This window comes from Pedobacter gandavensis (genome assembly GCF_014172405.1).
GTDB classification, from domain to species: Bacteria; Bacteroidota; Bacteroidia; order Sphingobacteriales; family Sphingobacteriaceae; genus Pedobacter; species Pedobacter gandavensis.
This window is the reverse complement of the sequence record NZ_WNXC01000002.1, coordinates 173,015-403,700: the sequence shown is the minus strand read 5'-3', so window position 1 is coordinate 403,700 and position 230,686 is coordinate 173,015. Positions and strand designations below refer to the sequence as shown.

Sequence of the window (230,686 nt, the reverse complement as noted above, 5' to 3'; positions counted from 1 at the left end):
TTACTTCTTTCTATACTGGCCAGAACGGTATGAAGGAATTCATCTTCCAGTTTATCAGGGCCCCCAAACTTCGGATCACCTCGCAGATCATCATAGATGTCAAACCAGGAGAAGGAATGATCATCCACTGGAGTGCTTTGAGAGGTTTGTTTTGGTGGCGGAAAGAACTCCTGATATAATCCGATTATTTTGTGCTTTGAACTGGCAAAAAACAAATATATACCATGAAGCAAAGCTGGATCAAGTGTTGACATAAGCTTCTTTCGAATAGGCAGCAACTGATCATTAAATTTTTCCCTGATATCACCCCTGTAGGTTGGAGAGGTTATTAGGTAATCTGACCCAACACCTACTGGCCGGTAAATACAAGCGGCTAACATTTCGAGATCATTTATGTTAGCGGATCTGGAGTAATTAATAAAATGTGTATCTGCCACACACCATTCTGCAAATCTTAGGTTTTCCATTTCGGCCTCCGGACCATGAAATTCTAAACCTGCAACCCTAATTATACCCAACGGGTTTTTACTGAGATCCAATTTATTAAACACCCAATCAACAAGAGGTAATAGATCGTAAAGCTCTTCTCCAGTTAAAGATTTAATGGTTTCATAATGAGGAAGCGTTAGTAAAATAAAAGCCCTCACCGTTTTATCAAAAATACTCATTTGCTCTGCAGTCTTTAAATAAAGACTGCATAACTGTGGGTAGACTTCAGAAGGCACTTCATCCCAACATTCAGGCAACTGCAGTTCAGTAACATTTAATTTTTTATTTATCTCTATTTCAATCCGGATATTCTTCATGGTTTAGTATTGAATTCTTTAATAATAAAACGTATGGCAATAATCACACATATAGTAACCAATAGCCAAGTTACCCATGAAAAACTACTTTTTGACTCAGTATCCTTATGATCAGATTTATTTAAACTATCAGTCTCAAGATAAACACTTTGTTTTGATTGATTTTCCAAATCTGTCTGCTCATCACTCTGTTTAGAGCTTTTTTTATTGTTGGCCGTAAAAGTTGTACGACGGTGAATTGGTTTATTAACTTTTGCTTCTCCAGTATCAGTAGACGTATCATTACTATCTTCAGAATACCATTCATCCCATATCCAAATACCTGATTTCTCTTCAGTTAATGACTTTATTGTCAATTTCTCTTGCATTTTGGATTGACTGGTAGCAGCAGTACTGAACTGTGCATTTACATGAGTCAAATCACTTGTTTTGTTGACATTTCTAGTCTTACATGCAGATAAAGCGACTATTAGAAATGCTAAAGTATAGATGCTTTTTTTCATCGTATGAATCTTGAAACTTTATAAATCTGACCGGTAATACGTCTTTTTCTGTATACTCCATCACCTTCCCGGCTTCCAGCCTGGTTGGTGTTTCCTTCTACAGTGATCACTTCTGATTTTCCCCATTTATGTATAAACCCAACGTGGGCAATTCTTTTTTTGTCAGGGAAATAGATACCGAAAACATCTCCCTGCTCTGGAGTAATATTTTCTTTGTCGGTTTTGCTATAAATCACATTAGCTGAAGGAAACATATCTGGTGACCAGGCTGATTTTGGATTTTTAATAGAAGCCTGATTTAAAGTCCAGCAGGTAAAGGCAGCACACCAGGCATAACCCTTACCTAAACCAACATACTTCAAATAGGCTTCAACACTTTTTCCGTCATTTTTTCCTGTCAGTTCTCGGACACCAATTTGTGATTCATAAATTTCAGTAACCTTTAACCTGCTGTCATGAATACTCTGCTGAGCAATACAAGGAACAGAAAAACTAAAAAGTAAACCGATAAGGAGATAGAAACTTTTTGCCATTTTGATAAATCTTTAAAATCGTGATTGAATGATGTTTTGAAGTATTGACCTATTGCTGGCCAAATGTTTTTTACTACTGTCCAGGTGATGGCCATATACACACAGAATTGAATGACGGCAAGGTTAATGACCTGGAAAACTCCAGCATCATAAGTGGCTGCTACCGGATCCAGGTAGTGAAGGATAAATGGTGATACAAAAAAAAGGAGGACTGCTACGATCAGAGCAGTGTACTCTTTAAGTGTTTTAAAGGCTTTATTCATGATTTTAAAGGGTTCTTAATTTTGAAATTTGTGATTCTAATTCTGCAATTTGTTTCCTGTATTTTATGTCCTGCTCTTTTAAGCATTTAAAATAGATTAGAGCGTCTATTACGTATCCATAAGCACTCATTACGAGGAATAAATAGAAAGCTGGTGCTTGCATCACAGCGTACATTATGTACATGATAAAAATGAAAGCCATGGTAATGAGCATAACACTCATATGATCTCTTAAGATTTTTTTGGTTTTATTCATGATTTTAAAATTTGTAATTCCAATTCTGATATTTGGGTCCTGTATTTTATGTCCCATGTCTTTAAACTTATAGAATAGATTAAAGCAGTCATTATCTGTGTAGACATCCAACTGAAGAAATAAATAGAGTCACCTGAAGCAAAGTATAAAGAGTACGACAGGTATAAAAAAACAACAATTAGGCAGGTAATTATGATATTGTAGATGTTGATTCTTTTAAATGCTTTGTTCATGATCTTGTCTGATTTTTAATTGTGAAACTTCTGATTCTAATTCGGCTATTCGCTTTTGGGACTTTGTTTCCATTTTTTCAAAACTTTTCAGTTTTTCCCTAAGCTCATTTTCTGTTTTTCTTTGCTCTGCAATAATGTCGAGGTATTTAAGGCCCTGCTGCTCCTGTAGTGTTAACCTTTCCTCCAGGCGTGATATTTCTTTTCTTAGACTATCAATTACATCTTGATATGTTTCTGAAATAATTTTTCCAGTCTCTGCTTCTGATTTTTTACGGTTAAGGAATGCCGTTAGCCATGCAGTTCCTCCCGCGGTACTTAATAATGCTATTACAAGTTCGATTGTAGTCATAGGTTTTATACGCTGTAGATTCCGTTATCCTTTTTGTTTTTAATGGTAAAAAGTAAGCTTTCAACTTTCGGAGGTTCATAATCAGGATAGTCGGATTTATTTTCCTCTAGGAAAACTCCAAGTTGACTCAAGTAGAGGTTCCCATCAGCCAGCAGCTGATCAGCCATTTTTTGTTGATTCTTTAATTCCGCTGCTTGTCGTAGCTCATTATTTCCAGAACTTCCTCGCATAGAGATCGTCACCCCATATTCAGAAATATCCAATGCTCTTTCCCATACCCCTTTTGCAATGGTGATCAGTGCGACACCAGGACAAATGAAATCATCCAGAAGAATCCTATTCTGAGGAGTAATGGTTCCAGATTTTACTTGGGACTTGATTGTGTCGAAAAGCTTCTTACTAATTATATCTTTAACCTGGAAATCCTCAATCCTCTTCATGATGTACCTAACTGCCAGAAATGATAAGCGGGATTGCTGAATGTTATAGAGACTTGAGAACTCTGCAGCAGACTGGATAAAGTATTTTTTGAAATCCAAGTAAGCGCTACTGGCAACCCAGTCCGGATACAACTCTTTATGCTCCTCCAGGTAAATAAAAATATCTTCTAAGGCATCATAACCAGATCTTAAATAAGATTCTTTAGCATTTACCTCCTGATATTGGTATGCTGTTTTTTGATTGTCATTTTCTAATCTGCTGATACCGGATTCAGAAATAGAGATGCTTACCCTGGGGATTAGTAGGCTCATTCCGATATTGGCAGCTGCAGCTTGGCATAGCTCTGCTAATTCCTTCAGTTCATCCGACATATCAGACACTTTCAGTCCAGCATCCTGGTAAGCTTTAATTAACCTGAGAAATAGTTCCGGACCTAAGCAATCTTTTAAATGCCGGCGGCCAGCTGATTTTAAAGAAGGTCCAACAGTCTCAATTTTGAGGCTTTTAGAGACCTCCACATACTTTTTTAGCTCGTCAATGGTGGTGATAATTGTCATTAGCTTAATGTTTTTGCGGTGCCTTTACCCTGATCAAGAGTCGTCAATACCTGGTCAACAGTACGTAATTCTACATCGGAGGGATATCCGTTATATTCTCTGACAAATGGCCACCAGGAATAGATGGTATCTCTTTCTCCCTGGGCGCTTGCAATCATGGTCAGCCATGATTCTCTAATGTCAGACCCACCACTTTTCAATTCTCCTCCTGGATTTCCAAGCCCAAAGATTGCGGGATTAATCCCGATGGCAAACATAATTTCCGCACTGGCAGCAGTTGAAACTGAGTTCCATGCATCATATTTCATTTTGTCTTCTAGTGCATCAATTTGCCAACCAGCTACTTCTTTTCCAGTTTGCGGATCAGTAGCATAATGAGATATAAAGCTTTTCATTGGATTATCAACCCCAGTCAAGAAATCATTGATCTCCTGAAGTTTAGCATTTATAACCTGAGTCCGGTCCTCGGGTTTCATTCTTTCCCAATTATCAAATTGCCCTTTCCAATAAGAAAGAGGGATTCTGATGTGATACTTAATAGTCATCGAATTTTTGATGATTGATTGGATGATCTTAGGGATGCTATTTGAGTTTGCCAGCCAGCCATTCTCTCTGACCGTATTCCAGATGGCAATAGAATAGTAATCGTTTACGATATCATAAGTTCTTACTGGAAATACGTACCGCATCTCATCCTCATAACGGACACGATCAATCTCAAGGTAATAATGAAAGCTGTCCAGGCACTTAAAAACATCCAGCTGATCCTCTGATGGAGTTGGCCAATTCGCTGATCTAAAAACTTCATCAATACGTCTTTTAGATTTATCAAAAGGCGCGTATCTGAATTTACCACCCTTATCATGATCAACCATTGCAATTTTGCTACGGTCTGCATTCAGGTGCAGGATAGGAAAACACTGCCCTAAAAAAACGAAATCGTGAATTAGTCTATTCCGCAACTGGTCAACATTACTTCTTTTTAAGAATTCGTTTATATTAGGATCATCTACAAATTCAACAATTTCTTTGCCTCCATTAGGATCAAACCCTTTCACCCGACACGGGATGAGGCGTTTTCCATAAAGCATATCAACCTTAAGTTTCAGTGCTCTTGAAGCGATTCCATTTTGCTTAATGTCCTTGTATACTTGAATCGGGAAATCATTTCCAGTTCCCCAGTTCACCCACCTGGATGCTCCCTGCTCTTCCTCCTTATTAGGACTAACAGAATCTGCTTTAACTACATTTCCTTTATTTTCTATAGCAGCTGCAGAAAAAACTGTGGCACCTCCTTCGATGTAACCAAGTGCAGGAAATCCATTTGAATCAAATTGTACTTTTAAACTCATATCTGTTTTACCAATAAACTATCAATCCATTAAATTCAAATACCAGGCGCAAATGAAAGCCGGTTTTCCTTCCTGATTCCAGGTTAACTACACCTCTCATTTCATTATCTGCGCAGTGATAAGGAAGGCCACACTTTTGAGCTCTTTCAACTGTGACCAACTGTCCACCGGTACCCCTTGTGATATCACACTTCATGTACACCATACTGAAGGTGTTCTTTGATTCCAGGTATTTGCAGGAATCAAGCTCTTTAATCATTTCGGAGAAGTGAATTGTGCCCATCGTTGATACGAAGATGCGATGGAATAGGTAGGTAAAAAACGACAATCAATGCTGCCAAAATGTTCGCTTTTAGGTATCTTTAAGCTATAAAAAAACATTATGAGCATATTAAAAAAAATGGCCAAAAAGAAGCCACAGATGGATTTAAAGAAGATGGCGGAAGTGATTTCTAATATCAAAAAGTTAATAGACATGAAGCTTTTATCAGTAGATCTTTCAACCCGAAAGTTTTCCATCCAACCTGTCCTTTTTGAAAACAGAGATTCGACTTTTAAAAATAATTGGCTGAAAGCAGTTGCTCTTTATTGGAATGCTGAGACAGGCAACTCAGGCGGGGAAGGGGAGTTTAGTATATGTGATATTAATACTGGATTATCATTTGGGGTTTTTAGCCTGGCTAATGGATTTACAGCTTCTACTTAGAAGATGCGTTGAAGCTACATTCGTTGAAAATTACATGACTTCATCTGCAAATGAGACAGTTAACTCATAAGTGTCAAAAAAAAACAAAAATATTGATTCAATCAGTTGTTTATTAGTCTTTTAGCTGATTTTTGTTTTGAAAAAAGTTTCAAAACGTGTTTCGACAGCCAGCCGTGCCCTGTCGGAAAATGGCAATTGCCATCTCAAAAAAACCGAAATATGAAAGTGTACTAGAAATAGTACACTTTTTTTTGTTGAGTGAAACTTTGGAGAAATTCTTGAATGATGTTTAGATCATCATGGTTGGCATCCAGATGCCTGTCTCTTTGAGTAGGTGAGCATACTTAAAGTAAGCAAGCATATCACATGCATCAGAGAAGTGAGTAGTGAAGCGTTGATCGAGCTTATCATTACGTTCATCAGTCTTAATCTTTTCGATACCGTTGGTGCCTTCCTTAGCTCCGGCATTGCTGATTGATTCCAATAGGTACTTGCAGTTGTGTTTGTTCCAGGAGAAGTGAGGAAGTATAGGATGATCATTACGCATGGCTATTGCCCAGAAGTTGTACTTGTCTACATGATCAGGGGCTTTACCATAATACCTGGGCACAACCTCCCACCCATTTGCAATCAGGGTATCAGTAACAATCTCTGAATAACATTTAGGTGACCGGCCATCTTTACCTTGGGCAGTCTGATCATACCAGTAGTACACGACCTTCTCTGTATGGAACCGGTAGTAGGTGCACCATTCTTCAACCAGATCCTTGGTAAGCTTTGGTGATTCTACACTCATGGCTGATAGGAAGCGACACATGTTCATTGTTTCCTGTCCTGTCACCACACAATTGAACTTACCATAATCAAGAGAAATATCAAGCGGTGCATCCGGATACCAGTCAGCATCCTGTCTGCAGTCCATGTTACTGAACTTATCCTTATCATAACCATCTCCATTATCTAAAAGCCCTGATAGGTAATCATTGTTGTATGCGGTGTAGGTATGCTTGCCTTCAGAGTACAGTGGATAGAAGCCACCTTTAAGCGCACGAGGTCTGATATTCTCAATCTCGATGTTATAGTCATACTTACTTAGTATCCGCTTCTGATTCTCGAACCATTGATCAGGAAGGTTTGCTTTGTTGATATGTGAGCTGGCCCTTAAGAACAGAACTTTCTCCGGGTTCTTCCTGGAATCTTCTTCATAGGTATAAATGAACTTACCTTTCTGAGTCCTTGGAATAGAAGTGCAGTAAGTCTGGCTAAGGTACCGTCGACACTTGCCGAATACGCTAGGCTTTAAACGTAAGGTTGCTACCGCTTCACTCTGGAACTTAGTCGGATCCAGGAGCGCAAACTCATCAGCAACACCTGAAGCTGTATTTGGACCACGACTGGCAACATCCTGGCTAAATAGCAGATACACGGTGCCATTGTAAAAGTAAATGGCTTTATCATAATTAAGAGGTGGCTGATAGGCTTCTGCCCACTTCCATTTGGCCGGAGGCCTTCTGCCAATAAAATAATGAAGACCTAGTATATAGCCCAAAGTGGCCATAGAATCCACAAAGGATCCAAGCGTTAAGGTTAACATTTGCTGAAAGGTAACTCCCTGCATGAAATTAGTTGACCTGGGCATATCATGAACCACATCAGAAACCTCATCTGCCATAACAGTAGTTTTTCCTGCACCACGGCCAGCTTCAATTACTTTAATTTTTTGGGGGGCAACTCGTACCATGATTTGCATCAGGTTCCGTGAGATCTGCCTTGTGGGTCTTTCAATCTTTGGGATCAACATATACAGCATCTTCAGCTAAAGAGTTCATTGCATTTCCCATCAGCGTATCCAGATCGAGTGATCCTTTTCCAGCCAGGGCTTTTATTAGTTTCATGGCTTCTGGATCCAGAAGTATCTCAATGACGTGAGGTTCCAGCAAATCGAAGTTTGGTCCATCTATTTCATCTGCTCCATTGAGTGCTGCCACTTCTTTAGCACCCATGATCATGGTTTTAGGATCATGCTGTTCTTTTGCCATCGCTATTGCATCGCGCATCACTTCAGTCGCATAATGAAGAATTCCTTCCCGTTTGATTTTAGAGGAATAGCCAAATACATCCATGGCATCATATACATACCTACGGGCGGTAGATCTGCTGATTCTTTCCCCGCGCTTTTCAGATAGCTTGATTAGGATATTGATTGCATCAGGAACAGAGTTATAGTTCCTCATCACCGTATAAGCATCAGTATAATAGTCTAAGAGCTGCTTTTGCTTGTAGGAAAGTAGTTCTATATCAGCATCAGGATCCCGGAGATAGGTAATGATGGCCTCCTGATTATTGTCTTTTTGAAGAAGCTTACTCATATCATCCCCTCCAAACGTTTTTTAATCAGATCAAGCTTTACTTCATGTTCTTGTATCCTGAGCATTACCTTGTTTTTTTTAGGACCAGCCGGCATATCGATTACCCTCTTTTTGTCCTTACTCAGGTATGAAGGGATATTCTTCATTTGCCTGGTCAGTTCAGCGATACTCAGATCCTGTACGGAAGCTTTTTCCTGTTCGATGATCTTTTCCTGAATTTTACCCTTTTCATGAAAGTCTTTTATAGCCTTCCAGTTTCCATTAAGATCCTTTCGCTCGAGTAACATCGGGAGTGCATAGGATAATCTTTCCTCATCCGATTTAGCGATCCTAGCCTGATCAAATAGCAATTGTGAATGTCTGTGAAGCTTAGAGCTCTGTCCATATAAATCCTTTATAGGCTCAGGGAATTTATCCCAGGCCTGCTGAGGGACCCCATAGCTTTTTGATGGGGAAGGCATCTGATGGAGTGTAGGAATTTTAAAAGAGGATTGATTTGTTAATTCTTCCAGCATTGGATTTAACTCCTCCAATGCAGCATGCAACCGATCCTGGTGATAACTAGAATCTCCATTATTGAACAATACTTTTAGTAGTTCGCTTTTACCAAATTGATTATACAGTAAGACCCCATATTGGTAATCTCTTCGTACATCATTCAGCCATATTGATATTTTTGCAATTGCCATAAAACGAAAATGAGGTATTGCAATTGCACAAAAAACGACATCTAACGTTCCTGCAAGTACCAGAATATTTTATCTGCAGCTCCATTAATTGTTTCAATTTTCAAATAGAGCAATACTTCAGTCACCTGTTCTGGGGAGTAGGAGTCTGAAGGATAAATACTCTGCAGCTTTGCAAATACTTCCATGGTCGTATAGAATAATTTACCAGCAGCGTAATCCTGTGGAGTTACGAAAAAGTGATTCAAGATGTTTACCAGCTTAATTTGTTCTGATGTGAGGGTTATATCCATTCTAAATATTTAAAAAGCCACCCACCAATAGGCAGATGGCTTTCAATTAAACCAAACTATGAAACCTTATAATTGCGTATCATCAGATCTTTTCTTCTTCTCTACCAGGTAAGGGAACCCACTGGCAAATAGTCGATCTGCTTTCTCCAAAGACATTGAATGAAGGCTGATCTCTCCATACGAAGGGAAGTGATAAGTGCCAGCTTTAATGCCTTTTAAGCTATACTTATCTGCAACCTCCTTTATTAATGTCAAAGATTTAATGCCCATTTCTTTAAGGAGCAACCGCTTCTAATGGAACAGGTGCCAGATAAATAGGAGCAGGGGTTCCGGCTGCTGCCTTAATCGTGATCACTGTTGCTCTTCCATCAGCAACAGCTTTACCTGATGTACCTTCAGAGGTATCTATTTGAGCAGGAAAGTTAGGATGTCCAACTACTCTTAGTTTTCCATTCTGTTCAGGAACAATAATAGCCATCCTTCTATTCGCTGCTGCTGCAATGAACCCAATCATTTCAGCCTCATTACCTGGGAATGAAATTTCAACAGTATTTTCAAAGCTTTTCGAATCACGAACCCCAACCATACTGAACTTAACTTCACCCATTTCAAGGGTACAGTAAATCTTATGGAAGAATTTTCCGGTTTGCATTACGAAAGGATCAGCAATTGGAACTGAACCCAAAGCATCAAATGTTATAGCTGTTTCGGTATCAGCAGTAAGAGCCGCAGGATAGCTGGCAATATCTTCTTCAAAAGCATAATAGATAAAGCCACCAATACCTCCTGGGTTTAAGCGTCCCTGAGGGTATAAAATATTTTTCGCGTTTAGTGCCATGTTATTTTTTATTATAAATGTTAAACCTCTTGTTACGATGTCGGAATAATGAATCCAACACCCTTGTTAACCAGGTCCTTTAATAGAGCCTTGTCCTTTAAAATCTCAAACACAGTCATCACGCCCTTACCAGGAACATTGAAAGATTTACCAACGACCTGATATTTCTGTCCATCCACTGTTGTGGTCAATTTTGACTCTGCAGCATCTGATTTTGCAGAATCAAGTTCTTTACTCAATCGTGCAATTTCATTGCTTGAATCTAAAAGAAGACCACTGTGTTTTTCCTGCAATAATTCAAGAGAATTCTCTGCAGCAGCTTTTCCTTCAATAGCGGTTTGTTTTTCAGCCTCCAGTCCAGAAACAAGGATTTGATGAGTTTCTTCCGTTGTTTTAAGTGCACTTTCAGCAGTAGTTTTTCCCAAAATCGCAGTTTGTTTCTCTGCCTCCAGGCGGGTTATTTTTTCTTCTAAAGTTTCTTCCTTAGCCATTGTGTTGTGTATTAAAAGTCCCGGACAAAGCCGGGACAATAAAAAATGAGTTAATTAAACCAGGTCCTGGTCATTGGTCCAAACTAGTTCTGGAATTACAAAACCAACCCCGCTATGCCAATCTGTGTACATCTTAACCAGACGATCTACATTTTCAATCTGAACGTTCTTCTGGTTTTGAGTTTTCTTTTTAAGGTGAAGTGCATTCGATTGAGGAGTACACCAGATCTTCCCAGATCCATTCATTGACGGAAGGCCAACGATTGTGATATTCGTTTCAGGAACAAGTGTAGAAGTGCCGGCAAAATCAGTATTCTGACCATACTTAGCTCTTAATGCTCTTCTGAACGCTCTTTCTCCAGCCTCCTGTACAGCCAGCTGCATTGGAATGTTCCAATAACGTTTATCAATACTATCCACGAATTTTTCGATGTAATCTACAAGAGCATCATCCTGTGTACTTGGCATTGCTCCCATGACAATTGGAGAGATACGGCCAGCGGTTACCTGATCATTAATCGCTTTTCTGATTCCGTTCATTGAAGTACCAGCAGCTCCTGCTGTACCAGGTGTTGGAGCAGCAAATACACCTTTGTAAATCTCGTTCATTTCGTAATCCTCTAATGCCTGAGGCAATAGATACACTTCGATAAACCACCTAACAAATGGCCATTCAGCACGGTTAATCTGATCACCAGCTAAAAACCCTAACCAGGTTCCTTCAAGATCATCCGGGTACTCCTGAGTATCCACCTTCATTTTGAACATCTCGATCGCTACTGGTACAAATTTGATTGTTCCAATAGGAGTCCATGCTTTTTGGAATGGCTGCAATACACGTCCCATTCGTCCTTCAGAGGCACGGTAAATTGTGTCGTCAGTGAAAAATGGCGTTAAAACAGTATCCGTTTTACTTTGCCTGTTTAATTGCTTAACCAGGCGAGCCATATTACTATCGTTCTTGATGTAATAGGCTCCAAATTCGGCAATGATATCTGCTATAATCATTCTATAGAGGTTATTTAGTTAAAAATTGGGTTATTGGCGATCGCTTGGTTGTGAGGTAGAGATGCGATCTCTTCTGCAGTAATTTGATCAGCAGTCTTTTCCGTTACAGGATCCTTTGATTCAATTACCGGTGCTACTGATGCAGGTCCCTGGGCAAGCTTTGCTTTAAGTGTTGTATTCTCCGCCTGAGCTGAAGTAAGTGAAGTATTCACCGTAGCCAGATCACTTGTTAAAGTGATTTTTTCAGCGGCTAGGGTATCACGTTCTTTAGTGACATTGGCTGCCTCAGTGATCAATGTTTCAGCAACTAGCGTAACACCGGTTACTCCGGCCTGGGTCAATTCAGCATTAGCCTGGTCCAGCTCTTCTTGAGTTGGCTCAGTTTTTCCGGCCAAAGCCGTGATTTTTTCAAACTTCATATTCGTGGTATTTTTATTTTGTGAGGTGTTTTGCGCTAACTCAATTACTTTTTGGATTGCAGCATCAAAGGATCCTATCTCATCAATAAGTCCAAGATGCAGTGCTTCAGTTGCCATGAATGTTTCACCGGCATAGATGCCAGCTTCTTTAGTAGAAATTTTGCCTCCGCGTAGTTCCTTGATATCGGAAACAAAGTCCAAGTTCATTGGATCTAGCATACGTTCACGCATACGTTCGTAATTGCCTTCCAAGGCATCATTGAAGGTTTTGTTTTTGAGCGTAGATAAAGTGGCATAGATTTCATGAAACTCCATTCCCCATTTCTCCAGCATTGGTTGCATATTGGAGAATGTTGACATCGTTCCAATGCTTCCGATAATGGCCTGAGGGTGGTAAACCATGATGTATGCCCCATGGGCAGCAATACGGAAAGCAGCACTACACAAGTATTCCTTTGAATAAATGAGTAATGGCTTACTTAAATTCTCAATAATATCAGTGATTGGTTTAATGGCATATACAGCGCCACCACCACTATTCAGAACAAGGATATTTCCTATGGTATTTGGATTATTATCCATTTCCAGCAACTCAGCTGCAGCATCTTCAGTTCCTTTTATTCCATACCAGTAATCTGAATTCTTTACGATGGGCCCGTCAATAGTAACGACACCGATAGATCCTGGTTGTATTTCCTTTTCTGATCTAGACCTGTCAGATTGAGTTAATGCATACGCAGTTTCCATTTTTGCAGCAGCAGCTGGTCTTATCCCGGAACGGTAAACGCCCATTGCAGACATAGCGAGTCCTTGTGCATATTGCTTCTCGATGCTCCATGGCTGGTTAAATATCTCTGATATCAGTGCTTGATTAATCATAAGCACGAAGATGCATTAGCCCAGGTGCCTAAAAAACGACACTTATCCCAACCTATAAACTGGAGATCGTTTAGCACTTAGCCCGGAGAAGGAATATTTATACCCTCGGGCTTCTCCGGGTTTGCTTCCTGATTGAAAAGTTGCCCTAAAAGAGAGTGGTGCATTATATCCAACCAAGCGTTTCTGGTTCAAATTATCCTTGACAATTACAAGATGTCTAACCATCTCCATATTTTCCATGAGATCTATTAGATCAGGGCTGTCACCAGGCATAAATCCAGAAATATCAATTTGATAAAATGGACCATCGTCTTCGTCCTTCTGAGTTTCTTTGAAATCAAGCTCTTCCAGGGTAGAGTACCCGTTGAGCATATTCTGTCCAGGGGACAATACTACTGGACTGGTGATAAGCTTACCCTGAATTGGTGGTAAAGAAACTACCAGGTAAACAGGAATGAAGGTAAAGGAGGAATTTCCACCTACGTTCATCTTAGGGTTTTTTGGAAAGTGATTGATCATGGTCCAAAAGAATGGGAATTCGGTCAAAAAATAAACGACAATCAGTGCTTTGAGCACTGAGAATAAAATCAGACAAATAATCCAACGATTTTTTTTAGCTGATTATCAGGCGCTTAGTGATGTTCTGTAGCGTTGGTAGTTTTTTTCCATGGTTTTGATAGGCAAATCGTCTTCAGTGAAGTCAAATTTTTCTCGGAACCTTAAAAAGGAGGGGTAAATTTTCTGATTTAACTCCTGAGTTTGGATATCCATGTAGTAATGAAATTCATTATCCAGCATTTTGGTGATGAGATTATTAAAATCGGTTTGTTTTTGAGGATGTAGATACCAACCACGTCTCTGCCACATATCTTCGGAGATAACCACTTTCAGGATTTCTGGATATTTTTCGGTATCGACTCCTACAAGACACGCCCTGACCTTGCCGCTGATTCGAACAAGGCAATTGTATAGAAAAATTCCGTATGTATTGGTTTTGGAGAGAATCATTGGATCCGTCTTGACTTTTGCGGATAGGTATTTTTTTACGATTGGTTTTACAGCGATTTTTATCTCAATATTCATGCAGCGCACATTAATTTAGTTAGTTGCGCAGTTTATTTCAAGAAGGTCTTTGGGCTGTTGTAAAAATAGCAAAATAATACACTATATTATAGATTAATTGTAATTTAAGTGTTTGTATTTTTTATTATTAACAATAAAACCCTTCATTTCTGAAAGGCTTTATTGAATTAATTTGTAACTAATGAACAGATGGCATAGAATTTCTTTTATCGGCTTCAAGTGTGTACAATCGTTTGCTTATACTGTTACGATGATCCAAAAGTTTATCTATGTCCTGCGGTCTTAAAAGACACTCTACCTCAATTTCTTCTAAAACTTCGGTCAATAATTCTATTGTTTCATTGTAGCCATGGTGTTTCATTGGATCTATATTCATTGTTGAATAATAGCCATCGTTTAGCATTATTTGGATTAGTGATTTTGTGATCATGATCTTGTTATTTGGTTGAACATGGTTTTTTCATTAGGTAAATTTGAATCCCTTGGGATTTAGTTTAATGATTGTTGTTGTGAAAGGGAAATCTTCAGTATTTACTTGTTTAATCTGATCCATTAAGATTATTGATCCAGTCCATAATACTCGATCAATATTGTCTAGTGTAATCTGTAGATCTAATCTGATCCCACTACCTTTATCTGTAAATTTTGACGGACCTATTTTAAATGCTTGGATCACTATTTCCTTATTTAGGACATCATAGATATCAATTTTATCTCCTTTAAATTTGTCAGGCTGCTCTATCCCGAGGCTTGAGAATTTTTTCATATTGAGGCGCTAGTTTTCTTATTAAGTGACGGCTATTACAATGCTTGGCCCAGCCTAAATAGGATGCAAGCGATAATTTATTAATTCCTTTTGCCACTTTCCTGGCAAAATTCTTTTTGATTGATTTTCTCATGAGCAAATGAGTGTGGTAATGGACGTACCCAACGAAATCTATTCCTCTTGACTTTACAGGGAAGATTTGCCAATTACCTTTTACCTTCAGCTTTAGGCGTTGATCCAGGTATTTAGTTATTCCAGCTAAAGCTCTTTGCAAATAAGCCTTATCAGAATGTAGTATTACGATATCATCAGCATACCGGAAGTAATATTTTACTGCTTTTTGCTCTTTAATCCAGTGATCAAAGTATGTCAGGTAAAAATTGGCAAAATATTGACTCAAATAATTCCCGATCGGAAGTCCAGGAGCACTATCAATGATCCCGTCCAACAGGTGCAGCATTTCTTTATCCTTGATCTTCTTTCTCAGAAGAACCTTCAAAATGTCGTGATCCACTGAAGGATAAAATTTAGTGATGTCCATCTTCAGGCAGTATGTTGTGCCTTCAACATCCTTCAACGCTTTCTGCAGTGACCAGCTGGCATCATGAATACCTTTGCCTTTTATACAGCTATAGGTATCAGTAGTGAATGTGGAAACGAATATTGGTTCAAGGACAATCATTGCATTATGCTGTATAACTCTATCTCGGTAAGGAAGGATTGATATTTTACGTTCCTTACCTTCATTTATGATCCTGGTTCTGTATGGGGAAGTCTTATATGTGTTTGTTACAAGTTCTCTGTACAGATCCGCAATATTCTGATCGTAATTCTTATCGAAGTTTATTACTCCTGATTGTCTTGATTTACCCCTGCGAGCAATTGAATCAGCCAACAATATGTTGTCTATGCTGCACATTTGATCGTATAGGTTGCCTTTTCTTTTCATGTTAAGCCTTTGCTTTGTAGGTCGTGTTCGCCTGATGGCTACCAACGCCCTTTAAGTTATTTGTTGTTTTTTGCCAAGAGGCATGGTTCGTGCTGATCAATATTTTTGAAGCAATGTGGGCACTGACATTCGAGTTGTCGTTGTCGTAGTTGTAGTCGTTGTACGAAAACCTAGAACCTGAACCAGCTAGCAGCATGCAACCTTATCCATTATTTTTTAGGTATTTTCATCATGTTTATGAAATCCTGCTCCATTATTTTTACAAGGTGACGACCAATTTCATAGCTTGGCCAAACGAGGCGGGCACCGACAAACGAGCAGCCGTGGTCGTAGAAGTAGTCGAAGGACGAAAACCCAGAACCCGAACCAGCTTCATCACTTAAGTCACACCAAACCTCATATTTTCGTTGGCTGAAATTGTTCCAATCAATGACTTCACCATTCCAAGCGGCCTTATTTGCTTTCCATAGTCTAAATATGGAAACAGCAGCATCTTTATCCTCATCATCATATGCAGATACGTCTGGTTCAAGGTTTGGATCAAGGTTGAGGATTTTACAGATATCTTCGTAACTTTTTACTTCTTCGATGAAATTCATTTTATTTGGTTTTTGAGGTTAAATATTCGGTTTCTTTAATGACCATTACATCTTTATATAGGTCTTGATGTTTTTTACCTGCATAGATTGCTGAATCTGAATCAGGAAATTCGAGGCGGGCACCGACAGCCGAGCTGACGCGGCCGTAGAAGCAGCCGTCGTACGAAAACCCAGAACCCGAACCAGCTCTATCTAGCCAGAACCAAGGATAATAGCCTCTTGATAATTTTTTCCCTTCTCTGGATGCCTCAGCTATAACCCATAATTTATACTGAGATACTACTGGGGTACGTAGGTGTTCAGGGATGTTCTCAACAATAGGAAGTTGGGAGTAATCTATCCCGGTTGCTTTTTTAAGTAATTTACAGGCAGATTCGAATGATGCAATATTCATGGTTTAATTTTTAGGTGAAAAACGTCTTGTTAGAATTGAAATGAACTGTTTGCCAGCATATATGGCTTTCTCAGATGTGTCAAGTGAGTGGCGGGCACCGACACCCGAGCAGACGTAGGCGCAGCCGTAGCCGCCGTACGAAAACCCAGAACCCGAACCAGCCTCTGGCTTTAGTGCATATGGATAGTACCATTTAGCTCCCATTTCAAGTTCTTTTCCCTCCCTTAATGCCAAACAAATTGCCTCCCATTCTTTATCTGCCTTCTGCTGATCAGTGTCCCGTTCAGTTCTCCAATTGAACTGCTCCATGGTTTCTCCATTGTAATCCAACGCATCCAGAAGAGTCTGGATCCTATCCATAATTGGCATATTGAACTTTTTAACCTGGTCAACTTGAGTGGCAGTCAATAATATTTCTGTTGGCTGGCCATTTACATAAACTTCTAGTTTCATATTTATTTTTTTGTTAGTTATACACGTGTATTTGATTGGTCTTTAAACCTCTTCGCTGAAATAAACTTTATAAAAGTTCATACCTTTATCATCATCAAAGCCTTTTTCAATTAGGTCTTTATTTCCACTGATATTTATCTGGAAGTTTTTGTCCAGCTTAATAGTGCTTTTATAAGACTTTGCTTGCTTCTTTACCGCCTGATCAGAAATTTCGAACGTATCCGGGATTGAAAGGTCAAAATCAGACTCCGTTGTCTTTTTGTATGATTTAAACAACTCAATTGCATCTGAACTGCAAATCACCTCGTTGGTAAATTCTTCCAGATCAAAGCTTTCTTTTTCTTTGAAGTACTTCAATGACCGGTTAAGCAGGTCTATCTTGTCAGCTTTTGAAATATCAAAATCCTCATCCAGTTTATTTATTACAAAGTTTTTGCATATCTGTAAAATAGATTCGGTTTGATGATACCTATTATTGACAACCTTCAATTGTAAATAATCATCTTTCCAGAAGCGGGAATCTTTTGCTGAAGATTGATCAATGCAAACTACTTTGAAGCCTTTTTCGGTATCAGAGTTGAAAATTAGGCAGCCTTTGTCCAGGCGATCCATGTTAATTGCATTGGGCTCAAATGAAAGATCAAAACCTTCTCGGTTTGGATTTACTGTCAAATAGGTTTCTTTAGTCTCAGATTTAAAAATTCCGATAGCACTAAACAATTCCCCTTCCATCTGTACATTTTCAAACTGAGCAATATATAGTTCTCCAGATTTGATCTTTGGATGACTGGAAATCTCATAAAGGAGAACAGCTAAGTTTTTGCTGATACTATGTAACTCTCCCATATTGCCAATACTCTTAAAAATGTCTTTGGCATAATTATATACCTCGTTCATTTCCAATAAATCACTTGGATGGTAAAAATTGAATGTCTCATTCACTTTCTGGAATGGGGAAAGGAAGTAACTCATAAGGTGCCCTGATTGTTCCGGGGTAACCGGGATAGGTGCTTCCGATAGAAAATAGAATTCATCCATGCATTTATTTCCTACTCTGTGGACTGATAAACTGGATAATGAAGCTTCAAAAAATGAGATCATAATGATTGATTTAAAATGTTAATTGTTTGATTTAATAGGTGTTAAATATTGTGGAACGGTGTTTTTTAATATTTTACGATTCAACTGCTTGTTTTTCAATCTGTTAAGACGTTAAAACGCGTTCCGAAAGCGTTCCAGTTGTACTGTAACTTGTTGATAATCAGAAAGGACACCGTTCCACTTTTTGGAACGCTATCGTTCCAAAAAGTGGAACGAAAAAACCGCCTTTAAACATGCTGTGCGCATTATTTGGAACGATTTGGAACGGCTGATTTATCTGTAAGTGTTTCATTTTTAAAAAGTTATGTTTGTGTTTTTTGTTTTTTAGCGTTCCAGTTTTTTATTGGTGATTAACGGCTCCAAATACTTTTGGGTAATCGTGTATCGCTTTTTTTAATGTTCTCTGCATTGTGCTCTTTTTTTTCTCGTCACCGAGAATTATTCCGGCCATCTGGGAGATTGATTTACCCATCTTAAATAAAGTAGCCAGGTAAAGAATATTCATGGGCGCTGTTACTGAGCTGTCTACAGCTTCATAAACAGCTACCGCGGATGTGTAGAAGTAATTTGCTGCCTTTAAAGCCCTGGTCATTACATCTGCAGTAATGGGTACCTCATCTTTAAAGTATGTCTGATCATGATCCATGTTGTATGCATAATCGGTTATAGCCAATATTCCTGCAAAACGGTAGGTGTATTCTTTCATCTTACCTAAGATTCCTGAGTGTATATTCATTTCATTTACATCAGGAATATTGTTGATCATGTTGATCTTCTTACTTTCCCATTCACCAATTAGTTTGAGAGCTTCTTTAGTTACTGTGCAGATCTTTGGTTCTTGATAACCATTTTCAACTGGAAGACATTTATAAAGCTTTTCAAGATGTTTCTTGTGCATCTCTTTATATTCAATAGGGATATCATAACCAGGTACCGGTCTTGCAATCTTGTATTCCTCTGGGCATGCAAATAATACCCTGAAGATGAAGCCACTGTCGCCACGCTCATTTTTAAATAGCTTGTAGAGTAGTTTCGGTTGTATACCACCGATCACATTAGAGAAGACTCGAGGTATGTTGATTTTTACATTTGAAGATCTTACCGCTGAGTATTTCCGACCATTCCAGGCACTTAACCAGAACTGTTCATCTGTACTTTCTTTTTTCCCCATGGCGTTCAGACCATTGATCCACTCCAGAATTTCATCACTTTCTTTTAGAACTCCTTTGGGATTAACTGGCATGATGTACCTAATTAATGTAGGGATGTAGGCATCACGGTATATAATAGTATGTAGCTTCATGGCCATACGTCGTTCATCGGTCATGCTTTCTGTCTTTTCATCCCACTCTTCATCAAACTCATCCTGAATGTCATTTAATGGCTTTAGACACATATCAAGCGCGTAACTTTTTCCAGAGGATGATATTCCATTCATGCAACCCCACAATGAGAGGTACATGCGGTCAGATCCATTCCTTGAGACTGCGAATGCGGTGCCTATGGCGGTGCTATAGGATAGCAGCATCGATAATCCTATGTAAGATCTGGGAATATCATACTGCACGTGGAGCTCATTGATAAATGGCTTTATTTTAGAGTTGAAAATTTCCAGTGGGAATATATTCTGTGGGCCTTCTCGTTTCCGAAGTTCTTTTACGATGTCTTCGGTGGAGGCGGTACTAACCTCAGAGCTTTTGTTATTGATTAAAAAGTCGTTAAATCCCATATCTTAATTTGAAATAAGGTTAGCAGCCTCGGTGTAGTTTGGTCTGGTATTATTTGAGCTTACCATGATGGCAATGGCTTTTGCAAAGGCCTCGCATTCATAGCGAACTTGTGGGGATGCTTCACTGATCTTGAGTATGTACCCCAATGCTACCTGTATTGAATTCATAGTTTTCACAGATTTGATCTTTTGAACTAGCTGCTGATAGAATTTCAAGGAAAGTGTTAGTTCTTCTTGCATATCCAGGTGTTTGAAGTACCTGTTGCTATCCTCAATAAGCTCAAATATGTCTGTGCCAGGGATTATATTCTCAATAATTTCTTTGAGAGCTCCAGCTTCTACATAATCCAAATCTTTTTCTCTTTTTGATCTCCATGTTGCAAGCTGATCTCTAAACTTGTCAGATATATCAATCTGCAGTAGTATAAATGCCCAGTAGGATATGTTTGCTGTTCCACCTACCTTATGACCAACATTATGAAGCGTTTGCATTATGTCCGGATCATTTGGATATTTAATACGTACCTCATGTGCAATAGATATAAAGTCAATTGGCCGATTCGGGTACATGCCAACCACAGTTTCAAAAATTTCCTTGTTCCTGTTAAAACCTTCATTTTTAGAGCTGAAATTATTTGCAGATAGGACGTGGGCTACTTGTGAATAGCCATTGTAGTATATGATTGCTCCTAAAATTGATTGTTCAATTTCTAATCGATTGTGCATAAAAGTATGTTGGTTAAAGGTTATTGGAAAAAAGCTATTGTGATTTGAAAATATAGCTGTAGATAGCATACAGCTGTACAAACAGATAGGTGACAGCGATTACTATACATATCCCAATTATGATTTTATCTTTAATGTTGCGCATATTTTGTGTTATAATTTTTTACTGCCTGGACAAATTTTACTACGATCCAAAAACAGGATCCGATCATTAGAACTATTACCGTTACCTTGGCAAGGAAGCTGAGTAATGTGATGGTCTTTTCTTCCGTAATTTCTTTCATAATCTATGGTCAGTTGATTATCCTGGCACCTCAAAACCCCGCTATTATTATAGCAGGGCAGGTGTTTAATTATTTTCATTTAGGTAATGGGTAAAACCATCTTCCTCTAACTTTGGAGCCTTACTTATGACCACCAGGTCGTATCTGGTAAAATCGAAATGATCTTTAAAGCTCTTTGGAACTATATAAATCCTTTTCCCATTTAACCCCCATTCAATAGCTGTCAGGTTGTTAAATGAGACTTCACCTTCCTTATCTTTGCAGGTGATGTTATAACCAAGCTGATCTTCTGATACCAGGTTAAATGACTTCTTTCCATTGCGGGATTTACCCAGTAAGATTAATTTCATAATTCTGTTTTACTACCTTAAGCGCGAACCGTTTCCAGTGTCGCGCTTATAATCCATTCATTTAAGCAGGATTTAAGAACTTACTTCAATTCATTAGGGAGTAAGCACCCTTTTTTTTGTTTTCCCGGCAACGGTTTCCGGGAATAGCCCAACCTTCTATAAACTGCTACCGTTGAATGTCTTTGTATAGTTGTTCATCTGAAATCCCCAATAGGTAATACCGGATCAGAATCTTTTCATTTTCTTTTTTTTCCTCAATCGCTAGATTAAGGTCTAGCTTTAGTTTATCTGTTTTTTCCAATTTTGGAGCTGTCTTAATTCTTGATTTGAGCCATGTTATACAGCAATCATCTTCCCTGATTGTCCTTAATAGGTCGTTGACCAGTTGATGATTAACCATATTCTTCAGCGCAAAATTTTAGAATTGGAACAATAGTCTTTGTATAATAATTGAAGTATTTACTACTTTCTGCAGGTGCGATGCTTTCGAAGTTTAGTCGCTTCCTCTTTATGAAATCACAGATATATGTGAAGCCTCTTTTTTCAATTTCAGAGATCCAACAAAGGAGCAAACTGATCTCTTTTTCTGAAGATGGCATCGCATAAAGACGTTGCTTTAACCAGCTTTTTAATTTTTCTACTACATACAACCGGTTATGGAAGTACATTCTCCTTTTTACCTCCTCTATGCTTTTAACAGTGAAGTAAGGTTTGTTTCCAAAATCTTCATTTGGATCAGAGAATCGTACGAAAAATAGATTCTCACTTTGTGGTACAATGTCTGCGATTATCATAATCATTTTTTAATTGTCTCATTAAATTAACCACCTGGTACACGGTAACCAGGTGGTATACCAGTTCAGCCTATGAGTCTGTATTCTTAAAGGCTTGTATGAACGACCGTGATTTTAAATGAGGTTGTTTTTTGCTGCCCATGATGCCATAAATGGTTTTCCAAAGCCACCAATTTTTAATTCAATATTGTTTTTATGAGTTCTGAGTGTATTCTGAGTGATAAATAGTTCCCCGCAGATCTGAGCATCCATTTGTCCAATAGCTATCCTGGTAACTACTTCAAATTCTCGTTTAGTTAAGTCATTTGGAAACCTACAAATTAGCCCCTCACCTAAACATTTCCCTCTTTGACTACAATGGATGAATTCTTTGGGGCCTAATTCACCAGATTCTGAAAGATCAGCGGTGCCATCGAATGATGAATAATTACAATCGAAAAACTTAAGAAGCATTTCATCTGGATTTTTAATTCCCAATTTATTGAGCCCTCTCTGCACGCATGGATCAAATGAAATTTCAGTAAATAAGGCTTTTTTTAGTATGGCAGGTAGGTCTTCGATTTCAGAAACCTGACCATTAAATAACTGATGTGTTTTTATTCCGTCACTAAAAAATTCAAAGGAAGGTTTAATTAAGGCATCTGGAATCAATGTATTTGTTATCATCAGTCTTCTTTTAATTTTTGGTATAGTTCTTTTTTAATTTCATCAGATAGGGTACAGAGAGTAATTGATAATTGAACTATAAGTACATTTTTCCTTATTCCAAGCATAACCTTTTCTACTAGTGAAGTACTTCGATTAGATTGAACTGATAGTTCTTCTTTCCAATGCTTTGGAAGATTTTTTCTAATCTTATTTAGATCTCTTTTTTTCATGTTACTCAGTCATATTCACAGTTATATGTGATTTTGTATGTGTTTTTTTGTGTGTTAATTTGTGAGTGAACTCACAGTTCAAATATATGCACTAATAATTCACAATTGCAAAATAAAGACACATGATGTGTCTTAATAATTCACAACTTATTGATTATCAAATGAATATTTTATTCAAAATTTGTGCAATGGAAATGCACATAGGGGAACTCATAAAGGCTAAAGCAAAAGAAAGAAAGAAATCAACTGTTGAGTTAGCTGATGAATTGGGTACAGGAAGACGAAATATGTACAAGATTTTGGATAGTAATGATATACTAGTGTCTCAACTATGGAAGCTATCCAAAATGTTAGAATTCAATTTTTTTGAGCTGTTTAATCCACTACACCCAAATGGTAGTAAAGGGCCAAGTGAAGAAATTTCGAAGGAGAAATCTCTTTTAAATAAAAATAAGAAACATGAATTTACTTTTAAAATTGAGGTAAAATATAGCATGGACGATGCTAATAATCTGGGTGCATTCGTAACCCAAGTAAATGATATTGGCGAGCAATTAGGGTTTAAATTGACATAGAGTAGCCTAAATAATCATTTTTCTGACTAAGTATTTTTCATTTACTAAGTCATTAACTCCGACATTATTTATAATAAACTGAAATACAATTAATTATGAAGTGTATGTTATTTTGCTTCTGGATACTGACCGGAGTTGAATAATTCAATTCCGGTTTTTTTATGTCTTGATCACAGTGAATCTGCTTTCATCAGCTTTAACGTCCGCTTCCATAAAGCCATAGCAAATTCCTTTTTTTGAAGAGTATTGAAAATTAGCAGTTCTTCAAATATGGAAGTCTCATTATCAAGGAATTTCAATATTTTAACAGGATGGTTTTTCTTAAACATGGTCGTAAATATTTCAACTCCAGACAGACGTTTACTATTCAGTAAGTGCAAAAGTACGCCATCATAAATGGGAAATCTGAAGGAGGAGATTGGAGGAACACGTGGATGTCCAGACCTATATAGTTTTTCAACGATAGCGCTGGTATGTTTCTGAATGAAGCGGAAGGTATAACCTGTTGATCCTTTAGTAAAGCCTCCGGCAGTACCAAGATAGATGATACGACCGTCTTCTCTTTTGATCGGATGGTCGGACATAGGAATAACTCCTTGCTCCTTTTCTAAAATGGTGTAATGATCGCAGTTTATTTGCTCCCGAATATACTTCTCCAGTGCAGCAGTATAACTGGCAGTAGGTAAAACTTCTTCGGAAAATAGCGTGTACTCAATTAAAGCCCGCCTTGGACTTAAGGGTAAGACATAAAAAAAGGATGTTCCTGCATGCTGACTGGTATTAAAGTCCATTAAGGTGGCACATGAAGGATCAAAAGTATCGGCTGTTGTTTCAATCACCCAACCATTAAAATGCTGTAATAAATATTGATAACGCTGCGAATCTTTCTCCTGGGCTTGTGGAATGCTACTGAAAACATAATCAGCGCTGTAAAGAACACCATCAATGGTCACTATCGCTTTTTTATCTTCTGAATACAAATTTTGAACCTCGCCTTGCTTAATGCTGACCTGTGGACTGTTAGTCAAAAGATCATTCGTATACTGGTAAAAATCGCCCGAGCGAATCATTTTGTAAAAGTAAGGCTGGATAGACAGTTCTTTATCGTAGGATAAACCTGAAAACGACAGCCGGTTCCATTTTCGCTGGACGACAGGTTCAAATATATCCGTACGATCTTCCCAGAAACACCAGGTTTTATCATTTTCTTTTTTAGTCGATTTGTCCACAACCAACACCCTTTTATTCCTTGCTTTCAGAAAAGGTAATAAGCGTGTAGCCAAACTCCTCCCTGCACATCCTCCTCCAGCAATGATATAATCAAAGTGTTCCATGTTACTTTTTTTGAGATTTCTGCCAATATTTCCGGTTAGCAAACAACATCCCAAAGGATTCTCCATGATGCCTGCCAAGGTGTTTATGGTGCATTTTATGTGCTCTTCGGATAGTTCTGATGTACTTGTTGTTACTTCGTGAAAACCATTTGAAACGCTGGTGGATCACCACGTCATGAATCATAAAATAAGCGATGCCATATAATAAAATACCTAGCCCTATATAAAACATCCAGTTTAATTCCCCTCTCGAACCGAAAAAAAATAACAAGATACTTGGACTGGCAAATATCAAGAAGAAGGCATCATTCTTTTCAAAGAAATCAGGTGTTTTCTGATGGTGATCTTTATGAAGAACCCATAACCAGCCATGCATGACATATTTATGTGTAAACCAAGCCACACCTTCCATAAAAATGAAAGTGCCTAGTGTGATAAATAGGTTGATGATCCAGTTATCCATGCCCATAAATTCTACGGTAGTGTGCCATCACCTGATCAAAACATATTTTTAACCATTCCGTGTATGCTTCATTTTTATCAGTCAAACTCAGCTCCAGTGCCTCCATACTGATGTATTTGTAAGCAGCTACTTCTGCAGGGTTGGGAACAGGTAAAACATCGCTGTTGCCGAAGAAAACATGGTCAAACTCATTTTCTATCAATCCATTTTCAACTTCAGCACGATAGGAAAAAGTGAAAATAGGGTTTAACTGACAATCCATGCCCATTTCTTCCTGTAACCGTCTTTTGGCAGCTGCTGCGGTAAGTTCGCCAGGTCTGGGGTGACTACAACAGGTATTGGTCCATTTTCCTCCAGAATGATACTTGTCCAAAGCACGTTGTTGAAGTAAAAGCTCTCCGCGATTGTTAAAGATGAACACTGAGAATGCCCTGTGAAATTTCCCTGCAATATGCGCCTCTAGTTTTGGCATAGTCCCAATTGGATGATCATGCTCATCTACTAATATTACCATTTCTTCTTTTTCTATCATCCAATTAGTCCTTTCCTTTCTTGTGGTGTACAGTTTTTACAATCCGCTAAATACTTCAGAATGCTCTGTTTTAATTTATTGTCTTTTATCGTTTTCAAATTTACCAGTAAAAAGTGTTTATCCTGATTGATATGTTCATTATAGTTGAGGATAGCAGGTAGATTAGACTGAATTACAAATCTTAAAAATCTGATTTCTACATCTTCAGGCGCTTTAGATACCGCTTCTTCAATTAGTGTTTTGCCTCTTTTAAATCTTTTTAATTTGTGGATGGGATTAAAACCATACTTTGCCTGCATCATCTCTGAAACCCCCTGGTAGCAACGATAGATTGGAGGATCCGAGGTCGTTGTTGTAGCTAGTATTTTTAAAAATTGCTCCGCAGCAGTTTTACTTTTTGCTGATGCCTCAAAGAGGATCCTTACTTCTTGAATTTCTGGTTTTGAACCGTAGATGTTTATGCTGAATAATAAGAAAATTAATAAGACAGATAACTTCATATCATATTGGTTTTGTAGCGGATGATGGAGTCAAACATCAACCCAAATTTATGCGCATTTGAAATTCTGATCCGCTCAGACATGACTTTTTCTGCCGTCGAATTTTTAATTTTATTGAATAACTCCTTGTAATAAACGTAGGCCAGGTAAACACCATTTTTGGAAGAATTTGGCAATTGACGAATGCCGATTAACGCCGATTTAAACTCTAACTCAATGTCATCTTCAATGATTTTCTTTTCAAAATTAGAAAAGGATGATAAGTCTACATTAGGAAAATAACTGCGACTTAAGGTATAATAATCCGCATTAATGTCTCTTAAGAAATTTACTTTTTGAAAGGCTGAGCCTAACTTCATTGCAGATTCTTTTAAGTCCTCATATTTCAGTTGATCACCTTCTGTAAATACATGTAAGCACATTAATCCCACTACCTGGGCAGATCCAAGAATGTATCGATCATATTTTTCAGTGGTATAAAGTTCCGGTTGCAAGTCCATCTCCATACTTTCAAGAAACAAATCTATTAGTTTCAAGTCAATATGATAGTTATTAACCACTTGTTGAAATGAATTGAGCGCAGGATTCAGACTGATTCCATCTTTAATCGCCTCAAAACAGTCTCTTCTGAATTTAGCGAGTAGGAAATTCTTATCATAGTCATGAAAACTATCTACAATTTCATCTGCCAGGCGTACAAAGCCATAGATGGCATAAATAGGTTGACGTAATTTCTCATTTAAGAAATAAATTCCCAAAGAAAAACTAGTGCTGTAACGCTTGGTGATCATCTTACTGCAATCAGCGGATAATTGGTCAAATATATCTTTCATGGTTACCTATTGAAATATTTTATCATTTGTTTGGCAGCCACATTTCCTGAAATAATGGATGGTGGAACCCCTGGACCTGGAACAGTAAGTTGTCCGGCATAAAACAAGTTGTTTAGTTTTTTATTCTTTATAGAAGGTTTTAAATGAGCAGTTTGCATCAGGGTATTCGCAAGTCCATAGGCATTCCCCTTATAAGAATTATAATCTTCAATGAATTCACGTACACAATAACTCCTTTTATAATCCAAATGATTGCGGATTTGCGTTCCGGTAAAGGCTTCTAACCGATCCATGATCAGGTCAAAATATTGTTCACGAATGGCTTCTGGATCCGCTACATCAGGAGCCAATGGCATTAAAATAAACAAGTTCTCGTGACCTTCAGGGGCAACATTGGGATCAGTTACACTTGGGCAACAAACATAGAATAGCGGTTTTGAAGGCCATTTTGGTGTTTTGTATATTTCTTGTGCATGTTGTTTTAAATCCTCATCGAAGAATAAGGTGTGATGGTTTAACTGATTTACTCGGGTATTGACGCCGATATAGAAGATTAAAGAGGAGGGAGCAAGTACCCTGTTTTCCCAATATTTTTCGGAATAATTACGATAATTAGGAGGCAATATTTGAGACTCTATATGGTGGTAATCCGCCGCTGCAATGACGCCATCATAATCCTTGCTTCCTATACTCGAATGAACCCCCTTAACTTGTTCTTCCGCAATTTTTAAAGCGGTTACAGGGGCATTTGTATGAAACTTTACACCTTGTTGTTCCGCAACAACTTTCATGGCCTGAATTACTTTTCCAAAACCACCTTTCGGATACCAGCTGCCCAATTTAAGCCCAGCATAGTTCATCATGCTGTATAAAGCAGGAGTTTCTTCAGGCATCGCTCCAAGGAATAATACGGGAAATTCCATCAGAGCAATCAGTCTCGGGTCTTTAAAGTGTTTTTTAACGTGTGTGCTAAAGGAAGTAAATACCTGAAGCTTAAACATCCCTTTGATGAGCTCGGCATCTGCAAATTCCATTAAGGAAATCCCTGGCTTGTAAACAAGTTTTCCGATGCCAATTTTGTATTTGTATTCGGCTTCCTCAAGGAAGCTTTTCAATTTCTCTGCACTACCAGCTTCGATGCGTTCAAATAATTTTAATAATTCCTCGAAATTTGCTGGAATACTCAGCACCTCATTGTTTTTGAAAACAATACTGAATCCAGGATCCAGTAAATCTAACTCATAAAAGTCACTGGCTTTAAACCCAAAATCATTAAAAAATTGCTCAAAAACTTCAGGCATCCAATACCAGCTGGGTCCCATATCGAAAATATACCCATTGTCGGTAATGAGTTGCCGGGCTCTTCCTCCAATGTCTTCATTTTTTTCATAAACATCTACTTCATAACCTTGCTTTGCTAGATAAGCAGCGGCACTAATCCCAGCAAATCCTGAACCTATAATGGCTATTCGGGGCTGTTTTTCATTAAATTTAGTTGACATTCTGATATTGATTAATGGTTTGTTCGAAGCCCTCAATAGATTGAAACCAGTTTATGTTTTCTGCCAATTGTAGCTGAGTAAGGAGTTTGGAATTGCCAGCAAGGTGTATTTTTGAACCGCTGAAATTTTCACTTAATGTGTTTAAATAGGCTTGAGCATCGGTTACCGGTCTGGAACGTACCATAAATAATAAAATATGTTCGGATTGATTGTGAGCCATGGCGTCTTTCAAGGAGTCCATTGGTACCCTTCCTCCAAGGAAAATAACCCGGTGACCAGCGGATTTTAAAAGGTATTGAGCAAAAAGTAAACCGATGTCATGGTCTTCATCCTCCGGTAAAAAGAGTAACCATGAAGCCGTAGTTTTATTTTTAACTTGGATTTTATCTATGGCAACAAATAATTTTTGTCGTATAATATTCGATAAAAAATGCTCCTGAGCTGGGCAAATAGTATCTCTGCGCCACATTAAACCTAATCTTACCAGCAAAGGGTAAAGGACATTTTTGTAAGTACTGGTCATTTCCAGTTCTTCGATGCAGCTGGTAATCAATTGATCAAATTTCAATTCATTGTAAGCTAGTCCATATTTAAGTAGCTGTGAAATGTAATATTCGATTTTGGAATCGGAAGAAATGGTGTAGTCAATTTCTTTTTTTAAAAGCTGATCAATCTGCTGATCCGAAAGTGCACACACTTGGGAGATTTTCATGCCCGATTGGCTCAACCCTACAATATTTAACAGCCTTCGTAAATGCTGGTCATTGTAAAGACGTGTATTTCCCGCTGATCTCATGGGAGTTAAGGCATTATACCTGCGCTCCCAAATTCTAATCGTATCAACGTGAATGCCGCTTAATTGCTCAAGATCAGAAATGGAGTATTTATATTTGTCCATATTTTATCATGTAAAATCTGGACAAATATAACAGGATTTATAATAGTTCAGCTATGTTGCTAACAATAAAGCAGGTTTTTCAACCGTTTGTAAGCTGCTTTTCTAATCTGTTTTGTAGATTTTAGTTTATTTGCTGTCTTTAATGAAGTCGTAATCCACACTTTTCCCATCTCCTGAAATGACTGCTTTTAAATTTTTCCCGTTTCTTTTATAGGTGATTTTCTTAGGGAAATCATGCTTAGGGTTTTCGCAGGTAAAACCATCAGGGCCTAATTCAGTAAGCTTAAAATAAGTGGGTTGCTTTTCGCCACTGACGCTCACGACAAAATATAACGCCTTTTCTTTGAAAGAAAACGTCATGATTTCTTCGAATAAGGTCTCTTTCCCTTTGAGGGTAACCCCTTTTCCAATAAGATTTGAACGGGCATCTTTTTTCCAGGTCTCATAGCCCGACTGTCCGGTTTTGGAGTTGGTACGTATCCATTTACCAGTCAACCATTCTAGTTGCTTAAGTTTTTCTGGATTACTATCCTGACCGTACACGGTGTTTATGAATAGAAATGCAGACATCATCAAAAGTGTTTTTAGTTTTCTCATCGTGTTTTTTTATTTAAAAATAGGAACATCTTTTTGAGCCGTATTGTACAAAACCGACTTGTTAATCTGTTTTCTTTAAAAAGAAGTTGGCCATGTTTTTTTCTTCAAAATAGTAAGTTGAGGGATCCTCTCCAGTGAAAGCTTTGAAGTTCCGGATAAAGTGAGATTGGTCGTAATATCCAGATCTAAACACAATTTCAGACCAGGTACAATCTTTGGTTTTTAGCAATTGAAATATATAGTTAAAGCGTATGATACGAGAATAGTACTTTGGAGAAAGCCCAACATATCTTTTGAATAAACGTTCCAGCTGTCGTTCGCCAACTTGAGCAACATGGAGCATTTCAGCTACAGAAGCCATGCCGTTGCTGCTAAAGATTAAAGATAAGGTGTCTTTGATGGGGTTTTCAGCGGCAGTTGTGCTGCGGGAAATGAAATAATCATCTAAAATTTGTTTCAAATGTTTTTCATCTTTAAAAGGGAATATTTTTTCCTTCAGATTAGCCAATTCAGCATGTGGGAAGGTGTCCAGGTCGACTATCTTATCCAGGTATTGTTGCATATTCAGGGAAAACAATTGAGTAAGTGCTGCTGGCTTCAATTTAATGGCAACAGATGCAGTTGGCCCCGTGTTTTCCAGGTAAAAATAACTGCTGATTTGACCGGCTAACAGATTTGGGCTTTGCAGACACCAACCGTCCTTATTTTTTGATTTATAAACACTCCCATAGTTGAAAATGAGTTCTGTAAAACCATCAGGGATGATTTTCTCTATACTGGGACTTGCTTCATCAGATTGCATAGTCCAATAGCATTCTATCAGTTGATTTAAGTCGGGATGCGGTTCAATTCTACTGAAGTTCATTATGCAAAATAAGAATTATCCCCGATGAAATGTTTTAATATCTGATCTATGAGGTTGATATACTGATCTTTCTTCCATTATACTAGATAAATAATGATAAATTTGCAGTCCATTATTTTTTTGGAAGCAATTTTTAGAATTTAATATGCTCGTTAATAAATCAGGTGAAACCTCAAATAATCTTCGTAAACTTTTCGTTTTATTTCTTGTTTTCACTTTTCTAATTGCCGCAGGATCTTTATTACTGAGGCATTCTATCTTTAAAAAACTCGATACACTTGCAGAAAAATTGCGAGGGCATGCTCAGAGTCAGGAGATTAGTAATATTCTGCTGGATTTAAGTGGAGCGGAAAGTGATTTTCAGCAAGCCATCTTGTATGGAGAGAATCAGAAGCTGGAAGATTATAAAGCTAAACTAGCCCGCACCTTTAATCAGATTGAAGTCATCTTGAAAAAGCATGATCTGGATAGTACTGGTGGCTTATCGGCAAATAAAGAGCAACTGGGAAAAGCATTCAATGACAAACTCCAGATTTCTAAAGAAATTTTTAGCCTCAAACACAATTTCGACTCCTTGCTGCGGATTACAAATATCCAAAGTATGGTTGGGAATCAGGCTCAAGAATTTACTGAAAAATATAAAATCAATTCAAAATTTAAAAGAAGTTCCGGAAAGTCAGATACTTCAATTCGGGTCATCAAGCCAGAACCTAAGAAAAAAGGACTTTTCAAACGACTTCAGGACGCGATAGAAAACAAACAGGAAAGTGCTCAGTCGCTGAAAGTGATTACCGTAAATCGCGAAAAGCAGATTCGCGACTCTATCAATAGGTCTGTCCTTAGAAGGCAAAACGCTACCCAGGTAGATATTCTAAAGAAATTGAATGAGGAAAATGGACGTTTGGCGAAATCGAACCAACAATTGATCTCCGCAAATTTAAGCCTGGTTATTCAATTACATCAATTAGTTCAGGAATTAAAAGATACTTATTTGAATGATTGGGAAAAGGCTAGGACTGAAATGCTCAATCAATACCAATCGGCTACCAATGATATGAATAATTTCACCAGTGTTGCCGTATTGATGATTCTTGTTTTTATCATTTTACTAATCATCTACATCCGAAAAGCAGGTAAATCAGAAGACAACTACATTCGTGAAAACGAACGGGCTGTCGCATTGGCAGAACAAAAATCGGAGATGCTGGCGATCATGAGTCATGAGATTAGAAATCCCTTAACCACCATTACTGGCTTGATCTACCTTTTGAACAGAAGCCCGCTCAATGAGGATCAAAAAAAGAAACTTAACTCGATCAATCTATCTTCAAGTATGCTGATGGATACGATCAATGATATTCTTGATGTCAGCAAAATTGATCACCAAAAAGAAACTGCTTTGAAAATTGTTTCCTTTCAGCCTTGCCTGGAGATTAAAGAAACAATTGCGGCCATGACTTTCATCGCAGAAAGGAAGCAGATCTCTTTATCAGCGGAATTTACCGGAGATGAAGAGACGATGGTGAAAGGTGACCCTTTTAGGTTAAAACAAATCATGCTCAACCTCCTAAACAATGCGGTGAAGTATACTGATCAAGGTGGGGTTGTGGTAAAGGTCGATCTGAATACGGCTGATGAACAGCGCGCAGTATTGAAGGTCAGTATCATTGATACGGGTATCGGTATTCCTAAGGAACAACAGGGGAAACTATTTACCAGGTATTACCAGGCCAACCGTTCCGCCGGAAAACCAGGTACAGGCCTAGGACTTTACATCTGCAAACAGCTTATTGAACTTCAAAATGGACAGATCAGTGTAGAAAGTGATGCAGGTAAAGGATGTCATTTTAAATTTGAAATCCCTTATCAAAAACCAGAATAACAAACAAAGTGCTAATTTTGCTGTTGCTCCTTATATTCTAGGGGCTATTTAGTAACTTTAGATACATTTAAAATATGAAATATGAGATACATTTCGTTGTTACTTCTATTCACTGCAATTTCTTTTTCCGGTTTTTCTCAAACAAGCGATGCGATTTTGGGACAATGGGTTAATTCTTCTGGTGAAGCACACATTGACATTTTTAAAAAAGGCGATCGGTTTTTTGGTAAAATCGTCTGGTTAAAAGAACCAAAAGATGACAAAGGAAATCCTAAACTGGACATAAAAAATCCTGCAGATAATTTGAAAGCAAGACCGGTTCTAGGCCTTGAAATGCTCAAAGACTTTGTTTACGACAAAGGTAAATGGGTAGATGGTACCATCTATGACCCAAAAGTTGGCAAGAATTACAGTTGTAATATGAGCTTAAAAAGTAATGGAGATTTGAATGTAAGAGGTTACATCGGCTTTTCTCTGATAGGTAGAACGGATGTTTGGAAAAGATTTAAATAGATGAGAGGACTTATTTTTTGTTTGTTATTTTTTCCCCTATTTTCATTTTCACAAACTTACGACCTGATACCACTTACTTCCGGAGAGAACACCAGTCTGCGGGGAATGAGCATAGTTTCTGGTCAGGTGGCCTGGGTAAGCGGCAGTAACGGCCATATTGGTAAAACAACTGATGCCGGTAAAACCTGGGAATGGATTAAACCCCTCGGCCATGAAAAACTAGACTTTAGAGATATTGAAGCCTTTGATGCAGATAGAGCTATTGTCGTAAATGCAGGTTCTCCTGCCTATATCCTGCAAACTATTGATGGTGGGAAAACCTGGACTGAACGCTATAAAAATCTGGATTCTGCCATATTTTTAGATGGTATGGGTTTTTGGAATGACCAACGTGGAATTGTTTTTGGCGACCCGATTAATGGTAAGATGCAACTGCTGAGAACAATTGATGCCGGCCTTTCCTGGAGTGATATTTCTGGAAATCTTCAAGCTAAAATGGGTGTTGGTGAAGCCGCTTTTGCAGCAAGCGGAACAACAATTAAAACCATGGGCAACGGAAAAGTATGGATCGCTACCGGAGGAAAAGTTTCTAATATTTATTATTCAAGTAACTTTGGCTCTACCTGGCAAGTTTTTGAATGCCCGATTCTTCAGGGAGAAAATAGCACTGGCCCGTTTTCTATGGACTTTTATGATGATGATCATGGAATTGTAGTAGGAGGGGACTACCTGAAGGATAAGGAAAATGAAAACAATATTTTATTGACCAGTAATGGTGGTAAAACTTGGATCAAACCTGAAAAACCTGTAGATGGTTACCGCTCAGGAGTGGTTTACATCACCGAAAAAACATTGGTGGCTACCGGCAGCTCAGGAACAGATGTTTCTTCTGATGGGGGTAAAAACTGGTATAATATTTCTGTGGTTAGTATGAATGTGATTCAGAAATCAAAAACAGGCGATTTAATCCTCCTTGCAGGTAATAAAGGACAAATCTATAGGTTAACCATAACTCCAAAGTAATTCCATGTTAAGTAAAGTCCACCATATTGCAATTATTTGCAGCGATTATAATGTTTCTAAGATTTTTTATACAGATGTATTGGGATTAACCATTATTCGGGAAGTGTATCGCGCAGAAAGAGATTCTTATAAACTTGATCTTGCTTTGAATGGAGAATATGTGATAGAGCTTTTCTCTTTTCCTAAGCCACCTCAAAGACCTTCAAGGCCAGAGTCACTGGGCTTAAGACACCTCGCTTTTCAAGTCGATGATTTGGAAAATGTGATCCAGGTGCTGAAAGAAAAAGGTGTAGTTTCAGAAGCCATTAGAATTGATGAGTTTACTGGTAAGCGTTTCACCTTTATTGCTGATCCCGATTTATTGCCCATAGAGTTCTATGAAAAATAATATTTTTTAGGGCGCATACAATAATCAGATGATTTAGTCGTCTTATATATGAGAGCGTTAATTTAGATGACGGGGATGTGGCTGGAAGCTATATCCCCGTTTCTTTTTGCACTGATTTTCTCCATGGAAATTAAAAAGAAAAGCCTGCCCACAGGCAAGCTTTTAATGACGTCATGGGCGGATTCGAACCGCCGTAAAAGGTTTTGCAGACCCACACCTAACCACTCGGCCACATGACTAGGTAATAGCGATGAGGCTACAGCAACAAATATATATAAAGTATACCAAAATAGTAGTCTTTATTTTAGAATACTTGCTAATCCTTGTTTTTAGGGTGTATATGCGGTTTTAGGTGTTGATTTTCATGTTGGTAAAGGAAGAGTTACATCATTCCCAATTCAAATTTTGCAGTTTCTGACATCATATCTCTATTCCAGGGTGGATTCCAGGTGACCACTACTGATACCTCGTTCACACCTTCAATCTGTTTCACTTTTTCTTCTACTTCTAAAGGGATGCTTTGTGCGGCCGGGCAACCGGGAGCTGTAAGGGTCATCACAATTTGAACATTATTGAGCGGAGACATAATCTCTGTTTCATAGATTAAGCCAAGTTCATAAATGCTGACCGGTATTTCCGGATCATATATCGTCTGCAAGCAGTCGATTATCTTCTGTTTCAGTGCTTCTTTGTCCATGGTCTATTTTTTTTCAAGCGCATCAATGGATTGATAAGCCAATGCATAATTTTTCATTTGTTTAATCATCGCCAAAAGCCCATTAGACCTGGTTTGAGCGAGATGGCTAAACATGCCGATCTCTTTGATGAATTCTAATTTGGCCTCCAGGATGGCTTTAGTAGGTTGCCCGGATAAGACTTTTATCAGCATGCTGACCAAACCCTTCACAATCATCGCATCGCTATCCGCTTCAAAAAATACTTTCCCATCCCGATAGGTGGCGAGTAACCATACGCTAGACTGACAACCTTTGATCTTATAATCTGTCGTTTTATAAGCTTCCGATAAGGGTGGTAATTGTTTTCCCAAATCAATCAGGTATTCATATTTGTCCTCCCAGTTGTCAAACATGGAAAAATCGGAAATGATTTCTTTTTCTATCTCAGCGATGCTCTTTTGATTCATCAGGATAACATTTTTATTGATTTATATATTCCTGCAATCAGGCTGTCTATCTCTTCTTTCGTATTGTAAATGGCAAAAGAAGCCCTTATCGTGCCAGGAATGCCAAAGCGTTTCATTAAAGGTTGGGTGCAATGGTGACCTGTTCTCAAGGCAATGCCTTGCTGATCCAGTATAATGCCAACGTCATGCGGATGAATGTTTTCGAAGACAAATGAAACCAGACTTACTTTTTCTTTTGCTTGTCCAATGATCTTTAAACCCGGTATACTTTCCAGTTGACTGGTCGCATAATCAAGTAACTCATTTTCATGTTTTCGGATTTGTTCTTTTCCTATGCTTTTGATAAAGTCTAGGGCCGTTTTTAAGACAATGGTATCGGCAATATTGGGTGTTCCAGCCTCATATTTATAGGGAAGATCGTTGTAGGTAGTCAGTTCAAAACTAACTTCTTTGATCATTTCACCTCCACCTTGAAAAACGGGCATCGCCTCCAGTAACTCTTTTTTACCATAAAGAACGCCAATGCCGGTAGGCGCATATAGTTTATGGCCAGAAAAAGCAAAGAAATCACAGTCTAAATCCTGTACATCGATATCGAGGTGTACCGCGGATTGTGCACCATCTACCAATACTTTTGCGCCAAACTGATGTGCCATCGAAATGATCTCTTTCACCGGGTTAACAGTTCCCAAAGCATTTGATACCTGGACTATAGCCACAAGTTTAGTTCGCTCATGGAGTAAATCCCTATACTGTTCCATGGAAAGGGTACCATCATCCAATACAGGAATCACTTTTAATACCGCATTTTTCTCCTGACAAAGGATTTGCCAGGGCACAATATTAGAATGGTGTTCCATTCCGGAGATGAGGATTTCATCGCCGGCTTTGATGTTTTTCCGACCCCAAGTGTAAGCTACCAGGTTAATTCCTTCTGTTGTTCCACGTGTAAAAATAATTTCCTCTACCATCGCAGCACCAATGAACTCCTGAACAGCATGACGGCTCGCTTCGTAAGCCAAAGTCGCTTCTTCTGCCAGGGTATGTATGCCGCGGTGGATATTGGCGTTATACCGACTGTAATAATCGCTTAGCGCGTCAATTACACTTTGTGGCTTTTGGGAGGTCGCTGCATTATCGAAATAAATCAGGTTCTTGCCATTCACTTGTCTGCTTAAAATCGGAAATTGTGCTCTGATCGCATTGTTCTCTGGTGTTTTCATCTTAGGTGCTGGCTAGGTGCGCTAAAATTAATTGTTCAATATGCTTACGTAAAGGTTTCAGCTTGATCTGATCCAAAATGTCAGCTGCAAATCCCCGTAGTAATAAGGATTCCGCCTCTTTTAAAGGGATTCCCCGCGCTCTTAAATAGAACATGGCTTCCTCATCCAGCTGCCCAACAGTACAGCCATGTGAACATTTCACGTCATCAGCAAGAATTTCCAGTTGCGGCTTGGCGTTAATCGTTGCACGGTCAGATAAAATGATGTTCTTGCTGGATTGATAAGCATTTGTTTTCTGAGCATCCCGCTGTACAATGATTCTTCCACTGAAAACTCCGGTCGCAGTATCGTCTGCAATTCCCTTGTAAAGCTGGTTACTAAAACAGTTTGGCCGTTTATTATCAACCAGGGTATGGTGATCTACATGGCTGTTTCCTTTCAAAAGAGACAAGCCGTATAAATGAGTTTCATTGCCTTCAGCCTCTAAAATCAGGTTCAGATTATTGCGGATCACGCCACCATTTAGCGCTATCGTTAGGGTTTGCACATAGCTTTTCCCCAGTTGATGGATTTGGGTGCTGCTCACCTGCGCGGCATTCGGACCATCATTCTGAAGTTTATAATAAGCTAAGTATGCATTTTCCTGCAATACAATTTCCATAACTTCATTGCTAAAACTTTCCATACTGCCCAAGGTGGTATAGGTCTCTATCAGCTGTAGGTTCGTATTTTCCGCTAAATAAACGAGGCTGCGGGGTTGTGATAATACGTTTTCTGTATCCGCATGATTAATGTGGTGTAAGTACAAGGGGAGCGCCAACTGTTTCCCCTTAGGAAGGTAAATGAAAACACCATCCTGTATAAATGCGGTGTTTAGGGCATGCAAACCATCTTTCAGGTATTTACTGCTGCTACCCAAATGTTCGGCTATAATTTTTTGGTATGGCCCTTTTGCCGCTTCCTGCAGGGGTAAAACAACCAGTTCATTTTCAGTAGCGTTGATTTTTGATAAGCCAGCTGCAAATCGCCCATTGATAAAATAAAGCGCATGGGCTTCCTCTTCCCCGGCTAAGTTTAATGCTTGTAGGTCGGAAGGGCTTAGTTTATCTTGGAAATTGTCTTTTGAAAACTGATAATTTTTGTCAAATAAGCTACTGATATTGGTGTATTTCCATTCTTCGAGCTTATAGGTAGGTAGTCCCAATTGATTAAAAGTATCAAAAGCGGTTTTGGTAATTTCCCTGATGGCGGAATCAGGCTCCGCTATATCTTCAAATTGATCTTTAAAATAAGCGATGTTAGTCATGATCTTTTCTTTTACAAATCCGTTTCCTCAGTAATAAAATCATATCCTTTTTCTTCCAGTTCAAGGGCAAGCGCTTTGCTGCCAGACTTCACGATGCGCCCATTGTAAAGCACATGAACAAAGTCTGGCTGGATATAGTCGAGTAAGCGCTGGTAGTGGGTAATCAATAATATCGCCCGGTTCTGATTTCTCAATTGATTGATGCCATTGGCCACAATGCGCAGCGCATCAATGTCCAATCCCGAATCTGTTTCATCAAGTATGGCGAGTTTAGGTTCTAACATGGCCATTTGAAATATTTCATTACGCTTCTTTTCCCCACCAGAAAAGCCTTCATTGATAGAGCGACTTAGTAAGGACTGATCAATCTCTACCAAAGCCATTTTCTCTTTCATGATTTTCAAAAAGGCAAGGGCGTCTAATGGTTCCTTTCCCTGGTATTTGCGCTTCTCATTTACTGCCGCTTTGATGAAATTCGTGGTGCTTACTCCCGGAATTTCTACCGGGTACTGAAAGGCAAGAAATAAACCTGCCCTTGCACGGTCCTCAATAGATAAATCCAATAGGTTCTGATCTAAAAAGGTAACCGTACCTTCAGTTACCTCATATTCTTCTCTTCCTGCAAGTACAGAAGCTAAAGTGCTTTTACCGGAACCATTTGGCCCCATGATGGCATGAACTTCGCCAGCTTTGATATCCAGATTTATTCCTTTTAAGATCTCTTTGCCGTCAATATTTGCGTGTATATTTTTAATAGATAACATCATATTTAAAATTTTTGAGGATTTGAAATTAACCGACACTGCCTTCCATACTGATGGCAAGTAGTTTTTGGGCTTCAATGGCAAACTCCATGGGAAGCTGGTTCATCACTTCTTTGGCAAAGCCATTGACGATGAGCGCCACAGCAGCTTCCGCATCAATACCTCGCTGTCTGCAATAAAACAGTTGATCCTCTCCGATTTTGGAAGTAGTCGCTTCATGCTCTACAATAGCAGTTTTGTTTTTTACTTCGATATAAGGAAAAGTATGGGCGCCGCATTTATCTCCCAACAGGAGGGAGTCGCATTGTGAATAATTACGGGCATTAATGGCCCCCTTAGCAGCGCGAACCAGTCCACGGTAGCTATTCTGACTTTGTCCAGCGGAGATGCCCTTGGATACAATTCGACTTCTCGTATTTTTTCCAAGATGTATCATTTTGGTGCCGGTATCTGCCTGCTGATGGTGATTGGTAAATGCTACAGAATAAAATTCTCCAATCGTGTGGTCTCCTTTGAGGATCACACTAGGGTATTTCCAGGTGATGGCTGAGCCCGTTTCTACTTGTGTCCAGGAAATCTTCGCATAGTCTTCCAGACAAATACCACGTTTGGTAACGAAGTTATAAATCCCCCCATTTCCTTCCTTATCGCCAGGATACCAGTTTTGAACAGTAGAATACTTGATTTCTGCTTTTTTCATCGCAACGAGTTCTACCACCGCTGCATGAAGCTGGTTTTCATCCCGCATCGGTGCAGTACAGCCTTCCAGGTAACTTACATAACTTTCTTCTTCAGCAATGATCAAAGTCCTTTCAAACTGACCAGAGTTTTCAGCGTTGATCCGGAAATAAGTAGACAGCTCCATCGGACATCGTACACCTTTTGGAATGTAGCAGAAAGAGCCATCAGTAAAGACTGCAGAATTTAAAGCCGCAAAGTAATTGTCTGTCATAGGGACTACCGAACCCAGGTATTTCTTCACCAATTCCGGATGCTTTTGAATAGCTTCGCTGATGGAACAAAAAATGACCCCGATTTCGGACAATTGTTCTTTAAAAGAGGTCGCAATGGATACGCTATCCATCACCACATCAACCGCAACTCCGGTTAGTCTCTTTTGCTCATTCAAGGAGATGCCTAGTTTTTCAAAAGTACGCAGGAGTTCCGGGTCAACCTCTTCCAAGCTGTTGAGCTGCTCTTTTTGCTTAGGCGCAGCATAATAAATAATGTCCTGATAATTAATAGGAGGGTGTTTGATATTGGCCCATGTCGGCTCCACCAGTTTTAGCCAGTAAGCATAAGCCTTTAGTCGCCAGGCAAGCATCCATTCCGGCTCGTTCTTTTTTTTAGAAATGAGCTCAATAACGCCCTCATTTAATCCCTTAGGGATGGTATCTGTATCAATGTTTGTAACAAAGCCGTACTTGTAGTCGTTTAGTGCGGATTGCTCCAACATATCCAAATCTTCATTCATGATATCGGTCTTTAATGTTATATCACAATAACTGTACCTTATAAAGGTACGAGTAAGCTGTGGTTAGTACAAAAAAGTATAAACAGGTAAATGTAAGATTTATAGCGATTTGTGAGCAATTAAGGAGGTTGAAGCTTTGCCCTTTCTATGAAAATGATACAAGAACAAAGCCCCATAATTTGTAGGTTTTATGGGGCTTTGCATGAACTGGTTATTTTCTGAAAATACTTACTCCTGGTCCGCAATCAATACACCGGAAACATTCCATGAGCTAAAACTTGTGCCTTCTGGTTTTCCTAGCGGTATCGCCACCTGTAGCTTGTGTTTGCCTGGTGTTAGGTTTTCTAATGGGATCTCCACAGGAAGTGTCAGCGTCCCTGGACACCAGTTTGAGCGACTTAAATCCGAAGAAGAAAGACCATTTCCGAAATTACCAGAAGAAGGATTACTAAAACGATAGGTCGCACAATCTTCTCTCCATGGAATGAAATGATAAACTCGCTTACCATCTACAAAAATCTCATTCATTTTCGGAACGAATTCATCTCCTTTGCCCCAGCCTCCATGGCCCGTGGTGAGGTACCTTAACCTTGGGTTTTTCAGACCCGCCGGAACATCAATAGTTACGGTCAGGGAATCTTTATCAAACATGGTTCCGTACTCTTGTCCGGCCATCTCCATCAAATTGGTGGTGTTAAATACAGGCAGGATAAAAGATTTCTTTTCTTGCTCTTTTTCACCGTCATATCCTGGATAGTAATTCAGGTTTAAGCTTACCGTGTGACCGCCTTTATCATAGTTTCCAATAAATACACCAATCCAAACTTCCCCCTGTAACCTTGGCGAAAGCACTGTAATGTCTTGTTTATAAATGACTGAATCTGCCCAGTTGTAACCCTTTATCTTGGCCTGCTCATTAAAATGTTTCACGCCAAAGGAAGTGAAAAAGCGCATCAGTTCTAATGGAGGAAGGTAATTGTCCGTAGCGACTACCCCTTGGTATTTCTTCCCATTGCGGGAGTTGTAAACTGGTAGGTGCTGCAATCCGTTCTGTAGAGCAGTAAGGAAAGAAACTGATTTGTCTACTGGAATCATAAATACCGATCCCGTTCTATCATAAGCATCACCATTGGAATTCTGGATCAATTCAGCAAATACAGACTGTCCTGCTTTAACAGCCGGAAGCTTTACCTTTTTAAGGATTACAGTACCGCCAGAAAAATGATAAGTTACATTGCTTTGATCAGCAGCTGGATTCTCTATTTTGTTTCCAAAACTGATCTTTTCTTTATGGAAGATGTTGACTGTTTGATAGCGACTTTCAATGATCTGACGTTGGTAAGCAGCCTCGTCAAGGAGCGTACCCCATTGTGTTGGCCAGGCCAGTTCATCAGCTTTCACTTTGCGGTAATCAATTTTTTTCGCATAAGTTTCTGTATTCCCATTGCGAATGGTTTTGAGTACAAGGCCTAAACCGGGTGTAATGGTCAGGTCCGGTGTACCCTTAATTTTTAAGTCCTTAGTATACCAGATTTCAATGGTATTGGAACGGATGAAAACTTTAGCTTTCTGACATGGAATACCCATTATAGTATCTACACCAGCGATTAACTCTGCTTTTGCATATTCAGAAAAAGGCTTTTTTAACGTATATATACTTCCAGTACTTTGAAGTACCTGATAAGTAGCCGCCTCCGAAAATTGCAGGAATTGTTCTTGCTTGGCCTGGCGATCCTGACCGGCGATCCTTGCCTGAGCACCTTTTATATAGAGCTTCTTCTCTCCGCCAGTTTCTTTACCGTTGCTGCGGGAACCATAAGTGATTACCGCTTCGGTAGCGGAGGTGTTTTTTTGTGCAATTGATGCGCTGCCCATAAAGAGCATTGCGATACAAAATAAATGGGTTTTCATAGGTGTTAAAGCTAAGAATTATTATGATAATGGATAGGAAAGGCAGGAGGGAAATTTCTAATGCGCAGGATCTGAATGCAACATAAACCTAAAGAATAAGCCGTACATTTGAATGGTTAACAATCTGTAATTCTGTACATTCTCCGCTGATGATAGAAATTTTTAATGATATCAGAAAACTTTATCAATTTATGCCTCCTTGTCCGGATCTGGCTGATGATATCGAATTCTATTCGGAGACCTGAGGAATCAAGTTGTAGAAAGAAATAACCTGCCATCAGACAATATATTTACCGTTAAATTTCATCCCGGAGGGTTTGAAGCCATCTTTGGCTTCAGCCAACATAAAATAGGAGATCAAGTCATTCCGCTTGCCGACTTAATTCCGATGGCTATTCTAAACCGGTTAAAGTCAGGCGCTAACTTCGAAGATAGAGTGCAACTGCTCCGGGAGTTTTTTTTAGAAAAGCAAAGACAACAAAAAGAACTCCAACACCTCAAAGTGATCAGGCAAGCCATCCATGCATTTGATGCCTTAAAACCTGGGGAAGGCAATCGCTTCATCGCAAATGATTTATGTCTGACCAATAAAACATTTTATCGACATTTTACAGCAGCAGTGGGCGCTAATCCTAAAACCTATATGATGGTAAATCGTGCCAGGAAGGCCCTGACTTCCTATTTTCTTGACCCTAAGGCCTTTTCTGCCTATCAATATGGGTATTATGACCCAGGTCATTTCTATAAAGATGTCCTAAAATTCACAGGTCAGAAATTGTCTGCTTTCAAATGATAAATTGTCCTTTTTTTACTTTTTTCGGAAGATTGGATTTATTTATTTTATAAAAAACACATACATGAAAAATTCTGGAATGAGAACCTTCCTATCCTTGGCGATTCTATTTCTCTGTTTCGGAAAGGCCATCGGACAGAAATACATACCTACAATTGAGCAAGGGCCTGCTATGATCAAATATGATCCCAAGCTGATTGTTAAATCAGGATACCTCGTGGTTCCGGAAGATAGAAAATCAATAGCAAGCAGGAAGATCAAAATTCCTTTTGTTTTCTTTAGAAAACCTGGCTCAGCAGAAAAAAAAGGGGTAACGCTTTTTTCTACCGGTGGGCCAGGCTATAGCACCATAGCGAATATAGACAGTATAGGTTATGACTCCGGGCTTTTAAAATATGGAGGTTTTATTGTTTTTGATCAGCGTGGAACGAAACGCTCAAGTACTTGTCTGGATTGTCCCGAAATAGATACCGCAATTAAGATCAGTTACAAAAGAAACCTGCCCCAAAAAACACTTGTTTTAGAAGCAGTTAAAAAATGTCGGGAGAAGCTATTGGCTCAGGGAATTAACCTGTCCGCATACAATACGATAGAAAGTGCTAAAGACATCAATGACTTGCGCCTGGCTTTACAGCTAGACTCACTAAACCTGGTCGGTATTTCTTACAGCGGAGGTCTGATGCTTACCGTAGCCAGAAACCATCCGGAAGGAGTCCGCGCATTGATCCTGAATTCTCCACTTCCTGCTTATGTCAATTATGAAGAACATGCTTTATTCAATATCAATGAAGCGCTTAACCAGGTTTTTGAAAATTGTCTGGCAGATTCTTCGGGCAATGAAGTCTATAAAGACCTCAAATCCCGTTTCCAGCAATATTTTACTTCGATTACGGGAAAAAAATTTAGCATTGCTTACCTGGAGAAAGGCACAAAGGATAGTCTGAAAATCAATTACGGGAAATCAGAATTGCTGGATGTAATCATAAATCATTTGAATACAAGTCAGGTTAAATCTGTACCCTTTATCATGAATGAACTGATCAAGGGAAAACATCATGATTATGTGCGGGAAGTGATGGACGGCTATTTCTCTGGCGACGATAAATTGTCAAGGGGGATGCGGTATTCCGTTTATTGTACCGAACAGATCGCTTATTCAAATGAAAAGTTGATCCAGGAACAAGAATTGATCATGCCCTGGCTTTCTGGTTATGTTTTTAATAATGTAGATCATGAGATTTGCAATTGTTGGAAGGTAACACCGGAGCCTGCAGCAGCTAAATTACCACTATATTCCAGTATCCCCGTATTGATGTCAGCTGGGGATATCGATCCCTGGTGTCGTCCATTCTACAATCAATTGATCAAACGTTATATGCCCAATAGTCAGCTACTGGTTTTTCACAACCGTGGGCATCTATCGGGATTTGGTTTTCAGGGAACAGATTTTTTGCAGCTGTTCATGGAATATCCTTATCGAAAAATTGTTTCGCCAAGCAATCAGGTGAAGGTAGAATAGTTTTATAAGTTTATTTAATTATAGAAATTTTATATTATTACTCTTTTATCTTTATTTTTAAACAAATTGTAAAGATGAAGTCCATACTCAAATCCATATTTTTTATTTTACTTATTACGTTGGTAACTGAAGCCCGGGCACAGTTTCAGGTCAATGTGAGTGTGGATACGGTACATAACCCAGTGAACAAGCAAATAATTGCGGTACTCGAAGATTATTTTAAGGTGGCAAGAAAGGATTCGCTTGCTCAGAAGTTCTGGATAGAGGATGAAGTTCGAATGCTGAAAACCTTCGATTTGCTCAAGGATATTTATAGCTATACCAGATCAAAAGATTGTATCATTTTAGGAATAGCCAAAGAAAAGGAAGATGTCTTCAGAATAAAGTTGATGCATGAAAGTATTGGAACAGATGGGAAAAAGACAGTTTATTTTATTTGTAGCTATATCTTTTACAAGAATGGAGATAGCTACCGCATCGGAAATGCTTTGTTTTGGCAGTTAAAGGCAGATCAATACCAACAACTAGCATCAAAGAATATCATCTATCATTTTCCCAGAAATAGCCAGTTACCAGCACAAAACATCAAATTAGCCAATCGGCTGTTAGACAATCTACAGACTTTTTTAGGCAAGAAACTGGATAAAAAAATAGACTTTTATTCGGCAGAGGATTGTGTTAATCTTTACAGATTAAGGGGATTTGATTATTATCCTGGAACGATGTCATCTGTAACTAAGCATGGCTGCGGCTACACAGATGCTCGAAATTACCTGATGTATGGGAATAATTCCGGCTATCAAAAACATGAGCTTTTGAGATCCGTTCTAATCCTTTGTCCAGATGGTGCTGCGGTGTTAAAAGATGGACTGGTAAACCTATGCGGTGGAAGCATTGGGAAGCCTACAGCCTACCACATCAAGAAACTGTTACCTTATTTAAGAAATAACCCCGGTGTTTTTAAAAATATTGACGATTTCTATTTTTTTGACGAGGAGACAGTACCTTCCTTTGTTTTTAATGCCGTTTTGGTTCACTATATATTGAAAAAAGATGGGCCTGAAAAATTGAAGTCTTTATTGAAGGATCCGACATTGAAATACGCAACACTGCCAGAATTGTTGGAACAACTTTATCAGATCAAAGATCTCTCGGGATTTTTCCTAACGGAAATGGCTAAATATGAAGATGGCAATAAGAAACTGGAATTTGAGACTTTGCTGGATTAAACTCAGCAGGGGGGTAAAAAAAAAGCCTCTTTACGGGCTGTAAAGAGGCAATGTACTCAGAGCGGGAATCGAACCCGCACGACTTTTAAGGTCACAGGATTTTAAGTCCTGCGTGTCTACCAGTTCCACCATCTGAGCAGGTGTTAAACCTTTTAATTAAATATCTTCTATCTGGAAGATATTAGAGCGAAAGACGAGATTCGAACTCGCGACCCCGACCTTGGCAAGGTCGTGCTCTACCAACTGAGCTACTTTCGCGTTGATGACGATACGAAGATAGGTATTGTTTTGACTTTTTTATACTCCTCCCTGAAGATTTCACCGAATGCGCTGGATTTCAAGTAGAAAAAAATTATTTATTTTTTCTGCTTGCCTATTTTTAGGAAGAAATATCGATTTTATACCCTTTAGCTAGCTTTTTGTCAGCCTGACGGTGCTTGTTTTTTAGAAGAAAATAGATTCTGATCATTATATATGATTGGATTTTCAGCTTTTAATGCGGAAAATTTGAAAATAGGTAGAAAAAAAAGGGATTAGACCAAGGGTATGTACAACGAATGATTTTGGGCTAAAAACAGAAAAGCCTTCCGAATGGAAGGCTTTTGAGCGAAAGACGAGATTCGAACTCGCGACCCCGACCTTGGCAAGGTCGTGCTCTACCAACTGAGCTACTTTCGCTGTTAACGTGCCACGAAGATAGGGATAGTTTTCATTTTTCCACAATGTCTTTTTAGAATTTAATCGAAGCAGCTGGAATTCAAGGATTAAAATTTTAATTGATAGCCAATAGGGGATCTGTTTTTATCCTTTCCTTTATTTCGAAGCGGTTCTAAATGCAATGAGGTAGGGATTTATCGGGCTGAAATTGGTATTCATAAACCGTTCGGTTAAGAGTAATTCGTAATCTTTACCCGGTAAAAGTGCTACCCCAATCGTGATAGACCTGCCATCTTCGGAGAATCCGACTACATTTTGTACACTTAATACCTTATCTCTCCCCGCTGAGGGCCCAAAATCAAAGCCTCTGCTTTCTTTATTCATTGGCGTAGAAAATTCAATAGTCAGCTGTGTGATGGAAGGGTCAACATCGTCAGTATGGTTTTTCAGCTGTTTGATGCCAATTACGCGAGGAATGTTGCGTTTATATTCATTCTGCATGTTTTGTACAGATTCAGAAAAGTATCCGGATTGATCTACAAATTTTGCCAATGCATTGCTATCGTTGTAATCCAATTCTATCATTTTTTTTATCGCCAGTCTTTTGTTAATCGCTTTTTCATAATACTTTTCACAGATGGCATAGCCAACATAGTATCCTAAGTCCCGTATTCCAAATTGATTTTTTGCACTGTTATATAACCAGAAGCCGTTAGAAGCATTGAACATTTGTAAGGAGAATGCAGCTTTAATTTTCCCTTCATTGGCTTTCCCATAAGCTATCGCTGGGGATGGAGAAGGTTTTCCTGTTGCCTTTACCGCTAAAAACTCTGCCACACCCTCCATCGTGCATTGTGCAAGCAGGTTGTTTGCAATCGTAGTTTTCTGTTGGGTATGGACATATTCATGAACATTTAAAAATCCAAGGTCTTGGATGGGATTGCTGTCGAAAAATGTCTTAAGATGTCGGTATTCCGAAGGAAACTCCTTTGTCTCCATAGACTGATCTGCCATCGCCAATTCCGCGCCAATCAGTACCTTCCCATTCAATGTGGTTCCATTGGTTCTCAATGCGCCAATCGTAAAATAAACATCGGCAGGCTTTAGTTCAGGATATAATTTCTTCATTCTAGCCACATCTGTGGCAATTACTTTCGCATAGTCTTTCGCCTTCAGCGTATTTTTTCTAACGGAATTCCAAAATAGGGGATACTTGTTGATGGCATCAATATAAGATTTAGCAGTATAGTCCCGAGCCTCCATAATCGCTTTTAAACCTGGAGATCCTTTTTTCAGGTAGAGCTGATTTAAATAATTGTATTGCGCTGCGCTGTCTTTACTACTGCTGATCTTATCGTAAGCAAGCCAAAAGTTATCAATATCAGTCGTGATAAAACCAGGAGCTTTTTGCTGTGCAGTTGCTGCTATGGAGCAACAGAAAATAATGATGAATAATGTGCCTAAGATTTTCATAACCTAAAGGACGCACACTTTTTTGAAATGTTTCGGTTTTTTGTAAAAAAAAACCTCTCTACTTTCGTAAAGAGGTTTTGTACTCAGAGCGGGAATCGAACCCGCACGACTTTTAAGGTCACAGGATTTTAAGTCCTGCGTGTCTACCAGTTCCACCATCTGAGCAGGTTTTAAACCTGTGGTAAATAGCTTCAAAATTCTGAAGTTATTTAGAGCGAAAGACGAGATTCGAACTCGCGACCCCGACCTTGGCAAGGTCGTGCTCTACCAACTGAGCTACTTTCGCATGGATTTTATTTTAACATCATCCGATGTTCCCATTTCTTAAAGTGTATTTCGTAATACCCTTTGTTTCGTTTGGGAATGCAAATATAGGGACTTTTATTTATCTGTCAAGTTTTTTTTATAAATAATTTCAGTGTTTAGTATAAATCATTGTCTTTCAATACTTCCATGATCAAATTATTTTCAAAACCCTTCGTCATCAGGTAGGTGATCAGCTTATTTCTCCTTTTATAAGGATCACTTTCTTTGATTAAACCCGACTTTTTCTCCGCAGAAACCAAGATTGCTTTTAAATAATCATCATAATCAATCGTATTTAGAGCCTTTAAAATCATTTTTTCCGGAACCTTTTTTAATTTCAGTGCCTGCTTGATCTTGATTTTACCCCATTTCTTGATGTTAAACTTACCGGAAACATAAGCCTGGGCAAATCTTTCTTCATTTAAATAGTTGGTCGTAATGAGTTCGGAAATGTTGTCCTCCACCTCGTCTGGCCTTAATCCCCATTCATAAAGCTTATTTCTAACTTCCTGCTGCGCACGTTCCTGATAAGCGCAATAATGCTCCGCTTTGAATAAAGCGGTTTTCTTATCGTATTTGACGGTTTTTTTTTCTGAATTTTCCAATGGTTACAATATTACACAATCGAAGGATATTGCAATTAAATTCGGCTGTTCATCCTGCAATATTGACGTTTTTAGTACAAATAAACTGCCAGTAGTAAAAAATCACAACACCACGATGGTTATCCCTACAAATACTTAATTTTGAAACCATGAGCAGTACCACGTATACAATTGACCATTTTGCGGAGATTCTTCATGCAAAGACTTTTATTCCTCAACCGAATTTGATCATCAGCAGACTGGTTATCGATAGCAGAACGGTTATTGACCCTGAAAGTTCTTTGTTCTTTGCCTTACAAGGGAAACGAGATGGTCATCAGTATATCAAGGAAGCTTATGAAAATGGGATCAGAAGTTTTGTAATCAGTGAGGAGCAATACTTCGGTGCTTTTCCTGAAGCAAATATGCTCTTGGTGGAGAACGTAAGTCAGGCGCTACAAACCATAGCCATTGCCCACAGAAATCAATTCGATTTAAAAGTGCTGGCAATTACCGGAAGTAACGGAAAAACCATCGTCAAGGAATGGCTGTATCAACTTTTGGCAGCCGATTATAACATTGTACGCAGTCCTAAAAGTTTCAATTCTCAGATCGGTGTGCCTTTGTCCGTATGGAATATCCAGAAAGACCATACCCTTGGGATTTTCGAAGCCGGGATCTCCAAAGAAAATGAAATGGATGCGCTCCAATGTATTATCCAACCTACAATTGGGATTTTAACAAATATTGGAGAAGCACATGCAGAAGGATTCTCCTCCCCAAAAGCAAAACTGCTGGAAAAACTTAAACTCTTTAAGGATACCGAACTTTTCATTTATTCACCGGAATATACCCATGGAATTCCAGCGAAAGAGCTCCCCGGACAAACGAAATTTTCCTGGAGTTTATCGCAAACCGCAGATTTACACATCTCTTTTATAGAACCTATCGAAGATAAAACCTATATCAGAGCCATCTATAAAGGAACAGAAATAGAGTGCCTGATCCCTTTTAGCGATAGGGCTTCAGTGGAAAATGGCATCATTTGTTGGGCAACATTACTCGCTATGGGCTACTCAGCAACTGCTGCGGATGCGCGACTGGAGAAACTAAACAAAGTAGGGATGAGGCTGGAGTTGAAAAATGGCATTAACCAATGCTCCATTATTGACGACTCTTACGTGGCGGATATTCCTTCACTTGCCATTGCATTAGACTTCCTGAATCTTCAAAATCAACACCCTAAAAAAACATTAATCCTGTCCGACTTACAAGAAACCGGTAAAAATGAAGCGGTTCTTTATGCGGAAATTGCTGACCTTTTAAAGCAGAAAAATCTGCAAAGACTGATCGGTATCGGCCCGAACATCTCTTCTATGGCTTCTTTATTTGATTTGGAAGCCTCATTCTATGAAAGTACACAAGATTTTATAGACCATTTTCCAGCCATTCATTTTTACGATGAAACCATCCTCGTTAAAGGTGCCAGGAAATTTGAATTTGAACGCATCAGTAAGATGATCGCGCAAAAAGTTCATGATACGGTATTAGAAATAGACTTAAATGCATTGGCGGGAAACCTTCAATTCTACCGCAATAAACTGAAGCCAGGTGTGAAAATCATGGCCATGGTGAAAGCATTCTCCTATGGAAGTGGTAGTTTTGAAATCGCCAATGTCCTGCAATATCATAAAGTAGACTACCTGGCCGTTGCTTATACCGATGAAGGAGTAGCTTTGAGAAAAGGCGGGATTACCTTGCCGATCATGGTGATGAGCCCCGAGCCTTCAGCCTTTGATGCCATCATAAAATATAAACTGGAACCGGAAATCTATAACCTCGATATCCTGAATAGCTTTATTAAGTTTCTTCCTACGGATACTTTCGACTATCCGGTACACCTTAAAATTGATACCGGTATGCACCGATTGGGTTTCGAAGAATCTGAACTCAACGATTTACTAAATACCATTCAAAACAGTAAAAAGATTAAAGTAGCTTCCGCATTTTCTCATTTAGTAGGAAGTGATGAGGTTCAACATGACGAATTTACCGAACATCAAATTCAAAGATTCAAATCATTTGCGCAAAAGATCACAGATGGACTCGGCTATAACTTGATATGGCACATCTCAAATACCTCTGGAATATCTCGCCATCCGGAAGCACAATTAGATATGGTACGTCTAGGTATCGGTTTATATGGGCATGATGGTGGATTAAACCATAATAAAGGGCTACAAACCGTTGCGGTATTAAAAACAACCATCACCCAGGTGAAAGAAATTAAAGCAAATGAAACTGTTGGTTACGGCAGACAAGGGCTTTTACCTGATGGGGGAACCATTGCAACAGTAAAAATCGGTTATGCTGATGGCTATACAAGAAGGTTTGGTAATGGAGTAGGCAAGATGTTAGTGAATGGCCAAATGGTGCCAACAGTTGGCGTCATCTGTATGGATATGTGTATGCTGGATGTGACCGGACTGGATGTGAAAACAGGTGATGAAGTCATCGTCTTCAATGGAAAACTCACTATTGCCATGCTCGCAGCACAAATTGGAACGATTCCCTACGAGATTTTAACGAATATTTCACAAAGGGTGAAACGGATTTATTTTTATGAGTAGTTTTGCAGCATGAACAGAATCGGTAGGGCCTTATTAAGATATATCATTAAAGGACTCTTAATTGTATTGCCTATAGCGCTAAGTATTTTTATTGTAATCGTAGCCGTAACTACTGTAGATAGCTGGTTAAACGTGAACAATATTTTAGGTGTTGATCCCAATACCGGCGCAAGTAGGAATATTCCCGGTCTTGGTTTGGCGCTGGTAGTCGCCATCACCTTAGTCGCAGGAATTTTCGTGACCAATTTCGTCACCGAACCGATGTACAACTGGTTTGCCAGAATCCTGGACAGACTTCCCATCCTGAAGTTCATTTACTCTTCCATTAAAGACCTTACAGAAGCCTTTGTTGGTGATGAAAAGAAATTCAATAACCCGGTACTCGTAGAAGTAGAAGGGGATTTAAAACGAATTGGCTTCTTAACGCAAAGCGACCTGACAAATATTGGCCTCCCTGGAGAATCTATTGTCTATTTTCCCTTTTCCTACTCTTTCGCCGGACAAGTTTATGTGGTGAAAAATGAAAAGATCAAACCCTTAAATATGACTGCCGCAGAAGCCATGAAACTGGTAGTTTCAGGTGGTGTAAGTCACATCTAAAGTGGTGTGAGTCACATCTAAAAATGATGCTGCAATAATGGCTTTAGGAATGCCTTATTTAAACAAGCGATAGAAATAAGCTATTTGTATTTTAAACGAAAATAAGACAGGGTAGTAAATCCGATACTGAATAATGATATCAGGATTAAACTTGCTCCTGCATGCGCTGATGCGGTGCCAAAATAATAGTATAATCCTGCGATAAGAAACAGGGACGTAACTATTGATCTGAGAATTATAGCTGTCATTTGTATTAAGTTGCTGATTGATACAATATACGTAATCCCAGTGTTTTTTTGGCTATTAAAAAATAAAAGAAGATAGTTGTGAGCCCGACATTCAAATCTTTTGCCCTTCAGCGAAAGATTTGAGGAGGGGAGCAACTATCTTCTTTTATTTAATTTAAACCTAGAAATTCGGTTTCAATACATACTTATCATAGAATCTGAAAATATGCTCTGCAGCTTCTTCAGCAGTATCTACCAACCTAAACAAGTTCAAATCTTCCGCATGAATGTTATGCTCTTTGTCCAACATCGTAGAAGTAATCCAATCTACCAGGCCACCCCAGTACTCTTTTCCTACCAATACAATCGGGAATCTCGCGATTTTACCAGTCTGAATCAATGTAATCGCCTCGAAAAGCTCATCCATTGTTCCCATACCACCAGGTAAAACCACAAAACCTTGCGAGTACTTCATGAACATCACCTTTCTGATGAAGAAGTAATCAAATTCCAATAACTTATTATGGTCAATATATTTATTGTGAAACTGCTCAAAAGGAAGGTCAATGTTTAACCCTACAGACTTTCCACCGTTCATGTGTGCACCTTTATTTCCCGCTTCCATAATACCAGGACCACCACCGGTGATCACGCCATAGCCGCGGTCTGTAAGCAACCTGCCACATTCTACTGCAATCTCATAATATTTATTTGTTTCCGCAGTTCTTGCTGATCCAAAGATGGATACACAAGGACCAATTTTCGCTAATTTCTCAAAGCCGTCTACAAATTCGGCCATTATTTTGAAGATCTGCCAAGAATCTGTAACTTTTATTTCCTGCCAATCCTTGTTTTCAAATGCACTTCTAATTTTCTCTTCACTTGTCATTCTATAGCTATTTAGTTCTTAAAATCTGGTTTCTAACGCTGTTTTTTTACTGATCAGCAACAGTCCAATAAAGGTGATCAATCCGTTCACCAGGATCAGTTCTACGCTAAATGTATAACCGCCAAGTAAAGTAGCGGAATTGGCATTGAGCAGGTAGCATATCGCTGGCGACAGGATACATACTAAAGGTACTAATTTATCATGAAGTCCTCTTTTCTTCATGAAAAGACCAAAACTGTATAAACCTAGCAATGGTCCGTAGGTATAGGAGGCTACTTTAAAGATACCCTTAACGACAGATTCATCATTTAAAGTATTGAAAACAATGATCACCACGAACATTAATAATGAAAATGCAACGTGTACCAGATGTCTTTTCCTTACCGCGCCTTCGGCTTTCGCATTTTTCTCTTTATCCATATGCAGAAAATCTACACAGAAGGAAGTGGTGAGTGCCGTCAATGCAGAATCTGTGGTGGCAAAAGTTGCCGCAGTTAAGCCCAACATGAACACAATAGCAGGCACCACACTCAAATGATTCAAGGCAATCTCCGGGAAAAGAAAATCCGTTCTCGGTTTTCCTGTCACATGATCCAATGGGATCTCGATCCCGTTCTTAGCCGCGTAGATATACAATAAAGCGCCTACACTTAGGAAAAAGATGTTCAAAATCACAAATATTCCTGTGAAAGTAAACATGTTTTTCTGTGCTTCGCCAATGGTTTTCATACTCAGGTTTTTTTGCATCAAATCTTGATCCAAACCTGTCATCGCAATGGTCACAAACATCCCTCCAATAAACTGCTTACTGAAATGGAAACCATTCGTCATAAAGTCCTCGTAAAAGAAAATCTTAGCATAACCACTCGTTTTAATGGCCTCAAAAGCCTGAGGGATATCCATATTCAGACTGCTGCAAATAAAATATAAGGTCAGAAAGACCGATAATACCAGGAAAAACGTTTGTAGTGTATCGGTGATGATGATGGTTTTTAAGCCACCTTTAAAAGTATAAGACCAGATTAAACCTAGAGAAATCAATACCGTTACCCAAAAAGGAACGCCATAACTGTCAAATATAAAACGCTGTAACACGATCACCACCAGGTATAAACGGAAAGCTGAGCCGATCGTTCTGCTGATCAAAAAGATGGATGCTGCAGTCTTATAACTGTAAAAACCTAAGCGCTTTTCAATATAGCTATAAATGGAAGTCAGCTGCATCCGATAATAGAGCGGGAGCAATACCGTAGCAATTATGATAAAGCCAACCGCATTTCCCAATACAAATTGAAAATATTGAAATTGATTGCCAGCAGGAGCGCCAACTTCTCCGGGAACGGAAATAAAAGTAACACCAGATAAGGCGGTACCAATCATTCCAAAAGCAACCAGGTACCATTTTGAATTTCTATTCGCAATGAAAAAAGTGGCATTGTCTGATGATTTTTTGGAAGTAGCAAAGGCAATGACGATCAATAGCAGGAAGTAACCAATCAAAAAAGACAAAAGTATAGCTGGGCTCATAGTATGTTTTTAGCAGCTAAATGTAAGAAAATCAAATTTTAAAAATCAAATAACGGAAGATAAATATAAATTTGTAAAATGAACTTTTCATCCAAACTTCTTGAAGACGCTGTCAACGAATTTGCAAAGTTACCTGGAGTCGGACAAAAGACCGCATTGCGATTGGTGTTACACCTGTTGAACAAAGAACAGGAAGAAGTTTCGAACTTCGGAAATGCCATCATCAAGCTCAGACAAGAGATCAAACATTGCGCAGTTTGCCATAATATTTCAGATCATTTGCATTGCGAAATCTGTACGGCCAACAAACGCGATAAAGAAGTGATTTGTGTGGTAGAAGATACCAGAGATGTGATGGCGGTAGAAAATACCTCCCAATATTTTGGGGTTTATCATGTATTGGGCGGATTAATCTCCCCAATGGATGGTGTAGGCCCGGCAGATCTTTTTATCGATTCTTTAGTGCAACGTGTGGCCACAAGCCCGGTTAAGGAAATAATTTTAGCATTGAGCGCAACAATGGAAGGAGATACCACGCTGTTCTACCTTTATAAACGCCTTAAAGATTTTCAAATCCCGGTCACCACCATTGCTCGTGGAATCGCTTTTGGTGGCGAATTGGAATATGCAGACGAAATCACACTCGGTCGCTCTATCATTACCAGAGTACCTTACGAAAACTCATTAATCAGATAATCAGCATGGATTTTAAGAATAAAGTAGTCATCATTACCGGTGCATCTTCTGGTATAGGAAAGGCTTGTGCCGAAGAATTTGCAAAACGTGGCGCAAATCTGGTGCTTGCCGCCAGACAATATGTGACCCTTTGTGAAGTTACCGCAAGCCTGGAAAGTAAATATGGCATCCGCGCGGTTGCGGTACAAGCTGATGTCAGTATAGAAGCAGATTGTGAAGCCTTAACAACGCAAGCATTACTTAGCTTTGGTAAAATAGATATCCTGGTGAATAACGCCGGGCTATCGATGCGTGCTTTATTCAATGACTTAGATCTTTCCGTATTGAAAAACCTGATGGATGTGAACTTTTGGGGCACCGTATATTGTACAAAATATGCTTTACCTGAGATTTTGAAAACCAAAGGCAGTGTAATTGGCGTATCTTCTATTGCAGGTTACCGCGGATTACCGGGAAGAACCGGATATTCAGCCTCCAAATTTGCCATGAACGGATTTATGGAAGCTTTAAGAACGGAATTATTGAAAACAGGGGTACATGTAATGGTGGCTTGCCCTGGTTTTACCGCTTCAAATATCCGCGTGACCGCATTGGCAAAAGATGGCCATGCACATGGAGAAACGAGTATGGAAGAAGGTAAAATGATGACCGCTGATGAGGTTGCCAACCGCATTGTAGATGGCATCGCAGCGAGAAAACGTACCCTGATTATGACCGGACAAGGTAAATTAACCGTTTGGTTGAATAAGTTGTTGCCCGGCCTGACAGATAATTTGGTATTCAACCACTTTACCAAAGAGAAGAACGCATTGATTAAATAAAAGATAAATGAAAACCAGGTTATTACTCATGATACTAGCTTTCGTCGGACAAGTTTTTACTTCCGCTGCCCAGATTAAGACAGCGAAAGATATCGATTACGGTCAGGAGCAAGGCAAGGTAAGCAACCAGTTGAACATCTATTACCCGGCAGATACGAGCGTCAAAAAGGGCGTCGTTGTCTTTATTCATGGCGGATCCTGGAGTAGTGGTAAGAAGGAAACTTATTGGTGGCTGGGTAGGAACCTGGCCCGTAAAGGACTCGTTGCCGTGATGATCAACTATGGTCTGGCGCCAGATCAGCAATATGCTCAAATGGCTCAGGATTGTGCTGCAGCAGTAGCCTGGGTGTCAAAACACATCAGCCCCTATGGCGGAAATCCAGAACGGATATTTCTGATGGGACATTCGGCCGGAGGACACTTGGCAGAGCTGATCAATGCAGACCCGGAATACCTGAAAACTGTAGGATTTAAAGGGGAAATTAAAGGGATGATTTTAAACGATGCTTTCGGTCTGGATATGAATGAGTACCTGAGCAAGGCCGAACACGATGACAACTACTATAATTTTCTGCGCACATTCAGCGAAAGCCCGGAAGTATGGACCAAAGCATCCCCATTAAACTATGTGCAGCAAATCAAGAATCCACATTTAATTTTTTATGGCGGAAAAACTTATCCGGCCATTCAACTGCAATCGGAACGCATCCAGAAGCAGTTAACCCAACAAAAGGTGCCCAGTACAATTCACGTAATTGAAGGCAAAAAACACGTTGGAATGATCAGCCAGATGATTTTTGGAAGCAACCAGCTGTATCAGAAGATTCTTGATTTTGTAACCCGGAATTAATCCCGGTTTCCTTTTAACCCTTTGGTTTTCAGAATATAATTTGTCTTTTGTTTGCGATTTTCAACTAAAAACAGCCATAAAACTTTAATATTTCAAGAAAAATTTTGCAATTATTAAAAACTATTCCATCTTTGCTTCAGATGATACAGACAAACGTACTTAATCTTTGGTGGTGGCACAACGCAATAGCGTAGTGTAACCCCCTATTTGAACGTTTTATTTTACATAAAAATATTTTGAGGGTTGCTTTTTAAAGCAGCCCTTTTTGTTTTATACCCCATGAAGAAAATACTAAACCACTTATTTGAGAATAAGACCTTCAGCCGAGCTGAAGCACAAAGAATATTGACGGCTATTGCTTTAGGTGAGTTTAATACTTCACAGATTGCAGCCTTTATTACCGCCTACGGGATGCGTAATATTACAGTTGAAGAACTACAAGGATTCAGAGATGCCATGCTCGACCTATGTGTCAAGCTGGACTTTTCAGATTATGAACTGATCGATCTTTGTGGTACTGGTGGTGATGGTAAAGATACTTTTAACATCTCTACACTCGCTTCTTTCGTGGTTGCGGGTTCCGGTAATAAAGTAGCAAAACATGGTAATTATGGGGTGTCTTCAGGCTGCGGTTCTTCTAACGTAATCGAATACCTGGGCTATCAATTCAGCAGCAACCAGGATACCCTAAAGAGAAACCTGGATACCGCTGGAATCTGTTTTATTCATGCCCCATTGTTTAATCCGGCGATGAAAACAGTAGCACCAATCCGTAAAGAACTGGGTGTAAAAACATTTTTCAATATGCTTGGCCCAATGTGTAATCCAGCACAGCCGAAAAACCAATTGGTAGGGGTGTTTAGCTTGGAACTTGCCCGTCTATACGCTTATCTATATCAGGATACCGATAAGAACTATACGATTCTGCATGCAGTCAATGGTTTTGATGAGGTCTCTTTGACCTGCGATTATAAGATCTTCAATAAAAAAGGAGAAGCTTTAGTGAAGGTTGCTGATATCGGTTTTGAAGAGATGGATGAATCGCTGATTAAAGGTGGTGATACGGTAGAATCTTCTGCAGAAATTTTCATGAATGTGTTAAATGGAGAAGCAACAGATGCACAACATAACGTGGTCTTGTGTAATGCCGCTTTGGCCTTACAAACCATAGACGACACCAAATCTTTTGCCGATTGTTTCTATGAAGCAGAAGAATCTTTGTTTAGCAAAAATGCATTGAAATGCTTTAAAACACTGATCGGAAATGCCTAGTCCTCAATTGAAAATATGTGGGATGTTACATCCGGAGAACATCAGGGAAGTTGCTGCTTTGCAACCTGATTATCTGGGCTTCATCTTTTTTAAAGGTTCTAAAAGATATGCCGGAACCGTATTGCCGGAAACTTTGGACGCTTTACCTGAAAACATAAAGAAAACAGGGGTTTTTGTGAATGAGACCTTGGAAATGGTGCTTAGCCTGGTTCATAAATACAACTTAAATGCCCTACAGTTGCATGGTGCGGAAAGCCCGGAATTCTGTCAGGAGTTAAAACTAAAATTAAATACAAGCGGGGCGCAGAAGGTACAGTTGATTAAATCATTTGGTGTAGATGAGGATTTCGATTTTAGTCAGCTTAATGCTTACGTAGGACGGGTAGATTATTTTTTGTTTGATACCCAAACTCCAGACCATGGGGGCTCAGGGCGTCAGTTCGACTGGCAACTATTGAGTAAATACACCCTCGAGACGCCGTATTTTTTAAGTGGCGGTATTGGTCTAGAAAGCGCGGAAATGTTAAATGGAATTGTAGATCCCAGGCTGTTTGCGATCGATGTAAATAGCAAGTTTGAAATCGAACCGGGATTAAAAGACCTTTCCAAACTGAAAGAATTTAAAAGCAAATTAACATAGGCTGTCTGGCCTGCAGCGGATCGAAAGATAAGCTGGCTTAGAAAAGACAGTGAGAAAAACAGTCATGATCCAGGATCAGCATCCCAATTAGCCGGAGTCTTCCAGCATAAAGGCGATGAGATCAGGATCAATAAAAGAAATAAGAACAAGATTATGAACTATTTTGTAAACGAAAAGGGATACTTTGGAGATTTTGGCGGAGCATATATCCCGGAGATGTTGTATCCTAATGTAGAGGAACTGAGAACCAAATACCTGGAAATTATTGCAGATGAGGGTTTTCAAAAGGAATTTCATCAACTGTTAAAGGACTATGTAGGCAGGCCTTCGCCATTGTACCTTGCCAAACGCTTATCTCAAAAGTATGGTGCAAATATCTTTCTGAAAAGAGAAGATTTGAACCATACCGGAGCACATAAAATCAACAATACGATTGGTCAGATTTTAGTGGCAGAACGTTTAGGAAAAAAACGCATCATTGCAGAAACCGGTGCAGGACAACATGGGGTAGCTACCGCTACAGTATGTGCATTGCGTGGTCTGGAATGTGTAGTTTACATGGGCGAAATTGACATCCAACGTCAGGCACCCAATGTGGCCAGAATGAAAATGCTGGGCGCAAAGGTAGTATCGGCAACTTCTGGTAGTAAAACTTTGAAAGATGCAACCAATGAGGCTATGCGCGACTGGATCAATAATCCAATCGATACCCATTACATCATCGGTTCTGTAGTAGGTCCACATCCTTACCCGGATATGGTGGCTACTTTTCAATCCATCATTTCTGAAGAAACCAAAAAACAACTGATCGAGCAAACGGTTAATGATCAGCCTGATTACGTATTGGCTTGTGTAGGTGGTGGAAGTAATGCGATGGGGATGTTCTATCATTTTATCAATGATGAAAAGGTGAAACTGATCGCCATTGAAGCCGCTGGAAAAGGGGTAGATAGCGGACATTCTGCTGCAACCACTGCTTTAGGTAAAGAAGGTGTATTACATGGTAGTAGAAGCATCCTGATGCAAACGGAAGATGGACAGGTGATTGAGCCATATTCCATCTCAGCAGGTTTAGATTACCCTGGCGTGGGCCCTCAGCATGCACATTTGTTCAAAACCTTAAGAGCACAGTATGTTTCTGTAACGGATGATGAAGCTTTACAAGCAGGTTTGTTATTGACGCAGCTGGAAGGAATTATTCCTGCCATTGAAAGTGCACACGCCCTGGCGTATTTAGAGAAAATGAAGTTTACAGGTAACGAAAATGTCGTGATTTGTTTGTCCGGAAGGGGAGATAAAGACATGGATACCTACATGAAGTATTTTGGTTTATAAGAAGAGCAATGAATAGAATTAATAAGTTATTTCAAGAGAAAAAAAACATACTATCCATCTATTATACCGCGGGTTACCCGAACTTAGGGGATACAGTGGCCATTGCGGAAGAGCTGGAAAGATCTGGTGCAGACCTATTGGAAATCGGATTCCCTTATTCTGACCCTGTTGCTGATGGACCAGTGATCCAAGCGAGTAGTAAAGCCGCATTGGATGCTGGTATGACGCTTAAGTTGTTATTCGAGCAATTGAAAGACCTGCGTAAAACAGTAAGCATCCCGGTTTTATTGATGGGTTATGTGAACCCATTGTTACAATATGGTGTGGCTAATTTCTGCAAGTCATGCGCCGAAGTAGGTGTGGATGGTTGTATCGTTCCCGATCTTCCAATGGCAGAATACGAGGAGCTTTATGCCAACGATTTTAAACAATATGATTTAACAAATATCTTCCTGGTAACACCTCAAACCGCTCCGGAAAGAATTCAAAAGATCGATAGTTTAAGTAACGGTTTCATCTACCTGCTGTCTTCTTCGGCCACCACCGGACAAAATTTACAGGTGTCTGAAGGTACAGAAGCGTATTTCTCCAGAATCGCAGCCTTGAAGTTAAAGAACCCAACCATGATCGGTTTCGGAATCAGTAGCAAAGAAACCTTTGATAAAGCTTGTCAGTATGCCAACGGAGCCATCATCGGTAGTGCTTTTGTAAAGAACCTCAAATCCGATGATGTATCCGGTAGTGTGAAAGATTTTATGAAAACTTTTAAGCCGTAACAGCTTTCTTTTTGTTGATGGATTTCAGGTAAATAAAACCTGCTAATCCAGCAACTATAGAGGCGCAAAGGATGGCAAATTTAGCCTCCGTAACCTGCATCTCGTCGCTGAATGACAATAGGGAAATAAAAATGGACATGGTAAATCCAATTCCGGCAAGCATACCCAATCCGATGATGTGCTTCCAACCGGATCTGGAAGGTAAAGTTCCCAGTTTAAGCTTTACCGCCAACCATGAAAATAAAGTTACCCCTATTGTTTTTCCGGCAAATAGCCCCAGAATAATCCCCATTCCCAATGGAGAAACGAGGCCGCCCAACATTTCCCTCTGAAAAGTAATGTTCGTATTTGCCAAAGCAAAAATAGGCATGATAAAGTAATTTACCGGTCCGTTTAACAGGTGCTCCAGTTTTTCCAAAGGAGATTCTACACTGGTCTTGTTGCAAGGGATGGTAAAGGCAAGGAGTACCCCCGCAATCGTCGCATGGATGCCCGAATGGTGGATGAAATACCAAAGGAATATCCCCGGAATCAGGTAAAAAAATAAGGCTTTTAAGTTCAGGTAATTGAATAAGGCTAAGACCGCGAGTACGCCTCCAGCCATTAAAAGGTAATCAAAATGGACTTCATTGGTGTAAAACACCGCAATCACGAGGATGGCACCAAGGTCGTCCACAATGGCCAATGCGGCTAAAAATACTTTTAAAGAAGTAGGCACACTTTTACCCAACATAGAAATGATGGCCAATGCAAAAGCAATGTCAGTAGCCATTGGGATGCCCCAACCACTTGCAGCAGGAGATCCGGCATTGAAGGCAAAGTATATCCCGGCAGGAACAATCATTCCACCCAATGCCGCAATAACAGGTAAAGAAGCTTTTTTCATGGAAGACAGCTCCCCTTCCAGTAGCTCTCTTTTAATCTCCAGGCCTACCAGGAGGAAGAATACAGCCATTAAAGCATCATTAATCCAGGCCGATACGGTATAGGATATGCTGGTACTGCCAAAGCTGATGCCCAATTCGGTACTCAGTAAATTGGCAAAGCCAGTACTAAAAGAAGAGTTTGCGATAAACAAAGAGATCGCCACACAAATCAGGAGGATGATGCCCCCAATCTGTCCGGAACGGAAAAAATCCTTGAATGCTTGTAAGTTTAATAGTTTCGCCATGTGCTAAAGATAAGATTCAAGGGGGAGTTAGGCAACAATTTAAAGGTAACTTTCCAAATCGCCTTTTCCTTCACGAATGATTTCAAATCCTCCGGAAGTACAATCTACAACTGTAGAAGGTTCATTGTCACCGTATCCACCATCAATCACCAGGTCTACGGTATCTTCGTATTTCTCATGGATCAATTCCGGGTCAGTAGAGTATTCAATCACCTCGTCGTCGTCTCTAATGGAGGTAGACAAGATCGGATTTCCTAATAATTTCACGATTTCTCTGGCAATGTCATTGTCAGGAACCCTAATGCCGACTGTCTTCTTCTTCGAACTCAACAGTTTTGGTACATTGTTATTCGCGTTAAATATAAACGTGAAAGGACCGGGTAATGCCTTCTTAAGTACTCTGAAGATGGTCGTGTCAATCGGTTTGATGAAATCTGAGATGTGTCTCAAATCTGAGCAAATAAAAGAAAAATTGGCCTTTTCAGGTTTAATGCCTCGTAATCGACATATTTTCTCTACTGCTTTTTGGTTGGTGATGTCACAACCTAATCCATAAATGGTATCGGTAGGATAGATGATGATGCCTCCTTTTTTCAAGACTTCAACAACTTCTTCAATTGCCTTAGGATTTGGATTCTCAGGATATATTTTTACTAGCATGCGTAAATTTACACAATCTTTGTACCGAATTTGTGTTATTGTTGTTGTATTGGTATGTTTTCATTAATTTATCTTTTATGAGAAAAGCTTTTATTGCAATTGCTGCATTTTTGGTGGCTGCGACGTTGATGATCAGCTTCGCCTGGCCACCGTTTTATTGGGCATTTATTTTTATCGGTCCAATCATCCTGCTTGGGATTTATGATCTGTATCAACCCAAACACAGTATTGTAAGAAACTATCCGGTAGTGGGCAGGTTGAGGTACCTGGCGGAAGACCTCCGCCCAAAAGTATACCAGTACTTTGTAGAAAGTGATACCAATGGGAAACCTTTCAGCAGGTTAAACCGCTCCCTGATCTACCAGCGTGCAAAACGAGAAAATGACACGATTCCTTTTGGAACCCAGCTGGATGTCTATGAAAACGGATATGAATGGCTGAGTCATAGTATCGCAGCAATCAGTCATACCGAATTAAATGAAGACCCAAGGGTATTGGTTGGCGGCCCGGAATGCCGACAACCTTATTCTGCGAGCATCTATAATATTTCTGCAATGAGTTTTGGCTCCCTGAGTCAAAATGCCATTTTAGCTTTAAACGGAGGTGCAAAACTCGGCAACTTCGCTCACAATACCGGAGAAGGTGGGATCAGTGATTACCATGCCAATCCTGGTGGGGATTTGATTTGGCAGATTGGTACCGGTTATTTCGGCTGCCGCCATCATGATGGTACTTTTAATTTTGAAGCCTTTGGTGAAAAAGCGCAATCATCACAAGTGAAAATGATTGAGATCAAGCTTTCTCAGGGGGCAAAGCCTGGCCATGGGGGGATTTTACCCGCAAAGAAGGTCACACCGGAAATTGCCAGAATAAGATTGGTAAAAGAAGGCTTTGATGTGATCTCTCCACCTGCCCATTCCGCCTTCAAGACGCCGCTGGAAATGGTGGCTTTTGTCCAGAAATTAAGAGACCTGTCTGGAGGGAAACCCATCGGTTTCAAACTTTGTATTGGCAGAAGAAGTGAGTTCTTTGCCATCTGTAAAGCCATGTCCGAAACCGGTATCTACGTTGATTTTATCACCGTAGATGGGGGAGAAGGTGGTACCGGTGCCGCACCACAGGAATTTTCAAACGCTGTAGGTATGCCGCTGAGAGAAGGTATTGCTTTTGTCTATGATGTGCTGACCGGATTTGATTTAAAACAACACATTAAAATCATCGCTTCTGGAAAAGTAGCTTCGGGCTTTGACCTGGTCAAGAACATCGCATTAGGCGCAGATTTGTGTAACTCCGCAAGGGGAATGATGTTTGCCTTAGGGTGTATTCAAGCTTTGGAATGTAATAGCAATACCTGCCCGACAGGTGTGGCCACTCAGGATCCGAGTTTAATGAAAGGCTTGGTGGTAGAGGATAAAAAAGTGAGGGTTCATAATTTCCATAAGCTGACGATAGGTAGTGCTGTAGAGCTGCTTGGAGCGGCAGGATTGCACCATCCTTATCAATTAACCAGAGCTTATATCAATAGAAGGATTGCGCCAAATGTGATGCAGTCTTATATGGAGACTTTTCCCTATATCCCGGAAGGAAGTTTGCTAAAAACACCTTACCCCTTACGCTTTGAATTGGGGATGGCGCTAAGCACCTCCAGTAGTTTTAACCCAACGGATTATAAGGTGTCTCTGGTAGATTATGCGCATGCAAATTCTTTCAATGACAGCCTTCCTCCAGCTGCACAAAGCTAATTCGCTAAACAACAACTCAATTGAAAATAAATAGAAAAGGCCAGGATCGTTAAAAATCCTGGCCTTCTTCATTTATCGCTTTGAAGCTTAAAACTCTGCGTTTCTAGGGAAACGAGGGAAAGCAATCACGTCTCTGATGTTGGTCATGCCACTCACAAAAAGTACCAGTCTTTCGAAACCTAATCCGAAACCGGAGTGTGGTGCTGATCCAAAACGTCTGGTGTCTAAGAACCACCAAAGTTCTTCCTGAGGGATGTTTAACTCATCCATTCTTTGTGTCAGTTTATCTAAGCGTTCCTCTCTTTGAGAACCACCAATCATTTCACCGATACCAGGGAAAAGGATGTCCATCGCAGCCACCGTTTTTCTACCTTGAGCATCCGGCTCATTCTGACGCATATAGAAAGATTTAATATCTGCCGGGTAATCCGTTAAGATCACCGGTTTTTTGAAATGTTTCTCTACCAGGTAACGCTCATGCTCTGATTGTAAATCTGCTCCCCACTCATCAATAAGATATTTGAATTGTTTCTTTTGATTAGGTTTTGAAGATCTTAAGATCGCAATTGCTTCTGTATAAGTTAAACGCTCGAAATCATTGTCTAAACAGAAGTTCAACTTGTCAATCAGCGACAATTCACTGCGCTCATTCTGAGGTTTAGTTTTCTCTTCTTCCAGTAAACGGTTGTTTAAGAAGTCGATTTCTTCTTTACAGTTGTCTAAAGCATATTTGATCACATACTTCATCATGTCCTCTGCCAATTGCATGTTGTCTTCCAGGTCTGCAAAAGCAACCTCTGGCTCAATCATCCAAAATTCTGCAAGGTGACGGGTGGTGTTTGAGTTTTCAGCTCTGAATGTAGGGCCGAAAGTATAAATTTGTCCAAAAGCCATAGCTGCAAGCTCACCTTCTAACTGTCCGGAAACGGTAAGGTTAGTGGCACGGGCAAAGAAATCCTGAGAGAAATCTACTTTACCATCTTCTGTTTTTGGAGGATTGTCTAAATCTAAAGTGGTTACTTTAAACATTTCACCAGCACCTTCTGCATCAGAAGCCGTAATGATCGGGGTATGCATATAAGTAAACCCTCTTTCATTGTAAAACTGATGAATCGCAAAAGCTAAAGCATGACGCAATTTGAAAACCGCATTGAAAGTATTGGTACGGAAACGTAAATGAGCGATTTCTCTTAAAAACTCTAAACTATGTTTCTTAGGTTGTAATGGGAATTTTTCCGGATCACTATCTCCTAATATTTCAATAGTATTCGCTTTGATGTCAACTCTCTGACCTTTACCAACAGATTCTACGATCGTACCAGTCACCGCAATAGCAGCGCCTGTAGTGATGCGTTTCAATAAATCTTCAGGGGTATTATTAAAGTCAACAACAATCTGGATGTTTCCCATGCAGGAACCATCATTGATAGCAATAAACTGATTGTTGCGGAAAGTACGCACCCAACCCATCACTGTTACTTCTCTGTCGAACTGCTCTGTCTCTAACAGGCTTTTTACTTTTTCTCTTTTGATCATGATTTTATTGTGGAGAGGTTCAAAAATAAGGATTTAATCAATAAATCAGATTTTTTTTATGGTTCTTATTATATTAAGTTTGCGCAGCGACATCTCAATCCTAATTAACGTGCAATCAAATCATAAAAAGTATTTCTGGCAAAATGCCATTGGGGAAATAATGGAGTTCTCTTTAGAAGAACGCATTTTTAATACCATCTGTATTTTTGCGTTTTTTGCCATGCTGATTGAAGCCCCCTATAATTATCTTATGGGTTTCGAAGAATTGGCCTGGCTGTGCTGTGTCTGTATGGTCTTTATTGCCGGACTATACCACCTTTCTAAAGTAAAACGGAAATCTTCCATCGCCATTACTTTATTCTGTATCGCCAGTAACCTGACTTTTATCTACTGTTACTTTTACAATTCAGGGATTTTTGGGCCCAATCTGCTGCTTTTTACCCTTTCATTTTTTATCATCATTACCATCATCCCAAAAACACAATATAAGTTTTGGGTACCGATCAATATGCTGGTGGTATTGTCTGTGTTGATGATCGAGTATTATTGGCCAACGCTGGCACCCATCCTATACCTTAACTCCTTAGTAAAAACCATAGATTTTGCAGTAACCTATATCGTCTCCACCATTTTAATCTTCCTGTCGATACGCTATATGCGCAGAAATTATGACCATGAGCGCCTTTCTGTTGAGCAACGAAACCGGGAGATTGAAGCGCAAAAAGATGAAATTTTACTGCAAAAGGCAGAGCTTGAATATTTGAACAGGGAAAAGGATCGGTTGCTGTCTATTGTAGCACACGATGTGAGGATGCCTTTAAGCTCTATTCAAGGCTATCTGGAAATTCTAAATTCAATTGGTTTGGAGGAAGAGGAGAAACAGTTGATAGAGGGGCAGTTGTTGCAAATTACCAGAGATACTTCGGAGATGCTCATGAACCTGTTGTCCTGGTCTAAGACGCAGCTCAAAGGAAGTAATGTACGACTTAGTGCTCTGGATGTGAATGAAGCCCTTCAGGGCTGGTTAAAAATTGAACATACGATCGCTGTTAAGAAAGGAGTGCGATTGCGGATGCTAACTGCAGGGCAGCTCTATGTAATGGCCGATCATGATATGTTACAACTGGTGATTAGAAACCTGGTGTCTAATGCCATCAAATTTACGCCCAAGGGGGGAGAAGTGATTATTTCTACCCGTTATCGTGCGGGAGATGGTTTGATCCTAATTTCTGATACAGGGATCGGGATTACGCCTGAAAAGCAGGAACGCCTGTTCCAGCTCAATGCCTCCGCTACTTATGGTACAAATAATGAAAAAGGGATCGGGCTTGGTTTACTCTTATGTAAGGAGTTTACCGAAAAACAACAAGGACGTATCTGGTTCGAAACTGAAGTTAATAAGGGTTCTATTTTTTACGTTTCCTTGAAATTGGAGGCTGTTTAGTGCTTATTTTTTAGTGATTATTAGTTTTTAACGCCTTTAAATTGAATTTAACTTTGTTTTTATTGGTGTTTTCTGAATTTGTATGGATTATTTTGAGTTTATTTTGGTATTTGTGTTTAAAAATTGATTTTTAATAAGTTTATTTTTATGTTTTTGTAGATTCTCACCTTTAGTTGTCTGTTTTATTATGATTTTTTGTTTATTTTTTATTGATAATACGATTTATGGGTATTTATTTTAAAATAAATTGTGAATTGTGTCTTTAAATTCTATATTTGTGTCAGCTCGTTTAATTTATATTTGGTTAAAGCGGCCTACAGTTGGATGACTGTAGGCCGCTTTTGTGTTTTTAGGGATTTTTCCATAAAAAAAGAGGCCAATTGAATGAACAATTGACCTCTTTGTGAGTTTTAGAAAAAAGACTGGTGCTTATGCCAATACTTTAGTTACTAAATCTGCAGCATCTTTCAATGCGATTGCAGAATATACTTTTAATCCTGACTCATCAATTAACTGTTTCGCTTCAGCGGCATTAGTACCTTGTAAACGACAGATAATTGGAACAGGAATATCACCAATTTCTTTGTAAGCATCGATTACACCTTGAGCTACACGGTCGCAACGAACGATACCACCAAAGATGTTAATCAAAATAGCTTTCACATTAGGGTCCTTAAGGATAATGTTGAAACCTGCTTTTACAGTTTGTGCGTTTGCAGTTCCACCTACGTCCAGGAAGTTAGCTGGCTCACCACCTGCGATTTTGATGATGTCCATGGTCGCCATTGCTAAACCAGCACCGTTAACCATACAGCCAACGTTACCATCTAATTTCACATAGTTTAAGTTAGACTCACTTGCTTCCACATCTGTTGGATCTTCTTCCAATTTATCACGCATTGCTGCATAATCAGGGTGACGGAACAATGCGTTCTCATCTAAGTCAACTTTAGCATCAACAGCGATGATTTTGTCATCAGAAGTTTTCAATACCGGGTTGATTTCAAACATCGCAGAGTCAGTGCTGTCATATGCTTTGTAAAGCGCAGTGATAAATTTCACCATGTCTTTGAAAGCTGCACCACTTAATCCTAGATTGAAGGCAATTTTACGAGCCTGGAATCCTTGAAGACCAACTTTAGGGTCAATCTCTTCTTTGAATATTAGATGAGGTGTCTTTTCTGCAACTTCTTCAATATCCATTCCACCTTCGGTAGAATACATAATGATGTTAGTTCCAGTTGAACGGTTTAAAAGCACGCTCACATAGAACTCTTTAGTTTCAGACGCTCCAGGATAATAAACATCCTGTGCCACTAAAATTTTGTTAACTTTCTTTCCTTCCGGGCCAGTTTGAGGAGTTACCAATTGCATACCTAAAATGTCGGTCGCTCTTTGTTGAACTTCTTCCAGGTTTTTCGCCAGCTTTACGCCACCGCCTTTACCTCTTCCGCCTGCATGGATTTGTGCTTTAATCACAACCCAATCAGAATTGTAGTCGGTTTTCATTTTTTTAGCCGCTTCTACAGCCTGCTCAACCGTATGGGCAACGATGCCTTCTTGTACGGCTACACCAAAACTTTTAAGTATTTCTTTACCTTGATATTCGTGGATATTCATTTGCTGAAAAAATTTGTCCAAATCTACAATTTCAGATTGGTTTTAAAAACAGTAAGTTTGCATTTATGCTAAAAGCAACAGGTATAAAGAAAGCTTATGGAAATTTACCCATCCTGAAAGGGGTAGATTTTGAGGTGGAAAAGGGTGAAATTGTCAGCATTATCGGCGCTTCTGGTGCAGGTAAAAGTACGTTGCTGCACATTTTAGGTACTTTAGACAAGCCAGATCAAGGAACCGTAGAATTAAACGGAGCCAAAGTAAATCAGCTCTCCGGAGAACTACTTAGTGTATTTCGTAACAAAAATATTGGCTTTGTTTTTCAGTTCCACCACCTGTTACCTGAGTTTAGCGCTTTAGAAAACATTTGTATTCCCGCATTTATCGCTAAAACGAGTAAAAAGGAGGCGGAGCACCGTGCAATGGAGCTTTTGGAACTCTTAGGATTAAAGGACCGTGCTACCCATAAACCCAATGAATTGTCGGGTGGAGAGCAGCAGCGGATTGCAGTAGCAAGAGCACTGGTGAATCATCCTGCCATCATCCTGGCGGATGAGCCTTCCGGAAACCTGGACTCGGCCAATGCCAACGCTTTACATGAATTCTTTATCACCCTGCGCGATAATTTTAAACAAACCTTCGTCATCGTGACCCATAATGAAGATTTAGCAGAAATCTCCGACCGGGTAGTCACCATGAAAGACGGATTAATCATATAATATTATATTTTGAGAACATTAATTACAGGAGGTAAATCTGCCTCAGCATTGAAGCTGCTGAAAGCTTTTGCCAACCAACATATATTGCTTGCGGATTACGGAGATATGCCCGCATTTTCTTCTGCAGCTTATCAAATGCATGCTTTAGGCAAGCGGAATGACGACACTACGGCGCATACTTTACTGAACAATTGCCTGGATGAAAATATAGAAGTACTCTTGCCATTACACGATTTTGAAATCGAGGCAGTCGCTAAATCTATGGTCTTGTTCGAAGAGTTTGGCATTAAAGTCTTACTTCCAGCACCAGCTGAGCTACCTAAATATCTAAATACAATAAAGCAATCCGGGGATTGGGCGCTTTATCAGGATGGCGTATTGCAATTCCCTGAAAATGCGACCGAAGCACAAAAAGAACTGGGCCTTAAAGAAAATTTGAATGGTGTTTTTTATACCGTTGATAGCCCTGAGGGACTAATTCCAGTTTTATTTACCATCAATTCCTAATCATTTTACCTCATGATGCCTGAGCAATTATTAAAAGACAAACAAGCATTCGTTTTTGAATTAGACAATGTCATTTATCCTGAAAAAGATTATTTATTACAAGTTTACTATCTGTTCGCACAGTTTATTGAATACGGCGAACAATTAAATGCCTCGGATATTGTAAAATATATGCAGGAGCAATACCTGGCTGAAGGCCCGGAAAACTTATTTGAAAAAACGGCTGCGGAGTTCAAGATCCCAGAAAAGTATAAGCTTAACTTCGATCTGGTCATGCAAAATGCAAAACTGCCATTGAAATTGCTGATTTATAATAAAGCGCTTACTTTCATGCAGGAAATCGTTGCCGCAGGAAAACAAGTGTTCTTATTTGTAGATGGTGATGCCATCATGCAATTGAATAAAATCAGACAGGTAGAATGGAATGGTTTAGAAAAGAACCTGATCGTTTATTTTTCTGAGGAATCGGAACCTAAGCCGAGTACAAAAGGGATAGAAATGATCCTGGAACGTCATAAATTGACCCCAACACAGGTAGTGATGATCGGTGCTAAAGCTGCAGATCAGGAATGTGCAGTAAATGCAAAAATTGAATACTTACCTATAGAAGCTATATTGGGAGAAAAATAATTAGAAAGGTGTTGAGAATCACGTGATAATGAGAAATTATTAGTATAAATTTGTAATAGATAAATTATACCGATGATAAATATCGCCATATCCAACAAAAAGCTGATTTTAGCTTTGGCACTATGCACAATTGGGTTTAGTGCCTGCCGAAAAAATAAAGTCATTCCGGAAACTCCGGTGGTCACGCCGAGTCCAGGTTCGAATACCAAGCAGACGCCTACTACAGATCGTATGGCGCTGACCAACGATTCTCTGTTTTTATATGCGCAACAGATTTACCTCTGGAATGATAAGCTCCCAACTTATGATGTGTTTGATCCCAGAACGTACAATAAATTACCCTTTCAACTGGATAACTTCAATAGTGAGCTGTTTAATATTACCACTTACTCCGGATTTGAAACTGTTCCGGGCTCATCATCCCCTAAATATGCATTCATCACGGATGAAAACAATTCTAATGGTGCTCAAAGTAGCGTTCCAAACCGTCAGGAGAATGTAGACTTGAAAGATATAGGTTTTGATATGGGCTTTTTAAGTTTTCAGGGCTATGGGGATAGTAAAAATTATAAACTTTATGTCAAGGGTGTCTACCCAAATTCGCCTGCTGACGGATTAAAACTTACTCGTGGGACTCAAATTACCAATATTGGGGGCCGGGCAATCGGGACTAATTTTGACTCAGAGGTAGGAGTCATCAATCAGGTCTTAAATGGCGCGACCACCAGTACCACTTTCTCCGGCATCAGGGCAGATGGAACAGTTTTCACCAATGAACCGCTTAGCGTAAAAAAATATACCAGCAGTCCGGTTTTCACTTCGAAAGTGATCGACCAGGGTGGGAAGAAAATTGGTTATCTGGCTTATGCACGCTTTTCCGGGTTAACCACTCCGGGTACTAATAATCCTTCTGATACCAGAATCGATCCGGTGTTTAGCAGTTTTGCAACAAGTAATGTGAGCGATTTGGTGATCGATTTAAGGTACAATGGAGGAGGTTCCGTAGAAACTGCACAGTATTTAATGAATTTGATTGCTCCCGCCGGTACAACAGGTGTGATGTTCAGTGAATCTTACAACAGCACCATGAAGAGCGGAAAAGCAAGCATTTTGGTAAATCAGCCTTTAACCGACGCGGCAGGGAAAATACAATATAGTAGTAGCGGGAAGATGTATACCCTGAATGATGTAGATTGGACTGATGCAGGTAATGTTTATTCTTTTGCTAAGAAAGGCTCATTAAATGGGGTTAAGAATGTGGTGTTCCTGGTTAGCGATAATACAGCTTCTGCAAGTGAATTGGTGATCAATAGTCTTAAACCAGTGATGCAAAGTGTAAAATTAGTAGGAAAGACCACTTATGGCAAACCGGTAGGATTTTTTCCGGTTATTTTGGATAAACACTATTTCGTATACCTGCCAAGTTTTGAAAGCAAAAATAGAAATGGACAAGGCGGTTATTATACCGGAATCGTACCAGATTACCTGGATACTGGTGGTTCTGATCTTTTTGATGATTCCAGGTATGATTTTGGAGATCCAAGGGAGAGTTATTTGAATAAAGCACTTTCTATACTGGCTCCGGTTGCTGCTACATTGGGCAGTCGTATTTCTTCAAATGGGCTTGCGGGTTCTGCTACGCCAGTAAAAATTATTAAAGAGAATTACTCAAATCGCAATATCGGTGCTGCAGGTATGATTGAGACCCGTTATCACCTAAAAAAATAGGAGATTGCCTACATTTTTTTTGTACGTAAAATCATATTTACATATTTATGTAAATATGACTTTGATGTATGGCTTTTTATTGCGATTTTAAGTGCTTAAACGCATATTTATTAGAACTAAGCCAGAGTATTATGATCGGGGAATTAATCGAAAAAGAATCAATAGACATCAGCCAAATCATTCCAGCTGATCAGAACCATACGGAAGAATTAAGAGATAAGTTGAATTCAGCACAGCGCCTTGGAAATGAGTTCAAATCAAAAGCAGATATTTCCTTTAATACCAAAGAAGGGCCTAAAACGGTTTCTACAACCGTATGGCAGGTGACTGAAAACTTTATACAGTTAAAAAACGGGATTCATATCCCTTTAAGTAGCCTTTTAGCAATAGAATTCTAAATTCTATTGCTTTTTCATCTGCAGTTTTTCTCTGAAAATAGATTGCAGGTCACGTTCTTTATCAATGTTGTTGATGATTTCTAAAATAGCAGCGGCAGCATTGATAAAGAACTTTTTATTGATGTTTTGATACTCATCTGAGGCCTTATGATAATCTTTATGGTCTTCCACTCCAAAATATAAGAAGGGAATATTTTTCGCATTAAAAGATCCCTGATCACTTTGATTGGTCCAATCCTCACTGCCGGTTTTTGGATCATCATGTCCTAAGATGACCTTGATTACTGGCTTACTGGTGATGAAATACTTTTTTAATTCCGGATATTTATAGGTACCACAAGCATAAAGTTCATCTTTATCATTGTGACTGATCATATCCATGTTCACATTTAACCGAATTTTTTCTAAAGGTACAGGAGGCTGGGCAACAAAGGCCTTTGAACCTCTTAATCCCTGTTCTTCTGCGTCAAAAGCCGCCAAGATCAGGCTGTGATAAGGCTTGTTCTTTTTAAAATAGGCTGCATAATCCAATAAGGCTGCTACACCAGAAGCATTGTCGTCCGCACCATTGTAAATTTCATTCCTGATGATGCCCACATGGTCGTAATGTGCGGAAATAACGATGACTTGATCTGTCTTTCCCGGGATGTAAGCCAAAAGGTTTTTACCGGAAATTTGTGCACCAGAGCGGTCAGCAAATGTAAAAGCCTGTTCATAACCAGGAAGAGATGGGACTGGTTTTAAGCCCAACTGCTTGAACCTGTCGCTAATGTATGTTCTCGCCATTTCGGCGCCTTTGGTGCCGGTCTTGCGGCCTTCATAGGCATCAGAAGATAAGGTTTCTACATCCTTAAGAAGTTGCTGTTCTGTTTTAGTTAAGGTAGCCGGGTTTTGTGCCTGACTTTGATTCTTAACGGAATTGCAACTCAATAATGCGATTAGCGGAATAAGCAGATAGGTTTTCATTTTTATGTGGTTCTGTTATATAAAGGTAAAAAAATGATGGATATCTCGTTCAATATTGGCTGCAGAAAACATAATTAAGGGCAGGGTGTTTTTCTAATGTGCTTTAAATGGGTTAAATCAGGTTATTAAAAAAATATAAAAAATGGAATATAGACGTTTAGGGAAGTCAGGCTTACAGCTGAGTGCACTTTCTTTGGGAAGTTGGCTTACGTTCGGGCATCAGATCAGTGATCAGACTGCTGATGAATTGATGGGAATTGCTTATGATGCCGGGGTTAATTTTTTCGACAATGCCGAAGGTTATGCCGCAGGTAAATCTGAACTGGTGATGGGCAAAATTATCAAGTCCAAAAAATGGGAGCGGGAGTCTTTTGTGCTGTCGAGTAAAGTCTTTTTTGGGACGGAAAATAAAGGGCCAAACCGGATGGGCTTATCCCGTAAACACGTAATTGAAGGTTGTAACGGAGCCTTGCAGCGCTTGCAAGTAGATTATCTGGATCTTTATTTTTGCCATAGGCCAGATAAAAATACACCAATCGAAGAAACGGTATGGGCCATGAATACCTTATTACAACAAGGGAAAATCCTGTACTGGGGTACCTCAGAATGGAGTGCTTCAGAAATTATGGAAGCCATTTCTGTGGCAAAGCAATATCATTTAATAGGCCCTACCATGGAACAGCCTCAATACAACCTTTTGGAGCGAAATAAAATGGAAAAGGAATACCTGTTGCTGTTCAAAGAATACGGGCTGGGAACTACGATTTGGTCGCCATTGGCTTCCGGATTATTGTCGGGCAAATACACCAAAGCTGGAACTAAAGATACCCGATTGGAATTGAAAGGGATGGAGTGGTTGAAGGATGCCGTATTGAACGAAGAGAAATTGAAAAAGGCAGAAAAACTTCAAGGGCTTGCTGATCAATTGAATGTTTCATTGGCCAAATTATCCCTGGCTTGGTGTTTAAAAAATCCAAATGTAAGTACGGTAATTTTAGGTGCTTCGAAAACAGCACAACTTAAAGAAAACCTGACTACCTTGGAAGTATTGCCATTGCTTACAGAACAAGTGATGACGGATATTGAGGATATTATGCAAACGAAACCTCATTTGCCAGAGTTTTAAATCGGGAAACTCATCAATTGGCTGAAGGTTTAAAACCATAAAAGCCGGTGTTTGGAAAAACACCGGCTTTTTAAATGGATAACTGTAGCGGCTAGTAATAAGTTAACCGCACTACGCCGGCTAATTTTTTAGCCAAGCGAATCACCTGTCTGGTATAGCCATATTCGTTGTCGTACCAGGCATATAAAACCACAGACTTATTGTCTTTGGCCATAATCGTAGCTGGTCCGTCAATAATCGAAGCATGACTATTGCCGATCAAATCAGTACTCACCAATTCATTTGAAATAGAGTATTCAATTTGCTCTGATAGATCTCCGAACAAGGAAGCTTGTCTTAATATTTCTGACACTTCTTCTTTGGAAGTTACCGTGTTCAATGATAAGTTTAAGATGGCCAATGAAACATTCGGTGTAGGGACACGCACTGCATTTCCAGTCAGCTTGCCACCTAAATGCGGGATTACTTTTGCCACCGCTTTATCTGCACCGGTTTCTGTGATCACCAGGTTTAAAGCAGCTGCTCTGCCTCTTCTATATTTTTTATGGTAATTGTCTAGTAAATTCTGGTCGTTCGTATAAGAGTGAACGGTTTCAATATGTCCTTTTTCAATGCCAAAAGCATCGTCAATCAGTTTCAATACCGGTACAATGGCATTGGTGGTACAAGAAGCATTGGATAGGATCGTCTCCGACTCATAATCAATTGCCGCATCATTGATTCCGGCCACTACATTCAGGATATCTCCTTTTGCAGGGGCGGTTAACAATACTTTGCTGATTCCTTTAGCTTGCAGGTGTCTGCTCAAACCTTCACGATCGCGGAAAATACCAGTGTTGTCAATCAACAGGGCATCATGAATGTCATAAATAGAATAATCTACATCTTCCGGTTCCTTGGCAACAATAAAATAAATCGTCTGCCCATTAATGATCAGCGCTTTGTTTTCAAAATCTTCAGTAATGGTACCATTGAAGGGGCCATGAACGGAATCCGTACGTAAAAGTTCTGCTCTTTTGATCAGTTCTTCATCACTGTAGCTGCGGGTTACAATTGCTCTTAAGCGCAATTGCTCACCTTTACCAGCTTGTAGGATCAACTCACGCGCAGCAATTCTGCCAATACGGCCGAAACCAAATAGCACCACGTCTTTAGGGACTAGGTTCCTTTTGTCTTTACCGATGTGTTTGCTGAGTTTGCTGACCACAAAATCGTGGATCGTTGGATAGTTGCCATTGTCTTCCAGCCATTCTGAAGCTAGTCGGCCAATGTCAATACGGGAAGGGGCAAGGTTGCATTTTGAAATGGTCAACGCAAGCTCCAGGGTTTCATAGATGCTGATGTCTTTTCCACTGATCTGTGTTGCATACTGATGGTGGGAAAGAATTTCGCTACTTCCAACATCAAATAAGGGTTTGCGGAACAATACAAGTTCAATGGATCTGTCGAACCAGAGTTGGCCCACGACATTAATCAGCTCAATGGCTTTTTTTTCTTTTTCAATCCAACTTTGGAATTCGGATTGGTACTTCTTTAGCATGTGGCAATATTTTTGGTTAGAATGCCACAAAAGTAAAAAAGATTGAGCGAGATACCCAACCTTTTTACTTTATAAATTTATCACACAAGGTGTTAAATGGGATAATAGACTAGCCCAAATATGATTTTAAGATTTTACTTCTTGAAGTATGACGCAGACGTTGTAACGCTTTGTCTTTAATCTGACGTACACGCTCACGGGTCAGGTTAAACTTCTCACCAATCTCTTCTAAAGATAGGGGATGGTTGGTGCTCAATCCGAAGAAAAGTACGATGATTTCACGTTCACGCTCTGTTAAAGTTGAAAGAGAACGTTTGATCTCTTCAGAAAGAGATTCATTGATCAGGCTGCTGTCCGTATTTGGCTCATGATTTTCCAATACATCTAACAATGTATTTTCTTCACCTTGTACGAATGGAGCATCCATGGATACGTGACGGCCAGAGTTACTTAGAGTATCAGAGATTTTATCAACCGTAGTTTCTAAGATATCTGCCAATTCTTCCGGAGATGGTTCACGCTCAAATTCCTGCTCAAGCTTAGAAAAAGCCTTGCTGATTTTGCTTAATGAACCTACCTGGTTTAATGGCAAACGAACGATACGACTTTGCTCAGCAATTGCCTGCAATATAGATTGACGAATCCACCAAACAGCATAAGAGATAAATTTGAAACCTTTTGTCTCGTCAAAACGCTTTGCAGCTTTAATTAAACCCAGGTTACCTTCGTTGATTAAATCTCCTAGTGTTAAACCTTGATTTTGGTACTGCTTCGCTACTGAAACCACGAAACGTAAATTGGTCTTGGTTAAACGCTCTAATGCGGCCTGATCCCCCTCGCGTATTTTTCTTGCTAAAATTACTTCTTCTTCGGCGGTGATTAAATCTACTTTACCAATTTCGTGAAGGTACTTGTCTAAAGATTGACTTTCGCGATTGGTAATGGATTGCGTGATTTTGAGTTGTCTCATTTATATGCTTTGGTACTCGTTATGTGTTTGAACTTGCAAAAGTAAGAATTTAAAGGCAATTTGAAAACTTAAATTCCTGAAAATGTTACAGTTTACAACTGCTATTTCTACAGATTTTTAGTAGCAATAATTATTCCAAAATACTTTTGTCAGTATTTTGTGGCGGTATTGTGAATAGGTCTATATTTATTGTTTTTCAATAAATATATTTTGATTTATAATAATAAATCTGTTATGTTTGTTTAGAAATATGCTTTGTCTAGCAGAAGTCAGAATGCAAAATTCTTTATTGCGGAATATTAATTTCGAGAAAGAAAGCGAATCTGTCAGTTGACAAAAAACAAAAAGAACCGATAAAAACCTCAAAAAACTGTTGAAATGAGAAAAGATCTTAAATTTATCCGGATAATCAGGGGAATTTTGCTCCTGATTTCTGTTGTTTTACTGATTTGGGCAGTTTATGACCATCGGTCTGCCATGATCAAAGGCTGGTATGCAGATGAAGAATTAAAACCGCTTCAGCCGCGCTTTCAAAATGCTTTGTTTGGTGCTGTGATTAGCAAACCAGGGGATTCGTTGAATATAAAGGGCAAAGATGGCTATGTTTTTAAGTTAGAAAAGAGCGACCTGGTGACAGGTACTGTCTATAATCTTCATCAGGAGAGTACCCTATATTCCATTTATAAAACGGCAATGCTGGTTATTGGGTTTACCCTGTTCATTATTAGCTTCAAGGTGTTCAGTAAATTATACTATTTTTTGGATGATTCTGCAAAAGGAGAGATCTTCACTTTAAAAAACATTAATCGGATAAAAGATATTGGCTTTTTTTGCATTTCATTGAGCATATTACTCTGGGTAGGGGATGTACTGGCTTTTCTAAGAACGCAGGAATTGGTTAGGTTTACAGATTATCAAATGGAATACAACTTTGATTTTAATTATATCTTATTTGCGGCAGGTATGGTTACCATGGTGATTATGTATGTCTTCAAAAAAGGATACGACTTGCAGCAAGAACATGAATTAACAATATAACAGATGGCGATAGTGGTGAATTTAGATGTGGTATTGGCACAAAGAAAAATGTCATTGACAGAATTAACGGAACTGGTGGGGATTACCATGTCCAATCTTTCCATTCTGAAAACAGGGAAAGCTAAAGCGATTAGGTTTGAGACCCTGGAAGCGATTTGTCTGGCATTGGATTGTCAACCTGGCGATCTTTTAGAATACCGTAAAGAAAAATAAAGGGTAAAAAATAAGCCTGTCAGTTTTTTAAATGAAACTGACAGGCTAAATTCATTTGGTTGATCGCGGTTAGCTGTGGTCCACAACCTCCGCATCTGGGGCATTCTTTTTAACGGATTCTATCCCATTTTCGCGACTAGCTTCCGACTCATACATTTCACTGGTTCCAATCACCTGACCGTTTGTTGCTTTTAAATTGAAGTACGGCTTGCCATTAGTGGAAGTTTTACGGTCAAATTTACCATCATCCTTCGAGTTCTTCTTCACGGATTCAATTCCGTTGTGACAATTGGCTTTGGTCGTATAGCCTTCACTGGTTAGGATCACCTGGCCATTACCTGCTTTCAAATCGAATTGAAATTCGCCGTTTTTTCTTGTTTTGATTTCGAATTTTCCCATAATCGTTTAATTAGTTTTTTGTTTTCAGGTTGAGGTTTTTATTTCAATTTAGGAAAAAAAAATCATTATCAGTCTAATATTTTGATAAGGATAAGTTGCTGTGCTATAGCAGGATGTTTCAAAGGTTAGGCTGAAAGGCTATTGTAGGTATAGTGTGCAGGTACTGCGTTTATACTGACACTATAATTATAGGGGTATTCTTTCGGTACTCCTCCGGGGTTGCTAGGGCCTTATTCGGCCTATAGCCCTAACAGCATCGGAAAAAAGCCCGATTAATTTCGTTTCAAGGCTTTGAAAAATGTAATGTCAATTGCTTGATATACCGAAGTTTATGACTACCTTCCTGAAAGTCATACCAGACGATACCACAATCAATCTTAAACCTTAACCACGCGAACATGGCAATAGCTTCTAACGGTCCACAGGGCCACCTTAATGGAAAAGTAGGTAATCTTGTTTTTTATATGCTCAATGGGCAGCCTGTGGTGCGCTTAATTGGCAGAAAGGGTAAACCTAGTATACTTCAGCTGGCCAATTATCAAGGGATGGCAGTAACCACTAAACTGCTGAGTAGAATGGGCGGTTTTATTAAACTTGGTTATGGTTTACAAGCCAGAGGAACCGTACATAATGCGCATAATCTGGCCACTTCTTATCATAAAAAACAGGCTTTAAAAGGTGAATATCCTAATATCAGCATCGATTACAGTAAAGTGAAGCTCAGTCAGGGTTTGATGTCGGAAACCAAGGACTTGAAAATTAATAAGGTGTCTGGTGGACTGGAAATAAGCTGGGATCCCAGAGATTATGCCGATTTATCATACAACGACAGCGTCATGGTGATGATTTGTTGCCCGGAAACGGGAAAAGATAGGGAATACCTGAATATAGCCAGAAGATCAGAAGGGAAATGTTTCATTCCTTTGTTTGAAGAGGTATTAAATCAACAGATAGAACCCTATATTTCTTTTATTTCTGCGGATGGAGCAATGGTATCCGATAGCGTTTATCTGGGTAATTTGAACGGTGAAGGGCTAAATGAAATAGAAAAACAACAACAAGTGAAATATCAGCAGGTTAAATCCAGGTTTGATCAGCTGGAAGGGAGTTATTCCAGACAGTTAAAAGAGAATTATGGGGAAATCCCCAAAACCAAAGCCTTTAAATGCCTGGAAAAAGAATATAAGGCAGTCCAGAAACAGTTGTTGCACTTACCCGGAAAACCGGGTTAGCGCTGTTAAATGGCGAATACTTTGTTTTTCTTGAATTATAGCTCGGACAAGTTGAAGGTACGATCCAATTTAATGCCTTTTTCCGTCTGCTGAAGCGTACAACACTCGTTCACTGCATCGTGTTCCAGCATCAGTATGTATTGCTTTTCAGCGGCTTCCTGAAGGAAAGATTTTTTCTCGGTTAGGGTTTGTAAAGGAAACATGTCATAGGCCATTACGTAAGGCAGTGGAATGTGTGCTACAGAAGGTAAAAGATCTGCCATATACACGATGGTATGTCCTTTGTATTGAATTTGCGGGAGCATCATGGCATCGGTATGCCCATAAGCAAAGCGGATGTTGATGCCTTCATGGAATTGAACGCCTTCTTCATCTGCAATGAAACGCAACTGGCCGCTTTCCTGGATCGGGAGGATGTTCTCTTTTAAAAAGGAAGCTTTTTCTCTGTCATTGGGATTTACCGCCCAATCCCAATGCTTGGCATTGCTCCAGTAAAAAGCATTTTTAAACGCTGGTTTGAGTTTGTCACCCTCACGTACAATAGAACCTCCGCAATGGTCAAAATGTAAATGCGTTAAAAATACATCGGTAATGTCTGCTCTGGAATAACCTTTGGCCGCAAGCGATTGATCCAGGGTATCCTCACCATGGAGGTAATAATGCCCCATAAATTTCTCGTCCTGCTTGTCTCCAATACCATTGTCTACCAGAATCAGTCGATGTCCATCTTCAATCAGCAGACATCGCATGGCCCAGGTACACATATTATTGGCATCGGCAGGTGTCGTTTTTTGCCAGATAGATTTTGGTACTACACCAAACATGGCTCCGCCGTCTAATTTAAATAAACCAGTATCAATCGTATGTAAGTTCATGGATTTGGAATTAGGTATTGGTAAAAATATAAATGTAAAAAAAAACCTGTTGAAAAGCTCAACAGGTTTTTTTAGCAATCTCCATTCCTGATGGAAAGGCGATTTTATAATTTACAAGTGAATTACTTCACCGTAAGCATCAGCTGTAGCTTCCATAATGGCTTCGCTCATTGTTGGATGCGGGTGAACAGCTTTTAACATTTCATGTCCTGTAGTTTCCAATTTACGGGCAACTACGATTTCAGCGATCAGTTCAGTTACATTCGCACCAATCATGTGTGCACCTAGTAATTCACCGTATTTTGCGTCATAGATCATTTTAATAAAACCATCTTTAGCACCTGCTGCACTAGCTTTACCTGAAGCTGAGAATGGGAATTTACCAATTTTCAATTCATATCCGGCAGCTCTTGCTGCTTTCTCTGTATAACCAACAGAAGCAATCTCCGGACTGCAATAAGTACATCCAGGGATGTTATTGTAGTCTAAAGGCTCTGGTTTCTGACCCGCAATTTTCTCTACACAGATGATTCCTTCAGCAGAAGCTACGTGAGCTAAAGCCTGACCAGGAACAATATCACCAATAGCATAATAACCTTTTACGTTAGTGCTGTAGAACTCATCCACAATCACTTTACCTTTTTCAGTTTTAATGCCGGTTTCTTCTAAACCAATGTTTTCAATGTTTGCAACAACACCAGCAGCAGAAAGCACGATGTCACATTCTAATGTTACCATACCAGCAGCCGTTTTTACCTGAACTTTACAGCCAGCACCGCTGGTGTCTACAGATTCTACACTAGAAGAAGTCATCACTTCAATGCCTGCTTTTTTGAAGCTACGCAACAATTGTTTTGAAACGTCTTCGTCTTCTACAGGAACAATGTTGTCCATGAATTCTACGACCGTTACTTTAGTACCTAAAGTTGCATAGAAGTAAGCAAACTCCACACCGATTGCACCAGAACCAACTACTACCATTGATTTAGGTTGCTCAGGCAATACCATCGCTTGTCTGTAACCGATGATTTTTTTACCGTCTTGTTTCAGGTTTGGCAATTCTCTTGATCTGCCACCTGTAGCCAAGATAATACTGGTTGCAGTATAGTCTTTTTGAGTACCATCAGCCGCTTTAACTTCTACCTTGTTTCCAGGTTTAGCCTTACCAGTACCCATGATCACGTCAATTTTGTTCTTCTTCATTAAGAATTGAACACCCTTGCTCATGCCATCAGCAACACCACGACTACGTTTGATTACCGCTGCGAAATCGGCCTCAGCCTCCGCAGTTTTAATACCGTATTCAGCAGCATGATTGATATATTCAAAAACCTGTGCACTTTTTAACAAGGCTTTGGTTGGGATACATCCCCAGTTCAGGCAGATACCGCCTAAAGATTCGCGTTCTACTACCGCAGTTTTCAAACCTAGCTGAGAAGCTCTGATTGCAGCTACATATCCACCAGGACCGCTGCCTATTACAATTACATCGTAGTTCATATCTTATATAAAGGAATTTTAACTTAAGTAATTGCCAAAATTAAAAAAATTGTTCATTAATACCGCCTGTTAGATTTTTGTTGTTGCTTTTCGATGGCATAATTTAAACATCACTCCCCTGAACCTGGTATTGTGTTTATTTTGAAATTTAACAGTTGGCTGACAAAATGATGATTAGATATGTTAAAGAAGATGTTAAATGTTGAAAATTATTGTGATATTTAATAATAATTTAACATAGCGAACGTACTGTCAGATGATTTAATTTTTACCTTTGTGCCGATATTTTGTATTGCAGTATCATAAAAAAACAAACATTAATCAGAAAAGTATGAAGAAATCATTACTATTTAAATTTGTGGTTATGATCTTAGTCTTTGCGGGAACGTTTTCCGTGGTGGAGGCTCAGGTAACAACAACAACAATGACGGGGACCATTAAAGACGCCCAAGGGCCTTTACCTGGAGCCAGCGTTAAGGCGGTACACACGCCTACAGGAACGTCTTATGGCGCAACAACAAATGTGGATGGAAGATTTACACTTTCAAATTTGAGAATTGGCGGACCTTACACCATCGTTGTTAGTTTTGTTGGTTTTCAAGCACAAACTTTTAAGGACGTTTATGTGAAATTAGGTGAGCCTTACATTTTGAATGCTACTTTATCTGACAACAGTGCTACGCTTGCAGAAGTGAACATTGTTTCCAGTGCTCCAAATTCTATCTTAAACTCAAATAGAAGTGGTGCTACTACAACAGTTACCAGACAGCAGATTCAGAATTTACCAACCATTTCAAGAAGTGTGAATGACATTACCAGGTTAACTCCTCAGTCTAATGGAAACTCATTTGGTGGTGGTAACTATCGTCAAAGTAACTTTACAGTAGATGGTTCGAACTTTAACAACCAGTTTGGTATTGGTTCAAACGTTCCAGCTGGTGGTGCTCCAATTTCATTGGACGCATTAGAGCAGGTTTCTGTGAATGTGACTCCTTATGATGTAAGACAATCAGGCTTTACTGGTGCTTCTATCAATGCAGTAACCCGTTCAGGTACAAATAACGTATCTGGTACCGCTTTCTTTACCATGAGAAATCAAGATTATCAAGGTACTCATGTTGGAGATTACACCATTACTAATGTTCAGCCTTATACACAAAAACAATACGGTTTTAGTATCGGTGGTCCTATTGTTAAAGACAAGTTATTCTTGTTCTTAAATGCGGAATTTAACAAAGAAGTTTCTCCAGGTCAAAACAGAGTAGCAGCAACACCAGGAAATCCTTACGGATCAAATGACAATGTTGCACGTCCTACAGCTGCATTCATGGATGAGGTTACTAGTTTCCTGAAATCAAAATATAACTATGATCCAGGGATATACCAAGGTTACAACAGTCCTAGTAACAACGATAAGTTATTGGCTCGTTTAGACTGGAATATCAATAAAAATCATAGCTTAAACTTGCGTTATAACCAAGTTCAAAGTAAAAGCCAGAATGGACTAAGTACTTCAAGAAGTCCATTAACAGGATTTGCTTTCGGTGCTGGACGTACAGATAAAAATGCTTTACCATTCTCTAACTCAAACTATTATCAAGAAGCAAATCTGTACTCTTTCGCAGGTGAGTTGAACTCTTCATTTGGTAGCAAATTCTCAAACGTATTACGTGGAAGCTGGACGCACCAGAATGACCCAAGAAGTTCTGATAGTAGAATCTTTCCTTTCGTGGATATTTTGGACGGTAGTGGTGTACCACTTACTTCATTTGGTTATGAGCCTTTTTCTGCAGGAAACTTGCGTGATGTAGAAACTTATAGCTTTACGGATAACTTCTCTATGGCGCTTGGAAAACACAACCTAACTTTAGGTGTGCAAGCTGATTTCAGTACTACAAAAAATGGTTTCCAACGTTTTGGTACCAGCTATTATACTTTTAACAGTTGGAATGATTTCGTAACTGGTGCTAATCCAAAAGATTACGCAATTACTTATTCTTTATCTCCAGGTTTTGCACAAGCATATCCTACTTTTAAATTCAACCAATATTCTGCTTATTTCCAAGATGAGTTTAGTGTAACGGACAGATTTAAAGTTACTGCGGGTGTAAGGGTAGAAAAATTCACTTTCCCAGGTGTATCTGAAATAAAATCTAATCCATTGGTTACACCACTTACTTTCACAAATGGTGCGAAAATGAATACAGGTCAATTGCCGAAATCAGACATTATCTGGTCTCCAAGATTTGGATTTAACTGGGATGCATTGGGTGATCGTTCCCTACAAGTTCGTGGTGGTTCAGGAATATTCAGAGGTGTTGTTCCTTTTGTATGGATTGTTTCACAATCTGGTGATTCAGGTATGATCCAATTTACGCAGACTAATTCTGGTGCAAATGTTCCTGGTCCATTCAACCCGGATCCAAATGCTTACTTGCCTGCAACTCCTCCTGCAGCGGGAACTTCAGTTCCTAACGTGTTAAGTGCAATTTCTCCGGAATTTAAATCTCCAAAAACTTGGAAAAGTAACTTGGCATTCGACTTTAAACTTCCTGCAGGTTTCGTAGGTACTTTAGAAGGTATTTATTCAAAAGACTTGAATGCTGCAATTGCAACAAACATCAACTTAGTTAACCCATCTCCATTAAATGCAACTGGATACCCTGATAACAGAGTGGTTTATCCGAATGACGCTTCGTTGAAATTCGAAAATCCTTTATTGAATGGATTACCGGTTAAAAATGGTACCGCTAAAGCTACTGCATTAAATGCAACCGTATTAGGTAATGCTAAAGGTGGATATAACTGGTCGGCAACTGCACAGTTAACGAAACAATTTAACAATGGTTTATCTGCAATGATCGCTTATACCCGTAGTGGTGGCCGTAACTTCGGTAATGGTACAGGAGATCAATTGCAAAACTTGTGGTCTATTCCACAGACTGTTGGAAACTCTAACATTCCTTCATTAAGCTACAGCAGTAACTTACTTCCAGATAGAATCGTTGGATCTCTTTCTTACAGAAAAGAATACATGCAAAATCTAGCAACATCGATCAGCATTTTCTATGTAGGTTCTGCTCAGGATAGATTCACTTATGCTTATAGCACAGATTTTAACCGTGATGGACAAACAAACGATCTGATCTATGTTCCAAAAAATCCATCTGAGATTACATTCGTAGCTAAAACCATTACTTTAAGCAATGGTAAAAGCAAAACATGGACGCCTCAGGAACAAAGTGATGCTTTCTTTGCTTATGTAGCTCAAGATGATTACCTGAAAACACGTCAAGGTAAATATTCAGAACGTAATGGTGGTAAAATGCCATGGTTAAACCGTTTTGATGTTAAATTGGTTCAGGAAGTATTTAGAAACGTAGGTGGAAAGAAAAATTCATTCCAGTTCACTGCGGACATTCTTAATGCAGGTAACCTGATTAATAAAAAATGGGGTACTTACAAAAGGGTAAATACTGCAAGTATCTTACAACCTGCTAACGTGGCTACAATGGGTGGTGCAGTATTACCAACCTTCAGATTGGCAGACTTTAATGATGATTTAGTTAGAAAAACGTATAGTGATAACCAAACGTTTTCTTCTACTTATTATATGCAATTTGGTGTTCGTTATAACTTTAACTAATACAGCCAAATATGTTTAACAAAAAAGGATTGCTGATCATTCAGCAATCCTTTTTTGTTTATAGCTATTTTAATGGATATTTATTTTTCTTTAATCACCAACATCCAACCTTTACCTGGTTCCACAGGAATCTCCTGATCTATGTTGAAACTTGCTGCGGGTTGAAAGTTTTTAATGGCTGCTGCGCTGATCGTTGCTTTCGCAGGATCGATGCCTAAAGCTTTCCAATCCAGGTTTAACTTTACATTGGCAGTTGTTGTTGCCCAGCTGGCCATAGCCACCAATACACTTTTATCTTTCTTATAAATGGTAACCGGCACATTGGCGTTATTGCTCTTCACCGGGTTGTTTTCTACCCAGTACCCGATCATTTTACTGCCTTGCATGCCAAAGTTATCCCATGCTTTCCAAATTGGACGTGGGTCTGCACCATCACTCCATGGCATCCTGTTGGTCATTCCATACAGCATTCCTCTCCAGGCATTACCGCCGTCTTGTAGCATTTCTCCCATCAAACCGAAAGGAATCCCGGATACTTCCGTCAGGAAGAAATCAGGACTGCTTTTGTCATAGAAGAAATATTCTCCAAACCACAACCTGTTCAGGTAGGGGAAGTGTTCCATATACAGGTTAGCGCTGTTGTTAAAACCATCACTTTTATTGTACTGATTGGCAGAGTGCAAATCGATGATTCCCGGATGTCCGTCTTTCGTTAATACCCTTTTTATCCTTTTCATGGTGGTTCTGTCAAAAGCCACATCATCCAAATAAATACCGTCGATTCCTACATTTTGTACCAGCCAGTTCATGCCTTCTACATAGTAGTTGTGCCACCTGCTCATGCCACTGTTGACGATGGCAGCATCCTTGATTTCTGGTACGTACCAGGCCGCGATATAGTCTTTCTCGAGGTGTTCCTGTAACCAGGAATAACCGCCGCCTTTTCCTGGCGAATAGATCTCATGTCCGAGGCTGCGTAAAGGGAAGGTCTCATAAGCGCTGTTAGACAGCTCACGTACGGTATTGTAAATCTTCACTTTTAAACCTTTCAAATGGGCCTCATTGATATAAGATTTCATCTCTTTATGTGCGATGAAAGGGTAATTGATGTAAGGATTGATCGGCGTAGCATGGTGGATATTGATCAGGTTTGCACCAGTAGCTTTGATCGTATCCAGGTTGTCATACTTATGGTAAAACCGATTGCTCCACTGAAAATCAGTATTGATGGGGTGGAAAGGGGTGATGAGTAAATTGAAGTTGTAATATAAGGTATCACCCTTTTTCATGTTTTGAGCGCCGCTGTAATTGTCCGATAAAATGGATTTCCCTTTTTTGAACACATCAATGCCACCTTTACCTTCATTTCCCCAGGAGCTGGGAAGTAACAATGGCTTCTGTAAGTAGAAATTGGTGTTTAGCGGACGTACATAATGGTTGTCCTTCAAGGTGTATTGTAAGCCGGCATTCACATCGCCAATCCAGGCACCATCCTGATTTTTATGGGCTACATCCCATTTCCATTTCACCGTATCCGGTCTGTTGCCACCTTTTAAGCCGAGGCCCATCATATATTTGGCGGCTTGTTCTGAAAAAGGAATGTGTAAGCGGACATCATCCAGGTTCAGGTCTTGCAAGGCGATGAGTTTCACAGTATAGGCAAGGAAACCGTCAAATTCTATGGCTCCCTCCACTTCCATTTTCAGGTTGTCAGTGGTGTTTGTGGTACTCCATTTTACGGTGCCAGGGTTTTGTTCGGTAAAGGTTAAAGGACCGTTTTTCCAAATCAGGTCTTTGCCTTTTTTGACATGAAAGTGAATTGGCTCGGTTAAGATATCCTTTCCGGTACTGGAGAATTCAGTCATTTCAGGCGTAAAAAACGTCTGAATCTGTGCCGGAAATCCATCCTTGTTTAACATGACTTTCCTGCCCAGTAAAGCGATGGTTTGGTCTTTTACTTCCAATGGAAGGTATGGCGCAATGACTTCGTTTTTCTGTGCAAGGCTAGAGTTTAACCAGGTTAAACGGGTTTGTTTCCAGGGTTCGTTGATGCCTCCATCCGATAAGGTTTTGGCGCTAACGGTCAGGTTGAGCTGGATCGGCGTAGCCGGAACGCCATTGGCAGTAACGGTGACGGTACCCGAATAGCTACCTGGAATAGTGTTTTTAGGTAGATTCGCCAATACCCATAGGGCTTGAACCTGTGCTTTAGCAACGTCCACCGTTTTATGTAAGGGTTGCGTATTCCAGTTGATCCCATCTGTATTGAGGCAGGAGAAGATGCTGGCTGGAAGTTTTGCTCCGCTTTTACTTTTGAGGTCGGTAAATTTGATTTGTACATTTTTTAAGTCCTGCTTTACCGGATAAATCCCCAATTGGAAAGCATAGTTTTCTCCTTTAGCAGCGGTACCCGAAAATTGTGGTTTTAGACCTTTTAAGATCCAGCGCTGTGGCAAATCATCCATCATTTTAATCGGATTCAATCGATCCTCCGGAAATACCAGGTAACTGGATTTTGGATGTGCTTTGATCAGGTCTTGGGTTTCTTTTGCCGTAGCAATGATTTCCATCGGGTAATTGCTGTTCATGGCATTGACCGATTCAATTTCCTGCACTTTTACTGTAGCGATTTTGGCAGTTGCAGCTGGCCAGGAAGGGTTGTTGCTGGCCTTCCTGCTGAGGTAAATCGCATTCGGGTAATTCGACCTTCCATCTACCTTGTAAGGTTGATAGTAGAGGTAATAAGTGCCGATTCCGGAACTGGGTTCAAAATAAATAGTCCCTTGTTCTCTGTTGATCTCCCCAATCTTGATTTGTTTTACCTTTTGATTGGTTTTTGCATCTACCACCCAGATTTCTTTTAATTCAGGTTGCAGGTCTCTCCGGCGCCAGGGGATGATGGCTTTGGCTACCGTTCCATCGCTGGTTACGTTGAGGACTACACGGTGGTTGCCCAGGGAGTCCGGGTTCCAGGCATCTTTACCATTCGTATATTTTAGCTCCTGTGCCGATGCAGCCCCCGCTCCGGTTAGGAATACCAAAATAAATGGTATAAAGTATTTTTTCATAAAAATGGTTGTGTTGATTTTTTATTAAAATTAGGCCTTATTTATGATCACTTTAACAAAAAAATCAACGCAATCGTTTGATCTTTAGTGTAGATGGGATAAAGGGCGATTTAAACTGAAAAATTGGATCTATAAAACAATGTTTGAGGGATTGATGTTCTAGGTTTAAGGCCTCCCGGCTAAAATCTGTTAAGGATACACCTAAACCTATTATTCCTCATGAAAAGAACAAGTATAGCACTCGTCGTTTTAGGGATGGTGATGACAATCGCTGGATTATTAATGTTTCGTGATTTAAATGCAGTTGATGCTCATGCGAGGCCTATATATGTGAATGGGATGAGGTCTTTTCCCTGGCTTGCTTTTTTAGGGGGTGTATTTATAGCAGTTGGGGTCGTTTTTTTTATTTCCTCAGGTAAAAATAAAGGATCATGATTGAGGAAGATTTGCTGTTAAAATTTGGCGCTAAGCTGACTTCTTTTGATAAAGGGGAGATCCTTTTCCGGCAGGGAGATATTCCGAGATACTATTATCAGATCCACACAGGCGCTATCAAAATGAATAATTTTAATGATAACGGAAAAGAGTTTGTGCAAAGTTTGTTTAGTGTGAACGACAGCTTTGGAGAGCCACCGTTATTTATTGAAGATGTTTATGTGACTAATGCAGAAGCATTAATCCATTCCTCTCTTTTCTTGCTACCTAAAGATAAGTTTTTGCAGCTGCTGAAGGAGCATCCTACCACACATCTTGCGGTAACGGTTAATCTTGCCAACAGGCTTTATTTTAGGTCTATTATGGCTTCTGAGATTTCCTCTCAGGAACCAGAACATCGGGTATTAAAATTAATTGATTACTTTAAAATTAAGGTGAATTGTATCGCTTCAGATCAAAAATACCTGGTGGAAATTACCCGGCAGCAAATTGCCAATCTCATCGGCGTAAGGGTGGAGACAGTCATCAGGTCCATAAAATCGCTGGAAAAAAAAGGAGAACTTTTTATAGATCGCCATAAGGTGTACAGATGATATTTCGTTCTTATGATCTCGATCATAAAATTGTATTGCCGTTCTCGATAACTTTGTTAGTACTATAAATTTTATACCTATCAAAAATGAAAAGATCTTTGAGTATCACAGCATTGATGGCGATTTTGGCTTTTAGTTTTAATTCATGTGGAGGTGGAAAAGAAGATAAATCGGATGCTACAAAACCAGCCGCAGATGAACAGTGGGCTCCTGCCCCAGTAGAGGAAATTAGCAATACCTTAACCTTGTCAGCTCATGATGAGATGAAATACGATCAAACCGTATTAAAGGCGCTTGCCGGAAAGCCCATTACCTTAACATTTACACACATTGGCACCATGGATAAAAATGTGATGGGACATAACTTTGTATTGCTTGTTCCAGGAACTGATATTGATGATTTTGCGAAAAAAGCTTTGACTGCAAAAGACAATGATTTCATTCCTAAATCTGAAAGCAGTAAAATTATTGCGCATACCAAACTACTTGGTGGTAATGAATCTGACACGATTGAATTTACCGTTCCTGAAAAAGGCACCTATGATTATATCTGTACTTTTCCAGGGCATGTTGCCACAATGCGGGGTAAACTGATTGTAGAATAAATTTAAAATATATTGATCATGAAAACAACAAGCAAAGTATTGATCGTGATGGGTGTAATCATGACCATCATCGGGTTAGTAGTTTTTCGTAATTTAAACTATGTTAATGCGGTTGACGGCCATGATTGGGCAATTAATATTAATGGCGCTAAATCCTTTCCCTGGCTTACCTTTACCGGAGGATTGTTCATTGTAGTAGGTCTCCTTTTTAATATTTCCAGCTGGAAACAAAAAGGGAAAAGATACAATTAAGCGTTTTGTGTCTTATGGAGGTATTGTTTTGCGGAATCACATAAAGCAACAAAAGCACCTGCCATCATTATGATGTCTTTAACAACGAGTCTGCCCCGGGCAGAAAGTAAGGGGAAACCATGGTTTGGATCTCCGAGATCAGGAACCCAGGAATCTTTTGTCGTGATTAAAAACGAAAGGGTAACTACCGACATCAGGATGACTAATGCTGCGCCAGCCATGCCAATAGCAGGGTTGTAGCTGTTGAGCAATAACAGGATGCCAAATAGGACCAACACAGCACCCAATCCATAAGAAAACAGGTAAGTGTGATTGGCCGTATGCCAGGCAATTTTCTCCGGATTGGCTTCGCCTTCTTTTTGCATATAAGGTTTATATTCGGAAGGATGTGCGTAAAGGAAGGACATCACCGGGGAGTTTGCCACAAAAGGAACAATGCCTTCCGCTTCGTAATTGTAGACTTTTAATCCGCCAATCCAGATCAGCACAATGGCAATCGCAATGCGGAGGAAACGGATACTTAGCGATGATAAACCCGAAAGGGTTTCAAGTAAAGAAGAAAAAGACATAATTTTATAGTTAAGCTTCAAAGTTCGGGATAGTCTAAAGACTACGCCATGGACAATACTTGAGATTACATGGACAAATCAAACTAAATATGAATTCAACGCCAATCAGCAATTATATAAATACGCTTTTTCCTCAGTTCGAGCCTGCCTTGAGAACGAAGTTAATTGAAGAGGTTACGATTAAACATTTTAAAGCCGGCGAACACCTGATGCAAACCGGACAGTATTTTAGGTCTACTGTGTTGATCGTGGAAGGACGGGTAAAGCTTTATCGGGAAGGTACCGATGGGAATGAGTTTTTTATGTACTACCTGCAGCCAGGAGAAGCTTGTGCGCTATCCATGATTTGTGCGGCCAAGCAGGAATCCAGTAAGATTATGGGCAAAGCAATTGAAGACAGCACCATTTTAATGGTTCCCATCGCTTTGATGGACGACCTGATGAAGCAATATCCCAGCTGGTATTATTTTGTGATGGAAACTTATCGCGCCAGATTTGAAGAATTATTACAGGTAATAGATGGTATTGCCTTCAACGGACTCGACGAAAGGTTGAGCTTTTACCTTCAAAAACAAGCAGAACAGCTGGAAACCAATCAGCTCAACCTAACCCATCAGGAGATTGCCTCCGATCTGAATTCTTCCAGAGAAGTGATCTCCAGATTACTCAAGAAAATGGAACAAAAGGGCGAAATAAAGTTATTCAGGAACTATATTGAGTTAAAAAAATAAAACTGGGTGACAAAAGTCACCCGAAGTCAGGTGCAGAATTTACATCTTTGTCCTAAAGGAAATAAATATGGAAGTTATTGCATACCTGGCCTCGGCGCTCATTGGTATTTCATTAGGATTAGTAGGGGGTGGTGGCTCCATTTTAACCGTGCCGGTATTGGTGTATCTATTTGGGATTGCGCCATTGATGGCCACCTCTTATTCTTTGTTTATCGTAGGGAGTACCAGTCTGGTTGGCGCTTATCAGAATTATAGAAATGGACAGGTCCAGGTGAAAACCGCATTGCTGTTCGGATTAAGTTCTGTAACTACCGTTTGGCTGACCAGGAAGTTCCTGATTCCTGCAATTCCGCATCATATTGCTTCTTTTAATCATTTCGAGCTGACAGAACGCATGTTGATGATGAGTCTTTTTGCAGTACTCATGCTGATTGCCGCAACGGCCATGATCAGAAGTGGAAAGAATAAACTGGAAGAATCTTCAGTTTCTAAAAATCTAAACCTGCCTAAATTATTATTGTATGGCGTTGGTATTGGTTTAACCACAGGCTTGTTAGGTGCTGGTGGTGGCTTTTTACTGATTCCTACTTTAGTGGTATTGCTGGGCCTGCCCATGAAAGAGGCTATAGGAACCTCCCTATTTATCATCGCTTTGAATTCCTTAATCGGCTTTTCCGGAGATTTTGGCCATTTTGATATCGACTGGATCTTTTTATTGAAGATTACATTCATTGCGATTGTCGGGATTTTTATAGGTGGTAACCTCAGTAAAAAGGTGGACAGTAAGCAACTGAAAATTGGTTTCGGATGGTTCGTATTGGTGATGGGTGTTTACATCCTGACCAAAGAACTGATGTTTTAAGGAATATTTAAATTGTATAAAATGAATACTATGATAGATTTTATAAGGCAGCCCTGGGCATGGTACTTTTCGGGCTTTATGATTATACTGATTATGTTGTTGCTCATTTATTGGGGTAAATCTTTTGGTTTTTCTTCCAATTTAAGGACGATGTGCAGCATGGCCGGTGCCGGTAAGCAGGTTAAGTTTTTTGATTTCGACTGGAAAACACAACGTTGGAACTTGTTGTTTTTGGTTGGTGCCATCATCGGTGGATGGATTTCCTCCGAGTTCCTGTCTAACCCGAATGCCTTGGAGCTATCGGCAGCTACAGTAAAGGATCTTCGAGGGATGGGGATTCACTTTAATGGGCAGCTGAATCCAGATGAGTTGTTTTCGCTGGCCGCATTATCCGCTCCAAAAACCTGGTTGCTATTGCTCTCCGGAGGAATTTTAGTTGGTTTTGGTTCGAGATATGCTGGTGGTTGTACCTCCGGGCATGCAATATCAGGTTTGTCAAACTTGCAAGTACCTTCTTTAATCGCTGTAATTGGCTTTTTTATCGGTGGATTGTTGATGACCTGGTTGATTTTACCCTTCTTAATTACACCTTAAAATTAAATCAATGAAGTCCATAAAATATATACTTGCCGGCATTCTGTTTGGCATCATCATGAGTAAATCAGAAGCGGTTTCCTGGTTCCGAATTCAGGAGATGTTTCGCTTTCAATCTTTCCATATGTATGGAATCATTGGAACAGCAGTTGTATTGGGTGTAATAGCTGTTTTTCTGATCAAAAAGTTTCAATTGAAAGACGCGGAAAATCAACCCATTCTTTTCCCTGATAAAGATCGTAGCTATAAAAAATACATCATTGGAGGAACGATTTTTGGATTGGGATGGGCCTTAACAGGTGCTTGTCCAGGGCCCATGTTTGTGAACCTGGGTTATGGTTACCTGACCATGGGAATTGTCATTTTTGGTGCTTTGCTAGGAACTTATCTTTATGGGTTGTTAAAAGATAAACTGCCGCATTAAGATTAAATGATCAATTGGGGTTTGATATGTGACATTGATCACACAATAAATACCTTTAAATGCTGAAATTTGTATAGAGAAAGGCGAATAGGTAGAGAGATAGTTTATTACGTTAAATGAATAAAAGATGATTATAGAACAGTTTAAAGATGAGTTTTTATCGCATTACAGCTATGCCATAGTGAGTGAGTGTGAGCAAAAGATTGTGTTGATAGATCCTGCGCGTAATCCGGAACCCTATTATGAATTTGCAAAGAAATTTGATGCCCAGATTATTGGGGTCATAGAAACACATCCTCATGCTGATTTTGTGAGTAGCCACCTGGAGATTCATGAAAGTACCGGAGCAACTATATATGCCCATAGTTTAACGGGAGCAGCTTATCCGGTGGAACATTTTGATGAAGGGGCAACACTTAGTTTTGGTAAAATAAAACTAACAAGTATCCATACCCCAGGCCATTCTCCAGATAGCATTTCTGTGTTATTGGAGCATGATGGAAAAGCGAAAGCGGTTTTTACAGGGGATACCTTGTTTATCGGAGATTGCGGCAGACCGGATTTGAGAGAATCAGTAGGGAATCTACAAGCAAAAAGGGAGAAATTAGCCCTTCAAATGTACCATTCCCTAAGAGATAAATTGATGGTATTGGACGATGAGGTACTGGTTTATCCGGCACATGGATCCGGTACTTTATGTGGTAAAGCTTTAAGTACCGCAAATTCAAGTACGATTGGCGCAGAAAAAATCAGCAATTGGTCGCTACAGGAAATGACGGAAAGTGATTTTATGAAAGCGTTGATTGCCGATCAGCCCTTCATTCCTAAATATTTCGGTTATGATGTAGACCTGAACAGAAAAGGTGCTCCTCATTTTAAAGCCCAGGTAAATCAGGTAGAAGTGATTAAACAACCGGAATTTGAAGCGCTCAATACCGCTGTCATTGTGGTTGATGCCCGTCCTGAGAGTGATTTCAAGGAAGGTCATTTCCCCGGAGCAGTGAATATTGTGTATGGCAAAAAGTTTGAAACCTGGTTGGGAAGTATCATCAGACCCGGTGAACACTTTTACCTAACGGCTGCAAATTCCGATCAATTGGAAGAACTGATCCATCGCGCGGCAAGTATCGGCTATGAACCCTTCATTCTGGCCGCCTTTGTGACGCATTCTGGTGATGTATTTATGCCGGTATTGCCTTTAGAATGCTTCATTGCCAATCCTGAAGAATTTACCATTATCGATGTCAGGAATGAGAACGAGGTGAAAAAGAAAAAGATATTCAGCCATTCCAAAAATATTCCTTTGGGAGAACTGAGAGAGCGTATTGAGGAAATTCCAGCAGACAAGCCGATTGTAGTACATTGTGCAGGAGGGAGCAGAAGTGCTGCTGGTAGTAGCATCATTGCTGCGGAATTTGGTGCGATTACACCTGTTTATGATCTTGGTGCAGTAGTAAAGGACTTCGGGAATTCGGAGGATTAATCTAAAAAGCACTATAAAATAAGCCTCAGTTAAAAATATGATTACGATTAGTAATTAGTATTTTAGCTGAGGCTTAACAATTTGTTCACATACGACCTGACTTACTATTTCAGAAAATTTAATTAATATTGGGGAGGATCTTCCAGAAAATTGTGAATGACTCCTAAACAATGATTTCATACACCACTTTAGCCGATACTGATTTAGTTGCCCATTTGAAGGATGGCGATAAGGCAGCTTTTACCGAAATTTACAATCGGTATAAAGGGCTATTGTATATCCATGCTTATCAAAAACTAAGAAATCAGTCGGAAGCCGATGATGTGGTTCATGAGCTTTTTGCCGTGCTTTGGACGAAAAGAAATGACCTGGTTTTAAGAACACATTTGTCAGGTTACCTCTATCAGGCGGTTCGGAATCGGATCATTGACCTGATTTCTCATAAAAAAGTAGCTTCCGAATACATGGTCTCCCTGCAATATTTTATAGACCATAGCGAAGCTGAAACGGATCATTTGGTTCGGGCAAATGAACTCAGGGCTTTAATCGAAAAGGAAATTTCGGCATTGCCCCCAAAGATGAGGGCCGTCTTTGAATTGAGTCGAAATGCTAACCTGAGCCATAAAGAGATTGCGACGGAATTGGAGCTTTCCGAAATGACGGTTAAAAAGCATGTCAACAATGCGCTTAAAATTCTGAGAGGGAAGTTCGGTATCCTTGCTTATCTGGTATATATCAGCCAGCATTAAATTATTTTCATTTTCTTTTACGCCCAAGGTCAATGCTAACCGTCTATAGGTTAATTAGCATTAAAAACAGGTATGCAGGCACAGGAACTATTGGAGAAATATAAAGCAGGAAATTGTACGGATGCGGAAAAGGCAATGGTAGAAACCTGGTATCTGGATTTCCAAAAAGAAGGAGCAGCGCTGACCAATATTGAATTGGAAGGGGCTACGGACCGAATTCAGGAAAGGTTATTCCTACATATCGAGGCAGAGGAGCCTGTGGTTAAAAAAAGAACCTTGTGGCCAAGAATCGCTGCTGCCGCGGCAGTAATACTGGTTTCGGGGATGGCGGTTTATATTTATAGTAACCAGAATCCAACAGTTAATCCAGAAGCACTAGCTGCAGCAAATTATGGCGCTAAAAGTCCCATCCTTCCAGGGGGGAATAAAGCGATATTAACCTTGGCCAATGGCCAGGAAATCAGCCTTGATGAAGCCGGAAATGGGAAACTTGCAGAACAATCGGGCATCACCATCACCAAAACTAAAGATGGGCAACTGGTGTACACGGTTTCTGCCGCTGCAAATACGAATGCTGTAAAAACAGGCATGAATACCATTGCGACGCCTAAAGGTGGACAATACCAGATCAATCTTCCTGACGGGACCAAAGTGTGGCTCAATGCTGCATCTTCTTTGCGTTATCCAACCGCCTTTGCCGGAGAAGCCAGGGAGGTGAGTTTAACTGGTGAGGCTTATTTTGAAGTGGCCCAATCGCAACCTGCAAAATCTTTTAAAGTAGCGACCAGTAGCCAGACGGTAGAAGTACTAGGTACTCATTTCAATATCAATGCTTATTCCGATGAACCAAGTACAAAAACGACACTTTTGGAAGGCGCTGTAAAAGTCTGGAGCAAGGACAAGGCAGATCGTGCACTGATCTTAAAGCCTGGACAACAAGCCGCATTAACGGAATCACAGCTCCATGTTAACTACGGAAAAGAAGAAGAGGCAGTCGCCTGGAAACATGGCGTATTTAAATTTAAAGATGCCGACCTGCAAAGTGTGATGCGTTCCGTTGCGCGCTGGTATGATTTAGAGGTGAGCTATGAAGGTACGCTTCCAGATAGACAGTTTTCCGGAGAGATTGATAGAAATAGTAACCTTTCCCAGGTATTAGATATCCTCAGCTTCTTTAAAGTGCATTTCAGCGTACATGGCAAGCAGATTATCGTCACACCTTAAGCAATGATCCCTAAAAACTTATAAATACCAAACCATAACACCAAACAAACAAAAAAGATGAAAACAAAACTACGAAAGGATTAACCAGCACAAGGGATAACCTAATTAAGGTATAAAAAGAACCGCAGAAGTGTTCGAGCACAACTGCGGTAAATGCTGAGTTAACCCTTCCCGGTATTCCGGGACAAACAATTTTGCGAACTATTCACGGTATTAACCCAAACATTACAAAAGTATGAATTTTAATGCTATTACTACAGCTATGTCTAAGCCATGGCTGCCCCCTAAATTGCTACTCATTATGAAGTTGACCACCATCTTGTTGTTTCTGGCTTTCATGCAGGCCAGTGCAAAAGGATACAGCCAAATCAATCTAAAAGAAAAGAATGCACCACTGGAAAGGATTTTGGAATCTATCAAAAAGCAAACCGGATATAAGTTCTTTTACGATAGTAAGGATGTCCGCCAAACCAGGATGTCTATTGAAGTGAAAAATGCCTCTTTGGAAACCGTATTGAGGGAATGTTCCAATGTACTTCCTTTAACATTTAAGGTGGTAGGTAATAATGTATTGCTGAGAAAAAAAGACCTGACCATTTCTATGACCAATGATGCCTTCAAAATGATGGTGTTAAAAGGAAAAGTATTGGATGAAATCGGAAAACCGCTTCCAGGTGTGAGCATTGTATTGACCAGCGAAGATTTTAAACAAACTACACAAACGAATGGCAATGGCGAATATGCTTTTAATCTTTCAAAATCTGGTAAATATCAAATGACGGCGACTTTCGTTGGTTATGAGAAATTTGTCTCTCATGTGGAGGTTAAAAATGCGGATGTGATGGCCAATATTACTTTGGTTCCTTCTAATCAGGATCTTGCTGAGGTAATGGTGGTTGCCTATGGTACACAAACTAAAGCTTCCTATACTGGATCTGCAAAAATGTTAAAAGCAGCGGTGATTAATGGAAATCCGAATGTCAGTATTCAGGAAACCCTGCAAGGAAATGCGGCTGGTGTTGCAGTTTCGAGTGGATCTGGACAGCCAGGCGCGGTTCCCAACGTAAGAATCCGTGGTATTGGCTCTGTAACTGCTGGTAGCGGTCCGCTGTATGTAGTGGATGGTATTCCTTTGGAATCCGGTCAAATCAATAGCTTGAACAATTTTGATGTGGAATCGGTAACGGTATTGAAAGATGCTGCTGCTGCTTCTATGTACGGTTCCAGAGCAGCAAACGGGGTGATTTTAATCACTACTAAATCAGGTGTTGTCGGTAAAACCGTGATCAGTGCTTCTGCTCAGTTGGGTAGTAACAGGGTGACGAAAGTGAAAGGTCATGACCTGCTGAATACCAATGAATCCCTGGAACTTTTAAGAGAAGGTTGGGCCAATAATCCTAAGCCTAAAGGATTTGATCAACAAATGATAGACGACGGGGTAAATCCTAATGTCAACACAGATTGGTTTGATTTATTAACGCGTAACGGAAATTATTCTCAATTTGATCTTTCTGCCAGCGGTGGTACCGAAAAAACGAAATTTTATGTTTCAGGAAGTCACTATATAGCTAAAGCAGCCCTATTGGGTTCAGCGTTTAGCCGTAGTACAGGAAACTTGAAATTGACCAATCAGGCGACCGACAAGTTGTCGTTTTCTGCTGGATTACAAGTGAATTACCGTAAAAACCAAACTCAGGCAGATGGCGGAACTTTCGGAAATCCAGTACGTATGTACACGCTTTATCAGCCTTGGCTAAAAGCTTACAACGATGATGGTACTTATGATTTCAGTTATTACAACAGGTACAACCCAATGGCTCAGGTAAAAGAGAGCTATGATAAAAGCAATGCTTTCGGGATGCTGGGTAATTTCTTAGTGAAATATCAAATTCTACCTTCTTTATCTATTGAGAACCAAAGTAACATCAATTTCTTGTACAGAGAGATGATCAGCTACAACAAATCTGGTGTAGGTACTTCACGTTCGGATGGTGGTAGAGCAACTAATTCTACAGATAGAAAGAGCAATTTTGTAAACACCTTGATTCTTCGTTACAACGAAACTTTTGGTGATTTTGGCTTGAAAACTTATGCAGGTTATGAAGAACAAAGCGTTGATGAAGTAGGAAACTATGTTTCTAAACGTAACTTCCTGCCTAATACTTATACTTTAGACAATGCTTCGATCTTAACCGGTGGTGGATCTTCTGCAACAGGTAATGGATTAAGTTCTGTTTTTTTCAATGCTTCATTTGATTATTTGTCGAAGTATTATTTAAGTGTTTCTGCCCGTCGTGATGGTTCTTCCAGATTCGGTTCAGAAAAAAGATATGGTAATTTCTTCGCCCTTGGTGCTTCCTGGAACATCAGCAAAGAAGAATTTATGTTGAAACAAGATGTGATCTCTGATTTGCGCTTCCGTACCAGTTATGGTATCAATGGAAATCAGGACATTGGTAACTTCGATTCGAGAGCGTTATACGATGGCTCCAGCTATGACAATGCACCAGGTTTGGTATTCGCCAACTATGGTAACAACTTGCTGACCTGGGAGAAAAACAAACCTTTCAATGTGGCCCTTGATTTTGGCGTGTTAAACAATCGCTTAACCGGTACTTTTGAATACTATACCCGTGTGACTTCAGACTTATTATTGAACAAACCAATTTCAGCAACGAATGGGGTAACCAGCTTTACGGATAACATCGGTGCCATGAAAAACTCAGGATTGGAACTGGAATTAAACAGTGTCAATGTGAAACCTGATCATGATGGCTTTGGCTGGAATACCAGTTTCAACATCTCTACGATGAAGAACAGAATTACCGCATTAAATAGCCCGATTGTGGGCAGTGGTTACAACCGTTTTGTAGGTGGTGATTACTATCAGTTGTATCTGGTTGGTTATGCAGGTGTAGATCCTGCAAATGGAGATGCATTGTGGTATAAAGATGGTTCGAAAACAGAAATTACAAACGACTATACTAAAGCGACTCAGTTTAATCAAGGTAGTGCTTTACCAAAAGTATTTGGTGGTTTAACGAATGCATTTACTTACAAACGTTTCTCCTTAAGCTTCATGTTGTATTTCAACTTGGGTAATAAAATCTTTGATAACTACGGTGCAACAAGCTTTAGCGACGGCTCAGGAGGTTTTGCGCCAACCACCAAGATGACACGTTACTATTACGAGAACAGATGGACGCATGAAGGTCAGATTACAGATCAGCCTAAAGTGGTATTCAACGGAACGCAATCGGGCTCTTCTTCTCAGAGTTCTACACGTTTCCTTTATGATGGTGATTATGTACGTCTGAGAGATGTAACGCTAGGTTACCAAATGCCTGATCAATGGATCAAAAAGCTGAACCTATCCAGCGCAAGAATCTACTTCAGAGCCAATAACCTGTTTACTTACATCAGAGATAAACGCATCAGCTTTGACCCTGAAGTAGGTATTGATGGATTTGCAGATAAAAACATTCCAATTTACAAAACTGCCCTTCTTGGTCTTGATCTTAAATTTTAATTACAGCTACAGATGAAATTGATAAAATATACCTCAAAAATATTACCATTAATGGTGCTGGCCTTGTCCTTTGGCGCTTGTAAAAAGGACCTTCTTAACATTAATCCTCAGCAACAAACCGATGTGGAATTGGTGGTGATCGATTTACCAACTACTAAAGCTGCGGTAATGGGTACTTATGGACTGTTGCAGTCTGCTTCCTATTATGGTCGTACGATGATGATCTTGCCGGATCTAATGGCAGATAATATGTATATCAGTAAGAAAAACTCTAAAAGATATATCAATTACGATTCCTATACCGTAGCTACAAACGATAGCTATGCAAATGCCACCTGGAATGTTTTGTACCGCACTGTAGTGAATGCGAACATCATCATTTCGAAAGGAAAAGTATTGACGGTTCCAGAATCAGAAACTGCAGAGGTAAACCACCTGTTGGGAGAAGCTCATGCGTTAAGAGCTTTGGCTAATTTTGATTTGGTGCGTTTATATGCTGCACCGTACAATGCGACTGCAGATGCAAGCCATATCGGTGTACCGGTGGTGAGCGAGAGTGGTACCAGTAAGGAAGACATCATCAGCCCAAAGCGGAATACAGTAAAAGAAAGCTATGATCAGATCGTGGCAGATTTGAAAAGAGCAGTAGAGATCTTGCCGACTACTCCGGTAGGTTTTACGGCCAGTAACAGAGGTCACATCAGTCATTATGCTGCTGAAGCCTTGTTAGCCAGGGTATACTTGTATATGGGCGACTATGTGAATGCAGAGCTTGCTGCTACAAACGTGATCAATAATGGTAAATATACTTTGTTGAGTAATGCGAATTACTTGAATTTCAGAACTCAGAGCAACTCGGAGTCGATCTTTGAAGTACTTTTCAATACGACCAGCAACAATGGTACAGATGCATTATCTAACTTTCTGACACAAGGTGGTAGTTATGGTGACGGCCTGGCGACTGACAATTTATTCAATGCTTATAAAGCAACAGATGTGAGAAGAGGTTTTATTGTGAAAAGTAAAAGAACAGGTTCAGGTGGTGAAGATCCAGCGTATGTGATCACGAAGTACAATAACATCAGTACTTACGACGAAGGCATCAAAGTGATCCGCTTTGCAGAAGTTTACCTGATTCGCGCAGAAGCCAGAGCAAAACAAACCGGAAAGGATGCCTTAGCAGCAGCTGATCTTGATGTGATTGCTAAACGTGCAGACTTAACAGCAACCACAACTACAGCGACCGGAACCGCTTTAATCAACCTGATCATCACAGAAAACAGGAAAGAATTCGCTTTTGAAGGACACCGTTTGTTCGACTTAACGCGTAATAAATTAGCCTTTACCAAATATGGTATGAGTGATGCAGTGCTTCCAATCCCTAATACTTCTTTGAAAACCGTGCTGCCAATTCCTTTGAATGAGATGAACTCGAATCCTAACATGGAACAAAACGAAGGTTATAAATAGTTATATTTAAGGCAATATGAATTTACGAACGATGACATTGGCACTAATTTCCAGTTTGATTGCATTTTCTTCCTACGCTGCTGCTCCCTCAGGAGACGGTCCTTATGTGTTGTATAAAAACAACCAGATTGAAGTCAGGAGTATTGTGATGGAAAACGGGGTGCAGAAAGTAAAATTAGCAACTTATCCAGTCAGTAAAAAAGCTGTGGTACCAATAAATGTGGAATTTTCTGAGCATCCGGAATGGAATTTCTCTGTGAAATTGCAAGCCGCACTTAAAAATGAACCTGCAGAATTTAAGCAACCAGATAAGCTACTGGCCCTTTCTGATATAGAGGGGGAGTTTGAAGCACTTAGGAAGCTCCTGCTGGCCAATAAGGTGATGGATGAGCAATATAACTGGACCTTTGGTAAAGGGCAACTGGTAATTTGCGGTGATTTATTTGACCGCGGAGAAGAGGTACCGGCCACGATCTGGTTGTTGTATAAGCTGGAACAGGATGCAAAGGCCAAAGGAGGTTATCTGCACACGATTCTGGGCAACCATGACATCATGAACTTAAGTGGCGACCTACGCTATGTCCAGCCAAAATATATGAGCAATGCAAAGCTGATGGAGCTGGATTACATGGAGTTATATGGTCCGGATGCGGAGATAGGGCGCTGGTTAAGAAGTAAAAACCTGATTGAAAAGATTGGCGATAACCTTTGTCTGCACGCAGGTGTAGCTCCGGTTATCAATGATTTGAAGATGAGTTTGAAGGAAATCAATGACCGTTGCAGGCCCTTTTATGATCAGGACAGAAAATCAATCACAATTCCCGATAAGGCAGTTGAGCTATTGTTTGATGGCGGACGGTCTTCTTTATTCTGGTACAGGGGATATTTTGTAGAACCGAAAGCAACAGAAGCAGAGGTCGATCAGACATTGGCACTGTATCAGGTGAAAACCATTATTGTTGGCCATACGATTACCGATACCAATGTAGGTTTTTACTATAAAGGAAAGGTACTGGGAATAGACGTGAACCAACATGCCGGGAAACATGAAGGTGCTTTATATGAAAATAAAACCTGGTTTAAAATCAATACCACGGGTAGTAAAACAACTATCGGCACGTATTAATATTGGGGCTGGGTTAGAAAGAGTTGCTGGTATGGATCATCCATACCGGCAACTCTTTTTTTTTTGCCAATTAATAGTATTAAATCTTAGCAGAGTATAAGTATTCCTTCTGTATGGGAATATATTAATTTGTTAATTAATGTTTTAATCTATGGTTATTGTCAATAATTTGTATTAGTTTTAGTCCAAGTATCTAGAGGGGTAGGATATTTTGATATGCTGGCAATATTTTTTGTCGGTTGTCCATGAAAAATGGGCAATATCAAATCATTCCGGGGGGAGTGAAATATGGAGGTATTTGTCCGCTCTCTTATACTATTTTCAGCAGCTCTTCTATAAAAAGAGTTGCTGATTTTTTTCTAAATACCCCTTTTTGCCATAAGATATAAGCTTCTTTGTACAATTCTTTCCCGGTAATGGGGATTGCAATCAGGTTATCCCAGCCAGTGATTGCCTTTTCATTGATGATGGTGACCCAGTTTCCGGTATCCACTAAAGACAGCAGAGAATGGGTATCATTCATTTCTATTTTAATGTTAGGGATGATATTGTTTTTCTTAAAAATCTCATCGAGCATGTCTCTGGAGCTGAATCCTTTATTTGCCAGAATCATTTCCGTTTGCGCCAATTCTTTCAAAGAGATCCGGTTTAATTTCGCTAAAGGATGTTTTTTTGAGGTCACCATTTTAATCCTGGAAGAGAACAGCAGTTGCATTTCCAGTCCTTCATTGTCAGATTGTTCATGAAAGGCTAAGATAAAATCTAAGTCTGCGGTTTTAAGTCTGGCTTCCAGAGCGCCGGCAATACCGGATTCTATGTGCAGCTTAATGCCCGGGTATTTGTTGGAGAAAGGGGTGAGGGAGGGCAGGAGTAAGGAACTGAAGGCATAGGTTACCCCAATTCTTAATTCCCCATTCACCAGGTTGTTCAATTCAAAGATCGCTTGCTTTGATTTTTTGATTTCCAGCATGATCTGTCTGGCATGGTTTAGGAATAATTTTCCGGCTTCGGTGAGCTGTACATGCTTGCCTACGCGATCAAAAAGCAGCATCCCCAATTCTTCTTCCAGTTGCTTCACCTGTTGTGATAAAGTAGACTGGGTGACAAAACACTGCGCAGCAGCTTCTGTAAAATGTAATAACTCTGCGGCCTTAATAAAATAACTGAGCTGTCTGAATTCCATAATAATCTAGCTGGTATTAATCGTTAAAACTAATTAATATCATTAAAACAATCAATTTTACAGATACATTCTTTATCCCGAAATTTGTTTCGAAGCAAAAAGCTTAGAAAATAACCCCGCATGACATTATTCAGATCACTCAAATCCCGCAACTTTAAACTGTTTTTTTACGGACAATCTATCTCTCTGGTGGGTACCTGGATGCAGAAGACGGCGGTGAGTTGGTTGGTTTATCAATTGACAGGTTCTGCCTTATTGTTGGGGGTTGTTGGTTTTGTGAGTCTGATTCCTTCCTTATTATTATCCCCTTATGCGGGGAGTCTGGTAGACCGTCATAACCGCTACCATATTCTGGTGCTCACACAGATTGCCTCGATGGTTCAGGCAGGCGCCCTGGCTGGGATCATATTTTTTGGCTACTACAACATCCTGCTCATCATTGCACTAAGTTTGATTCAGGGGATCATCAATGCTTTCGACATGACTTGCAGGCAATCCTTAATGGTGGAAATGGTGGACCATAAAGAGGACCTTCCAAATGCAATTGCACTGAACTCTACCATGGTCAACTTTGCACGTATTGCCGGGCCAGCCGTTGCAGGGATCATTTTAAGCACCTTCGGAACAGATTTCTGCTTTGTATTGAATTTCCTGAGTTACATTCCTGTCTTGCTCTGCTTATTTATGATGCGCTTAAATGTAATCGTGATTGAGAAATCGGAGAAAAGTATCTGGAAAGAGCTGGAAGAAGGCTTTAAATATGTTTCCGGCGATAGAGATCTAAGTAGTATGCTGATCATGATTGGGCTAAGTAGTCTGTTTGTGATTCCTTTTAATACGCTGATGCCGATCTTTGCCAAAGATATTTTTAATGGGGATGCCAGAACCTTCAGCTGGTTTGAGAGTGCAGCAGGATTGGGTTCCATCCTAAGTGCCGTTTATCTGGCGAACCTGAAACACAGCAATGGTCTGATGAAAATGGTGGCCATCGCCGGTGGGATTCTGGGAGGAAGTCTGCTGTTTTTGGCCTACGCCCCACAACTGCCCGTAGCGCTGTTTTTCATGACACTGACGGGCGTAGGGATGATGGGACAAACTTCAGCCATCAATACTTACATCCAAACACATTCGGTTCCGGAGATGCGTGGCAGGGCGATCAGCTATTATGTAATGGCTTACCAGGGGATTCTTCCTATTGGCAGTCTGCTGATTGGTTGGTTGGCTAATGTAATGGGCCCAAGACCAGCCATCTTCATGGAAGGACTAATCGGCATTGCTGCGACCATCGGTTTTGTGATTTATAGAAGTAAATCTGCGCAGAGAAAGACGGTAAGCTTGTAATTAGTACCTATTAATGGTCACAATTACTTAACTTTGGCTATCACTAACTAATTTATTATATCATGAAAAAAACAGTTTATCTGCTGTTGTGTGCATTGGTTTTTTCCTTTGCAAACACGGTTAAAGCAGATGAAGGGATGTGGATCCCGATGCTGATAGGAAAGAACTATGAGCAAATGAAAAAGCAAGGGTTTAAGCTAACCGCAAAAGACCTTTACAATGCAAATGGTTCCAGTCTGAAAGATGCAATCGTTCATTTCGGTGGCTTCTGTACTGGTGAGATTGTGTCCGATAAAGGTTTGATCTTTACCAATCACCACTGTGGTTACGATGCGATTGCCTCGAACTCCACTGCTCAAAATAACATCCTTGACAATGGTTTCTACGCTAAAAATTATGGTGAAGAGAAGCCTATCGATGGATTATTTGTGAAATTCCTATTGAAAATGGAAGATGTAACGCCTCAGGTTGAAGCTGCTACAAAAGGTCTTAAAGGTGCTGAAAAATCTTCTAAGATGTTAGAAATATTCAATACGATCTCTAAAGCCGCAGTAACTGGTCCAACGATCGAAGCGAATGTAAAGGACTTTTATAAATCGAACCAATTTATTCTTTTTGTATACGAGCGTTTCGACGATATCCGTTTGGTAGGTGCGCCTCCTCAGAATATCGGTAAATTTGGTGGTGATACTGACAACTGGGAATGGCCTCGTCAAACAGGAGATTTCTCTGTGTTCAGAGTTTATGCTGCTAAAGACAACAAACCTGCAAAATATACGGCAGCAAACGTTCCTTATACGCCTAAAAAATTCCTTCCGGTTTCGATCAAAGGTGTGAAAAATGGTGATTTCTCTATGGTTTATGGCTATCCTGGTCGTACTGATAGATATTTAACTTCTTACGGTGTGGATCTTGCAACAGAAAAAGTAAGTCCTACTATCGTTAAATTACGTGATATCCGCCTTAAATCCTGGAAACAAGAAATGGATAAAAGCGTAGATACCCGCTTAAAATTGTCTTCTCAATATGCAAATATTGCCAACTATTGGAAGTATTTTATTGGTCAGACTGAGCAGTTGAAAAGACTTAAAGTGGCTGATTCAAAAAGAAAAGAAGAGAAAGCTTTCACGGAATGGGCAGCTCAGAAAACTGAATTTGCTGGTCTGATGGATCAATACGCTGCAATCTATAAAGAAATTGACCCGATCTCTGTACAACGTACTTATATCAATGAAGGCTTTATGGCTTCTGCCTGGGTGCCTAACGCGATTTCTATCGTACGTTCTTATGCTGCAGTAGATCAGAAAAAAGGAGATGCTGCTTTCGCTGAAAAAGTGAAAACAAGTCTTCAACATGCTGCAAATACTTATGAGGAAACTTATGTAGAAGCTGCAGACAAAAAGATTTTCGCTAAAATCCTGGCTTCTTTCTATCAGGATGTTCCTGTGAAATCTCAGCCTAAATTCTTTGCTGAAATCTCAGAAAAATACTGGACAGGAAACCCTGAAACTACTTTCGAGAAGTTCGCAGATTACCTATGGGAAAATAGTAACTTGATTAAACCAGCGAAATTGAAAGCCTTCTTAGCAACCAACCCTTCGTTAGAAGCTGTTAAAGCTGATCCAGGTTATAAATATGCCGCTAATGTTTACGCTCCGGATTACATTAAAACCAACTTCGGTTCTTTAGTAGCTGATTTTGAAACTAAAAAAGCTGACCTTGATCATTTGTACCTAAAAGCTACTTTGGAGAAAAACAAAGGTAAACTGATGTATCCAGATGCAAACTCTACGATGCGCCTTTCTTATGGAAATGTTCAGGATTACTCTCCTAAAGATGGTATCGTGTATAAAACGACTACCACTATTGATGGTATGATGCAAAAATATATTCCTGGCGACAGTGAGTTTGACCTTCCTGCCAACCTGATTGAAAACTACAACAAAAAGAACTTCGGCCAGTATGGTAACGACGGTACTTTAACTGTAAACTTCATCACGAACAATGACATTACTGGTGGTAACTCAGGTTCTCCGGTAATCAATGGTAATGGTGAGTTAATCGGTCTTGCTTTTGACGGTAACTGGGAAGCAATGAGTGGTGATATCGCTTTTGATAAGAAATTTAAACGTACGATCTGTGTGGATGTGCGCTACGTATTGTGGTGTATTGATGTGTTAGGTGGTGCGAAAAACATTATCAACGAGTTGTCGATTAAAAAATAATTTTCTATTCGAAAATAAAGGATATTCTCTCTTCTCCTACTCGAATCTTTGCTGAAGGGCAAACCTTCGCAGGTAGTCAAAGAGGAACATCCTTTATTTTTAAAAGAGTAATACTGCATCATAATTTTACTGCCGGTAAGGTGTTTTAGTCATGATGCAGAAAACAGAAAAGGGATCAGAGGTACGTCTGGTCCCTTTTTTTATAGGTTGGATATTTGTTTTTAGTCGGTTGTCTTTAACAATTCCACCTATCAGGTTTTGTTTAACAAGCCTGTTTAGTAGCCCTGTTTAAGTACTCTGCATGGTTTGCTGTTTAAAAAAAAGGCTTAATAATCTTGCTGAATAACCTTTTTTTTGTAATCTTCTCGTGTCGAATTGCAAGGACCAAGAAAGTTCTGCTAAAAAAAGGAATACCTTCTCAGAGAAGGCATAGCAGGTTTTTCGCCCTTCAGCGCAAGGCTTGCTGCCTTTGAAGAGCGAGGTGTTCTTTTTTTACTTACTCAATTTCACCAAATAAAAAAAACCGGCAATAAAATCACCGGTTTTACAAATTTTATGAAAAAAATCTAGTTATAAACGAAGGTACCTTTGTCGCTTTCAATTGTTACTTGTTTCTGCTCAGAAGCTTCTACACGGCCAATAATCTGCGCATCGATATTGAAGCTTTTAGAAATGGCAATAATATCCTCAGCAATTGCTGCAGGAACATACAATTCCATTCTATGACCCATATTGAATACTTTGTACATTTCTTTCCAATCTGTACCAGACTGCTCCTGAATTAACTGGAACAATGGAGGAACAGGGAACATATTGTCTTTAATGATGTGAACATCGTCATTTACAAAGTGAAGCACCTTAGTTTGTGCACCACCACTGCAATGAACAAGACCGTGAATCTGACTTCTATAAGCGTCTAAGATCTGTTTTATCACAGGAGCATAAGTACGAGTAGGAGAAAGAACCAGCTTTCCTACGGTAATTTCTGTATCCTCATCAATTTTGATGGTATCTGTTAACTTTTTGCCACCAGAAAATACCAGGTCAAAAGGAACGGAAGGATCGAAACTTTCCGGGTAACTTGTTGCCACAGATTTGTCGAAAACATCATGTCTGGCAGAAGTAAGTCCGTTAGAACCCATACCACCATTATATTCTGTTTCGTAAGTCGCTTGTCCGGAAGAGGAAAGGCCAACAATTACATCTCCAGCCTGAATCTTATGATTGCTGATGATTTTCTCTCTTTCAATTCTGCAGGTTACTGTTGAATCTACGATGATTGTGCGTACAAGGTCGCCCACATCAGCAGTTTCACCACCTGTAGAGTAGATGGAGATGCCTAATTCTCTAAGTTCTGCAAGGATTTCTTCAGTACCATTGATAATGGCTGCAATTACTTCACCTGGGATCAGGTTTTTATTACGTCCGATGGTAGAAGATAAAAGGATTTGGTCTGTAGCACCGACACAAATCAAATCGTCGATGTTCATGATGATGGCATCCTGAGCAATTCCTTTCCATACGGAAAGATCGCCTGTTTCTTTCCAGTATACGTAGGCGAGGGAAGATTTAGTTCCGGCACCATCTGCATGCATGATGTTGCAAAATGCGTCATCATTCCCTAAAATATCAGGTATGATTTTACAGAAGGCTTGCGGAAAAATACCTTTATCTATATTCTTGATGGCTTGGTGCACATCTTCTTTTGACGCAGAAACGCCACGTTGGTTGTACCTGTTATCACTCATGTTGTTGCAAAGATAGGGAAACGCCGGAATGTTGAGGCGTTAAGAATAAAAAAATAACCCTTCAAAATTCATTGAAGGGTTATAAAAATTAAAATTTAATGGAATATGGTGTTTTTTCTATTTCAAAAACAACAATTCTCTGAATTTTGGAAGAGGCCATACGCTATCATCAACGATTTGCTCCAATTTATCTGTGTGGTAACGGATTGTATCGAAGTATGATTTCACTTTCTCATCGTAAGCGATTGCTTTATCACGACTATCTTCGATCGCATTTGTTTGTTTACGTTCTTCCAACATCTTATCGATATTTACTTTAAGACCGCTCAAGTGCTCTGATACTTTATTGATGATGTTAACCGGAGTTTCTAATGCTTCTTTTGATAAACCAAGTTCTTTTAGACCTTTGGCATTTTCAATCAATACATTTTGGTAAGTGATACTTGCTGGAATGATAATGCTGTTTACCATTTCGCCCATTACCCTTGCTTCGATTTGAAGTTTCTTGTAATAGCTTTCTAACAAAATCTCATGACGGGCGTGTAATTCACGTTTGCTGAAGATGTTTGTGTTTGCGAAAAGCTCCGTAGTTTTATCAGTGATATAAGCATCAAGTGCTTTAGGTGTAGTTTTGATGTTTGATAAACCACGTTTTGCAGCTTCATCTTCCCACTCCTGGCTGTAACCATTTCCTTCAAAACGGATGTCTTTTGATTCTTTAAGGTATTTTTTGATGATGGTTAATAGGGCCACATCTTTTTTCTCTCCTTTTTTGATCAATTTATCAACTTCAACTTTGAATTTAGTCAATTGATCTGCAACGATTGCATTTAATACGGTCATTGGAGCAGAAGAGTTTTCAGAAGAACCTACTGCTCTTAACTCAAATTTATTACCTGTGAAGGCGAAAGGAGAAGTACGGTTACGGTCGGTCGTATCAAAAGAGATCTGTGGGATCTTAGGAATACCTAACCATAATGAGTCTTCGCTTTTTACTTTTTTAATGATGCTTCTTGAAGATTCGATTTCATCTAACACATCGTTCAATTGAGAACCAAGGAAACAAGAAATGATCGCCGGTGGAGCTTCGTTAGCACCTAGACGGTGGTCATTGCTCACTGAAGCAATACTAGCTCTTAACAGGTCTGCATGTTCGTGTACAGCTTTGATGGTATTCACGAAGAACGTTAAGAACATCAAGTTGTTTTTAGGCGTTTTTCCTGGCGACAATAAGTTTTTGCCGGTATCCGTGATTAACGACCAGTTGTTGTGTTTACCTGAACCATTGATACCTGCATATGGTTTCTCATGTAATAACACTTTGAAGTTATGTTTTACTGCAACTTTCTCCATTAAGTCCATCAACAATTGGTTGTGGTCAATGGCAAGGTTGATTTCTTCATAAATCGGTGCACACTCAAATTGAGAAGGTGCAACCTCATTGTGGCGAGTTTTCAAAGGAATACCTAATTTCAAGGCTTCGTTTTCAAAATCAACCATATAAGTGAACACGCGCTCTGGGATAGATCCAAAATAATGATCTTCTAATTGTTGTCCTTTTGCAGAGATGTGTCCAAATAAGGCACGGCCAGTTAAAGCTAAATCGGGACGGGCATTGTATAGGGCACGGTCAACCAGGAAATATTCTTGCTCAATACCTAGAGAAACGCTCACTTTAGTGATGCCTTTATCAAAATACTGACAAACGTCAACTGCAGCTTTATCTAAAGCAGATAATGCTTTTAAAAGAGGGGCTTTATAATCAAGGGCTTCACCTGTGTAAGCAATGAATACAGTAGGAATACAAAGTGTTTTACCTGCTTTGCTTTCCATAATGAAAGCTGGAGAAGAAGGATCCCATGCAGTATATCCACGCGCTTCGAAAGTGTTGCGGATACCACCATTAGGGAAACTTGAAGCATCTGGCTCTTGTTGAACCAATGCACTTCCTGCAAAAACTTCAATTGCACCATCTTTACTTGGCTCAAAGAAAGAATCATGTTTTTCAGCAGTAGATCCTGTTAATGGCTGAAACCAGTGCGTATAGTGTGTTGCACCTTTAGAAATAGCCCAGGTTTTCATTGCTGTAGCGATGTGGTTAGCATCTTCATGATTGATCAACTCACCTTGGTCAATTGATGAAACCAATTTTTCAAATACCTCTTTTGATAAGAAATCTTTCATTTTTTTCTTATCAAAAACATTCACCCCGAAAAACTCAGAAATCTTAGTCGAAGGCGACTTTACTTCTGGTGAAATTCTTGATTGTGCCTCTTTTAATGCAGTTGTCCTTAAGCTTTTCATTTATTTGTTTAAAATTTGATCAAAAATATATTTTTTGTTTGGTATTTCTCTTGAATTGTTTGTAAAAATACGAATGTCGTTAAATATTCAAAGAAATATTTCTGGTTTTTTGGTGTTTTTTGGAAAATTGGGTTAAAAATAGCCTTGTTGGGTATTCTGTTTAGCTGTTTTGTGCTTTTTCACCTAAACTGATAAAAACGCATTCTGATTATGGAATGTCGTGCATAATTCCATCATCAGTTAAATTAAACCCTTAGAATTATGTTAAACTTCTCTTCAAGCTTATACAAGTCAGAGTGGCTCGACCTTGTATTCAAAAACAGAAACCAAAATTATGGTGCCTTTGTATTGAGGGCTGAGTCTTCTAAGATCCTCTTCCGCTCCCTGTTAATTGCGACCCCATTGTTTGTGATGCCATTTTTACTGACCATGCTCAATCGTCAGCCGGATGTTGTAACAAGTAAGGAGGTAATTGTGGAGCTCCGCTCGATTTTAGAAAATCCAGCGCCTAAAAAACAGGAAGAGTCCCCAAAATTGGAACCGATAAAGGAGAAGTTAAAAACATATAAGGCAGTTTCAAGTCCAATTGTTGTTAAAGATCCGGTCGCGGAACCGCCTACATTAAAGGAAATGGAGAATGCTGTGGCAGGTCCGGTCACTCAGGCGGGATTGGAAACCAAGTTGCAAGCTTTACCTGAAGCAGGAAAAGGAGGGACTGGTGGAGGCGATTCTGGTGCTGGTGGTACTGCAGAAGTCGACAATCAGATTTACAACGCATCTGGTGTGGAAGTGTATCCGGAGTTTGAAGGAGGGATGAAAGGCTGGGCAAAATATCTACAGAGAAATCTGAGATATCCTGATTTGGCTTTAGAGAAGGACGTACAAGGAAGGGTGATGGTTAGCTTTGTGGTAGAGAAAGATGGATCAATCTCCGACGTAAAACTGATCAGTGGCATTGGTTCAGGTTGTGATGAAGAAGCCTTAAGAGTGATTCGTAAATCTCCGAGATGGAAACCAGGCAAACAAAATGAGCAGACGGTTAGGGTAAGGTATACGATTCCATTGGCTTTTGCTTTGGGGCGTTAAATCGTAGCGTTTGATATAGTATATATTAATATAAGTACAACTTGGAGGGAGTGGTTTTTGGATCACTCCCTTTTATATAGGTACATGGCCATTACCAGAAACTGGTGACCGGTGCTTCTTTTAGCGTCGGTGAGCCGGATGTTCTAAGAAAAATAATAGGCAAAAAAAAAGCAGTCTTTTCAGACTGCTTTCAAAACTGGGGTGGAATATGGGGCTCGAACCCACGACCCTCGGTACCACAAACCGATGCTCTAACCAACTGAGCTAAAACCACCATGTTTTTTCAACGTCACAAAAGTACGATTAATATTATTTAATGCAAATATTTTTGAGGTTTAGTATCCTCTTTTCTTTTAACCGATTCAATTTCAGCATATTTAATTTTCATAATAATATTTATTATCCTTCGTAGATTGCAGTTAAAGCTTAAAAACATAGATTTGTCCAGATATGATTGAGATTTTTACAGACGGAGCAGCAAGTGGAAACCCTGGGCCAGGTGGCTATGGGGTGATTTTGCGTTCAGGAAAGCATTATAAAGAATTGAGTGGCGGCTTTAGAATGACGACAAATAACCGGATGGAATTGTTGGCTGTAATTGAAGGTCTAAAGGCGATAAAAACTCCGGGGCAGCAGGTGACTGTTGTTTCCGATTCTAAGTACGTGGTGGACTCTGTAGAGAAGAAATGGGTATTCGGTTGGGTAAAGATCGGCTTTAAAGGTAAAAAGAATAAGGACCTCTGGATGCGTTTCCTGGAAGTCTATAAATTGCATGATGTGAAATTCGTCTGGATCAAAGGTCACAACGCCCATCCAGAGAATGAGCGTTGTGATGAATTGGCTGTAGCGGCAGGTAAAAATAAAGCTGCCTTAGCTATAGATGTAGAGTTTGAAAAAGAGCGAAATAAGGCAACCTTATTATAGCCTCTTTATACCTCTATTGGTGTTGTGTATTGGTTAACCTACTTGTTTTAAATTTGGGGCGACAGCATTTGCATTCTTTTCCGCAGAAAATTCAGCCATCATTCCTTCTGCCATATTGACCATCTCTTTAGAGCCGATGAAAATAGAGCTACGCTGATGTAATTCCGTAGGCTCAATTTCGAGGATTCTATTGAAACCGTCAGAGGCAACTCCGCCAGCTTGCTCTACAATGAAAGCCATCGGATTGCATTCGTATAAGAGTCTTAATTTTCCATTTGGTGAGCTTGCAGTAGTAGGGTAGATGTAGATACCACCTTTAATTAGGTTTCTGTGGATGTCTCCAACCATAGATCCGATATATCTGGAAGTATATGGTCTGTTGGTTTCTTCATCGTGAACCTGTACATATTTCAGATATTTTTTCACGCCTTCAGGAAAGTGAACGTAATTTCCTTCATTTAAAGAATAGATGTTTCCACCATCTGGAATGGTCATGTTGGCGTGAGATAGACAAAATTCTCCTATAGAAGGATCGAGTGTGAAACCGTTTACGCCTTTTCCTGTAGTATATACAAGCATGGTGGAAGAACCGTAGATTACGTATCCTGCAGCCACTTGTTGCGTACCTTTTTGTAATACATCAGCTAATGTCGCTTCTCCTTCAACTGATTTTCTGCGGTAAATGGAAAAAATTGTTCCTACAGCTACATTACAATCAATATTTGAAGAGCCGTCCAGCGGGTCAATACATACGATGTACTTCGCGTTTTTGGAAACGGGAGAGTCAATACGTACAAATTCATCTTCTTCTTCAGTAGCTACAATGCAGCATTCACCACCACTGGTGAGTGCACTGATGAATTGGATATTGGCAAAAACGTCCAGTTTTTTCTGGCCTTCGCCCTGGATGTTTACTGTTCCTGCATCCCCGAGGATGTCGACTAAACCGGCCTTATTGACCTCTCTGTTCACGATTTTTGCTGCAATTCCTATATCCCGAAGCAATCTGGAGAGCTCTCCTTTTGCGTATGAAAAATCAGCTTGTTTTTCAATGATAAATTGGCCTAGTGTTTTGATGCCTGACATATTGCTTAGTGTATTTTTTACGTTATCTATTCCCTATTTCTATGGCCTCTAAGTTATGGATTTTTTCTTCCGTAATACAAAATCTGATTAATGTTTTTACCTTGTGCCAGCCTGAATTTCCTGCTGCACCGGGATTTATATGAAGGCAATTGATTTTTGGATCGAACATTATTTTTAAGATATGCGAGTGTCCGGTAATGAATAACATGGGGGGCTTAGTGTATATTTCACGCTTTATGTTTGGGGCGTATTTCCCTGGGTATCCACCAATGTGAGTCATCCATACATCTACCTTTTCACAGTTGAATCTGAGGTGTTCTGGATACTGTGCGCGTATTTCTTTGTCGTCAATATTACCGTAAACCCCTTTTAACGGTTTAAAAGCCGCAAGTCGATCGGCTACATCCGGGCCAAAGTCGCCGGCATGCCAGATTTCATCGCATTCTTCGAAGTGTTTGAAAACCGCATCATCAAGAAAACCGTGTGTATCAGAAAGAAGTCCTATTTTTTTCAAAGTATAGCTTTTATTGTCTATACAAAGCTATGGATATTGAATAGCAGATCAATAAAAAAAAGGTAGGAAAGAAATGGTTTAAAAGGCCAGAAAGAAATCTTTTAGCAATTCCCTGTAAGCTGAAGTGTGTACTCCTTTGGATTCGTAGATGTAAAAAGTTTCCGATGTAGTTTGGGTTAGTTTGCTTTTCGATAAAGAAATGATGTGACGAATAACTGGTTTGGTTTCGTCTGAGCAAACCGCAATGCGTTTTTGTAGTGATAGTCCGTGTTGTAATGCGCTTTCTACCAGAAGTTCCGCTTGTTTTACGGGTAAGATGAACCAAAAGGAACCTGTAGGACTGATCATTTCGCTCACCTTTTGGACTAAAGATTCGAAGAACGCTTCGTCTGCATGTCTGGCAATTCCTTTTCTGACTTCTGGGTTTTTCAAATCATTTACAAAGAAAGGAGGGTTGGATACAATCAGGTCATATTTGCGGGTGCTTTCAAAATCTGCAATTGGGCTTAAATAGGCTGCGGTACGCGCTGAGAATTTTGATTGGGCAAAATTACCAATAGCTGTATTTGCTGCGGATTCATCGATTTCTACGGCATCAATCTGTGCTTTTGGAAAGCGTTGTGCTAACATCATTGCGATAACTCCTGTTCCTGTTCCAATATCTAATCCGTATTCCGGGTTGTTCTGAGCTACAATAGCGCCTAGTAGTACCCCATCGGTATTGATTTTCATAGCGCAGCCAGCTTGATTAACCTCAAATTCTTTAAATTTAAAAATACTGCCCATGATGGTAATTGGTTGATATAAAACTAAGTGTAAATCTTAGCTTGTGGATTGGAAACGCGGCAAAGATAAAAAAATACATTTATTTCACTCAAATATTGGAAAATCAAATTTAAATACTACTTTTGTGGCCTTGAAAAAAACATGGTGGTTTTAGCTCAGTTGGTTAGAGCATCGGTTTGTGGTACCGAGGGTCGTGGGTTCGAGCCCCATATTCCACCCCAAGTTTTGAAAGCAGTTCTGAAAAGAACTGCTTTTTTTTGTTCAAATTTTTTCCTCGCCAGGTGTCATTTAAGATTGTTCAAATCTTATTTCAAATGCAAATCATTTTACAATAATTAGCAAACCATAAATCATAACGCTTTTTTATTTTACTGCTGGTTCAAAAAAATCCAGGACTGTTTGGTTAAATAGTTGCGGGATTTTCTTAGGAGCCTCATGATCTGCACCCTTAAAAATCATCAGTTTGCTACCAGGAATCTTTTCAGCAATCAGTTTGGTATGTTTTTCCTTTACCACATCGTGTTGTCCAGCCATAACCAACGTTGGCGATTGTATTTTTTGTAGCGCATCTGGATTGATGTTGGGTTCAGTCAATAAGAGCATTTTCAACCGGTAATCCATATTCGTTTCTGCAACACCTTTCTCCTGCATTTCTTTTACCTGCTTGCGGATCAGTTTATTGGTCTCTGCTGTGACAGAGCGCTCATCATTGAATAGTACAGTTCCCATAACTGCCATTTTCTTGACCTTGTCTGGATGGCGCATTGCCAGGATCAAGGCGATGTTACCACCGTCACTCCAGCCTAGTACATTTGTGTTTTTAAGCTGAAGCTGTTCTAAAAAGGCATTCAAATCTTCTGCCATCAATTCATAGGTTAATTTTGTGGTGTCTCCCGTTGACTTTCCCTGGCCGCGGCTATCCAGGCCAATTACCATATACTTTTTGCTCAAAACATCTAATTGATTGTCAAAGCTTCCTATAGAGGAGTTGTTGCCATGAAGCAAAAGGAGCGGTTCACCCTGTCCATATATTTCATAGTAAAGTTTAATGCCATTAATAGTCGCGTATTTTCCAACCTTTGAATTGTTTCCCAGTTTGGGTGCAACCTCAATGCTCGAATTATCGATAAACAAAGACTGTTTGCCCGAGGACACTATATCCTTTTCCAGAATTAATTTCGTGTTCTTGTCTAAATTGTAGGATTTCCAGTTTGTGAGCGAGTCGTTTTCAAAACCAGAATTTTGCATGGGTATTTCTATTTTATCTTTGCCATCTTTTACAAATAGTTTAAGATCATCTACGTAGTAACTGCCAATACCAGCAACGGTAATACCTATGCCTAGATATTTTGCATCCTTTTCAATCTTACCTGTAAGTTCGTAAGGGCTCCATTCCCCATTTTTGTAATAGTCGGACGCGTTGTCATTGTATAATGTCGCTTTTTGCTGTTGGCCTTTGTCGTTTAATGAACGTGCCGCAAGTACCGTCCAAGAGCTATTTGTGATTGCATCCTTATAAAATATTTTTCCCTCAAGACTAAAGTTCTTACCCTTATGTTTTTCAACATTTACGGCCTGATAGATTTCGAAAAATTGTCCGTAGGTATTTATTGAGGTAGCTAAGAACAGGATCGCAAAAATATTCAATTTAAGTTTTAACATATTTTTATTTGATTTATTGGTTATAAAAAAAATGGAACATTCGTTATGTATATTTTGTCTTTTTATTTGATATATTAACGGTAAATATAGTGTTTATCACCTATTGGTGACATAAGTAATATTAAATTTTAAAATGTGTTTTACACCCTTATTTGAAAGTTAAATGGAACGAAAAATTGTAGATGGCGCTGTTAGAAATAAAGAAAAAAGTAAAGAGAAGTTTTTAGCTGCTGTTGGTGAAATAGTAAAGACTAAGGGGTTTTCTGCCCTGAAAGTGAACGAGATTGCTGCAGTTGCTGGATTGGATAAGAAGCTGATTTATAATTATTTTGGTGGTACTACTCAGCTTATTGACGAGTATATCAAATCTCAAGATTTTTGGAGTAATGTTAAAAATGAAGAGTTGAATGTAGACATTAATGATGGTGGGCGAGGTCTTTCTAAAGCGATGCTCTTATCTCAATTTGATTATATTTTTGAGAACAAGGAATTGCAGAAAATTTTGTTGTGGGGACTACTTGAAGATAGAGTTTCCCTAAAAAAACTGGCAGTTGATAGAGAAGAAAGTGGTGACGCATTGTTCAAAAATATTTCTGATCCTCATTTTGGAGAACACTCAGTACGTTACCGTGCAATCATGGCGCTATTAGTTTCTGGCATTTATTATCTTGATATTTTTGCAAGTACTAATGAAATTACATTTTGTGGATTAGATCTTAAAAGTCAAGAGGGGAGAGCTGCAATAGAGGAAGCCTTAGCATTTATTATTGACAAGGCTTATGATAGTGTGTAGCTTCAAAAGAGTTTCTCTCTAGATAAAGTATCAATGCATTATACAACTTTTGGTATTGATCCTTTTTTTCCTTGTCCGGTTTCTTTCAGAAATAGACTTAAGAGGATTGCTAATATGATCCCTATGATCCAAAAAAGGCCAGTAGATTTAAAATGTGCATCCTTGTCTATGTCTAATGATACCGCTTTGCCAAATAGTTTAGAGAAGATTGGACTTAGTAATGTGGTTACGCCAAAGGTGATGAAATTGATGGCTCCGGTAGCGCTTCCTTTTACTTCATCAGGATTAGATTCTTTAATAACTGAGTAGGGGATCATTGCAGCGCCTGATGCGACACCGAATATGAAATTGGTTATATAGGTTGAGCAGAGCTCAGGAAGGAAAAGTATTTGCAGGATTGCCAAAATCATCACTATTGCCCCACCGATTAGCACAGGTTTACGTTTGCCAATTTTATCAGTAAGGTAACCAAGCAATGGACATCCAAATACCCATCCCATAGGAATCATTGCGCTGGCAATGGTGGCTTCATGAAAGCTAAAAGCCTTGTCTTGCTGAAAAATTGCGACGCCCCAGGTCATTGCAAAAATGGTGGTCGGCGCAAAAAGAAATCCGGATATAATGCCGCATAACCAGGATTGTGGGTTTGAAAAAACAATTTTGTAAGGGTTCAAAAGACTGACCGGGCTATGTTCTTTAGTCGTTTCAGGGATTTCGGTGCTTGCTTTCGGAATGATGAATAGTAATGCAAAGGCAATGGCAACTGTTAATAGACCTGAAGCAATCCAGAAAACCTTCGGGGCGAGTCCGCCGGCGATCCAAGGGCCAACGATAAATTGTCCGGCAGAACCACCTAGCATCCCAATACATTGAGTGAAACCAATTGCGGTAGCCAGTGATTTTGCTGAAAATCCTTTCGAGGCAAGATAAACACAGCCTGGGAAAGCGAATGCACAGCCAGCACCTTGAAGCAACCGTCCGGTTGTACCTGCATAATGATTGGAGATGATGAAAAGTAAACAGCCGATCCCAAGAATTAGTGTTCCTACAAATAAAGAATATTTTGCACCAAATTTATCAAGGGCCAATCCTGCCGCAAGGCTGATGGTAGAGTAAGTGATGTAATAGGTTCCAATAATGGAGACCACGCTAATGGAGTTTACCTGGAAAGTCTCTGATAGCTGTGGAATCATGACTGCTGGAGCAGAGCGTACCACATAGTCGAGGAAATAAAACAATAAGCCAAAAATCCAGGCGATAATGTAGATTTTTCTTGTTGAATCTTTTATGGTTTGCATAGATGGATTCATGTGACTAGTTTTTTAATACTATATCGTGAAAAATAAAGCTACGGCTGCTGCACCCATGATAAAAAAAGTAGCCCACAATAAGGTCTTTGATAACCAACCACTTTTGTATTCTCCCATAATTTTGTCGCTGGCCGCAATTTTAACGATCAGATACAGTAGTGGAACAGCGGCTATGCCGTTTATTACGGCTGTATAAACCAATGCTTTTACAGGGTCTATCCCTATGAAATTGATGAATAAGCCAATGAATGTAGACACAATAATGACGCCATAAAAGCCATGTGCTTTTTTTAGATTAAGATTAAGGCTGGCCTTCCAATCGAAAGCTTCGGCAACGGCATAAGCTGCCGATCCTGAAAGTACAGGGATGGCGAGTAAACCGAGTCCGATAATCCCTACAGAGAAAATTAATTTAGCGAGGTATCCTGAATTGGGAAAAGAATGTACCAGCGGTTCTAGTGCTTTTGCTGCGTCTGCAGCATTTTTCACATCAGTTATGCCGCTATTGTGTAAAACTGTTGCGCCAACTAAAAGAATACACCAGGTTGTAAATTCGGAGATCACCATGCCTACATTATTGTCTTTACGCATGGCATGGATGTGTGGCCAGCCAATTCTTGGTTTTCCGTCTCTTACAAGCCCTTTTGCCTGTTGTTCTTCCACTTCCTGGGAAGCTTCCCAGAAAAACATGTAGGGGGTTATGGTGGTGCCGAATACACCAGTTATGATAAAAAGGAAATCAAAAGTAAACTCAAAATGTGGTACTACGGTTGCCTTTAATACGGTTGACCATGGTTGATCTATCATGAACGCTGTAATCGGGTAGGCGAGTAGAGCAAGTGCCAACCATTTCAAGATCTTAGAATATACCCTGTAGCTGGTGAAAATTTCCAAAATCAGGATGGTGGCGGTAAAAAATAAGGTAAGTACCACAAAGTCAACTGGGACCAGGAGTTGTGCAGCGGCAGCCATGGCGCCAATATCTGCGCCAATATTGATGGTGTTGGCCACCACCACAAGTCCGACTACGGCATAGAGTACATTACGGCTATAGTGTTCTTTGATGACTGCGGCGATACCTTTTCCAGTAACCATGCCAATTCTTGCACAGGCTTCCTGTACGGCTGTCATGAAGGGGAGCATATACAAAGCGGTCCATAGCTGACCATAGCCAAACTGCGCTCCGGTTTGCGAATAGGTGGCGATGCCTGATGGATCATCATCGGCAGCGCCTGTTGTTAGCCCTGGACCTAATAGGCTGAAGAATTTTCTAATCTTTCTGATTCGGAATTTTGCGTTGTGTTTTAAGGCCATAGGTAGGGAGCGATTAATCTCATGCAACAAACTAAATATACTAGGTAATTTATTAATATTCGAAATTTCCTCTTTTTACTTTAAATAGCTGAAATAGCTTGTGGGAGTGATTACTTGAAGCTGGACTTAGTTATAGCTTCTAAGTCCAGACTTAGGGCGTGATTTTGGGGAAATCTGTAGATTTTCTTATTTTTTTGTAAAAAAAACAATACAATGAGCTGGTAATTAATTATTATTGGAGGTTGATGACCTAAACCGATACCAACCAACTAAATGACCTCCTATTATTATCTTTCAGACGGCGAGCTGGCGGAGCGACTCCATTTGGGAGATCACCGGGCTTTCTCGCAGATTTATGAGCGGTTTTTTGGAGTACTATACAAGCATGCTTTCAATCGTTTCCGCGATCAGGAGCAGGCAAAAGATGTTGTTCATGAATTATTCGAAGACTTATGGATGAAAAGAGAACATTTGTTGATTAACAGCAACCTTTCTCACTACTTATATACGGCTACCAGAAACAAAATCCTGAAAATTATTGCCCATCAAAACGTGGTGACAGCTTATGCCACAAAGCAATCGGTCATGATTAAACCGGACGAGGGATTGACAGACCACAGGGTAAGGGAGCGTCAGCTTGCCGAAATCATAGAAAAAGAAATACAGTCTTTGCCACCAAAAATGAAAACTGCATTTGAACTCAGCAGAAAACACAATTATACCTATAAAGAGATCGCCGAAAAAATGGACATCACAGAGCAATCTGTCCGTAGCCACGTGAAAAATGCGCTGAAGATCTTGAGGACTAAATTTGGGATATTGATCTTTCTAGTGGTATTCTTTTACCTATTCTCTTTTTTTTGATAAATAATAAATAAATAATACCCCCATCCCCCATGGGTTAAAGGTCTATAGTTTAGGAAGCTCAGAAAAGGCTTTTTTAGAACTATGCAAAAAAAAGTAGACCTGAATGATTTACTTCATAAATACCACCTTGGAACCTGTAATGCGGAGGAATTAGCTTTGCTGGAAAGTTGGTATGCACAGAGTATTCCATCAGATCATGAAATTGCTGAAGAAGAATTGCTACAAGCCAGGTCGCAGGTCTGGCAGCGTCTAAAGTCCAGGTTGAATTTTGGGAGGAATATTCTCCCATTGTGGACAAGAATTTCAGCTGCAGCTATTTTATTCCTCAGCTTCTCCGTAGGTATCCTCTTTTATCTTAAACAGGATACCGGGAAAATTAAGAATCAAACCACAAATAAGTTCGCGAAAAACGACATTCCTCCAGGTGGAAATAAAGCCTATTTGACCTTGGCAAATGGTAAAAGGATTACTTTAACGGATGCAGGAGTTGGAACGCTAGCCGAAGAATCGGGCATAGAAATTAGCAAAAATGCGGAAGGACAAATTGTTTATAAAATAGCCGATCAGGCGGGAAATACCAAAGGAGCATTAATGGCTATGAATAGCATTGAAACTCCTAAAGGTGGACAATATCAGGTGTTGTTGCCGGATGGCACAAAAGTCTGGTTAAATGCAGCATCAAGACTGACTTATCCGGTGTCATTTGCAAGCCGAAACAGGACTGTGGAGTTAACGGGGGAGGCTTATTTTGAGGTGGCTAAAGATGCGACACATCCTTTCAAAGTAAAGAGCTCCGGACAAGAAGTAGAAGTTTTAGGAACTCATTTTAATGTGAATGCTTATAAAGATGAGTCTGTGATCCGGACGAGTCTGATGGAAGGATCGGTAAAAGTCTCTTCAGCATCAGGTTCAGCAAATGGAATCTTCCTTAAGCCAGGACAGCAAAGTAAAGTTGCTGGAACGGGCATTCAGGTAGAAAACGTAGGTGTTGATGAAGTGCTGGACTGGAAAAACGGAAATTTTGTCTTTAATGATGAAGATCTCAGAAGTATTTTACGAAAAGTAGCCCGATGGTACGACGTGGAAATTGTGTATGAAGTTGATCCTTCAGAGGTTTCTCTACTCGGAATAGTTTCCCGCAGTAAAAACGTCAGCGTGATATTGGATGCTATCGAACAAACAGAACAAGTTCATTTTAAAATTGAAGGAAGGAGGATCATTGTGATGAAATAATTCTACTTAACATCATGGGGATCTCACAAAAAAAGCCGTTGTGCTACCAACACAAACGGCTCCGATAATTAATTATCTTTTTGTTCGGGACAACCCATATTACTGCGATTAAACAACTCAATCAATTAAACCCAAACAATCAAATATATGATTTTTTACCATCTTTTTAGGGGTAAGCCATCGGCGTATATACCTATTCAATTCATAAGAATTATGAAGCTGATTATCATTTTAATGTCTATAGGAATACTTCATGTAAGTGCCAGTGGATATGCTCAGCGCATCACTTTGTCTGAGAAAAACGCCTCTCTCGAAAAAATTATTAATAAAATAAGAACACAATCCGGCTACGACTTTTTGGGTAATACCAAACTGATCCGAACTGCGAGACCTATAGACATTAATGTTAAAGGTTCTACACTTGAAGAAGTGCTTCGCATTTGTTTTGCCAATCAGGATCTAACCTATTCTGTGAACAGCAATATTGTGGTCATCAGAAAAAAAGCAGAAACTGAACCAGCAGTTGCCATTGTCGCAATTGATGTAAAAGGTCGCGTAGTGGACGATAAAGGACTTCCATTGGGGGGTGCTTCTGTGAAAATGAAATCTGGTGTTAAAGGCGCTAGTACTGATGGTGCAGGAAATTTTGTGCTTAAAAACGTAGAAAAAGGAGCCGTTTTGGTGGTTTCTTATCTGGGGTATGTTCCAAAAGAAGTGAAAGCAGTTGAAAATCTGGGAGATATTCTACTGGAAGAAGATGCAAAAGCATTGAATGATGTAGTCATCAATGTAGCCTATGGAACTTCAAAAAAATCTGCTTTTACAGGTGCTGTTGCTAATATAAATGCGGACGATCTTGCTAAAAGACCGGTGACCAATGTGTTGACTGCATTAGCAGGAGCTGCGCCGGGTATCCAGGTAAATGCTGGGACTGGACAACCAGGTGCTGGCCCTTCTATCCGTTTGCGTGGTTTTGGATCCATCAATGCTTCCAATGATCCTTTATATGTAGTGGATGGTATCCAGTACGATGGAAACATCGGAAGTATTAATCCGGAAGATATCGAAAGTATCAGTGTCCTTAAAGATGCCGCATCATCGGCCCTTTATGGTTCCAGTGCTGCAAATGGCGTGATCCTGATCACAACTAAAAAAGGTAGAGCACATCAGGAAAAGTTAACTTTCAGAGGACTGCAAGGCGTAACTTCCAGAAGTATTCCTGAATACGAAACTGTAAATGCTTACCAATATTATCCTTTAGCATGGCAGGCCTATAGAAATAGTTTAGTATACCCAACAACCGGAACAGGATTACCTCTTGCTACGGCTAATACTATGGCTACAAATGATATCAAAACCTTGTTGATGAATAACCCTTTTAACGTTCCCGATAAGACAATTGTAGGCACAGATGGTGTATTAAACCCGGATGCACAATTGAAATATCCAGGCGATCTGAACTGGGTAGATGGTTTGCTGAGAAAAGGAATAAGATCAGATTACAGCATGGCCGCGAGTGGTGGTTCAGAGAAATCTGATTACTATATTTCCCTGGGTTACCTGAATGAAAAAGGATATATTATCCGTTCTGATTATAACAGAATTAGTGGTAGAATCAATGTCAATTCTAAGCCTTTAAGCTGGTTTAAAACAGGATTGAATATTTCCGGTAACATCATCAAGTCTAATCAGGCTGATGCGGATAATACTTCCAGTATTGTAAATCCTTTTAACTTCTCCAGAAGTATCGGACCAATTTACCCGGTCTATGCGCATGATCCAACAACGGGGAACTTTATTTTAGATGACAGAGGTCAGAAAATCTATGATACCGGTGGTTTACAAGCTACCTTAGGTATTCCTAACAGACCTTCTGGGGCACTTCCGGGCCGTCATATTCTGGAGGAAACTTTGTTGAATACCACACAAATCAAAAGAAATGTATTGGGTGCAAGGACTTATGGAGAAGTTACCTTTCTGAAAGACTTTAAGTTCACGACTAACATTGGGGTAGATGTAAACAATTATTTCTTCAATGATTACCAGAATAAAATTGTAGGTGATGGTGCGCCAAATGGCAGAGCCAGAAATACGAGTACCACCACTACTTCTTATACGCTGGAGCAGTTGTTGAACTATACAAAAAAAATTGACAACCATAATTTTGGGGTCTTATTAGGGCATAACAACTACAGTTATAGCTACAAATATTTGACAGGGGCAAGAAACGGTCAGATTCTGGATGGTAACACCGAACTGATTAATTTTGCCACCACTACAGACCTGAGTTCTTATACGGATACGTATAAAAAAGAGGCCTTTTTTGCCAGATTGAACTACGATTATGACTCCAAATATATCTTATCGGGTTCCTTCAGAAGAGATGGTTCTTCTAAATGGCTTCCTGGAAACAGATGGGGTAATTTTTATGCCATCGGCGGTGCCTGGCTTGCCAGTCAGGAAGATTTCCTGAAAGATGTGAGTTGGTTGTCTTATTTAAAAGTAAGGTCTTCTTACGGTTCATTAGGTAATGACGGATTAGATTCTTTATATCCATCAAGAAACTTCTATAGATTGGGTTATAACAATGGTTCTGAACCAGGTATCCTCCTGGCTAACGTTGCAGATCCTAACCTGACCTGGGAAACCAATACACAGGTTGATGCAGCGGTTGAATTTGGCTTTTTCGGAAACAGATTGCGCGGTTCATTCGAAGTGTTCGACAGACGTTCTACAGATTTATTATTTAAAGTGCCATTGGCATTGTCCAGCGGTATCGGTATCGGAAACGGAGCAACATTTGATAGCACCATTTCTAAGAATATCGGAAAGATGAGCAATAAAGGTATCGAGATTCAACTTGGTGGAGATCTAGTGAAATCTCAGGATTTTAACTGGGCACTGAATGTAAACTGGACCATGATCCGTAATAAGATCACCAAAATGCCAGATGATGTACCAACATTTATTGATGGTACAAAACAGTTGGCGGTAGGTGTTTCCCGTTATCAATTCTGGTTACGTCAATGGGCAGGAGTGGATCCAAGTGATGGCTCTAGTTTATACCTGATCAATCCTTTAAGTCCTGAAGCACCGGCGGATCTTAGAACAATTGATGGTCAGAAGTACACCACTAATACCAACAATGCATTATTTGCTTATTCAGGAACCTCATTGCCTGATTTTGATGGAAGTTTCACCAATACCTTCCGTTATAAAAGATTGTCACTTTCCGTACAAATGAACTATGGTGTAGGTGGTAAATCATTCGACGGTAACTACCAGGGGCTGATGTCTTACAGTTCTTATGGTGGTTCCTTACATGTGGATGCCATGAAAAGCTGGCAACAAGTTGGAGATAATTCTAATGTCCCAAGATTGGATGTAGGTAGATCTGCTTTAAGTAATGCTACTTCAACCCGCTTCCTGATCGATGCTTCTTACCTGGATCTGCGTTCGGTAAACTTAAATTATGCTGTGCCTCCGACATGGATTAAACGTGTAGGATTAAGCAACCTTAATGTGTTTGCTTCAGGTGAAAACCTGGTTCTTTGGTCGAAACGTAAAGGATTTGACCCAAGACAGAACTTTAACGGTACAAACTCTAATGTTTATACGCCGTCGAGAGTACTGAGTTTAGGATTAAGTGCAACATTTTAAAACAAGACAAACATGAAAAATCTACACAAACTATATTTACCATTGGGCGTGCTCATTTTGTCCTTTGGCTCCTGTAAAAAAGAATATTTAGATGCTGATCCAACCAACCTGGTGGATACTAAAGCGGTTTTTATCACCACTTCAAATGCGATGTCCGCCCTCAACGGGATCCACAGATCATTGTATATTCAATATTCCAGACAGGAAGAAGGTGGACAGGGTTCGGTGAATCTGAATGTTGATTATATGGGGAATGACCTGGTTAATTCAGTCAGCACAACTGCCTATAACGTTTATAAATGGGTGTCGCATAAAAATGCAACCAATGGTACTAATAACTACTTCTATACCTTCTATTACAGGATTATAGAGAATGCAAATATGATCATTGACGGTATTGATGCTGCTGATGGACCAGAAGCAACTAAAAAACTGATCAAAGGAGAAGCTTTAGCTTATCGCGCCTGGGCGCATTTTGTGCTGGTACAGACTTTTGGAAAACGCTACGATAAAGGAGTTGCCAATACGCAAGCGGGAATTCCAATCAAAATCAGTTCTGTTTTAGACGCTGGTTTACCTAGATCCTCAGTAGAGGAGGTATACAAGCAGATTAATGCAGATCTTGATGCCTCAATTTTATTATTGACCGGTGCAGCAGCAAGACCTACGAAATCCCACCTGGATCTTAGTGTGGCGAAAGGCTTGAAAGCCAGGGTAGCCTTAACGCAAGGTTTATGGGCGGTTGCTGCTCAAAATGCCGCAGAAGCCAGACCAGGATATGCCTTAATGAGCAATGCTGATTATGTGAAAGGTTTTAACAGCCTGAGTAATTCGGAGTGGATGTGGGGTAGTGCACAACAAGAAGATCAGACTACCTTTTTCTTTTCTTTCTTTGCTTACATGGGAACTTATGCTTCCACTGCAAACAGAAGTAATCCGAAACGTATCAATTCGGCATTATATACTAAAATTTCCGCAACGGATGTACGTAAAGGCCTTTGGGATCCAACGGGTACAAATACAGCTTTCCCGATCCCTGCTCAAGGAATCAGATCTACTTATATGCAACGTAAATTTACGAATGCCGGAACTACAAGTATCGGCGATGTGGTGAATATGAGGGTAGCAGAAATGTACCTGATCGAAGCGGAAGCAAAAGCGCATTTAGCAGTAGAAGGTAATGCCGGAGAAAATATCAATGCACAAAATGCTTTGTTTACTTTGGCTAAAAACCGCGATGCTTCTTATGTATTGTCTACAAATACAGGTGCTGCGCTATTGAATGAAATCCTCATTCAAAGAAGGGTGGAGTTGTGGGGAGAAGGATTTGGTTTCTTCGACCTGAAACGTCTGAACTTACCAGTTGACAGAACCGGTGGAAATGCAACACTTGCAATTAGCGGTGTGTTAAGCGTTCCTGCTGGTGGAAATGAATGGCAATGGTCTATTCCTCAGGCAGAAATTGATGCCAATAAAGCAATCGGTCCTGCCGGACAAAATCCATAGTTAGTCATATACTTTTTATAAAAGGCTGCCCCTCTGCAAAGAGAAGGCAGCCTTTTTTGTAGGAATATCCCAGCCGAAGATCTGGCGAAAAATCTCAGATCAGGGTCATAACTGAGGCAATCCACCTGCTTTTACCCTATGATTGTTGTTATTTTAGTCTTTTTCAATTGCATCATTATTACTTTTTAAAGTATCTTTGCAGCACTTTATGAATATGATCTCTTTCTTCGAAACCCCATCTGCCAAGATTTATGTCTTGCAAGTAAACCGAAGCCTTACACCAGCTGATATTTCAAAATTAAGTTGGCTGTTTGGAGGCGCGAAAGTTAAAACTGAAACTTCCTTAAATGGTTTCTTTGTTGGCCCTAGGGCAGCAATGGTAACGCCATGGAGCACAAATGCGGTAGAGATTACCCAAAATATGGACCTTCATGGTATCGTTCGTATTGAAGAGTTCGACACGGTAACGGCTGATGCTTCGGATTTTGATCACATGTTGTTTCAAAAATATGAAGGCTTAGGTCAGGATGTATTTACAACTAATGTTCAGCCAGAATCAATTCTGGAAATCTCTGACATTGCTGCTTACAACAAGCAGGAAGGATTGTCATTGAGCGATGAAGAAGTAAATTATTTAAACCAGTTAGCTGAAAACCTTGGTCGTAAGTTAACCGATTCAGAAGTATTTGGTTTCTCTCAGGTAAACTCTGAGCACTGTCGCCATAAAATCTTCAACGGGAGATTCGTGATCGACGGAGAAGAAAAACCTTATTCTCTATTTAAAATGATCCGTCATACTTCAGAAGCACACCCTAATGGAATTGTTTCTGCGTATAAAGATAACGTTGCCTTCGTAAAAGGTCCGGTAGTGCAGCAATTTGCTCCAAAAAGAGCAGATGTGCCTGATTATTACCAGGTAAAAGATTTTGAATCCGTAATATCTATTAAAGCGGAAACACATAACTTCCCGACTACCGTTGAGCCATTTAATGGTGCAGCGACTGGTGCAGGTGGAGAAATCAGAGACAGACTGGCTGGCGGACAAGGTTCATTGCCTCTTGCAGGTACTGCAGTATATATGACTGCTTTATCGAGATTAGAAGAGAATCGCCCTTGGGAAGCTGGTGTTGAGGAAAGAAAATGGTTGTATCAAACGCCAATGGACATTCTGATCAAAGCCTCTAATGGTGCTTCAGATTTCGGTAATAAATTTGGACAACCACTAATCACTGGTTCTGTGCTTACTTTTGAGCATGAAGAAGAAGGTAGAAGATTAGGTTATGATAAAGTGATCATGCTTGCAGGTGGTGTTGGCTACGGTAAAGCAGATCAGGCTTTAAAACATAAACCAGCTACCGGAGATAAAATTGTCATCCTTGGTGGTGAGAATTACCGTATCGGTATGGGTGGTGCTGCAGTTTCTTCTGCAGATACAGGTGCATTAGGTTCGAGCATCGAGCTGAATGCCATCCAACGTTCTAACCCAGAAATGCAGAAAAGAGCGGCTAATACCGTTCGTGGTATGGTAGAAAGTGATATTAACCCTATCGTTTCTATTCATGATCACGGAGCTGGAGGACACTTAAATTGTCTTTCTGAATTGGTAGAAGAAACTGGTGGATTGATTGACCTGGATCAACTTCCGGTTGGAGATCCTACGCTTTCAGCTAAAGAAATCATTGGAAACGAATCTCAGGAACGTATGGGATTGGTTATCGGCGCAGATAGCATCGATATTTTACATAAAATTGCAGACCGTGAACGTAGCCCAATGTATACCGTTGGTGATGTGACCGGTGATCACCGTTTTACTTTCGCTTCTAAAACTACTGGCTTAAAACCAATGGATCTGGAATTGAAAGACATGTTTGGCAGTTCGCCGAAGGTGGTTATGGAAGATACTACAATTGACAGGAAATATGAACCTGTTACTTATGATCTAAATAAACTGGATACCTACCTTGAGCAGGTATTACAATTGGAAGCTGTAGCAGCTAAAGATTGGTTGACTAATAAAGTTGACCGTTGTGTAGGTGGTAAAGTTGCCAAACAACAATGTGCTGGTCCATTACAATTGCCATTAAATAACTGTGGTGTAATGGCGCTGGATTATCAAGGAAAAGACGGTATTGCGACTTCAATTGGTCATGCACCGATCTCTGCTTTGATTGATCCTGCTGCGGGTAGCCGTAATGCGATTGCTGAGTCACTTTCTAACATCGTTTGGGCGCCATTAAAAGATGGATTGGATAGCGTTTCGCTTTCTGCCAACTGGATGTGGGCTTGTAAAAACGAAGGTGAGGATGCCCGTTTATATGACGCGGTAAAAGCTTGTTCGGAATTTGCTATCGACTTAGGTATTAACATTCCTACTGGTAAGGATTCCTTATCGATGAAACAGAAATATCCGGATGGAGAAGTAATTGCTCCAGGTACGGTGATCATTTCTGCCGGTGGTCATTGTGATGACATTACCGCAGTAGTGGAACCTGTTCTTCAGAAAAATGGTGGTTCGATCTATTACATCAACCTTTCAAATGATAGCTATAAACTAGGTGGATCTTCTTTCGCGCAGATCATGAACAAAATTGGTCATGAAACTCCGGATGTAACTGATGCCGCTCAGTTTAAAAACGCATTTAATACTGTTCAACAATTAATCAAAACTGGTAAAATCCAGGCAGGTCACGATATCGGTAGCGGTGGTTTAATCACTACGTTATTAGAACTTTGCTTTGCAGACAGAGACCTTGGTGCAGCCATCGATCTTTCTGAGTTGAGCAATGATGACTTGATTAAAGTGTTGTTCGCAGAAAATATTGGTATCGTATTCCAGGCTGATCCATCTGTAGAAGGATTATTGGCTGAAGCGAGTGTAGCTTACCATAAAATTGGTATTGTGAAATCTGAGCCAGTATTAACCGTTAAAAATGCAACAAGCAGTCATAGCTTTGATATCGATCACCTTCGTGATGTGTGGTTCAAGACTTCTTACCTGTTGGATCAAAAACAAGCTGGTCCGGTTAAAGCAAAAGAACGTTTTGACAATTACAAAAACCACGTATTGAACTATACTTTCCCATTACAATTTGATGGTAAAAAACCTTCTTTTGATGCTTCTAAACCAAGACCAAAAGCTGCGGTATTGAGAGAAAAAGGAAGTAACTCTGAGCGTGAAGTGGCGAATGCCATGTACCTTGCAGGTTTCGATGTGAAAGATGTACACATGACCGATTTAATCTCTGGTCGTGAGACTTTAGAAGATATCCAGTTTATCGGTGCTGTTGGAGGTTTCTCTAACTCAGACGTATTGGGTTCTGCAAAAGGTTGGGCTGGTGCATTCTTATACAATGAGAAAGCAAGAATAGCTTTAGAAAACTTCTTCAAACGTGAGGATACACTTTCAGTGGGTATCTGTAACGGTTGTCAGTTGTTTGTGGAATTGGGATTGATCAATAAAGATCATGAAGAAAAACCTAAAATGCTGCACAATGATAGTCAGAAACACGAGAGTATCTTTACCTCATTAACGATACAGGAAAATAACTCAGTGATGTTATCCAGCCTTGCTGGAAGTACATTAGGGGTTTGGGTTTCACATGGTGAAGGTAAATTCCAATTGCCATATGCAGAAGATCAGTATGGTATCGTAGCGAAGTATGCTTATGAAAGCTATCCTGCAAATCCAAATGGTTCTGATTACAACACGGCTATGATGTGTGACAAATCAGGAAGACACCTGGTGATGATGCCACATATTGAGCGTTCGTTGTTCCAATGGCATTGGGCTAACTATCCGAAGGGACGTAAAGACGAAGTTACTCCTTGGATGGAAGCTTTTGTAAACGCCAGACAATGGTTGGAAAACAAATCTAAATAATAGCATTAAATCGCCTCCTGAGTCAAATTGGGAGGCGATTTTTCATTTATACGGTTAGGATTGTTACTTTAGCGATGCTTAAAAAAGATCGTTATGAAGAATGTCCTGCTTGCCAGTACCTCTACCTTATTTGGAGAAGAATATCTTGCCTACCTGTTGCCGGAGCTATCTGGCTTTTTTGCAGGTGTTTCTGAAATTGTATTTATTCCTTTCGCCCGTCCAGGAGGCATCAGTCATGATGACTATACGGAAAAGGTGAGGGAAGTTTTTGCAACAATAGGCATTAAGGTTCGCGGATTACACACTTTTGCGGAGCCTGAAACCGCTATAGCGGAAGCAGAAGGTTTTTTTACGGGTGGTGGGAATACCTTTTTACTAGTGCAGCAACTCCACGATTTAAAGCTGATGGAAACTTTGAAACAAAGGGTGGAAAGTGGAATTCCTTATTTAGGAACTAGTGCAGGTAGCAATATTGGTGGGGTAAATATGAAGAACACCAATGACATGCCTATTGTGTATCCTTCGGATTTTACGACGATGGGTTTAGTTCCTTTTAACATCAATGCTCATTATCTGGATCCGGATCCTACAAGTACGCATAATGGGGAAACCAGAGAAACGAGAATAAAAGAGTTTCATGTGTTTAACGATACGCCAGTAGTTGGACTAAGGGAAGGGAGCTGGGTAAGTGTAAAAGGTAAGGTTGTGCGTACGAAAGGTAGTAAACCTTCCAGAATATTTCTTGCCGGAATGGCGCCTTATGAGCTGGAATCAGGCTCGCTGTTGAACTTTTAAAGGCTGCTTATACCGCAGCCCCTTTTTGCAATGCCCGTTGTATAAAACTCAGCTGTTTTAATTTCTCTTCTGTTTCCGTCATCGCTTTCAGCAGGTTGTTTTCTGTGTCGGTGATGTCGGTTAAGATTTGGGTCATCAACTGCCATACCGGTTGCATTTTGAGAATGAGTTCTGCTCCTTTTGCGGTCAGCTGGATTAGCCTTTTCCGTTCATCTTTCTTGTCTTTTTTAGAGCGGATCAGCTTTTGCTTCTCCAGTTCTTTCAGTAAGCTGATGGTAGAAGGATGGGTATAACCGATTTCCGTGGCCAAGTCTACGACGCCTAATGGCTGCTTGTGGTGAAGGGTATAAATCACCGGAAACCATTTCGGTTCGAAATCAATTTCATAGGTATTGTAGAGTAGGGCACCGTCTTTCCGGAGTTGTTCACTTAAGCGCTGTAAGCGCGTAGAAAGGGCCAGGATACCAAGTTCGTCAATGACGCTCATTATTTTAGGGATAACTGATAAAATACGGAATCTCCACCCATCAATGGGAATTGTGTTGGCAAGTCTACTTTCTCCATTTTCTGAAAGCCATTGCGCTCATAAAAGCGAAGGGCAGCCTGTAGCACTGGAACTGTTCCGAGGTAAAGATGGTCAATTCCGTTGTTTTTGCAATGAATGATCAGGTTTTCCAGTAAGCGCTGGGCAAGGCCAAGCTCTTTTCCTCTGAATTCTTTTTTCACAAACATCTTGCGGAGTGCAACTGCATTGTTGCTGAACTTGATCATGGCAATCGTTCCCAATAACTTGCCTTCCGATGTAGCTCCCCAAAAGGCACCACCATTTTTATAATATACGTTGTCTATATCTAATAAATCCGGCTGGTCGCTTAAGGTAATGGCTACCTTAAATTCGATCTGCTGGATCGGTAATACCAGGTCAATTATTGCCGCCGCAGATTCATTTTTTATTTGCGTTATCTGTACTTCCATCTGTTTCTTTTTATTGTATGGTACAAAACTACGTAGTTGACTACGTATATCCAAATCGATTGTTATATTTTTACTTATCTTTGTATCCTTGTCAAATTCTATGTCCTGTTTCGGTTATTGCAATGATTGTGAAGAAATTCATGAATTGCCTTCTTCGCTAGCTATTCCTCATTGTCATGCCCTGATGGCTCAGTTATCTATGCATAAAAGAATAGATTTTGATGTGCCATTGGAAGCTTCAGATCCCCGTTTGTCTACTGATATGCTCTATTCAAAAATGAGGGGACGTATGTTTGGTATTCTCGTTTGTGAAGATGAGCATGGGAAGGAGGTCATCCTACGTGCGTTCTCTTCTCGCCACAATGGCGTTTGGAATGTTGCAGGCTGGGTACCGCCATTGGTAGATGAACATGCTTTTGTAGCGACAGTAGAAAGGGGAAATCTGGACATTCATCCTTTGACAGATTTAATCGATACCCTGCCAAAAGAGTCAAAAGAGTGGTATTTGAAATTGGCAGAAAGAAGGTTAGTTTCTCATGGTATCCTGGCGAAACTGAATGCCTTGTATCAATTCCATAATTTTAATCGGGAGACCAGAACATTGGAGCAGGCTTTTCAGTTAAAAAAGGGAATTCCCGTAGGTACGGGAGATTGTTGTGCGCCAAAATTACTGAATTATGCGGCAATTCATGGATTGAAACCTTTGAGTATTGCCGAGTTTTTCTGGGGGAAAGAAACGGCATCCGGGCATCGGATAGAAGGGAACTTTTATGCTTCCTGCGAGGAGAAATGCCAGCCGATTTTAGGCTTCATGTTGTGTCAAGGTAAGCAAGTTGTTACAGACTAATCCCCTTTTACTATAATTATATGCTTGTTTTACCGTTGTTATAAATTATGTTTAACTTTGAATATAGTAAATCAAATCGGGAAACCGATTGAAATTTATATTGATCTTCTTTTTATCAATGAAAAACAAACAACGCTCTTTCCTTCTCATTTCCGCAGTTATTATTCTTTTTATTGGTTTTCTATTTCGAAATTCGGTCGTTCAACGTGGGCGGCAATCTACACTCGTTTCTAGCCTTAAAGAGTTAGAGGATAATAGCTTAAGAATCTCAAAACTAGATACCATTACCTTAAGTTTACAAACTGCGGAGAATAATTTCAGGATGTACACCACACTTTGGGATACCACTTATTTTAAGAAGTATACTAAGGATATTCTATTGATTTCCAGTTTACTTAAAGAGCTTAGCACTGACGATAGCAGTGATATTTCGGGAACTATTGTTGGTGATTTAAAGAATAAAAGAGGGCAAATGACTTTATATGGTGAACTTAAAAGACTCACTGACTCTTTAAATAACATCAATGTAGGGCTGGAGTTGTTAAAAATCACAGGAAATAAACCAAAACTGAAGAGCTTTCCGAAAGTAATGCTGAAGAAAGTCACCAAGGTGGAGGAATCTATTGCAGCACCTGCTGCACCCAGGCAAAAACTATTTAAAAGGCTGAAAAATGCCATTACGAATAAAGAAGCACGCAAGGATTCTACGAAACGCCTGAAAACAGAAATTACTTATGAGGAAACCGCCCCGGATGTGGAGGCTTACAATAAAAAACAACTGGAGAATATTGAAAGCTTCTATGTGAACCTTTTTGATGATCTAAAGAACAACCGTAAAGTTTTAACTAAAAAGGAAGAAGAGATTCTGAAGTTAAATGAAAACATTTTTCAGAATATTAAACGCTTATTCCAGGAGTTTAGAAATAGAGAGGGGATCAATGCCGAGCTGAAAAAGGCCATTTTAAAAAGCAGGGCAAATACCTCACTGACGGCTATGGAAAGATCCAGACAGATCAATTTTTGGATTAGTGTACTTTCTTACTTCGCCATTATTCTATTGATGTGGAAGCTTTACAGGGCTTATGACAAGACTTTGAGAGCGAATCAGCTGGCCGCAGAACAAGTGGTGATTAAATCAAGGTTTTTTACCAGCATCAGTCATGAGATGAGAACACCTTTAAATGCAATCATTGGGGTGTCAGAACAATTGAAATCTACACCTTTAAATGAAGATCAGCAGCAGATGTCTAAACTTCTGGATAATTCATCTTCCATGCTGTTGTCTGCGGTAAATGAGGTTTTAGACTTTTCAAGATTGGAAACCGGCAAGCTGGCCTTGGCAAAAACGCCTTTCCGTTATAAAAAGATTCTAGCGGATATTGCCGCTACAGCAAGAATATTGGCCGACGAAAAGGACCTGGTTTTAGAACTGGTGATGGACGACGCTCCGGATTTATTGTTGGATGGTGATCCATACCGACTGAAGCAAATGGTCATGAATCTGATCGCAAATGCAATTAAATTTACCGATAAGGGGAAAGTGAGTATTCAGGTGAGTCTAAAAAAAGCGGACGAAAAACACATTACCCTGTTTATTAAAGTGAAAGACACTGGGATTGGCATTTCATCGGAAAATCTTCCGCTGATTTTCAATGAGTTCTCACAGGTGATTAATTCTAAACGGAGCGACTGGCAAAAGGGGTCGGGATTAGGACTGGCGATTAGCAAGAAGCTTGTGGAAATGCATAAAGGTAAAATTTCTGTGGAAAGCACCCTAGGTAAAGGTTCTACTTTTACCTTGGAAATTCCTTATGTTATCGCTGAAAAAGATAGTGAAGAATTGGACGCGCAACAGGCTCCGGTCATCAACAGTGATCGTTTTAAAAACCTTCATTTATTGGTGGTAGATGACTCAGATATGAATTTATTGGTCATAAAAATGATCTTTAAGAAGATTGGAATCAGTTTCGATACTGCCCATAATGGTCATGAGGCCCTGAACTTCCTGGAATCAAATAGGTACGATATGGTGCTTACAGACATTCAGATGCCTGAAATGGATGGAATTGAACTGACGAAGAGAATTCGTGCGCTGGATGATCAACAAAAATCTCAACTACCCGTTATTGCCATTACCGGACAAATTACCAGTGATTCTCACGAGCGTTACCTTTCTGCGGGTCTAAATGATTATATCATTAAGCCTTTTACGGAGTCTGAATTGATGGAAAAAATACTGGATTACCTCAAATAGTTAGAAAATAGGCTGCCCAACAGCTTGAATTTATAAATTACGCAAACGGTTGCAATGGTTAATGCAATCGTTTGTGTGTATTTCCATGGTTTTTAAGCCGGCGGTTTTTTTTATATTTCCTTAAAATTGAACCACATATTGTTATGAAAATTAAATGCAAGGCACGCTTTTTACTTGCGGTGTTACTGATGCTCAGCTCGTCTGTATTCGCCCAGTTTAACCTGGTTCCACTTCCTCAAAAGATTGTTGAAGGTGGAAGCTCATTTTTGATTAAACCGCAAACCAGGATTTATTATACTAAAGGATTGAAACAACAGGCAGAATTGCTGGTTGCAGCATTATCTCCAGCTACAGGATATGACTTTGTTTTACTGGAATCTAACCGTCCGGTAAATGGGATTGCTTTAAGTACAGGAGATTCAGGTTCAGCAAATAAAGAAAGTTATAAATTAAACGTAAATAAAGACCTGATCACGATTAAAGGAAATACCAGTGCAGGGGTGTTTTACGGCATACAAACCTTACTTCAAATGCTACCTCCGGAAGTTTATAGCAAAGAACGTCAAAAAGCGCTGAAATGGGAGATTAAAGGTGCTGAAATTACTGATGCGCCATTGTATCCATGGAGAGGGATGATGTTGGACGTTGCCCGTTATTTTTTCTCTAAAGAATATGTATTGAGGTTCATTGATATGATGGCCATGTACAAAATGAATGCTTTACATTTCCACCTGACAGATGATTCAGGATGGAGAATAGAAATAAAGAAATACCCAAAGTTGACTTCAGTTGGTGGTTTTAGTGGGGTAGGACCAGATCGGAAAGGTGGTTATTATACACAGGATGACCTCAGGGAAATGGTCGCTTATGCGGCTACAAGGAATGTAGACATCATTCCTGAATTGGAATTACCTGCTCATGCACAGGCTGCGGTTGCTGCTTATCCTTATTTATGCTGTACCGGGGATCAATATGAGGTTCAAACACAACATGCTATCAGTAAAGAAATTTTATGTGCCGGTAAAGAATCTACCTATGAATTTATCGATGACATTATTAAAGAGACTGTTGCACTGTTCCCTTCAAAATATCTGCATATCGGTGGTGATGAAGCCGTTTATACACGTTGGAAAGCTTGTCCGGTTTGTCAAAAGAAGAAAACATCGTTAGGGCTGAAAACCGAAGAACAATTGCGTCTTCATTTCAACCACCGCGTTCAGAAAATAGCCAGTAAATATGGAAAAACGATTGTGGGTTGGGATGAAATTATCGAAGATGGTTTAGAAGAAAAAGCTGTTGGTATGATTTGGCATGACGCTAAGAAAGCATTTAAAGCAGCGGAAGCCGGACATTATTCGGTGATGTCATTGACTGGATATTGCTATTTCGATGTCGCAGAAAGTAGTATCCCTGGAGAAGTTAAAGCAGCAACCTGGTTGTCGCCAATCTCCTTAGAGAAAGTATATCAGTTGAATCCAATGCTGGAAGGAATGGATGAGAAATATCGTCCATTGATCTTAGGTGCATCTGCTACACTATGGTCAGATCAGTTTATTCATGGCACAATTCTTCAGGAAATTCCAATGATTAATGAGAACCGCTCGGAGCAGTATTTTGACTACCTGACCTTCCCAAGGATGTCTGCTTTAGCAGAGGTTTTATGGACACCAGTAGCCAGACAAAACTGGAAGGATTTTGAAAATAGAATGCGTAGTCACTATGCACGTTATGATGCAGCAGGATATGGTTACCGTATGCCACAGCCAAAATTGATTAGTCATGAAAAGGGACCAAATGGGTATGTGATTAAACTGGAAAATAGGGTAAATGGTGCTGAAATTCGTTACAGTATTGATGGCAGTATTCCAAATGTATATTCTCCCGTTTATACCAAAGCAGTTACGGTACCGGAATTGAAAGATTTTTATGCGATTACCGTATTGAACAGGAGTCAGTTTTCTTTGCCGCTTTATTTCCCTGATAAACTGGATAAGTTTAAAAAATATGGTGAATTAGTAGCGGAATGGAATCCTCAAAATGTTCAAGGAAAAGATTTCGGCCTGCTGGAAATGAATGGTTCAGGAAAAATCAATGGTAATGGTAATTATGCCCTTCATTTCTGGTATACTGGCGGGGATTCTCGTCTGGATATTCAATCGATAGAAGTTTATAAAAACGGAGTCAAGGTTGCCGAAGATTTACATGAAGGCTTTACAGGAAGTGCAGAAAAGAACAATAAGTATAGTTTCAAAATCGATAACTATGAAACTGGTGCCGCATTTACAATTAAAGCAAAGGTTCGTGGTGATTTGAATGACAACACTACAGGGGTGGTGATGATCAAAAAGATCTAATTTATAATGCCCGGGAGTAATTAACTGCCGGGCATTGTTCCTTAAAATGGCTTATAATTTTACCTGACGGATGATGTTCTTGACATTCAATTCAATAATATCAGTCATGGTTTCACATTCCATATAATGTTCATCTGCAAAATGGCTGGCCATTCCACGTTTTAGCATATTGGTGTTTTCAACGGTTGTTAATACATCTTCATTCGACACGTCTCTTAAGTCTGCTAATCGGTGACGTTCACTACGGACCCGATGTAGTATGGACGATTTCTCTTCCTGCTGATATTGCAAGAAAGTTTTATCTGTGAGCTGCTCTGTGCATAATTTCACATAGGGATAGTTTTCTTTGAAAAACTGCGGGAGGTATACTTTTACATTTCCTTCATAAAACTGTTGGTCAAAGTCGATGGCTCTGATTCTAAATTGTATGTCGTCAAAGTCCGGCGTGATTTGTACCACAAAATTATAGGCTCTCATGTCTCCTAAAAGCATGACTAAACATCGTTCATTAAATTTCACAAACTCCTTAGCAATCCGGGTCTGGTTGTATTCCGGGTTATGTAAATAGGTTTTTGCGAAGACATCACCAGGGATTCCGGCGATATGTTCTTCAATTAACGTTTCGCGATCTACGAGGTAATTCACTTGGTTGGGCGACAAAATTTCTTCCAATTCCAGGCCATAAATACGGGAAGCATCCGCCTTTTTAACATAGAAATAATCGTAAACATCATTTAAACGGTTTACAATTCGAATCCGAAAGGGATGGGTATTGCCAAAAGTGCAGTACTCAATTTTATCAATATACTTGTGTTGAACGATACGCAGATTTCCGGATGCTTTTAAATTGGCATAGATCACCTTTAACCCATTGTGAAGACTTTCAATACGATCAGAAGAATAAATCGGTCCTTCCCATAAAGAATCCCTTCCGTATTTATCCATGATTGGAAAGGATTCATCGAACATCATTAAATCATTGTAACCGATTGGAAGTTTAGCGTCCCTCTGGTAGCTTCTCAGGTATTTCTGTAAGGCAGGGGAGACTGGGAAAATCGGTTTCTTCTTTGAGATTTTTACATCATTAGGTTCCATCTTTCGTATTTAGGGTCAATTTAGTGTTTTCTACAGGTAATCTAAAGTAGTAAGAATTCCAATTGGTCTTATTTTATGAGTTTTATGTCTGATCGTTTCATCCCCTGGAAAGCGAGGCCCGTACTTTTGTAGGGTAATTAAACAATAGGAAAGATGTTATTAAGAAAATATATCGTCGTAAAGGGAAGCCCCATTTTATTTCCATCAGACTTGATTCATGCAGAAGTTGCGGGTAAAGATAATGAGGTGGAAAGTGCTGGGTTTTTCGTGATTGTGAAGAACAAAAAAGGTAAACGTGTGGTGTGCATCGGGGAAAGTAGCTCCTTAGATATTGCCAGCAAGCCAGAAAGAGATCAAAAACTAATTTCAGAATATTTGGGCTTTGAGCATTAATCTCTCCAGAATTACCATACAAGGTATCCATACATAAAGACCATTAACAGATATAAAAACCATTATTAACTACAAAAACAACAAGATGAAAAATAAATTTTTAGCCGTATTACTACTGACCGCAACTGCATTTACTGCCTGTAAAAAAGATAACGCACAAGAGCCTGAAGCAAACGTACTGCCGACCGGGAAATACAGATTAATTGAGCTGATACAATCTGATGCTACCGGGAAAGATTCTGTAAGATAAGTCTGACTTTTGACCAAGATAAAAAGACTGCTAATGTAGTTGGAAAGCCAGAATCATTGCAAATGACAGGGAGCTATAATGTGAAAGCTTATGGCGCTTTAACTGAAGCGAAAGTCTCTACATCAAGAGGTGTTCCTGGAGAAAGCGAGCTTACTGTGGCTGATTTTTTAGCACCTCTCCGGGTAATACATCGAACATGTTTTTATAAACTTTGGCAAAGTAATTCGGGCTGGTATACCCAAGCTCATAAGCAATTTCCTGTACACTAGAGAAATTGCCACTGTGCAGGAGTTGCTGTGCCAACAGTAGCTTTTCATTCAAGAAAAACTGATTCGGACTATCCTTTAAAATTTTTTTGAAAAGTCCTTTATACTTTGATACCGACATTTCTGCCATTTCTGCCATTTTTTGTAAGCCAGGAAATTCCTCGAGCAGGTTGGCGAGCAGGTATTCTGACGTTTTAAAGATCTGTTCAATATCATGATCAGATAGTTTGTTGATGATGGGTTCAAACCTGCTTGCCCGCTCCACAAGATACCCCAATAAGTAGAGGGCTGTGCTTTTCAGCTTCAGATCAAAAGAAGCAGCATTGAAATCAATTTCCTTCAATTGACTCAGCAATATTTTACTTCTGCTATCGATATGACTATAGAAGAAAAGAGTGTTTTTTGATTCATCAAAAAGTAGGTTGTTTGTTTCCAGGTCTCGGGTGCTGGCGGCCAGTTCTTTTAAGTAATCTTTCTGAATGAATAACCTTAAGCTATAGGAGCGCTGTTCCACTGGAGGCATGATGATCCCTTTGGTATTACAGTCCATAAAACCCATACCCAACTTAGCGTGGTATCCAGCTCTATGAACGGCATTGCCAATGATATGCGTAGTGATCTCATCACCAATGTCAAAGTAAACCATATAATATTGATGGTCTGTAGGTATCCTTGTGATGGCTACCGGAACTTTAAAGGTCATATCCAATAGCAGAACAGATAGCCCTGGGGTAACTTCCAGAAATATGGAACCGCCATGGGCAATGTTTTCCGGCATCGTCAGAATCTTATTGTCTGTTAGCGTTGCACCAATCGCATCTACGATTTGCTGTTGCCATTCCGGGCCAAGTGTATAATGGTAACAAAATTCTATACGTTCCAGATTCATCTTTATAATTGGCTAAGGTATTCTTTGGGTGGAACACCATAAGTTTGTTTAAATTGCTCAATCAGATGGCTGGAATCAAAGAAACCGAATTTATCGGCAATTTCTCCAATGGTAAAATTGCCTGTTTCCAGCATTTCTTTAGCATAACCTAATTTATTACTTAAGAAAAACGAATTTGGACTGATACCACTAATCTTTTTGAAGAGTTTCTTGTATTTGGTTTCAGACATACTGGCTTCTGTTGCGAGGAAATGAATTCCAGGAAATGCTTCTTCCAGATGTGCAATTAGATAGGCTTGTGATTTGACGATGTTTCCAAGGTCTTCGGGGAGCACTTGTTCAATGATGATTTCCTGGTTGATGATCTGATCCATGTAATCTGCGATGAGGCCATAGACAGTTCCAGTGATGAAAATATCATATAAAGGGCCTTTTGGAGGTACTTTTCTAAGTTCATTGATTAGCCACCAAGCATGATTACTCATCCTGTCAAATCGAACAATGGTATTGAGTTCCGGGTTAAAAATGGATTCTATAATTTGCTGGTGTTGTGGAATCTGAGACAGGTATTGTTTTAAAGCAGTTTTCTTGATGAAAATAGCAATCATATAGGTAGTTGATCCTGATTTCACCTGAAAATCACCATTTAGATCAGCATCGAATATACCAAGGTTATATCCCCAACGCTCAGCAGATCGGGTAACATCATTTAAGATGTGAATTGCTCCGCCTTCGCTAAGGTTGAAATATAGTCCGACGAAGTCACTGCGCGTGTTCCTAAGTTTGAAAACCACATCCTGACGGTAGGTCACATCAATAATGAAGGCGGTTAAATGATCATTTATTGGGAGCACATAACGATTTCCTTGCTGTACCTCATCTTCAATACGGATATAATTGTCTTCAACATAGCCGCCTATTCCTTCGGCAAGACCTGCTACCCAATCTAATTCTACACCATATTGGTGGATCACTTCTTTCATCTAAGATTATCTTTAAGCTTTGCACCACTAAATTAACCTTCTACCAAATATAGTTTTTCTTCATGGTAGCTGGAATGCATTTTTCATTTATAAAAATAATCCGTAATTTTCTACCTTATTAATTAGCGACAGATTCTCCATCTTATATCTCATGAAAAAAACAGGGCGTTATCGGCCATCACTTGTATTCCGTTTTAAAAAATGGCTGAGATCTATTGTCCTGCGCTGGAAAAAAAGAGATGATATCTCCTCAAATCTGGAGAAATTTCCTTTAATGGAGTTTAAGGAAGTTGCATTGGTTAGGGCTGAGATCAACACCCGGATTGTTTTAGATGAAGCTTGTAATTATGCCGTGTACCCGCATCAAAAGGTTTACACCGTTTTTGAAAATTTAGATAAGGGGCTGAAATGTGCCCGACAAATTATCGAAGAAAAAAGAAACATTGAATGTATTCTTTATGGCATTGATCAAAGTGTATTACAGTGTGTCAACTGTGATAATTACGAAGCTTTTTGAGGTAGATGTTGCTCTAAGAGGCTGTGTTTTTTTTTGTTTTGAGGGTCGCCGATAAAAATAAGATGTTTATAGTAAAATATTCTTTTTATATCCGAAATTGGCTTCATAGATCCTTCTGGTCTTATATTATTGATGGGCAGTAAAATTATTCGTTTTATATTTTTTGGGAATTACTTTGTAGGCATACTGGCTGTTGCATTGACGTTGGAGGCTACACAGCAACTTAAACTGCCCTATAATTCCATCAACTATTACTTGTTATTGTTTTTAGCACCAACGATTTACTATACCTATGCCTACCATAAAATGTCAGCCCAACCGGTGCCAAATAATCCAAGGAGTCTCTGGTATTTCCGTCATAAGAACTTTATAAAATGGAGTCAGGCAATCCTGTTTACGGTTTGTCTGGGATTGGCGGTTAGTTTACTTTATCAGAACTATCAGAATATTCTGGATCTTCCCGTGAATTACTGGGTGGCAATTGGTGTGATTATTTTCGCTGGAGCTTTTTATTACGGTTTGCTGCCAAAGTCCTTCCGACAAATTAATTTACGGAATACCGGATGGTTAAAGGCGTTTGTAATTGGGTTTGTCTGGGCTTGTTGTGCAAATGTGATGCCCTTGATCATGCTTAAAATTGAAACGGGTGTAGGTTATCATGATCCTTTGCTGTGGACCTGGTTATTTATTAAAAACTGGATGTTTTGTACGGTGAATGCTATTATTTTCGATATCAAAGATTATCCTACAGACTCGAACAGGCATTTGAAAACATTTGTTGTGCAATACGGCCTAAGGAAGACAATTTTCTATATCCTGATTCCACTGTTAATTGTAGGGATCATTGCCTTATCCATATTTGTGCGTTATAAAGGATTCGGACTAGGGCCATTTCTCCTGAATTTATTGCCTTTCTTGCTGACTATTTATATCGCCTATACGATGAGGCGCAGAAAAAATATCTTATATTATCTGATGGTGATTGATGGGTTGATTTTATTCAAAGCCATTTGTGGCATGTTGGCCATGCAGTTTATGCCTTTAACCTAAATTTTTTAAACGTTGATACTCCCTGTCTATGATCAATAACTATGATAAAGTAGCGCGTTATTATGATCGGCTGAGCCGCCTGGTTTTCTTTAAATCTCAGGTAAATGCACAGATTCATCAATTGAGCTATCTTCCAGAAAAAGGCAGCGTATTGATTGTTGGAGGAGGAACGGGTTGGATTTTGGAGGAAATTGCTAAAGTCCGGCCGGAAGGGCTGTTGCTGGTTTATGTAGAGATTTCAGCGAAAATGATTGCCCTGTCTAAAAAAAGGGACGTTGGCAGAAATACGGTTAGTTTTGTCAACCAGAGTATTGAGGAATTTTCCAGTGAAATGCTTTTTGATGTGATCTGTACGCCATTTTTGTTTGATAATTTCTCAGAACAAAGAGCTGAAATGGTGTTCCATCATTTGGATGATACGCTTAAGCAGGAAGGTCTTTGGTTTCATACAGATTTCAACTCAGGGGGAACCGCGGAGGATGCTACTGCAGCGCGCGGAAGCTGGTGGAAACGATTGTTTTTGGTAGTTATGTATCAATTTTTTAAAATAGCAGGAAATGTTGAAGCATCCAAATTGATCAATATGGGTCCTTATTTTGTGGCTGCAGATTATAAGTTGTTGGAAGAGCAGTATTATTACAGCCGATTTATCCAGAGCTCGGTATTTCAAAAACAAAGGAAATCCGAACCGATTTGATATTGCCATTTGAACAATCTTAGGTGGTCAGTTGTAGTATACTAGAGACTGGGCAGCCGGTTGAGTTTAGATCAGGAGCAACTCCAAATTCGCTGAAACTCCAGCTCAACAAAGCACAACTGTCAATGGCAGATAGAATTCCTGTCAACAGCCTGTGCTTAAAAAATCGGGAAGATAAATAGAGAGTTAAATATAATTGTATATTTAACTTTATACCATTTTAGGATAGATGATTATGAAGACTTCTAGAAATGATCCTTTTGATTTAGATATTTGTATCAGAGGTTTAAGTATGATGATGGGCACGGTACATTCAGATTTTTATGAATTTGTTTATTACCTTACTTTTAAAAAGGCTTTTAAGGAATATTATAGTGAATTTAATAATCCATGGGAATTTCCGATTGGAGATGGAACCTTCTTTGACGATGTGGATGATCCATTTGTCCAAAACTGCTTACACGCATTTACGATTATAGGTAAGGCCAAGTTTGAATTGGACGGCTGGTTTGGGATAGAAGCCTTTGAAGATCACGATCCGGATGAAGATACGATGTTTTTTTTCGAAGGAATGCGTTTTAAACCCTACCAGATGCATTTCAAACGCAATAAAAGCTATAAGAAGCTCAAATTAGGTTACGAACGCTCCCTGGCAGAATTTATTCATAGTTTATTTTTATATGCTTGTGCATTGACTGCACAGAGCAATAAAATCCCTTTGGTATTAAAAAAGCAATTTAAGCTGAGCAATGATGATGCTTTTAGATTGCTAAACCAGGACGATGATCAGGTGGTTTTACTGATTGGATTGATGAAGCGGTTAAAAAAAATGCTTAATGAGCTTCGCCTGAGTATTTATATGCCTGTGATTCCGGTGAGAAGAACCATACGAAAATCTAATTTAGACTCTAAAGATCGCCAATAACTTAGATGCTAAATACCGGCAACAACGCTAAAAAATGAGGTTTTCAAAATCAATATGTTCATGATTAGGGCTGGTCTGGATGACAATACCTCCTTGTTTTAATGGTATCATAAAAACAATGTGTACACCAAATTCGTTGTATTACAAATTCAAGGACAATGAATCTATTATTAGCATAGCGTTTTAGTTCTTTGCCGTTAAGCAATAATATCTGATAGATTTTAATTTCTTAGTGTTTTTACAATACTTCCCTGTATTAAGTTTTTTTTGTTTTTTATCCTGATCATTTTGGGATTTGGAAACAAGTATTTTGGTAAGTAATTAAGGTAAATTAAGATGAAAAGTATTAAAGCTCCTCGTTCAGATATCACCTTTGAAAAGCAGTTGAAGGCATATCAGAAAAGAATTTCCAATATATTGGAAAGTTTTACTGATGCTTTTTTTGAAGTAGATCGCAATTGGACGGTTACCTATTGGAATAAAGAAGCCGAAAGAATGCTGCAGATGCCGAGGAAACACATTATCGGCAAGAATTTATGGGAAGTTTATGCGGAGGCTATTCCACTTAAGTTTTATACAGAATATCATCGTGCAATAGCAGAAAATACCTCAGTACGTTTTCAGGAATATTTTGAACCCAATAAGGTCTGGCTGGAAGTGGCAGCCTTTCCATCTGGTGAAGGATTGTCGGTTTATTTCAAAGACATTACGGCCCATAAAGAGGCCACTGCACAATTACAACAGGAAAAACAGCGATACATTGATTTGTTTAACCTGAGCCCGCTTCCACAATGGCTCTATAATCAAGAAACTCTAGCTTTTCTGGATGTAAATGAAGCTGCGATAAAGTTCTATGGATATACGCGTTCGCAGTTTTTAAAAATGACAATTAATGATATCCGGATTTTGGAAGATACTGCAGTGATTCCAGATGTCATTATTGATCACCTCTCCATAGGCGATATTAATCAAACGATCATTCGGCACTGTAAAAAGAATGGGGATTTGGTTTATGTTACGATTGAAAGTAATGCGGTTTGGTTTAAGGATATATCGGCTTGTTTGGGATTGGTCATTGACCGTACCAAGCAGATTTTGGCAGAAAATGCTTTATTTTCTAGTGAGCAAAGGTTTAAGGCCATGGTTCAGAATGGATCAGACCTTATTGCAATTGTAGATATAGATGGTGGTTATAAATACGCTAGTCCGGCGGCAATGGCTATTCTGGGTATTGATGCTAACCGTTTGTTGGAAGAAAATATTTTCAATTTCATTCATCCTGATGACCAGAAGGAAACGCGGCATCAGTTTGATCGGATAAAAAAGCATAAACATGCTGATATTTCTCCATTTAGATTTAAAAATAGTGAAGGGGTCTACCGTTGGATGGAGACGGTTATGACCAATATGATGGATGACCCAGCAATTCAGGGAATGGTTTGTAATTCCAGGGATATTACAGAAGATATTGAGAACAAAAGAAAAATTGCTGAGAGTATAGGAAGGTATAACATTGTTTCTAAAGCCACTAGTGATGTGATTTGGGATTGGAACATGGATATTGGAATTATTCTTTGGAATAAGGGTGTAAAAGAAGTGTTTGGCTATGCCAATACAAATACCAGTCAGCATTGGTTGTTGGAAAGAATTCATCCTGATGATGTGCAGGAGGTATTGGAGGAGTTTGAATTGCTGACCACCAATAAAAAAAGAAGATTGCAGCTGGAATACCGTTTTCGTTGTGCTGATGGGACTTATAAATCGGTCTTGGATCGGTCTTTTGTTATTTTCGATGGAGTAGGAAAGCCAACACGAATCATTGGTTCTATGCAGGACATTACGGAAAGGATCAACCATCTTAATGCTATAGAGTCACAAAACCGGCAATTAAGAGAGATCGCCTGGATTCAAGCGCACGAAATCCGCGCGCCTTTGGCCCGTATTATGGGATTGGTAGAACTATTACAGGCCTATGGTACGGATGAAACTTTAAAAGATTATCTGACACATTTAAAATCTTCTTCTGATGAGCTGGATAAGGTGATTAGAACAATTATGAAGAATGCTTATCCTCAAGCGGTTGATGGAGTCGGAAAATAGCGTTCTTATCTTACATCAATGTACGGTTATGTTAGCAGGGGTATCTTTGTATACAATAATTAATTCGCGATGGCGATTGACTATTGTGTCAAAAAAAGGAGAAATGTAATGAAAAAGGTAATTGAAAAAATCGTGACAAATTCTGGCAGACCACACATGGTTGGTGATGGGTTTAGGGTATTTAATTATATCCCGGGAGCAGGTATCCCTCAGGAAAGAATCAGCCCGTTTTTGCTCCTGGACTTTAATCCTGAGTATGATTTTGGTCCTTCAAGTCATGTAAGAGGCGTAGGTGTCCATCCACATAAAGGTTTTGAAACGGTAACTATTGCTTATAAAGGAACGGTAGCCCATCATGACAGTACAGGTAGTCATGGGGTCATCAATTCTGGTGATGTACAGTGGATGACAGCTGGAAATGGTATTTTACATAAAGAGTACCATGAAGAAGCGTTTTCTAAAAAGGGTGGTCCTTTTGAAATGGTACAGTTATGGGTAAATCTGCCTAAAAAAGATAAATCGGTAGCGCCACATTATCAGGAGTTGACCGCTGCGGGAATGGGTAAAATTGAGTTGCCAGATGCTGCGGGGGTGGTGAATGTAATTGCCGGAAGTTTTAATGGAATTTCCGGTCCTGCAAAAACCTACAGTCAGGTTAATCTGTTTGATATTAAATTAAATGAGGGAGGAACAGTAAGTACTTCTGTTTCTGCTACGCATAACACTGCTTTGTTGGTGGTGAATGGTAGTGTGGAAGTAAATGGAGAACGTGTAGGGGAGCATAATTTTGTATTGTTTGCAAATGAAGGAGAAGAGATTCATTTGAAAGCAAATCAAAACAGTGTGATTTTATTGATGAGTGGTGAGCCCTTGAACGAGCCTATCGTAAGTTACGGTCCGTTTGTAATGAATACAGATGAAGAAATCAGTCAGGCTATCGTTGATTTTAACATGGGTAAATTTGGTGAATTGGCTGATTAATTAAAGTATATAAGGTTATGAATGAGGAATATGTGAGTCTACCCCTGGTGAAGAACCTGGAAGAACATCGTTTTGAGCTTAAAGTAGGGGAGTACGTTACGTTTATCGAGTATAAAGAACGCGATAAAAAGATCTGGTTGATTCATACGGAATCGCCGGAAGAATTAAAAGGTAAAGGTGCGGCTACGGCAGTGATAGAAAAAACGTTGGCATATATCGAAGACAATGGATACAAATTGATCCCACTATGTCCGCTGGTTGCTGCTTATTTAAAACGTCACCCTGACTGGAACAGGATTGTAGAATAATTTATTCCGTTTATTCTCTTAAAAAAAGAGCCGGGTCAAATTGATGGCCAGGCTCTTTTTTTTTATAATTTTAACCAATCTTCTCTGCTGATTTCAAACCAGTCGCATTTTATCCCTTCATCGTCGAAATGCCCTGTGATTTTTAAGCCAGATTTCTGTAAAACATGACGAGAACCTGCATTTTCGCCATGTGCCATGGCATAAACGGTTTCCAGATTCATTTTTTCGAAGGCATATTTCAAAGAAGCTTTAGCAGATTCGGTAGCATAACCTTTACCCCAATGTTCTTTTAGAAAGCGGTAACCTACTTCGTAAAATTGATTACGATCATTGATTGGTGTGGTAATGAATTTTATACCTCCCCATCCTACAAACTGGTTACTCTCTTTGTCAATAACCGCCCATCTGCCAATACCATTTTCTTCATATTGCTGTCTGATGAAGCGAATAATCTCTTCTGATTCGCTGATTTTTTTTAAAGGGTTGCTGCCCAGGTATTTATGTACTTCTGGATCAGAATCCATTTTGAACATCAATGGCGCATCCTCGAGGGTAATCTCTCTTAAAATAATACGATCTGTTTCTGCAAAAATTTTCATCGGGGATAAAGATAAACAGGCTTGCTATAAGCGTGGTAATAAAGAATTGCAAAATTGCTCAATACTTTAGAATTATAAAAGGTTTAGGGTTTTAAAAAAATAATTGTTTGGAATATAGTTTAAAGACTAAAATATTCTTATTATTGAGCTTAGCATAGTCATGAAATCAAAAAAGATAACTACGGAACGTCTTTATTTACTTCCATTTACAATCCAGATTGCAAAAGAAGTTATGGATGGACAGTTTACTTTATTAACGGAGTTGGGTTTAAAGTTGGGCAAAGGTTGGCCTGATGATGAACTGAAAGAATGTTTGCCAAGGATCATTGAAAATCTGGAATTGGTAGCAGAACCTTCTGGTTTTGAATCCTGGATGGTCATTGATAAAGCGAGTAAAACACTGATTGGCGATGCTGGTTTTAAAGGCCTGCCAACGGTGGAAGGTATTGTTGATCTTGGCTATGCGATAATAGCGGCTGAAAGGCGCAAAGGTTATGCCGCTGAGGCAGCTGAAGGATTGATTAAATGGGCATTCAAGCAGTCTGATGTCAAAATGATTACTGCCCGTTGTGCCCATGTAAATGAGGCTTCTACGAAAACGCTAACCCATCTGGGCTTTTACCAGAAATTCATAAAAGAAGAGATGGTACATTGGTTTTTACTGCGGGAACCTCAGAAAAAATTAGCCTAATAAAAAACGGGATAGCGATCATTTTTGATCTACTAGCCCGTCGAGAAAAGAAAAATATGTAGTTATTAGGGAATACAATCTTATTTGTTCTCTTCCCTGCTGCTTTCTATATTCTTTCAGTTGCAAGGATTATAGAATTGTGGAGCGTCTGTTTCAAAGATATTTATCTGGTATAAGCTACTCTTAAGTTTAAGGTTATCATATTGTTAACCAAAAGGTATATTTTAAACGGAATTTGAGTAGAATTTTTAAAACTTATACTCATATTTTACGTTATCAGATTAATCTACGAGCTTATTTTCCTTAATAATGATTATCATCCTGAAAAATTTCTGTACATATGGACCAGGCGCTTTCTAAACTTACCAGCGATTGTTTCTACACAGGGGAGCATTTCCAGAACTATTTTAAAGTATCTCCACAGTCGGTTGTTTTCAAAGCTAATTTCCCTGATTTTACCATTTTAGCAGTTAGCGATCAATTTATTGACATGTCTTTAAAGTCGCGGACAGAGTTATTGGGTAAGAATTTGCTCGATGTTCTTCCTGGTAAAATAAAAGATGATTATGGTAAAGGCCTTGCACTTTCTACCTTAAAGGAAATGCTGAGAACAAAGAAAAAGATAGAGCTTCCGATTTATATATATGATATCTATTCCAGTGAGACAGGGAAATTGGAGCCTTTATATTGGTCAAATTCTTATCAGCCAGTTCTGGACGAGGATGGTAATGTGGCTTATATCATCAATACTACTGCCAATGTGACTGCACAGGTGATGTTGAAAGAGATGGCCAGTACATCAGCAGAAAACCTCCTTCAGCAGCAGCAGCGCTTGCACAAAATGTTTATGAAAGCGCCGATAGGAATGGCGCTTTATACCAAGGGAAATTTCATCATTGAATATGCCAATGAAGCCATTTGTAAGCTTTGGGGCAAAGGTGGGCCTTTAGAGGTTTTGGGGCAATCGATTTTCGATCTTTTACCTTCTATGCTGGAATTCGGGTATCGGGAAATTTTTGAGGAGGTGATTTCCAGTGGTCAATCTTATCAAGGCAGAGAATCTCCGGTTAAGTATGAGCGCGATGGGGTGATGGAAATTTTCTATTTTGACTTGAATCTGGAGCCTGTTTTTGGCAAAGGGCAGGAAGTGACCGGATTACTTTCAGTGGTCAATAATGTGACCGGAAGGGTGCTCACCAGGAAAACCATAGAAAATACGGAAGAGCGCCTTCGACTGGCCTCTGAGGCAACAGGTATTGCGAGCTGGGACCTGGATCTGCAAAGCATGGAGCTCATTTATTCTCCTAGTCTGGCGGACTTATTTGGCATTCCTGGAAAGACAGATCTGACTTTTGAAGAGCTTCGTGAATTGGTTTATCCTGAGGATATTATTGGTGTAAAAGAGGCTTTTCAAACTGCGCTAGACTCTGGTAAATATAATAGACAAAGCAGAATTGTGAGGCCTGATCACCTCATCTACTGGATCAGCGTTACTGGAAAAGTTATTTTTAATGCGAATGGAACACCTGCCAGAATGTTGGGGACGGTGATGGACATTACAGAGAGTAAGCAGGAAGAATTGAAAAAAAACGATTTTATTGCCATTGCAAGTCATGAACTTAAGACACCTTTAACCTCTTTGAAAGCCTATGCACAATTATTGAAATCCAGTAAGGCGGCGGCAGATCCTAATTTTATTAAAAGTGTAGGTGCCAGGATTGAAGGGCAGATTAATAAAATGACGAAACTGGTGTATAGTTTCCTTGATCTTTCAAAGATTGAAACCAATAAGACAGAACTTAGCACGGAATTGATCGATGTGAATGAGTTGATTAAAGAGGTTATTAATGATTATGTATTTCAGGAAAAGAACCATCCAATTCTATTCGATGCGGAATCGTTACCTATGATTTATGCAGATAAGCATAAAATCACACAGGTAATTGATAATCTGGTAAGTAATGCTATTAAATATTCTCCGCTAGGAGGGGATGTGTTGGTTTCTGCAAAATTGCAAAACGAAGTGGTGTTAATCTCTGTGGAAGATCATGGCATTGGAATCGACAACATTCATCAACATAAGATTTTTGATCGTTACTATAGAATCGACGATATGCAAGTCAAAAATGCTTCAGGCTTTGGCATTGGATTATATCTTTGTGCTGATATTGTGGAGCGGCATCATGGGGAGATCGGCCTTAAAAGTGAGCCTGGCAAAGGAAGTAGGTTCTTTTTCACATTGCCAGTTGATGCTCCTTCAAAAATCCAATAGGAATAGGTTATGCGAGTACAAAAACCGTCATGTTTTTGGGACCATGGGCACCGAGTACCAATGATTGCTCAATATCTGCAGTCTTTGATGGACCGGCAATAAAAGCACCAAAACCATAGCTGGAATCTGCAATTTGCTGATAAGCTTCCTGCATATTGGATAAAATATCTTTTTTATGAACCACTACAACCAATTGCTGACATATAAAAGGGATTACTCTCTGTCCCATTAAAGACTCTGTAAACCAGAGTGCTGCATTTTCTGCTACTCCGAAATGAGCTTCAATAATTGCTACATCGACGTTTTCATAGCTATGAGGATCTTGGCCTTCCCAGTTTTTTTCAGTCAGTTCTTTTAATTCAGGAATTGTCGAGATGACTCTTGGTAAATTTGAAAATTGTGTTTTAATAAGCCCAATCATTTCCTCATAATCTTTCACCGGATACATCGTTCCTCCAATTCCATCCAGCACGATACCGAACATTTCCATTGGGTTCGGATATTGAATCAAGGCAGTTAAATCTGCAGGTAAAACGGTTAAAGGAGGTTGGTTCTTTTTAACACGTGCAAGGATTTCTTCTCTGCTACTCATTGTTGTTTTTTTTATACCATTCACGAAAAGACTGTTGGGGTGGCGTTGGCATATCACGTTGATTGTACCAGGCATTTAACTTGTTATTGACCAGGAAAGGTATGTTTTTCATCACCCATCTACCGGCCTTACCTGCATTTCTATAGACGGAAGGATTGGAGAGGGTGAACTCCATGGCTTTCATAGCGATTGCTTTTTTAGGATCTGCATAGCCTTCTTTCACAATGACCTGGCGCCATTTGTACAGTTGTTCATGGATGTTAATTTTTACCGGACACACATTTGTGCAAGATCCACATAACGTAGAGGCAAAGGGCAGATCGGCATATTGCTTCATGTCAAGGTTCGGCGCTAAAATGGCTCCAATGGGACCGGCAATAGCGGTATGGTAGCTGTGTCCACCGCTTCTGCGGTATACCGGACAGGTATTCATGCAAGCTCCACAACGGATACATTTTAGCGCGTTGCGAAAATCTGCTCTTCCCAATTGCTGAGTTCGTCCATTATCTACCAGAATTAAGTGCATTTCCTGTCCTTCCCTTGGCCTGCGGAAGTGGCTTGAATAAGTGGTAATTGGTTGACCTGTGGCACTTCTCGCTAAAAGCCTTAAAAATACACTAAGGTTAGCCCGTTTTGGAATGATCTTTTCAATACCCATACAGGCGATGTGAACCTCGGAAAGGTGTGCGCCCATATCTGCATTTCCCTCATTGGTGCAGACTACGAACTCTCCGGTTTCTGCGATGGCAAAATTGACACCGGTAATCGCCGCTCTTCTGGTCAGGAATTTTTCCCGAAGGTGTACCCTGGCTGCAGCAGTGAGCAGTTGCGGGTCTGAAGCGCCTTTTGGAGTACCGAGATGTTCGTGAAATAATTCTCCGATTTCCTCTTTTTTCTTGTGGATACAAGGCAGAACAATATGACTTGGTGGTTCTTCTGCCAATTGGACGATACGCTCACCCAGGTCAGTATCAATCACCTCAATACCGTTTTTTTGTAAATATTCGTTCAGATGGCATTCTTCAGTCAGCATAGACTTACTTTTTACCATTCTGGTGATTTCTTTCGCTTTTAAAATCTCATGGACGATCTGGTTGTGCTCTAAAGCATCAGCAGCCCAATGTATGGTAATGCCATTTTTTTGTGCATTGCTTTCAAACTCCGAGAGGTAGTCGTGGAGGTTAGACAATACGTGGTCTTTTATTTGAGAAGCATTTTCTCTAAGTGCTTCCCATTCTGAAAGGGTATTTGCGGCTTTATCACGCTTTGCACGTACAAACCATAAGGTTTCGTCGTGCCAGTCTACGCGGGCTTCGTCCTGATTGAAAATGTCAGATAATGCTGCGTGGTCCTTTATTCCTGTACTCATTTTCTTAAATTTCTGCGTTAAATTCTTCTGCATTTAGGATTTCTGCAATGTGCAGTACTTTTACCTGACTATTTTGGCGTTTCAAAATCCCTTCCATGTGCATCAAGCAGGACATATCTGCTGCGGTGATGTATTGCGCACCATGATTAACATGGTCTGCAATGCGATCTTTACCCATTTTTACAGATACTGCCTCTTCTGCTACGCAAAAGGTTCCCCCAAATCCACAGCATTCATCTGGGCGACTCAATGCGACCAATTCCAAATCCTTCACCATGTTTAAAAGTTGAAGCGGTTTCGAAAATGGAGGAGCTACTAGTTCTGTCATTTGAGACATCATCAATCCTCGTTGGCCATGGCAGCTTTGGTGTACGCCTACTTTATGTGGGAAACGAGCTGTTAACTTTTCTACTTTCAAGATGTCTGTTAGGAATTCCGTCAGTTCATACACTTTTTTACGAACGGTTTTCGCTTTTTCTGGTTGTCCTTCGCTATGTAAATGGTCTTTTATGTGTAAGACGCAACTCCCGGAAGGAGAAACAATATAGTCGAACTCCGCAAAATTATCAATGAAAAGTTCATTGCAACCAGTTGTTAAGTGTTCAAAACCAGAATTGGCCATAGGCTGACCACAGCAGGTTTGTTGTAGTGGATAACTTACTTTAACACCTAGTTTTTGAAGCAGCTTTAAGGTGGCGATTGCTGCATTTGGATAAAACTGGTCGATGTAGCAAGGGATAAAAAGGCCAACGGTCATAAATTGAATTTAAGGTTTCGTGATACCAGGTATCACATCGGATTCCTAAGAAAAAGGGAAGTTATCACTTTTGATGGAATTTAGGGCTCCATCGGTAATTCTGCTTAATATATTGCCAAAATAACGGAGAATAAGCCCTTTTTGTAATTTTATGAAAACGTTTTCATTTTATGGGATAAATGACTAGCTTGCCTGTGCTTAATTTACTGAAAATCCAGTTTTATAGATGAATAAGGATAAAAAACCGCAACAGAATACAATCCTTGATATCGCTGAGGCGTTGAAGCTTTCTCCGGCAACGATTTCAAGGGCGCTCAACAATCATCCCCATGTTAAAGAGAAAACAAAAAATGATGTGTTGAAAATGGCGGCGCAACTGGGCTATAGAAGGAATCAGATGGCTTCCGGTTTAAGGAGTAATAAAACCCATACTGTTGGACTCATTGTTCCGCGTATATCCATGTTTTTCCATGCAGAAGTAATCACTACAATTCAGAATTCCTTACATAAGCATGGGTATAACCTGATCATTTGTCAGTCAAATGATCTGCTGAGCATGGAAGAAGAACTTGCTGACATTCTGTATGCCTCCAGGGTGGACGCATTGATTGTTGCTTGTACTTTGCAAACTACGGATTTTAGTCATTTTGATAAGCTGGTGAGCAGTGGCATTCCCGTAATTTTTTATGACCGTGTTCCTTTGGATGCCTATCCTGCAACGTTTATTAAAGGGGATGATTTTCGTGGAGGATATCTGGCAACTACTCATTTGATTGAAACAGGGAGCCAGCGGATTGCCCATATTTCCGGGAAATTAAGCTCTAATCTTTATCAGGATCGCAGTGCGGGTTTTAGAAAAGCCATGGAGCAACATCAGCTGCCTATACATGCGGAATGGGTTTTTCATCAGGAATTGACTCATGAAAATGCAAAAGAAGCAATGGCGAAGATGTTTTCAGGAACAGTTGTTCCCGATGCTTTGTTTTCTGCGAATGACGTGACGGCAATTGCAGCATTGGAATTTGCCAAAGAGAACGGGATTCAGGTGCCCCGTGATTTGAAAATTATCGGCTACTCAAATGATCCGAGAACTTCGATCACAACTCCTGCTTTGTCTACCATAGAACAGTATCCTGCTAAGGTTGGGCAAAAAATTGTTGAAGTGCTAATAGAGCAGCTGAAAAGTGGAGAAAAGGGATCAGGATTGGAGCAAAGGCCTTATGTCATTCCGGTTGATTTGATCAGACGGATGTCTTCTTAATTTTTAGAGAGAACCTAAATAGAGTAAATATAAATTTTGAATTAAATAGTAGATTATGCGAAAGCTTGTAGTTTTATTAAATTTATTAATGCTGAATAGTGCTGTGCTGATGGCCCAGGATAGCCCGGCAAAAGAGGGTATGAGCCAGTTAATTGACGATCAGTTTAAATTTGCTGATCAGCAGTATAAAGTACTTAGTAAGAATGTTCCGGCGGATGTAATGCCTCAAACTTATCATGCGGAGAAGAATAAAGTGCAAACCAGTGATACCAAATGGTGGTGTAGTGGTTTTTATCCAGGGACTTTGTTATATATATACGAATACACAAAAGACCCGGAAATTCTGGCTGAAGCAACTGCAAGATTGGGAATTTTGGAGAAAGAAAAACATTATACTGGAAACCATGACCTGGGTTTTATGATGTATTGTAGTTTTGGGAATGCATACCGCATCACTAAAAATCCTGCGTATAAAACCACGATAGACACTGCGGCAGCTTCATTGACGACCAGATATCGCCCTGCAGCAAAGGTTATTCAATCCTGGAATGCCAGTAAAAGATGGGGAGGACCTGTGATTATTGACAACATGATGAACCTGGAGTTGTTAAGCTGGGTATCAGATCATGGTGGTGATAAAAAATATAAAGAAGTGGCCATTACTCATGCCAATACGACTTTGAAAAATCATTTCCGTCCGGATTTTAGCTCTTACCATGTGGTAGACTATGATATGAAAACCGGGGAAGTAGTAAAGAAACAAACTGCGCAGGGTGCTGCTGATGAATCTGCATGGAGCAGAGGTCAGAGCTGGGGCTTGTATGGATACACCATGATGTACCGTTTTACCAAAGATAAACGTTATCTGGATCAGGCTAGAAATATCGCTAAGTTTATTCTAAATCACCCGAATATGCCAGCAGATTTGGTTCCCTATTGGGACTTTAATGCGCCGGGTATTCCCAATACCTATCGTGATGCATCGGCGGCGGCTGTAAATGCTTCAGCATTATTGGAGTTGGCACAGTATGTCAACAAAAAAGAACGCAAAACTTATGTGACAGCAGCAGAAAAGATGATCCGCTCTCTTGCTTCTGATGCATATCGTGCAAAATTGGGAGAGAATGGTGGTTTTCTTTTGATGCATAGTGTAGGCTCTATTCCACATAAAACGGAAATCGATGTGCCTTTAACTTATGCAGATTATTACTTTTTAGAAGCCTTGCACCGTTATAAAAACTGGTACTTATAGTGGAAGGTACTTGTTGTCAGTTTGATTTGATGATAAAATAACAATTTATTTAAACAAAGCCTTAACTTTTAACAGGCAGAAACATATTAAAATTTATACAAATGAAAACATATTTTGACAGTAGGTTCGCATTGAGCCCGAATGAAGGAAAGCAATTAGATACTCAAGGATTACGCGATAATTTCTTGATGGAGACGCTTTTTGAAGCAGATGCCATACATTTGACTTTATCTCATTATGATAGATATATTGCCGGTGGTGTAATGCCTGTAAGTAAGTCTGTGCCTTTATCAAATCCTGAAAACTTAAAAGCTAATTATTTCCTGGAACGCAGAGAATTGGGGATGATCAATGTCGGAGGTAAAGGCAGTGTGGTTGCCGATGGAGTTACTTACGAATTGGATTATAAAGAAGCGCTATATCTGGGTAAAGGCACGCAAGAAGTTATTTTCTCTTCTGCTGATGCAAATGCACCAGCTAAATTTTACATCAATTCAGCCCCTGCACATCATACTTATCCATCAAAGAAAGTTTCTAAAGCGGAAGCAGAAGTGGTAGAATTAGGCTCTGCAGCGACAGCCAATCACAGGGTGATTAATAAGCTGATTGTGAATAGTGTACTGCCTACTTGTCAACTGCAAATGGGAATGACAGAATTGAAAAGTGGTAGCGTTTGGAATACTATGCCGGCACATACCCACGATCGCAGGATGGAAGTTTATTTCTATTTTGAAGTACCAGAAGGACAAAGTGTGTGTCATTTTATGGGGCAGCCTCAGGAAACAAGACATGTCTGGATGCAAAATGAACAGGCGATTATCTCTCCAAACTGGTCGGTACATTCTGGCGCAGGAACCAGCAATTATACTTTCATCTGGGGTATGGCTGGTGAAAATTTGGATTATGGCGATATGGACCACTGCGCGATAACAGAATTGAGGTAATTGATTAGCGCTCTAAAAGAAAACCCAATGATCAGGCGGTACTGAAAGGTTGTCGCCTGATCCTATAAACCGTATGAACTAATGAAAAAGATTCTCCTATTTTTATGGGTATGTGCAACTTTGCCCATCACCCTTACTGCGCAAACAAAAAATGCGAAGGCCATCATCAGCATTCAGAATTCTTCGAAACTGAAAAGGACAGCTGCGGTCACAACGATACCCTGGCAAGAGGTACTTTCTAAATTTCCAGCGATAGATACTGCCAACTTTAAGGTACTCAATTCGGTACAAAAAGAAGTTCCTTTTCAACTGGAATATAAAGGCCAGACAAGTCCTCAGAATCTGTTAGTACAATTGGATGTGCCGGCAAATGGAACGGTTAAACTGACTATTATTCCTGGGAAAGCGTTAAAGCCGGTGCAAAAGACTTTCGGTAGATACATTCCAGAGCGTAAGGATGATTTTGCCTGGGAAAATGATAAAGTGGCTTTTCGTATGTATGGAAAAGCTTTAGAAAGTAGCCCTAAGGAAAATGCTTATGGTATTGATGTATGGGGAAAAAGAGTGAGCAGAATGGTGCTTAATGAGCGCTATAAAAGAGGTAGGTACCATGAGGATCTTGGTGATGGGAATGATTATTACCATGTAGGCCTGACGCTTGGTGGTGGTGATATTGCCCCAATAGCAGGTGATAAAATATATTATCCTTTAAATTACCGTACCTGGAAAATCCTGGATCACGGGGCATTGCGTTTTACTTTTCAATTGAGTTATGAAAATTGGGATGTAGCTGGAAAACTAGTGAAGGTAACGAAAACGATTTCTCTGGATGCAGGTTCTCATTTGAATAGGGTAGAAGCAAATTATGAATATCCTGGAGGTGGTGATTTACCAGTCGTAGTTGGAATTATCAAAAGACCAGAACCAGGAACTTTATTGCTCAATGAGCAAAAAGGTGTGATGGGTTACTGGGAGCCTCAACATGGCGCAGATGGCACTATGGGCATAGGGGTGATCTTATCAGATCCTAAACTTCAGATGAAGGTAACCAAGGAACAGTTATTGGCAGAAACTACCGCAAAAAATGGGTCGCCTGTAGTGTATTATAATGGTGCCGCATGGGATAAAGCTGGAGAAATTACCACTGCTGAAGCTTGGTTTACTTACCTGAACAATTTTAAACAAACATTAGAACAGCCTTTAAAGGTAACTGTTCAATAAGTCTTATTTTATAAAAATATCATCAAATGTCGGTACTGAATTTATTTAATTTAAAAGGTAAAATAGCCCTGGTTACAGGGTGTAAACGTGGAATAGGAAAAGCAATGGCCGAAGCGCTTGCCGAAGCGGGAGCAGATATTATTGGCGTGTCTGCCAGTCTGGAATTAGAGCATTCTGCAGTAGAAAAATCGGTAAAAGCACTGGGACGTAATTTTTATGCTTATCAATGTGATTTCAACGACCGGAATTCTTTAAAAGCATTTATTGAAAAAGTGAAGGCTGAACATCCGGTGATTGATATTTTGGTGAACAATGCAGGTACTATTTTGAGAAAGCCAATAGCGGAGCACCCAGATGAGTATTGGGATGAAGTGATAGCCGTAAACCAAACAGCACCATTTATCCTGACTCGTGAAATTGGAAAAGAGATGGTACAGAGAGGATATGGAAAAGTCATCTTTACAGCTTCTCTTTTGACGTTCCAGGGTGGAATTACTGTTCCGGGTTATGCGGCAAGTAAAGGTGCTGTAGGACAGTTAACTAAAGCTTTTGCGAATGAATGGGCGAGTAAAGGGGTGAATGTGAATGCGATTGCACCAGGTTACATTTCTACGGACAACACGACGGCTTTAAGGGCGGACGAGGATAGAAGTCGCTCTATTATGGAACGTATTCCTGCGGGAAGATGGGGAGAGTCAGAAGATTTTAAAGGACCGACTGTATTTCTGGCTTCAGAAGCTTCAAATTATATGCACGGGACAGTGATGACTGTTGACGGTGGATGGATGGGGAGATAAAATGAGAAGAAGGAGCTTTTTTAAGATTGCGCCATTGGCAGGATTATTTGGTTTAATCAATCCGCGGAAGGCGATTGCGGCAATTCCGGAAACTTTTATAGGCGCGTCATCTGACAGGGCGTATTGGTTGGCGCTTATGATTCGTATTGCGGAACCAGTATTGAAAAACGCATCTCAAGGAACGTTAAAGAAGAACATGCCTCTAGAAACTCCAAAAGGATATGCGAAAAAGGTTGCGGAAGTTACTTATTTGGAGGCCCTGGGTAGAACGCTTGCCGGTGTATCCGGTTGGCTTTCTTTACCTGCCGATTCTTCGAAAGAAGGATTGAAAAGAGCTGAATTTGCGGAATTGGCTAGAAAAAGTATTCTAAATATTGTAGATCCGGCAAGTCCGGATTATACGGATTTTGTGAAAAAGGGGGAGTCTCAGTTATTGGTAGATGCGGCATTTTTAGCACACGCTTTCTTACGTGCCCCTTTGCAGCTTTGGGAACCTCTTCCTGCTGCTGGAAAGCAACAGGTTATTACTGCTTTTCGTAATTTAAGGTGGATTAAACCCGGACAAAATAACTGGTTGTTGTTTGCTGCTATGGTTGAGGTTTTCTTTTTGAAAATTGGAGAAGAATGGCAGCAGGAAAAAGTCACTTATGCCATAGATAAACATAAAGAATGGTATAAAGGAGATGGCTGGTATGGGGATGGTGAGAAGTTCCATTTTGATTATTACAATGGATTTGTGATTCAACCTATGTTGGTAGATATTGTCAAGGTACTTTTGGAGAAAGGGTTTTATAACGAAAAAGATTATAATTTGATACTGCGGAGAATGCAGCGTTATGGCGCGAGTCAGGAACGCATGATTTCACCGGAAGGGTCTTATCCTGCGATCGGAAGATCCGTAGTCTATCGAGTTGGTGCATTCCAGCCTTTAGCGCAGCTAGCTTTAAATCAGCAATTGCCAACCATGATTAGTCCGGCACAGGTGCGTGCTGCCATGACTGCTGTGATGAAAAGACAATTTGGAATGAAAGGAACATTCAGTCCCTCAGGCTGGTTACAATTGGGTTTCTGCGGCCATCAGCCAGAAGCGGCGGAAACTTATATCAGCACAGGAAGTTTATACTTGTGCAGTGTTGGTTTTTTGCCTTTAGGCTTGCCTGAAAACGATGTGTTTTGGACAAGTCCTGCAGAAGACTGGAGCGGCAAAAAAGCTTGGTCCGGACAGTTATACCCGGAAGATCATGCGGTGAGTTTTTAAGAACATTATGCTCCATTCTAATCATAGGGTATAAAAAAACTCCCCTGCATCAGGAAGATCGTTCCAATGTAGGGGAGTTTTTTATTTGATCGGCATTGTTTACAGGTTACTTTCTATCGCGCCTACTTTTTCACGGTACAAATCTACCGGGCCATCGAGTAAAACGGCAATTACTGTTAAGCTTTTATCTAAGCGGTCTTCAGGAATTGGAATGTATACAATACCAGGAACTGCACTCCAGTATAATTTATTATAGATCTCTGGTTCCATCATGGTTCCTTCGCCTACAATACGGATTCTGCTGATCTTATTTTTAATCCCTTTTAATGCAATCGGGCCTGTTGGTTTACCTTCTACAAATAGAAACAAGGTTTGTTTGTCGGCAGAAATGGCACTTTTTCCCTGGTAATGACCTTCCGGAAGTCCTTTAGTTGTTTTGTATAGGCTTTCTGAATTTTTGGTGATCCAGTTGTAAGTTTCAGGAGAAAAATTTTTCTTTTCTGTTTCCAATCCCAATCCATCTACCGTAAGTTTTGTATTTACGAAAGGGTTGTTGCCGTCATGGATTGCAGCCGAAATTTGTGCGATTAGTTGTTTTTCACTGCGCTCTTTTTGAGGGCTAAGGGATGCAATTATAGTAGTTTTCTCTGCTAAACGGATAGGCTCATTGAACTGAAGTGCGATTACCGTCACATCTTGATCTGCCGCGTTTAGAGGAATGTGTAGGCTCAGGTTATTTCCCTCTTTTTTATAGGTAAGCAATTGATTACTGCCTACAATTCTAGCAGATTGAACATCAGAAAGTAGGCCATTCAGATTAAATACTCCTCCATAAGGAACCCAATCTGCATACAGGTATAAAGTTTTTTTGTCTTTGGAAAGACTGGTTTTTCCATTGAAATGCTCAGTAGGGATTCCTGAGCGTGTTCCATAAATCGCTTCCCCATGTTTACTGGTCCAGCGGGCAAGACCTTTCAACACTTTTACTTGTTGTTCTGGGATCGTTCCATCGGCTTTAGGACCAATGTCTAACAACAGGTTTCCGCCCATAGAGATGCAATCTACTAAGGTTCGAATGATCATATTTGGTGATTTATACTTGTTGTCGTAGGGCTGATAACCCCAGGAATCATTAATGGTATAACACAATTCCCAATAATCGCCAGCTGGTTTAACGACAGGAATTCCCTGTTCTGGGGTTTCATAATCACCATGGTGATTGAGACGGGAATTGATGATGATATCTGAATTATAGCTGCGGAGATTTTTAAGTACCCTTTGTGCCTGCCATTCTTCTCCATTGTGCTCCCAATCTCCATCAAACCAGATTAGGTCAGGTTTAAAGTTGGCAGAAAGCTCATTGAGCTGTTGTTGGTAATAGCTAAGGAAGGTATTCCATCTTTTTGGTTCTGCTTTCAATTGATACCTTTTATGTTCTCTGGTGAAAACATCATAATCACCATAACTCCAATCAGGTAATGAAAAGTAGAGTCCTGTTTTTAGTCCGGAAGCTTTTAATGCTTTTACAAAAGGCGTAATCAGGTCTTTTTTTGCTGCACTATGTTTAATTGTTGTGGTGGCATTTGGAGCTTTGGTATCCCATAAAGACACGCCATCATGGTGTTTCGTGGTGATCACCGAATATTTGGCACCACTTTCTTTGATCAGTTTTACCCATTCTTCCGGTTGGTAATTGGCGGCATTAAAGCCATCCAATTGTTTCATATAATTATCATGGTTGATGTAGTTATTGAAAAATGCCCAGGATTCGGCGATCCCATTTACTGAATAAACTCCCCAATGGATAAATATTCCAAGTTTGGCATCCTTGAACCATTCCATCTTTTTAGTATTGGCGGTCGCATTGGTTTTTTCTTTTGAGCTGTTGTCCTGAGCTTTGCTGGCTGTCATGGACAGGCAAAGAAATAAGACAGACAGTAAGGTCTTTTTGTTCATAGAATTGGTTGGTTTCGTTGTTTTGTGTGTGTGTTACTTTTGTAGGTAAGATTTCTGGTAGTTTAACGGGCTTTTTCCGGTAATGATTTTAAAGTGTTTGTGAAAGCTGGCAAAGTTGTGAAAGCCACTTTCATAACAGATCTGCTTTACATTCATGCTGTCCTCAATCAGCAATTTGCAAGCATGTCCCACTCTGATTTCACTAATAAATTGGGTATAGGTTTTCCTGGTTCTCGACTTAAAATATCGGCAAAATGAATTGGGACTGATATTGGCTACAGCGGCCATCTCTTCCATCTGAATTTTTCTTTTGAAATTTGCCAGCGAGTAATTGTAGATGGCATTGATTCTGTCATTCTCAATCTCTTCAAAATCATGGCGGAAGCCTATAGAAGAAAGTAATTCGTGTTCTGTACAGTTTTCGACAGCTAGTAATGCTTCCATCAAAAGAATAATTCTTTTAGATCCTTCAGAGAGCAGTATGGATTCAATGATTTCTCCAATGACTTTTTTTCCTTTATCAGAGATTTGAATCCCTCTTTGCGCTTTTTCAAGAACGAGCTTTAAGGCCTTGTTTTCAGGAAGGTTTAGGAAATGAGTTCCCCAGAAATTTTCACAGAAATGAACCACAACCACATCGGCATTTTCTTGTTCATCTTCGGTAAAGTAACTGTCGTCAAACCTCCAGTAATGAGGAAGGTGGGCACCAATTAGCACCACGTCTCCGGATCTGAAGCGCTTGATACTATCTCCAATAAATTGGGTGCCATTTCCTTTCTTAAAATAGATGAATTCCACTTCAGCATGGTAATGCCAGCGGTTGTTGATGTAAGGGACTTTATCTCTCCTTGCACTAAATGAATTCACAAGGTTGTTTGAAACTTTGAGTAGTTGTGGCTTCATAAAATTTGGTTAGGTCAGGCTAAATTTATAAAAATCTTTTATAAATACCCTGTAAATTCATTAATACATAAATAATCGCCAATATTGCTGAATGATCCTTGCTTGATCAATGTGTTCAATTAACTGACTCAGGTTAATCTGTTTAGCGTAAACGGTATTTCATAAAAACTGATAACTTTGGAGCTAAACACTATACGCAACCTAAACCAACATGATGAAAAGAACCTGGAGAACCAATTTAATGGTCTTTATGCTTCCTATTGCAATAATTCCAATGAGTCTCAGTGCTCAAAAAAAACAACAACCTCTATCAGTAAAAAAAGCAGATGCCCCGAACATTATTTTCATTCTAACAGATGATTTGGGTTATGGAGACCTTGGCGTTTTCTTTCAAAACCAACGAAAACAAAAAGGTGATAAGACATTGCCTTATCAATTGACACCCCATCTGGATCAGATGGCTGCTTCAGGAGCAAAATTCAGCAATCAATATAGTAATGCCCCTGTTTGTGCACCTTCGAGAGCATCCTTTATGACTGGAATGAGCCAGGGAAATGCGAGCGTAAGGGACAATCAGTTTGATAAGCAAATTGAAGACAACCATACCGTCGCTAATATGTTGAAAACCGCAGGATATGCAACTGCTGCTGTTGGTAAATGGGGATTGCAGGGAGAAACAAAAGATGAACCCAATTGGCCTGCTCACCCATCGAAACGAGGATTTGACCAGTTTTATGGCTATATGAGACATGCTGACGGACATGAGCATTATCCTTTTGAAGGCCTTTACAGAGGTAAGAAGGAAGTTTATGACAACTATACCAATGTGGCTGCCGGTTTAAGTAAAAGCTACACTACCGATTTATGGACCGCTTATGCGAAACATTGGATTGTAGCGCATGAACAGGGCAAGCAAGCAAAACAGCCTTTCTTTATGTTTTTAGCCTATGATGCACCTCATGCGGTGTTAGAGTTGCCAACTCAGGCTTACCCTGTAGGAGGTGGCCTGACGGGGGGCTTACAATGGACAGGTAAAAAAGGTGCGATGATCAATACTGCTTCTGGAGAAATTGACAGTTATATGCATCCCGATTATGCAAATTCGACTTATGATGATGATCACAATTTGTCGACTCCTGAAAAACCATGGCCGGATACTTTTAAACGATATGCAACTGCCAACCGTAGAATTGATGATGCCATCGGCGATATTATGCAACTTTTAAAAGATCTGAATATCGCAGAAAACACTTTGGTTATTTTCACCTCGGATAATGGACCCTCCATAGAATCTTACTTGCCTAAAGGTTATGTGCCTAATACCCCTGAGTTTTTTGGAAGTTACGGTCCTTTTGACGGGATCAAAAGAGACGTTTGGGAGGGGGGATTGAGAATGCCGACTTTGGTTTCCTGGCCTTCAAAAATTAAAGCAGGGAAAACGATTTCGGCGCCAAGTATGCTGTCCGACTGGATGGCTACTTTTGCAGCGGTAGCAAATGTACCAGCACCAGCAAGATTGGATGGTGTTTCCTTGTTGCCCGTTTTAACGGGTAAAGGTAAACAGGAGCAAGGGCAGGTCTATGTAGAATATACAGAAGGAGGGAATACCCCTGATTTTAAAGAGTTTGAAGCGAGTAGAAGAGGCAGGAAGCGGAACCAAATGCAAATGATCCGTATTGGAGATTTGGTTGGAGTACGCTACAACATCAAATCTGCTACTGATGATTTTGAAATTTACGATGTGGTCAAAGATCCTAAAGAAACCAATAATCTAGGTGGAGATCCAGCTTATCGTGGTTTACAGGAAAAAATGAAAGCTAAAGTATTACAAAGTAGAAAAGTACACACAGACGCACCTCGCCCTTATGATAATGCCCTTATTCCAGGCTTAAATCCTGAAGTAAAGCTTATTTCAGGCATCAGCTGGAAGTTCTTTAAGGGAGATTTTCCATGGGTAGCCAGCGAAAAAGGAAGAGTGGTATCTGAAAGAGGCAAGGCAAAAGAGTTGAATACTAATTTTGTTCCAAAACAGGCTGGTATGCGTTTGTATGAAGCTTGGTTTAAAGCACCAAGGGATGGAGTATATAGCTTCTCCATTGAAACTAATGGGAAAGCTTACGTCCGTTTACATGAAGCGGAATTGTTAGATGCAGATTTTGGTTACTCCGCTGGACAGGAGATCAATACTAGTGTAAAACTGAAAGCCGGATACCATCCGATCAAGATTTATGTAAGGGAGGAACCGGAAAAAGCAATATCGTTAACCTTAAAGCAAAAGGAAGATGGGGCTAACTGGCAGATAATGAGTGATAAAAATCTTTATACTGTAAAATAATGTGCTTTAATCCTTTCTAAAGTAGATTATACGGTAAAAAAAAGTGTTTAAACTTTCATTTAATCAAAAAGTTAATTACATTTGAGCTTACCCTTTCGAGGGTATGTTTTTCATAGGTAGATGTAGGGTCGGAAATTTATTTCCGATCCTTTTTTATTTTAGAGCTCCTCCAAACACACCCATACATCGTATTTGTTTTAACTTTATCTTTGCAGTTGCTATGGATAAGAAGAAAATCATTGTTGCCATTACCGGAGCCAGCGGCTCTATTTACGCTAAATTACTACTAGATAACTTAATGACACTCTCTGATCAGATTGAGACCGTAGCAGTGGTGATGTCAGACAATGCGAAAGAAGTTTGGCGCTTTGAATTGGGTAACGAAGCTTACGATAGTTACCCTTACAAATTCTATCCGAAGATGGACTTCAATGCCCCTTTTGCTTCAGGGTCCGCAAAATTTGACACTATGATTATCATTCCATGTTCTATGGGAACTTTGGGTAGGATCGCCCATGGTATTTCCAATGACCTTATCAGCAGAGCTGCAGATGTAGTCTTGAAAGAACGTAGAAAACTGATTGCTGTAGTGCGTGATACGCCTTTTAGCCTCATTCACATCAATAATCTAAAGATCGTAACCGAAGCTGGTGGTATCATTTGTCCGGCAAGCCCCTCGTTTTACAGTCTGCCGAAAACCATTGAAGAAGTGGCGCAAACCGTGGTTAGCCGCGTCATTGACCTTGCCGGTCTCCGTCAGGATAGTTACCGCTGGAATGAGGAATAATCTCAGCTAAAACCTTATCTTTGCGCATTCTCAAAGAAATTTTATAAGGGCTAAATGAAGAAGGTTGCATTTTATACACTGGGTTGTAAGTTAAATTTTTCAGAAACTTCAACCATAGGGAGGTTATTTACCGATGCCGGTTATGCGGTGGTGGACTTTACAGCTGGGGCGGACGTATATGTAATCAATACCTGCTCTGTAACGGAACACGCGGACAAGAAATGCCGTAAGGTGGTAAAAGAAGCGCTGAAGTATTCGCCGGATGCTTATGTGACGATTGTAGGTTGTTATGCGCAATTGAAACCCGTGGAGATTGCCGAAATTGAAGGCGTTGATATGGTATTGGGTGCTGCAGAAAAATTCCGAATTGTAGAATATATCTCTGATTTAACGAAACAGCCAAAAGCCGTTATTCATCAGCAGAACATAGAAAAAGTAAACCATAATTTTATTGCAGCCTATTCTATCGGTGATAGAACACGTACCTTCCTTAAGGTTCAGGACGGTTGTGATTACCCTTGTACGTATTGTACGATTCCATTGGCACGTGGCGGCAGTCGCAGTGACACCATCGAAAACGTAGTCAACAGAGCAACGCAAATCGCGGAAAGTGGTGTGAAAGAAATCGTGCTTACCGGTGTAAATCTGGGAGATTTCGGTATCAGAGATGGCAACAGAGAAGATAAGTTCTTCGACCTGGTGAAAGCCCTGGATGAAGTTGAAGGAATTGAAAGAATTCGCATATCTTCTATTGAGCCAAACCTGCTGAGTAATGAAATTATTGAGTTCGTTGCCCATTCAAAAAGATTTGTTCCCCATTTCCATATTCCCTTGCAATCAGGTTCGAATAAGATCCTGGGACTAATGAAAAGACGTTACCAAAGAGAACTGTACACTGAACGTGTGGCCACAATCAAAGCACTAATTCCAAATTGCTGTATTGGTGTAGACGTGATTGTAGGTTTCCCTGGTGAAACACATGAAGATTTTCTGGATACCTATCAGTTCCTAAATGAACTTGATATTTCCTATTTACACGTATTTACCTATTCTGAACGCGAGCAAACTGCTGCGGCAGAAATGACGGGCCGTGTAGCAGGTAGTACCAGAGCGGACCGTAGCAAAATGCTCCACATTTTATCAGATAAAAAGCGTAGAGCTTTCTACCAATCTCAAATAGGTACGGTAGGTGAAGTACTTTTTGAAGACGATCAAAAAGATGGCTTCATGCATGGTTTTACCAAAAATTATGTAAAAGTAAAGGCAAAGTATGACCCGGTAATGGTAAACGAGATTAAAAGAGTGAAATTGATCGAACTTACTGCCGATGGAGAGGTAGAAGTTGCAGAAACCGAAGAAGTTTTAGCTCATTAATCATATATTCGCATAAAAACCTATCTATTCTTATGTTTCCAACCGTATCCCATTTTATAGAATATCTTTTTGGTGTTCAGATACCTCTTCCTTTCAATACCTTCGGTGTTTTTGTAGCGCTCGCATTTATTGCCGGTTACTGGGCATTTACAGAAGAATTTAAACGTAAAGAAGCCTTAGGTATTATCCACCCGATCAAGAAGTATATTACTATAGGAAAACCAGCAACCACAATTGAGCTGTTCTATAATGGAGTCTTTGGTTTCCTGATTGGTTATAAACTGGTTTACGCTTTATTAAATTATCGATTATTTGTGAGCGATGCTCAAACAGTATTACTCTCTACAAAAGGCAGTCTTTTAGGTGGTCTATTCTTTGCAGGTTTGTTCGCCTACTGGGATTATAAAGAAAAAAACAGGGTTAAATTGCCGGCACCAAAAACGGTGGAAGTAATTCAGCATCCTTATGAGCTGATGGGTAATATGATTGTCTGGGCAGCAGTATGGGGATTCCTGGGCGCTAAAATATTTGACAACCTGGAGCATTGGGATACATTTGTACAAGATCCGATTGGTGGTTTGTTATCTTTTAGCGGACTTACTTTTTATGGAGGCTTGATCTGCGGTGGCGCTGCAGTGTTATACATTGCCAAAAAGAACGGTATTAAAATCCTGCACATGTTGGATATTGGTGGTCCGGGAATGATGTTAGCTTATGCTGTAGGTCGTATTGGTTGCCAGATGTCTGGAGATGGAGACTGGGGAATTGACAACCTGAATCCTAAACCTGTGAGTTGGTTACCAGATTGGCTATGGGCTTATACTTACCCAAATAATGTGGCCAATGAAGGTGTTCCTATTCCGGGCTGCGTAGGTAAATTTTGCCATGAATTGGCGAATCCTGTATATCCAACACCGATTTATGAGGTGATTGTTTGTTTTATATTATTTTTAATCCTTTGGCGTATCCGCACTAAGATTAAACTTCCGGGAATGATGTTTGGGATTTACCTGATGATGAATGGTATGGAAAGATTCTTTGTAGAATTGATCAGAGTAAATACCAAATATGATGTTGCTGGGATCCGTTTTACTCAGGCGGAGCTAATCTCCAGCATTTTATTTCTGTCCGGTTTATTGCTTATTATCTATTCTGTGAAGAATAAAGAAAAGCATACTAACTATTAAAATCTAAAATTTGAATTACGAGTTACTCTGTTCCAAAGTTGTTGCCATTGCCCGTTTGACAGGCAATTTTATTCGTAAGGAGTCCATGAATTTTGACGCAGCTGCGGTAGAAATTAAAGGGTTAAACGACCTAGTTTCTTATGTAGATAAAAATGCAGAAAAGCAATTGGTTCGGAATTTAGTGAAATTGATTCCCGATGCCGGATTTATCACGGAGGAGGAGACAATCAACAGTACTGGTAAGGTCTTTAACTGGATCATTGATCCATTAGATGGAACAACAAACTTTATTCATGGCCTGCCTACTTACGCAATCAGCATTGCTCTTTATGAAGAAGGGCAGCCGGTCATTGGGGTGGTGTATGAGATCAATAGGGGGGAGATGTTTTCTACTTATAAGGGCGGAGCAGCTTACCTGAACAACAAAGAAATCTTTGTTTCTAAAAGAACGTCTCTGAGTGAGACCTTGATTGCTACTGGTTTTCCATATTATCAGTTCGATAAGCAGGAAGCCTATATGCAACTGCTTTCAGAAATGATGCGTAGTTGTCACGGTTTGAGAAGAATTGGCTCAGCGGCCACAGATTTGGCCTATGTGGCTTGTGGTAGGTTTGATGGGTTCTTTGAATACAACCTAAATTCCTGGGATGTGGCAGCAGGTGCTTATCTGGTGCAACAGGCAGGGGGGAATATTCTTAATTTCTCTGGTGGTGATGAGTTTATTCAGCAGCGTGAGATTCTTGCGACAAATGGGATAATTGATGTTGAAATGCTGGCGATTATGGCCAAAAACTTCAACGATTAATCCTAAAATTATATAAAAAAAAGCCTTGATTTATTAATCAAGGCCTTTTTAATATCGGTTATTTGAGCGGTATTTTATAAAGCTTCAGATACTACTTCTTTTACTTCAGGAACCATACGTTGCAATAAATTCTGGATACCAGATTTTAACGTAATGGTAGAAGAGGGGCATCCACTGCATGAACCTCTAAGTTCTACAGTAACCACACCTTCGTCAAATGATTTATAACTGATTGCACCACCATCTTGCTCTACTGCCGGACGGACGTAATCGTGCAGGATCTGCTGGATCTTGATTTCAATGTCAGTTCCTGTGAATGCCGGAGCGGCTTCGTCAGTTTCTTCTTTGATTTTATACTCTGATTCTACCGCACCTTTTACGAATTCTTTAAGAATTGGCTCAATATCGGCCCATTCTGCGTCTTCAGTTTTGGTGATCGTTACAAAGTTACTTGCAAAAAAAACGCCGTTTACAAAGTTGAACTTGAACAGTTCCTTTGCAAAAGGAGATAGCTCAGCACTCTCTTTAGTCGCAAAATCTTCGCTGCCATTGATCAATAGTTTATTGACCATAAATTTCATGGTGGCAGGATTAGGGGTTTGTTCTGTATATACGTTGATCGTCATTGTCTTTTTTTCTTACAAAAATAAATAATTCAAAGCGGCAAATTATGGTATCGATGTCTGTTTTAGGTCATTAATTCCTAGAAGATACCAGTGTAGTTAAATGGGGTAATCTGCTTTAATTCTGCTTTTATAGTTTCGTTTACGTTTAAGCCATCAATAAAGGTAGCCATTGTATCCGCTGTAATCTTTTGATTAGTACGTGTCAGGTCTTTTAAGGCTTCATAAGGGTTCGGGTAAGCTTCTCTTCTCAAAACAGTTTGAATCGCTTCTGCTACTACTGCCCAGTTGTTTTCCAGGTCAGCAGCAATTGCGTCATTGTTTAATATGATTTTGTTTAATCCTTTAAGCGTAGAGGACATCGCAATTATAGTGTGTGCCATTGGAACACCTACATTTCTCAATACGGTAGAGTCTGTCAGATCTCTTTGTAAACGTGAGATAGGTAATTTTGCAGCAAAGAATTCAAATAAAGCATTTGCAATTCCTGCATTTCCTTCTGCATTTTCAAAATCAATAGGATTCACTTTGTGCGGCATAGCTGATGAACCTACTTCTCCTTCTTTAATTCTTTGTTTGAAGTAATTTTTAGAGATGTATGCCCAGATATCGCGGTCTAAATCGATAATGATGTTGTTGATACGTTTTAAAGCATCACATTGTGCAGCAAATTGATCATAATGTTCAATTTGAGTAGTGTGTTGCGCGCGCGTTAATCCCAATACTTCATTGACGAAGTTGTTAGAGAAATCTACCCAGTTCACGTTTGGATAAGCAATATGGTGAGCATTAAAATTCCCTGTGGCACCTCCAAATTTTGCACTGTTAGGGAGATTTTTTAGATTATTTAGCTGGATCTCTAAACGTTCTGCAAATACCAGGAACTCTTTACCTAGTTTAGTAGGAGAAGCTGGCTGTCCGTGGGTAAACGCCAATAAAGGAACATCTTTCCATTCTGTTGCCAATTCTTTAATCTTGCTGATTAAATTACTGATGTTTGGATAATATACTTCATTTAAGGCCAGCTTAAAAGTATAAGGAATCGCAGTATTGTTGATGTCTTGAGAAGTTAGTCCGAAATGGATAAATTCTTTGTAGTCTTGGAAGCCTAAATCATCAAATTGTTTTTTGATGAAATACTCAACTGCTTTTACATCATGATTGGTTACTTTTTCTGTGTCTTTAATTTCCTGAGCATTTGCATCTGAAAATTGTTCATGAATCAGGCGCAGTTTTCCATAATTTGCTTTATCAAATTTCGCTAATCCAGGTAGTCCAATTTCACAAAGTGAAATGAAATACTCTACTTCTACATATACCCTATATTTAATTAAGGCAGATTCAGAAAAGTACTTAGACAGGCTTTCAGTTGTATTTCTATAACGGCCATCTATTGGAGATATAGCTTGTAATGGTGATAAATTCATGGATATTAAGATTGTTTACGGTCGCGAAGTTACGTATTATTAGCCGTTTTTGGGAATGGAAGGGGCGGTAATTGAATTTCAGGGCATAAAAAAAGGCTTTGGAGTAATTCCAAAGCCTTTTTTTATGGAGTTAATTAAAACTAGTGAGCAGCTGGTTTCACAGTTTCAGTAGTAGTTTTAACAACTGTATCTTTTTTAGTAGTATCAACAACGTTAGTGTCAACAGTAGTTACAACTGCACCTGAGTCAGTTAATGTAGTGTCAGTTGATTCACCTTTTTTCTCTGATGAACAAGCTGCTACTGATAAAGTGATTGCTAATGCTGCGAAACCTAATTTAAATGCGTTTTTCATTATATTTTGTTTAAATGTTAAATAATCAATTTTGTAGATTAATACCCTAAATGTGAAAAGGTAACCCAGGTATCCCAGTTATTTTTTATTTTTTTTCAAATTTAATTTTGAACAGATATTAAGTCAAAAGGGGGGAGGGAGTATTTCTAGAACTTTTGCTACACTGCCTGTAATATTACTACTAAGTTTCTGTGGACTAACAATAGTCTACACAGTTCATGGAAATATAATTGTAACAAAAAAGGTGCTGGAAATTCCAGCACCTTTTTTGTTATTAGCCTATTGAGCTTATTTTTTTGTTACTGTATCAGTAGCAACTGTAGTAGTTTTTACAGTAGTATCTTTTACTGTAGTATCAACAACGTTAGTGTCAACTGTAGTAGTAACAGCACCTGAATCAGTTAATGTAGTATCAGTTGATTCACCTTTTTTTTCTGATGAACAAGCTGCTACTGATAAAGTGATTGCTAAAGCTGCAAAGCCTAATTTAAATGCGTTTTTCATTATAATTCTATTTTAAATAATTAATTAATTTTGCTGATTAATACCTGAAACATTAAAAGGTAACCCGGCAAATTCAAAAAAAATAAAATATTTTTATTTGATGAATTTAGGGAGGTTGACGTTATAATAAGGTATTAAGGGAAAGATCAGAAAAAAGTATTTTTTTTTGGTTAACATTGGGTTACCATTCACGTATAAATGTATTAATTGGTGAGTAATAAGTTAAGCAGTTCAGTTCCAACAGATAGAGAGGTAGTTTTAGGGATACTAAATGACTCGGAAGATACGCTAAATAAACTGTACACCGGATATTTTCCGATGGTATTGCAGTTTATCCTGAATAATAATGGTGATGAAGATGATGCAAAAGACGTGTATCAGGAAGGAATCATCGTATTATATAATAAAATAAAGGGCGGAAATTTTGAATTGAGCAGTAAACTAAAGACCTATATATACTCAGTTTGCAGAAGGATATGGTTGAAAAAGCTATCGCAGGAAAGCCGGAAAACCAATAACATCTCAGACTTTGAGGATATCATGGCAGTAGAGGTTGATTTGGAGCAACATGAAGAAAAAGATCAGCAGTTTGATAAAATGAATGATGCCCTTCTTCATCTTGGTGAGCCTTGCAAAACCATTATTCAGGATTTTTACATCAACGGTCTCTCTATGCAGGACATTTGTGAGAAATTTGGCTATACCAATACGGATAATGCCAAAACTCAAAAATATAAATGTTTACAGCGGCTGAAGAAATTGTTTTTTCAAGTATAAAGGTGATATGAGAAACGAGATAGAGTTAGAAGGTATAATTGAAGATTATCTGAATGGTAAGCTTTCTGAGACAGAAAGAGTAGCTTTTGAGCAGCTTCGCAAGACTGACCCCGTAGTGGATCATAAGGTGGTTGCACATAAGGTTTTTCTGGAATCTATGGGAGACTATGCGAACATCATGGATTTAAAAGCAAAGATGGATCGTGCACATGCAGAAATCGACGTGGATACCTTAACAGAAACACTACGACCCCATCCTTCCTATTTTGTGAACATCTGGCGCAAAAACAAAGCTGCCATTGGTGTTGCCGCCTCATTTATCTTGTTAACGATTGTTACCGTTTATTCTATACAGCAAAATACCAAACAAATTGGTAGTGTAGAGCTGGTGAGCCGGGAGCTGACGAAAATTAAAAACTCTCAAAGTAGCCTGATCAGAATTATCAATTCTAAAAATACTCCTAAAGATGTGAAACCTGCCAATTTTGGAGGAACTGGCTTCGCATTAACTGCAAATGGTTATTTGCTAACTAATCTGCATGTAGTAGATGGAGCAGACTCTGTATATGTTCAGGACAATAAGGGAGAGTCTTATAAAGCTAAAGTAGTAAGAACAGATTCTCAATACGACCTGGCCATCCTGAAAATCATAGATCCTTCATTTAGTCCGCTTTCTAACCTTCCTTACCGATTGAAACAAAATGGAATAGGAATGGGAGATGTCGTGTACACCTTTGGTTTCCCTAAGGATGATACCGTTTTTGGACAAGGTTATGTGAGTTCAAAAACAGGTTACAATGGTGATACTACCCAATATCAAGTGGCTATCCCTGTAAATCCAGGTAATAGCGGTGGTCCATTGTTTGACCATCAAGGTAATATCATTGGTGTGATTTCTGCGAAGGAGAAACAGGTAGATGGTGCTACATTTGCCGTTAAATCGAAATATATCCAAGAAGCTTTAAACTCCATTCCTAATGATTCTTTAGGTAAAAAAGTAGCATTTAATAAAAGAAATTCTTTGCAAGGTCTGAGCAGAAATAAGCAGTTGGAAAAAATACAAGATTATGTGTTCATGATCAAAGTATATAAATAGAAATTTCATTATAGTTCCTTTGAAGACTCTATGGCTGATCTGCTGTAGGGTCTTCTTTTTTTAGGTGCTATTTTTCTCTTTTTTGTCTTGGAATTTCCTAGTTTTATAAGGTAACTAGGATTAATTTGGTGATAACCTAATTTAGAAGATATGGATTTTGGAAAGGTTTCTAACGATGAGCTTAAAATGATAGACTTCAGTCTGCCAGCAGACGGGGAGCAAACATCAAAGACTTTATCCGTTAAAAAAAACGGGGCAGTTCCGGAGTTCTACGTTGGCTGTGCTAAATGGGGAAGGAAGGAATGGGTAGGTATGATTTATCCAGCTAAAACTAAAGAAGCAAATTTCCTGGATGAATACGTAAAGCATTTTAATTCTATTGAACTCAATGCGGTATTTTATAGTCTTCCAAAACCAGAACAAATCAGGAAATGGAAGGAAAAGGCGGCTTTAAATGCAAGGAATGGTTTTGTATTCTGTCCAAAGTTTTCCCAAACGATTACCCATATGAAGAGATTAAAAGGGGCAGAAGAAGCTACTGATATTTTCCTTGCAGGAATTTCCGAATTCGGGGAATACCTCGGACCATGTTTTCTGCAAATGGGTGATAATTTTGGGCCAAAAAACAGGGAAATCTTAGCGCATTATCTTGAATATCTACCTACAGATTTATCGGTTTTCGTAGAACTTAGAAATGGGGAGTGGTTCAACATAGAAAGCAATCGAAAAACACTTTTCGAAATGTTAGCCCGGCTAAATAAAGGTGCAGCTATTACTGATGCGAGTGGTAGAAGAGATGTGATCCATATGGAACTGACCATTCCTGAAGTTTTTATTCGTTTTGTTGGAAATGGCTCCGAATTCAAAGCTTCGGATGAAGCAAGGATCGACGAATGGGTGAAAAGACTTAAGATATGGTTGGATCAAGGATTAGAAAAGATCTATTTTTTTCTGCACCAACACGATGAAATGGATACGCCAATTCTGGCCAATTATACCATTAAAGCATTCAATAAACATTTAGGAAGCCAACTACCTGAGATTGATTTTCTAGATGGTAAAAAATGAGAAATTACATAAGACCCACAATTATTTTAAAAAGTATACTAGATTTGTAGATATTATAATTTATACCCTAAAACCACAACATTATGAGTTTAAGAATAGGGGACGTAGCGCCCAACTTTAAAGCAGAAACTTCTATCGGTAATATCGATTTTTATGAATTCTTAGGAGATAGCTGGGGCGTTTTATTCTCTCATCCGGCAGATTATACTCCGGTATGTACTACTGAACTTGGTCGTACGGCTTCATTGAAAGGTGAATTCGAAAAAAGAAATGTAAAAGTGCTGGCCTTAAGTGTAGATTCTGCAGAATCACATAAAGGATGGATCAGGGATATCAATGAGACGCAACATACTAATGTAGAGTTTCCAATCATCGCAGATGAAGATAAAAAGATCGCGGATCTTTATGATATGATCCACCCAAATGCTTCTGAAACCTTAACCGTACGCTCGCTATTTGTCATTTCACCAGATAAAAAAGTAAAATTGATGCTGACTTACCCAGCTTCGACCGGAAGGAATTTTGATGAAGTATTGAGGGTAATTGATTCTTTACAATTGACTGCAAATTACAGTGTAGCTACTCCAGCAGATTGGAAAGATGGAGATGATGTAGTCGTGATGAATAGCATTAAAACAGAAGATATTCCAGCTAAATTTCCAAAAGGACATAAAGTGATTAAACCTTATCTAAGAATGACTCCTCAGCCTAATAAATAAGAAGTTAGTCTATTTTGATGATTTTTTAATGAAGAAATGCCCCCATATTGGGGGCATTTCTTTAGAACTTAGTTTTTCGATAATTAGCCTACGGACTTTAAAAAGATACTTTCATAATTTCGAACCTTGGTTTTCATTTCTTTGCTCAAATCGAGTTGCTGGTTTGCCTTGCAAATTTCGTCCAGCCCATTCAGTACACCTAAACCAACTTGGATATCTCTTATCCGTCTTCTTTGTAATTCCGGTTCCAGAGAGGCAATATACTGTAGTTCCAGGTCTAAAAAGGAAAGCGTTTCTTTAGCCATTAAATTAGCCTGTGGCAGGTCTTTAAGATCATAAAATATTCGGATGCTATTGAACCTGTTGATACTATCTTGAATAGAATAGCTTTTCAATGGAAGTTCTTTTGCGCTTTTTTTCATTACTGCAAGGGCTTGGGGATTTTTACCCTCTAAAATTAAGTTTGTAGCCAGGTTATTGTGGAAGGACCAAGTAGTCTCCGCAATGCTTCTACTTTCAATATCTAAGTATTTGGCTGATTTGAAGCCGGAATAGTCCATTTTATGCATCACATTATCATACATAACAGCTGTATTGGTGATCTGTGTTTTATCTCGATCATCTTTAGGATCTGTTTTTAAGGGCAATAATCGGTAGGCATAGCCTTCCAGATAGAGGTATTTTTCTAAGCCAATATAGGTGTCAGGCGAAACATTTGTGGCAAAATAAATTGGTCTTTCCCAGTTGTTATGTACCAAAATATCGTACATGGCCAAGTCTGCCTTACCAATGAAGTTTTTATCTATCGTCCATTCCATTTGGCTAACAGCTTTTCCTTGATCAGCTGCCTTAATGGTATTGGTTTTTACCAGTTGATCTGCATTGATGGTTAATTTTAACTTTTTGGTAGGGAGGAAGTTTTCAAAAGAACCATCGTTCATTTGTACTTTATCTTCTTTTGCATCAGAAGTAAGTACCGTTAATAAGTCATTTAGCTCCACACTATCGGTAATTCCATAGTCGATATAAGGGATATAGTCGCGAACGCCTTGTTGGTATTTCTCAGCAGCCATGGTGATGGGTAATGAAGCAGATTTGTTTTGTTGTTTCTTCAGTTGATTGATAAAATTTCCATCACTTAGAAATTGTAAGCAGATTACCCTAACATCCGTTCTGATACCTTCTACCTCTTGTGCATACCATAATGGGAAGGTATCGTTATCGGCATTTGTAAACAGAATCGCATTGGGGGCACAGGAGTTCAAATAGTTGACAGCCCAATCTCTTGCAGTGGTTTTTCCAGAACGGTCATGATCATCCCAGCCCTGTACTGCCATTAAAGTAGGAGCAATGAGTAATCCGGTTAAGGCGGCAACAACCAGGCTAATTTTTCCAGGCGTATATGGGCTAAGTACTTCTTTGATGGCTAATACTCCGAAGCCAATAAAGATGCAAAAAGCGTAGAATGAACCAACATAAGCGTAATCACGCTCTCTGACTTGCAAAGGATCCTGATTTAAATACAAGATGATTGCAAGGCCAGTAAAAAAGAATAAGGTGGCAATAACTAAGGTCGCTTGTTTGTTCTTTCTGTATAGGAAGATCAATCCTGCCATTCCCATGAGGAAGGGTAGGCCGTACAATACATTGTGCCCTTTATTCTCTTGAACAGAGGGGGGAAGATTGGATTGCGAACCGAGTCTGATAGCATCTAATGGCTTAATGCCAGATAGCCAGTTTCCCTGCTCTAAATTTCCTTGTCCTTGTAGATCAGTCTGACGGCCAACGAAGTTCCATAAAAAGTAGCGTGCATACATGAAACCTATTTGGTAAGAACTGAAAAAGCCTAAGTTATCAGACATCGTGGGTGACTGGTCGTTTTCTAAACCCATCCATTGCTGATAAAAGCTGATGTGATTCGGTTTATTGCTGTACATCCTCGGAAAGAGCATGTTCTTATCATAATTAACTTTAAATGACTTTCCGGATTCCTCATATTTTGATGACCCTTTTCGGTATTCTGTGCCGGTTTCCTTAAAATCGGTTTGTTTAGCGTCAAAGGTTTTTCCGTACAATAATGGAGTCTCTCCATAGTTCGTTCGCCCGAGATAACTATATAAGGAAAACGGATTGTCAGGGTTGGATAAGTTGATGCTTGGTTTAGCATCCGCCCGAATCAGGATGAGAAAATAAGAACTGAATCCGAAAAGAATAAATGCAAGACAAAGTAGACTGAGGTTCAAATTGTATTTGCGTTGTTGAATGGAATAGTAAATGCCATAACTAATAGTGATTATCAATAATAGAATAAAAGCCATTGCTCCAGTACCAAAGGTTAAACCTAGGGTGTTGACAAAGAAGAGGTCGAATTTTGCAGCACCAAGAACCAGATACTGTACGATGACAATTTGTACAATACCCACAATCACACAAGCAATAGCAAAAGCTTTTAAGGTACCAATCCAGGTCACTTTTTTTGTTTTCTTGAAATAATAAACGAGGACAAGGGCAGGAATGGTAAGTAAACTTAAGAGGTGTGCACCAATAGAAAGTCCCACCAGGAAAGAGATGAAAACCAACCAACGGTTGTCCATACTTTTTTCCCATTTTAGAATAGACCAGAATACCATGGCGGTAAATAGAGTAGATAAGGCATATACTTCTGACTCTACAGCCGAAAACCAAAAAGTATCAGAAAAAGTATAAGCTAAAGCACCTACAACACCAGCGGCAATAACCCCCAGTGATTCTATTTTGTTTTTTTCTTCAGAATATAGTTTGGAGGCCATGGCAGTTATGGTCCAGTAGAGGAACATGATAGTGGCGCCGCTAAATAGCACGGAGCTGAAATTGATCCAGTAAGCTACTTTAGCGGTGTCGCCCATGGCAAATAAAGAGAATAGTTTGCCAATCATTAGGAACAAAGGAGCTCCAGGCTGGTGTCCAACTTGAATTTTATAACTGGCAGAGATGAACTCTCCACAATCCCAAAAACTGACGGTCGGTTCCATCGTAAGCCAATAAACAAGGGTAGCGATTCCAAAAAGGAGAAAGCCTATCAGGTTATTGATGCGGCAATAATTTTTCATGATTTAAGGTTTAATTTAGGGTTAACCAAAAATAACCAAATCATTAAAGGATAGTATTTTACAAATGTTAAAGTATGTTAAAGAATGTTAAAATTTGGGCTTTTAGTAATGTTGCTCAATGTCAGCATCAATAACCAGGTAACCTTGTTTTCTACTCTGCGTAAAGATTAAAAAACGCTGTTGATCCGGCATGATTTTATACTTTTTAACCAATTGTTCGGCTTTGTCACGATAATTTCTGGCGATCACATTTCCCTTCAGGCCTTTTTCTTTTTTCAGGTCTGCAGGCATTAAAAGGCCTTTGATCCTGAATCTTCTTCCTGGGAAATCCGCAATCACTTTGGAAGAGGTATAAAGCTGTGTTTGTGCATGGAGTTTCTGTAAGCCATATCTGCTGGCAATCAGATTGAAGGCTCCACCTTTTAACAAGGCCGTATCAGGTTCGTATAAGTATTGCTGTAAATCCAATTCCGGAATTTCGGCTTCGCTATCTTCTTCCCCTTTGAAAAAGCTGAAGCTTTTTTCTTGCTCATTGAGGGTAGTACAAACGATTTTTACCCGCTCGGATGGTTCGTTTTCCACGATCCAGAGTAGTTCTTTACATTCATTTTTAACACTCACCACATGGATTTCGCTCACATTTTTTAGCTCTTTTAGGCCAGCACTGAGGTCTAATAAAGGTGCGGTTTTGATGATGATCCGCTTAGATTTAGACAAAAGTAGGTCTAGGTGTTCCACCACATTGGGCGTACAATCTTTGAGCATAAAGACTTTTCCTGTGCTGCTTCTTCTGGCAGGATCGATATAAATATTGTCAAAATAGACGGTTGTTTCCCGAAGGTAAGCAATCCCATCTAGTGCAAGGAAACTGATGTTGGACTGGTGGAGTATCTCCGCATTGTGTGCCGCAATTTCTGAAAGCTCTGGATTGATCTCGCAGTGTGTTACAGATTTCAGCTTGCGAGCAAAGAAAAGACTGTCTACACCAAAACCACCGGTAAGGTCTATCAGGCTTTCTCCAATAGCTAAACCAGATTTATAGGCAGCCGTGCTTTCCGAAGAACATTGCTCGATGGACAATAAGGCCGGATAATAAACCAGGTCTTGATGATACCAGGTCGGTAACTTTTTGGCGCTTTTCTGCTTTGCTGCAATCTGGTTGGCCAGTTCTTTAGAACTGACCTCAGGAAAGGGACTTTTAGCCATGGCAATGGTAAATACATCCCCATTTAAATGATTATTGATATATTCCTGTACTTGGTTGGCTAAAATATTTTCGTTCAATGGAATTGATTTTATGTGTTAAGGTCACGGTCTTTCATCACGATCTGACAGGTATGTCTACTTTTAACTTCCAGCAAGATATTTTTATTAACCGTTACCCGGTCAATGGTTTCCTGATTGTAATATCTGATGGTGACCAACTCTAATCCGGTATTGTACTTTACTCTGTACTGAACTGAAAGCTCCTCAATTAGGTTTTGTAATTTTTGTGGATCTTCATCAATGCTCACCGAAAAACTAATTGCCGAGTTGAGCATGGTATTGATTTTCACTTTATGCTTGTGAAAAAGACTGAAGATGTCACTCAGGTTTTCTTCAATAATGAAGGAGAAATCTTTAGGAAAAATAGAGATCAGAACCTGCTTGACTTTAAATATGAAAGAAGGTACAGGTAAGTGGTTTTCAGCATTCGTGATGTCTGTTCCTTCAGCGTCCGGGTTAAGGAAAGAGCGTACAAACAATGGAATGTTTTTATTCTGAATCGGCTTGATGGTTTTTGGATGGATTACCGTAGCGCCATAATAAGCGAGTTCGATGGCATCATGGTAGGACAGTTGCGGAATGCGCTCCGTCTCATCAAACCATTTAGGGTCGGCATTTAATACACCAGGCACATCTTTCCAGATGGTTAAGGAATCCGCATTTAGACAGGAGGAGAAGATTGCTGCTGAGTAATCAGAGCCTTCACGACCTAGTGTAGTGGTGAAATTTTCACTGGTACCACCAATAAATCCTTGGGTTACGCCAATAAAAGAATCTAATAATGGCAATAATTCTTGCTGTATTTCAGCTTCCGTTTTCTCCCAATTAACATTTCCTTCGCGGTAATTGTTATCGGTTTGGATAAAATTACGGGCATCTAACCATTTTGCTTTTAGGCCGATTTCGCTCAAATAAGCAGCAATGATTTTGGTGGAAATCACTTCGCCAATAGAAACAATTTGATCATATATATAATCAGGTGTATCTGTAATTTCTTCTTCAATCAGCCAATCGATTTCTACAAAAGTATTGGCTACATCATTGTAGATTGGATGTTGATGATTTGGGAATAGGTCACTAATAATCTGAAAATGATAAGCTTTTACAGCTTCAAAAATTAGGTATACCTGCTCTTCTTCTCCATTGAGGTAAGCTTTGCAGAGTTCTTCTAGTTTGTTGGTCATCTTGCCCATGGCAGATATGACGATCAATAATTTTTCTTTAGGGTAGCGGCTAACAATTTGCGCAAGGTTGATGACGCCAGCTGCATCTTTTACCGAGGCGCCTCCAAATTTGAATACGAGCATAGTTATTTTGTCGGACTGAGTAAAGTATTTGGCCTGGCTATGGTTTTTAAATCACTGAAAGGTATGATTAATTCAGTGCTGCCATAAGCATAGGCTTTAATTTCGTATGGATTGTAGAGGAATTTTAATCCCTCCTTGGTAATTGTAAAATTACGGTTCAGGTTGAACTTGTCATTCTCAAAGAAATAAGTGTCTTTAAGGCTTGCCGTTGGACTTAATTTCTCGTTTTTTCTGAAAATCTTTTCTGCAATAGTAACCAATTGTGGCATGCTGCCCTCATTTATTAGCGATTCCAAAGTAATTTCCTGTAAAGTTTTTGGGTTCAGATTCCAGTAGATCATATTGCTGTTCGGGTGGGCACCACCTGCATAATTCACCAGGCTGTATTCTAATCCTATATAATCAGGCTGATCGGTTAACACCTTCGTTTCTGCATCTAAAAACCAGGCCGCTACTGTACCTTCTGTATCTCTCAGATTTTCATAATCTTTTATAAAAGCATCAGCCACTTGCTGATAAGTCTCTACCTTTTTATCATCAGGATTCTGAATTGCAGCGATTGTTTTCTGTTCCAACAACTGGTTTAGCTTTTGATTTGGAAACGAGGGGTACACAATGCGGACATAAGTGGTGTCTGTACTCTTTGTCTTGGCCGCAGGATTGGGTTTGCTAAAAATCTTAAGGCTGTCGTACTTAAAAGCTAAATTGCTTGTTGAATTCATCTCCAGATTAGAAAGACCTGTACTGTCTTCCTGATCACTTGCTTTTTTTTCACTCTGACAAGCGGCAAAGCTTAAAGCCAGCATTAGTATCGCTAATTTTTTCATCTGCTTTTGATTTAAAGATTCAATGAATTCGGTTACCTGATTATTTGAGCTATTGTGAAATTTGTTCTTTTGAAAAAGAAGCATTTAGCCAATCAGCCTCTAGATGAGCTTCATACTTTTTATAGAAGTTGATAGCTGGTTCATTCCAGTCCAACACTTGCCAGTTCATCCCATTAAAATTTTTGTCTTTTGCTTCTTTCATGACTCTTTCAAAAAGCAATTTTCCAATACCTTTACCTCTATAGCCTTCGGTAACGATAAAGTCTTCCAGGTATAACCTGCATCCTTTCCAGGTAGAATATCTGGTGTAGTATAAGGCAAAGCCGATAATTATTTGATCATGCTCTACGACAAAGGCATTCCATACCGGCGTTGAACCGAAACCCGCATCTTCAAATTCTGCTAAAGTAACGGTGACTTCTTCCGGTGCCTTTTCATATAAGGCCAATTCATGGATCAATTCCAGGATACGCGGACAATCCTGCTGTGTGGCAACTCTGAGATTTATATTCATTATGCTTCTTCTTTCCAGTGTTTAATTTTTCTTTTTCCAAAAATATTACTGCCTACGCGAACCATGGTACTTCCTGCTTCAATGGCCAGTTTATAATCTCCTGACATTCCCATAGAAAGTTCTTTAAAGCCATCATCTTTTCTAAAGAAACTTACTTTAATACCATCAAAAAGAACTTTTAACTCGGTGAATTCATCAAGTGTTTGTTTTTCCTGTGCATTGTTGCTGGCAATCCCCATCAAACCGATAATACGTACGTTCTTCATCGCAGCAAACTCTTCTGAACGTAACAGGTCAATCGCTTCATCGTACCCTAAACCGAATTTAGTATCCTCATCAGCAATGTAAATCTGTAGTAAACAATCGATCACTCTTTTATTTTTCGCCGCTTGCTTGTTGATTTCTACCAATAGCTTTAAACTATCTACCGATTGAATCAGGCTAATAAAAGGGGCGATGTATTTTACTTTATTGGTTTGTAAATGACCAATCAGGTGCCATTCAATATCCTGAGGAAGTTGAGCTTGCTTTTCTACCAGCTCCTGCACAATGTTTTCTCCAAATACCCTTTGTCCGGCATTGTAAGCCTCTAAAACTGCTGATGCTTCCTGGTATTTTGAAACCGCGATTAATTTCACCGCAACCTCATCCAATTCGTTTTTATATTTTAATAAGTTATCTGCTATACTCATTTATCAGTATTTTTGGTAAAATTAAGAACCTTAGCGAACTTTGGCTAAGAAATATTGATGTTTTAAGCACAATGAGAAACTTTTTATATATACTATCCTTTTTTTTACTGATTTCTGCCTGTAAACCAGGGATTCCTAAAGACATCATTCAACCAGATAAGATGCCGGCCATATTGAGCGATATCCATGTGGTCGATGGTTATGTGTCGGGAATTCCGGAAGTGGACTCTGCAAAGAAAGTAGCCGGGTCATTTTATAAGGGCATTTACAAGAAATTTGGGATTGACTCAGCTCTTTTTGCAAAGAGTATGACCTATTATAATGATAACCCAAAGCTATTGGATGATATCTATATCCGTGTGGTCGGTGACTTATCCAAGCAAAAAGCATTAATTACAAAATCAGACTCATTGATGAATGATGAGTATAAACAAAAATTAAACCTAAAAATGGCTGCAGATTCGCTGGCTAAGAAGTCACCGGATTATAAAATCCGCTTCTTGCTGAAAGATACCACGAATTTGACAGATTCACTGAGGAAGACGATGGAGTTTGTCCAGCCAAAGATGGTTTATAAGCACCCAAATTAGAATTATAAGTATGTTATATCCGGAGAATTGTTTAGAGCGTTTGGGTTTTAGTGAGGTCAGACAACTTATTCATAAACACTGTTTGAGCCCAATGGGGCAACAAATGGTCGATAAAATGCAGGTCATGACTAAATATGACCAGATCAACAAATTTTTACGTCAAACCAATGAATTTAAAAGTATCCTGGAGAATCAGGAGCCTTTACAAATCAGTACCTTTTTTGACATTAAATCATTAGTAGATAAAATTAAAGTTGAAGGGACTTATCTGGTAGAGGACGAACTACACCAGATGTATGCCTCTCTACTAACGGTTTTCTCTGTGTTGCGTTTTTTTGAAGAAAGAAAAGAAGTATATCCGAATCTGGAAGCTCTGTTGGAGCATCTTCCAGTGGAGAAGAATATTTTGAAAAGGATTGAAATGGTCTTGGACCCGAAAGGGAAAATCAAACCCAACGCTTCGACTACCCTGCAACAGATCATTGGCGATATTGCCAAGGCTGAGCAGGATGTAAGAAAGCGGATGGATTCCATTTATAAAACTGCAGTTGGCAACAACTGGGTTGCAGATGGGAGTTTAACCATCAGAGATGGAAGAATGTGTATCCCGATCCTTGCAGAGAACAAAAGAAAACTTAAAGGTTTTATTCACGATGAGTCTGCCAGTGGGCAAACGGTCTATATGGAACCGGAAGAAGTGTTTACGTTAAACAATAAGCTTAGGGATCTGGAATTTGATAAACGAAGAGAGATTATTAAGATTCTTATTGCGCTGACTACTGATTTAAGGCCGTATACGCCTTTGTTGCTGTCTTATCATGGCTTTCTGACCAAGTTAGATTTTGTGCGCGCAAAGGCTTTGTTTTCAATTGATATTGGTGCTGATATGCCGATATTAGTTAAAGAAGCTAGAACAAAACTGATTAATGCCTCACATCCACTCTTATACCTTTCTTTTAAGGAAGATAAAAAGACTGTAGTTCCTTTAAATATCCACATTACAGAAGAACTTCGCATTGTCCTGGTTTCCGGTCCCAATGCGGGTGGAAAGTCGGTATGTATGAAAACCGTTGGTTTATTACAGATCATGGTACAATCTGGTTTACTAATCCCGGTGCATGAATCTAGTGAAGTGGGGATTTTTGAAAATATCTTTGCTGATATTGGCGATGATCAATCTATTGAGAGTGATTTGAGTACTTATAGTGCGCATTTAACGAAGATGAGACATTTTGTAGCTCATGCTACACCGAAAACATTGGTCCTGATTGATGAGTTCGGAACAGGTACAGACCCACAGTTTGGGGGGCCAATGGCAGAGGCCGTACTAGAAGTCCTGAACAATAAGAAGGTAAGAGGGGTGATCACTACCCACTATTCTAACCTGAAGCTTTTCGCTGGGAATACCCCAGGGTTGGAAAATGCATCGATGTTGTTTGATAACGACCGTATGAAACCGATGTATATCTTAGAAATTGGGAAACCGGGTAGCTCTTATGCCTTCGAAATTGCACAGAATATCGGTCTTCAGAAAGAAGTATTGGAATTGGCAAGAGCGAAAACCGGAACGAATCAAAACCGTATTGACAGTTTACTGGTTGATCTGGAAAGAGAGAAAAAGCAGATTTATGATACCAAGCTGCATTTGTCGAACCAGCAGAATAAAGTGAAAAATCTGGTAGCAGAAAATGAAAAGTTGCAGCTGTTTTTAGACGAAAACAGAAAAGTGCTGATCAAGGAAGCTAAATTGGAAGCGCAGGCAATTATCAAAAATGCGAATAAACTGGTCGAAAATACCATTGCCGAAATTAAAGATAAGCAGGCGGATAAAATAGTAACCAAAGAATTGCGTCAAAACTTACAAAAGGTATTGGTGCAACACCAGGTTAAAGAAGAAAAGAAACCTGAAGTAGCAGTTGCTTTAAATACGCCAATTCAGGTTGGCGACTGGGTTCAATTGAACAATAGTGAAACCACTGGGCAGGTTTTAGAGATCAATAGAGACAATCTGGTAGTCGCTTTAGGAGAGTTACGTTCTGTATTGAAGAAAAACAGAGTTTATAAAATTAGTAATAAACAGGCTAAAAAGGCGATTCAAAATAACTCCTATACTGGCAGTATTTCTGAAGCAATTGGCAATTTTACCGCAGAACTGGATTTAAGGGGAATGCGTGGCGAAAATGCGCTGCACGAAGTAGAGAAATACCTGGACAAGTCAATCATGCTTGGTTTCCCTTTCATCAAAATCATTCATGGTAAAGGGGATGGGATTTTGAGAAAGCTGATTCGCGAGTATCTGAGGAAATATAGCCAGGTAAATCGCGTAGAAGATGAACACGCCGATAGAGGAGGAGATGGAATTACTTATGTGTATTTCAATTAGTTAAACATAATCAGGACATTGCTTGTTGTAAAATAAAGCAATGTCCTATGAAAATATTGATGATCAGTGCTTTGGCAATTTTGCTTTGCACGACCGCTTGCAAAAAAAACAAATCTAAGCAGACTGTAGAGAATCCGCTTCCAGATGCAGCACTGAAAACAAAGGTGCTTAGTTCGGGTTTAGTCTTTCCATGGGAAATTATTTATGGACCTGATCAGCAATTGTGGATCACAGAAAGAGGGGGAAAGATCAGTAGAATCAATCCTCAAACCGGAGCAGTTACTTTATTACATACCATTTCTGAAGTTGTCTCGAATGGAGAAGGTGGTTTATTAGGGATGGTAATGTCTCCAAATTTTGCGACTAACCCATGGGTTTATGTGGTGTATGATTATGGAACTGGAAACAATTACAGGGAAAAGGTCGTTCGCTTTACGTACGCAAATGGAGCATTAGGGGCGCCTTTATCAATTATTGATCAAATTCCCGCCTCCAGTATTCACAATGGCTCCAGGTTAATGATTAGTATGGATCAAAAATTATTTATCAGTACAGGTGATGCCAGTAACGCTGCCAATGCACAGGATAAAAATTCTCTGTCTGGAAAGATTCTTCGCTTGAATTTGGATGGCAGTATACCTGCTGATAATCCCAACGTAAATAGTCCGGTTTGGAGTTTTGGCCATCGTAATCCACAGGGATTGATTCAAGTAGGTGATAAAATCTATGCTTCAGAACATGGCCCAAATAATGACGATGAGGTTAATCTGATCCTCAAAGGACGCAATTATGGTTGGCCAAATGTAGAAGGTTTTTGTAACCTGCCAGCTGAAAAAATATTTTGTGCCGCAAATGATGTGGTAGAACCCATGTTTACCTGGACACCTACCATAGCCACCTCCAGTCTTTCTTATTATAACTCAGATTATATTCCTCAATGGAAAAACTCCTTATTACTCCTGAGCTTAAAAGGAAGTAAGCTTACTCAATTGAGCTTAAATGCTACGGGCGACAAGATTACGGAGACTAAAGATTTTTTGGTCAATCAGTTCGGGCGCCTTCGAGCTATTTGTCAATCTCCGGAAGGCAAGCTCTATATCACTACTAGTAATGGAGGGGATGATAAAATTATAGAAATCGCTAAATAAATTGTTCGAACACATTTTATACTATAATTTAGTAGCAAAACCTTATATATGATCAATAAAGTAGTTTCGGGTGCTGATGAAGCCATCAGCGATATCGAGAATGGGAACACCCTGATGCTCGGCGGTTTTGGGCTCTGCGGAATTCCTGAGAATTGCATTACCGCACTAGTAAAAAAGGGCGTTAAAGATTTAACATGTATATCTAATAATGCTGGTGTAGATGATTTTGGGATCGGTTTGATGCTGCAAAAGCGCCAGGTAAAAAAAATGATCTCTTCCTATGTAGGCGAAAACGCAGAATTTGAGCGTCAATTGCTGAGTGGTGAGCTGGAAGTTGAACTGATTCCTCAGGGTACACTGGCTACCAGATGTATGGCTGCCGGATATGGTATGCCTGCAATTTTCACTCCCGCCGGAGTAGGTACAGAAGTGGCAGAGGGTAAAGAAGTTAGAAACTTTAATGGTAAAGATTACTTAATGGAATATGCTTTTGATGCTGATTTTGCCATTGTAAAAGCATGGAAGGGAGATACTGCCGGAAACCTGATCTTCAGGTCCACCAGTAGAAACTTTAACCCTGTAATGGCTATGGCCGGGAAAATCACCATCGCAGAAGTAGAGGAGTTGGTAGAAGCAGGACAGCTCGATCCAGACCATATCCATACCCCTGGTGTCTTCGTTCACCGCATTTTTCAAGGTGCCAATTATGAAAAAAGAATTGAGCAGCGCACAGTTAGAACTAAAAATTAATCCTATAAATTATTTATATGTTGGATAAGGACGGAATTGCGAAACGTATCGCAAGAGAAATCAAAGATGGTTTTTATGTGAATTTAGGGATTGGTATTCCTACACTAGTAGCCAATTATATCCCAGAGGGTATAAATGTAGTGTTACAGTCGGAAAATGGCTTATTGGGAATGGGCCCTTTCCCTTTTGAAGGGGAAGAAGACGCTGATCTGATCAATGCTGGAAAACAGACGATTACGACGTTGCCGGGTTCTTCTATTTTTGATTCCGCGATGAGCTTCGGGATGATTAGAAGTCAGAAGATAGACCTGACAATTTTAGGTGCAATGGAAGTTTCAGAAAATGGAGACATTGCAAACTGGAAGATTCCAGGAAAGATGGTGAAAGGAATGGGGGGAGCAATGGACTTGGTAGCTTCTGCAAAGAACATCATTGTGGCCATGCAACATGTCAACAAGGCTGGCGAAAGTAAGCTTTTGCCAACATGTACTTTGCCATTAACAGGGGTAAACTGCATCAAGAAAATTGTTACCGAACTTGCGGTTCTTGATGTTTTGCCTGGTGGCGGATTTAAACTGATTGAGCGTGCACCGGGAGTAAGCGTAGATTACATCAGACAGGCTACAACGGGTAAGTTGTTTGCTGATGATGACGTGCCGGAGATGAGCTTAAACTAACATATAAACAACAAAAAAGGGACGCCAATAGCGTCCCTTTTTTGTTTACTCAGCTTTATGCTTTAGATATTTTACTTTTAAATCTTCAGAGATTTCCTCTGTGATTTTGATGATGTCATCAGGTGTATTGAAATTGTTGGTGATCAATTGATCACAAGTCTCTCTGTATGGTAATAGGTATTCTTTATACGCTGGAACCACATGGTTGTGCCATTTATAGGTTACGTCCTCTTCTGGGTATCCTCTCTCCATTCCATCGCGTTTAATGCGACGTGCTAAAGCAACAGATTCTTCTGCTTCCACAAATATACGGTGGTCTAGTAAGGCCGCAATTTCTTTAAAATGCAAAATGAAAAGTCCTTCTACAATGATGATTGGAGCAGGATTGATTTCCAGGATTTTAGTGATGGCCAAAGGATTATTGAAATTGTATTCCTTTTTATAAATCACCTCTCCTTTGATCAATTTCTTAATGTCCAAAAGGAACTGCTGGTCATCAATGGTTGATGGCAGGTCGAAATTGTAAAGCTTGTTTTCTTCCTGGCTCAATTCGCCAACAGGAATGTAATAGTCATCCTGAGAAACCAGGGTTACTTCATCGTTCTTAAAATGATGTAAGAAACAATTTAAAAAAAAGGTTTTACCGGAACCACTTCCCCCCGCAATACCAATGATAAATGGCTTATTGTTCATTATCTTGTCCACCGTACGTTAAATTACAAAAAAATCTTTTATCTATAGCACCCAACGCGTCCGCTACTGCTTTAGTCATCACAATGATTACATCTTTAGTAGATTCATTTTCGGTGAATTTACCCACTACCTTCGCGAAAGTAGACCTGTTACTCATTGGATTGGTAATTTTCATTACCGTTCCAATTGGCGCACTGCGATGTAATACCAACATTTTTGATGGATCAAGATCCGGATCTGCAATCCATATTCCTGTTCCTTTTTCGTCCATTTGGTTTAAGCCATATCTACTGGCTGGTAACCTTAATGACGGATTTTTTATAGAATTCAATGTATCCACTGGATTTTCCGCCTGGTGATTCGCCGAAGGAACTGGTTTCTGTGGGTATTGACCTTTGATTAATAACTTTTGACCTACCCTTAGAGAATACCCGGCTAGGTTATTTTTAGCTTTTACCTGATCCATGGATAGCTTATAACGGGTAGCTATGGAATAAAGCGTTTCATTCGAGGCTACAGTATGCTCAATAAAATCTTCCGAACTATCTGCAGTAGCCGCTTGATTTTGAACTGTCAATGGTTGATCCTGAACAGTTGCAGCAGACTTTTGTTGTTTTTTCGGGAAGATAGGAACCAGAATCTCTTCTTTGGTTTCTTTTTTCACAGGTTGCTGAGTGGCTATCTGTGTTGCTGGTATGGTGGTTGTTTTAGATGTCACAACCGCGGTTACTGGAGCTGTTTGCGTCTCTTCAGTAGTTTCAATACCTTCATTTGCAGGAACCTTTAGCACTTGTCCAATAGACAAGTTGATGGTTTTCAGGTTGTTTATTCTTTTGATTTCATCAACCGTTGTACCGTATTTTTTTGCCAATATACCCAGGTTTTCTTTTTTCTGAACAGTATGTTCTAGTAAGATGCCATCAGGGTCTGTATTTTCATTCTTCTTTACAACTGCATTTTTATTGCTGGCATTGATTGGCGTTTTTTCTGGTGCCTGACTATGGAATGGAATATTGGTAGGGACTTTAATGATGACGCCAATCTGAAGAAACTTATTGTCGTTGAAAGCCATAATGTCCTTCGGAATCACATTGTATCTTCTGCCGATGGCGTAATAAGTGTCTTTTGCAGCTACTTCGTGGATAATTAACTTTTTGCCATTTCGGTTTTCTACTCCTATAGAATCCCTTGTATTGGTATTGGCATTGGCAGTGGGTAGTTTAAAAAGCACTGCAAATAACGATACTATATAATATTTATACATTAATGTCTCTGTTAAATTTAATGAACAATTATACGAATAATAAAAGAAAGCGGGAATTTTGAATATTAAACGTTCATTCCAAAGGGGTATTGTCCCTCAAAATAACATTTTTCAAAACCATTTAATTATCGTGTTGTTGTATAGGTCATCTCTATGATCGGACAAAAATAAAACAATATATACTATGGACGCAAAAGAAATTAGTTTAAATGAGAAAGAAGTAAGACCTATAGTGGACATGCTGAATGACTATCTGGCTAACTATCACATACATTACCAGAAATTAAGAGGTTGTCACTGGAATGTAAAAGGTCAGAACTTCTTTACTTTACATATTAAATTTGAGGAGTTATATACCAATGCACAGTTAACTATTGACGAAATCGCTGAGCGTGTACTTACTTTAGGTAAACCACCACATAGCCGTTTCGCAGACTATATTAAAGAATCATCACTTAAAGAAGTGAATACTATTGGGATGAAGGACATGGATATGGTAGAAGAGATTTTAGCAGATATGGCTCATTTAATTCAAATAGAACGTGATTTATTGGAAGCGACCGATAATGCAGGAGATGATGGATCAAATGATATGGTCAATAGATTTATGCAATTCAAGGAGAAAAATACCTGGATGTTGCGTTCATTCTGTGGTAAGAAATAAAGCTTAATCCCCCTTATTGAGCTGTTAAGTCGCAGTCTGATTCTTTCAGGCTGCGGCTTTTTTTGTTCGCGAACGTCCCTTTTACAAAAGGGGTTATGATTGAGCGTGGCTTAGTTGCTTCAGGTAATTGTGGGGGGTAATTCCTTTCTGTTTTTTAAATTCGTAAAAGAAAGAACTACGGGAAGAAAATCCAGCTTCTCGGCCTAATCCATCCAGACTATATTGTTTGCAATGGTCTTGGTTTTCAAGCTCAGCTAAAATATAATTCACGCGATAAGTATTGATAAAATGGCTGAAGTTCTGCTGAAAGTATAAGTTGAGTAAATGTGATAAAGTGTGAGAACTCACCTTTAGCATCTCCGCAAGCTGGGCCAGCGACAATTTCTTTTGGCGGTAGGGGTGCTGCTCCTTGAGATATGCTTCGATACTTTCTTTCGATAATAGCGTTTCATCTCCCTTTTTGTTGTATGCACTCACAATCTTCTTTAGGGTGGTAATTTTTATATTCAGGTAAGAGGCCACCAGCGCTAAAGGAATTCGATTAGCATGATGTGGATAGTTCTTTAAAAAGTCTGCATATTTATCTGAGGCCGTTCCAATTCGAAAGAACACGGAACGGTGATGTGCAATCTTATAATAAAGCTCCATTACTTTTCTCATGACAATGTTCATTTCCGGAAAATCTGCGGTCAGTTTTTCCAGGTCGTCTACATGTATACCCAGCAATAATGAATCTTCCTCCGCCTTGATGTCTTCTGTAGCAGGCACAATTCCGTAGATTCCCTCAATCGCAGATACAAATTCTCCTTGTACACAGATGAAGCTAGTGATGACTTGTTTTCCAGAAGTAGCTTCGCCCGTAAGGATGCCTTCAATAATAAAATATACAAAGTAGCTGTAGTCTCCCTTCCTTAATAGGTATTCATCCTTTTTTACATGAATTTCATAACAAGTTTCACTGAGTTGTTTTTTTGCTGCTAAAGGGAGCGGAAAGAAATAGTCTAAACGCTCGAATACCGATTTTAAATACTTTTGATCAGGCTTCTTTTTGTGGTGGAGGGGTGTTGACATGGAAGAGTTGTGGTTTGCGACTGCAAAATAGTTAAAAGTGGGTGTAAGATTATAATGTTGTACTCTTTAGCTGTGTGTTTTTGCTAAATCATAAAGTTTCACTGCTACTTTTGTTGAAAATGTAAATGTATTGTCCTCGATTAATATTAATTGTAATTAGTGCAAAATATTTGTACTGTTTGTTAGTCAGAGGTTTTATTATAGATATTAAAGATTATGGAACGCTCCCATTTGTAATTGCTTCGCATGCTACCCTAGCAGCGGAGCTTTTATTTTTATAAGCAGAAAGTAATTTACTCTTTTTCTACGGAAAGGTTTTAGGCCAAACAACATTAGTTTAATACCTTTGAAAGGTAATGGGATATAAAAGTTTAGCAGAGTGTGTTGCCGATTTAGAAAAACACGGCCATTTAATCAGGATTAAAGAAGAAGTTGACCCCTATCTGGAAATGGCGGCTATTCATTTACGCGTTTACGAACAACAGGGCCCAGCATTATTCTTTGAAAAGGTAAAAGGAAGTCCTTTTCCAGCAGTATCCAATTTGTTTGGTACGCTAGAACGTTCAAAATTTATGTTCAGGGATAGTCTGGATAAAGTAGAGCAGTTGGTAGGATTGAAGTTTGATCCAATGAGTGCACTTAAAAAACCATTACAGATCCCAGGTATTGCGCTTACCGCCCTTACCGCATTGCCGTTAAAACAAACATTTAAATCTACTTTTAGTAAGACCACAATTAGTGCATTGCCGCAGATTGTAAACTGGCCGATGGATGGTGGTCCTTTTGTGACCATGCCACAGGTATATACCGAAGATATTGACAAGCCAGGAATCATGAATGCCAATTTGGGCATGTACAGGATTCAGCTTGCCGGCAATGATTATATACCAGATAAAGAGATTGGATTACATTACCAGATTCATAGGGGAATTGGCGTACACCAGTCAAAAGCGAATGCAAAAGGCCAGCCTTTAAAGGTGAGTATTTTTGTAGGAGGTCCACCTTCGCATCCACTTGCAGCGGTAATGCCTTTGCCGGAAGGCTTATCAGAGATGACCTTTGCAGGTGCATTAGGGAACCGCAGATTCAGGTATTTCTATGATGAGGAAGGTTTTTGCATTTCTGCGGATGCCGATTTCGTGATTACCGGTACGGTTTACCCTCAGGAAAACAAACCTGAAGGCCCATTTGGGGACCATCTAGGCTATTATAGCTTAACCCATCCTTTTCCTTTAATGAAGGTGCACAATGTATATCACCGTAAGGATGCGATATGGTCCTTCACTGTGGTGGGCAGACCCCCGCAGGAGGATACTAGTTTTGGTGCCTTAATTCATGAGATTGCAGGATCGGCCTTACCGAAAGAGATCCATGGATTAAAAGAACTAAATGCCGTAGATGCTGCAGGTGTACATCCTTTGTTGTTTGCAATAGGGAGCGAGCGTTATACACCATTTCTGAAAGAACGCAGACCTCAGGAGATATTAACTATCGCCAACCATATCTTAGGTAAAAATCAATTGAGTTTGGCTAAGTACTTGTTTATTGCCGCAAGGGAAGACGATGAAACATTAGATACACATGATCTTTCCCGGTTTATGCAGCATGTGTTATCAAGAATAGACCCACGTACTGATTTGCACTTCCATACCAATACCACAATTGATACTTTAGATTATAGTGGTGATGGTTTAAATAGTGGTTCTAAAGTGGTATTTGCTGCTGCAGGAGCGGTACGTCGAACTTTATCAGCAAGTGTTCCTGCAGGACTTACGTTGCCAGCAGGCTTTACTGCTGCTCACATTGCGATTCCAGGGGTACTCGCGATTCAAGCTGCTCCTTACCTGAGCCACGACAAAGCGATAGAAGAAATGGCTGTTTTAAATGAAGAACTCAAAGACCAGAATCTGGAAGGCATAGCTTTAATTGTTTTAAGTGATGATAGTGCTTTTACTGCTCAGAATATTAATAATTTGGTATGGATTACCTTTACCAGAAGCAATCCAGCAGTGGATATACACGGCATCAATTCATTTACATCGAATAAACACTGGGGCTGTATCGGTCCGATAGTTATCGACGCGCGTAAAAAACCGCATCATGCACCGGAATTGATTAAAGATGCCCAGGTAGAAAAGAACATAGAAAGATTTGCAGGACTTTTTAAGCCGGGAGGTTTTTAATAGACAATTACCTTAGTCAAGTAAGGACATAAAAAAGGGAAGCTGATTCAAAATCAACTTCCCTTTTTTTATATCGTTCGTTTAACGTAGGTAGAGACTAGAATCTCACACCGAATGTTAAAAATACGTTATCTCTGCTGGTCTTGATATTGGCAACAGGCTCTGAACCGTCATTTAAAAAATAACTATCTAAATCTACATTACCTTTAATATGTTGGTAAGCAACATCTACATAATAGCTTCCTACACGGTAACCTAGACCTCCTGTGTAATATTGAGTCGCAAAATAATTTTTAGTATCATTTTTTATGGCAGTACCATTGTTGCCGTAACCGGCTCTTAAACTAACTGCATTGGCCACTTTGTACTCTGCACCAACTCTATAATTCACCGCGTTTTGGTAGTTATTACGAATGAAGTCGTTTGCGTTATTGATTTGTCCCTGGTTATTGTCTTGATCCAGAGAATATTTAATAGATGAGTAATCAATATAGTCAACGTCTGCAGAGATTAAGGCTTTACCTGCAATCACATAACTTGCACCAAGCGATCCTTTTCCTGGAGTACGCAATTGGTAAGTTACACCAGAAAGACCTGGTGTATTCGTGAAAATTCCTTCTTTTGCCCCTTGGTAATAAGTAGTAGACAAAGAATGAGCTTGAATATCATCAAAATACGACCAGGTAGGTGTCTGGTAAGTTGCACCAACACGTAGATTTGCATCTGGTCTGAAAATGATACCTAAACGGGCATTGAAACCTGAACCTTTAACATCAGAGTTTATCCTGTAATCTGTATCATAATTACTGGCTACTCCTGTATTGTACCCAGATTCTCTCAAGATGCGGTCGCTCTGATATCTGGAGTTCACAAAATTCAAACTGGCACCAACATAAACTTTATTGGAAATGTTTAGTGCGCCTGCTACGTTCATTTCTGAAGTAGCTCCTGTTCTGATTTCCGATTGACTTTGACGATATGGAGCTCTGGTAGCAGCTGAATAAACGTCATTATTTGCATCATAATTGATTAAATAATTGTCATAAGCCATCTTTTCTATACTGTAGTTGGCCAATGTAGTTGGATCACCAGGTGCAAAAAAGTTAGCCTCTTCAGCAAAATAGTTATTTACAGAATTAAGGTTATTGGTTCCACTAAAGTTGTATCTGCCAGTGAAATCGTTGTTACGACTATAGCCAACACCAAAAACGGTACTGATGACTCCTTTAGTTGGGTCCTGACCCTTTGGTTTATAGGTAGGGTTATAAAAGACACCACCAACATTATTTATGTTGAGCATGCTTTTTGAACCGTTAGTTCTTTCGCCAAGGAAATCTGCTTTCCCCTTCATCATATTTAATTCTGGGGTAAAGCTAAATTCTGATTTAGTGAATAAACCAAGTCCAGCCGGGTTACCACCCAATGAACTCATATCACCACCAACACCAATTTGCGCGCCACCCATACTTTTAAATCTTGCAGTGCTACCATAATTGGTTTGTGAAAATCTAAGCGCATCAGGGCTGTTTTGGGCATATAAAGAACCAGTAGTGGCTACTATAGCCACTAAAGAGGATAGAATTTTTTTCATGTTTGTTTTCTGAATGATAATAATTAGACCTGATTAACCTCTTCCACCTCGAGAAGATCTGCCTCCGCCTCCGCCGCCGCCAACACTGCCGCCGCCAGAAGATCTGCCACCTGCATCTCCACCACGTGATGGGGTATAGGTTGGCGTATTCTGTTGTGGTTGTCTATAGGTTGGCTCTTGTCTGCTATTATCACGTGATGGTCTAACGCTGGTACCTGATGGTCTCTGCATATTTCCTTGTGTTCTGTTTGGAATATAAGAATCCGATCTGCTTCCACGGGAAATAATATTTCCATTTCTATCACTTCTTGCATTTCCAGAATTACCTCTAACGGTATTACCGCCATAGCTACTTCTGTCGCCAAAGCTTCTTGATGGTCTTGGTGCATTGAAATTTCTACCCGTTGAGCCGATGATAATACCACCTCCCCATCCTGGATAGAAGCCACCTCCCCATCCTGGATAAAAGCCGCCTCCCCATCCTGGATACCATGGGTTATATCCGAAAGAAGGATAGAAGCCACCGCCCCATCCATAATAAGGATTGCCCCATGCAGAACCAAAGCTCAGACCTAAAGAAAAGCCATTATAGCCATATCCTCCGCCGTAGCCAAAGCCGCCGTCGAAATAAGGATCATAATAAGATCTCCATGGACTCGAGTAAGAAAATCTATTGATACGCGAAGCGTAATCCATGTCATAATAAGGATCACTGGTACCATAATATTCATCGTTAGAATCGTAATACTCTTGATTTGCCACTACTCTTGGCTGAGGCGTATAAATCTGCGCTTTTGCATTAGAGTTGTACACATCATCCTCTTGGGCACCTTGCTGTGCATACCTTGGCACAGAGCAGGAAGCGACAACCACGGTTGTCAAAGCCAGCATACTGGTGAATAAATGTCTAGGTTTCATAACTATATGTGTTGTTTGTGTGTCACACGCTTTTTTGTAGGCTATAAATTTATAAATTTGTAAACTACATTTCAAGCAAAGTTACACAAAAAACATTCCAAATAGTTATGAGCAAAGGTATTACAAGTAAAAATGAAGATTATTCGCAGTGGTATAACGACATTGTTATGAAAGCCGACCTGGCAGAGCATTCCTCTGTTAAAGGATGTATGGTGATAAAACCCTACGGATATTCCATTTGGGAGAAAATACAGGCGGTTTTAGACAAAAAGTTTAAAGATACAGGACATAGTAACGCTTATTTTCCTTTATTCATTCCTAAGTCATATTTTTCTAAGGAAGCGTCACACGTGGAAGGTTTCGCCACTGAATGTGCCGTAGTGACACATTATCGTCTAAAAAATGATGGAAATGGAAATATTATCGTAGATGAAACAGCCAAATTAGAAGAGGAATTAATTGTAAGACCAACTTCTGAAACCATCATCTGGAATACCTATAGAGGCTGGATCCAGTCTTACCGTGATCTTCCTTTGCTGATCAACCAATGGGCAAATGTGGTGCGCTGGGAAATGCGTACTCGTCTGTTCCTGCGTACAACGGAATTTTTGTGGCAAGAAGGACACACTGCACATGCAACTGCACAGGAAGCTGTGGAAGAAACAGAAAAAATGTTAGATGTATATGCTGATTTCGCGGAAACCTGGATGGCTATGCCTGTGGTGAAAGGTGTGAAAACTCCTAATGAGCGTTTTGCTGGTGCATTAGATACGTATTGTATAGAAGCATTAATGCAAGATGGTAAAGCTTTACAAGCAGGTACTTCTCACTTCCTCGGACAAAATTTCGCGAAAGCATTTGATGTAAAATTCACGAATAAAGAAGGTAAAATTGAACATGTATGGGCGAGTTCATGGGGCGTTTCAACACGTCTAATGGGCGCCTTGATTATGGCACATAGTGATGATGCTGGCTTGGTGTTGCCTCCAAAATTAGCGCCAATTCAGGTAGTGATCGTTCCGATTCATAAAAATGAGGAAGACCTTAAAAACATCAGCAGCTTTGTGGATGAACTAACAGCTAAATTGAAGAGCTTAGGAGTATCGGTGAAGTATGACGATCGTGAAGCACAACGCCCAGGATTTAAATTCGCAGAATATGAATTGAAAGGCGTACCAATCCGCTTAGCTATTGGTGGCCGTGATATGGAAAATGGTACCGTTGAACTTGCACGTAGAGATACAAGAGAGAAACAAACCGTTGCTCAGGAAGGTCTTGATATTTTCATCGTTCAGTTATTAGATGAAATCCAGGCAAATATCTATAATAAAGCATTGCAATTCCGTGATGAACATACTACCGAAGCGAACTCTTATGACGAGCTGAAAGAATTATTAGACGGTAAAGCAGGTTTTGTTTCTGCACATTGGGATGGTACCCCAGAAACGGAACAAAAGATCAAAGAAGAAACAAAAGCAACGATCAGATGTATTCCTTTAAACAATAAGCAGGAAGATGGTGTTTGTATTTACTCAGGTAAACCATCTAAACAAAGGGTGTTATTTGCCCGCGCTTATTAATAAATGAAGTAATTTGCGCGATTAAGGAAACAAAAATTAAAAAATGGACACGGAAAATTACGCTAGAATACTTACTGAACTTGAAAATAAAGCCTCTTTAAAACAGGTGATTTACAGAAATACGGCAGAAGTCTTTGAGTTGCTTAAAAAGCAACTCATTGCCACTGCCGCTAGATTGAAACATGATTATCAAGCGAAAGATCCCTCTGTAGAGATCGATTATAAAGAGAACAATAAGTTTGAAGTACAACTGAAGTTTTCTGGTGATATGATGGTCGTGTCCATGCATAGTAATGTATTTAACTTTGAACCGAATCATTCGGTATTTCAAACGGAATATGTCAAAGAGGATCCATCTTTGGCTTATTGTGGGATCATTTACATCCATAATTTCCTGGCAGATTCCATTACCTATAACCGTTTGGCTGATCAGGGATCACTCATTGCCAGAATACTCATCAATAAGGAAAAGCATTTTCTCGTAGAAGGAGAGGGGGCATTGGATTTTCTTTATGAAGATTTTTCCGCCAATGTGGTTACAGAAGAAAAATTAAGGGATATCATCGAACGGTCAATTTTATTCTGCCTGGCTTCAGATTTGATTATTCCTCCCTATGCGCAAATAAAAGAAGTAACTTTAAATCAAAAACAATCCATGTTGGCCGCAAGCGGTTACCCGACAGGAAAACACCTGGGGTATCAGTTTAAATCCGAAATAGAACAAAATAATAACCTATGAAGTTCGCAACAAAAGCTATACACGCCGGTCAGGAACCTGATCCGTCTACAGGAGCAGTAATGACTCCAATCTATCAAACCTCTACTTATTGGCAAAAATCTCCTGGAGATCACCAGGGTTTTGAATATTCAAGAGGTACAAATCCTACGCGTAAAGCCTTAGAGGATTGTCTTGCCGCTTTAGAAAATGCTAAATATGGTTTGGCTTTTTCAAGTGGAATGGGTGCTACAGATACGGTTTTAAGGTTGTTGCAACCTGGTGATGAAGTGATCACCGGAAACGATCTTTATGGTGGTTCTTACCGTATTTTCACTAAAGTATATGCGAAATACGGCATCAAATTTCATTTTCTGGATTTATCTAAACCAGAAAATATGCTGCCTTATATCAATGATAAAACGAAATTGGTATGGATTGAAACACCTACAAATCCAACGATGCAAATCATCGATATTGAAGGCGTTGCTAAAATCACAAAAGCAAAGAACCTGATTTTAACGGTAGACAATACTTTTGCTTCTCCATATCTTCAGAATCCAATTGATTTGGGTGCAGATATCGTGATGCATTCCGTGACCAAGTATATTGGTGGTCACTCTGATGTGGTCATGGGAGCTTTGTTAGTGAATGATGAGCAGTTGTATAAAGATCTTTGGTTTATTTACAATGCTTGCGGCGCTACACCAGGACCTCAGGATGCATTTTTAGTTTTAAGAGGGATTAAGACCCTTCATTTACGCATGAAAGCGCATTGTGAGAATGGTGAGAAAGTTGCTCGTTTCCTTAAAACTCATCCAAAAGTAGATAAAATCTATTGGCCAGGTTTTGAAGATCATCCTAACCATGACATTGCAAAGAAACAAATGCGCGGTTTTGGTGGTATGGTATCTATCACTTTAAAAGGTGCTGACCTTCAGGAGACGTTCAGAATAGCTTCTTCTTTCAAGGTATTTACGCTTGCAGAATCACTAGGTGGCGTAGAATCATTGATCAATCACCCGGTAAGTATGACGCATGGTTCTATTCCTAAAGAAGAACGTGAAAAAGTTGGTGTTACCGATAACCTTTTACGCCTAAGTGTAGGAGTAGAAGATATCGACGATTTAATCGCAGATTTAGAACAAGCTTTAAGCTAATTTACAAAGCATTAAAATAAGAAATATTGGAATTCCTGGAACTTAAAGACTTTTTGGACTATAAAGTGGAGCAATACAACAAGCCGAACTTTATTACCAATGATCCGATTTGCATTCCGCACCGTTTTTCGAAAAAACAAGACGTTGAAATTGCCGCATTTTTTGCGGCAATTTTAGCTTGGGGCCAACGCAAAACCATTATCAATAAATGTACAGAGTTGTTTGAGCGTATGGACAATGCGCCTTATGATTTTATGTTGCAGCATAGTGATGACGACCTTAAAAGGTTGTTAGGCTTTAAACATCGGACTTTCAATGATACCGACTTATTGTATTTCGTGTCTTTTTTTAAGTTCCATTATGAACAATCGGATAGCTTGGAAACGGCATTCCTCGTACCTAAATCCCCATTCAGGGATGAATATCTGGAAGCAGGTTCTTTAATCGAAAAAGCCGCCAAAGGTTATGCTTCTTCTGCCTGCATGCTTTCAGAATTAAAGAAAACACCGCCAACAGAACAGGCTTTAAATTATTTTAGGTCTTACTTTTTTAGTCTGCCGGATTTTCCAAGAAGAACCATCAAGCATGTTTCTTCCCCTAAGCAAAAATCGACCTGTAAACGCCTCAATATGTTTTTACGTTGGATGGTAAGAAAAGACAATAAAGGCGTTGATTTTGGACTTTGGAATACCCTGAAACCCGCAGATTTAATCTGCCCCTGTGATGTTCATGTGGATCGTGTAGCACGTAAACTTGGGATGATCAGCAGAAAGCAAACCGATTGGCAAACCGCTGTAGAGCTAACTGCAAAGCTTGCAGAACTAGATCCGCTAGATCCTGTCAAGTATGATTTTGCATTATTTGGATTGGGTGTAGAAGAGAAGTTTTAACTTTATCCTATGGTGACTTTTAAAGCAGAGATAGAACGTTTTGCCGAAATGGGTGAAAAAACTGGCTGGACCTATGTTTTTATCCCCTTTGCGATTGCAAATGAAATCAAAGCAGATTGTCGGAAGAGTTACCGGGTAAAAGGTATGCTGGATCTGGTTGCTGTGGAAGGGTTAGCAATGGTACCCATGGGTGAAGGAGATTTTATCATCGCCTTAAACGGTCCGCTTCGCAAGAAACTAAAAAAGGAGCAAGGAGCATTGCTGGAGCTTAGCCTCGAAGCCGATCTAACTTTTGAAATCAAGATGCCGGAAGACCTGGAACTTTGTCTTTCTGATGAACCAAAATGGCTCGAAAGCTTTTTAAAGCTTCCGAAATCTCATCAAAACTGGTATATCAATTGGATAAATGCTGCAAAAACAGAACCTACGCGAACGAAAAGACTCGCTAGAATTGTCAATGCAATGGATAAAGACTGGGATTTCGGAACCATGATGCGGGATGGAAAACCCCGCAAGGAATAAGGAATTATCGATTATAATTCCTGAACCAACTCCAAACTTTCATTTGAATTACCCCAATAAATGCTTCCCTGAAAATTCTGGTACTCATTTTTGATGTTCCTTCTGTACGGTCAGTAAAGATGATTGGAACTTCAACTACCTTAAAGCCGTATTTGATCGCTGTGAACTTCATCTCGATCTGGAAGGCATAACCCACAAATTTGATCTTGTCTAAAGGAATGGTCTCTAAAACGCGTCTGGTGTAACATTTAAAACCGGCAGTAGCATCTTGAATATCAATTCTGGTAATGATGCGCACATACATCGAAGCAAAGTAAGACATCAACACCCTGTTCATTGGCCAGTTCACTACATTTACACCGTTCACATAACGGGAGCCAATAGCCATATCCGCACCTTTAACACATGCCTCACGTAGCCTGATCAGATCATCTGGATTATGAGAGAAATCGGCATCCATCTCAAAAATATATTGATACGCTGGACGAGCCAATGCCCAGCGAAAACCATGAATATAGGCCGTACCCAATCCTAACTTTCCTTTTCTTTCCTCTATATGGAGCGCAGGGAATTCTTTTTGTAGCCCTTTCACAATGCTGGCTGTTCCATCAGGAGAACCATCATCGATAATTAAGATTTCAAAAGAATATGGCAACGAGAAAACCTTTCTAATGATCTTCTCAATATTTTCTTTCTCGTTGTAGGTAGGGATTATAATTAGACTGTCTGACACGTAAAATAAATTTAGGAGCGAAATTATGTATTCTTAACGAAAAAACCCTCAGTATATTCCATATACTGAGGGTTAAAGTATGTTAAATCACAATAAAATGAGATTACTTAACGTCTCCCATTAGTTTTTTCACGAGTGGCGATAGGATAATCAACAATATTCCTGCAATGAGTGCATAAATAGCAAGTTGCTTATAGCCTTCTGTGAAGGTGATTAATTTTTGAGCTGTAGTGTCATTTTCTCCACCTTTAGCCATGTTCGCACCTAAAATACCAGCTACATACTGACCGTATGCACTAGCCAGGAACCACATTCCCATCATTACACCCTGTAATTTAACCGGGGATAATTTAGTCATAATGGACAAACCAATTGGCGAGAGACAAAGCTCACCAAAGGTGATTACCAGGTAAGAAAGGGTAAAGGCGTCTAAAGAAGCAATACCTTGTGCATTGGCAAAGAAACGAGTGCTGTACAGGATAAAGAAACCACCTGCTAAGAATAAAAAGCCCAATCCGAATTTTACTACGGTATTCGGTTCAATCTTTTTCTTCGCTAAACCAATCCATACCAGACTAAAGATAAAGGCAAAGATGATGACAAAGAAAGAGTTCGCGGAGTTGTTCACCCCGTTTGGATCTAGTGTAATCACACCTAGCAATTTATCGTCCAGGTTTCTCGCCGCAAAAAGCGCCATAGAACCACCACTTTGTTCGTAAATTCCCCAGAATACAATCGAGAATAAGATGAATATGATCGCTGCAATCAGTTTCTTGCGCTCTGCCCATCCATATTTACTCATTTCATAAATGATGTAAACCAAGGTAGCAGGGCCGATGATGTACATGAACCAGTCGGTATATTGTGTTTTGGCAACCATGGTCATGATCACCGGAATAATAGCCAATGATCCCGCATAAACTGCGTAATCGTACCATTTTCTGTTGATTGCTTTTGTTTTTACTACCGCCGGTTCAGCAGGTAATTTTCCATCCAGGCCGTCAGGTAAGATCAGGGTGACCTCTTCGTCTTTAAATGGAGATAATCCAATTGGACCCAGACTCTTTTTTGTAAAGATGAAAGTTAACAAACTGATGGTCATTACAATTCCGGCAAGGCCGAAAGCAAGATGCCATGAATAAGTTTTTCCCAGGTAAATACAAGCATAACCGCCCAATAAACCACCAATGTTAATCCCAGCATAGAACAGAGAGAAACCGGCATCACGACGTGGGTCATTGCCTTTGTAAAGGGAGCCTACCATGGTAGAAATGTTTGGTTTAAAGAAACCTGTGCCGACTACCGTAAAACTAATCCCGAGAAAGAAGAACTGATGTGGGTCGTAGGAGAGGATTGCACTTCCAACAATCATCAGGATACCACCCCAAAAGAGCGACTTTCTGAAGCCCAATATCTTATCTGCAAAGAGCCCTCCAATAAAGGTGAACGCGTATACAAAGGCTTGTGTAGCACCATATTGAAGATTGGCATCGCCATCTTTCATCATTAATTGGGTCACCATGAAATAAGTGAGCATTCCCCGCATTCCATAAAAACAGAAACGCTCCCACATTTCGGAGAAGAATAAGTACCACAGTTGTTTAGGGTACTTGCCCTTGAAATTCTGAATTTGTTCTAAAGTAAGATTTTCAGCCATATCTTAATTATAATTGATCTGTTAGGTAAAAAAGCCTTTGGAGTGTTCCAAAGGCTTAGTTTTAATTATTTTACACCGTGCATTAAGCGTTTCATGATTGGAGTTAAGGCCATGATAATCAAGCCCAATCCAATAGGGATAAAGGTGAAAATCAGGAAGAAGGTAGTCATGGAGTATTTTGAAGTGATCTCATCGATCATACCACCCATGGTACCCGCAATTTTATTCCCGATCGCAATCGCTAAATACCAGATACCAAACATGATGGCAATCATTCTACCAGGAACCAGTTTACTTACATAAGATAAACCTACCGGAGAAATGAACAACTCACCCATGGTATGGAAGAAGTAAGCCAATACCAACCAGATCATACTCACTGAAGCTACAGCAGCTCCCTGAGGGATGGTACTTGCACCGTAAGCCAACGCAGCAAAACCAATTCCTAAAAGAATCATTCCGAAGCCGTTCTTGAAGGTTGCAGATGGATTGTATTTACTTTCCCAAAGTTTAGACACAATCGGCGCACAACTGATAATGAATAGCGAGTTTAAGATACCAAACCAAGTGGCCGGAACTTCCGATTTCACTTCAGCGTATTGGTTTTTAAGCATATAGATAACAATCACCCAAATGATCACAAAACCTGAAGCTAAAATGATGTTACCAATAGAGTATTTACCGAAAGTTTTAGAGAATAACTTTAACAATACATAAGAGATGATCACTAAAGGAATAACGGTAATTAAGGTGTTTACAATGTTGAAAATAACCTTAGAATTCCCTGATAGAAGTCTTTCGGTATAGTCTTTTGCAAAAATTGTCATGGAACCACCTGCCTGCTCAAATGATGCCCAGAAGAAAATGGTAATGAAGGCCAGGATAATTACGGCAATCATTTTATCACGTAATACCGGGGTATATTGACTGATCCTTTTCACTAAAATGAATAAGAAAAGTACCAATGCAGTGATGATCATGAAATTACTACCATCCAGGCTTCCAACTTTAAAGTTGAACAAATTCATGCTCGTGATTTTGGAAACCGGATCGTTAATAATCCAGGATAAACCGATCACAGAGATCAAACCAATTAGTAATAAGTCGAATTTAGAGAATGGATTTCTGGTCGTTTCTTCCAGGTTGTCAGAAACTTCTTCCACTTCGTTTTTAACTGGTTTTAAGCCGATGTTTCCGAAAATACCTTGTGTGAAGTAGAATTGAAGCATACCGATAAACATAAAGATACCGGCTAAACCGAATCCATAAGCCCATCCCCAGTCTTTGCTCTCTCCAATATAACCGCACAATAGCATTCCTAAAAATGCACCTGAATTTACACCCATATAGAAAATGGTATACGCACCATCTTTTTTCTCCGGGTGTTTTTTATACATCTGTGCGATGATCGAAGTCATGTTTGGTTTGAAGAAACCGTTTCCTACCACCAATAGACATAAGCCTAAGTACATGAAGGAATGGTCAAACTCGAAAGCCATGGATAAATGCCCCAAGGTCATTAATACAGCACCGACAATAACTGCCCAGCGGTATCCGATGATCCTATCAGCAATGTAACCACCTAAAATAGGGGTTAGGTACGCTAAACCTGTGTAAGAGCCATAAATTGCCAATGCGTGAGCTCTAGGCCATCCCCATCCCGGATTGTCACCGATAATAGAAGAGGTTAGAAAAAGCACAAGCAAGGCCCGCATCCCGTAGTAGGAGAATCTTTCCCACATCTCCGTAAAGAATAGAACAAACAGTCCAGCCGGATGTCCTAGTACTTTACTCTCAAAAAAGTTATTTGGAGAGTCCAAATTTTGTGCATTCATGTGTTGTTTTTTTGTGTAATAATTTATTGAAAGGTTCAGTTAGTTCTTATAAATAAATAAAGGAGAGGGCGCTGTTTTGGTAGGTTTTTTGTTTGATATTAAAATAAACCATCGCGCAAGATAGGCACCCGGAGTCAAACTCACAAATTTTTAAAGTAGTTTAAAGCGGTATAACCATCCTTTAAAGCTTCTTGATTGCCTGAATTTTTTTGTCTTTAGGGTCGATGTAGAGCTCGTCCATTTCATTAGGATCATTCTTTAGTTCCACATTCTCAACGAGTTTAAGTTTGCCGCCAGTCACTTTATACGCATCAAAACTTAGGTCGGAAGCGTAATATTCAAAATTTCCTGTCATTTCTTCGTTAAATGGAGCAAGATGATCAAAAACGATCATGTTTACACTTTTGTCCATGGTAAGCGTCATCGAATTGAGCTTATTGTATTCGAAGATGATGCGGTTTAGACCTGGGTTTTTCGGTTGCACGAAGATGGCCTTTCCAAAGCTCGGTTCGCCATTCTCAAATGACAACACCTCGATCACTTTCTTAGACTTTTTACGATTGTTTCCTTTCCATCCAAGTAAAGCATAGCAAGGCGCTTTTCCATTGGTGTTTACCGGAATCATTTGATAGTAGTAAGCACCATACCAGTTTTTATTGCTGGTGACTGCATTGGGGTCCATCAGTTGTTCTGTCCCATCTATTAAAGGAAACAATTTTAACTTCCCATCTTTACTGGCCATTTGTATCGCGCCGAAATAACGATAACCGCCATCATCTACCGGTAGATACCAGGTGAGGAGGCGAAAGGATTTGTCAGGTGCATTCAGGGTGGATACTCTTTTTAAGGAATCGAAATTCTGATTGAATGAGCCCGGTGTTTTTAAGGCCTCAACCAATGTTTTGATGAAATTTGCATTCGCCTCAAAACGAGCCTGATTATTTGCTGCATTTTCAGCCTGGTCGCTTATACGGATTAAAGAATCCTGGTACTTGGCCATTGATGGGGTATTCGTTAGCGGAAAACTATGCTGCGCATGAACCATTGTCATCGCGCAGCATAAAGCCATAACCAATACCATAGGTTTTGATAAAGCCTTAATCATTTAACCTAACTTTTCAATAACTATTGCGCTGGCACCACCACCGCCATTACAAATTCCTGCAACGCCGATCGTTCCGCTATTTTGGGCCAATACACTCAATAAAGTAACTACGATTCTAGCTCCTGAAGCACCTAGTGGATGTCCAATCGCAACTGCGCCACCATTTACATTTACTTTCTCTGCATCTAATGCTAATAACTTGTTGTTTGCTAAAGAAACGACAGAGAAAGCTTCGTTGATCTCAAAATAATCTACGTCGCTGATGTTTTTACCTGCTTTTTTTAAGGCCAATGGAATGGCTTTAGCCGGCGCAGTGGTAAACCATTCTGGTGCTTGTTGTGCATCTGCATAAGCAAGGATTTTTGCCAATGGCTTTAATCCAAGTGCTTTTGCTTTTTCAGCACTCATGAGTACTAAAGCAGCAGCACCATCATTTAAAGTAGAAGCATTAGCCGCGGTTACGGTTCCTTCTTTCTTAAATACGGGTTTTAAGCCTGGGATTTTATCAAATTTAACAGCGAATGGCTCCTCATCTTTCGAGATTAAGGTCACTTCGCCTTTGCGGTCTTTTACAGGTACAGGGACAATTTCTGAATCGAATTTGCCATCATTTTGCGCAGCCTGTGCTTTTTGATAAGAACTGATGGCAAAAGCATCTTGGTCCTCGCGACTAATTTCGCATTCTGCAGCGCATAATTCAGCGGCAGAACCCATGTGGTAATCATTATATACGTCCCATAGACCGTCTTTCACCAATCCGTCAGTGAGTTGACCATGGCCTAAACGGTATCCGTTTCTTGCTTTATCTAAATAGTAGGGTACATTACTCATGCTTTCCATACCACCTGCAACGATAATGTCTTGTTCGCCCAGGGCGATACTTTGTGCAGCAAGCATGATGGCTTTGGTTCCAGAAGCACATACTTTATTAATGGTGGTCGCAGGAAGGTCAGGTAAGCCGGCAAGTTTTGCGGCCTGGGTGGCTGGTGCCTGGCCAAGATTTGCAGACAATACATTGCCCATGTACACTTCCTGAACGTCAGCAAGGCTGATGCCCGCTTTTTCTACAGCAGCCTTTATGGCTATGCCTCCCAATTGTGGAGCTGAAAAACCTGATAGTGAACCACCAAAGCTTCCTATCGGGGTTCTAACTGCAGATACTATAACTACTTCTCTCATTGATGTCTTTTAATTTTGGTTAGAAGCAAAGTTAAGTAATTAGTAGTATCTGCTGGTTAAACTCCATCGTTTTTAACGAGGTTCATCTGTATCATTTTTGTTTATCCGTCGTTTTCTTTTCGATTTCACAGCTTCATTCAACAGGTATTCGATTTGCCCGTTTATGCTCCTGAATTCGTCCGCAGCCCAGTTCTCAATTTCTTTGAGCAGGGCAGGGTTAATCCTTAGTGCAAAAGCTTTTTTATCTTTCTCAGACATATTTTATGGGTATTAATTATATAGCGTGCCGGTATTGACAACAGGCTGTACATTCCTGTCGCCACAAAGTACAACCAATAGATTACTGACCATGGAAGCTTTGCGCTCTTCGTCCAACGCTACGATGTTTTTCTCAGAAAGTTGTTCTAAAGCCATTTCTACCATGCTTACAGCGCCTTTTACGATAAGTTTTCTGGCCGCAATTATTGCGGTCGCTTGTTGACGTTGTAGCATTGCACTGGCAATTTCCTGTGCATAGGCCAAATGGGAAATTCTGGCTTCAATCACTTCGATACCTGCCCTTGATAACCTTTCGCTAAGCTCTGCTTCTAAAAGAGTACTTACTTTTTCTGCGCCATCTTTTAAGGTGATCGTGGCTTCTTCGTCTTCAAAGTTATCATAAGGGAAAATGTTGGCCAGGTGTCTTACTGCCGCTTCACTTTGAATGTTTACGTATTGCTGGTAATCTTCTACGGCAAACATAGCTTTGGCGGTTTCCTGAATCTGCCATACCACCACAGCAGCAATTTCAATGGGATTGCCCAATTTGTCGTTTACTTTGATCTGGTGGCCGTTTAGATTTCTCGCTTTTAGAGATACTTTCTTTTTAACAGTTAATGGGTTTACCCAGAAGAAGCCATCTGACTTTACGGTGCCTACATACTTCCCGAAAAGCGTAAGTACTTTCGACTCGTTCGGATTGTTGATGATCAGTCCGGGTAAAACAAGGATGAAGTTTAGGCCAAGAGCAATGGAACCTATGGTAAACTGTTCAATGGCCAATGCATAGATTCCGCCGCCTAATAGCGCCAGGAATAATACAAATGTAAGATAGCCTGATGGGGGAGTAATGATTTTTTCCTGATACATAATGATATTGATTTGATATCATGAAGTAACGAATTATCGGCCATATTTCCAAGGTAATTATTTGTAAATCCTATCCTTCCGCAGGATTACCTTCCCCAAAAGCCGATATGAGGAAAAATTGTATTATTTTTGAATGAAATCAATTTATACCATTTTGGCAAAAATCAAAAAGAATTCCCACAGGGTGCTTTACCGCAAGTATTCATCAAATATCAAATATGTGATGATGGTGCTGTCTGTATTGATCATAACGGTGTTTTTACCTAAACAACCCAGGTTCAGATATGAATTTGAGAAGGGGGAGATCTGGAAAAATAAAGACCTGGTTTCTCCATTCAGCTTTGCAATCTTAAAAACGACACCACAAGTAGCAACGGATAAGAAAGATGCATTGAGTAATGTGCTGCCCATTTATAAGATGAATACGGAGCTGATTAACAATGTGGAAGAAGCTTATTCCAATGAATTTGATGTCAAATGGAAAACAAATGGCTTTCCTGAAGAGGAAAAGGCAGGCTATAAAGCAAGTTCTATTAAACTCCTGGAAGCGATTTATAACAGAGGCATCATTGCCATGAATGTTAAACATCAAAAAGGAAATAAATACTATGATTTTGCACTGATTAATAATAACATCAGCAAAAATTTGAGTACACAGGATGTTTTTACGGTGCCTTCTGCCCTGGAATATTTTGAGAAGAATTTTACTTCCGTCGATCTGAAAATTAAAGATATGATCGTTGGACTGGTAGAAGACCATTTGCAACCAAACATTCTTTTTGATGAGAAACTAACCAGTATCGTACAGGAAAATACAGTTAACAGTCTTTCTACTACCCGTGGGATGGTGCAGAAAGGAGAACTGATCATTGCGAAAGACAATGTGGTAGATGATGAAATTTATCAAAAGCTACTCTCTTTTAAAGAAGCCTATGAGGCACAGACCAAAACTATTGGCGACAGTAAACTTGTTTACCTCGGTCAAATACTCTTGGTTGGCTTCATTGTCAGCCTGCTGATGTTCTTTTTGAAGCTATTCAGAAAGGATATTTTTGCTGATAATCGTCAGCTGTCCTTATTGCTGTTGGTGATTACGACGATGTTGCTCTGTTTAACCTGGGCCATTAAATTGAACTTGCCGAGTATCTATTACATACCCTTCTGTATTGTTCCGATCATCATCCGGATTTTGTTTGATACCCGTTTAGCGCTTTACCTCCATTTACTGGTGATCCTGATTGCCGGTTTCTTTGTGCCAAATAGTTTTGAATTTGTCTTTTACCAGATTACTTCTGGGATGGTAGCCATCTACAGCATCAGAAACCTGATCAAAAGAGAACAACTGTTGTTGTCGGCTTTGTTTATCCTGTCGGCTTACTTTGTGTCCTATCTCGGCATAGGCTTGTTAAGAGAAGGCTCTTTTACTGAGATCGAGTGGCTCAACTTTGTTCCTTTCATTATTAGTGTGCTCTTATCACTATTGGCTTATCCACTGATTTATGCTTTTGAAAGAATGTTCGGCATCACTTCAGATGTGGCCTTGATCGAACTCACCAATACCAATAATAAATTATTGAGAGAGCTCGCGTTTAAAGCGCCTGGTACCTTCCAGCATTCTTTGCAAGTGGCCAACCTCGCGGAAGCCGCAATCTTTAAAATCGGTGGAAATTCATTGCTGGTAAGGGCCGGTGCCTTGTACCATGATATTGGGAAAATTGAGAATCCGCAATACTTTATAGAGAATCAAAATACGGCGCTCAGCCCGCATGATAAACTACCTTATGAGCAAAGTGCTCAGATCATCATTAAACATGTTCATAAGGGCATAGAAATTACCCGCAGACATCAGTTGCCGGAAAGTGTGATTGATTTTATCAGGACACACCATGGAAATACACGGGTAGATTATTTTTATCAGTCCTTTTTGAAGAACTCTCCAGAGAAATTTGTGGATGAAAATATCTTTAGATACCCTGGACCGATCCCTTTTTCTAAGGAAACTGGGGTGTTAATGCTCGCAGATTCAGTAGAAGCAGCCTCAAGAAGTCTGAAAAATCCAGACGCGCAAAGCATAAATGACCTGGTCGAAAGGATCATTAACTATAAATTAGAACAAAATCAATTAGATAATTGCGATATTACTTTAAAAGATTTAGAAACTATAAAGTTGATATTCAAGACTATGCTGATGAGCATCTATCATGTGCGTATAGATTACCTACAAAATGTTTAATTTTTTTTTGGAACTATCAATCATCTTCCTATATTTGCAATCCCGAAAAACAGCAACGGTTTTTATTTAAAGCGGGAAAGTTAATTGAAAAGGAGAGGTGCCTGAGTGGCCGAAAGGAACAGTTTGCTAAACTGTCGTACTGGCAACGGTACCGCGGGTTCGAATCCCGCCCTCTCCGCTGAATTAAAGAATACGAAAATTTAGTTTCACTAAAGTAATTCGTCTCTTTACAACCCTCCGAAAGAGGGAGAAAGATGATACCAGTTCGGGGTGTAGCGTAGCCCGGTATCGCGCCTGCTTTGGGAGCAGGAGGTCGTAGGTTCGAATCCTGCCACCCCGACACAAATTACTTGGAAGAGTAATTTTATAATGACCAGTAAAAAAGATTGATACCAGTTCGGGGTGTAGCGTAGCCCGGTATCGCGCCTGCTTTGGGAGCAGGAGGTCGTAGGTTCGAATCCTGCCACCCCGACATTATAGAAATCAAATTCTATCAAAAACCCTCTAAATATCACTATTTAGGGGGTTTTTTCGTTTTAGTCATATCAAAGAAAAACAAAGAATATCAAGGTTTTTATGCCCTATTCTACACCCTGTTTTTTTCAGCTATAATTGTCCTTCGATAAAAAGTAAAAATCACTGTTTGAGTTTTTTATTTTACCGCCTTTTTTGCTACTAAATTTTGCCTCTGATTTTAACAAAAAATGTGAGGGGGCATAAAAGGGCATAAACGGGCTTAAAACAGTTTAAAGCATGAAAAGTACCCACACATTCAGTGTTTCTTTTTTCTTAAGAAAGGACAAAGCTAAAAATGGAAAAGCCCCACTATTCGCAAGAATTACAGTGGATGGTGCATTTACAGATATTTCAACTAAACAACGGGTGGATATCTCAACTTGGAATCAGGGCAAACAAACGCTTTCAGGTAATGGAGCAGAGGAATTAATGGTAAGAGAAAAGATGCGTCTTCTAATTAACGACTTCAACAACGCTTACAATGATCTTAGGCATGAAAATAAAGCCGTGAATGCTGAATTGATAAAAGCAAGAGTAGAAGGGAAAGATAAAGATCTCTGTTCTTTAAATTTTTTGATGAACTATCATAATGTCGAGCTTGCCAGTTTGCTAGAACTGGGTACATTAAAAAATTACTTTTCCACTGAACGCTATTTACAGGAGTTCTTGGTAAAGAAACGAAAAATGAAAGATATATATCTGGATAATATTGATAATAAGTTTATTACAGATTTTGGTATATATATGCTTAATCGTGTGCCAGATAAGGGACAGAAACCGTGTGGAAACAATACACTTATGAAACACATGGAACGCTTTAAGAAAGTATTTGGAGTTGCTTTGAAGAACGGATGGACAATGAACCAGCCATTCCTTCATTTTGAACGGAAAATAATACATAAAGATCGTGACTGCCTCGAAATAGAAGAATTAAATCGCATCAGAGAAGTTGATAGCTTAAAGAGTAGTGAGATGATCACTCGTGATCTTTTTGTCTTTTCTTGTTTAACTGGATTGGCTTACTGTGATTTGGTCAGTCTGGCTAAAAAGCATCTGGTTAAAGATAGTGAGGGGGAAGATTGGATTGAGATGATCCGACAGAAAAATAGAAACTTTACTCAACGTAAATTTCATGTGTTATTATTGCCTGAAGCGCTGGAGATTATTAAGAGATATAAAAACCACCAGTTTGTAAAAGAAAGTGGAACAACTTTCCCCTTTGTTTCTAATCAAGTGGTAAATCGCCACCTTAAAATTATTGCTAAGGCGGCAAATATTAATAAAGTAATTACATTTCACTGGGCAAGGCATACTTTTGCTACTACGGTAACACTTGAGAATGGGGTTCCAATGGAAAGCGTTTCGCACATGCTTGGTCATGCAAGCATTCGTACAACACAGATATATTCTAAAGTCAAAAAGAAAAAGGTGCTAAATGATATGTCAAATCTAAGGAAACGATTGAAACACGAACTATGGAAAAATGTTTAATTTTTGATAACATTTAATAGATAATCAGATTCCCGATAAAAGATCAACAGGAAAGAAGTATTTCTTTTCTATTATGGATCTCAAAATTATTTCATTTTGAAGTTTAGATTTTTTTCTATATTTGGTTAAAGCTTTAAACGGAAGCTTACCATTCGCCTTAGTGAAGCTGTATCAGCACCGTTATTCAAAATCCATTATCGAAACTCAATTCTCGTTTCGAAGAGCGGTAGGCGAATGACGTTTTTCTGGCGGGAGGAGGAGTAACGATGAAAATCAAAGCCACTGGCCATAGTGCCACATTTTTTAAGCGTAAAGCTAAAACTTTAAAAAAAGAGCTAGGTGTATCTCATACCGAAGCATTAAATCTGCTTGCAAAGGAGCAGGGCTGTGTTGATTGGGATAGTTTTGTTAAAAAAACTAAGCCTACCCAACGTCCAAAAGTTGCAATTCGCAGGCCTAAAACACCGGTGCCTGAAATATTAAATTATCACAATTTTATGACTGGGGCAATTATTGGGCAACACCCCAATACAAAGATGACTGTTCGTAATCATGCTCAGGTTGGCGATTTATTGCAGGTTTTGTTGGATGCAACCGAATATCACAAACGCGCGAAAAACCACTTACAAGAAATTCATAGTGTCTTGGATACTTGGCTAGGTTGTGAGTATAGTGAAGAACAATTGGCCAATGCAGAATTTAACGAGATCTATTACGGTAAAACTACGCTTTTACCTTGTGAAACTAAACCATCGCTAAGTCGTCAAGCAGAGTTAAAAAGGTTTCTTAGGAATGCAAAGGCAATAATAGATCAGTCTTATCATGATTGTAAACCGTTAGAAAAACTTCATCAACGATTCCAGCAGGCTGCAAAAGCATTAGAAAATTGGCCTGTCAAAGTACCGGGGGCAAATCGTCTCAAGGGTCGAGTACCGGTTGGAACATTTGTCCGTTTGGGTAGAACTAAAAAGATTGGGATCGTATTCAATCACGATATCCAACGACAGACTGTCGAAGGTTATTCCGATGGGGGGCGCTTTGTTTATGGGCGTCATGAAGTCAGCGTACTTCGAAAGCAATTAGATATTGCGGACTTTAAACCAATGAGGTTGTATCTTCCATACGGTAAATGGAAGTGTGCCGACGGTCGCGAGGTATTGTTTAACCGTGATTATTGTCCAATCTGGGATAGGTCGTCTGATGGTGTCGTTATGCCAATAGATCCAGATATTTATGTTCCTCATGACGATAGTGAGTTTTATTTTCATGATGGTACTGCCCCATATCACAATAACAATATCACAGTAAAAAATTGTTTGTCAGTACTGAACGACTGGGGGGTAGCGGAAATTAACTCTAGGGTATTAGAATTGGTTCCTATTGCACTGGCTAATAGAGATTTTGGTTTGCTAAATCCAAAGGTAATTTCTTAATTCTTTACTAGTAATTTGAAACACAAGTCCGAACCAAAGGTATCGGTCTTGTGTTTTTTTTTATCAACAATGGAAATCCTGAAAGCTTCTGGTCGTTTTAGTGTTTTCAGGAGTAGTATATTATTGTTTACCTTAGTTTGCATTTAACGATCTATGGATAACAAAATAATTCATGATAATAAGTTGGCCGATAAAACTTATATCAGCAAGGCCTTTCCTCAATACCGAATTGTACCAGATTATAAGGGTGGCAGTAAAGAGGTGTTTGAAGATAATCAACGAGTTATTTCTAAGGTAATTGACTCTGAAGTGCAATATACGTTTGCGCAAGTCAAAGATGAGATTGTCGTAAGGAAAACAGATAAAGGTCGTCAGGAAATTCGAGCAACTGTTTTTGAAGAAAGTCGCGGTGTGACGGTCGTGACATTCCAACGCTACACAACTCCTTCAGGGAAACCACATGAAACTTCTTTTTCATTTGTGGGTGAGGAAATAGGCATTTTATATGACTTTATTTATAATCTAAGCTACCTGCCAATTATTGGTGAATCTGCAAGTAGCATTAAGGATAAGGAGCTAGATCATGTGCTAAATTCCAAAGAAGGTATTTTGGCTTTTGTCCTTGAACATCAGGCAGTATTATTACAATTCCTTTCTAGCGAATTAACCAGTGAGGATATTGTCGCTTTAGGTTATAGGAAAAGACAATTGGAAATATTTTCGAGACTTCTGAATGAAGTGGATTATTTTGAAGATCTCAAAACGAAATATAAAGTAGGAAATGAAGGTTTATGGCAAAAATTCTTTGAAAAAAACAATTGGATTTTCGGTTATGGTTTAAATTATGTTTTTAATACTTCTTTAGATAATGAAAAATTGGAGCAAGTTGTCTCCGGCTCGGATTTCAACAGTTCAGGGAAACGTATTGACGCATTGCTAAAAACAAAGGGAGTGATTGAGAGTTTCTGTTTTGCAGAAATAAAGACACACAAAACCCAGCTCCTAAAAAATGTTAGAACCCCATATAGACCTGAAAGTTGGCAGGTCTCTGAAGAGCTGACCGGTGCGATATCACAAGTGCAGCGTACTATTCAAAAGTCTGTTGCGAAGATTGCAACTAAAACTGAAATAAAAGACGATCACGGAAATCCTACAGGCGAAAAAATCTTCTTATACTCGCCAAAGGCCTTTATAGTTATAGGAAGCTTAAATGAATTTGAAACCGAGCATGGGATTAACGAAGAAAAATATTCGTCTTTCGAAATGTTCAGGCAAGGATTGTCCCGGATTGAAATCATAACATTTGATGAACTATATCAACGGGCATTACACATCGTCAGGCATACAGAGGATGGAGTTGTTAAATAATATACGGATTGTTGGGATAAGATGTTTTAGCTATAATGAACCTATCGCCAAGAAAAATGAATCTAAACCATAAAGACGGAAAGTTGTGAAATTTTCTTTACTTTAGTTTCATTTAAATTAACAATGAATATGTGTAGTCGTGAAATAAACTATGAGTACAGTTAGTCATCAAGCCGTAGGGCCAGCTCTCGGTTACTACTATCAAGCCATTTATGCTTTTGTAACTCTATTTGATTCCAAAAATCCAGGTGCTTATGTAAGTATTGAGACGTTCGATGATGTGTTTTTGAGTGACGGTTCAAAAAAAGAATTACATCAATTGAAGCACTCTGTCAGTGAGGATACAATCATTTCAATAAAAAGCGATGATTTGTGGAGGACATTAAAAGTCTGGTGTGATTACCTAAGTACAAATAACGCCAGCGATGGGATTTTTACGCTTTCTACCGTTGCAACATTGGATTCCGGAAGTGAACTAAAAGTGTTGTTGAATAACAGTTCATCAAGAGCTAAGCTTGAAACAGAATTAATTGCAGAAGCAAAGCGTGTGATGGATAAAAGAAATGATGTATCCACTGAAAACGTAAGTAAGTTGTCAAGGGGAGAAAAGGAAGCTGATTTACCATTTGCAAAAAAGTATAAAGGCTGTCAGGCATTTCTCGCTCTCTCATCTCAACAGCGCAAAACGCTTTTGAAAAATATCAGGATGAAAACCGAATCGTTCACTGTTGCCAAGGCAACTGATGAAGTTTTAAAAAGGATTAGGCCGACTACAGATACTAAAATCCAACAGTCGCTGGCTGAACGGATTTTGGAGTGGTGGGATAGACAGGCAGTTCAGTCCTTAACTGGCGAGCGGCATCAATGTATGTACCAGTCAGAATTACAGGAGTTTATCAGCCGGAAAGGAGCAGAACTCTATAATGATGGTTTTACGGATGATTTGTCAGATTTGGAGATACCACCAATTGTTAGTCCGCATCCTGTTCAGAAAAAGCAATTGGAGCTCATCGAAGCGAGCAAGACACAAGTAAAGAGGTCATATCAAACTGAGATCCGAGCACGTATTCAACGGGAGAAATGGATAGGTGACAATCTTCCTGCTGCGAAGAAGCTCGAAAAATATGATGAGTCGCTCATTCAAGAGTGGTCCTATAAGTTTGGTGAGATAGTAGATAAGAAAAATAGTTGCTCGGAAGATCAGATTAAAGAAGAAGGCAGATTACTGTTGGACTGGACGCATAATGAGGCACACCAACAGGTTAGTAAAATATCCAAATCGTATGACAATCCAGATCTGATAAGGGGAAGTTACCAGATGCTATCTTCAGGAAAAAAAGTGGGCTGGCATTGCGATTTTCAAACGCTCTTAAATACCGATACAGATGAATAAAAGCGTTGACGTTTTTGCCGCGACTAATCCGGCGTTTCTATCCCTAGTGTTACTAAGTTTTATTGAAGGTTATAATAACGAGGCCGAAGGAGGGGTGCCATTTGCCTTGGCGGTACTTCCAATTCCGATAATCCTGTCAGGTGATCTGGATGCCACATTTGATGGAACGAACATAAGAACCGGATTCTATTCCTGGGTGAAGCAAAATCCTGCCATCGTTGTAAACCTCAATAGCAGAATTAATGAATCAATGGAATATATCCAGCCTGCTATATCTTATGGTATTGCTAGGAAAACTATAAAAATTGATGACAAAGGCCGATTGTGGGCGCTCCAACAAAATGCAGCTAATTTTTATACATCAGCAACATTGGGCAGATTTTTTAAGAACTCAAAAAGATTGGGAAATTGGATCGGCCAGATAAAATCAACTAAAACAGTATTTAACCATTTGGGTCTAGAAGTATGAGTAGATGGAATATCAGCCACTTGGCTTTTTATAGTAAGAATGATCTTTGTCGGACGATAGAGTTCAATGTGAACGATGTAACTATTATTACAGGTGCATCAAATACAGGCAAATCAGCGGTAATCAGTGCCATTGATTATTGCCTGGGATCTTCAACGTGTAATATCCCAGCATTTGTATCTGCTCGCGTAACCCATATCGCTACGAGATGGTCAGATGGCACAACAGCATTTATTGTTGCCAGAGAACTCTCCAGAACCGGCAAGGCATCAGGAAATATGTATTTTGAGTACGGTTCTGATGTGGAATTGCCAGATTCTGCGGGCGGGCTGAACGGTTCAGGCAATATTGAAGAGGTAAAAGGACTTATAGAGAACCTCTTTGGATTTAAAGAGGTGAACCAAACGGATAATGTATTTAACATCAATAAAATTTCTATTCGGCAGATTACCCCGTTCATGTATCTGGATAAAAATATCATAATCTCAGATACAACTTTGATGTATGGTCTTGACGATCCAAATGCATCTAAGCGAATTGTTGATTCATTACCTTACTTTTTGGGGGCAATTGATCTTGATGAACTTGAAGCCTTGAACAGATTGAGGGGACTAAAAAAGGGTGTGGAAAATGAAGAGAAGAAAAAAATCTTGTTTGAACAGCACCAGGTCGATCTTTTAGAAAAATGTAGATCACTTTTGGCAGAGGCTTCTCAAGTTGGTTTATATCAGATGACTGATGAAATCAATGGTGCATCAAAAGAGAAGCTTATAGATGATTTGAAGAATTTAACAAATTGGGAATACCGGGCAGTTAATTTTGAAAATGAGGATATGGTGAAGGCATTGCAGCAGACTAAGATGTCTGAGTTAAATCAGTTGAATGCACTTCGAAGGAAGAAAACTGCTGCATTACAGATAAATACAACCACGTCTGAGTATGATTCTGTAGTTGATAAGCAGATATCGAAGCTTGATCTTGGTAAGTTCTTCCAGCATACCGAAGAAAAGTGCCCAGTCTGTAGCTCAGATTTTACAGAACCGAATGAACTTTCAAAGCTCATTGAAAATTCTATCGTAGAGCTGAAACGTGAAAAAAATGTTGTTAAACAACACAGACCATCGATAAATGGATTTGTTAAAGAAATGGACACCCAGATTGAAACATTACAGACAAGTATCAATAAAACTGATGCTGATATCCGTAACCTTATCAAAGAGTCTGACGTTGCCCAAAAGCATTTGGTGCTAAACCAGAGAATTACACGTGTTATTGGTAGGATTTCTTATTTTCTGGATAACCATAGCACAGTAGAAGCGTTTGATCAGAAAAAACTCAATGAATATAATGAGGACATTGAACAAATAACTAAGAAATACGGTAAAAGCCAAAAGGAGGAGAGAATTGCTCTGGCTGAAAGAAAAATTTCAAAATATACCACGGCTAATCTTAAGGAACTCCCAAAGGGCATACCAATAGAAACCTGCGATGTAGACTTTTTCTCTAAACAGCCTAAGTTGGTGATAACTGATTCAGAGACTCAGATAAAAACCCAATTTGAAAATATTGGCTCCGATGAGAATTACCTAAGTCTTCATCTTTCGTTTGCCTTTGCATTTCAAAGATTTCTGGCTGAGAAGCAATCATCTGTACCCGGACTTCTCATACTGGATCAGATCAGCAGGCCGTATTATTCAAACAAAACGGAAAGTGAGGAGTCTGATTTAAATGAAATTGCAAACAGTGATGATGACAGCTCAGCATTGGAAAGACATTTTAATTTTATTTTCGCTCAGGTTGCAAGTCAAGATGGTCTCCAAGTTATTGTCTTAGAACATGCCTATTTAAGCTATCACGAGGAATATAAAAAGACGACTAAGTACCAGTGGCCAAAGATTGCCAATGACAAGTTGATACCGTCAGACTGGCCTGTCAATTAATGAAATATCGATTACCATATGGTTTTTTGAATTATTCTTGGGTACTACCTAACTAGTCACCAATTTAAGAATCATAGTTTTTCAAATTTTGCTGCCGTAACATAATAATAAATGATATGGCAGCATTCGATTTAATCACAAAAGACGATCTGGAAAAGTTTAAAATTGAACTTTTTGCAGAATTAAAAAGACCTAGCTATAAACTGAATAAAAAAGAAGAGCAGAAGGAGTGGCTTAAAAGCTATGAAGTTCGCGCTATCTTAAACATCTCAGCTGGAACATTAGCCACTCTTAGACGAAATGGAACATTACATTTTTCTAAAATTGGAGGGCTACTTTATTACAAGCATGATGAAATAGTCCAATTATTGGAAGGAGCATCATCATGAGGAATTCCTGTAAAAAAACTCCATTTAAGACTGGGGATTTCTTAGGAACATTTCAGCCTAGAGCTAAACGATCCAGAGCAGAACCTCGGACAAGGATTAAACGACTTCTTAGAGAAGCTCTATTATTTCAAGACAAAGAAATTCTGGAAGACATTCACAAGAATTTTCTCACCTGAAATTTTTCAGGTCATTTAAAATCAATTCCATTTATTAACCGATACCGAAGGTCACAGTCCCCTTCGGGTGATCTGCTTTGAAGTCCGCGTGGACTTAGCAAAGATGTATTTTCGTATACGAAAACTCTTTCCTGTCCTTACTGGACAAAGGCACACTCGAAACTCGTGTGCCTAAAGTCAAAATTAGGTGTATCTATTATGTCAAGAAAAAATACCAAGGAAATAAATAGTGTTTTAAGTCGGCCAATAATAGTTAGGTTGAACGAAGATCAATATTCAAAACTTGAAAAACTACGTATAAAAAGTAATAGTAGGAGTTTAGGTGTGATCATTAGGAAAATGCTTGACAACAAACCTGTCAAGCTACTCCATAAGGACATATCCATGAATGGCCCAATGGAAGAATTAGCCCTGATTCGCAAAGAGATTAAAAGCATCGGTGTGAACATCAATCAGCAGACTCACCGTTTTCATGTAAGCACAACCGAAACTGAAAGGTCATTTCACTCCATTAAAACCGCTGAAACTTATAAAACCATTGAACCAAAAATAGATCGGCTTATGGTGATACTATCAAAACTCGCGGAAAAATGGTTGCAAAAATAGAAATAGGCACAGGTATAAGAGGCATACTGCATTATAATGAAAACAAAGTTGCTGAGGGGGAAGCCAAACTAATACTAGCGAGTGGCTTTGTAGGCGAAATTGGGAATATGACGTTTCAAAACAAGGTAGATCGGTTTCATCATTTAACTGATTTAAGACCCAGCGTCCTAACAAATGCTTTACACATATCCCTAAATTTTGATACGTCTGAAAAAATCACTAATGCCAAGATGCAGGAAATTGCAATAGCTTATATGGAGCGCATCGGATTTGGGGATCAGCCCTTTTTGGTTTACAGACATAATGATGCTGGACATCAACACTTTCATATAGCTACAACAAGTATTCAAAGAGATGGAGAAGTAATCAAGACCCATAATATCGGGGTAGATTTATCAGAACCTGCTAGAAAATCGATTGAAAAAGATTTTAATCTAGTTATAGCGGAGAGCAAGCAGTATAAACAAGAGTCAGGTATTAAGCCTGCTGATTTAGAAAAAGCCAAATACGGAAGATCATCAACTAAACGCCAAATAAGTAACGTTTTGGCTGGAGTAGTGAATGATTATAAGTTCAGCTCACTTGCAGAGCTAAATGCAGTACTTAAGCAGTTTAATGTTGTTGGTGATCGAGGCAAAGAGGATACTGAAATGTTCAAAAACAAAGGACTGATTTACTCCCTGATTGGAAGCAATGGCGACAAAATAGGTATTCCTATTAAATCCAGCTCATTTTATAGTAAACCTACTTTTCGCCACCTGGAAACCAAATTTGAAAAGAACAAGGAAAGGCGCAAACCATATAAACAGAATTTAATCCAACGGATCAATAAGGTATTCACAAAGTATGAGCGCATTTCAAAGGTTACTTTATTAGCTGAACTTAAAAAAGAGGGAATAAACCTGGTCTTACGGCAAAATGATCAAGGTCGTATTTATGGTGCAACATTCGTAGATCATCAGAGTAAAGCTGTTTTCAATGGAAGCGACTTAGGGAAGCTTTATAGTGCTAATGCAATGATGGAGCGGATTAGCTCCGAAGATAGATTAAGATCGTTTCTGAAGCCTGTAATCCAACAAAAAACATATGTAAAGGCACCTACAGACAAACTAAAAAAGAATTATTTACAGAAACCAGCCTCAACTAATTTTCTCAAAGACTCTTCAGGCAAGTCTGAACCTGATTATGCTCCAAGTATTAAACGCAAGAAACGGAAGAAAAAAAGAGTATTAACCTTATAAAATACGGCTTATGAATACAGGTGAAGATACACAGAGCCTACGAAAGATCGTAGAATTTACGAGGCTCATTAGCATTTTTATTTTAAGCATTCATTTCTATATATGTTGTTATGCGGCATTTAAACAATGGGGATGCACTGCCGAAATTACTGATCGAATTATTGTAAATATTGCTAAAACAGGCTTGTTTGATAATTTACTAACACCCAAATTGGCCGCCTTACTATTTTTAACTATTTCCCTTTTAGGTGTTAAGGGGAAAAAGGATGAAAAAATACAAAAGATGTCCATTGTCGCATACATACTTAGTGGATTGATTTTATATTTTATTAGTGTGTTATGTTTACTCTTGCCGCTAAATTTAGTTCTAATAGCTGTTTTATACATCAGCCTAACTTCAGTAGGCTATATGCTCACCCTATCTGGAGGTGGCTTATTGTCAAGATTAATTAAAGACACATTCAACAAAGACGTGTTTAATACAGACAATGAATCATTTCCGCAAGAAGAGAGGTTACTTGAAAATGAATACTCAATCAACCTACCTGCTACTTACAATCTAAAAGGTAAAATCCGGAAATCTCATATCTCAATCATTAATCCGTTCCGGGGAGTGCTAGTATCAGGCACCCCCGGATCAGGAAAAACATATTTCGTGATACGCCACATAATCGAACAACATATAAAAAAGGGCTTTTCAATGTTTATTTACGACTTCAAATTTGACGATTTGAGTAAGATCGCCTATAATAAATTGTTGCAATACCAGGGCAACTATAAAGTGAAACCGAAACTCTGGGTAATTGATTTCGACAAGCCTCTTCATAGATGCAACCCTCTCGATCCGCAAAGCATGGATGACATTACAGATGCCACAGAAGCAAGTCGGACAATTATGCTTGGGCTAAATAAAGAATGGATTAAAAAAACTGGAGATTTTTTCGTCGAGTCCCCAATCAATTTTTTAACCGCAGTTATTTGGTATTTGCGTAAGTATCAAAATGGAAGGTATTGTACATTACCACATTGCATTGAGCTAATACAGGCAGACTATGATAAACTATTTGCTGTATTACAGGAAGAAGATGAAATCAAAGCACTAATCAATCCTTTCATTTCAGCCTATCAAAACAAAGCAATGGCACAGCTGGAGGGGCAGATTGCCAGTGCAAAGATTGGGTTAGCAAGATTGGCTTCTCCTCAATTGTATTATGTGTTGAGTGGCAATGATTTTACGTTGGATGTCAATAATCCAGATGCTCCCAAGATCGTTTGTATGGGTAATAATCCCCAGAAACAACAGATCTACGGTGCAGTACTGTCATTGTATGTAAGTAAGATGATTAAGCTAGTAAACCGTAAAGGACAATTGAAGAGTAGTTTAATTTTCGATGAGTTTCCTAGCATATATATCGGGGGAGCATCGGGTATAGACAAGTTGCTTGCCACTTGCAGATCGAATTTGGTGTGCTGTACACTTGCCGTCCAAAATTATGAGCAGTTAACTAAGGATTATGGAGGTGAAGAAGCGGATGTAATTGTAGGTGTAGTTGGAAATGTCATAAGTGGACAGGTTACAGGTGGTACTGCAAAAAAATTAAGCGAAAATTTTGGAAAGATCATGCAGGATAAACAAAGCAGAAGCATTAATAGTGCGGAGATTTCTATTTCTAAATCTACTCAGATGGATTTTGCGATACCTGCTTCTAAAATTGCCACACTCTCATCTGGTGAATTTGTGGGGATTGTAGCAGACAATCCAGATCAAAAAATTAAACTCAAAATGTTTCATTGTGAAATTCAAAATGACCATAAAGCCATTGCAGAAGAAGAAAATAACTACAAACCTATACCTGTAAATAAAAATGTAAGTTATGGAGACATAATTGAAAATTACATGGCTATTAAGCTGGATATTCAACTATTGTTTGAATCAGAGCTTGAAAAAATTGCAGCCAGACAACAACAAGATGATGTACCACCACCGCCTATACCCGATGATGATCAAATCGAGGAAGAAGAGGCGGAAAAGGGAATTTCACGGTGACGAGTAAAATAAGTTAACCATAGCCTAAGTATTATTTGATTTTGTACTTTAAAATATTGAAATTCAAAAAACAAGAGACATATAGCTTTATGACCAGGAAATATGATGGTGCAATCCGTAATAAGGAGCGTACCAAAGTCAAATTGATTGATGCGGTTGGACACATAATAAAAATGGATGGTTATGCTGGATTGAAGCTTAAAAAAATTGAAGAG

General features: G+C 39.5%; 213 protein-coding genes and 11 tRNA genes (2 of these 224 cut by a window edge). 112 read left to right on the top strand and 112 right to left on the bottom strand.

Features of this window, described 5'->3' with window-relative positions; genetic code table 11:
• The 8 genes from GM920_RS09685 to GM920_RS09650 all read right to left on the bottom strand — a co-directional run.
• A protein-coding gene (locus tag GM920_RS09685; protein WP_182956333.1) for a hypothetical protein crosses the window boundary here: on the bottom strand, positions 1-806 show its 5' portion. It extends 40 nt beyond the left edge of the window; 806 of the gene's 846 nt are visible here — the first part of the coding sequence; it begins with the start codon at positions 804-806; its stop codon lies beyond the left edge, outside the window.
• Entirely contained in the window at positions 803-1,309 is a 507-nt protein-coding gene (locus GM920_RS09680) for a hypothetical protein (RefSeq protein WP_182956330.1), read from the bottom strand. The genes GM920_RS09685 and GM920_RS09680 overlap by 4 nt, the downstream gene beginning before the upstream one ends.
• Positions 1,306-1,842: a CHAP domain-containing protein gene (locus GM920_RS09675; protein ID WP_202986076.1), complete on the bottom strand. Its 537-nt coding sequence runs from the start codon at positions 1,840-1,842 to the stop codon at positions 1,306-1,308. Before GM920_RS09675 ends, GM920_RS09680 begins: the two co-directional genes overlap by 4 nt.
• Positions 1,752-2,105, bottom strand: coding sequence for a hypothetical protein (locus GM920_RS09670; RefSeq protein ID WP_182956328.1), 354 nt, complete (start codon positions 2,103-2,105; stop codon positions 1,752-1,754). The genes GM920_RS09675 and GM920_RS09670 overlap by 91 nt, the downstream gene beginning before the upstream one ends.
• 472 nt (positions 2,106-2,577) lie before the next feature.
• The gene (locus GM920_RS09665) at positions 2,578-2,943 is read right to left on the bottom strand and encodes a hypothetical protein (protein ID WP_182956325.1); all 366 of its coding nucleotides are present in this window, start codon (positions 2,941-2,943) and stop codon (positions 2,578-2,580) included.
• Positions 2,944-2,948: 5 nt separating this feature from the next.
• Entirely contained in the window at positions 2,949-3,941 is a 993-nt protein-coding gene (locus GM920_RS09660; RefSeq protein WP_182956322.1) for a DUF6712 family protein, read from the bottom strand.
• Positions 3,941-5,293, bottom strand: coding sequence for a hypothetical protein (locus tag GM920_RS09655; protein ID WP_182956320.1), 1,353 nt, complete (start codon positions 5,291-5,293; stop codon positions 3,941-3,943). Before GM920_RS09655 ends, GM920_RS09660 begins: the two co-directional genes overlap by 1 nt.
• 7 nt (positions 5,294-5,300) lie before the next feature.
• Positions 5,301-5,552 (bottom strand): hypothetical protein, encoded by a 252-nt coding sequence (locus GM920_RS09650; RefSeq protein WP_235964490.1) that lies wholly within the window; start codon positions 5,550-5,552, stop codon positions 5,301-5,303.
• Positions 5,553-5,675: 123 nt separating this feature from the next.
• Between GM920_RS09650 and GM920_RS09645 the strand changes: the two genes are divergently transcribed.
• Positions 5,676-5,999 (top strand): hypothetical protein, encoded by a 324-nt coding sequence (locus GM920_RS09645; RefSeq protein ID WP_182956314.1) that lies wholly within the window; start codon positions 5,676-5,678, stop codon positions 5,997-5,999.
• A 289-nt stretch (positions 6,000-6,288) separates the two neighbouring features.
• Here GM920_RS09645 and GM920_RS09640 read toward each other — a convergent pair whose 3' ends face one another.
• From GM920_RS09640 to GM920_RS09530, 23 genes are all read right to left on the bottom strand, one after another.
• Positions 6,289-7,740: a hypothetical protein gene (locus GM920_RS09640; protein ID WP_182956312.1), complete on the bottom strand. Its 1,452-nt coding sequence runs from the start codon at positions 7,738-7,740 to the stop codon at positions 6,289-6,291.
• Positions 7,741-7,780: 40 nt separating this feature from the next.
• Entirely contained in the window at positions 7,781-8,368 is a 588-nt protein-coding gene (locus GM920_RS09635; protein WP_182956309.1) for a hypothetical protein, read from the bottom strand.
• On the bottom strand, positions 8,365-9,057 hold the full coding sequence (locus tag GM920_RS09630) for a hypothetical protein (protein WP_182956306.1): 693 nt from the start codon (positions 9,055-9,057) through the stop codon (positions 8,365-8,367). Before GM920_RS09630 ends, GM920_RS09635 begins: the two co-directional genes overlap by 4 nt.
• A gap of 41 nt (positions 9,058-9,098) precedes the next feature.
• Positions 9,099-9,347, bottom strand: coding sequence for a hypothetical protein (locus GM920_RS09625; RefSeq protein ID WP_182956303.1), 249 nt, complete (start codon positions 9,345-9,347; stop codon positions 9,099-9,101).
• 66 nt (positions 9,348-9,413) lie between these two features.
• Entirely contained in the window at positions 9,414-9,602 is a 189-nt protein-coding gene (locus GM920_RS09620) for a hypothetical protein (RefSeq protein ID WP_182956300.1), read from the bottom strand.
• Positions 9,603-9,621: 19 nt separating this feature from the next.
• Positions 9,622-10,185: a hypothetical protein gene (locus GM920_RS09615; protein ID WP_182956297.1), complete on the bottom strand. Its 564-nt coding sequence runs from the start codon at positions 10,183-10,185 to the stop codon at positions 9,622-9,624.
• 32 nt (positions 10,186-10,217) lie between these two features.
• On the bottom strand, positions 10,218-10,676 hold the full coding sequence (locus GM920_RS09610; RefSeq protein ID WP_182956294.1) for a hypothetical protein: 459 nt from the start codon (positions 10,674-10,676) through the stop codon (positions 10,218-10,220).
• A 54-nt stretch (positions 10,677-10,730) separates the two neighbouring features.
• Positions 10,731-11,684, bottom strand: coding sequence for a hypothetical protein (locus GM920_RS09605; protein ID WP_182956291.1), 954 nt, complete (start codon positions 11,682-11,684; stop codon positions 10,731-10,733).
• Positions 11,685-11,698: 14 nt separating this feature from the next.
• Positions 11,699-12,982: a S49 family peptidase gene (locus GM920_RS09600; RefSeq protein ID WP_182956289.1), complete on the bottom strand. Its 1,284-nt coding sequence runs from the start codon at positions 12,980-12,982 to the stop codon at positions 11,699-11,701.
• Between the two features lie 42 nt (positions 12,983-13,024).
• Positions 13,025-13,471, bottom strand: a complete 447-nt coding sequence (locus GM920_RS09595; protein ID WP_182956286.1) for a hypothetical protein — start codon at positions 13,469-13,471, stop codon at positions 13,025-13,027.
• 135 nt (positions 13,472-13,606) lie between these two features.
• On the bottom strand, positions 13,607-14,065 hold the full coding sequence (locus GM920_RS09590) for a hypothetical protein (protein WP_182956283.1): 459 nt from the start codon (positions 14,063-14,065) through the stop codon (positions 13,607-13,609).
• 178 nt (positions 14,066-14,243) lie between these two features.
• On the bottom strand, positions 14,244-14,495 hold the full coding sequence (locus GM920_RS09585; RefSeq protein ID WP_182956280.1) for a hypothetical protein: 252 nt from the start codon (positions 14,493-14,495) through the stop codon (positions 14,244-14,246).
• A gap of 298 nt (positions 14,496-14,793) precedes the next feature.
• On the bottom strand, positions 14,794-15,780 hold the full coding sequence (locus GM920_RS09580) for a reverse transcriptase/maturase family protein (RefSeq protein WP_182956277.1): 987 nt from the start codon (positions 15,778-15,780) through the stop codon (positions 14,794-14,796).
• Positions 15,781-15,989: 209 nt separating this feature from the next.
• A complete protein-coding gene (locus GM920_RS09575) occupies positions 15,990-16,379 on the bottom strand; it encodes a hypothetical protein (protein WP_182956275.1) in 390 nt (129 codons plus the stop codon).
• Between the two features lies 1 nt (position 16,380).
• Positions 16,381-16,773, bottom strand: coding sequence for a hypothetical protein (locus GM920_RS09570; protein ID WP_182956272.1), 393 nt, complete (start codon positions 16,771-16,773; stop codon positions 16,381-16,383).
• 3 nt (positions 16,774-16,776) lie between these two features.
• Positions 16,777-17,226 carry a hypothetical protein gene (locus GM920_RS09565; protein ID WP_182956269.1) on the bottom strand — a complete coding sequence of 150 codons (450 nt, stop codon included), beginning with the start codon at positions 17,224-17,226 and terminating at the stop codon, positions 16,777-16,779.
• A gap of 42 nt (positions 17,227-17,268) precedes the next feature.
• Positions 17,269-18,327 (bottom strand): nucleoid-associated protein, encoded by a 1,059-nt coding sequence (locus tag GM920_RS09560; protein ID WP_182956266.1) that lies wholly within the window; start codon positions 18,325-18,327, stop codon positions 17,269-17,271.
• Positions 18,328-18,667: 340 nt separating this feature from the next.
• Positions 18,668-20,056: a DUF3987 domain-containing protein gene (locus GM920_RS09555; protein WP_182956263.1), complete on the bottom strand. Its 1,389-nt coding sequence runs from the start codon at positions 20,054-20,056 to the stop codon at positions 18,668-18,670.
• A 3-nt stretch (positions 20,057-20,059) separates the two neighbouring features.
• Positions 20,060-20,782 (bottom strand): DnaB-like helicase N-terminal domain-containing protein, encoded by a 723-nt coding sequence (locus GM920_RS09550; RefSeq protein WP_182956260.1) that lies wholly within the window; start codon positions 20,780-20,782, stop codon positions 20,060-20,062.
• Positions 20,783-21,131: 349 nt separating this feature from the next.
• Positions 21,132-21,416 (bottom strand): hypothetical protein, encoded by a 285-nt coding sequence (locus GM920_RS09545; protein WP_182956257.1) that lies wholly within the window; start codon positions 21,414-21,416, stop codon positions 21,132-21,134.
• A gap of 392 nt (positions 21,417-21,808) precedes the next feature.
• Positions 21,809-22,210, bottom strand: a complete 402-nt coding sequence (locus GM920_RS09540) for a hypothetical protein (protein ID WP_182956254.1) — start codon at positions 22,208-22,210, stop codon at positions 21,809-21,811.
• 114 nt (positions 22,211-22,324) lie between these two features.
• Complete coding sequence (locus tag GM920_RS09535; RefSeq protein WP_182956251.1) at positions 22,325-22,876, bottom strand: LuxR C-terminal-related transcriptional regulator; 552 nt, start codon at positions 22,874-22,876, stop codon at positions 22,325-22,327.
• Entirely contained in the window at positions 22,876-23,088 is a 213-nt protein-coding gene (locus GM920_RS09530; RefSeq protein ID WP_182956248.1) for a hypothetical protein, read from the bottom strand. The genes GM920_RS09535 and GM920_RS09530 overlap by 1 nt, the downstream gene beginning before the upstream one ends.
• Before the next feature lie 188 nt (positions 23,089-23,276).
• Between GM920_RS09530 and GM920_RS09525 the strand changes: the two genes are divergently transcribed.
• On the top strand, positions 23,277-23,663 hold the full coding sequence (locus GM920_RS09525; RefSeq protein ID WP_182956245.1) for a hypothetical protein: 387 nt from the start codon (positions 23,277-23,279) through the stop codon (positions 23,661-23,663).
• Positions 23,664-23,833: 170 nt separating this feature from the next.
• Here GM920_RS09525 and GM920_RS09520 read toward each other — a convergent pair whose 3' ends face one another.
• From GM920_RS09520 to GM920_RS09480, 9 genes are all read right to left on the bottom strand, one after another.
• Positions 23,834-24,997, bottom strand: a complete 1,164-nt coding sequence (locus GM920_RS09520) for a lycopene cyclase family protein (protein ID WP_182956243.1) — start codon at positions 24,995-24,997, stop codon at positions 23,834-23,836.
• A gap of 1 nt (position 24,998) precedes the next feature.
• Complete coding sequence (locus tag GM920_RS09515; RefSeq protein WP_182956240.1) at positions 24,999-25,460, bottom strand: sterol desaturase family protein; 462 nt, start codon at positions 25,458-25,460, stop codon at positions 24,999-25,001.
• Complete coding sequence (idi, locus tag GM920_RS09510) at positions 25,453-25,974, bottom strand: isopentenyl-diphosphate Delta-isomerase (RefSeq protein ID WP_235964489.1); 522 nt, start codon at positions 25,972-25,974, stop codon at positions 25,453-25,455. The genes GM920_RS09515 and idi overlap by 8 nt, the downstream gene beginning before the upstream one ends.
• A gap of 14 nt (positions 25,975-25,988) precedes the next feature.
• On the bottom strand, positions 25,989-26,492 hold the full coding sequence (locus GM920_RS09505; protein WP_182956234.1) for a hypothetical protein: 504 nt from the start codon (positions 26,490-26,492) through the stop codon (positions 25,989-25,991).
• Positions 26,489-27,325: a phytoene/squalene synthase family protein gene (locus GM920_RS09500; protein WP_182956231.1), complete on the bottom strand. Its 837-nt coding sequence runs from the start codon at positions 27,323-27,325 to the stop codon at positions 26,489-26,491. The genes GM920_RS09505 and GM920_RS09500 overlap by 4 nt, the downstream gene beginning before the upstream one ends.
• Before the next feature lie 2 nt (positions 27,326-27,327).
• Positions 27,328-28,827, bottom strand: coding sequence for a phytoene desaturase family protein (locus GM920_RS09495; RefSeq protein WP_182956228.1), 1,500 nt, complete (start codon positions 28,825-28,827; stop codon positions 27,328-27,330).
• Entirely contained in the window at positions 28,817-29,725 is a 909-nt protein-coding gene (locus GM920_RS09490) for a MerR family transcriptional regulator (protein ID WP_182956225.1), read from the bottom strand. The genes GM920_RS09495 and GM920_RS09490 overlap by 11 nt, the downstream gene beginning before the upstream one ends.
• Before the next feature lie 126 nt (positions 29,726-29,851).
• Entirely contained in the window at positions 29,852-30,322 is a 471-nt protein-coding gene (locus GM920_RS09485; RefSeq protein ID WP_182956222.1) for a DUF6265 family protein, read from the bottom strand.
• Between the two features lie 61 nt (positions 30,323-30,383).
• Positions 30,384-31,187 (bottom strand): helix-turn-helix domain-containing protein, encoded by an 804-nt coding sequence (locus tag GM920_RS09480; RefSeq protein ID WP_182956220.1) that lies wholly within the window; start codon positions 31,185-31,187, stop codon positions 30,384-30,386.
• A 145-nt stretch (positions 31,188-31,332) separates the two neighbouring features.
• Here GM920_RS09480 and GM920_RS09475 point away from each other — a divergent pair, with 145 nt between their 5' ends.
• From GM920_RS09475 to gloA2, 4 genes are all read left to right on the top strand, one after another.
• The gene (locus tag GM920_RS09475; RefSeq protein WP_182956217.1) at positions 31,333-33,069 is read left to right on the top strand and encodes a sensor histidine kinase; all 1,737 of its coding nucleotides are present in this window, start codon (positions 31,333-31,335) and stop codon (positions 33,067-33,069) included.
• 81 nt (positions 33,070-33,150) lie between these two features.
• On the top strand, positions 33,151-33,582 hold the full coding sequence (locus GM920_RS09470; RefSeq protein WP_182956214.1) for a DUF2147 domain-containing protein: 432 nt from the start codon (positions 33,151-33,153) through the stop codon (positions 33,580-33,582).
• Positions 33,583-34,605, top strand: coding sequence for a WD40/YVTN/BNR-like repeat-containing protein (locus GM920_RS09465; protein WP_182956211.1), 1,023 nt, complete (start codon positions 33,583-33,585; stop codon positions 34,603-34,605). It abuts the gene before it with no gap.
• A 4-nt stretch (positions 34,606-34,609) separates the two neighbouring features.
• A complete protein-coding gene (gene gloA2 / locus GM920_RS09460) occupies positions 34,610-34,993 on the top strand; it encodes an SMU1112c/YaeR family gloxylase I-like metalloprotein (RefSeq protein WP_182956208.1) in 384 nt (127 codons plus the stop codon).
• Positions 34,994-35,161: 168 nt separating this feature from the next.
• Here gloA2 and GM920_RS09455 read toward each other — a convergent pair.
• The 8 genes from GM920_RS09455 to GM920_RS09420 form a co-directional block, all read right to left on the bottom strand.
• A tRNA-Cys gene (locus GM920_RS09455) sits at positions 35,162-35,232 on the bottom strand.
• 143 nt (positions 35,233-35,375) lie between these two features.
• On the bottom strand, positions 35,376-35,690 hold the full coding sequence (locus GM920_RS09450) for an iron-sulfur cluster assembly protein (protein WP_182956205.1): 315 nt from the start codon (positions 35,688-35,690) through the stop codon (positions 35,376-35,378).
• 3 nt (positions 35,691-35,693) lie between these two features.
• Positions 35,694-36,137: a SufE family protein gene (locus GM920_RS09445; RefSeq protein WP_182956202.1), complete on the bottom strand. Its 444-nt coding sequence runs from the start codon at positions 36,135-36,137 to the stop codon at positions 35,694-35,696.
• Positions 36,137-37,360 carry a cysteine desulfurase gene (locus GM920_RS09440; protein ID WP_182956199.1) on the bottom strand — a complete coding sequence of 408 codons (1,224 nt, stop codon included), beginning with the start codon at positions 37,358-37,360 and terminating at the stop codon, positions 36,137-36,139. The genes GM920_RS09445 and GM920_RS09440 overlap by 1 nt, the downstream gene beginning before the upstream one ends.
• A 1-nt stretch (position 37,361) precedes the next feature.
• Entirely contained in the window at positions 37,362-38,666 is a 1,305-nt protein-coding gene (gene sufD / locus GM920_RS09435) for a Fe-S cluster assembly protein SufD (protein WP_182956197.1), read from the bottom strand.
• A gap of 11 nt (positions 38,667-38,677) precedes the next feature.
• Positions 38,678-39,433 (bottom strand): Fe-S cluster assembly ATPase SufC, encoded by a 756-nt coding sequence (gene sufC / locus GM920_RS09430; protein WP_449581074.1) that lies wholly within the window; start codon positions 39,431-39,433, stop codon positions 38,678-38,680.
• 25 nt (positions 39,434-39,458) lie between these two features.
• Positions 39,459-40,904 (bottom strand): Fe-S cluster assembly protein SufB, encoded by a 1,446-nt coding sequence (gene sufB / locus GM920_RS09425; protein WP_182956194.1) that lies wholly within the window; start codon positions 40,902-40,904, stop codon positions 39,459-39,461.
• A gap of 228 nt (positions 40,905-41,132) precedes the next feature.
• A complete protein-coding gene (locus GM920_RS09420) occupies positions 41,133-42,815 on the bottom strand; it encodes a PNGase F N-terminal domain-containing protein (protein ID WP_182956191.1) in 1,683 nt (560 codons plus the stop codon).
• Between the two features lie 388 nt (positions 42,816-43,203).
• Between GM920_RS09420 and GM920_RS09415 the strand changes: the two genes are divergently transcribed.
• From GM920_RS09415 to GM920_RS09405, 3 genes are all read left to right on the top strand, one after another.
• Positions 43,204-43,608: a helix-turn-helix domain-containing protein gene (locus tag GM920_RS09415; protein ID WP_182956188.1), complete on the top strand. Its 405-nt coding sequence runs from the start codon at positions 43,204-43,206 to the stop codon at positions 43,606-43,608.
• A 64-nt stretch (positions 43,609-43,672) separates the two neighbouring features.
• Positions 43,673-45,127, top strand: coding sequence for an alpha/beta fold hydrolase (locus tag GM920_RS09410; RefSeq protein WP_182956185.1), 1,455 nt, complete (start codon positions 43,673-43,675; stop codon positions 45,125-45,127).
• Between the two features lie 74 nt (positions 45,128-45,201).
• A complete protein-coding gene (locus tag GM920_RS09405; protein ID WP_182956182.1) occupies positions 45,202-46,356 on the top strand; it encodes a hypothetical protein in 1,155 nt (384 codons plus the stop codon).
• A gap of 53 nt (positions 46,357-46,409) precedes the next feature.
• On the opposite strand, the gene GM920_RS09400 is transcribed toward GM920_RS09405, so the two are convergent.
• The 7 genes from GM920_RS09400 to GM920_RS09370 all read right to left on the bottom strand — a co-directional run bounded on the left by GM920_RS09400 (position 46,410) and on the right by GM920_RS09370 (position 49,397).
• Positions 46,410-46,494 (bottom strand) — tRNA-Leu (locus GM920_RS09400).
• A 47-nt stretch (positions 46,495-46,541) separates the two neighbouring features.
• Positions 46,542-46,614: transfer RNA gene (locus GM920_RS09395), tRNA-Gly, on the bottom strand.
• A gap of 347 nt (positions 46,615-46,961) precedes the next feature.
• Positions 46,962-47,034: transfer RNA gene (locus GM920_RS09390), tRNA-Gly, on the bottom strand.
• 135 nt (positions 47,035-47,169) lie between these two features.
• A complete protein-coding gene (locus tag GM920_RS09385; protein WP_182956180.1) occupies positions 47,170-48,486 on the bottom strand; it encodes a hypothetical protein in 1,317 nt (438 codons plus the stop codon).
• A gap of 80 nt (positions 48,487-48,566) precedes the next feature.
• Positions 48,567-48,651 (bottom strand) — tRNA-Leu (locus tag GM920_RS09380).
• A gap of 48 nt (positions 48,652-48,699) precedes the next feature.
• Positions 48,700-48,772: transfer RNA gene (locus GM920_RS09375), tRNA-Gly, on the bottom strand.
• Between the two features lie 136 nt (positions 48,773-48,908).
• Complete coding sequence (locus GM920_RS09370; RefSeq protein ID WP_182956177.1) at positions 48,909-49,397, bottom strand: regulatory protein RecX; 489 nt, start codon at positions 49,395-49,397, stop codon at positions 48,909-48,911.
• A 149-nt stretch (positions 49,398-49,546) separates the two neighbouring features.
• On the opposite strand from GM920_RS09370, the gene GM920_RS09365 reads away from it, so the two are divergent.
• Together GM920_RS09365 and GM920_RS09360 are read left to right on the top strand one after the other, a co-directional pair.
• Positions 49,547-52,006: a bifunctional UDP-N-acetylmuramoyl-tripeptide:D-alanyl-D-alanine ligase/alanine racemase gene (locus GM920_RS09365; RefSeq protein ID WP_182956174.1), complete on the top strand. Its 2,460-nt coding sequence runs from the start codon at positions 49,547-49,549 to the stop codon at positions 52,004-52,006.
• 9 nt (positions 52,007-52,015) lie between these two features.
• A complete protein-coding gene (locus tag GM920_RS09360; protein WP_182956171.1) occupies positions 52,016-52,606 on the top strand; it encodes a DUF502 domain-containing protein in 591 nt (196 codons plus the stop codon).
• A 408-nt stretch (positions 52,607-53,014) separates the two neighbouring features.
• On the opposite strand, the gene GM920_RS09355 is transcribed toward GM920_RS09360, so the two are convergent.
• Both GM920_RS09355 and GM920_RS09350 read right to left on the bottom strand, forming a co-directional pair.
• The gene (locus GM920_RS09355) at positions 53,015-53,722 is read right to left on the bottom strand and encodes an LOG family protein (RefSeq protein WP_182956168.1); all 708 of its coding nucleotides are present in this window, start codon (positions 53,720-53,722) and stop codon (positions 53,015-53,017) included.
• Between the two features lie 18 nt (positions 53,723-53,740).
• Positions 53,741-55,249: a sodium:solute symporter gene (locus tag GM920_RS09350; protein WP_182956166.1), complete on the bottom strand. Its 1,509-nt coding sequence runs from the start codon at positions 55,247-55,249 to the stop codon at positions 53,741-53,743.
• Positions 55,250-55,327: 78 nt separating this feature from the next.
• On the opposite strand from GM920_RS09350, the gene recR reads away from it, so the two are divergent.
• The 7 genes from recR to trpA all read left to right on the top strand — a co-directional run bounded on the left by recR (position 55,328) and on the right by trpA (position 61,639).
• On the top strand, positions 55,328-55,945 hold the full coding sequence (recR, locus tag GM920_RS09345; protein WP_182956163.1) for a recombination mediator RecR: 618 nt from the start codon (positions 55,328-55,330) through the stop codon (positions 55,943-55,945).
• 5 nt (positions 55,946-55,950) lie between these two features.
• Positions 55,951-56,766 (top strand): SDR family oxidoreductase, encoded by an 816-nt coding sequence (locus tag GM920_RS09340; protein ID WP_182956160.1) that lies wholly within the window; start codon positions 55,951-55,953, stop codon positions 56,764-56,766.
• 7 nt (positions 56,767-56,773) lie between these two features.
• Positions 56,774-57,616 carry an alpha/beta hydrolase gene (locus tag GM920_RS09335; RefSeq protein WP_182956157.1) on the top strand — a complete coding sequence of 281 codons (843 nt, stop codon included), beginning with the start codon at positions 56,774-56,776 and terminating at the stop codon, positions 57,614-57,616.
• Between the two features lie 279 nt (positions 57,617-57,895).
• Entirely contained in the window at positions 57,896-58,888 is a 993-nt protein-coding gene (gene trpD, locus GM920_RS09330; protein WP_182956155.1) for an anthranilate phosphoribosyltransferase, read from the top strand.
• A complete protein-coding gene (locus tag GM920_RS09325; protein WP_182956153.1) occupies positions 58,881-59,528 on the top strand; it encodes a phosphoribosylanthranilate isomerase in 648 nt (215 codons plus the stop codon). Before trpD ends, GM920_RS09325 begins: the two co-directional genes overlap by 8 nt.
• Positions 59,529-59,681: 153 nt before the next feature.
• Positions 59,682-60,863, top strand: coding sequence for a tryptophan synthase subunit beta (gene trpB / locus GM920_RS09320; protein WP_182956151.1), 1,182 nt, complete (start codon positions 59,682-59,684; stop codon positions 60,861-60,863).
• An 8-nt stretch (positions 60,864-60,871) separates the two neighbouring features.
• Positions 60,872-61,639, top strand: coding sequence for a tryptophan synthase subunit alpha (trpA, locus tag GM920_RS09315; protein WP_182956148.1), 768 nt, complete (start codon positions 60,872-60,874; stop codon positions 61,637-61,639).
• On the opposite strand, the gene nhaA is transcribed toward trpA, so the two are convergent.
• Both nhaA and GM920_RS09305 read right to left on the bottom strand, forming a co-directional pair.
• Entirely contained in the window at positions 61,629-62,810 is a 1,182-nt protein-coding gene (gene nhaA / locus GM920_RS09310; protein WP_182956145.1) for a Na+/H+ antiporter NhaA, read from the bottom strand. The genes trpA and nhaA overlap by 11 nt on opposite strands.
• A 39-nt stretch (positions 62,811-62,849) precedes the next feature.
• On the bottom strand, positions 62,850-63,470 hold the full coding sequence (locus GM920_RS09305; protein ID WP_182956142.1) for an L-threonylcarbamoyladenylate synthase: 621 nt from the start codon (positions 63,468-63,470) through the stop codon (positions 62,850-62,852).
• Between the two features lie 77 nt (positions 63,471-63,547).
• Here GM920_RS09305 and GM920_RS09300 point away from each other — a divergent pair, with 77 nt between their 5' ends.
• Entirely contained in the window at positions 63,548-65,212 is a 1,665-nt protein-coding gene (locus GM920_RS09300) for an FMN-binding glutamate synthase family protein (RefSeq protein ID WP_182956140.1), read from the top strand.
• Between the two features lie 87 nt (positions 65,213-65,299).
• Here GM920_RS09300 and asnS read toward each other — a convergent pair whose 3' ends face one another.
• Positions 65,300-66,748, bottom strand: a complete 1,449-nt coding sequence (gene asnS / locus GM920_RS09295) for an asparagine--tRNA ligase (RefSeq protein WP_202986075.1) — start codon at positions 66,746-66,748, stop codon at positions 65,300-65,302.
• Positions 66,749-66,857: 109 nt separating this feature from the next.
• Between asnS and GM920_RS23925 the strand changes: the two genes are divergently transcribed.
• Entirely contained in the window at positions 66,858-68,192 is a 1,335-nt protein-coding gene (locus GM920_RS23925; RefSeq protein ID WP_182956137.1) for an ATP-binding protein, read from the top strand.
• Positions 68,193-68,621: 429 nt separating this feature from the next.
• Here GM920_RS23925 and sucC read toward each other — a convergent pair whose 3' ends face one another.
• Positions 68,622-69,812 carry an ADP-forming succinate--CoA ligase subunit beta gene (sucC, locus tag GM920_RS09285; protein ID WP_182956134.1) on the bottom strand — a complete coding sequence of 397 codons (1,191 nt, stop codon included), beginning with the start codon at positions 69,810-69,812 and terminating at the stop codon, positions 68,622-68,624.
• 65 nt (positions 69,813-69,877) lie between these two features.
• Between sucC and GM920_RS09280 the strand changes: the two genes are divergently transcribed.
• The 5 genes from GM920_RS09280 to GM920_RS09260 all read left to right on the top strand — a co-directional run bounded on the left by GM920_RS09280 (position 69,878) and on the right by GM920_RS09260 (position 73,791).
• A complete protein-coding gene (locus GM920_RS09280) occupies positions 69,878-70,528 on the top strand; it encodes an ABC transporter ATP-binding protein (RefSeq protein ID WP_182956132.1) in 651 nt (216 codons plus the stop codon).
• 9 nt (positions 70,529-70,537) lie between these two features.
• The gene (locus GM920_RS09275; RefSeq protein ID WP_182956129.1) at positions 70,538-71,035 is read left to right on the top strand and encodes an ATP-grasp domain-containing protein; all 498 of its coding nucleotides are present in this window, start codon (positions 70,538-70,540) and stop codon (positions 71,033-71,035) included.
• Between the two features lie 12 nt (positions 71,036-71,047).
• Positions 71,048-71,665 (top strand): HAD hydrolase-like protein, encoded by a 618-nt coding sequence (locus tag GM920_RS09270; RefSeq protein ID WP_182956128.1) that lies wholly within the window; start codon positions 71,048-71,050, stop codon positions 71,663-71,665.
• Positions 71,666-71,737: 72 nt separating this feature from the next.
• A complete protein-coding gene (locus GM920_RS09265) occupies positions 71,738-73,393 on the top strand; it encodes a S41 family peptidase (RefSeq protein ID WP_182956125.1) in 1,656 nt (551 codons plus the stop codon).
• A gap of 131 nt (positions 73,394-73,524) precedes the next feature.
• Positions 73,525-73,791, top strand: coding sequence for a hypothetical protein (locus tag GM920_RS09260; RefSeq protein WP_182956122.1), 267 nt, complete (start codon positions 73,525-73,527; stop codon positions 73,789-73,791).
• 3 nt (positions 73,792-73,794) lie between these two features.
• Here the strand turns inward: GM920_RS09260 and GM920_RS09255 are convergent, their stop codons facing one another.
• On the bottom strand, positions 73,795-74,757 hold the full coding sequence (locus GM920_RS09255) for a M28 family peptidase (RefSeq protein ID WP_182956120.1): 963 nt from the start codon (positions 74,755-74,757) through the stop codon (positions 73,795-73,797).
• 142 nt (positions 74,758-74,899) lie between these two features.
• Between GM920_RS09255 and GM920_RS09250 the strand changes: the two genes are divergently transcribed.
• Complete coding sequence (locus GM920_RS09250) at positions 74,900-75,883, top strand: potassium channel beta subunit family protein (protein WP_182956118.1); 984 nt, start codon at positions 74,900-74,902, stop codon at positions 75,881-75,883.
• A 91-nt stretch (positions 75,884-75,974) separates the two neighbouring features.
• Here the strand turns inward: GM920_RS09250 and GM920_RS09245 are convergent, their stop codons facing one another.
• Entirely contained in the window at positions 75,975-77,423 is a 1,449-nt protein-coding gene (locus tag GM920_RS09245; protein WP_182956115.1) for a glyceraldehyde-3-phosphate dehydrogenase, read from the bottom strand.
• 109 nt (positions 77,424-77,532) lie between these two features.
• On the bottom strand, positions 77,533-78,393 hold the full coding sequence (locus GM920_RS09240) for a sigma-70 family RNA polymerase sigma factor (protein ID WP_062547391.1): 861 nt from the start codon (positions 78,391-78,393) through the stop codon (positions 77,533-77,535).
• 378 nt (positions 78,394-78,771) lie between these two features.
• Between GM920_RS09240 and GM920_RS09235 the strand changes: the two genes are divergently transcribed.
• Both GM920_RS09235 and GM920_RS09230 read left to right on the top strand, forming a co-directional pair.
• On the top strand, positions 78,772-79,431 hold the full coding sequence (locus tag GM920_RS09235) for a DUF2975 domain-containing protein (RefSeq protein ID WP_182956112.1): 660 nt from the start codon (positions 78,772-78,774) through the stop codon (positions 79,429-79,431).
• 3 nt (positions 79,432-79,434) lie between these two features.
• Complete coding sequence (locus GM920_RS09230; protein WP_182956109.1) at positions 79,435-79,644, top strand: helix-turn-helix domain-containing protein; 210 nt, start codon at positions 79,435-79,437, stop codon at positions 79,642-79,644.
• 69 nt (positions 79,645-79,713) lie between these two features.
• Here the strand turns inward: GM920_RS09230 and GM920_RS09225 are convergent, their stop codons facing one another.
• Complete coding sequence (locus tag GM920_RS09225; protein WP_182956106.1) at positions 79,714-80,043, bottom strand: YegP family protein; 330 nt, start codon at positions 80,041-80,043, stop codon at positions 79,714-79,716.
• Between the two features lie 398 nt (positions 80,044-80,441).
• Here GM920_RS09225 and GM920_RS09220 point away from each other — a divergent pair, with 398 nt between their 5' ends.
• The gene (locus GM920_RS09220) at positions 80,442-81,275 is read left to right on the top strand and encodes a DUF6266 family protein (RefSeq protein WP_182956103.1); all 834 of its coding nucleotides are present in this window, start codon (positions 80,442-80,444) and stop codon (positions 81,273-81,275) included.
• 35 nt (positions 81,276-81,310) lie between these two features.
• On the opposite strand, the gene GM920_RS09215 is transcribed toward GM920_RS09220, so the two are convergent.
• Together GM920_RS09215 and lpdA are read right to left on the bottom strand one after the other, a co-directional pair.
• Positions 81,311-82,150 (bottom strand): MBL fold metallo-hydrolase, encoded by an 840-nt coding sequence (locus GM920_RS09215; RefSeq protein ID WP_182956100.1) that lies wholly within the window; start codon positions 82,148-82,150, stop codon positions 81,311-81,313.
• Positions 82,151-82,261: 111 nt separating this feature from the next.
• Positions 82,262-83,650, bottom strand: coding sequence for a dihydrolipoyl dehydrogenase (gene lpdA, locus GM920_RS09210; protein ID WP_182956098.1), 1,389 nt, complete (start codon positions 83,648-83,650; stop codon positions 82,262-82,264).
• Between the two features lie 331 nt (positions 83,651-83,981).
• Between lpdA and GM920_RS09205 the strand changes: the two genes are divergently transcribed.
• Complete coding sequence (locus tag GM920_RS09205; protein ID WP_182956096.1) at positions 83,982-87,296, top strand: TonB-dependent receptor; 3,315 nt, start codon at positions 83,982-83,984, stop codon at positions 87,294-87,296.
• Positions 87,297-87,376: 80 nt separating this feature from the next.
• Here GM920_RS09205 and GM920_RS09200 read toward each other — a convergent pair whose 3' ends face one another.
• Positions 87,377-90,364 carry a glycoside hydrolase domain-containing protein gene (locus GM920_RS09200; protein WP_182956095.1) on the bottom strand — a complete coding sequence of 996 codons (2,988 nt, stop codon included), beginning with the start codon at positions 90,362-90,364 and terminating at the stop codon, positions 87,377-87,379.
• 219 nt (positions 90,365-90,583) lie between these two features.
• Between GM920_RS09200 and GM920_RS09195 the strand changes: the two genes are divergently transcribed.
• The 4 genes from GM920_RS09195 (at position 90,584) to GM920_RS09180 (ending at position 92,249) form a co-directional block, all read left to right on the top strand.
• On the top strand, positions 90,584-90,799 hold the full coding sequence (locus tag GM920_RS09195) for a hypothetical protein (RefSeq protein ID WP_182956092.1): 216 nt from the start codon (positions 90,584-90,586) through the stop codon (positions 90,797-90,799).
• Positions 90,796-91,392, top strand: coding sequence for a Crp/Fnr family transcriptional regulator (locus GM920_RS09190; protein ID WP_182956089.1), 597 nt, complete (start codon positions 90,796-90,798; stop codon positions 91,390-91,392). The genes GM920_RS09195 and GM920_RS09190 overlap by 4 nt, the downstream gene beginning before the upstream one ends.
• An 86-nt stretch (positions 91,393-91,478) precedes the next feature.
• Positions 91,479-91,997 (top strand): plastocyanin/azurin family copper-binding protein, encoded by a 519-nt coding sequence (locus GM920_RS09185; RefSeq protein ID WP_182956086.1) that lies wholly within the window; start codon positions 91,479-91,481, stop codon positions 91,995-91,997.
• 18 nt (positions 91,998-92,015) lie between these two features.
• Complete coding sequence (locus tag GM920_RS09180; RefSeq protein ID WP_182956084.1) at positions 92,016-92,249, top strand: hypothetical protein; 234 nt, start codon at positions 92,016-92,018, stop codon at positions 92,247-92,249.
• Here the strand turns inward: GM920_RS09180 and GM920_RS09175 are convergent.
• On the bottom strand, positions 92,246-92,818 hold the full coding sequence (locus GM920_RS09175) for a DUF417 family protein (protein WP_182956081.1): 573 nt from the start codon (positions 92,816-92,818) through the stop codon (positions 92,246-92,248). The genes GM920_RS09180 and GM920_RS09175 overlap by 4 nt on opposite strands.
• A gap of 89 nt (positions 92,819-92,907) precedes the next feature.
• Here GM920_RS09175 and GM920_RS09170 point away from each other — a divergent pair, with 89 nt between their 5' ends.
• The 10 genes from GM920_RS09170 (at position 92,908) to GM920_RS09125 (ending at position 105,010) form a co-directional block, all read left to right on the top strand.
• On the top strand, positions 92,908-93,549 hold the full coding sequence (locus GM920_RS09170; RefSeq protein ID WP_182956078.1) for a Crp/Fnr family transcriptional regulator: 642 nt from the start codon (positions 92,908-92,910) through the stop codon (positions 93,547-93,549).
• Positions 93,550-93,616: 67 nt separating this feature from the next.
• Positions 93,617-94,411 (top strand): sulfite exporter TauE/SafE family protein, encoded by a 795-nt coding sequence (locus GM920_RS09165; RefSeq protein WP_182956075.1) that lies wholly within the window; start codon positions 93,617-93,619, stop codon positions 94,409-94,411.
• Between the two features lie 30 nt (positions 94,412-94,441).
• Entirely contained in the window at positions 94,442-95,005 is a 564-nt protein-coding gene (locus tag GM920_RS09160; RefSeq protein WP_182956635.1) for a YeeE/YedE family protein, read from the top strand.
• A 10-nt stretch (positions 95,006-95,015) separates the two neighbouring features.
• Positions 95,016-95,429 carry a DUF6691 family protein gene (locus GM920_RS09155; RefSeq protein ID WP_182956072.1) on the top strand — a complete coding sequence of 138 codons (414 nt, stop codon included), beginning with the start codon at positions 95,016-95,018 and terminating at the stop codon, positions 95,427-95,429.
• Between the two features lie 127 nt (positions 95,430-95,556).
• The gene (locus GM920_RS09150; protein WP_182956069.1) at positions 95,557-96,912 is read left to right on the top strand and encodes an MBL fold metallo-hydrolase; all 1,356 of its coding nucleotides are present in this window, start codon (positions 95,557-95,559) and stop codon (positions 96,910-96,912) included.
• A gap of 170 nt (positions 96,913-97,082) precedes the next feature.
• The gene (locus GM920_RS09145; RefSeq protein WP_182956068.1) at positions 97,083-97,661 is read left to right on the top strand and encodes an RNA polymerase sigma factor; all 579 of its coding nucleotides are present in this window, start codon (positions 97,083-97,085) and stop codon (positions 97,659-97,661) included.
• A 72-nt stretch (positions 97,662-97,733) separates the two neighbouring features.
• Positions 97,734-98,885: a FecR family protein gene (locus GM920_RS09140; protein WP_182956065.1), complete on the top strand. Its 1,152-nt coding sequence runs from the start codon at positions 97,734-97,736 to the stop codon at positions 98,883-98,885.
• A 235-nt stretch (positions 98,886-99,120) separates the two neighbouring features.
• Entirely contained in the window at positions 99,121-102,414 is a 3,294-nt protein-coding gene (locus GM920_RS09135) for a SusC/RagA family TonB-linked outer membrane protein (protein WP_182956061.1), read from the top strand.
• 12 nt (positions 102,415-102,426) lie between these two features.
• Positions 102,427-103,884, top strand: coding sequence for a RagB/SusD family nutrient uptake outer membrane protein (locus GM920_RS09130; RefSeq protein WP_182956059.1), 1,458 nt, complete (start codon positions 102,427-102,429; stop codon positions 103,882-103,884).
• Between the two features lie 16 nt (positions 103,885-103,900).
• Complete coding sequence (locus GM920_RS09125; protein WP_182956056.1) at positions 103,901-105,010, top strand: metallophosphoesterase; 1,110 nt, start codon at positions 103,901-103,903, stop codon at positions 105,008-105,010.
• Positions 105,011-105,320: 310 nt separating this feature from the next.
• On the opposite strand, the gene GM920_RS09120 is transcribed toward GM920_RS09125, so the two are convergent.
• On the bottom strand, positions 105,321-106,193 hold the full coding sequence (locus GM920_RS09120; protein ID WP_182956054.1) for a LysR substrate-binding domain-containing protein: 873 nt from the start codon (positions 106,191-106,193) through the stop codon (positions 105,321-105,323).
• A 120-nt stretch (positions 106,194-106,313) separates the two neighbouring features.
• On the opposite strand from GM920_RS09120, the gene GM920_RS09115 reads away from it, so the two are divergent.
• Together GM920_RS09115 and GM920_RS09110 are read left to right on the top strand one after the other, a co-directional pair.
• Positions 106,314-107,534 carry an MFS transporter gene (locus tag GM920_RS09115; protein WP_182956052.1) on the top strand — a complete coding sequence of 407 codons (1,221 nt, stop codon included), beginning with the start codon at positions 106,314-106,316 and terminating at the stop codon, positions 107,532-107,534.
• A 62-nt stretch (positions 107,535-107,596) separates the two neighbouring features.
• On the top strand, positions 107,597-109,759 hold the full coding sequence (locus tag GM920_RS09110; RefSeq protein WP_182956049.1) for a S46 family peptidase: 2,163 nt from the start codon (positions 107,597-107,599) through the stop codon (positions 109,757-109,759).
• Positions 109,760-110,325: 566 nt separating this feature from the next.
• Here the strand turns inward: GM920_RS09110 and GM920_RS09105 are convergent.
• On the bottom strand, positions 110,326-111,507 hold the full coding sequence (locus tag GM920_RS09105; protein WP_182956047.1) for an AIR synthase related protein: 1,182 nt from the start codon (positions 111,505-111,507) through the stop codon (positions 110,326-110,328).
• Between the two features lie 117 nt (positions 111,508-111,624).
• Positions 111,625-113,811, bottom strand: coding sequence for a glutamine synthetase III family protein (locus tag GM920_RS09100; protein ID WP_182956044.1), 2,187 nt, complete (start codon positions 113,809-113,811; stop codon positions 111,625-111,627).
• 261 nt (positions 113,812-114,072) lie between these two features.
• Here GM920_RS09100 and GM920_RS09095 point away from each other — a divergent pair, with 261 nt between their 5' ends.
• Positions 114,073-114,897 carry an energy transducer TonB gene (locus GM920_RS09095; RefSeq protein WP_182956041.1) on the top strand — a complete coding sequence of 275 codons (825 nt, stop codon included), beginning with the start codon at positions 114,073-114,075 and terminating at the stop codon, positions 114,895-114,897.
• A gap of 197 nt (positions 114,898-115,094) precedes the next feature.
• On the opposite strand, the gene GM920_RS09090 is transcribed toward GM920_RS09095, so the two are convergent.
• A tRNA-His gene (locus tag GM920_RS09090) sits at positions 115,095-115,171 on the bottom strand.
• 176 nt (positions 115,172-115,347) lie between these two features.
• Between GM920_RS09090 and rnhA the strand changes: the two genes are divergently transcribed.
• Complete coding sequence (gene rnhA, locus GM920_RS09085) at positions 115,348-115,821, top strand: ribonuclease HI (RefSeq protein WP_182956040.1); 474 nt, start codon at positions 115,348-115,350, stop codon at positions 115,819-115,821.
• Between the two features lie 33 nt (positions 115,822-115,854).
• Here rnhA and fbp read toward each other — a convergent pair whose 3' ends face one another.
• The 3 genes from fbp to GM920_RS09070 form a co-directional block, all read right to left on the bottom strand.
• Positions 115,855-116,907: a class 1 fructose-bisphosphatase gene (gene fbp / locus GM920_RS09080; protein WP_182956037.1), complete on the bottom strand. Its 1,053-nt coding sequence runs from the start codon at positions 116,905-116,907 to the stop codon at positions 115,855-115,857.
• A gap of 22 nt (positions 116,908-116,929) precedes the next feature.
• Complete coding sequence (locus tag GM920_RS09075) at positions 116,930-117,421, bottom strand: metallophosphoesterase family protein (protein WP_182956036.1); 492 nt, start codon at positions 117,419-117,421, stop codon at positions 116,930-116,932.
• A 78-nt stretch (positions 117,422-117,499) separates the two neighbouring features.
• Entirely contained in the window at positions 117,500-118,153 is a 654-nt protein-coding gene (locus tag GM920_RS09070; protein WP_235964488.1) for a tRNA1(Val) (adenine(37)-N6)-methyltransferase, read from the bottom strand.
• Between the two features lie 198 nt (positions 118,154-118,351).
• Here GM920_RS09070 and GM920_RS09065 point away from each other — a divergent pair.
• Positions 118,352-118,428 (top strand) — tRNA-His (locus GM920_RS09065).
• Positions 118,429-118,570: 142 nt separating this feature from the next.
• Here GM920_RS09065 and GM920_RS09060 read toward each other — a convergent pair.
• Positions 118,571-119,869, bottom strand: coding sequence for an alpha/beta fold hydrolase (locus GM920_RS09060; RefSeq protein WP_182956031.1), 1,299 nt, complete (start codon positions 119,867-119,869; stop codon positions 118,571-118,573).
• Between the two features lie 163 nt (positions 119,870-120,032).
• On the opposite strand from GM920_RS09060, the gene GM920_RS09055 reads away from it, so the two are divergent.
• Entirely contained in the window at positions 120,033-120,662 is a 630-nt protein-coding gene (locus tag GM920_RS09055) for a TetR/AcrR family transcriptional regulator (protein ID WP_182956029.1), read from the top strand.
• A gap of 38 nt (positions 120,663-120,700) precedes the next feature.
• Here GM920_RS09055 and GM920_RS09050 read toward each other — a convergent pair whose 3' ends face one another.
• Complete coding sequence (locus GM920_RS09050) at positions 120,701-121,972, bottom strand: MFS transporter (RefSeq protein WP_182956026.1); 1,272 nt, start codon at positions 121,970-121,972, stop codon at positions 120,701-120,703.
• 18 nt (positions 121,973-121,990) lie between these two features.
• A complete protein-coding gene (locus GM920_RS09045; RefSeq protein ID WP_182956023.1) occupies positions 121,991-123,286 on the bottom strand; it encodes an NRAMP family divalent metal transporter in 1,296 nt (431 codons plus the stop codon).
• Positions 123,287-123,559: 273 nt separating this feature from the next.
• Between GM920_RS09045 and GM920_RS09040 the strand changes: the two genes are divergently transcribed.
• The 6 genes from GM920_RS09040 (at position 123,560) to pepE (ending at position 135,227) form a co-directional block, all read left to right on the top strand.
• Positions 123,560-124,150, top strand: coding sequence for an RNA polymerase sigma factor (locus GM920_RS09040; RefSeq protein ID WP_182956021.1), 591 nt, complete (start codon positions 123,560-123,562; stop codon positions 124,148-124,150).
• An 84-nt stretch (positions 124,151-124,234) separates the two neighbouring features.
• Positions 124,235-125,386: a FecR family protein gene (locus GM920_RS09035; RefSeq protein WP_182956017.1), complete on the top strand. Its 1,152-nt coding sequence runs from the start codon at positions 124,235-124,237 to the stop codon at positions 125,384-125,386.
• Positions 125,387-125,599: 213 nt separating this feature from the next.
• The gene (locus GM920_RS09030) at positions 125,600-129,046 is read left to right on the top strand and encodes a TonB-dependent receptor (protein WP_182956014.1); all 3,447 of its coding nucleotides are present in this window, start codon (positions 125,600-125,602) and stop codon (positions 129,044-129,046) included.
• A gap of 12 nt (positions 129,047-129,058) precedes the next feature.
• Positions 129,059-130,552 carry a RagB/SusD family nutrient uptake outer membrane protein gene (locus tag GM920_RS09025; RefSeq protein WP_182956011.1) on the top strand — a complete coding sequence of 498 codons (1,494 nt, stop codon included), beginning with the start codon at positions 129,059-129,061 and terminating at the stop codon, positions 130,550-130,552.
• A gap of 214 nt (positions 130,553-130,766) precedes the next feature.
• Complete coding sequence (gene purL, locus GM920_RS09020) at positions 130,767-134,432, top strand: phosphoribosylformylglycinamidine synthase (protein ID WP_182956632.1); 3,666 nt, start codon at positions 130,767-130,769, stop codon at positions 134,430-134,432.
• A 93-nt stretch (positions 134,433-134,525) separates the two neighbouring features.
• On the top strand, positions 134,526-135,227 hold the full coding sequence (pepE, locus tag GM920_RS09015) for a dipeptidase PepE (RefSeq protein WP_182956008.1): 702 nt from the start codon (positions 134,526-134,528) through the stop codon (positions 135,225-135,227).
• Between the two features lie 7 nt (positions 135,228-135,234).
• Here pepE and GM920_RS09010 read toward each other — a convergent pair whose 3' ends face one another.
• Both GM920_RS09010 and GM920_RS09005 read right to left on the bottom strand, forming a co-directional pair.
• The gene (locus GM920_RS09010; protein WP_182956005.1) at positions 135,235-135,714 is read right to left on the bottom strand and encodes a MarR family winged helix-turn-helix transcriptional regulator; all 480 of its coding nucleotides are present in this window, start codon (positions 135,712-135,714) and stop codon (positions 135,235-135,237) included.
• Entirely contained in the window at positions 135,714-136,202 is a 489-nt protein-coding gene (locus tag GM920_RS09005; RefSeq protein WP_182956002.1) for a GNAT family N-acetyltransferase, read from the bottom strand. Before GM920_RS09005 ends, GM920_RS09010 begins: the two co-directional genes overlap by 1 nt.
• Before the next feature lie 100 nt (positions 136,203-136,302).
• On the opposite strand from GM920_RS09005, the gene GM920_RS09000 reads away from it, so the two are divergent.
• From GM920_RS09000 to GM920_RS08990, 3 genes are all read left to right on the top strand, one after another.
• Positions 136,303-137,049: a hypothetical protein gene (locus tag GM920_RS09000; RefSeq protein WP_182956000.1), complete on the top strand. Its 747-nt coding sequence runs from the start codon at positions 136,303-136,305 to the stop codon at positions 137,047-137,049.
• Positions 137,050-137,167: 118 nt separating this feature from the next.
• Positions 137,168-139,303, top strand: a complete 2,136-nt coding sequence (locus tag GM920_RS08995; RefSeq protein WP_182955997.1) for an ATP-binding protein — start codon at positions 137,168-137,170, stop codon at positions 139,301-139,303.
• A 143-nt stretch (positions 139,304-139,446) separates the two neighbouring features.
• On the top strand, positions 139,447-141,657 hold the full coding sequence (locus tag GM920_RS08990) for a beta-N-acetylhexosaminidase (RefSeq protein ID WP_182955994.1): 2,211 nt from the start codon (positions 139,447-139,449) through the stop codon (positions 141,655-141,657).
• 51 nt (positions 141,658-141,708) lie between these two features.
• On the opposite strand, the gene GM920_RS08985 is transcribed toward GM920_RS08990, so the two are convergent.
• A complete protein-coding gene (locus GM920_RS08985; RefSeq protein ID WP_182955991.1) occupies positions 141,709-142,752 on the bottom strand; it encodes a hypothetical protein in 1,044 nt (347 codons plus the stop codon).
• 153 nt (positions 142,753-142,905) lie between these two features.
• Here GM920_RS08985 and GM920_RS08980 point away from each other — a divergent pair, with 153 nt between their 5' ends.
• Both GM920_RS08980 and GM920_RS08975 read left to right on the top strand, forming a co-directional pair.
• Positions 142,906-143,145 carry a hypothetical protein gene (locus GM920_RS08980; RefSeq protein WP_182955988.1) on the top strand — a complete coding sequence of 80 codons (240 nt, stop codon included), beginning with the start codon at positions 142,906-142,908 and terminating at the stop codon, positions 143,143-143,145.
• 85 nt (positions 143,146-143,230) lie between these two features.
• Positions 143,231-143,395, top strand: coding sequence for a hypothetical protein (locus GM920_RS08975; protein WP_182955985.1), 165 nt, complete (start codon positions 143,231-143,233; stop codon positions 143,393-143,395).
• Positions 143,396-143,545: 150 nt separating this feature from the next.
• On the opposite strand, the gene GM920_RS08970 is transcribed toward GM920_RS08975, so the two are convergent.
• Both GM920_RS08970 and GM920_RS08965 read right to left on the bottom strand, forming a co-directional pair.
• On the bottom strand, positions 143,546-144,550 hold the full coding sequence (locus GM920_RS08970) for a helix-turn-helix transcriptional regulator (protein ID WP_182955982.1): 1,005 nt from the start codon (positions 144,548-144,550) through the stop codon (positions 143,546-143,548).
• Positions 144,551-144,552: 2 nt separating this feature from the next.
• Positions 144,553-145,533, bottom strand: a complete 981-nt coding sequence (locus GM920_RS08965) for a helix-turn-helix transcriptional regulator (protein WP_182955978.1) — start codon at positions 145,531-145,533, stop codon at positions 144,553-144,555.
• Between the two features lie 151 nt (positions 145,534-145,684).
• Between GM920_RS08965 and GM920_RS08960 the strand changes: the two genes are divergently transcribed.
• From GM920_RS08960 to GM920_RS08930, 7 genes are all read left to right on the top strand, one after another.
• The gene (locus GM920_RS08960) at positions 145,685-146,050 is read left to right on the top strand and encodes a hypothetical protein (RefSeq protein ID WP_182955976.1); all 366 of its coding nucleotides are present in this window, start codon (positions 145,685-145,687) and stop codon (positions 146,048-146,050) included.
• A 132-nt stretch (positions 146,051-146,182) separates the two neighbouring features.
• Positions 146,183-147,100 carry a UbiA family prenyltransferase gene (locus tag GM920_RS08955; RefSeq protein WP_182955973.1) on the top strand — a complete coding sequence of 306 codons (918 nt, stop codon included), beginning with the start codon at positions 146,183-146,185 and terminating at the stop codon, positions 147,098-147,100.
• 28 nt (positions 147,101-147,128) lie between these two features.
• Positions 147,129-147,797, top strand: coding sequence for a class I SAM-dependent methyltransferase (locus tag GM920_RS08950; protein WP_182955970.1), 669 nt, complete (start codon positions 147,129-147,131; stop codon positions 147,795-147,797).
• A gap of 235 nt (positions 147,798-148,032) precedes the next feature.
• Positions 148,033-148,722, top strand: a complete 690-nt coding sequence (locus GM920_RS08945) for a hypothetical protein (RefSeq protein WP_182955967.1) — start codon at positions 148,033-148,035, stop codon at positions 148,720-148,722.
• Positions 148,723-149,058: 336 nt separating this feature from the next.
• Entirely contained in the window at positions 149,059-150,822 is a 1,764-nt protein-coding gene (locus GM920_RS08940) for a PAS domain-containing protein (RefSeq protein ID WP_182955964.1), read from the top strand.
• 108 nt (positions 150,823-150,930) lie between these two features.
• Positions 150,931-151,803 carry a pirin family protein gene (locus GM920_RS08935; protein ID WP_182955961.1) on the top strand — a complete coding sequence of 291 codons (873 nt, stop codon included), beginning with the start codon at positions 150,931-150,933 and terminating at the stop codon, positions 151,801-151,803.
• A gap of 17 nt (positions 151,804-151,820) precedes the next feature.
• Complete coding sequence (locus GM920_RS08930) at positions 151,821-152,111, top strand: GNAT family N-acetyltransferase (RefSeq protein ID WP_182955958.1); 291 nt, start codon at positions 151,821-151,823, stop codon at positions 152,109-152,111.
• Between the two features lie 62 nt (positions 152,112-152,173).
• On the opposite strand, the gene GM920_RS08925 is transcribed toward GM920_RS08930, so the two are convergent.
• A complete protein-coding gene (locus tag GM920_RS08925; protein WP_182955955.1) occupies positions 152,174-152,710 on the bottom strand; it encodes a GNAT family N-acetyltransferase in 537 nt (178 codons plus the stop codon).
• A gap of 160 nt (positions 152,711-152,870) precedes the next feature.
• On the opposite strand from GM920_RS08925, the gene GM920_RS08920 reads away from it, so the two are divergent.
• Complete coding sequence (locus GM920_RS08920; protein WP_182955952.1) at positions 152,871-153,401, top strand: GNAT family N-acetyltransferase; 531 nt, start codon at positions 152,871-152,873, stop codon at positions 153,399-153,401.
• Between the two features lie 340 nt (positions 153,402-153,741).
• Positions 153,742-155,673, top strand: coding sequence for a PAS domain-containing sensor histidine kinase (locus tag GM920_RS08915; RefSeq protein ID WP_182955949.1), 1,932 nt, complete (start codon positions 153,742-153,744; stop codon positions 155,671-155,673).
• Positions 155,674-155,680: 7 nt separating this feature from the next.
• Here GM920_RS08915 and GM920_RS08910 read toward each other — a convergent pair whose 3' ends face one another.
• From GM920_RS08910 to GM920_RS08900, 3 genes are read right to left on the bottom strand one after another with little or no spacing between them, the layout of a single operon-like run.
• Entirely contained in the window at positions 155,681-156,265 is a 585-nt protein-coding gene (locus GM920_RS08910; protein WP_182955946.1) for a LutC/YkgG family protein, read from the bottom strand.
• A complete protein-coding gene (locus tag GM920_RS08905) occupies positions 156,258-157,634 on the bottom strand; it encodes a LutB/LldF family L-lactate oxidation iron-sulfur protein (protein ID WP_182955943.1) in 1,377 nt (458 codons plus the stop codon). The genes GM920_RS08910 and GM920_RS08905 overlap by 8 nt, the downstream gene beginning before the upstream one ends.
• Before the next feature lie 4 nt (positions 157,635-157,638).
• Entirely contained in the window at positions 157,639-158,391 is a 753-nt protein-coding gene (locus tag GM920_RS08900) for a (Fe-S)-binding protein (protein WP_182955940.1), read from the bottom strand.
• Positions 158,392-158,617: 226 nt separating this feature from the next.
• Between GM920_RS08900 and GM920_RS08895 the strand changes: the two genes are divergently transcribed.
• The 6 genes from GM920_RS08895 (at position 158,618) to GM920_RS08870 (ending at position 165,124) form a co-directional block, all read left to right on the top strand.
• Positions 158,618-159,652 (top strand): LacI family DNA-binding transcriptional regulator, encoded by a 1,035-nt coding sequence (locus tag GM920_RS08895; protein ID WP_182955937.1) that lies wholly within the window; start codon positions 158,618-158,620, stop codon positions 159,650-159,652.
• A 55-nt stretch (positions 159,653-159,707) separates the two neighbouring features.
• Positions 159,708-160,904: a glycoside hydrolase family 88 protein gene (locus GM920_RS08890; RefSeq protein WP_182955934.1), complete on the top strand. Its 1,197-nt coding sequence runs from the start codon at positions 159,708-159,710 to the stop codon at positions 160,902-160,904.
• A 101-nt stretch (positions 160,905-161,005) separates the two neighbouring features.
• On the top strand, positions 161,006-161,848 hold the full coding sequence (gene kduI / locus GM920_RS08885; protein WP_182955931.1) for a 5-dehydro-4-deoxy-D-glucuronate isomerase: 843 nt from the start codon (positions 161,006-161,008) through the stop codon (positions 161,846-161,848).
• Positions 161,849-161,929: 81 nt separating this feature from the next.
• The gene (locus tag GM920_RS08880) at positions 161,930-163,069 is read left to right on the top strand and encodes a DUF4861 family protein (protein ID WP_182955928.1); all 1,140 of its coding nucleotides are present in this window, start codon (positions 161,930-161,932) and stop codon (positions 163,067-163,069) included.
• Positions 163,070-163,095: 26 nt separating this feature from the next.
• Positions 163,096-163,866 (top strand): SDR family NAD(P)-dependent oxidoreductase, encoded by a 771-nt coding sequence (locus tag GM920_RS08875; RefSeq protein ID WP_182955926.1) that lies wholly within the window; start codon positions 163,096-163,098, stop codon positions 163,864-163,866.
• Between the two features lies 1 nt (position 163,867).
• Positions 163,868-165,124 (top strand): DUF2264 domain-containing protein, encoded by a 1,257-nt coding sequence (locus GM920_RS08870; protein WP_182955923.1) that lies wholly within the window; start codon positions 163,868-163,870, stop codon positions 165,122-165,124.
• A 99-nt stretch (positions 165,125-165,223) separates the two neighbouring features.
• Here the strand turns inward: GM920_RS08870 and GM920_RS08865 are convergent, their stop codons facing one another.
• Positions 165,224-167,080, bottom strand: a complete 1,857-nt coding sequence (locus tag GM920_RS08865; RefSeq protein WP_182955920.1) for an alpha-L-fucosidase — start codon at positions 167,078-167,080, stop codon at positions 165,224-165,226.
• 33 nt (positions 167,081-167,113) lie between these two features.
• Positions 167,114-167,983, bottom strand: a complete 870-nt coding sequence (locus tag GM920_RS08860; RefSeq protein ID WP_182955918.1) for an AraC family transcriptional regulator — start codon at positions 167,981-167,983, stop codon at positions 167,114-167,116.
• Positions 167,984-168,194: 211 nt separating this feature from the next.
• Between GM920_RS08860 and GM920_RS08855 the strand changes: the two genes are divergently transcribed.
• The 5 genes from GM920_RS08855 to GM920_RS08835 all read left to right on the top strand — a co-directional run bounded on the left by GM920_RS08855 (position 168,195) and on the right by GM920_RS08835 (position 174,471).
• Entirely contained in the window at positions 168,195-170,318 is a 2,124-nt protein-coding gene (locus tag GM920_RS08855; RefSeq protein ID WP_182955915.1) for a sulfatase-like hydrolase/transferase, read from the top strand.
• Positions 170,319-170,538: 220 nt separating this feature from the next.
• Complete coding sequence (locus tag GM920_RS08850; RefSeq protein WP_182955912.1) at positions 170,539-171,105, top strand: UbiX family flavin prenyltransferase; 567 nt, start codon at positions 170,539-170,541, stop codon at positions 171,103-171,105.
• Positions 171,106-171,159: 54 nt separating this feature from the next.
• Positions 171,160-172,479 (top strand): tRNA (N(6)-L-threonylcarbamoyladenosine(37)-C(2))-methylthiotransferase MtaB, encoded by a 1,320-nt coding sequence (gene mtaB, locus GM920_RS08845; RefSeq protein WP_182955909.1) that lies wholly within the window; start codon positions 171,160-171,162, stop codon positions 172,477-172,479.
• Positions 172,480-172,511: 32 nt separating this feature from the next.
• Positions 172,512-173,666, top strand: a complete 1,155-nt coding sequence (locus tag GM920_RS08840; RefSeq protein ID WP_182955906.1) for a prolipoprotein diacylglyceryl transferase — start codon at positions 172,512-172,514, stop codon at positions 173,664-173,666.
• Positions 173,667-173,676: 10 nt separating this feature from the next.
• The gene (locus GM920_RS08835) at positions 173,677-174,471 is read left to right on the top strand and encodes an inositol monophosphatase family protein (protein ID WP_182955903.1); all 795 of its coding nucleotides are present in this window, start codon (positions 173,677-173,679) and stop codon (positions 174,469-174,471) included.
• Positions 174,472-174,545: 74 nt separating this feature from the next.
• Here GM920_RS08835 and GM920_RS08830 read toward each other — a convergent pair whose 3' ends face one another.
• From GM920_RS08830 to GM920_RS08815, 4 genes are all read right to left on the bottom strand, one after another.
• On the bottom strand, positions 174,546-175,097 hold the full coding sequence (locus GM920_RS08830) for a NifU family protein (protein ID WP_062547486.1): 552 nt from the start codon (positions 175,095-175,097) through the stop codon (positions 174,546-174,548).
• A gap of 77 nt (positions 175,098-175,174) precedes the next feature.
• Positions 175,175-176,521, bottom strand: coding sequence for an adenylosuccinate lyase (purB, locus tag GM920_RS08825; protein WP_182955900.1), 1,347 nt, complete (start codon positions 176,519-176,521; stop codon positions 175,175-175,177).
• Positions 176,522-176,661: 140 nt separating this feature from the next.
• Positions 176,662-176,874, bottom strand: a complete 213-nt coding sequence (locus GM920_RS08820; protein WP_182955897.1) for a hypothetical protein — start codon at positions 176,872-176,874, stop codon at positions 176,662-176,664.
• 288 nt (positions 176,875-177,162) lie between these two features.
• Positions 177,163-177,378, bottom strand: a complete 216-nt coding sequence (locus GM920_RS08815) for a hypothetical protein (RefSeq protein ID WP_182955894.1) — start codon at positions 177,376-177,378, stop codon at positions 177,163-177,165.
• Positions 177,379-177,588: 210 nt separating this feature from the next.
• Between GM920_RS08815 and GM920_RS08810 the strand changes: the two genes are divergently transcribed.
• From GM920_RS08810 to GM920_RS08795, 4 genes are all read left to right on the top strand, one after another.
• Positions 177,589-178,155, top strand: coding sequence for an RNA polymerase sigma factor (locus tag GM920_RS08810; protein ID WP_062547489.1), 567 nt, complete (start codon positions 177,589-177,591; stop codon positions 178,153-178,155).
• Between the two features lie 7 nt (positions 178,156-178,162).
• A complete protein-coding gene (locus tag GM920_RS08805) occupies positions 178,163-179,251 on the top strand; it encodes a S1C family serine protease (protein WP_182955891.1) in 1,089 nt (362 codons plus the stop codon).
• A gap of 150 nt (positions 179,252-179,401) precedes the next feature.
• Complete coding sequence (locus tag GM920_RS08800; RefSeq protein ID WP_182955889.1) at positions 179,402-180,319, top strand: DUF72 domain-containing protein; 918 nt, start codon at positions 179,402-179,404, stop codon at positions 180,317-180,319.
• An 83-nt stretch (positions 180,320-180,402) separates the two neighbouring features.
• Complete coding sequence (locus tag GM920_RS08795) at positions 180,403-181,038, top strand: peroxiredoxin (RefSeq protein WP_182955886.1); 636 nt, start codon at positions 180,403-180,405, stop codon at positions 181,036-181,038.
• Between the two features lie 83 nt (positions 181,039-181,121).
• Here GM920_RS08795 and GM920_RS08790 read toward each other — a convergent pair whose 3' ends face one another.
• From GM920_RS08790 to GM920_RS08765, 6 genes are all read right to left on the bottom strand, one after another.
• Complete coding sequence (locus GM920_RS08790) at positions 181,122-184,127, bottom strand: glycosyltransferase family 117 protein (RefSeq protein ID WP_182955883.1); 3,006 nt, start codon at positions 184,125-184,127, stop codon at positions 181,122-181,124.
• Between the two features lie 102 nt (positions 184,128-184,229).
• Positions 184,230-185,411, bottom strand: coding sequence for a class I SAM-dependent RNA methyltransferase (locus tag GM920_RS08785; protein WP_182955880.1), 1,182 nt, complete (start codon positions 185,409-185,411; stop codon positions 184,230-184,232).
• An 11-nt stretch (positions 185,412-185,422) separates the two neighbouring features.
• A complete protein-coding gene (locus tag GM920_RS08780; protein WP_182955877.1) occupies positions 185,423-186,700 on the bottom strand; it encodes an aspartate kinase in 1,278 nt (425 codons plus the stop codon).
• A gap of 2 nt (positions 186,701-186,702) precedes the next feature.
• Entirely contained in the window at positions 186,703-187,527 is an 825-nt protein-coding gene (locus GM920_RS08775; RefSeq protein ID WP_182955874.1) for a DUF3298 and DUF4163 domain-containing protein, read from the bottom strand.
• 49 nt (positions 187,528-187,576) lie between these two features.
• The gene (locus GM920_RS08770) at positions 187,577-188,041 is read right to left on the bottom strand and encodes a GNAT family N-acetyltransferase (RefSeq protein WP_182955872.1); all 465 of its coding nucleotides are present in this window, start codon (positions 188,039-188,041) and stop codon (positions 187,577-187,579) included.
• On the bottom strand, positions 188,041-188,733 hold the full coding sequence (locus tag GM920_RS08765) for a YggS family pyridoxal phosphate-dependent enzyme (protein WP_182955869.1): 693 nt from the start codon (positions 188,731-188,733) through the stop codon (positions 188,041-188,043). The genes GM920_RS08770 and GM920_RS08765 overlap by 1 nt, the downstream gene beginning before the upstream one ends.
• A 71-nt stretch (positions 188,734-188,804) precedes the next feature.
• Here GM920_RS08765 and GM920_RS08760 point away from each other — a divergent pair, with 71 nt between their 5' ends.
• From GM920_RS08760 to GM920_RS08740, 5 genes are read left to right on the top strand one after another with little or no spacing between them, the layout of a single operon-like run.
• Positions 188,805-189,323: a DUF4296 domain-containing protein gene (locus GM920_RS08760; RefSeq protein ID WP_182955866.1), complete on the top strand. Its 519-nt coding sequence runs from the start codon at positions 188,805-188,807 to the stop codon at positions 189,321-189,323.
• 10 nt (positions 189,324-189,333) lie between these two features.
• Positions 189,334-191,706 carry an endonuclease MutS2 gene (locus GM920_RS08755; RefSeq protein ID WP_182955863.1) on the top strand — a complete coding sequence of 791 codons (2,373 nt, stop codon included), beginning with the start codon at positions 189,334-189,336 and terminating at the stop codon, positions 191,704-191,706.
• Between the two features lie 47 nt (positions 191,707-191,753).
• The gene (locus tag GM920_RS08750; protein WP_182955860.1) at positions 191,754-192,854 is read left to right on the top strand and encodes a PQQ-dependent sugar dehydrogenase; all 1,101 of its coding nucleotides are present in this window, start codon (positions 191,754-191,756) and stop codon (positions 192,852-192,854) included.
• Between the two features lie 48 nt (positions 192,855-192,902).
• A complete protein-coding gene (locus GM920_RS08745; RefSeq protein WP_182955857.1) occupies positions 192,903-193,604 on the top strand; it encodes a CoA transferase subunit A in 702 nt (233 codons plus the stop codon).
• A gap of 17 nt (positions 193,605-193,621) precedes the next feature.
• A complete protein-coding gene (locus GM920_RS08740) occupies positions 193,622-194,281 on the top strand; it encodes a 3-oxoacid CoA-transferase subunit B (RefSeq protein ID WP_182955854.1) in 660 nt (219 codons plus the stop codon).
• Positions 194,282-194,326: 45 nt separating this feature from the next.
• Here the strand turns inward: GM920_RS08740 and GM920_RS08735 are convergent, their stop codons facing one another.
• Positions 194,327-194,974 (bottom strand): uridine kinase family protein, encoded by a 648-nt coding sequence (locus GM920_RS08735; protein ID WP_182955852.1) that lies wholly within the window; start codon positions 194,972-194,974, stop codon positions 194,327-194,329.
• Positions 194,964-196,238: a LysM peptidoglycan-binding domain-containing protein gene (locus tag GM920_RS08730; RefSeq protein WP_182955850.1), complete on the bottom strand. Its 1,275-nt coding sequence runs from the start codon at positions 196,236-196,238 to the stop codon at positions 194,964-194,966. Before GM920_RS08730 ends, GM920_RS08735 begins: the two co-directional genes overlap by 11 nt.
• Positions 196,239-196,422: 184 nt before the next feature.
• Here GM920_RS08730 and GM920_RS08725 point away from each other — a divergent pair, with 184 nt between their 5' ends.
• On the top strand, positions 196,423-196,902 hold the full coding sequence (locus GM920_RS08725; protein WP_182955847.1) for a Dps family protein: 480 nt from the start codon (positions 196,423-196,425) through the stop codon (positions 196,900-196,902).
• 93 nt (positions 196,903-196,995) lie between these two features.
• Here GM920_RS08725 and GM920_RS08720 read toward each other — a convergent pair whose 3' ends face one another.
• A complete protein-coding gene (locus tag GM920_RS08720; RefSeq protein ID WP_182955844.1) occupies positions 196,996-197,973 on the bottom strand; it encodes a helix-turn-helix domain-containing protein in 978 nt (325 codons plus the stop codon).
• A gap of 356 nt (positions 197,974-198,329) precedes the next feature.
• Here GM920_RS08720 and GM920_RS08715 point away from each other — a divergent pair, with 356 nt between their 5' ends.
• Complete coding sequence (locus GM920_RS08715; RefSeq protein ID WP_182955841.1) at positions 198,330-200,156, top strand: UbiD family decarboxylase; 1,827 nt, start codon at positions 198,330-198,332, stop codon at positions 200,154-200,156.
• A 97-nt stretch (positions 200,157-200,253) separates the two neighbouring features.
• Here the strand turns inward: GM920_RS08715 and GM920_RS08710 are convergent, their stop codons facing one another.
• Positions 200,254-201,747: an OmpP1/FadL family transporter gene (locus tag GM920_RS08710; protein WP_182955839.1), complete on the bottom strand. Its 1,494-nt coding sequence runs from the start codon at positions 201,745-201,747 to the stop codon at positions 200,254-200,256.
• Between the two features lie 33 nt (positions 201,748-201,780).
• Positions 201,781-202,665 (bottom strand): hypothetical protein, encoded by an 885-nt coding sequence (locus GM920_RS08705; RefSeq protein ID WP_182955836.1) that lies wholly within the window; start codon positions 202,663-202,665, stop codon positions 201,781-201,783.
• A 107-nt stretch (positions 202,666-202,772) separates the two neighbouring features.
• Here GM920_RS08705 and proS point away from each other — a divergent pair, with 107 nt between their 5' ends.
• The 5 genes from proS to GM920_RS08680 are packed head-to-tail and all read left to right on the top strand — an operon-like array spanning position 202,773 to position 207,532.
• Positions 202,773-204,245 carry a proline--tRNA ligase gene (gene proS, locus GM920_RS08700; protein WP_182955833.1) on the top strand — a complete coding sequence of 491 codons (1,473 nt, stop codon included), beginning with the start codon at positions 202,773-202,775 and terminating at the stop codon, positions 204,243-204,245.
• Positions 204,246-204,288: 43 nt separating this feature from the next.
• Positions 204,289-204,984 carry a hypothetical protein gene (locus GM920_RS08695; RefSeq protein WP_182955830.1) on the top strand — a complete coding sequence of 232 codons (696 nt, stop codon included), beginning with the start codon at positions 204,289-204,291 and terminating at the stop codon, positions 204,982-204,984.
• On the top strand, positions 204,981-206,120 hold the full coding sequence (locus GM920_RS08690) for a cystathionine gamma-synthase (RefSeq protein WP_182955827.1): 1,140 nt from the start codon (positions 204,981-204,983) through the stop codon (positions 206,118-206,120). The genes GM920_RS08695 and GM920_RS08690 overlap by 4 nt, the downstream gene beginning before the upstream one ends.
• A gap of 26 nt (positions 206,121-206,146) precedes the next feature.
• On the top strand, positions 206,147-207,010 hold the full coding sequence (locus GM920_RS08685; protein WP_182955824.1) for a TIGR02757 family protein: 864 nt from the start codon (positions 206,147-206,149) through the stop codon (positions 207,008-207,010).
• Between the two features lie 9 nt (positions 207,011-207,019).
• Positions 207,020-207,532, top strand: coding sequence for a YdeI/OmpD-associated family protein (locus GM920_RS08680; protein ID WP_182955821.1), 513 nt, complete (start codon positions 207,020-207,022; stop codon positions 207,530-207,532).
• A gap of 4 nt (positions 207,533-207,536) precedes the next feature.
• On the opposite strand, the gene GM920_RS08675 is transcribed toward GM920_RS08680, so the two are convergent.
• The 7 genes from GM920_RS08675 to GM920_RS08645 form a co-directional block, all read right to left on the bottom strand.
• Positions 207,537-208,265 carry a polyprenol monophosphomannose synthase gene (locus GM920_RS08675; RefSeq protein WP_182955818.1) on the bottom strand — a complete coding sequence of 243 codons (729 nt, stop codon included), beginning with the start codon at positions 208,263-208,265 and terminating at the stop codon, positions 207,537-207,539.
• Positions 208,266-208,368: 103 nt separating this feature from the next.
• Complete coding sequence (locus GM920_RS08670) at positions 208,369-209,922, bottom strand: peptide MFS transporter (RefSeq protein WP_182955815.1); 1,554 nt, start codon at positions 209,920-209,922, stop codon at positions 208,369-208,371.
• Between the two features lie 65 nt (positions 209,923-209,987).
• Positions 209,988-211,757 carry a peptide MFS transporter gene (locus tag GM920_RS08665; protein WP_182955812.1) on the bottom strand — a complete coding sequence of 590 codons (1,770 nt, stop codon included), beginning with the start codon at positions 211,755-211,757 and terminating at the stop codon, positions 209,988-209,990.
• Positions 211,758-211,938: 181 nt separating this feature from the next.
• Positions 211,939-212,862, bottom strand: coding sequence for a hypothetical protein (locus GM920_RS08660; RefSeq protein WP_182955809.1), 924 nt, complete (start codon positions 212,860-212,862; stop codon positions 211,939-211,941).
• Entirely contained in the window at positions 212,863-214,041 is a 1,179-nt protein-coding gene (locus GM920_RS08655) for an acetyl-CoA C-acyltransferase (protein WP_182955806.1), read from the bottom strand.
• A 72-nt stretch (positions 214,042-214,113) separates the two neighbouring features.
• Positions 214,114-214,299, bottom strand: a complete 186-nt coding sequence (locus tag GM920_RS08650; protein ID WP_182955803.1) for an Arc family DNA binding domain-containing protein — start codon at positions 214,297-214,299, stop codon at positions 214,114-214,116.
• 12 nt (positions 214,300-214,311) lie between these two features.
• Positions 214,312-215,169: an SPFH domain-containing protein gene (locus tag GM920_RS08645; RefSeq protein ID WP_182955800.1), complete on the bottom strand. Its 858-nt coding sequence runs from the start codon at positions 215,167-215,169 to the stop codon at positions 214,312-214,314.
• Between the two features lie 133 nt (positions 215,170-215,302).
• On the opposite strand from GM920_RS08645, the gene GM920_RS08640 reads away from it, so the two are divergent.
• The 15 genes from GM920_RS08640 to GM920_RS08570 form a co-directional block, all read left to right on the top strand.
• Positions 215,303-217,402, top strand: coding sequence for an HD family phosphohydrolase (locus GM920_RS08640; protein WP_182955797.1), 2,100 nt, complete (start codon positions 215,303-215,305; stop codon positions 217,400-217,402).
• 91 nt (positions 217,403-217,493) lie between these two features.
• Positions 217,494-217,580: transfer RNA gene (locus GM920_RS08635), tRNA-Ser, on the top strand.
• Positions 217,581-217,668: 88 nt separating this feature from the next.
• Positions 217,669-217,742 (top strand) — tRNA-Pro (locus tag GM920_RS08630).
• 58 nt (positions 217,743-217,800) lie between these two features.
• A tRNA-Pro gene (locus GM920_RS08625) sits at positions 217,801-217,874 on the top strand.
• Positions 217,875-218,155: 281 nt separating this feature from the next.
• On the top strand, positions 218,156-219,409 hold the full coding sequence (locus GM920_RS08620; protein ID WP_182955795.1) for a site-specific integrase: 1,254 nt from the start codon (positions 218,156-218,158) through the stop codon (positions 219,407-219,409).
• A gap of 266 nt (positions 219,410-219,675) precedes the next feature.
• Positions 219,676-220,842 carry a DUF5623 domain-containing protein gene (locus GM920_RS08615; protein WP_182955792.1) on the top strand — a complete coding sequence of 389 codons (1,167 nt, stop codon included), beginning with the start codon at positions 219,676-219,678 and terminating at the stop codon, positions 220,840-220,842.
• Positions 220,843-220,995: 153 nt separating this feature from the next.
• Positions 220,996-222,210, top strand: a complete 1,215-nt coding sequence (locus tag GM920_RS08610) for a Shedu immune nuclease family protein (RefSeq protein WP_182955789.1) — start codon at positions 220,996-220,998, stop codon at positions 222,208-222,210.
• 151 nt (positions 222,211-222,361) lie between these two features.
• Positions 222,362-223,603, top strand: coding sequence for an ABC-three component system protein (locus tag GM920_RS08605; protein WP_182955786.1), 1,242 nt, complete (start codon positions 222,362-222,364; stop codon positions 223,601-223,603).
• Complete coding sequence (locus GM920_RS08600; protein ID WP_182955783.1) at positions 223,596-224,072, top strand: three component ABC system middle component; 477 nt, start codon at positions 223,596-223,598, stop codon at positions 224,070-224,072. The genes GM920_RS08605 and GM920_RS08600 overlap by 8 nt, the downstream gene beginning before the upstream one ends.
• Complete coding sequence (locus GM920_RS08595; protein WP_182955780.1) at positions 224,069-226,012, top strand: DUF3732 domain-containing protein; 1,944 nt, start codon at positions 224,069-224,071, stop codon at positions 226,010-226,012. The genes GM920_RS08600 and GM920_RS08595 overlap by 4 nt, the downstream gene beginning before the upstream one ends.
• 116 nt (positions 226,013-226,128) lie before the next feature.
• Positions 226,129-226,401, top strand: coding sequence for a helix-turn-helix domain-containing protein (locus GM920_RS08590; protein ID WP_182955777.1), 273 nt, complete (start codon positions 226,129-226,131; stop codon positions 226,399-226,401).
• Between the two features lie 374 nt (positions 226,402-226,775).
• Positions 226,776-227,183 (top strand): mobilization protein, encoded by a 408-nt coding sequence (locus GM920_RS08585; RefSeq protein WP_182955776.1) that lies wholly within the window; start codon positions 226,776-226,778, stop codon positions 227,181-227,183.
• Positions 227,168-228,424, top strand: a complete 1,257-nt coding sequence (locus tag GM920_RS08580) for a relaxase/mobilization nuclease domain-containing protein (RefSeq protein ID WP_182955775.1) — start codon at positions 227,168-227,170, stop codon at positions 228,422-228,424. Before GM920_RS08585 ends, GM920_RS08580 begins: the two co-directional genes overlap by 16 nt.
• Before the next feature lie 10 nt (positions 228,425-228,434).
• Positions 228,435-230,471 carry a conjugal transfer protein MobC gene (mobC, locus tag GM920_RS08575; RefSeq protein WP_182955774.1) on the top strand — a complete coding sequence of 679 codons (2,037 nt, stop codon included), beginning with the start codon at positions 228,435-228,437 and terminating at the stop codon, positions 230,469-230,471.
• A 56-nt stretch (positions 230,472-230,527) separates the two neighbouring features.
• A protein-coding gene (locus tag GM920_RS08570; protein ID WP_182955773.1) for a TetR/AcrR family transcriptional regulator crosses the window boundary here: on the top strand, positions 230,528-230,686 show its 5' portion. 519 nt of this gene lie beyond the right edge of the window; the window shows 159 of its 678 coding nt (coding positions 1-159); its start codon is at positions 230,528-230,530; its stop codon lies beyond the right edge, outside the window.

Coding starts and splice junctions, on each gene's coding strand:
- GM920_RS09165 (WP_182956075.1), top strand. CDS start 93,617: ATGGAAGTTATTGCATACCTGGCCTCGGCGCTCATTGGTATTTCATTA.
- GM920_RS08945 (WP_182955967.1), top strand. CDS start 148,033: ATGAAGACTTCTAGAAATGATCCTTTTGATTTAGATATTTGTATCAGA.
- GM920_RS08645 (WP_182955800.1), bottom strand. CDS start 215,169: ATGTATCAGGAAAAAATCATTACTCCCCCATCAGGCTATCTTACATTT.
- GM920_RS09255 (WP_182956120.1), bottom strand. CDS start 74,757: ATGAAAACCTATCTGCTTATTCCGCTAATCGCATTATTGAGTTGCAAT.
- GM920_RS09550 (WP_182956260.1), bottom strand. CDS start 20,782: ATGCACAATCGATTAGAAATTGAACAATCAATTTTAGGAGCAATCATA.
- GM920_RS09580 (WP_182956277.1), bottom strand. CDS start 15,780: ATGAAAAGAAAAGGCAACCTATACGATCAAATGTGCAGCATAGACAAC.
- GM920_RS08860 (WP_182955918.1), bottom strand. CDS start 167,983: ATGAAGCCACAACTACTCAAAGTTTCAAACAACCTTGTGAATTCATTT.
- GM920_RS09625 (WP_182956303.1), bottom strand. CDS start 9,347: ATGGATATAACCCTCACATCAGAACAAATTAAGCTGGTAAACATCTTG.
- GM920_RS08595 (WP_182955780.1), top strand. CDS start 224,069: ATGAGTAGATGGAATATCAGCCACTTGGCTTTTTATAGTAAGAATGAT.
- GM920_RS08840 (WP_182955906.1), top strand. CDS start 172,512: ATGTTTCCAACCGTATCCCATTTTATAGAATATCTTTTTGGTGTTCAG.
- GM920_RS09195 (WP_182956092.1), top strand. CDS start 90,584: ATGAAAAGAACAAGTATAGCACTCGTCGTTTTAGGGATGGTGATGACA.
- GM920_RS09095 (WP_182956041.1), top strand. CDS start 114,073: ATGTTAAACTTCTCTTCAAGCTTATACAAGTCAGAGTGGCTCGACCTT.
- GM920_RS09060 (WP_182956031.1), bottom strand. CDS start 119,869: ATGTTAAAACTTAAATTGAATATTTTTGCGATCCTGTTCTTAGCTACC.
- GM920_RS09355 (WP_182956168.1), bottom strand. CDS start 53,722: ATGACAAGTGAAGAGAAAATTAGAAGTGCATTTGAAAACAAGGATTGG.
- GM920_RS09585 (WP_182956280.1), bottom strand. CDS start 14,495: ATGATCACAAAATCACTAATCCAAATAATGCTAAACGATGGCTATTAT.
- GM920_RS09405 (WP_182956182.1), top strand. CDS start 45,202: ATGAAGTCCATACTCAAATCCATATTTTTTATTTTACTTATTACGTTG.
- GM920_RS08655 (WP_182955806.1), bottom strand. CDS start 214,041: ATGAGAGAAGTAGTTATAGTATCTGCAGTTAGAACCCCGATAGGAAGC.
- GM920_RS09575 (WP_182956275.1), bottom strand. CDS start 16,379: ATGAATTTCATCGAAGAAGTAAAAAGTTACGAAGATATCTGTAAAATC.
- GM920_RS09305 (WP_182956142.1), bottom strand. CDS start 63,470: ATGCTAGTAAAAATATATCCTGAGAATCCAAATCCTAAGGCAATTGAA.
- GM920_RS08890 (WP_182955934.1), top strand. CDS start 159,708: ATGCGAAAGCTTGTAGTTTTATTAAATTTATTAATGCTGAATAGTGCT.
- GM920_RS08580 (WP_182955775.1), top strand. CDS start 227,168: ATGGTTGCAAAAATAGAAATAGGCACAGGTATAAGAGGCATACTGCAT.
- GM920_RS09415 (WP_182956188.1), top strand. CDS start 43,204: ATGGCTATTCTAAACCGGTTAAAGTCAGGCGCTAACTTCGAAGATAGA.
- GM920_RS08895 (WP_182955937.1), top strand. CDS start 158,618: ATGAATAAGGATAAAAAACCGCAACAGAATACAATCCTTGATATCGCT.
- GM920_RS09670 (WP_182956328.1), bottom strand. CDS start 2,105: ATGAATAAAGCCTTTAAAACACTTAAAGAGTACACTGCTCTGATCGTA.
- GM920_RS09420 (WP_182956191.1), bottom strand. CDS start 42,815: ATGAAAACCCATTTATTTTGTATCGCAATGCTCTTTATGGGCAGCGCA.
- GM920_RS08770 (WP_182955872.1), bottom strand. CDS start 188,041: ATGAATATAAATCTCAGAGTTGCCACACAGCAGGATTGTCCGCGTATC.
- GM920_RS09565 (WP_182956269.1), bottom strand. CDS start 17,226: ATGAAACTAGAAGTTTATGTAAATGGCCAGCCAACAGAAATATTATTG.
- GM920_RS09130 (WP_182956059.1), top strand. CDS start 102,427: ATGAAATTGATAAAATATACCTCAAAAATATTACCATTAATGGTGCTG.
- nhaA (WP_182956145.1), bottom strand. CDS start 62,810: ATGGCGAAACTATTAAACTTACAAGCATTCAAGGATTTTTTCCGTTCC.
- GM920_RS08760 (WP_182955866.1), top strand. CDS start 188,805: ATGAGAAACTTTTTATATATACTATCCTTTTTTTTACTGATTTCTGCC.
- GM920_RS09300 (WP_182956140.1), top strand. CDS start 63,548: ATGAGAAAAGCTTTTATTGCAATTGCTGCATTTTTGGTGGCTGCGACG.
- GM920_RS09535 (WP_182956251.1), bottom strand. CDS start 22,876: ATGATAACAAATACATTGATTCCAGATGCCTTAATTAAACCTTCCTTT.
- GM920_RS09600 (WP_182956289.1), bottom strand. CDS start 12,982: ATGATTAATCAAGCACTGATATCAGAGATATTTAACCAGCCATGGAGC.
- GM920_RS08620 (WP_182955795.1), top strand. CDS start 218,156: ATGAAAAGTACCCACACATTCAGTGTTTCTTTTTTCTTAAGAAAGGAC.
- GM920_RS08795 (WP_182955886.1), top strand. CDS start 180,403: ATGAGTTTAAGAATAGGGGACGTAGCGCCCAACTTTAAAGCAGAAACT.
- asnS (WP_202986075.1), bottom strand. CDS start 66,748: ATGATCAAAAGAGAAAAAGTAAAAAGCCTGTTAGAGACAGAGCAGTTC.
- sucC (WP_182956134.1), bottom strand. CDS start 69,812: ATGAATATCCACGAATATCAAGGTAAAGAAATACTTAAAAGTTTTGGT.
- GM920_RS09265 (WP_182956125.1), top strand. CDS start 71,738: ATGATAAATATCGCCATATCCAACAAAAAGCTGATTTTAGCTTTGGCA.
- GM920_RS09340 (WP_182956160.1), top strand. CDS start 55,951: ATGGATTTTAAGAATAAAGTAGTCATCATTACCGGTGCATCTTCTGGT.
- GM920_RS08660 (WP_182955809.1), bottom strand. CDS start 212,862: ATGATTAAGGCTTTATCAAAACCTATGGTATTGGTTATGGCTTTATGC.
- GM920_RS09555 (WP_182956263.1), bottom strand. CDS start 20,056: ATGGGATTTAACGACTTTTTAATCAATAACAAAAGCTCTGAGGTTAGT.
- proS (WP_182955833.1), top strand. CDS start 202,773: ATGAGCAAAGGTATTACAAGTAAAAATGAAGATTATTCGCAGTGGTAT.
- GM920_RS09170 (WP_182956078.1), top strand. CDS start 92,908: ATGAATTCAACGCCAATCAGCAATTATATAAATACGCTTTTTCCTCAG.
- mobC (WP_182955774.1), top strand. CDS start 228,435: ATGAATACAGGTGAAGATACACAGAGCCTACGAAAGATCGTAGAATTT.
- GM920_RS09385 (WP_182956180.1), bottom strand. CDS start 48,486: ATGAAAATCTTAGGCACATTATTCATCATTATTTTCTGTTGCTCCATA.
- purB (WP_182955900.1), bottom strand. CDS start 176,521: ATGAATTTATCACCATTACAAGCTATATCTCCAATAGATGGCCGTTAT.
- GM920_RS09675 (WP_202986076.1), bottom strand. CDS start 1,842: ATGGCAAAAAGTTTCTATCTCCTTATCGGTTTACTTTTTAGTTTTTCT.
- GM920_RS09045 (WP_182956023.1), bottom strand. CDS start 123,286: ATGGCCTTAAAACACAACGCAAAATTCCGAATCAGAAAGATTAGAAAA.
- GM920_RS09480 (WP_182956220.1), bottom strand. CDS start 31,187: ATGAACTTCAGTAGAATTGAACCGCATCCCGACTTAAATCAACTGATA.
- GM920_RS09050 (WP_182956026.1), bottom strand. CDS start 121,972: ATGAATCCATCTATGCAAACCATAAAAGATTCAACAAGAAAAATCTAC.
- GM920_RS08900 (WP_182955940.1), bottom strand. CDS start 158,391: ATGACCGTTGGCCTTTTTATCCCTTGCTACATCGACCAGTTTTATCCA.
- GM920_RS08605 (WP_182955786.1), top strand. CDS start 222,362: ATGAGTACAGTTAGTCATCAAGCCGTAGGGCCAGCTCTCGGTTACTAC.
- GM920_RS08750 (WP_182955860.1), top strand. CDS start 191,754: ATGAAAATATTGATGATCAGTGCTTTGGCAATTTTGCTTTGCACGACC.
- sufC (WP_449581074.1), bottom strand. CDS start 39,433: ATGATGTTATCTATTAAAAATATACACGCAAATATTGACGGCAAAGAG.
- GM920_RS08820 (WP_182955897.1), bottom strand. CDS start 176,874: ATGAAAAACGCATTTAAATTAGGTTTCGCAGCATTAGCAATCACTTTA.
- GM920_RS09150 (WP_182956069.1), top strand. CDS start 95,557: ATGATTATAGAACAGTTTAAAGATGAGTTTTTATCGCATTACAGCTAT.
- trpD (WP_182956155.1), top strand. CDS start 57,896: ATGAAGAAAATACTAAACCACTTATTTGAGAATAAGACCTTCAGCCGA.
- GM920_RS09205 (WP_182956096.1), top strand. CDS start 83,982: ATGAAGAAATCATTACTATTTAAATTTGTGGTTATGATCTTAGTCTTT.
- GM920_RS09645 (WP_182956314.1), top strand. CDS start 5,676: ATGAGCATATTAAAAAAAATGGCCAAAAAGAAGCCACAGATGGATTTA.
- GM920_RS08875 (WP_182955926.1), top strand. CDS start 163,096: ATGTCGGTACTGAATTTATTTAATTTAAAAGGTAAAATAGCCCTGGTT.
- recR (WP_182956163.1), top strand. CDS start 55,328: ATGAACTTTTCATCCAAACTTCTTGAAGACGCTGTCAACGAATTTGCA.
- GM920_RS08960 (WP_182955976.1), top strand. CDS start 145,685: ATGAAAAAAACAGGGCGTTATCGGCCATCACTTGTATTCCGTTTTAAA.
- GM920_RS09640 (WP_182956312.1), bottom strand. CDS start 7,740: ATGGTACGAGTTGCCCCCCAAAAAATTAAAGTAATTGAAGCTGGCCGT.
- GM920_RS08800 (WP_182955889.1), top strand. CDS start 179,402: ATGGATTTTGGAAAGGTTTCTAACGATGAGCTTAAAATGATAGACTTC.
- GM920_RS09665 (WP_182956325.1), bottom strand. CDS start 2,943: ATGACTACAATCGAACTTGTAATAGCATTATTAAGTACCGCGGGAGGA.
- GM920_RS09410 (WP_182956185.1), top strand. CDS start 43,673: ATGAAAAATTCTGGAATGAGAACCTTCCTATCCTTGGCGATTCTATTT.
- GM920_RS09540 (WP_182956254.1), bottom strand. CDS start 22,210: ATGATAATCGCAGACATTGTACCACAAAGTGAGAATCTATTTTTCGTA.
- GM920_RS08755 (WP_182955863.1), top strand. CDS start 189,334: ATGTTATATCCGGAGAATTGTTTAGAGCGTTTGGGTTTTAGTGAGGTC.
- GM920_RS09495 (WP_182956228.1), bottom strand. CDS start 28,827: ATGTCAACTAAATTTAATGAAAAACAGCCCCGAATAGCCATTATAGGT.
- GM920_RS09660 (WP_182956322.1), bottom strand. CDS start 3,941: ATGACAATTATCACCACCATTGACGAGCTAAAAAAGTATGTGGAGGTC.
- GM920_RS08790 (WP_182955883.1), bottom strand. CDS start 184,127: ATGAAAAATTATTGCCGCATCAATAACCTGATAGGCTTTCTCCTTTTT.
- GM920_RS08735 (WP_182955852.1), bottom strand. CDS start 194,974: ATGAACAATAAGCCATTTATCATTGGTATTGCGGGGGGAAGTGGTTCC.
- GM920_RS09475 (WP_182956217.1), top strand. CDS start 31,333: ATGCTCGTTAATAAATCAGGTGAAACCTCAAATAATCTTCGTAAACTT.
- mtaB (WP_182955909.1), top strand. CDS start 171,160: ATGAAGAAGGTTGCATTTTATACACTGGGTTGTAAGTTAAATTTTTCA.
- GM920_RS09175 (WP_182956081.1), bottom strand. CDS start 92,818: ATGTCTTTTTCTTCTTTACTTGAAACCCTTTCGGGTTTATCATCGCTA.
- GM920_RS08600 (WP_182955783.1), top strand. CDS start 223,596: ATGAATAAAAGCGTTGACGTTTTTGCCGCGACTAATCCGGCGTTTCTA.
- GM920_RS09650 (WP_235964490.1), bottom strand. CDS start 5,552: ATGATTAAAGAGCTTGATTCCTGCAAATACCTGGAATCAAAGAACACC.
- GM920_RS09140 (WP_182956065.1), top strand. CDS start 97,734: ATGCAGGCACAGGAACTATTGGAGAAATATAAAGCAGGAAATTGTACG.
- GM920_RS09215 (WP_182956100.1), bottom strand. CDS start 82,150: ATGAACTTACATACGATTGATACTGGTTTATTTAAATTAGACGGCGGA.
- GM920_RS09245 (WP_182956115.1), bottom strand. CDS start 77,423: ATGCTAAAGAAGTACCAATCCGAATTCCAAAGTTGGATTGAAAAAGAA.
- GM920_RS09035 (WP_182956017.1), top strand. CDS start 124,235: ATGCAAAAAAAAGTAGACCTGAATGATTTACTTCATAAATACCACCTT.
- trpA (WP_182956148.1), top strand. CDS start 60,872: ATGAATAGAATTAATAAGTTATTTCAAGAGAAAAAAAACATACTATCC.
- GM920_RS09615 (WP_182956297.1), bottom strand. CDS start 10,185: ATGGCACTAAACGCGAAAAATATTTTATACCCTCAGGGACGCTTAAAC.
- GM920_RS08765 (WP_182955869.1), bottom strand. CDS start 188,733: ATGAGTATAGCAGATAACTTATTAAAATATAAAAACGAATTGGATGAG.
- GM920_RS08940 (WP_182955964.1), top strand. CDS start 149,059: ATGAAAAGTATTAAAGCTCCTCGTTCAGATATCACCTTTGAAAAGCAG.
- GM920_RS09200 (WP_182956095.1), bottom strand. CDS start 90,364: ATGAAAAAATACTTTATACCATTTATTTTGGTATTCCTAACCGGAGCG.
- GM920_RS08730 (WP_182955850.1), bottom strand. CDS start 196,238: ATGTATAAATATTATATAGTATCGTTATTTGCAGTGCTTTTTAAACTA.
- GM920_RS09110 (WP_182956049.1), top strand. CDS start 107,597: ATGAAAAAAACAGTTTATCTGCTGTTGTGTGCATTGGTTTTTTCCTTT.
- GM920_RS09005 (WP_182956002.1), bottom strand. CDS start 136,202: ATGGAAGTACAGATAACGCAAATAAAAAATGAATCTGCGGCGGCAATA.
- GM920_RS09235 (WP_182956112.1), top strand. CDS start 78,772: ATGAGAAAAGATCTTAAATTTATCCGGATAATCAGGGGAATTTTGCTC.
- GM920_RS09485 (WP_182956222.1), bottom strand. CDS start 30,322: ATGAGAAAACTAAAAACACTTTTGATGATGTCTGCATTTCTATTCATA.
- lpdA (WP_182956098.1), bottom strand. CDS start 83,650: ATGAACTACGATGTAATTGTAATAGGCAGCGGTCCTGGTGGATATGTA.
- GM920_RS09490 (WP_182956225.1), bottom strand. CDS start 29,725: ATGGACAAATATAAATACTCCATTTCTGATCTTGAGCAATTAAGCGGC.
- GM920_RS08955 (WP_182955973.1), top strand. CDS start 146,183: ATGGGCAGTAAAATTATTCGTTTTATATTTTTTGGGAATTACTTTGTA.
- GM920_RS08690 (WP_182955827.1), top strand. CDS start 204,981: ATGAAGTTCGCAACAAAAGCTATACACGCCGGTCAGGAACCTGATCCG.
- GM920_RS08670 (WP_182955815.1), bottom strand. CDS start 209,922: ATGGCTGAAAATCTTACTTTAGAACAAATTCAGAATTTCAAGGGCAAG.
- GM920_RS08705 (WP_182955836.1), bottom strand. CDS start 202,665: ATGAAACCTAGACATTTATTCACCAGTATGCTGGCTTTGACAACCGTG.
- GM920_RS08950 (WP_182955970.1), top strand. CDS start 147,129: ATGATCAATAACTATGATAAAGTAGCGCGTTATTATGATCGGCTGAGC.
- GM920_RS08910 (WP_182955946.1), bottom strand. CDS start 156,265: ATGAGTAGCAGAGAAGAAATCCTTGCACGTGTTAAAAAGAACCAACCT.
- GM920_RS09680 (WP_182956330.1), bottom strand. CDS start 1,309: ATGAAAAAAAGCATCTATACTTTAGCATTTCTAATAGTCGCTTTATCT.
- GM920_RS09145 (WP_182956068.1), top strand. CDS start 97,083: ATGATTTCATACACCACTTTAGCCGATACTGATTTAGTTGCCCATTTG.
- GM920_RS08925 (WP_182955955.1), bottom strand. CDS start 152,710: ATGAAAATTTTTGCAGAAACAGATCGTATTATTTTAAGAGAGATTACC.
- GM920_RS09010 (WP_182956005.1), bottom strand. CDS start 135,714: ATGAGCGTCATTGACGAACTTGGTATCCTGGCCCTTTCTACGCGCTTA.
- GM920_RS08805 (WP_182955891.1), top strand. CDS start 178,163: ATGAGAAACGAGATAGAGTTAGAAGGTATAATTGAAGATTATCTGAAT.
- GM920_RS09515 (WP_182956240.1), bottom strand. CDS start 25,460: ATGGATAACTGGATCATCAACCTATTTATCACACTAGGCACTTTCATT.
- GM920_RS09155 (WP_182956072.1), top strand. CDS start 95,016: ATGAAGTCCATAAAATATATACTTGCCGGCATTCTGTTTGGCATCATC.
- GM920_RS09595 (WP_182956286.1), bottom strand. CDS start 13,471: ATGAACGTAGGTGGAAATTCCTCCTTTACCTTCATTCCTGTTTACCTG.
- GM920_RS09120 (WP_182956054.1), bottom strand. CDS start 106,193: ATGGAATTCAGACAGCTCAGTTATTTTATTAAGGCCGCAGAGTTATTA.
- GM920_RS09525 (WP_182956245.1), top strand. CDS start 23,277: ATGGAAATGCACATAGGGGAACTCATAAAGGCTAAAGCAAAAGAAAGA.
- GM920_RS09225 (WP_182956106.1), bottom strand. CDS start 80,043: ATGGGAAAATTCGAAATCAAAACAAGAAAAAACGGCGAATTTCAATTC.
- GM920_RS08865 (WP_182955920.1), bottom strand. CDS start 167,080: ATGAACAAAAAGACCTTACTGTCTGTCTTATTTCTTTGCCTGTCCATG.
- GM920_RS09570 (WP_182956272.1), bottom strand. CDS start 16,773: ATGAATATTGCATCATTCGAATCTGCCTGTAAATTACTTAAAAAAGCA.
- GM920_RS09465 (WP_182956211.1), top strand. CDS start 33,583: ATGAGAGGACTTATTTTTTGTTTGTTATTTTTTCCCCTATTTTCATTT.
- pepE (WP_182956008.1), top strand. CDS start 134,526: ATGAAGAATGTCCTGCTTGCCAGTACCTCTACCTTATTTGGAGAAGAA.
- GM920_RS08935 (WP_182955961.1), top strand. CDS start 150,931: ATGAAAAAGGTAATTGAAAAAATCGTGACAAATTCTGGCAGACCACAC.
- GM920_RS09605 (WP_182956291.1), bottom strand. CDS start 11,684: ATGATTATAGCAGATATCATTGCCGAATTTGGAGCCTATTACATCAAG.
- GM920_RS09655 (WP_182956320.1), bottom strand. CDS start 5,293: ATGAGTTTAAAAGTACAATTTGATTCAAATGGATTTCCTGCACTTGGT.
- GM920_RS09135 (WP_182956061.1), top strand. CDS start 99,121: ATGAATTTTAATGCTATTACTACAGCTATGTCTAAGCCATGGCTGCCC.
- GM920_RS08585 (WP_182955776.1), top strand. CDS start 226,776: ATGTCAAGAAAAAATACCAAGGAAATAAATAGTGTTTTAAGTCGGCCA.
- GM920_RS08615 (WP_182955792.1), top strand. CDS start 219,676: ATGAAAATCAAAGCCACTGGCCATAGTGCCACATTTTTTAAGCGTAAA.
- GM920_RS09450 (WP_182956205.1), bottom strand. CDS start 35,690: ATGGACAAAGAAGCACTGAAACAGAAGATAATCGACTGCTTGCAGACG.
- GM920_RS08915 (WP_182955949.1), top strand. CDS start 153,742: ATGGACCAGGCGCTTTCTAAACTTACCAGCGATTGTTTCTACACAGGG.
- GM920_RS09250 (WP_182956118.1), top strand. CDS start 74,900: ATGGAATATAGACGTTTAGGGAAGTCAGGCTTACAGCTGAGTGCACTT.
- GM920_RS09070 (WP_235964488.1), bottom strand. CDS start 118,153: ATGAAAATCAATACCGATGGGGTACTACTAGGCGCTATTGTAGCTCAG.
- gloA2 (WP_182956208.1), top strand. CDS start 34,610: ATGTTAAGTAAAGTCCACCATATTGCAATTATTTGCAGCGATTATAAT.
- sufB (WP_182956194.1), bottom strand. CDS start 40,904: ATGAATGAAGATTTGGATATGTTGGAGCAATCCGCACTAAACGACTAC.
- fbp (WP_182956037.1), bottom strand. CDS start 116,907: ATGTCAGGCATCAAAACACTAGGCCAATTTATCATTGAAAAACAAGCT.
- GM920_RS08815 (WP_182955894.1), bottom strand. CDS start 177,378: ATGAAAAACGCATTTAAATTAGGCTTTGCAGCTTTAGCAATCACTTTA.
- rnhA (WP_182956040.1), top strand. CDS start 115,348: ATGATTGAGATTTTTACAGACGGAGCAGCAAGTGGAAACCCTGGGCCA.
- GM920_RS09055 (WP_182956029.1), top strand. CDS start 120,033: ATGGAACGAAAAATTGTAGATGGCGCTGTTAGAAATAAAGAAAAAAGT.
- GM920_RS08880 (WP_182955928.1), top strand. CDS start 161,930: ATGAAAAAGATTCTCCTATTTTTATGGGTATGTGCAACTTTGCCCATC.
- GM920_RS09610 (WP_182956294.1), bottom strand. CDS start 10,676: ATGGCTAAGGAAGAAACTTTAGAAGAAAAAATAACCCGCCTGGAGGCA.
- kduI (WP_182955931.1), top strand. CDS start 161,006: ATGAAAACATATTTTGACAGTAGGTTCGCATTGAGCCCGAATGAAGGA.
- GM920_RS09530 (WP_182956248.1), bottom strand. CDS start 23,088: ATGAAAAAAAGAGATCTAAATAAGATTAGAAAAAATCTTCCAAAGCAT.
- GM920_RS08985 (WP_182955991.1), bottom strand. CDS start 142,752: ATGGAACCTAATGATGTAAAAATCTCAAAGAAGAAACCGATTTTCCCA.
- GM920_RS08650 (WP_182955803.1), bottom strand. CDS start 214,299: ATGTCTGAGAAAGATAAAAAAGCTTTTGCACTAAGGATTAACCCTGCC.
- GM920_RS08710 (WP_182955839.1), bottom strand. CDS start 201,747: ATGAAAAAAATTCTATCCTCTTTAGTGGCTATAGTAGCCACTACTGGT.
- GM920_RS08870 (WP_182955923.1), top strand. CDS start 163,868: ATGAGAAGAAGGAGCTTTTTTAAGATTGCGCCATTGGCAGGATTATTT.
- GM920_RS08680 (WP_182955821.1), top strand. CDS start 207,020: ATGGTGACTTTTAAAGCAGAGATAGAACGTTTTGCCGAAATGGGTGAA.
- GM920_RS08855 (WP_182955915.1), top strand. CDS start 168,195: ATGATGAAAAGAACCTGGAGAACCAATTTAATGGTCTTTATGCTTCCT.
- GM920_RS09335 (WP_182956157.1), top strand. CDS start 56,774: ATGAAAACCAGGTTATTACTCATGATACTAGCTTTCGTCGGACAAGTT.
- GM920_RS08850 (WP_182955912.1), top strand. CDS start 170,539: ATGGATAAGAAGAAAATCATTGTTGCCATTACCGGAGCCAGCGGCTCT.
- GM920_RS09590 (WP_182956283.1), bottom strand. CDS start 14,065: ATGAATATTGAGATAAAAATCGCTGTAAAACCAATCGTAAAAAAATAC.
- GM920_RS09190 (WP_182956089.1), top strand. CDS start 90,796: ATGATTGAGGAAGATTTGCTGTTAAAATTTGGCGCTAAGCTGACTTCT.
- GM920_RS08590 (WP_182955777.1), top strand. CDS start 226,129: ATGGCAGCATTCGATTTAATCACAAAAGACGATCTGGAAAAGTTTAAA.
- GM920_RS08740 (WP_182955854.1), top strand. CDS start 193,622: ATGTTGGATAAGGACGGAATTGCGAAACGTATCGCAAGAGAAATCAAA.
- GM920_RS09560 (WP_182956266.1), bottom strand. CDS start 18,327: ATGATCTCATTTTTTGAAGCTTCATTATCCAGTTTATCAGTCCACAGA.
- GM920_RS09000 (WP_182956000.1), top strand. CDS start 136,303: ATGTCCTGTTTCGGTTATTGCAATGATTGTGAAGAAATTCATGAATTG.
- GM920_RS09440 (WP_182956199.1), bottom strand. CDS start 37,360: ATGAAAACACCAGAGAACAATGCGATCAGAGCACAATTTCCGATTTTA.
- GM920_RS09040 (WP_182956021.1), top strand. CDS start 123,560: ATGACCTCCTATTATTATCTTTCAGACGGCGAGCTGGCGGAGCGACTC.
- GM920_RS08720 (WP_182955844.1), bottom strand. CDS start 197,973: ATGTCAACACCCCTCCACCACAAAAAGAAGCCTGATCAAAAGTATTTA.
- idi (WP_235964489.1), bottom strand. CDS start 25,974: ATGGTAATATTAGTAGATGAGCATGATCATCCAATTGGGACTATGCCA.
- GM920_RS09630 (WP_182956306.1), bottom strand. CDS start 9,057: ATGGCAATTGCAAAAATATCAATATGGCTGAATGATGTACGAAGAGAT.
- GM920_RS09500 (WP_182956231.1), bottom strand. CDS start 27,325: ATGAAAGATATATTTGACCAATTATCCGCTGATTGCAGTAAGATGATC.
- GM920_RS09030 (WP_182956014.1), top strand. CDS start 125,600: ATGAAGCTGATTATCATTTTAATGTCTATAGGAATACTTCATGTAAGT.
- GM920_RS08965 (WP_182955978.1), bottom strand. CDS start 145,533: ATGAAAGAAGTGATCCACCAATATGGTGTAGAATTAGATTGGGTAGCA.
- GM920_RS09260 (WP_182956122.1), top strand. CDS start 73,525: ATGATCGGGGAATTAATCGAAAAAGAATCAATAGACATCAGCCAAATC.
- GM920_RS08980 (WP_182955988.1), top strand. CDS start 142,906: ATGTTATTAAGAAAATATATCGTCGTAAAGGGAAGCCCCATTTTATTT.
- GM920_RS09470 (WP_182956214.1), top strand. CDS start 33,151: ATGAGATACATTTCGTTGTTACTTCTATTCACTGCAATTTCTTTTTCC.
- GM920_RS09350 (WP_182956166.1), bottom strand. CDS start 55,249: ATGAGCCCAGCTATACTTTTGTCTTTTTTGATTGGTTACTTCCTGCTA.
- GM920_RS09505 (WP_182956234.1), bottom strand. CDS start 26,492: ATGAAGTTATCTGTCTTATTAATTTTCTTATTATTCAGCATAAACATC.
- GM920_RS09445 (WP_182956202.1), bottom strand. CDS start 36,137: ATGAATCAAAAGAGCATCGCTGAGATAGAAAAAGAAATCATTTCCGAT.
- GM920_RS08715 (WP_182955841.1), top strand. CDS start 198,330: ATGGGATATAAAAGTTTAGCAGAGTGTGTTGCCGATTTAGAAAAACAC.
- sufD (WP_182956197.1), bottom strand. CDS start 38,666: ATGACTAACATCGCTTATTTTAAAGATCAATTTGAAGATATAGCGGAG.
- GM920_RS09230 (WP_182956109.1), top strand. CDS start 79,435: ATGGCGATAGTGGTGAATTTAGATGTGGTATTGGCACAAAGAAAAATG.
- GM920_RS08780 (WP_182955877.1), bottom strand. CDS start 186,700: ATGCTCGTATTCAAATTTGGAGGCGCCTCGGTAAAAGATGCAGCTGGC.
- GM920_RS09360 (WP_182956171.1), top strand. CDS start 52,016: ATGAACAGAATCGGTAGGGCCTTATTAAGATATATCATTAAAGGACTC.
- purL (WP_182956632.1), top strand. CDS start 130,767: ATGATCTCTTTCTTCGAAACCCCATCTGCCAAGATTTATGTCTTGCAA.
- GM920_RS09365 (WP_182956174.1), top strand. CDS start 49,547: ATGAGCAGTACCACGTATACAATTGACCATTTTGCGGAGATTCTTCAT.
- GM920_RS08920 (WP_182955952.1), top strand. CDS start 152,871: ATGAAATCAAAAAAGATAACTACGGAACGTCTTTATTTACTTCCATTT.
- GM920_RS08970 (WP_182955982.1), bottom strand. CDS start 144,550: ATGAATCTGGAACGTATAGAATTTTGTTACCATTATACACTTGGCCCG.
- GM920_RS09025 (WP_182956011.1), top strand. CDS start 129,059: ATGAAAAATCTACACAAACTATATTTACCATTGGGCGTGCTCATTTTG.
- GM920_RS08745 (WP_182955857.1), top strand. CDS start 192,903: ATGATCAATAAAGTAGTTTCGGGTGCTGATGAAGCCATCAGCGATATC.
- GM920_RS08995 (WP_182955997.1), top strand. CDS start 137,168: ATGAAAAACAAACAACGCTCTTTCCTTCTCATTTCCGCAGTTATTATT.
- GM920_RS08775 (WP_182955874.1), bottom strand. CDS start 187,527: ATGAAAAAATTAGCGATACTAATGCTGGCTTTAAGCTTTGCCGCTTGT.
- GM920_RS08725 (WP_182955847.1), top strand. CDS start 196,423: ATGGACGCAAAAGAAATTAGTTTAAATGAGAAAGAAGTAAGACCTATA.
- GM920_RS09160 (WP_182956635.1), top strand. CDS start 94,442: ATGATAGATTTTATAAGGCAGCCCTGGGCATGGTACTTTTCGGGCTTT.
- GM920_RS08830 (WP_062547486.1), bottom strand. CDS start 175,097: ATGACGATCAACGTATATACAGAACAAACCCCTAATCCTGCCACCATG.
- GM920_RS08640 (WP_182955797.1), top strand. CDS start 215,303: ATGAAATCAATTTATACCATTTTGGCAAAAATCAAAAAGAATTCCCAC.
- GM920_RS09545 (WP_182956257.1), bottom strand. CDS start 21,416: ATGAAATTAATCTTACTGGGTAAATCCCGCAATGGAAAGAAGTCATTT.
- GM920_RS09185 (WP_182956086.1), top strand. CDS start 91,479: ATGAAAAGATCTTTGAGTATCACAGCATTGATGGCGATTTTGGCTTTT.
- GM920_RS09220 (WP_182956103.1), top strand. CDS start 80,442: ATGGCAATAGCTTCTAACGGTCCACAGGGCCACCTTAATGGAAAAGTA.
- GM920_RS09240 (WP_062547391.1), bottom strand. CDS start 78,393: ATGAGACAACTCAAAATCACGCAATCCATTACCAATCGCGAAAGTCAA.
- GM920_RS09270 (WP_182956128.1), top strand. CDS start 71,048: ATGATGCCTGAGCAATTATTAAAAGACAAACAAGCATTCGTTTTTGAA.
- GM920_RS08695 (WP_182955830.1), top strand. CDS start 204,289: ATGGACACGGAAAATTACGCTAGAATACTTACTGAACTTGAAAATAAA.
- GM920_RS09180 (WP_182956084.1), top strand. CDS start 92,016: ATGAAAACAACAAGCAAAGTATTGATCGTGATGGGTGTAATCATGACC.
- GM920_RS08610 (WP_182955789.1), top strand. CDS start 220,996: ATGGATAACAAAATAATTCATGATAATAAGTTGGCCGATAAAACTTAT.
- GM920_RS09125 (WP_182956056.1), top strand. CDS start 103,901: ATGAATTTACGAACGATGACATTGGCACTAATTTCCAGTTTGATTGCA.
- GM920_RS09100 (WP_182956044.1), bottom strand. CDS start 113,811: ATGAAAAGCTTAAGGACAACTGCATTAAAAGAGGCACAATCAAGAATT.
- GM920_RS09280 (WP_182956132.1), top strand. CDS start 69,878: ATGCTAAAAGCAACAGGTATAAAGAAAGCTTATGGAAATTTACCCATC.
- GM920_RS08930 (WP_182955958.1), top strand. CDS start 151,821: ATGAATGAGGAATATGTGAGTCTACCCCTGGTGAAGAACCTGGAAGAA.
- GM920_RS09520 (WP_182956243.1), bottom strand. CDS start 24,997: ATGGAACACTTTGATTATATCATTGCTGGAGGAGGATGTGCAGGGAGG.
- GM920_RS09115 (WP_182956052.1), top strand. CDS start 106,314: ATGACATTATTCAGATCACTCAAATCCCGCAACTTTAAACTGTTTTTT.
- GM920_RS08905 (WP_182955943.1), bottom strand. CDS start 157,634: ATGAGTACAGGAATAAAGGACCACGCAGCATTATCTGACATTTTCAAT.
- GM920_RS08665 (WP_182955812.1), bottom strand. CDS start 211,757: ATGAATGCACAAAATTTGGACTCTCCAAATAACTTTTTTGAGAGTAAA.
- GM920_RS09325 (WP_182956153.1), top strand. CDS start 58,881: ATGCCTAGTCCTCAATTGAAAATATGTGGGATGTTACATCCGGAGAAC.
- trpB (WP_182956151.1), top strand. CDS start 59,682: ATGAACTATTTTGTAAACGAAAAGGGATACTTTGGAGATTTTGGCGGA.
- GM920_RS09635 (WP_182956309.1), bottom strand. CDS start 8,368: ATGAGTAAGCTTCTTCAAAAAGACAATAATCAGGAGGCCATCATTACC.
- GM920_RS08975 (WP_182955985.1), top strand. CDS start 143,231: ATGAAAAATAAATTTTTAGCCGTATTACTACTGACCGCAACTGCATTT.
- GM920_RS08990 (WP_182955994.1), top strand. CDS start 139,447: ATGAAAATTAAATGCAAGGCACGCTTTTTACTTGCGGTGTTACTGATG.
- GM920_RS09105 (WP_182956047.1), bottom strand. CDS start 111,507: ATGAGTGATAACAGGTACAACCAACGTGGCGTTTCTGCGTCAAAAGAA.